Origin of the sequence: Janthinobacterium breve (assembly GCF_051380895.1) — a bacterium.
In the GTDB taxonomy this organism is placed as follows: domain Bacteria; phylum Pseudomonadota; class Gammaproteobacteria; order Burkholderiales; family Burkholderiaceae_D; genus Janthinobacterium.
The window spans coordinates 281270-511955 of sequence record NZ_JBNYXY010000002.1 but is presented as its reverse complement, the minus strand read 5'-3'; the positions used below and the strand labels follow the sequence as shown (position 1 = coordinate 511955).

The window sequence follows — 230686 nt, the reverse complement described above, 5'->3', positions numbered from 1 at the left end:
GGAGAAACCATGTTATTCCATGTACGCATGAACGTGAACCTGCCGTCGACGATGCCCGCCGAGCAGGCGGCGCAGCTGAAACAGACGGAAAAGGAACTGGCCCAGCGCCTGCAGCACGAGGGCAAATGGCGCCACCTGTGGCGCATCGCCGGGCAGTACGCCAACGTCAGCGTCTTTGACGTGGACAGCGTGGACGAGCTGCATAATTTACTGACCTCGCTTCCTTTGTTCCCCTACATGCAGGTCGACGTGATGCCGCTGTGCCGCCATCCCTCGTCGGTGCGCGACGACGACTCCTGAGGAGAGATGCAATGACGCATACAGGCAACGACACTGTCGGGAAAACGTGCCAGGTGGACGGTATCCGCGTGCATTACCGCACGGATGGCGACCGTGCCAAGCCCTGCCTGGTCCTGTCGAATTCCCTCGGCACGGACTTGTCCATGTGGGATGCGCAAGCGGCCGCGCTGGCCGGCGATTTTTTTGTCGTGCGCTACGATACGCGCGGCCATGGCCAGTCGGCCAGCGGCCTCGCGCCGTTCGGCATCGAGCGGCTGGGGCAGGACGTGGTGGCGCTGCTCGACCACCTCGATATCGCCCGTGCCGCCTTCTGCGGCATTTCCATGGGTGGCTTGACGGGCCAGTGGCTGGGCATACACCAACCGCAGCGCCTGACGAAGCTTGTGCTGGCGAATACGGCGGCGCGCATCGGTGGCGCCGCGCCGTGGCAGCTACGGGCGGAGCAAGTGCGTCGTGACGGCATGGCCGCAGTGGCCGAGGGCGCCGCCGCGCGCTGGTTCACGCCGCAGTTTATCGCGCGCGAAGCGGATGCGGTGGCGCGCCTGGTCGACGCCTTGCGCGATCAGGATGCCGGCGGCTACGCGGCCTGCTGTGAAGTGCTGGCGCAGGCGGACTTGCACACCTGCGTCGGTGCGATAGCCGTGCCGACCCTGATCATCGCGGGCGAGCACGATCCCGTGACCACCATCGACGACGGGCGCTGGCTGCAGCAGCAGATTGCTGGCGCCCGTCTGACAAGCCTGCCCGCCTCGCATATCTCGAATATCGAGGCGGCGGACTTGTTTACAGAGCAGTTGCGGACTTTCTTAGTGTGAGGCCTGCTGTACCGTATCGGTACAGCAGGAATTTGACTTTCCTCTGAGCACTGCCACCGATAGATCCGGCATGCGGCAGGGGAAGCTTTCTTGAAAAATAATAATAAGAAAAGCAGACTTGGAGTAGACGAATGGAAAACAGATTAATCATCATCGCTGCGGTCACGGTGGGCTATTTTGCCCTCATGTCGTACATTACTTATAGCGTGCGCAAGCACGCCAACAGCGCCGAGGGCATGACGGCGGGTGGGCGCAACTATCCCGCCTACCTGATCGGCGCACTGCTGCTGTCCGAATTCATCGGCAGCTCCGTGAGTATCGGCACGGCGCAAAAAGGCTATGAGCTGGGCATTTCCGCCGCCTGGAACCTGGTGGCGCTGTCGCTGGGCTTCTTGCTGCTGGCCATCGTGCTGGTCAAAAAATACAAGGAAAGCGGGCAGTCGACGATTTCCGGCATCCTGGCGCAGACGTATGGCGAGCCCGTGCGCTATGCGGCGTCCATCCTCACCATCGTCGCGCTGGGTATCGTTGCCGTGGCCCTGTACGCGAGCGGCGGCGCCGTGCTGGCGGCCGTGCTGCACATCAATAAAACCGTGGCCATCCTGCTGGTGGGCGCCATTACCGTGATCTATGTCAGCCTGGGCGGCATGCGCTCGGTCGTGTACACCAATTTCGCCCACTCCATCGTCAAATACCTGGGCGTGATCCTGGCGCTGGCGTATGCGCTGGAAGCGTCCGGCGGCATCGGCGCGCTGCAGGCGCAACTGCCGGCCAAGATGTTCAACTGGGTCGAGATCGGCTGGGGCCAGATCATCGCCTGGATGATCGGCGGCATCGGTTCCATCTTCGCCACGCAATACGTGATCCAGGCCCTGGTCAGCACGGACAACCCGGCCGTGGCCAAGCGCGCCTGTTATTACGTGTCCTCGCTGATGATCCCGTTCGGCCTGATGGCGGCCCTGATCGGCATGTGCAGCGCCGTGCTGTATCCGGGCATGAAGTCGATCGACGCCTTCCCGACCCTGATTGCCCACATGCCGGCGTTTTCCGCCAGCATCATGATCGTGGGCCTGGCCGGCGCCCTGTTCGGCGGTATTTCCGCCACTACGCTGGCATCGGCCACCCTTGCCATGAAGGATTTTTATGATCCCTGGTATAACAAGGCGAAGAACGACGCGAAATCGCTGATGTTCCTGCGCATCGCCATCGTCGTCGCCGGCTTGCTGCCGCTGGTGCTGGCGCTGTATGCGGAAAAACTGCTGATGATCGCCTTCCTGGGCAAGGCCCTGCGCGCCACCCTGGCCGTGCTGGTGCTGATGGCCTTCTATGCGCCGAAATTCGGCACGCCGCGTGGCGCCTTTGTCGGCGTGATCGTCTCGGTGATCGCCACCATCGGCTGGTTCCTGGCGGGCAATCCGTATGGCGTGGACAGCTCCTATCTGGCGCTGGCCGGTCCGCTATTGACGATGGGCATCAGCCATTTGTTCAAGCCGGCGCAAGCTTTGGCGAAACCGGCATCGTCATCGCAGCTTTAGGTCATACCAGACCCGTCATGTAATAGATGGCAATGACGAGGAACACGGCCACCGTCTTGATGACGGTGATGCCGAAAATGTCGCGGTAGGACTGGCGGTGCGTGAGGCCCGTGACCGCCAGCAGGGTGATCACGGCGCCATTGTGCGGCAGGGTGTCCATGCCGCCGCTGGCCATGGCCACCACGCGGTGCATGACTTCCAGCGGAATGTGCGCTTGCTGCGCAGCTTGAATGAAACTGTCCGACATGGCCGCCAGCGCGATGCTCATGCCGCCTGACGCCGAGCCGGTAATGCCGGCCAGCGTCGTCACGGACACGGCTGCGTTGACGAGGGGATCGGGCACGCTGCGCAAGGTGTTGCTGACGGCAAGAAAACCGGGCAGGGCGGCGATGACGCCGCCAAAGCCATACTCGGACGCCGTATTCATGGCCGCCAGCAGCGCACCGCCCACGGCTGCCTTGGTGCCTTCGGCAAAGGAGGCGCGGATGCGCCCGAAGGCCGTCACGCAGACGAGCAAAATTCCCAGCAACAAGGCGCCTTCCACGGCCCAGATGCCGGTGACGGAGGCTATCGATGTCGACACGGGCGCGTGCAAGCCGGGCAGGGCGTCGGCGGTGAGTACGTAACTGGCGCCATACCAGTGGGGAATCAGCTTGGTCAGCGCAAAGTTGGCCACGCCCACCAGCACCAAAGGTGCCACCGACAGCAGCGGATGGGGCAGGTCGCCACCGCCGGTCTTGGCCTGTTCCGCTTCCACTCCATAACCTTCACCCGTCGCCATGACGGAACGGCGGCGCCATTCCAGGAAGGCCAGTCCCATGATCACCGTCAGTACTGCGCCTATCGTGCCCAGCCACGGCGCGGCCCAGCCGGTCGTGTTGAAAAAGGTGGTGGGAATGATGTTCTGGATTTGCGGCGTGCCGGGCAGGGTATCCATGGTGAAGGAAAACGCGCCCAGGGCGATGGCGCCCGGCATCAGCCGCTTGGGGATATTGCTCTGGCGGTAGAGTTCGGCCGCGAACGGATACACGGCGAACACCACCACGAACAGCGACACGCCGCCGTAAGTCAGGGCCGCGCACACGGCAACGATGACGGCATTCGCGCGCGAACTGCCGATGTAGCGGATGGCCGCCACGACGATGGACTGGGAAAAGCCGGACAACTCGATCAGCTTGCCGAACACGGCACCGAGCAAAAAGACGGGGAAATACAGCTTGATGAAGCCCACCATTTTTTCCATGAAGATGCCGCTGAAGACGGCAGGCACGGCGGACGGATCGGTAAGCAGCACGGCACCCAGTGCGGCGACAGGGGCAAACAGGATCACGCTGTAGCCGCGGTAGGCGGCCAGCATGAGGAAGGCCAGTGCGGCCAGAACTATCAGGAAAGACATAAGACCGGGCCCTTGCGCGAGAAGTGTACAGGATACCAATTGCTCAATTAATATCATACTTCCCAGCAATGCACCAACGCACAGGTCAAGGTGTCAGCAGTCGATGCCGACCGGGCCAAGCGGAAGGGGCTGGTCGGGGTGAGAGGATTCGAACCTCCGGCCTCTGCGTCCCGAACGACATTTTCGAAGCTTTTTCGCCTTTAAGACGGGTATGGCTACTGTACATCATCCTTTTAAAATCAACAAGTTATATTCAGATTCGGTCAGCTTCTGTTAGCTTCGCGAAGATGCGAATCTGTGCCAAATGACACAGATTTGACACAGATTTTGATGGTGGTATGGTCGAATACAAGTTTATTTTTGATTATCCGTAAGCGCAACAACAAGTCGAGTGCAGCGCGTTTTCTGCATATTTTTCAGGTTTTTCGGCGGCGTATAAACCTCGATAGCTATCCATGTAATTCATTACATGGACGCCATCAAATGACCACACCTTTCGTACCAATGACCAAAGAAGCAGTTGCAGCTGTGCTTGACTGCACAACCCGTACTATCGAGAACCTTGTTAAATCCGGCGGGATTCCTACTCCTACATTATTAGCGGGGCGCGTCTTTTGGCATCCTGATGTCTTCTATTCATGGCTTGATAGCGCGCTGCGCGGCGGCGGAACTGATGGTCATCGCAGCGACCAGTCCGTTGGCAGCACCGACGACGAAGCCCTGGAAGTAAAAGTAACGGGACGTCTGAACTCAAGTGGAAAAAGCAATGACCCGGTTTCGCGGATGAAGGCAAAGCAAGCTGCTCGTATGGTGCTCTCTGAATCGAGTGATTAAAGTGCTGCTGGACCGTGCGTCGAACCGACGCTCAATTTTTCTGGGCAGAAGCTCAAAAATGGGAAGACCGCCAGCAATGAAGCCGGCGGTCTTTAACATCAGTCGGTAAGCCAGAGGGAATCCTCTTGGCCACCAGGTTCGAACTTCTCTATCCTTGCCGCTGGTTGAGCCGCTGACTTGCGCCAGCACTTTCCAGCCAATTTGCATTCCGGCATCGCTCATTCAGGCGCCAACCTGAATTCGCGTGTACAGCCGACACAAAAGTCGGTGGATGCCCGCCAAGGCATCCGTCCCCCAAGGCCCGTTCCACGGGGCGCTGGTTTCACAACGTTCGTCAATTTTTTATCCGACACGGCTTTCGCCGGCCACTCGATTGCATACTCAGGGATACTTCTTGTCCGGGGAATGACCCCCGCCCTTAGGCGCCGAAATTTAGGCGCTACGACAGCAATCGGCTTATAGCCCTTGGTTTGCGAGGAGCCAAAAATCCCCCGCACCGCGGACCATTTTGTGTTGGTTAGATACGCAAAGCTTTTCAGACAGACCACCAGTCTCTCTCGAACTGTATTGCTTTCCGGCGCACCTCCGGATTTCACCGCCCCGACCCCATTAAGCAGGCGGCTACTCATCGCAATCCTCTCAGTTCAATTCCAAGAATTCCAGGCACTGCAGGCCCTAGCTGGTTCTTATCTTCCCAATGCCCTCGCGGGCAATTACACGCTTTTGCTCCAGACAACGCAAAAGACTTCCCGGCGCGACCCGGTTCATCTCGTGCTGCTGTGCATACCCCTACGCCGATTCAGGTCGGTTTCGTGTATGCCCGTGGCCTACGACGCTTGCGCGCCTCGGCTCACCCCGTCTGACTACGTGTGGGCTTTCCGTCGTGCGTCTGCTCTCTCCTGAGAGCAGGTGGCACGCCGACGAACAGGCTCTACTGTTATTTCGCATATCGAGAGCTCGCACCGACGGACAAGGTCGGTGGTCACAGGCTTGCGCCCCATTGAACGAATCAATGTCTGTGTTCCAATCGCACGGGCTCGCGCACAACTTTTGTGTCAGGAAGTGTGCACCAGTTTGTTCTGCCGCCTACACCGAAGCGGCACATTTTATGAAGTAGACCGCGAGAATTAGTCGTCCGTTAGGACGGGATTGAACTCGCGGCCCCTTCCGACACGTTGCGGGCGCCCACTTTAGACGCACAACGCGCTGTGGCACCAGGTGGCTAACCTGGTTCACGCCGGATGAAATGTTGACGATGCAGTGCTGAACGGTTTGGCGACCGGTTCAGCACTGCGAGCATGGTGAAACTATGTTCGGTAGTGCTGGCGTTGGCGCGCCGTTGGTTCAGTGCGATGCAAAGTCAAATCTTGACCTTCGCAAGCGTATAGCAACCAGTCTCGGAGAGTCGAATCGGTCGCTGGGAAAAATCGCGAAATGGGTTCAGTTTCTGCTAACAATAGAGCGCCTGTGCACGGCCCCTCCGGGGCCTCTTGGCACGGTACCTATACGCTGCATCCCCAACAAAAATAAACGACCCGGAGACGCACCATGAGAGTAGCCGACGCCGCACTTCAAATCAAAGTTCCTCGCAACAAAACTGTCCTGATGCAGCTCTTGCAACTGCTGGTATTCCGCCGCCATTATTGGTGGTGCGGCGGCGCAATTAGCGCGTCAAAGCTGGGTGGCCTCGTCGCCAAAATGGCAATCCGATACCCGGTAACACGCACTGCTCGCGGCCGTGCATACGACCGCACCAGAGGCCTCGCGGCGATACATTTCATCGCATATCCGCTGGCAAATGGCCTGGTCGCCTGGTGGCTATTGTCCGATGACGGGAAGGGCGGATTGAACGACCCGGCCACGCCTGACGCGCATGTGGCGAAGAACGCCATGGCCGCCGGTGGGCACATTACGTTCACCGATTATGTCCTGCATTACGCGCACAAGAAGTCCCCGCGTCACCTTCCGGACAAAAAGACCGGCAAGGAAAAACTGGTGTTCAAGGACGTCTCGACGTGGACCTGGAAGCTCAGCGACATGGCGTTTAACGAGACCAAAGCGTCCATTGAACAGGCCGCAGTGAACTTCGAGTATGGCGTGGAGGGAGCTCATGGCGGGCGCCCATGGGGCATCCTTGGCATACTGATTTGTCAGCGGTCACGCCCCTTGTTTTCCGGAGTTCGAAATCAAGTTATTGACCTTCATCGACATGCTGATTCGCACTGGGGCCGCGTGAAAAAGAAATGGCAAGGACAGCATTCTGCTGAGTGCTCGCGCCACGATAGCAATGCTGGTGAGCTTCGTACTGTAAAGGAAATCATGAGCCATCATCTGCCGAAGATGGTGCGAATTGCTGTCTATGGCGATACCCCGAAAACTGTTGGCGACCTGGTACGAAACGCATAAATTGGGAAAATGGCGGAAACCCTGCAAAGGAATCCGCCGTGAAAAGAAGATAATCTGGCCTAATATTTTTCGTCTTGATGCACCGTGGTTCTACTAATTCTAGTTCCGGATTTAATCAGTGATGGGTGTGAAGCTCCGAGTTGGGAAACGTAAACATCCACGGATTGTCTTCCCGCGCAAGGCGCATCAGGTAAAACTGATAACTGATAATCAGCCATGCCGTTAGCTCAGAAAAAGCAATCGATTTATTTCTCCCAGTAACGTGTTCGCATGCCGCGAACGACGTTTCGATTTTTTCAATTAAGAACGGAATAGGCTCATCTTCCGGTAGTTCTTTTTCATGCTCCATTCGCTTGGCTAATTCTGGGCTGTAGATACGCAGGTCCAGAAGCTTTTCAACGATATCACCGATGTCGATGGGCTTCATACTTTTTCCTCAATGTTTTTAGCCGGTGTATTTGTTGCTCGGAGAAGAAGGTCAGCTGCAGCGCTATGCTTCAGCCAACGCGTCCTCGATGGCATCCTCCAAAGCGCGTAAATGTTTCTCGAAGAAAATCGGTGCCCTGCAGAGGGTGCCTTTCTCGACGACCCTCACTTTGCAGCCTTGAGGAATACGGACCAAGTGGCTGACGAGCTGAGTACGGCGCCGCGCCTGTTTCTTACTTTTTGCCTGGATGAACGCGATGACTCGGCCCGATTTAGTGAATTCAAACATATCCTTGGTACTAATCATATCGTATGTCCTTATATTCCGGTTGACAGGATTTATCGCTGTTAACACGTATAGCGACAGATTTTTGGATGTGATGTTTTTTTGGTGGCTTTAAAAAATATTTCGACTAAAAAGAACTCGTTCTTTTTATTTGATTAAAAAATAGGCATATCTATTTAAAAAAATGCTGCTAGAATTTTAAATCCGATAATAAAAAAAAGGAAAACAGATGAAATTTCTGGCGCACCTCTACGACCTGCTGTTTGCTCCAGCTGGCACTTTTGATTCCGATGCGGGGTCGGCAGGCGCAAGCGAAACGAACGACTTTTCATCATCCGATGACTTCATGGTCAACCCGGCAACCGGCCTTCCGATGACCGGGGGGATTGGAGGTTTTGATATGATGGGAAATTCGTTCGGATTCGATTTAAATCATCATGACGACAGTGCGTCGATGTCCGACCATTGGGAGTCCGTGTCTATGTTCGACACGGGGTCTATGTTTGACTAAGGCTTCTCATCAACCGGCACGGGATTCGACGATTGATAGCTCAGTTGGGAGCTGCGGGTTCAAGCCTTCTGAGAACCAGCCTGCAGTGGGGCTGCCGGCCTACGTCTTGTAGGCGAGCGTAGGCTGCACCGAACTGTCTTGCTTGAGCACAGTTCGGTAGTCGGGGGATTATACGTGCAGCTGGTGCCAATTATTTCTTCTTGCTGGCATTCCAGTGCGCTGCATACGATGCAGCAAATTCATACACAAACTTTTTTTCACGTGCTGGAAGGTCTTTTATTACTTCGACCAGCATATGCGTTATTGCACTGTCTTTGTCCGTGTCGGCCAGAAGGGCGGTAAGGGAGACTTTCAAGACCCTTGCAACCTCATCCAAACGGTCAATGGAGGGTAGCTGGGCGCCGGTCTCAATGCGCGACACGGTGACATTTTCCAGGTCGAGGGATTCGGCCAATTCTGCCTGTGTGAGTCCAAGGGCGAGCCTGGCGATTTTGATGTTGCGGCCTATCCGAATGCCGAGGGTGCTCCCGCTGGCGGCCTTGGGTTTCCTTGGCATGTGGCTTTCTCACGAAAATGCAGCATGGTCGGATGGTCACCAATTTATTGAAATGACATAAAACGATATTAAAATTGATGTAAAATATTGTTTTACGTAAACTGTTAGTGCCTTGGCATCAGGAATGGACGCGATGATGGCTGTAAGAATGAAAAAATTCATGAGGGAGTTTCCTGTCTTTCTTGGGCTGCTCGCATGCCTGCTACTTCCCGGCGTTAGCCACGCTTATTCAGCTATTGCCTGGGAGGAGCGGCATTCCGTTATTACTACTTATGCGGGATGGAACTTCGCTACCCAGAAAATTGCAGACTCCACAGCGTTGAACGGATGTCGAACGGCAGCAAAGGATGCCGGCCTGTCGAAATCAGCGACAAATTGCAAGGTGTGGCATAGACAAAAAGGACCCGGAGCGGGCGCAATTGTTTGTGGCAAAACGGGATGTTCGATGAGCACTGGCTATGACAGCGAGCAGGATGCGGTAGACCGGGCCTATCAACAATGCGAGGAGCACAAGTATGTTGAATGCCAAAAAACCGGAATTACCCACTGGTGGGACGATGCGGGATACCCGAAGCAAACCGCGCGCAATTCTGCGCCGACGAAAGCCTGCGGGCCGCCGCCCGGCCAGACGGTGCGTTCGACGTATCAGTGCAATAACGGTGACTGCACCAGGACATTCGAGAACGGATGCACGGTCCGCTTCCAAGCCCCTTATTGCCATGACCCGCTAACCGGAAAATGGGAGTGGAAGGCCGACGGCTGCTAAAAAATACCACAGCGAAAATTGCCATGGCAACGACAAAGCCCCATCCGAAAAACAAAGCATTGGCGTTGCTCTGAATTACATATTTTGAAATCACCAAGTGGCTGCTTAAGCAGCCATGCTTATTTTCACATCCAAAGGCACACATGAAGAAGACATCGAAAATTTTGGCGGTAGCTGCCGTTGCACTGTTAGCCGGCTGCGGAGGCGGTGGTTCGGACAGTGGCAGCGGCGCGGTAACTCCGCCTGTGACCACGCCCCCGACTACGGTGCCAACTACGGTCACCAATCCTCTGACTGGCGCGGCCGCGCCAGGCGTCCCCACCAAAACCATTCGCGGTGAGGCATATGTCGGCGCTGTTGTAACGGCCTATGGTATGCAGCCCGACGGCAGCTCCGGTGCGGCCCTGGGTGCGCCGGCCACGACAGACGTCAACGGCTACTTCACCATCACGGCCAGCGACACTCCGATGGGTATGGTGCGCCTGGTGGCCATCGGGGGGAAGACGCCCCGTGCGGCAGACAACACCGTGCAGCCGGGCGGTACGCTGGAGCTGGTGGCGCCGTTCGTCACCACCGAGTACAACAATTTCAAAATCAGTCCGCTGACGGACATCGCCGCTAATGCGATGACCTACCAGGCCCGCAAGGGTGCGACGCTAGCGAACGCCTTCACAACTGGCATGCAGAATTTGCTGGCCCTGGACTCGGCCAACTTGGTGCTGATGCAGGACAAGTCGGTGTACCTGAATGTGCTTAAGGGCGCGGTCAAGAGTGACACAACGACCTATGGCGCTCAGTCGCTGCAGAGCCGTGAACTGCTCGACGGCTTGGGATACCTGGGCGTGATGCTTGACCTGCCGGCAAGTGCCGTGGCCAAGGCGGTCGGTGCTTCTGCCCAGGGCGGTTACGCGGCAAGTGGCGCAGATGGTGCGGGTAACGCCATCAACGTCGGCGGCTGGTCCAACGGCGTGTTCGTGCCGGCCGCAGCCATGACGCTCAAGACGCTGATGGACACCAAGACGTCGGATGCACAGAAGGTCACCGACTCTGCGACTGGTACGAAGGTTGCGCCACGCCTGGGTGAGTATGTGAGCCGTTACATGATTGCCGACTTTGTGATGGACACAGCGTGCCGCAGCAATGCTTCGCTCTACTACACAAGCCGCTATCCGTTCTACCAGGTTGACAGCCAGGGCAAGATAGCTGCCGCCGATTGCAGCGCAGCCGCCCAACGTATCGCCGACCTGAAGGCGCGCATCGCCACCAACAACAGCAGCGCGATGAAGTAATAGGCCTGTTGCTATTGCGACTCTACCCCGATTGCCCCGCCAAAACACCAGGTAGGGTATTTGGGTGTCACGGGTGTGTAAAAATACCGTTATAGCGCGATGAGCGTTATAACGGTATAGAGTGAATCAGCTTTTCCTGCCTGGTACTAGCCTTTCAAGTCGGCCAAGGACCTCGACTAATTGTTGAGCACTGAGTAGCCCCAGTGCATGCAATCCGGCACGCACGACCTCACTTTTGCTGGTCGAACTCCGACCCTCCTTGTTGGCCATGATGCGCAGTTCCTCGATTCGTGCATAGTCATCCGGAGGCATGGAGAATGTATCCCGTATGACGGATGATTTTTTTGCAGTTGGCCTGGTTTCGGTGGCGGGTTCGGGAGCCTTCAACAGAATAGAATCCGCCTTGTCGAATCGGTCCACCAAAGCGACATCCTGCTGCGTGACTGTCGCCCGAACCTTGACATTATCGAACATTTTTTTCGTCATTTTTGCTCTCCCAGTAGCGCCAACACCTCGTCGGCGAGTGCATTAACCTCATCGGCCGCCGCCTTCGCATCGCGGCCCAACGCCGAAACCGAAACGCCGCTTACCACCGCTTCCTGATACGCGGTTCGGTTTGTCAGCCGTGACGACATCAATGGGATACCGAACTCGCTCAGTTCTCGCATGATGGCGTTTGACAACGAGGTCCGCACGACCCGGTTGGGCAAAATGACGGCTTTCAAGGCTGGATTGAAATCTGTTCCCCGTTCAATCAAACGTTTGACTCCACGAGCCGCCCATAAGTCTGCAGGCGAGGGCGGCAACGGCACGATGACCAAGTCGGCTACGAGAATCACCGATTGCGGGCTTAACGAATCCAATCCCGGCGGGCAATCGACGATGATGAAATCGTAATTTCCGAGATGTTTTCGAATTTCCCTATGCACTTTTCCTGCGTGCGCTGAAAGATTGACCACGGCAGCCGGAAACGGCTTGCCTTCCGGTGCCGCGTGGGCCCAGGCGGACGCTGATGCCTGCGCATCACAATCCGCCACGAGAACGCGGTAGCCCCGCTCAGCGAGCTCGCCCGAGAGGACCATAGTGGTGGTAGTTTTGCCAACTCCTCCCTTGGGATGATTTACGGCGATTAAAAATGCTTGTTTATGCATATAAGTTTCCTTTGATTGAAGATGCTTTCGGTTCGAACGGTGTTATTCGTTCTACTGGCATGTAGCGAGGGGATTTATATCGGCGGTGGAACGCGGTCTAAGCTGATACAGTCTTCGGAGCAAACCGGGCAGCCAAGGAAGGCGTTGGAAACGCGGTGGTGCGCAAACCGATGTTTTACAAATCCTGTTCGCGATTGGGGTCTAAGCATGTATAGCGAACGCGTTGTGAAAACAGCACTGGCGATATCAAATTCTTGAGAAGAGGGATGACGGTTGCGAATGACTGGCCAGGCGCAGGCGACTTCTGGTAGTGGCAGCGATGAGAGGTGAGAGACGGTATTGGCTCGGCCAGAAGTGGAGCAGCACGAAACAAGCGATTACGACACAACCAGCGTGACAGGATAGAATGAGTTTTATGGTATAAATAATATAAACTGTATTTTCCTATGCGATAATCCCAATATCCTAAATGTGTTCGCCGAGTCAGTATCAGTAGCTGGTTAGCACTAGAGGAATGGGCGCTATTAATCATGTGGGCTTCTGTGCGACCTCAGCCGACCGAGGAGCCTTGCGTACACGTAGGGAAGGGCGGTGCCGAACGACTCCCGGCATAGTAAATTGAGGGTTGTGGAAGTAGCATATGGGGTAAAGTGGGGAAGCGGCACGCCGTAGCGGTCAAGGCTATAGGGGCACGCCAATCCGTTGGCCAAGGGTCGGCAGATGCCGGTGGGTGGCACTGGAGTCGTGTGCTGCATCGGCGTATTGCGTCTCCCGGTCATTGTCTGAGTCCACCGTTGACGCGTCGCGTTATCGATTGCGGATGGCATCCTGTGCGTGCCGAATGCTATTGGCCAACTGCATTTAGGACACTTTTTTTTCAGAATAAGTTTTATATGAAGAAAGTCCCTGCTCGTCTTCCATTGCCAGGAAGCCCGTTTTTCCAAGAGAGGACGGCGCCACATAGGCGCGGACCAAAGCGTCGCTATAGTCATTCCTAGTGGAGGTCCGGCAGTCGCCCTGCTGCCGTAATTTCGGGTGGGTTTTTCCCTTTGTTTCGTGCGTTTTTTTGCCGTCGTCGATAGTTCCCGGCGCGCGGCGATAGTTCCCAGTTTTGTCGTCGATAGTTCCCATTTTTTTCTGAGGCCCGCATCCCACTTCGAGCAAGGCTGCGCAGTTCCGTCAGGTATGCAAGCGGGCATCCATGGGCGAATGCCGCAGAGGCGCCGGTACGCGGAATTGGGGTACGCGGCACCTTGGACAACTGCGCGCCAGCGCCACTCTCATATTTTTTTAAGATAAGTTTTTTAAGAAGGAGTCTGCGTAAGGGTCTCGCTGCTAGGCAAGCTCGTTTTTTTCAAGCGAGGACAGCGCTTATAGGCGCGGACCGAAGCGTCGTCCGTAGTTATTCCTAGTAAGAGCCTGGCAGTGGCCCGCAGACGTTATTTCGGGGTGGGTTTTTCCTAAGTTTTATGCGTTTTTTTTCCGTCGTCGATAGTTCCCGGCGCGCGGCGATAGTTCCCGGTTTTGTCGTCGATAGTTCCCACCCGTTTATTCAGGTGCGGGATATTTCTCTTCGTTGGCGGTCGCGTGTTTTTCGCGATATGGGGCTTTGAAGGTAGCCGGTAGCGGGAGCGTTCGTCCAGGGCTTAGGCGGCGGAAATCGGTGCAAAGAGCACGCCGGCGTGTAGGGCGTTCAGTGTCGAGTTGACCGAGGCGTTCCGCGCATAGCCCAATGCGGCACGACTCTCTTGTCCTGAGGCTGCGGCGCTCAGCGGCGAAGCAGGGTAGGGGGCATTAGTGGCGGCCTGTGGGCTTGGCACCGGCGGCACACACGCCACGACAGCTAGTCGCGGGGGCCAGTCAAAGATAGGTTCTTTCGCCGTCGTCCGGCGCGCGGCGACCGATAGTTTTACGTTGTGGGGACGCTCGCCGGACACGTGCTGCGAAGGCTACCGTGCTCGCGCCGAGTAAGGGGCCTCGTCGCCCCCAATATGCCCGCTCTGGCCGGCCGACTGGCACGATACTTCTCGACAGCTACTGGGTTCGAAGATAAGGGGCGAACCCGCATGTCGTTGTGAAGTATGCGGGCTCTCCGCGTGCTGTACGCACCGCGTAGGTGGAGGGCGCGCTGCGGCGGCCTTTTCAAGACCAGGGCCGAAAACGCCCCCGCAGCGCGCCATCAAAGAGCAGCAATTCCTGATTACATCGGAACCGTTTCGCAATTGCCGATGCTTTTAAGCGCGCGGTCATTCTCAACCGTTTTGCGCTCGATAGTGCTCTCATTAATGCGCCGGATATCGACCTGTCCCCTAGGCAGCAGGACACAACGCCACGCGGGCAATCGGCCAATTGCCAATAGCGCGGCCCGCAGTTTCTCATCCCTGCTGCGATGTGTACTTCCTGCCGCTTCGCCGCTCCAGATATGCGCCTGCAGCTTGCTAACAGTCAGGCATCGCGTTGTGCCAGCGCGCATGGAGCCGCTGAGGTAAGCGTGCAGCGCTTTCGTGGATTCGTCCGGCAGCGCGTTGCGTTCGCACAGCGAAATTTTGATAAACTGCTTGCCGTAGATGGCATCTGTTGCGCGCCTATTTAGTGCAATAATTACACCATTATCATTGCCGCGAATCCACGACAGTAGTCTTGACTGATACTCGATTCCGTCGCGGCATTCCCAAACAGTGGTTTCCGCTAGCCGTTTGACAGCAAGCTTAATGTTCGTAATGTTTGTCCCGCTATGAGCACTGTAACCGGCAGCAATTTCAATCTTTCGCCAATGTGCGATTACCACTGCGACGTCAGATTGCGGACCCTCGCAGGACAGTTGATTCAGCAGTTTCGCTTTGTTGCCTATCGCGCTATTCGGGTCAATGGAATACGTTTGTTGCCCGCCAATAGACAGCAGTGCTAGTAGTACCGATTGCTCCGGAATACCCAGCGCATCGGGGCCACGCCACCGCACCGAGGAGTCGCCAAACGAGCGGGTAACGTCGAGCTTCGCACGCGCTGTTTTCTTCAGTACCAAAAACACCGGGGCAATTGCCAGAGCGGGTTCTTGAAGTGCAAAGTCGAAACGCAGCTCACCAGTCATAGATTCTCTCCCTACTAGCACTTGTTGCCGCGCTATTGCTTTCCTTACCGCCGTGTTGCGTGGCACTCGACACACCCTTCAAAATCGTGTGCGTCATCACTCCGCCTTCGTTTCGTTTGAGCCATATTGTCGGTTCCGGCGCGATGTAATTTGCCTTGGCAAAATCGAGTCGGGCATACGATTTGTGGTGTTCCAATAACCGATGCTTCCGCGCTACGGTCTCGGACATGGCTGACAGGTTGACTTGCCAACGTACGGCATCGGTAAGCGCGCTGGAACCGCGTGATGCTGCCGCAAGGTCTGTGGCGTCGTTGTATATCGCCCCTTTGCCTATGTGATGCGCCGCAATCACGGCGGCGCCGGTGCGTTTTGCCAGCGCCTCAAGCACCTGCACGATGTAGGTCATCGACGAAGAGCTATTCTCGTCGCCGTCGTGCAATCGCCGTAAAGGGTCGATGATGACTAATCGCGCTCCCGCGCAGAATTTACAAAGGGTCTCGAAAAATTCGGTGGTCGCGCCATTGTTAACCAGGGCAACCGACTGTCCTGCCGCCGGCACGAGCAGCAGGTTCTTTTCCAGCAGAGTAGTAAGTTCGCTTTCGGCGGCCTCGGTCGAGGCCGAACATTTTTCACGTTGAAGGTCCATCCATTTCTTTATCGCGTGTAGGCGAATGCGAAGGATGTCGGACGATTCCTCGGCCGCAATGAGCACTACGCGCGCCGACGCGCTGCGCGGCGTCAGAGGATTGTCGAAAGCCGGCGAGCCGGTCGCCACTGCCATCCCTAGTTGGGTCAGCAACATCGTTTTCCCCACTCCCCCTGCACCGACCACAGTGCCGACGGACCCGGCCGTTAACCCGGGAAGGACGAAGTCGAGCGTGGGTGCGTTGGCGCTAAGTGCGGCGCGTATTCCCAACGGAATTATCTTCTTCATTCCAAGTCCCCCTGGCGGCTTTCAACATGGCTGGCGAGCCAGTGGTCTACATCGATTTTCCGCCAGCGGAGTAATCGTGTTCCTGGAATGTGAAGCCGCGGCGGCACAGCAAGCCGATTCCGCTTCATGTCTTTCTTAATCGTTTCCGGGCTGCGGCCAAGCACGGCGCCGAGTTCGTTCAAATCTAATAGTGCGTTATTCATGCAGGTCCCATTGGTGACGGTGGATGTACAGGCCTGCATTGGTATGTTGCCGGCCATACGTGCCAGTACGTGGTGTACTGTAGAGCGGTATAGCCGATGAATTTATATCCGAGCTCGGCCGCCACGGCAGGCAGCGATTGATACTGTCCAACTCCGACGTAGGTATGTTCACGGCGCTCTCGCGGCGCCGAGCGCCACGTGCTACCTACCGGTGACGCCAGGTAGCGAGACAGCAGCTGCTGCCGTAAGCCGAAGCCTGCACAATAAGCGACGAGTTGCAAAAGAAACTAACGACACTTGACAATAAAGTTGCCGAGTGGAATACTTGCTTCATCGCATCACAATGATGCGGCGTCCCCCCATAAAGCGGACGTGGTTTTCTGGACCCTATTGCCATGTGTAATAGGGTTTGGAGAAAAAAACCTCTATGGCCAAGTGCCATAGGGGTTTTTTTTCGTCCACGTTTTCTTATGGGTTGGCTTTTGCTCTTTAAAAACCAAACGAATGGACAGCCACGCGCAATAGGCTTACAGACCCGGCGCGGGAAATGGACCATTTTGTTTTGCTTTCAATTTGCCCACTACTTGGGCAACCGAAGAGCTCAGTTTGGGCCGCTGAAAGTGCTTCCATGGAAGAGCAACGCTGGAAAATAAAACTAGAAAAATCGGCCCGGGTGACTTTGGCTAATTGAACTCTCGTCAGCGCAGCGGCTTCAACCGCGATACATGTGACATGTGTTTCTCAACAATGAATCTACGAAGTTGAACGACGTCTCAGCCAAACAGCTCGACGGGTTGCTCCTTATTTTCGCAATCCATGTGAGGGGCGGAAATTTTTTGACTTGCACCACAAGAATTCTAATTTGTACCTATACGAGGTAAGGGAGCAGATAAATCTCTCCACATAGGTCAATCGCACACACCACTCAGGCCAATAAAAATCACAGGAAAATCATGGAAAACAAAATTGTACTTTCACTCTACAAAAATAGCCGTAACGCTGTAATTGGGAACCTGTTTGTTGGAGGAGGAAAAGAAAGGGTAATCGCGACAACACATCCGGCGACCATTGCTGCTTCAATTTTCGCAATGGAAGGGCGTACGTTAGTTTTCAAATCCGACAAAGGAGAAGCAGAATTCACGTTCCCGATTAAAACGGAGGATTTGTTCGTGCTGGTGTCTCTACTCAGCAATCAGGACCAAGCCGACTTCATGAGTGGCTTTGCAACATTTTCCCGGTTTGATTTTTTGCACCCGTTGCCGTTCGACGACCAGGCGGACCTGCACTTGCGCACTGCAATTTTTCACATGGACAAGGGGCTAGTTCGAATCGCTCCGTTATCGCCGGCACCGAAGGGATTCAAAAAGGAGTTGCGAAATCGGAATAAATATGTGTATTTCCCGTATTGCTGATTAATTTGAGGGCTCGAACGTAGGATGTTGAGTCAGTCGAAAAAAGGAACAATCCAATGTCCGTGCTGCAAGCAATTATGAATATGATATACGTGACAATCGCGATTTTTGCATTGCTCGGTGCCATAGATTACATAAAAGAGAGTTTGGCAATTTTCAAAGAAGCGCTCCGCAAGCGAAGAGAGCGGGATAACAGTAAGCATTGATAGTACTGTTCGTTGTGATTCCGGCCCCCGACTTCCCCGGGGGCTTTTTTTCGCTTCGATAGCCTGTGGCTACTCTCGCAACTGGTCGCCATCGTGGCGCGCTTTTGGCTCCACTTCGCGTCGGTTCAAGCGGAGCGCGTCGGCATGTACTTTCGATATCAGGGACACCTTGCTAGCGTTGCGTAGTCATCAACGGGTCGGAAAATTTCATTGCTAAATTCCGGTTTCGTTGTTTATTTGCAACAATACTGAAAAATATATGTCACCAGCTGGGTCGCAAAAAAACAAACAAAAATATAAGTAAACGAAAAATAGGGTAGGGAGACCGGTCATATTGTTGTTTCAAATGAAATGCCAAAACATTCGGAATTATGTCTTAATAGGCATATGGATTGAACGATTAGTTCGTAGTTATACGGCTGTGGTCATTGAAAAACTCTTTAATCCCATTGGATATCGTGAAACTTAATGCCGCGACAAGCGAAAACCTTAGTCACCAACAAAGAAGCACTTAATGGATAAATTTAAGAAAAGCTTTCTGGATGTCGAAACCGGCACTACTAGGAAATATACCGATAACGGCGCCGCGGAATTGTTGGTCGAGTTAATGCACGAGTGCTCCCGGCTCGACGGTAATAGTTTCGCCGAAACCACAGAGAAATTTTCAAACCAACCGGATTACGGCAGCAATGGTGAGGCCGGGGGCGTCAACGTCGACCACCAAACCGGAGCTACCTATGTAAGTTCAAATTGTGATTCCACCTGGATGACACTGGAATCATTGGTGGCTGCAGCAATGAACGGAGGAAGGTGCCCTGGTTGGTGGGACAAAACTTGGACAACGGGAATGACGAATGACGAAATTGCCGACGAGCTTGAGGCCGAAGCCAATGAAGACGCGCGCGTTCGACAAAGATTTCAATCGTTCGGGACCGGAAGTCCGGTGGTTTTCATTGAATGCTCGTATGACGAGAATTTTGCATATGAAAAATTGGGGCGTATCACAACCAAAGCTGAAATTATATCGGAGCAATTCTCCGAGTTGAATGCACTGCACTTTAGTGATTCTCTCAGGGCCGGCTATATTTTTAGCGAAGCCTCTGGCGGTAGGGACCATGCTCCTATTTAGTGAGAGCGTTCAAAAGGAAAACGATTAGGTGGTAATTTTGCTACAAAAAGGCCTCCACGAGGACCAATCACATTAAAAAGGAAATACCGTGCAAGTTGAAAAACAAAAAGCATTGTCAGTCATCGAAAAACTGTGCGCGACACCGCGCAGCCTGCCATTCCATAGCAAACAAGCATGGATGTTCAGCTCGCACTACATGGCAAGCTATCTGCAGGAGCATGCCGACAATGGCACGGGTCTCAGTTCCCCCAAGGCTGCGATGATGGCAGCTGGCCGGTTGGGTTGGCTGCTCAAGGAAACGCGCCCAACGCTCAATGGGTTGTTTAACGAGCGCGACGTCATGGTTCTGCTCGACTGCTACCAGGGCGGGATATTTTTCCCTGACCAGATGAACTGTATCGCATCCGACCTCTGCGACCATTTGGGCATCGAACTTGATGCGTATGAAACCAGCGGGGTTGCTCCGCTAATCGGCAAGCTTCGCGGACTGACGGCTATGCAGCGGGTAACGTTGGCCGACGTCCTCGAGCAAACCTGGCATCGAGGCACGGCTGTGGAGCAGAAACAACCTAAGGAATTCTGGGCTTCCATGGACATCACTTTGATGTGACGTAGCCATATATTCGACGCGGCATCGTTTCCAGATTAACGGTACCGCTTCGTTTTCACGAAACCGCGATGACGGTCCATTCATTTCCTTCGTCGGCAATAGCGCCCGCCAACACAAACTGCACGTGAACTGATAGCCGACATTGTCAATTGGTCAGACAGGCACGCATTCAACTAAAGAGGTTACTATGATTTCTTGGCACTACACCACGGGCGATAAATACGAGCTAATCAAAAAATCCGGCTTACTCCTACCGGCCGACATCGGAGTAAGTGCGCCAGAACGTCCAATTCTTTGGTTCTCCACGCACCCGAAGTTTGAACCTACGGCGATGAAGCCATTACACGGAGCCCAAGGTTTTATTCGTATGCTGACGCTGGAAGAGCTGCGCGAAAAGGCGGGCGGGTTGGTTCGTTTCCGTTGCCCAGTCAGCCGGCTAAAATTTGGCGAAAGCTTGCGGAAGGAGGCAAAGATGAAATCAAAGGTGTGGCGGGGTCTGGCAAAGGCTGCTGAAAAAGTTAACGCGAGCCAGAGTGATTGGTGGGGCCATGTTGGCACGATGGAAATCGCTGAGCTCACAGTTGAGGTCATGAGTAATCGCATGAGGTGGCTTCCGGAAGATGTCTGATTTCGGTCAGCAGCATCCGGAACGTGGGTATTCATTCCAAAATGGCTTTGACCACGTTGGCGTCGCCGATGACTGCGCGCCAATGCTCGATGGATAGCTGGCCGGCACGCTTTTCCAGCTGACGGCGCTGCGCTTGAGCGCAAGCACGCCGGCCGCCTGAAATCGGACGATGGCATACTTTGGCCCGGCGGCAGGCGACGCGTACGTCCAAGTGGCTTACTGAATGCCAAGACGGTACGAGTAGTAGCGGGCGCGAGTCTCGTCGACGTGTTAGCCGACGCCGCCCTATTCGACCTTGTATTCGACGTATTCGTAGCGCCGCTCCGCTAGCGCGCGCATGCCAAGTAGGGCAATCGCGGCAAGGCTCTACGTTGTCGATGCCATCCAAAAATAAGCGAGTTCAATTTAGCCGCTCTACGAGGCGGCTGTTCAGAATATAAATTATGAAAAAATGGATAATAAAATGACCAAAAGAAAAAATAATCATCTTCCCCATACTACATCGCACCTCTCGGTTGTGATACCAGCTGCACTTAATGTTCTACAGCAGGCGCAGCGTGCGAGTGACTCCAACAATCTTTTCGAAATCGACTTTTCTCAAGTGACTCGGCTCAAGAGCAATGTGGCAAACGGTGACGCAAGTGACCCGGTCGTGTATGCCGGCGCTGCGGAACTAGCGATGCGCAAACTGGTTGCTCATTTCGGGTTTGACCGACTACCTCTTACTTGGGGGGAGTTAAACGGTTTTTTGGACTATTGTCAGGCCATGCATCGGTTTTCGGGTGTCGGTATTCCGACTGCGTCATTGTTGCTGTGGAAGGCATGCGCGCGGGAGGTGGAGCAGGAATACTACGCTTGGCGCCTCGTTGCATTCGACGCGTACGCTGCTGGGGAAATTTCCAGGCTTTTAGAAATACACGTGCAACAAGAGACGTTAAAACGTTTAGCGCGCAGCTTTCGCGAGTATGACGAGGGCGAACTCAACTGATATAGCATGTTGCTCCCCACGAACTCCGAGACCCTTGCTGAGGCCGCTAAGCAGCCTCTTGATGAGCCGTTGGCCACCTTCATTCTGATTTCAGAGTGCGCTTGTTAGTGACGGACTTGTCGCGTTCGGGTGACGGTTAACGGTATAAATGGATTAAATGAAGTATTTCACGCATGCGGTACATTCCGTTCTATCCATATCAGTATGACTTAGGGGCGCTGTGAGGTCGGGGCCAATGGCCCTCGGGCCGAGTAGGTTGCCAGTCGTTGGCTTGAAAGTTGGGCGCAAACATGGCAGCGCCCAAACTTGGACATGGACTTATGTGACGACGCGAGAATTTCCGACAAAACCATCCGCGAGGGTCAGTTAAGTTGCTATTTTGGTAGCAGTGCAGCGGCGCGCCGTTCAAAAAATTTCAAGTCATGCCTCCCGGTCCCGTAGCCGTGAGCCTCGAGATTTTCATTTGTATCCCAGCCATCTGGTCCGTTATCGATGAGGAAGTTCGCCACCACGTCACAGGCCAGGAACGTTGCAATCGCAGTTGCAGTAGCCGGTGTATAGATGAATGAGCCGATTGCACGAAAAATCTCATCTTCCTCGAAAATGCCAATCAGACGGATGATTGCATCGCCCCTGGCATCGTCGATGGTCGCGCCAGCTCCAAGAATTCCACCGAAATACGGCTCTGTAACGATGTAACCGGCCTGGATGAATTGATATTTAGTGTTGTTCGTGATGGTCATGGCGTGTGCTCCGGTGTGATTGGCGCTAGCGAAATTGCTGATGGCCTAAAACACGTGTATTCACCTGGTTTATACGTTTGAGTGGTATTTGAGAAATTTCCGATTTTTTTTTGATTCGGCTCGGCGGACTGGGACTCTGGCATAACGTGGTCGGGCAAAAAAAAGCCGTTGACCACGTTTCTGCCACTATTTTGGGCAGGCGCCGGAAACACAGGCTGACAATGGCTTTGCTGGAAATTTCATGTCGTTATCCACAGGCATGTCCACGCCAACTGTGGGCAACCACAACGCCGAACGGCTCCTTGGGCCGCCATTGGTCATTCCCACCAGTGATACATCCCATTACAGTTGATGATTGGCGAAATATGACACGCTGCAGCATAATTGAGCCGTCTCCTCCAACTCCTCCAAGAATTGGATTCAACCCGCCCTCAAGTTGGCGGGTTTTTTTTTAGCTAAAAATTTCAGTTTCCGGGCCGTTGTCAAGGGACAGTAGGGCGGTTTTTCTCTGCCTACCGTCGTGCACGGAGCGAGGCTCCGTTGTCGCTGGCCGCACCCAACCACGTACAGTGCTTGACCTTTGGCGGTATCACCGCCGCGATGTCACGCGGCTTTAGAATCATCATGGCGACTAATCCGCCGCAGAGAGCTTTTTCCTGGTCATCTGACAGTACTTTGATGCCTCGGGAGTGCGCCGGGAACTCCGCGCTTCCTGCGATTTTAGGCGGTGATTATTGGAGAGAATTGCTCGTAATCTCCGTGGCGCGTGGATTCTATCGGGAATTAATCGAATTTCATCGTTTTCTTGCCGGAAACGTCTTTGGAATAGCGCCGATGACATTGCACTTGCTGAATGCCTTCAGTTAGACTGGTCAACCCAAGGAACAATTAGTTTGAGAGCTATGAAGCAGGTCACCGCCACCCAACTACAGCGTTTGTATGACGCGGTATAACGCAGAAATCTATGTAGGTGCTTTGCTGCCGCTGGAGAGCCGACGCATTGCACGATTGCTGCTGACCGAGCCGGACCAGCGAGCGTGGACGCATGCCATCGAGATAGAAAATATCCTGCAGAAGAGGACCGCAGCCACCGCGGTTCGGCAGGCCAGACTGCTACGTCGTCGGTTGACGACGTTGGATGCAGAGGGCTGGAAGATGATTGCCGAACGCGAGAGCGAAGTGGTCATCCAGATGCTCATGGCTGCAGCTGTCAAACATAGCCTTCTTTTGGGCGACTTTTTGCTTCGCGTCTATGCGAACCGCCAGCGACGACTTGAGCCAGCTCTGGCTCGGTCCGACTGGCAGGATTTCTTGGGTGAATGTGAACATCATGACTCGTCGCTAGCGGGATGGCCTCAATCCACGAAGGACAAGATGCTTCAGGTCATCCTACGAATTTTGGTCGAGGCGAAGTACATTGATAGTTCCAAGTCAATGAAGTTGACACCCCAATCCTTGCATCCCGATGTGCGGCGTTATCTGAGCGCACATAATGAAACCTATGTCCTTGATTGTCTGGAACGTGTGAGATGAATCTGAGCTTTGACGAACGCCTCAACCAAATCCTGCCTCGCGTAACCTCGCGTGATTTCCTGGATAGTAAAGGCCTAGGCAATGAAATTGGGTTCTGGATTTTTGACTATCCGCCCGACCGCGAGTTGGATATGCGCAGCTTTCTCCATGGCACAGTACTACCCGCTTTGACGAAACATGTGCCGGCTCTGTGCGCCGAGACTATCGATTTGCTGCAGCTGGTGAAGGGCTTGCTGGAGGAGCGCAACCTGCTCGATAAAGCCATGGATATGCAGCTTAGCAAAGGTGACGACAGTGTCCTGGCTGCGCTGCGCTCGGTACTCAAAGAGGACAAGATTGCCCAGAAAATCGCATCTCAACATGATATCGCTAACCTCGACCTGTTAATTCTGACTGGCGTTGGTGCCGTTTATCCGATGCTGCGCACGCACACCTTGCTGTCTGCGCTGCATCCCATCATGGGCAACACGCCCTTGCTGATGTTCTTTCCCGGCCGCTACGACGGCCATTCACTACGACTGTTCAACACATTGGCCGAAGACCACTATTACCGCGCCTTCCGTCTGGTGCCAGAGAACACGTAGAGCAGCCCCGCCAGCACATTCCAGTCAATCACGGAACTATCAAAATATGAAAATCAGCGAACTTTTCCTCAAGCCCATCGACCGCCCAATTAATGGCGTCATCAAAGCAGACCAGATGGACGCCGCCAGCGTCTGGCAGGAACTGGAAGAGTACGTCGTTACCAAACAGATAAGTGAATACCTGCGCAAGTTCTTTGACGCCTACCTCGCGGCCATCGACCGTCCGCATGACGCGGCCATCACCGACCGCATGGGTGTCTGGGTGTCCGGCTTCTTTGGCTCGGGTAAGTCGCACTTCATCAAGATACTTTCCTATTTGCTGGAAAACATCGCTGCTCAGAATCCTGAGACAGGGGAGAAGCGTAACGCCGCCCAATTCTTTGACCACCAAAAAATCAAAGACGCGATGCTGCACGCTGACATTCAGCGCGCGGTGCAAGGCACCGCCGATGTCATCCTGTTTAACATCGACGCCAAAGCCAACAAGTCCGACCCTGACGCTATCCTGCAGGTGTTCTTACGCGTGTTCAATGAGAAAGTGGGCTTGTCGGGCGATACGCCGCACATCGCGGACATGGAACGTCATTTGATATCCAAGGGGGCTTTCGAGACCTTCAAGGCCGCCTTTGCCGCCTCCAACGGTGGCGCCTGGGAGCAAGAGAGTGATGCGGTCGCCTTTTATCGCGACGACATTGTGACCGCACTTGCGCAAGCCTTGAAAATGACGCCTGAATCTGCTGGCAAGTGGTTCGACAATGCAAGAGATGACTATCGCATTACCCTTGAAGGGTTCGCCAAGGTCGTCAATGATTACCTGACTACTCGGCCATCCAGCCACAAGGTCATCTTTTTGGTCGATGAAGTGGGCCAGTTCATCGGGGCCAGTTCGCCGCTCATGCTCAATCTGCAGACAATCACCGAGCAGCTCGGTGCCCAGTGCAAGGGCCGCGCATGGGTCATCGTCACGAGCCAGGAAGATATCGACGCGGCCATTGGCGAGGACAACAAATCCAAGGGCCAGGATTTCTCAAAAATTCAAGCCCGCTTTCACACCCGTTTGTCGCTGGCCAGCAGTAACACCGACGAAGTCATCGGCGAGCGCCTGCTGTCCAAGACGGAAGCCGCCCACGTTGCTCTGCGTGATGCCTTCGCCAGCAAAAGCGACGTCATCAACAATCAGCTCGGCTTTTCGGGCAATTCGGTGACTCTGCGTGGCTACAGGGACGCCGCTGAATTCGTCACCTACTACCCATTTGCTCCATACCAATTCACGCTGCTGCAAAAGATTTTCGAATCCATACGCAAGGTGGGCGCCACCGGCAAGCATTTGTCACGGGGCGAGCGTTCGTTGCTCGATGCCTTCCAGTCCGCAGCCGTGCGCAATGCGAATCACGGCATCGATATCCTGGTCCCGCTGTACGATTTCTATCCTGCAATCGAGAGCTTTATCGACGGCGTCGCCAAGCGCTCGATAGACCAGGCGCCTGACAATCCCGGATTGCAGTCCTACGATAGCCTGCTGCTGAAGGCGATGTTCCTCATCCGCTACATCCCCGACATCGTCAAGCCGTCCATCGACAATCTTGCGACCCTGTGCATAGACCAGATTGACGCGGACAAGCTCGCACTCAAGCGCAAGATTCAAGAAAGTCTGGCGCGTCTGGAGCGAGAGCGCCTGGTCAGCCGCAACGGTGACCTGTGGTTCTTCCTGACCAATGAAGAGCGTGATGTCGCCCGCGAAATCGGTCATGTCGAAGTCTCCGCTGCTGAAAAGTCGCGCGAACTGGCGAAGCTGATTTTTGAAGATATTTTCAAAGACCAAACCAAGGTGCGCCACCGTGACACCAAAGCCGACTACGAATTTAACCGCCTGCTGGACGGCGCACCGTGGCGCTCGGCCAGCCACGCCCTGGGCTTTGAAGTGCTGACCCCGCTGGGTGATGACTACGTGCATCTCCAGCCGGCCCGCTGCATCTTGCGTAGCAGTGAAGGCAATGGCCGCGCTCTGGTGCGCCTAGGCGAGGGCGAGCGCCTCGACATTGAATTGGGGCTGTATCTGCAAATCGAAAAATACATCGTCAGCCCCAAAGCCGACCAGGCTTCGCCCTCGCTCAAGCGCATCCTGGCAGACCGCAAGGACGAGAATCGCGAGCGCCGGCTGCGCCTGGTGCACCAGCTTTCCGAACTTATCGCCTCAGGCGATTTTTATGCACTGGGCCAGCCGGTGCAAATCAAGACTGCCAGCCCGGACAAGGTGCTTGATGATTTGCTCAATTACCTCATCACCAACACTTACAGCAAGCTGCCCTACCTCAAAGTGCGCCAAGTCGACCCAATAGCCGAAATCAAGGCCGTGCTCAATGCGGACGACTTGGGCCAGCATTCGTTGGGCCTGGACGGCGAGGCCGGCAACGCTCTCGCCATCAAGGAAATGCGCGACTACCTGCAACTGGCCGCCAGCCAGAACCGGGTGCTGCTGTCCGACGTGGTGGACCGCTTTGCCGGCATCCCTTGGGGTTGGAAGCCGGAGTGGGAAACCGTGTTGCTCATCGCCCGCCTGTTCATGTCTGGCGAAATCAAGCTCATGCTCGAAGGTTCCGAGCTTGACCCCGCATCCGCCGCCGACCCGCTCACCAAATCCGTCCGTTTCAAGCAGGTGTCTATCCTCAAGCGCAAGACAACTGACGCCACGGCAATCAAACGCGCCCGCGAGTTGTACAAAGACTTGTTCCAAAAAATGGGGCGGGAGGAAGAAGACAGCCTGGTCGCCGACTTCCGCACCCGTTTAACAGATTGGCAGGCTGAACTCAAAAGCTATGCCCACACCGCTGCTGCGCCGCACCACCCTGGCAAGTCGGATATCGACGCCGCGCTCACCCGCATTGCCCAGCAACTCAGCATACGTGACAGCTTTGCCTTCATCGAAGCCCTGCTGGTCGCCAAGAACGAGTGGCTCGATGCTGCGGACGACATCCACGACTTGGTCAACTTCTACAAGACCCAGATTATCGCTTGGCGCAAGTTGCTCGATGGCCTGAGCGCGTTTGAAAGCAATCGTGAAGCCTTGAGCAAAGTGCCGCTAGCCGCCGCCGCCCTGATTGACCTGGCCAAAATTCGTGACAATCCCAAGCCTTACAGCCAAGTCAAGCACATCGAGCCGCTGCTGGCCTCTGTCACCGCCATCAACGAACAATTGGCGCAAGAAAAACGTGAAAGAGCCTTGCAGTCGCTAGATGCCAAGTTGGCTGAAGTTCAAGCCAAACTTGGGACGGCCGCTGCCACGTCTGACCTCAGCAACAAAGCCCTGCGCCCGCTGCAAGACCTGAAAGCGCGCATCGCAAGCCAGACCAGCATTGCGCAGATTATGCTGCTGCAAGGGGCGGGCGGCGATGCCATGGACGATGCCATGAATATTATTCAAGCCGCTGTGAGCAAAGTCGCCGACCATGTTGCGATGCCCGGCAATACCGCCAAGCCGCTGCAGACTGGCCAGCCGAACATGCCAGTGCCCGTCGCCAAGACCACGCGCGTCATTCGTGCCGCCGAACTCTCCAGCAAGACATACCTGGAAACCGAGGCCGATGTCGACGCCTATGTACGCAAACTGAAAGACGCGCTACTGACAACCGTGCGCGCCGGTCAAATAGCGCGGATTCAATAGCGCATTTGATAAACCGCTATCGCTCTCATTCAACCTTTCTAAAAGCTGCTCACGTGCCGTGCATGGGGCAGCTGAAAATCCTATCTGACCCATGAACAAAGCCAATCTGAAGTCCTATGCCCCGCAAGCCCGAAAAGACTTTATTGCCGCCGTCACCGCTCGCGCCAACTTGCTTGGCTTGTCAGAGACGGCGGGCAAGCTGGAAGTGGCTGTCAGCCAGCCGCAGGGCGACGCGACAGTGATTGCAGGCCAGGCTTGGCCCGTAAAGGTCCACACTCAGCGTCTGCAACTCATCACCCGCATTCAAAAGGATGGCTTTGCTCAGACCATGGAAGCTGTGGCCTACACCTGGTTTAACCGCTTTGCGGCATTGCGCTACATGGAATTGCACGACTACTTGGGGCATGGCCACCGTGCACTTTCCAGTTTGGAGGGTACGCTGCCGGATATCCTGACCCACGCTGCCGACTTGGCTCAGATTGGCGCTGGAGATGGCGGATTACCGGGGCTGATGCCCGCGCTAGTCGTAGAAATGAAGCTGGCGGGTAACCGCGACGGTGAGCTATACAGTATGCTGCTGGTCGCCCAGTGCAACGCACTCAGTAATGCTATGCCGTTCCTGTTCGAGCGCATCGACGACGAAACTGAGTTGCTGTTACCTGACAACCTGCTGCGTACCGATTCCGTCATTGCCAAGCTGGTCGCCAGTATTGAAGAAGACGATTGGAAAGAGGTCGAAATCATCGGCTGGCTGTACCAGTTCTACATCAGTGAAAAAAAAGACGAAGTCATCGGTAAGGTCGTCAAAAGTGAAGATATTCCCGCCGCCACGCAGCTGTTCACGCCCAACTGGATTGTTCAATATTTGGTGCAAAACAGCGTTGGGCGGTTGTGGTTGATGGCCAACCCAGCCAGCACCCTGAAAGCACAGTGGCCATACTACATAACGCCCGCTGACCAGACAATTGAAGCGCAAGCCCAGCTCGACGCGCTAATTCAGACCCGCATTGATGAGGACGGTGACACCCTGAATCCCGAGTCCATCACGTTGTTGGACCCGGCCTGTGGCTCCGGCCATATTCTGGTGGAAGCTTATGAGGTGCTCAAAGCTATCTACCTGGAGCGCGGTTACCAGCCCCGCTCCATTCCCCGCCTGATTTTGGAAAAGAACCTGTTCGGGCTGGACATCGACGACCGCGCCGCGCAAATGGCCGGTTTTGCTTTGTTGATGAAAGCCCGTGCCGATGACCGGCGACTATTTAATGACCCCGTCAAGCTCAACGTACTGTCGATGCAGGAAAGCAAAGGGCTGGATGCTGGCGAACTCACACGTGCCTTGCAATCAATCAGAAGTGACGTCATTACGCAGAGTGCTACTGGCGCCGTTATAGGCGCGGTTGACGGCGGCGTCATCTTGCCCGGAAACCAACCACAGCTTATTGTAGGCGAGTCCCGTGAGACGAATATGGTAGATGTCTCAGTAGGTGACACATTACGGTCTGCGATTTTCGCACTTATCGCGGCCTTTGAACATGGGAAGACCTTCGGGTCGTTGATTCAGATTCCGCATGCGCTGAATAAACAACTGGAAGTAATAGCGGAGCGCCTGCTAAAAGCACTCGTGCTCGGAGACTTGTACGCACAAGCCGCAGCGCAGGACTTGTTGCCCTTGGTGGCGCAGGCAAGGATACTGGGAATGCAGTTTGATGCTGTCGTGGCAAATCCGCCATATATGGGGCGTAAGGGCATGCCCGTAAGCCTGCAGATTTATGTTGATGCGCAGTTTCCCCTTGCACGCGCTGACCTATACGCTTGTTTCATTGAACGTACGCGTAGATTCGTAAAGCGAGAAGGCAGCCTTTCACTAATAACAATGGATAGTTGGATGTATGGTGACGAGTACAATGAGATGAGAGCACATATTCTTGACACTGCGACCATCGTTTCATTGGCGCATCTGGGTGCGCACGCATTTCCTGAAATTCCGGGGGAGGTTGTTCAAACCGCAGCGTTTATATTCATGAGTAATAATAGTCTCGAATATGTGAGCAGCTATTTCGACCTGACTGCATTCAAAACTTCGGCAGAGAAATCCGCATCACTCCGCAGACGGGTGAATGAATACAAAAATGGCGCGGAACTCTATGGCTCGTTACCAAGAAGAGTAATCGCGTATTCAGCGAGCAAAAGTACGCTTGAGGCTTTCCAGAAATCTGAGCCGCTAATGGAATTCGCCGAAGCCTTAACGGGGTTGCAGACCGGAGATAACGCACGCTTTCTTCGGTATTGGTTTGAAGTTTCATTCCTCGACATTAAATTTGACTGTGTAAGCATTAGTGAGGCTAAAACCTATAATCGTCGATGGTTTCCTTACATTAAGGGAAGTGAATTCAAAAAGTGGTATGGAAGCCAGCTATTTGTGGTTGACTGGAAAAATGGTGGTGAGGAAATTCGGAAACATCAAAGTTCTACGGTTCGAAATGCGCACAAATATTTTTCCGAAGGCATTGCATATAACAATATATCGAAAAATTTTTGTGCACGGAACGTTGAGCCAGGATTTATTTTTGACCAAAAAAATTCAATGTTCTTTGCGTCAAAGCCTGAGTATAAGTTAACTACGCTCGGATATCTTCACTCGAAGGTTATTGAACCTCTTTTGAAAGTTGTGGCGCCGAAAGATTTCAATCCTGGAAGCCTAAAGGTAATTCCCGCAATTCGTGGTTCGTTTGAATCATCAGAAGTTTCGTCGGTCGTGGATTTACTCATCAAGATTAGTAAAAATGATTGGGATGGGTTTGAAGTCTCGTGGGACTTTTCGAGAACTCCACTCACGAACGTGGGTATGAATCATGGACAGCTTAGTAAATCATATGAACTTTTAAGAATGTCTCGCGATGAAGCAATACTGAGCACAAAAACACTGGAAGAACGAAACAACCGCCTGTTCATCAATGCCTATGGCCTCCAAGACGAACTTACACCAGAGGTTCCCGAGTCTCAAATCACCTTAGCACGAGCAGACCGAGAAAAGGACTGCCAGCGTTTGATTTCTTACGTCATCGGCTGCATGATGGGGCGTTATAGCTTTGACGAGCCCGGCCTAATTTATGCCAACGCTGGTAACGTCGGTTTCGATGACACGCGCTACGCCAGCTTCCCCGCAGACGCCGATGGCATCGTGCCGCTTACCGACGAACTCTGGTTCGAGGATGAAGCCGCCAGCCGCATCCGCGAATTCCTGCTCGCCGTCTGGGGGGCCGACACATTGGCTGAAAACATGGCATGGCTGGCGGAAAGTCTAGGTACCAAAGCCGGTGAAACCCCGGATGAGACCATCCGCCGTTACCTTGCTGACAAGTTCTATAGAGACCATCTGCAAACCTACAAAAAGCGCCCTATCTACTGGCTCTTTTCCAGCGGAAAACAGGGTGCCTTTCAGGCGTTAGTCTATTTACACCGCTACCAAGAGGGTACGCTGGCCCGTATGCGCGCGGAATACGTCGTGCCGTTGACCGGCAAGATTCAGTCACGCATCGACATGCTGGAGAAAGACGCGGTAGCAGCCTCTAGCACAGCCGCCCGCAACAAACTGGCCAAGGAAGTCGAAAAGCTCAAGAAGAAGCACGTCGAGTTGCTGGCCTACGATGAACAACTGCGCCACCACGCCGACATGCGCATCGCGCTCGACTTGGACGACGGTGTTAAAGTCAACTATGGCAAGTTCGGGAATTTGCTGGCAGAGGTGAAGGCCGTGACGGGAGGGGCAAGCGATGACTGACCTGGTAGTGCTTCCTGCTGACTACGCCAATTGGCTTACCAGCCTGAAGCAGCGTATTCTCGTCACCCAGCAGCGCGCAGTGTTGGCGGTCAACCGCGAACTGGTGTTGCTGTACTGGCAAATTGGACGCGATATTCTGGAGCGTCAACAAGCTCAGGGCTGGGGTGCCAAGGTAATCGACCGGCTGGCGGTCGATTTAACGGCCGCCTTCCCGGATATGAAGGGTTTTTCTCGCCGAAACCTGCTCTACATGCGCAGTTTTGCCGAAGAGTGGCCTGATGTCGAATTTGTGCAACAGGCTGTTGCACTTTTGCCGTGGGGGCAGAACCTGCTGCTCCTGACCAAGCTCAAGACCCGTGAAGAGCGGGTTTGGTACGCGGCAAAAGCAATCGAGCATGGTTGGTCGCGCAATGTGATGTGGCACCACATTTCGACGCAATTGCAGCAACGCTCTGGTAACGCGGTCACCAATTTTAAAGAACGATTGCCTGCTGCAGAGTCCGAGTTGGCACAGCAGACGCTGAAAGACCCTTACCTGTTTGACTTTCTCGGCGTTTCAAACGACGCACACGAGCGGGACATTGAAACTGCAATGACCCGCCATGTGACCAAATTGCTGATGGAATTGGGTGAAGGATTCGCCTTTGTGGGGCGCCAGGTGAATGTGACGGTGGATGAGCAAGATTTCTTCATTGACCTGCTGTTTTACAACTACCGACTACATCGGTTCTTGGTAGTGGAACTTAAAGCGGGAGATTTCAAACCGGAGCATGTCGGCCAGCTTAATTTTTACGTCACGCTGGTGGATGAGAAAATCAAGAGCGAGGAAGACAAGCCTACTTTGGGGTTATTGCTCTGCAAGCAGCAACATCGGGTAGTAGCGGAATACGCCTTGCGCGGCATGACCCAGCCCATCGGTATTGCCGAATACCGGCTGCAACTACCCGAAGACCTTGCGAAATACCTGCCTAGCATTGAACAGATTGAGGCAGAGTTGCAAGGTGATGATTGAACGCGTTGCCGAATGAACATAAATAGAAGAATTGCCGATGAGCCAACAACGCCTGTTTGAAAGTTTGACCACTTTATTCACTACCCACCCGGTGGTTTTTTGGCACGACGTGGAGGCCGAATTTGCTTCCGCAGTGGATAGCCTGCAGCTCGACGGCGTGCAATTGGTGCGTTTGGACGACATGCCAGCGCTGCGGGTCAAGCTCGACATTGAGGGCGCCCCAGACCAGCGCTGGCTGATTTACAGCGCCAAGCCCGAGCCGGAGCCGACCAAAGACTGGCTGCTCGATGTGCGCATGCGCAGCAAGTCGTTCCGTGCCGATACCACCTCCATTTTGCTGGAAGACCTGGGCCTGACCACGCAAGGACTGCGTCAGCACCTGAAAGAGCGTGCCAAATTCCTGCGCGCCAAAGACCGCGTGGACCGCCTCAAGCGGATGGTTCTGCCGGGTGACGGCGCGCCGGACTTGGACCGCAAGATGCTGGCGGTGCTGACCCGCGCCGACCAACCCGAGTTGTTTGCCATGTTGCAGCGCCTGTACGGTGCCGTGGTGGTGGATGGCGTGGTGGATTTGTCGGCCGAGCCGAAAGCCTGGCAAGATATCGCTGCCAACGATTTGACGCCTGCGTTCTGGGAATTGGTGCAACTGCAACTGGGCTATCTTGAGGCCAGCCCTAGCTTGCGCGACCTGTTGTTCCGAATTCTGGTGACGGATTTCTGCCGGGGCCTGCAGGGTGATGCGCCCCCTCAATTGGCGCATTTTGTGCTGCCTGACCGCACCTTGGCGGCGAATGCGTCGGTGTTTGTCGGGCGTTGGCGCTCGGATATTGTGCAGTTTGGCAATTACAACGCGCTGGCGCAGGCTGTGGCCAATGAACTTGAGCTGGTAAGTTTGTTGTCGAGCCAGTCTGCCGAGCAACTGGTGGAATGCATGACGTTTGAAGATGTCGAATTGCGGATGGTGCAAGAGCTTAAAAAACGCATTGATGCCGGTGCCGGCGCCAACATGGATGTGGTGCGCGCGCTAATGGCGCGCCGCCGCGATGGGCATTGGGCGAATCCCTTGCTGGCCAGCGCTAACGAACGCACCCGCGCGTTGGCTGCGTGTTACGACGCATTGACCGCTGCCGCCGACTTTTTTACTCTGAAATCGACCCATGCCGCAGGCTTCAGTTTTGCTGACGCGGGCACCGCATTTGCACAGTACCGAGATGAGCTGTTCCGCTTCGACCAGTTGTACCGGCATTTTCACACGGCGGCTGACGCTGTCGAACCCACCGGCTGGGCCGTGCTGCACGAGTTGCGCGAGACAATTGAGGGTGTGTATTCCGGTTGGTTCATTCCGCACTTGAGCACTGCCTGGTCCAAGGTGGTGGAGGGGCCGCTCGGTTTGCTCAAGCACTGGACGCTTCCCGAGGTGACGCCGCAACAGGCGTTCTATGAGCGCAAAGTGATGCCGCTGTTTGACGGTGGGGTTAAACGGGTGTTCGTGCTGATTTCGGACGCATTTCGATACGAGGTGGCTCAGGAGCTGGTGCAGCATACCAACAGCAAGAGCCGCTTCAAGGCGTCGCTGGACGGCATGTTGGGTGTGTTACCGAGCTATACGGCGCTGGGCATGGCCGCGCTGCTGCCGCACAAGGCGCTGGCTTATAAAGAGAACGCCAACCTGGATGTGCTGGCCGATGGACATGCCGTGGCGACGCTGGAACAACGTAGCGAACATCTTCAACGATTTGGCGGCTTGGCCATCAAGGCCGAAGACCTGATGGGACTGGGCAAAGAGAAGGGCCGGGAACTGGTGCGCGACCAGCGGCTGATTTACGTCTATCACGACCGCATCGACATGACTGGTGACAAGCAGTCGTCAGAGACCAAGACTTTTGAGGCGGCTGCACAAACCGTGCAGGAGCTCGCCAACGTGCTGGGTTTCATCATCCATAGCCTCAATGGCTCTGCTGTGCTGGTCACGGCTGACCATGGGTTCATGTACCAGGAATCGGCGCTGGATGAATCGGACAAGTCCACGCTGGACGACAAACCCGCTGGAACATTGAAAGCCAAGAAGCGCTACCTGATTGGCCGTGATTTGGGAACTACCCCAAAAGCCTGGTCTGGCAATACGGCGGTGACGGCGGGCACCACACTGGAAGGCAGTCTGGATTTTTGGGTACCCAAGGGAGCCAGTCGGTTCCACTTTGCCGGAGGGGCACGCTTCGTCCATGGCAGCGCCATGCCGCAAGAGGTTGTGGTGCCGGTCATCACCGTGCGGGTCAGCGAAGCGGAAAATGCAAAGACAAAATACGTGAGCGTCAGCCTGTTGGGTGCCGTGAACAAGGTGGTGACCAACACCCAGCGCTTCGAGTTCATTCAGACCGATGCGGTGTCGGAGCGGGTGCTGGCCCGTTCCGTGGTGGTCTCGCTGCGCGATGGCTCGGATAACGACAAACCCATCAGCAACGCGCAATCCATCACTTTTGACAGCACATCGCAATTGCTCGATGAACGCAAACGTTCGATTCTGTTGACCGTCCTGGCCGGCGCGCATGACCCGCACAAGCACTATGACCTGGTGATGCGCGATGCCGTGAGCAACGTGGAAGTGCTGCGCCTGCCCGTCAAGGTAGACTTAGCCTTTGGTAACGACTTTTGAAAATTGAAATAATGCAAACCCCGACACCCGCCGACACATCCGCGCATGAGCTGCCGGATAGCAGTCTGGATGCGCTGCTCAACACCCACTTTGCTGGCAAGGTCGTGCGTAAAGACCTGACCAAGCTGATTAAAGAGGGGGCGAACGTGCCAGTGTACGTGTTGGAGTACCTGCTGGGCATGTACTGCGCAAGCAATGATGAAGCCGTTATCCAGAGCGGTCTGGTCAACGTCAAGCGCATCCTCACTGAAAACTACGTGCGTGCGGACGAGGCGGAGAAGGTCAAATCCAAAGTGCGCGAGAGCGGCACATACAAGGTCATCGACAAGGTCACCGTCAAGCTCAATGAAAAGCGGGACGTGTATGAAGCGCTGCTGTCCAACTTAGGGGTGAAGAACGCGGAGATTTCCAGCAGCTATGTGCGCCAGTTCGAAAAATTGCTGGTGGGCGGCATCTGGTGCATCGTCACACTGAAGTACTTTTATGAAGAGGACCAGAAGGGGTCACCATTTACGGTGACCGAGCTTAAGCCCATCCAGATACCGAACATGGACATGGCGGCCCTGTTCGAGGCGCGCAAGTCGTTCACGGATGAGCAGTGGATTGATGCCTTGATTCGTTCGACCGGCATGGAGCCCAGCCATTTCAAGGAACGTGTCAAGTGGCACCTGCTCGCACGCATGGTGCCGCTGGTGGAAAACAACTACAACTTCTGCGAGCTCGGCCCACGCGGCACCGGCAAGAGCCACATCTACAAGGAAATCAGTCCGAACAGCATTCTGGTATCGGGCGGCCAAACCACTGTGGCCAACCTGTTTTACAACATGAGCGCGCGCAAGGTCGGTTTGGTTGGCTTGTGGGACGTTGTGGCGTTCGATGAAGTGGCCGGCATCAACTTCAAAGACCATGACGGCGTGCAAATCATGAAGGATTACATGGCTTCGGGCTCTTTCAGCCGGGGGAGGGAGTCCATCAATGCCAGCGCCGCAATGGTATTTGTTGGCAATATCAACCAGAGCGTGGAGTCGCTAGTCAAGACCTCACACCTGCTGGCGCCATTCCCGGAAGCGATGATTGATTCGGCATTTTTTGACCGCTTCCACGCGTACGTGCCGGGCTGGGAAATCCCCAAAATGCGGCCGGAGTTTTTCACCAACCAGTATGGGTTGATTGTCGACTACCTGGCCGAATACCTGCGCGAGATGCGGAAGCAAAGCTTTGCGGATGCCATCGACAAGTGGTTCAAGCTTGGCAATAATCTGAACCAGCGCGACACCATCGCGGTGCGGCGTACGACTTCAGGCCTGCTCAAGCTAGTATGCCCTAATGGCGAGTACACGAAGGAATCTGTGCGCAAGTGCTTGGAGTACGCGCTGGAAGCACGGCGGCGCATCAAGGAGCAGCTCAAGAAGATTGGCGGCATGGAGTTCTACGACGTGCATTTCAGCTACATCGACCTGGAAGACGGTGTTGAGCGCTTTGTGACCGTGCCCGAACAATCGGGCGGAGCGTTGGTCCCTGAAGGGCGCCTGAACCCCGGCACCTTGCACACCATCAGCATGGGCGCATCCGAAATGCCAGGCATCTACCGGCTGGAGATTCAATCCATTCCCGGCACGGGAAAAGCGAACGTATCAGGTGTGGCACCGCGTGAAGCAGTACGGGTGGCGTTCGACTATTTCAAAGCCAACTCTTCGCGGGTCAGTGCCTCCATCAGACCGGGGGAGCGTGACTTCCACACCCATCTGGTTGAGTTACAGAACAGCGGTGCCCCGCAGGCGCTGACTCTGGCCGGCTTCATCGCGCTGTGTTCGGCAGCACTGGGCAAGCCCGTGCAGTCGCAGTTGGCAGTGATGGGTGATATGAGTCTGGGCGGCACCATCGTGCAAGTGCGCAACCTGGCTGAGTGCATGCAGGTGGCGTTTGATGCTGGTGCCAAACGCATTCTGCTGCCAATGTCGAGCGTGACCGATATTGCGACGGTTCCTGGGGAGTTGTTTGCCAAGTTTCAAACAAGCTTTTACTCGGACCCTGTGGATGCCGTGTTCAAGGCATTAGGTGTGGAGTAGTGGTATGGCAACACTTGATATTGCAGATGCATGTTCGGAATATGGAGCGCGTATCGAGGACGAAAACTGGTCGACGCTCCATTGTCTTTTTTAGCCCCGGATACGCCTGAAAAGTTCTGCTTGGAATCGAGCGTCCTCCAAGGCGTCGTGTGTACCCTCCGTTAGAGCCCCCGTGACCTGTTTCATATTGCTCGACTTTGTCTCTTTCCAACTGCATCCTCGAGCTCCCATGAACAGAGCCTTGATGTCGAGCGCGGCGATTCCAAACGGATTTGAACCGTAATACCGGATGAAATAGTAGTTGATGAATGACCAGTCAAACCCAGCATTCAATCCAACGAAGACGGGGGTGCCACTTCCGCTGCAGGTGGACACCCAATCAGCGAACCTCGCCATTGCGTCCGGCGGAGCCTCTCCTTCTAGCTGCAACTTATCGAGAGATAGCCCCGTTACCGCAAGTGCTTCAGGTACTGCGTTGTCAGAAGTTGGCTTTACAAGGCAGCTGAAACTGTTTTCAGGGCGATAGGCGTCGCAGGCGCCAATCGACAAGAGACTATACTCTCCGGGAATTGGACCGGAAGCCTCAATGTCAACTGAAATAAACACTTCTCTTTTTATAGTCATGATATCAAGGGGGCATCGCTGGTGACGGAAGGGCGATTCTTTATTGATTCAATGTGCTCACGAAATTCATTTCGACGTTGGGTGACGTCACCCTTGTCTCTCCAAATATGGGCCGCATATGTGGCGACGTCAAAAGGCGTACGCGTGCCATGGCGGGCGGTGACAATGGTTCGTGCGCTGCGTCCCAACGCATATCCTAATTCCAGAAAACAGTTTGGACGCTCGCCAGTCAGGTCCGCAATGACCAATCCGCTTCGCCGGAGCTTCACAAAAATATCTTGGTCGATTCGAGACTCCTCAACAGCCTGCTTCCCATCGACCACAGTCAGACTATAACCGTAATCGTCTTCTATCACCGGTTTGACAACCACATCAAAAAATTCCTGGACCGACTCATATTCAGGGAGCTCCGGGTTAAGAAGCCTCACCGCAAACGCCGAAGGCCGCTCGAGGGCGCTCAGCAGTTCCACGATTTTTTCAGCAACCTGTTTTACCTCACTGCGCGCTTTTGGGGTGATTCTATCCAGCCAGGTCAGCGAGGTGTTGCCGTCACGTGTCCGGAACAACTTGCTTGCTGCGTTACCGACGGACGCGAATTCACATAATTTGTGAGTGCCGGAGCCAGGTGTCGAAACAGGAAAATTGACCGGAATCACAGGTTTCCCAGCGTCATGGTAAGCGTTTGCGAGAAACAAAATTCCTTCACCGCCGCCGACCGTAATCAGAATATCGCCGTGCCGTGCTTGTACCTCCATGCGTTTACTGTTCATGTTCCAATGCGCGGCGCTGTCGACCCGGACGGAATCAGTTGCACTAAACTCATCCCACAACTGAACGAATTCTTCGGGGATTTGTTCATCATTTTTGTGATGCTTGACCGCGACTGCAAGCGGGGTAGGGGCACCATGTGGGCGTACATGGAGATTGTCACGAATCGTCTTCCAGATTAGCCAGTCGAAGCAGAATGGCATATTGTCACCGCGTAATTTTTCCGCATCGACAGGAACCACAAACGTGGCACCTTTCTTGAGCAAATCTAGCACCAGTTGCTCTATGAATTGGCGCGCTTTCACAGCCTCCGCGGTATTTCCTTCACTTGGTATACTGCCGGAGATGTGAATTCGCCTGCCGAAAATTGAATTGTGCATTACTTGTCTTCCATGACCGGGGAGGGGCGCAGCAGGGCGGCTGCGGTTAGAAAGTCCGCGGCGGAAATGGCGCGCGAAGGGAATGCTTTTGCCATCGCTGTTGGATACAGGCGTGTTCTGATATCGGAATATGTCCAGCCAGGCTGACCGGCCTTTGGGCCGGTCGCACTTACCAATTTTGCCAATTCTGCAGCCGTTATCTCGATTCCTTGTAAATCGCTCGACAGAAGCTGCAGACGTTCTTCGTCGCCCGGCCTTGTGAACTCTTCGACAATCGCGGCGCGTCGAAGCAGAGCGGGGTCTATCACCGACAAACGGTTCGTGCAAAGGAAAACTACGACGCGGCCGCCGAATCGACGTAGGTCGTCGATGCACTGAATCAGTGTGTTGACGGCCACTTTATCCTCATGGTGGCTATGCTCTTGTGACCGCACTGACCCTAGAGAGTCGGCCTCGTCGATGACGAGGAAGGCGCGTCTAGTCTTCCCAGCAGCTTGCAAAACCTCCGCGAATGCCTGTGTGAGCAATGTGCCCATTTCCCCAACACGGCCACTGCCACGCACGCGGTTGCTTAGACGAAACAGAAGGGGGTCTTCGCAACGTGACTCACGCGCGAGGCGGTTGGCCACACATTCTGCGGTCGCAGTTTTGCCCGTACCAACGTCGCCATGAAAAATGACAAGAGGATACTGTTCGGAGACAAGGTCAACTAAAGGCAGTTTCACCTTGTGGAATTGTTTACTCCAGGTCGCGAGGTCGGCGAGATTGAGCAGCAAGCGCAATTGTTCATTGATGCGCGTATATCGCTTTTCAAACCCGAGGAGTGAACTCTCGCGTGCGGTCAATGTAAGGTCGGCTAGGATTGTCTTGCTGTCAAATGCGGTCTGTTGGGTCATTTCGTAAAGTCCTTTCGTTGCATGCCAAATCCGTTGCTCTCGTAATCACGGCCGTTTCCCGCGTTCAGGCTTGCGTGACTCGTGTCGGCGGATGTCGGCCCCCAAGATGTCTCGAGGCTTTCGCGCATTGCGTCCTGCGCGCTATGGGTATATGTATGGTTGTAGCGTAATACGAGGCGTATCGACCCGCTGGAAGTATTGGGCCAAAGCACACCTCCAGGTCGGCTGCTATTGAGGCTACCGGCGTCTGTGTCGACGTGGTACGTCACGGCGCGCAGTTCAGTACCAAAGTAGTCAAGGAGGGTCACGTCAACGCTTTCTAGGTAGCCATTTTTGACCAAGCGCTCGACGTCGCGGGCGTATGTACGGGCCTTTTCCTGGCTAAGCGCTTTTGTACTGTCAGCAATCATGAGTAGGTCAGCAGAGAATCGACTTACAACCTTTTCGATGTCGGCAACGGTGTAGCTGCTTGACGCGGTGTAGCTCGTGCTCATGCTGCCTCCTCGACTTTGAAGCGAGCGCCGAACAGCTCCTTCCATGCCTCTTCCTCGCCATCGGACTCCGATGCAAAGTATGCGGTTTCCCATGCGCTCTGGGCGGCATCAACAATCTCCACACGCTCCGCCTCGGTCAGGCGGCTAGCAACGTTGTTGGAGCTATTGACAGGGTCGAGGATAACAACCGCGTCGCTGAACGTTGGCGTGAGGACGCCGAGACCGTTTTCCGGAAAGCTGATTACTTCCTTTAGGCCTGACTGTGCGATGTACAGTAAGAAGTCACGGAATCGTTGCTCAATTGAACCGGATTTCCCGTTCTTGTCGAGCAGATGGGCCAAGACAAGTTCGACCATAAATGATTTTAGTTTGATTTCAGCGTGCCGGCTCCATCGCTTGCCTAGGCGCACGAGGGTTCGAAAGTTCGCGTCGGCGTTCTTCCTGGTCTGAACGAATTTGACTTGGCATGGCGCGCAGGTTTCAACTCGCGAGCCGTCACGGATGTCGTATTGCCAACCGTAACCTGGCTTCCACGGGTTTTCAATCACCGGGACAATGTCCACGCTAAGGCCGCTGCCAACGAAATTTACGGTTGCTGCCTTACGCTGAATTTCAAAGTGTTCGACCGACTTATTCGGGTACAGCTTGACCAACGCATCGTAAATGGTCTGCATTAGGCTCTCTAACGTCTCATTGTCAACGTCCCGACCAGATATGTAGAAGACAACGTCGACGTCGACGGGGTCTTCATTCGTCTTGCGAAGAATTGTATATTTTGCAAATGACCCTGCCTTAACGACCTTTGTGACCTTAATGTCACTCTGGTCCTTCAGCTTGGTGCCCAAAGCAGTCACGAGTCGGTCGACCTGCTCATGGTATTCCTTGCGCTTGTCCGCAGGGAGGCGAAGTACGTTGGAGTCGTAGTACTGCAACTTGGCATTACTTAAAGGCATGATTTTTCCTTTCAGGGCACCCTGCGGTTAGTTCAGTCACCAACCTTGCTAGCGCGATTACTAATTATACGCATAAAAACTATACTGGTGGAATTTTTATTTGCATGCTACGCTTCGGTCATGGAAAAACTGCAAACTAGCCCGGAGTTGGGCTCCGACGAATCTGAGGCCTTAGCTAGTGCGAATTGGGGGCAAGAGCGCCGGTTGGAATTCATCGATTTCAGATTGCGATGGGAGAAAACTGTCAATAGAGCAGACCTCCGAGCTCACTTTGGTATTTCGATTCCTCAAGCGTCACTCGACATTGCTAAGTACGCTCAAATTTCACCCAAGAACTTAGTCTATGACCGTAGTTCGCGGACCTACCGAGTGAGCGATGAGTACTCCCCAGTTGTCGGTAATACAACCCCGCAGCGGTATCTCAATGAATTGCTTGCGTGTTCCCGTGGCCTTCTCAATGCGCGAGATGCTTACATTGGGTGGATGCCGCCGTTCGCCGGAGTTCCAGTGCTCACCCGTCTAGTACAGAGTGATACCTTGTCGTTGTTGTTGGATGCTATCCGGCACCAAGGATGCGTCCGTATTAGTTACCAGTCTGATTCAGAGGCAGACCCAATTGAGCGGGTCATTTCTCCGCATGCATTCGGCCACGACGGATTTCGCTGGCACGTGCGAGCGTATTGTTTTTTGAGAGAAGGTTACCGAGACTTCGTACTTGGCCGGATTCTGAGAATTTGCACTGATTCGGCCCAAGGGCGAGACCCGCAACAAGACGTCAAGTGGCGCACCATCTTACAAATTAAGATTGCGGCGAACCCCGACCTAACCGAAGGAAATCGACGGGCCGTTGAGCTTGACTATTCAATGGTTGATGGTACGACTACTATCGAAGTGCGTGAAGCTCTTCTTTATTACGTCTTGAAAGAATTAGGATTGGGGCCATTCGCTTTCCCTGGCTTTCAACCTCCCCAAATCGTTCTTATCAACCATGCAGAATTAAGCTCATTTATGACGCAGATATTGAACTCGAGAAAGCTTCCACTTGCCAATAAATGTCCTATTTAGCGTAACGAAGGAAGTGGATTCTTGGTTTTGGAACCGGCTTTAAGTGGAGATGTGCGCTTGGACCAGCGATATTGTAATCCTCATCATAAGGCTTATTCAGTGTCTGGTAGTGTCCGGCGGGTACAGTAGTTCGTCTTCGGTAATGATGGCAATGCGACTATTGTACTTGCTATTTTGAGAATTTTATTAGATTTCACTCTCATCCTCATTGCCGTTGTCGGGATGTTCATCTCGAAACGGCAATCCAGACTGCCAGAGACGGTCATCGTAGGCTCGATGCTTGAAGTCATCATCATGACTACGTATCGCAAGCGCAGTTGTTTCGATTAGTATATTGTCTCCGACGCGCTTAATGTTGCGGACCTTTGAAATCACGCATACGTTTTGCTGGCCACGAAGCCATACACTCCATGCCGAGGATGAGGTCGAGTCCTCTAGATTGATAACACTGCTAACATTAACGCGATTTGATTTTCTCCAGACTTTACTGATATCAGAGCCTTTGGGACGTGGCTTAACGGGCGTGAACGTATGCAGTCCCTGGACCATTATTATGTCGCCGCATATTAGTTGCGTTTTTAAGAGCCCGCGGTCTAAGTAGTCAGAAATATTGAAGATGTTACCCCGTTCGAGGCATGTGAAAAACATACTTGATATGTAGTCATAGAGTATTAACCTGTCGCCATCGGAATACAGAAATCTACCTTCTGGGCAGCTTTTTACGACTGCACCACTCGCATTGCAGATGTTTGATTTTTTTGCATCTAAGTAGCCTGCGACAGTCTTGAAGTTTAAATTCAATTCTCTCGCCATCTCGTGGATTCTCAGATGGTTAAAGTAGAACCACGTATTCAATCTTAGGTGGCTATCTTTCATAGCCAATCGTAAATCAGCCTGTTGGCAGTAAGATTCCCAGTACAGCTTTTGTTGAGCTAATAATTTTGGTGTTAGGTTTTGTTCCAGCTCAAACTTAGAATGAACCTTTCCATGATGCAGGCTACAAACAACTGCGAGATTTTCTGGCGAGTGGTCGCGGCTTGTCGCCCAGGGTTTTATGTGATGTACGACTATCGAGCGCTCAGGCGTTCTGCAAACACAGCACGACCATCGGTTTGCACACAGCACTTTACTGAGCGTTTGTGGTGGGATGGGAGGCCGTTTCGACCGGCAGAGTAGTTTGATGTTGGCTTCAGACAGCCCAAGCTCTAGCAATTTCCTCGGCGAAGATAATTTTAATTTCGATAGTGTATGGCCAGCTATCCGGAGCTTATTTGCTGTGGCGCTATCGACGCCGAGACCCATAATCGCTAGTTCGGTTCGGTTCTTAATTATCAAATGGAATCCCAGTAGTAAAAACCAAGAAGCTTGTAGCAGACCATCCATACCCGCAGGGATTCATCTGTCGTGTTCTCGACTTACGTTGCTGTGTTGATGGGGTTCGGGCCTCCCATCATCGAGAAATAACTGACGGCGCGAATATGAGGTATTTGCGCCCAGTCCTATGCCTTAACCTGTGATGCGGAACTCTTCTTTGTCCTTGCCATCAAGCCAGCGCGGCGCACGGCCACGGCCAGTCCACGTTTCATCCGTTTCAGGATTCTTAAATTGCGCTGGTACCGAACCCTTGGCTTTTGCCGGCTTCGCACGAGTTCCAGAGGAAAGGTCTTCCACGGTGATGCCGTGAAGCTGCATCAGTTCCTTGATTTTCTGAATTGCGCCACTGATTTCATCTTTGCGGGCAGCTTCGGCCAGGGATTGCAATTTTGCGATTTGTTCAACATACTCTGCATACGACGTCATAGTTTCTCCAAGCAATAGGTGATTCAACGGTTTGAATATAGGCTCAATGTAACATAGCATCGCACATAGCAAGATGCAAGACCTTAAGCAAGTAAGCTGCTACATTGTGTGGCGACGGCCGGATACGGCCAAAAGCAGCCATTCAACAAGAAAGGAAATCTCATGGCACAGTTACCTGAATTTGTGATAAATGCGCGGGAAGATGCGAACGCAGCGGCAGATACTCACCACGATGCGTGGGAAGACTTGCAAGCCATCGCTGAGCCGTCGTACGATGATGTCAAAAAGTGGATAGCTGTGCGAGAAGAGTTTTACTCTGCCCAGGACCGGTACGAAAAACTACTGTTGCAAGCACTCGGTCGATAAACAGCTTTCGACCAAGAGCAGTGATTCGAACAACGCTGGCTTATGTAAATTTGGGAAATGGCTATGTACACTGAATTCTGGATAGACGATAAATTTATATGGGGTCCGCAGCATTCTGGAAAATACTGGATTGATGATGGTTGGATATGGGGGCCGCAGAACGGTGGAAAATATTGGATTCAAGACGGCTTCATATGGGGGCCAGTTGATGGCGGAAAATTTTGGATTGATAACAATTATATTTATGGCCCCAACAAGAATGTTCCCTGGCTGCGTTAATACAGATTGACTGGCCGCTTTGCGGCGTTATCCGCCCGTCGCGGCAAGCACAATCCGGCTCCCATGACTCAAGCCGTCATAGCGCGGTGGCCGGCTCGTATAGGCAGAGTCGGTTGCGTCGACCAAGCAAACCCGTTGGTCTTATCTGACTGTTTCCAGTACTTTATGCGACGTCGACCGTATCGCGAGGGTGCTATTCCTCCTTGCCGGTCTAGCCCCCCAACTTGGTAGACTCATTCCATGAAATTCTCGGACCTTAGCCATCCACAATCCGCATCATCTACGCCATTTGTCTAGCCGGTGCCGCCTTCAATCACGCGCGCATGCCCTAGAACATGGGCTGAGCTATTGGCGCATTCTGGTGGAAACGAAAATTCGTTGCTTCAAGCTTCTCGGTGAGCGGGTGATGGCGAGGGACTTTGACCGCCAAGTCACGAAGTTGCAGATACGCGCCGTTATCCTCAATCGATTAGCCCGACCCGGCACACCCACGACGGTGTCCACGGGATAACTCAGTCCGGGGTCAGGGTACGACGCTATCAATTTATTTGTGCAACATAGCCATCGGAATCGGTCACAAAGCATGTTTTGAAAAGAAGCCCTACTAGGGGGCGGGTCTGCGAACCGCGGCACAGAATGCTAGCTGCCGGTCGGCGGCATCTCGCTGTGGAACTTCGACCATAGAGGTGACGTAAACGTCGAGCTTAACAACTATGCTAATATTGCCTAAAAAATATTGAAAGGGCAAGAATCTTGAGCAATCCCATCATCGTGCTGGGCGATAAGACGAGCCACGGCGGCACCGTCGTCACCTGCTCACCGTTATCGGATACTCACGGCAAAGGCTGGGCTCGTGTCGGTGACATGGTCTCTTGCCCCCGGTGCAAGGGAGTGTTTCCCATCAGCCAAGGTGACACCAGCCTCATCGATGCGGGCAAGGCCGTGGCCTACCATGGCTGTAAGACCGCTTGTGGCGCCACGCTACTCTCGAGCCAGCTGTACACCCTTACGACACCATCGGGCGGCGCCGCGCCGGGCGCCCACGGCAGTCTCCCACCAATGTCCCTGATGCAGGGCTTTGGTATTATCCACACCGGGTTGGCCAGCAGGTATCAGGATGAGCCCGTTGCGGACGAAACCGAACGCTTTCGCGGCCGCTTTCAGGTGGTCGACGCTACAACAGGTGACCCCGTGCGCAGCTTGGCTGTTCGCGTACGGTCGACCGATGGCCAGTACATCACGGGCAGTACGGACGAGGAGGGCTTCACCCAGTGGGTGGAACGGGACGGCCTTGAGTCGCTTGCATTCGACCTGATTCAGGATGGCGACGCATGACGGGGCCAAATAGCACCCCGCCGACAGGACAAGCGCCATTGGCCGTGGGGGGCATGAGCATGGAAGGCGCCACGACCGTCGTGCCGATTAACAAGCCGCAGCTCGATTTCTCTGACAAGAAGGTCTTGTGCTCGGCCGTGTGCAAATGCAAAAGCATGCCGGCAATCGGTGCAGACGGCCGGTCGCTGAAACAAGAATGCGTCTCGGCTCGATTGAAAGCTCTCGATGTGGTTCTTGACCACCGAAGTCTGTACAAGGCGGAGTTCACATACGATATGACGAAACGGCCGCCAGAGCCTTTTCTGGATAAGGTCGTGGATACGAAGAGCAGAACCCTATGGCCCGGCTGGACGAAAACACTTTGGCCGAAAGACTCAAGCCACCCTGTGCCTTATAAGCCAGGCAAGGGCTACACACGGAGACCCGACGTCATTATCGTCAAGGACCCGACGAAACCTCCAACGCAGGACAACATCAAACAGGTCGTGGAAATAAAATTCCTTGGAGACCCCTTTCGTCCCGGTCAGCGAGAGGACTATATCGTCATCGCCGGAGACGAAATGAAAATGGTGCCGTTGGCATCTGATGAGTGCGACTGCGACCGGGCCGAGCTCGAGCCCTCAAAAATTCCGGTCGAGCAGCTCGGGCAGGCGGCCGCTCTTCTTAGGTTAATCTACATGGTTGTTGTTACGAAACGGCCACCGCTTGGTGGCATGCCTGCGTATTAAGGACTGAACATGACTGAATTACCATTGGACCTGCTGGAACTTATGCGCGAGAACCCCGATGCAATGAATGTACCTGGGGGCTTGCTCACTAAGCAGGGGCCACAGGACTATGTCGGCAGCGTGCCCGCAATCGCCGGCACGCTCTTCTTCAAGGATGCACATCTCCCGGCAGTTCGCGATGCCATCAGCGCTTGTTTCGAAGAGTTCCAGGTCAAGGCTGAGCCAAAATTCACCTGGCTCTACCGGGAAGACCCGCCAGAAGGGCCGGATAAGACGGCCTACGCGGAGGCAAAACCGCTGAACAAAATGCTGGTACGTATGGACCCAGACGATGCGGTGAGTTTTCATTACACCAGTGGCGTGCTGGCGCAGGACGCGGGTCCATGGGATTTTCAGGTCGTCGGGCTCCCCGCTTGGCGGGCGGAAATGGGAGGTTGGGGCTTGTGCGGGCTGCGGTTTAGCATGCCCATTTTGTTCGTCGAAGAAAATCCCGGACTTTTCCAGACGCTCTTCGTGAGCTTCGCCCGACGCCTATGTGCCGTCCACGGGTACGGCGGCCACAGTCTAATACTGTCGGCCGCTCGCTATGACGAGAACCAGGCATTCGAGGCATTCCTGACGTCCAAGCTCCGAGGGTTTGATGCAGGCAACCTTGTCAGCGGCGCAGTCAATGCGCACCTGGGCATTAAAACAGTAGGCTGGCTCACAGCGATAGACAATGATTATGTGGAAAAAGTCGGAGGCATATCGGCCATTCGTTCGGCATTACCGATGGACTGGTTTGGCCTATTCGACTATGGGACTGGACTTGTAATCCAGGGCGGCGCCCAACCCGAAGCCGCACCTGCTGACTCGCCGATGCCCGCGCGGTTGGTGCTTCCCAATATGCTCCTCAAGCCCATCAGGACACCGAAAGTCCGGATGCATTACGCATCCGCTGGGAGCGAGCCGCGGTTGATTGGCCTAGCTGCGGAGGAATGGCTGAACCGTTTCGATGTCGCGGACAATGAGCTAATGGCGTACAAGGCTAAACTGCTAGACGAGCCGAAATTTGCTGGGCTACCAGACCTTCCTACTCGCCTCTGATTGCTTAAAACAGCGGGCATTCGCCCTGCCTACATGAAAAACCTCCACGGCGGTGAGCATGTTGAGGTGAGGTCTGGCGGTGTGCGCGCCGGCAACTTGCGTAAAGGTGTCTGGTCAGACGGCGAGCATGAGTCCACTTGTGCTTGGTCCAAGGGTCTTGGTCGTACCCGAATAGGTCTTCCAGGCGAAACAGCGCGCAAGTCCGCGGTCCAATGCGTTGCAGTGCCATAGTGACTTTACGAAGCCAGTGCGTTAACGCAGCGCTGACCTTCCTCCACCTGCTCGCCGCCGTTCTTTTGCTGGCAAGGCCAAGACTCGGCGTGATGCCGACTGTGGCCAACATCCCAGCGACGTGGCGCTTAACGCTTGGGCAGGCGCCACGTGCGGGGTGTCAAGTTGACGCCTTTATTGCACCGGGCCTGTTCTTGATTTTAGTTCTGATGACGGCGTGACTCGCGTGGCGTCGACGACGTTCCTCGGGGCTGTCCGGGGGCATCAAAATTATGGGAATTTCTCTGGCCACGTGGGGGCGTAGGAGGCGTCTGCTGCGTCGTCGGCTTGGAGAACCTGCAAAAGTCGCTTGCAGACGAGGGTATTGCAGACATGAGCTGTCGTGTTTCGCTTCCCGCGCGTGAGTCGCTGAACACGATTAACCAGACTATCTAGGCTAGGAGGACAACAGGTGTTAGCCTAGGATTGCGTAGGCTGCTATGACAAAGCCGGCCAACATGAGTGCTACGGGCACAGTGACGAGCACGGTCAGCGCGCGGTCGGGGTCCTGCAAGAAATTCAGGTGTATTTTACGCATAGTTTCTCCTTTATCAGTCTCTTCAGTTTGACACATTGCGGATAGAATTGCCGACATGAACGAACAAACTCTAGCGATAATGTGGTGAAGCCTTGATGGAGTCATCCGTTCACTAACCCTCGTCGCGAGAAAATGTCGACTTTACTGGCTGATGCAGAAAAACCGACATTTAACTTTGTAGTCACGGTAGACCCTGCAATTTACGCAGCGGCCTACTTCGGCACTGCTGCTTCTTTTACCGAGTGCCGAAGAGAGAAATGACCTGTGCCGTCGCCCTCGGGGAGGTCGCTCGCTCCTGAGACACTTGAACAGGAATGTCCGCCGCGATGGTGGCAATGCTGAGTCCCTGGCCAGCGTGGATACGTCTACGGCCGCGATGATAGTGGGTCAACGAGCCTTCGCCGGACTCAGCAAATGCCTCGTCCAACTTCGACGCCAACTGCGTGGTACACAAGTGAGCGTAACGCAGCAGCATGCGAACATCACGGTGGCCGCTGAATGCCTGAAGGTCAATCAGCGAGAACTTCGATGTTTCCGCAACCCGGCTGATGGCCTCGTGGCGGAGGTCGTGCACATGTAGGTCCTCGATTCCTGCCCGCGTCACTATCCGACCCCAGGCGTTGCGTAGCGTATCTACGGTTATCGCGAAAACTTTGTCGCCATCGTGAGGGAGGTTTTCCAGCTTCTGTATTAAGATTTCTCGTAACGGCAGCTTGCGCGGCCGTCCGTTCTTGGTTTCGGCTAGGTAAGCGCTTCGATATTCAAAGTTGATATCTTGCCACTCCAAACTCAGTGACTCACCGCGACGTGCAGCGGTCATGATTTGAAACTGGATATACGTCTCCCACAGCGGAACGTGTTTAAAATCCAAGCTGGCCTGAACTGACGTTTTATCCAGGGCTTCCTGAATATATTTCTTCTTAGCGTAAACGGATGGTAAGCCGACCGCAACCTTGCGGTTACTCGTCATCAGTTCTTCAACGCGCAATTCAATTGAGCGCAGTCGGTCTTCCTCGATGGCTGATGCGATAAGGCGTTGTTCTTCGTCGCCCCGGAGACGGCGGTCTCTTTCGTTCCAGTATTTTGGCCGACGTACTCCGTCCATCGGGTTCTCGCCGAGACGATATTTCCATACCTTTGTCGCGACTGTGAAGATGGCCCTGATGACGTCCAGCTCTCGGTCGACCGTAGACGGCTTGACGTCCTGCCCGCGGTCTTTCATGTAGTCTTCGATATCGGTGGTTTGGATGTTGGCGAAGGGTTTGCGCATCCATAGGATAGTTCCTGCGGGCTGACGCATTGAGTGATGCTTTGGGTTTTTTGCGCCGACATTGGTAGCCTTAGCTTTTATCTGGGCAACGCGTTTTTCCGCGCCGCCATTGAGGTCTTCCAGCCATCCTAAACATTTGTATTTTTCTGATTTTTCCCAACCTTTGTTCTTGGGACCTTCTTCTTTTATATAGCGTCGCAAGAGGCCCTCAAACGTTACTTGATGGGCCTTGGTGTAGTCGATGAATAGTCCGGTGCGGCGCTCTGCCTCAATTCGGGCAATCGCATCTTCGGCCGCTTGAAGTGACTGGCAGGTGTAGCGAACGGGCTTGTAGCCCGCTTGCGTAATTTTGATGAGGAAGGCATTTTCCTTCTGGGTCAGGTAGGGTTTGTAATTTTGCTTGCCCAGTTCGATGGCGTACTGCTTGGCTTGAGCGAGTTGAGTGAAGGGAAATTCTCGGTGGAGGTCGTCGCGATTTTTGACTGAGACGGTGTAGCGGCTGCGGTTTTCGATAGTGGCCATGTCAGGTTTCCTGTAGGTGAAAACCCGTCTAGCGAGGCATTCGCGAAATTTATAGCCTTTCGTGAAAAAAAGCGAAAATAATTTTCGTGGCACAGATTTGGCACAGATGGTGCCTAGACTGCGCAGTGCTGAAAAATAATGCCAGCATATCTCTTTGATTTTTAAGGGAAATATGGTCGGGGTGAGAGGATTCGAACCTCTGGCCTCTGCGTCCCGAACGCAGCGCTCTACCAGGCTGAGCCACACCCCGCTTACTGTTATTACAGCAGATGGCGGGGTGGCTTTCAAGTCGCTGCGTCAGGGTCTATTTCTTTTCCTGCTGGGCCTTTTTGATCTCCGCTTCGCTGACTTTTTTTGCCGGTGCATTTGTCGCCGGTGAAGTGGGGGCCTTGCGCGTGGCGTTCGCTTGCGCCATGACGGCGGCGCAGTCCGTGTCGGGGGCTTTGTCGATGTTGACCAGCGGCAGCAGGGCGGCCAGCGGCGTGACGATGGTGGCCAGGGCCACGGCGGCGCCGGCTTTCAGGGCCAGCGGACCTTTTTGCGGGCCCACGTCCGGGTTCTTGAACGTGCCTTTCGCATACAGCGGCGTGCGCAGGGTGATGATGCGGGCGCCCTTGGTGCGCGGGCGCACGTCGAGGTCCAGGGTTTCGTGGGCCAGGTTGACATTGCCCGTGACATTCACGACGGCCGTGTCCGTGTCGAGCACGAAGCGGCGCACGTCGGCCTGGCCATTCGTGACGGCGAAATCGCTGGCCATGCAGTTCAGGTGCACCTGCTTGTCGCCAAAGATTTTCACGAAGACGGCATTGGCCAGATTCAGGCCGGCCAGTTCCAGCATGAACTGGCTGACTGAGCCTTCGCTGACGGTGACCGCCAGTTCGCCATTCGCGCTGGCCAGCATGGCCGAGACGGAGTTGCCGTGACCCGTCAGTGCCGCGTCGCCATACACTTCGCCGTAGCTCGCTTGCATCGATTGCAGCTTGGGAAACAGTTCGCGAATTTTGAGGTGGCGCGCCGTCACCTTGGCTTGCGCGGCGATGGTCTTTTGACGGCCATCGAGCGTGATATTCGAGGTAATGTCGCCACCGGCCATGCCGAAGTTGAGCGGCGTCAAACTCAGCACCTTGTCTTTCATGTGGATGTTGGCGACGACGTCGTTGAATGGAATGTCGTGCGTGCGTACCAGCTTCTTGCCGGTAAATTTCACGTCGGCATCAAGCGCATTCCATTTTGCTGTGTTGAACTGTTCCACGGGCAAGGCTTTGTTGTCGGGCTGGACGGGCGCCTTGCCGCGCGCCTGTTTCTGCGCATTGCTGTCCGCGCCGATGGTGGGGCCCAGGTCTTCCAGGCGCAGTTGCTGCGACGTCACTTCGCCGCGCAGCAGGGGACGGGGCTGGCGCGGCAGGTATTGCAAGGTGCCGGCCAGGTTGCTCTGGCCCACCGTCCCCTTGAAGTTTTGGTAGGTCCAGTGCCAGCTCGCGCCGTCCTTCTTACCCAGCAGGCGACCTTTGGTGGCATAGTCCGGGGTTTCCGGCAGCAGCACGCCTGTCAGCGGATACAGGTCGGCCATGCTGGCGCCCGCCAGGCTCAGTTGCAAATCGATGCCGGACAGCGAGCGCGGGTCCGTCAGGGTGCCATCGATGCTGGCCTTGTTTTTGCCCAGTACGGCATGCGCCTGCACGGGATACACGGTGTTGTTGTCGGCCAATGACAGCACGGCGCCCGCCTTGCCGCCGCCCGTCACGGGCGCCTTGCGGTAGCTGCCACCCAGGGTAAAGGCGATGCCGTATTTCTGCACGGGCGCGCTGCCTGGCGCCTCTCCCGGCGTGGCGTCGGGCGCCGTCGAGCTGACCTTGGCGCGCACATCGAGGGCGATGCCCTCGTCCAGGTAGCGGATGGCGCCGTCGCCGAAGGCCATGCGCTGGATTTCCACTTCCCATGGCGAAGGGCCGTTATCCTTCAAGGTCCAGCTATTGCTGCCATCGGCGCGCCGCTGCAGGGCAATGTTTGGCGCGTCGAGCGCCAGGTCCGTCAGCACCACCTTGTGCAGCAGCAGGGGCAGCGGATGAATGGTCACGTCGATGCGTTTCGCGCTGGCCAGTTGCGGGCCGGCCGTGGCCCAATCCGGGTTGCTCATGCGCACGTCCTGCGCGCTGATGACAGGGCGGGGCACATAGCGGCGCCAGCCCGGCTCCGTTTTCAAGCCTTGCTTCCATTTCACCTGCAGGTCGCCGCCGATGATGAAGGTGCGCCCCGTGCTTTCCGACACCTTCTGGTTGATGTAGGGACGGGCGCGGTTCCAGTCGAAAGTCAGCACGAAGATGACCACGATGGCGATCAGGGCCAGCAGGGTGGCCAGGCTCCAGCCGAGGATTTTGAGCGGGGTTGAGCGTGTCATGGTAAGCCAGTCGCAATGATTTTTTCATCAAGGTAGACCAATAGGCCATGGTGGTCGGTGCGCTGGGTTACGTAAGATACGTAGGTAAGGCATGTCGCTTGAAATGATTCCATAATTCGATTATTATTGAATTATGGAAAATGAAAAGACAATAGTGAGCAGGGCGATACCGTTGACGAGTGCTTCCGCCATCGTGGCCCTGGCGGCGCTGGCACAGGAATCGCGGCTGGCCGTGTTCCGGCTGCTGGTGCAAGCGGGGTCGCAAGGCATGGCTGCCACGAAAATCGCCGAGGCGCTGGCCATTGCGCCATCGTCGCTGTCGTTTCACTTGAAGGAATTGGCGCACGCCGATCTGGTGACGGCGAGCAAGGCGGGCCGCTCCATCATCTATGCCGCCAACTATGCGGGCATGAACGGCTTGCTGGTCTTCTTGACCGATAACTGCTGCGCCGGCGCCCCTTGTTGCGTCAGCGAACCACATTTACTAAAGGAAACGACGACATGACGATCACGATTTATCACAACACGGCGTGCGGCACTTCGCGCAACACCTTGGCCCTGATCCGCAACACGGGCGTCGAGCCCGTCATCATCGATTACGTCAAGCACCCGCCTTCGCGTGAAGAACTGGTCGACCTGATCAAGCGTGCGGGCCTGTCCGTGCGCGCGGTGATGCGCGACAAGGGCGCCCTGTACGAGGAACTGGGCCTGGCCAATCCTGAGCTGAGCGATGCGGCCCTGCTGGACGCCATGCAAGCTCATCCTGTTTTGATCAACCGCCCCATCGTCGTCACGGAACGGGGCGTGCGCCTGTGCCGGCCGTCGGAAAAAGTGCTGGAGATCCTGCCGTTGCCGCAGCAAGGCGCCTTTGCCAAGGAAGACGGCCAGGCCGTGGTGGGCACCGACGGCAAGCCGGTGGCCTGAGATGGACGAGCAAGCCAATGAGTTGCCGAACATCATCGCCGCCCACCTGGACTTGCCCAGCCTCGATAAATTGGCGCCGGTCACACTTTCCACCCACGCGCCGCGCATCCTGCTGCTGTACGGCTCCCTGCGCGAACGGTCGTACAGCAAGCTGCTGAGCCTGGAAGCGGAACGCATCCTGCGCCACTTTGGCGCCGACACGCGCGTGTTCGATCCGCATGGCTTGCCCATGGTCGACAGCGTGTCGCCCGAGCATCCGAAAGTGCAGGAACTGCGTGCGCTGTCGCTCTGGTCGGAAGGGCAAGTCTGGTGCAGTCCCGAGCGGCATGGCGCCGTCACGGGGGTCTTCAAATCGCAGATCGACTGGCTGCCGCTGGAAACGGGCAGCGTGCGGCCCACGCAGGGACGGACCCTTGCCGTGATGCAAGTGTCGGGTGGTTCGCAATCGTTCAATGCCGTCAACGGCTTGCGCGTGCTGGGGCGCTGGATGCGCATGGTCACCATTCCGAACCAGTCCTCGGTGGCCAAGGCATACCAGGAATTCGACGATGCGGGCCGCATGAAGCCGTCGCCGTACTACGAGCGCCTGGTCGATGTGATGGAGGAGTTGTACAAATTCACCCTGCTGGTGCGCGACCGCCGTGATTACCTGGGCAGTCGCTACAGCGAGCGGCTGGAAGCGGAGCCGGCCATCGTGCAGGAATTGGCGGGCGCGGCGATGGTGCATGAACGGCAGTAATAAAAACGGCGCCATCGGCGCCGTCGTGTTTGTTGTAGCGAAAACTGCAATTAGTGATTGCGGTCCACGGCAAACGAGCACAGTTGCAGCATGGATTGTTTGTAGACGCTGTCCGGCCAGCCGGTGATGGCATCGGCGGCGCGTTGGCCGGCGATTTCCGCCTGTTTGCGCGTGTAGTCGAGGGCGCCGCTGCTGGTGATGGCGGCCAGGATGGCGTCGAAATGCTGTTCGTCGCCCTGCTCGATGCAGCTGCGCACCAGTTCGCGCTGTTCCGGCGTGCCATTTTCCATCAGCCAGATCAGCGGCATGGTCGGTTTGCCTTCGCGCAAGTCGTCGCCCACGTTCTTGCCGATTTCGGTGGCGTCGCCTGCATAGTCGAGCACGTCGTCGATCAGCTGGAAGGCCGTGCCCAGCGAGCGGCCGTATTCGGCAGCCGCTTCGATATCGTCTTCGCTGGCGCCGGCGATCAGGGCGCCCAGTTGCGCCGACGCTTCGAACAGCTTGGCTGTCTTCGAGCGGATGACGTTCAGGTAGCTCTCTTGCGTCACGTCCGGATCGTGCATGTTCAGCAACTGCAGCACTTCGCCTTCGGCGATCACGTTGGTGGCGTCGGAGAGGATTTGCATGACGCGCATATTATTCAGCGATACCATCAGCTGGAACGAGCGCGAATGCAGGAAATCGCCCACCAGCACCGAGGCGGCATTGCCGAACAGGGCATTGGCCGTCTGGCGTCCGCGGCGCATCGACGATTCGTCGACGACATCGTCGTGCAGCAGGGTAGCGGTATGGATGAATTCGACCACGGCAGCCAGTTCATGGTGCGCCGTGCCACGATAGGCGTGGGCATTGGCCACCAGCAAAATCAGTACGGGACGTATGCGTTTGCCGCCTGCACTGATGATGTATTCAGCGATCTGGTTGATCAGAATCACATCGGAGTGCAGTTTTTGGCGGATCACCGTATTGACTGCATCCATATCGGCGGCAATCGTTTGCACGATGGTGTTTTGGTTAACGTGTTTGTTAGCGTCAGACAAGGCGAACCTGCATTAGATTGTGGGTGCGGCGATTATACGACATGGCTTGCGCGAGCGTGATGTTTGCCTATGACTGTAGAGCAATTGTTTGACCTTGTTGGCACTGGCGCGTGCTTTTTTGTCCGCCTGGCGCAAGCCTGACATGATGGACAGGTTGTCGACATACCACGATCATCGGTCTTTGTGAATAGTTTTTGACGCAATTTATCAGTCCGTGTATAATCGCTGGTTCCCCCTGTTGTGTACGGCTTGCTTTGCGTGACAGTGGGACAAATTCTTTCAACATTTGATGAGGTTTCAAATCATGTACGCGGTCATAAAAACCGGTGGCAAACAATACAAAGTTGTCGCTGGCGAAAAACTTAAAGTAGAACAGATACCGGCAGACATTGGTTCCGAAATCACCATCGATCAAGTTCTCGCAGTAGGCGCGGGCGACACCATTAAATTTGGTGCGCCATTGGTCGAAGGTGCAACGGTACTGGTTACGGTTGTGGCGCATGGTCGCCATGATAAGGTCAAAATTTTCAAGATGCGTCGTCGTAAGCATTACCAAAAGCATCAAGGCCATCGCCAGAATTTTACCGAAATCCAAATCGTTTCGATCAACGGCTAATCGCCGCTGTTTGAATTAATCAGCTATCAAGGAGTCTTAAATGGCACATAAAAAAGGCGGCGGCACAACGCGAAACGGCCGTGATTCAGAATCAAAACGCCTGGGCGTTAAAGTCTACGGCGGCCAAGCTATCAATGCTGGCGGCATCATCATTCGTCAACGCGGCACGCCAGTGCGCGCCGGCGAAGGTGTAGGCATGGGCAAAGACCACACCTTGTTCGCGCTGATCGCGGGCAAAGTGAAGTTCGTTGTCAAAGGTGCCGGCTCGAAGCAATTCGTGACCGTTGTACCTAACGCAGCAGTACCAGCGTAATTCATCGCGGGGCGCCAGTTCGCTCCGCTGTGATCGCATGATGTAAGGCGCAAGCCTTCAATCGAAAGGCTCTGCCCAAGGTAGAGCCTTTTTAGTTTTATGGCGGCAAAATTATGAAGTTTATCGACGAAGCAAAAATCGAAGTCATCGCGGGCGATGGCGGCAACGGCTGCGCCTCTTTCTGCCGTGAAAAATTCCGGCCTTTCGGCGGTCCCGATGGCGGCGATGGCGGCAAGGGCGGCACCATTTGGGCAGTCGCCGACCGCAATATCAACACGCTCGTCGATTTCCGCTTCTCCAAAATGCACAAGGCTCGCAATGGCGAGCCTGGCCGTGGCGCAGATTGCTATGGCAAGGGCGCGGATGACATCCACCTGCGCATGCCGGTCGGCACCTTGATCATCGACAACGCGAGCGGCGAAATCCTGGCCGATTTGACCGAACACGGCCAGATCGAAATGCTGGCCAAAGGCGGCGAAGGCGGCTGGGGCAATATCCACTTCAAGTCCTCGACCAACCGCGCGCCACGCCAAAAAGGCGAGGGCAAGGAAGGCGAACGCCGCGAACTGCGCCTGGAACTGAAAGTACTGGCCGATGTGGGCCTGCTGGGCATGCCGAACGCCGGCAAGTCGACGTTCATTTCGGCTGTCTCGAACGCGCGTCCGAAAATTGCTGATTACCCATTTACTACCCTGCACCCGAACCTGGGCGTGGTGCGCGTGTCGCACGAGAAGAGCTTTGTGATCGCCGATATTCCCGGCTTGATCGAAGGCGCTTCCGAAGGCGCGGGCCTGGGCCATCAATTCCTGCGTCACTTGCAGCGCACGGGCCTGCTGTTGCACATCGTCGACCTGGCGCCGTTTGAAACCAACGTCGATCCTGTCAAGGAAGCCAAGGCGCTGGTCAAGGAACTGAAAAAATACGACGAGTCGCTGGTCGACAAGCCGCGCTGGCTGGTGTTGAACAAGCTCGACATGGTGCCGGAAGAAGACCGCAAGAAGCTGGTGAAGGACTTCCTCAAGCGTTTCGCCTGGAAAGGTCCCGTCTTCGAGATTTCCGCGCTGAACCATCAAGGTTGCCCGGAACTGGTGAATGCGATTTATCAACATCTGGAAGCGAAGAAGCACAGCGAAAGCCGTGCCGAAGAAACGCAGATGACCGAAGAAGCACGCGGTATCTCGTCGATCGACCCGGATGATCCGCGTTTCAAAATTATCGACTAAGGCTGTATCCTGATGTCAGTACAGGCGGTCGCTGTCGCGTTATCGCGCAAGCAAGCGTGGCAGCGCCGTGTATTGCATCTGATCGCGTATGCTTACGGGCTGAGCGCGGTCGCCTGCCTGCTGTTCGCCGATGAGTTGGCGGCCGGCATGGGCATCTTCCTCAATGGCGTCAATGGCTACAGCCAGTTCTACGCTTCCCATGTCGGTGTCTGGGGCGCTACCGCGCTCCTGGCGCTGTTCGCAGCACGGCAGGGCGAACCGCCCATCCTCGGCGATATCACTGCAATGTTGGTCCTGGCGCAGCCCGCCGGCCGTTTGTACGCGGCCATCAGTTTCGGCTTGCCCCAGGGTTTTGTGTTGTTCATGTGCGCAATCGAGCTGCTGGCGGGGCTGGCCTTGCTGCTGCTGCGTCCTGCGCGCTGACGTCTATTAAGTGAAGAGCGCCGCCCCATGGATTCCGTGATTCAAAAAGCTACCCGCATTATCATCAAAGTCGGCTCTTCGCTGGTCACCAACGATGGCCGCGGACTCGACCATGCCGCCATTGCCCGCTGGGCTGCGCAGATTTCCGGCTTGCGCGCCCTGGGCAAGGAAGTCGTGCTGGTCAGCTCCGGCGCCATCGCCGAAGGCATGCTGCGCCTCGGTTTCGAGCGGCGCCCCACCGATATCCACGAATTGCAGGCCTGCGCCGCCGTCGGCCAGATGGGCCTGGCGCAAATCTATGAAAGCAGCTTCCGCGCCCACCAGCTGGGCACGGCGCAAGTGCTGCTGACGCACGCCGACCTGGCCGACCGCGAACGCTACCTGAATGCCCGCTCCACCCTGACGACCCTGCTGCGCCTGGGCGTGGTGCCGATCATCAATGAAAACGACACCGTCGTCACCGATGAAATCAAGTTCGGCGACAACGATACGCTGGGCGCCCTGGTTGCCAACCTGATCGAGGCCGATGCGCTGGTCATCCTGACGGACCAGCACGGCCTGTTCTCGGCCGATCCGCGCAAGGACCCGAACGCTTACCTGATCACGCAGGGCATCGCCGGCGATCCAGCCCTGGAAGCGATGGCCGGCGGCGCCGGCAGCAGCCTGGGGCGTGGCGGCATGCTGACGAAAATTCTCGCTGCCAAGCGCGCCGCCAAGTCCGGCGCCCATACGATCATCGCCTGGGGCCGCGACAGCGATGTGCTGAGCCGCCTGGCTAGTGGCGAAGCGATCGGCACGGAATTGCGCGCGCAAACGGGGCAATTGACGGCGCGCAAGCAGTGGATGGCCGATCATCTGCACACGGCCGGCGCCGTCGTGCTGGACGCGGGCGCCGTGCAAAAGCTGCGCCAGGAAGGCAAGTCCCTGCTGCCGATCGGCGTGACGGGCGTAAACGGCGAATTCGGCCGAGGTGCCGTCATCACTTGCGTCGATGCCGCCGGCGTGCCCGTGGCGCGTGGCCTGTCCAACTACACGAGCGGCGAAGCGCGCCGCATCATGCGCAAGCCCTCCACCGAGATCGAGTCCATTCTCGGTTACATGGAAGGCCATGAGCTGATTCACCGCGACAATATGGTCTTGCTGTAAGCATGGACTACCCTGCAAATTTGAATCATCCTCGCGATGCGTTCAGGTTTGCAGGGCCCGCGCGGCAAACACGGCCGCAGCCGGCAGTTCCAGCAAGGCCGGCAAATATTCCAGCAATCCCCTCCATAACGCTTTCAACACCCCAGGCTCGGCATCGCGCCGTTCCAGTTCGCGGCTCAGCGCTTGTAGTGCCGCCTGGGCATCGCGATTGCCCGAATGTTCGACCAGGGCGATGACTTCCCGGTATGCGTCCGCTACGGCCTGGCCGCCCGTCTGCTGCAACTGCTTTAATGAACCTTCGATGTGCGAGCGATTGATGATGGTGGCGCCGGCGCCGATGCCGCTGAAATGGTCGCCCATAGGTCCTCCTAGTGTTTAATCTCTGAGCGGTTGGCGATGTTGGCGCCACTGCCTATGTTGCTGAATTCGTCGCCGAAAGTGACCTTTGAATGGTCCACATTGACGTGATATGTCGCCGCCGTCTGGCGGTTTTCCATGACGTTGATAATGGCCTGCGCGATGGCTAGGATGCCCTCCTTGTCGCGCGATTGCAGCAAGCTCGAACTACCCGCACTGGTTTCGATAAAGAGGGTGTAGTACTTCAGTTGCGTGCGGTCCCACAGGCCGTAGCCCGCGATGGAAAGGAATGCCAGGCCGGCAAGGACGTACAGCCAGGCAGGCAGAGCGGGGCGTCGCCCAAACAGTTGCGCGGACAGGTGCTCGACGATCAGCGGTTCATGGATGCACAGGAGCCAGGCCAGCGCCAGGCAGAGCAAAATGAAAAACAGGCTGAATCTGGGCAGGCGTTCGCGTTCCTGCACATAGCTTTGGGTCAGATTGTGGATAGGATAGACACGCCCACCGTAGCGCAAAGTATTGTTTGTGATCGTTAACTCAGCCATGGCGCGCCCCCGAAGCTTTCGCGTGTCTGGCTAGTGTGGGCCGCTATCGGATCTATTCTTTAATCTGGCGCAAACGGGCGCGCTCTTATAGCTGGCCGTAACGAAAGCCCAGGCCAAAGGCAAGGGGCCATTTCAGCCACAGCAGCAGCAGCAATCCCCCGTACCATAGCGTGAAGAGCCCGTGCACGAGCGGTGCCGGCAGGTAGCGCAAGAGAAATTGGTACACCTTAACTCCCAGGTAACAGTGGTGCGAACAGCACCGTCAGGCAAGACCAGGCCGCCTGCAAATCGCTGGTCGACGTCAGCGCGAAGCTGAGTATGACAAATTGCAAGGTCAAAAACCAGCTGAAGACACGCCATAGGGCGTAATGGCGCAACTGTTCCGCCCATGGCATATGCTTGCCCCACAGGTGGACGATGACCAGTCCGGCGCCGTGGAACAATCCCCAGGCCAGGTAGCGCGGCGACAGTTCATGCCACAAGCCCAGCACCATCATGCTGCCCAGGCTGGCCAGCAGATATTGCCTTGTGCGTGACAAGATGGGCCGGAAGACGAAATCGCGGCACCAGTCCGACACCGTGATATGCCAGCGGCGCCAGAAATCGGGCAGGTTACGGGCAGCAAAAGGGAAATGAAAATTTTCCGGCACGCGTATGCCCAGCAACGCGGCAAAGCCGATGGCGATATCGCAATAGCCCGAGAATTGCCAGTACAGGTTCAGGCCATACCCCACCAGCGGCAGGTAGGCATCGAGCCAGGCGTTTCCGGTGGACAGATTCAGAGTATTGAATTTGAAATTGAGAATATATCCTGCGAGTAAAACTACCTTGCAATAACCGTATAGCATGCGCTGCAAGGCTTGCGAGGCGAGTTGCCTGTCCCACCGTGCGCGCAATAGTTCCATGCGGAAGGCATCGTAACGCTGGACCGGACCGACGGCCACGGTGGGTGGGAAGAGCAGATAACCGAGCGTCGTGCCGACGCGGCCATCGCGCGCGATGCCACCACCGCCATGCTCGGCGATCAGGTGCCAGGCTTTCAGCGAGACGAAGGCGTAGCCCAAGTAAGCGGCCAGGCCGTGGCTGGCTTTGGCATATTGATAAGCAATAAAGGCGAGCAGCACGCCGGCCAGGCCCAGCGTTTGCATCAGGGCCGGGCGGTGCCACTGGGGGCAGCAGATGAAGGCCAGCCAGGCCAGCAAGGCGGACCAGGCCGCCACGCTGCTCCAGCCATCATGTCCGAGCAGCACGGCGCCACTCCCGGCCAGCAGCCAGGGGCGCCATGCGGGCGGCAGGCGCCAGTAGAGCGCGACCAGCACGAGCATGCACAGCATGCCGAAAGTTGTCATCCACACCATGTTAACGTTCGTCCCGCAGTTGCTGTAATTGCGCTTGCCACCATGGCGTAAACAGACGGGCTCCGGCGGCATTCAAATGGCTGCCGTCGCAATGCAAGTTTTGCTGCACGTAAATCGGTGAGCTGAGGTAGCGAATATGGCGGCCCGGGGGCAGTGCTTGTTGTAAACGTGATAACCATCGTTGTTTTTCCGTCGCGGTCGTTTGCTCGACCAGTTCGGAGCGGCGTAGTTCAAGCAGCACGATGCGCACCCCCCGTTGTGCCAGGCGTTGCAGGCGGTCAGTTAGCTGCCGGTTGACGGCCGAGTCATTAAAAACACGTTGCAGATTGGCGGCATTTTTAAGAATTTCGCGCCGCCGCGTATGGGCTGGGATGGTGGCGCACTCAAAAGGCTCGCGTTGGTCAAGCAGTGCGACATAGGCCTGTGGCGGTGCCAGCCGTGCGTTCCCGGTAAGCTGGTAGGCAAGTCCCTTGCTTGCCAAAATGAAATCCTGCCGCAGTTCATCCATGATCACGTTGTCTTGATCGGGCAACAGCAGGTTTTCATCAATGACCAGAATATCCGGTGGATGGCGGTCAATGATGTCCAGGCTGGGTTTCAGGTAGCCCATGCCGGTGCCGGGCTTGGTCATGCGCATCCAGTCGATGCCGGGCGGCGCCACCTGTGCCAGCGCAGGCGGCGTGGCGGCCCATAGCAGGGACGAGCCCAAGCCCAGCACGCGTAACTTGCCATCGGTCGACGGTGCATCGAGAAACTGGCGTGTATGATCGGCAATGGCGTAGTCAGGCTTGTGCCCGGATGACCAGCGCGGCAGCGCAATCAGGGCAATGGCGCCCGCGACCGCGAGTGCGCCGTACAACCAGATGCGCAGAGGCGGTGCGGAGGCCATCTTAGCGCGTCAGCCGTTTGATCAGTTGCACGGTGGCATCCATCGTTTCCATGTGTACCACATCTGATGGACTCAGGCGTACCTTGAACAGGGTTTCCAGGCCGATCACGAAGTTGATATGCGCCAACGAGTCCCAGCCCGGTGTATTGGCGGGGCCTGAATCGCCCTTCAGCATTCCCGCTGGCAAGTTGAACAGGTTCGCGGCCAGTGCAAAAATGTCTTGCTGCTGATTACCGTGTGCGCTGGCCGCCATCGGGCTCACCGACAGCGCGTGCTGTAACTGTGCCGTAATGACCTTGCCGGATGGCGTGCGCGGCAATTGGCCCGTCAAGCTGATGCGTTTCGGCAATTCGTGTGCCCCCAGATACTGGGCGCAATGCTGCAGCAGTTGCTGGTGATCCACCTCCATGCCGGGGCGCAGCACCACGCAGGCGACGGGAATTTCCCCCCAGGTCGGGTCGGGCATGGCGACGGTGGCCGCTTCCAGCACGGCCGGGTGCTGCAGCAGCACGCTATTGATGGCTTCCGGCGACAGGTTGTAGCCGCCGCAAATGATCACGTCCTTGAGGCGCCCCGTGATCCAGTACACGCCATCGCTGTCGCGCCGTGCCAGATCGCCCGTATGCAGCCAGCCGTCGCGCAGGACGGCAGCGGTTGCTTGCGGATTATCAAGGTAGCCATGCATCAGGTTGGCGCCTTGCAGGCACAGTTCGCCTGATTCGTCGCAGCCGGCCTCGCCGCCATCGTCGCGCACGATTTTGGCCAGCATGTCGCGCGGCACGCCCACGCTGCCGATCTTCTGGCTGGCGGCATCCGGTCCCGCATACAGGCCGCAGGCACCCGTTTCGCTCAAGCCATAGGTATTGATGAGTTTTACCTTGAAACATTGGCTGAAGCCGGTCCAGGTGGCTGGGCTCAGGGGAGCGCTGCAGGAAATGGCAAGGTGGAAATGGCCATTGTCGAAGTTTTCCGCCAGGTGGGCGCCATATTGCTGCAGCAGGGCCAGCGCTGTCGGCGCGGCGATCAGGTGGGTCACCTGTTCGCGGTAAATGGCAATCAAAATGGCCTCAATGGCGACGATGCTGAAGGGCGCGGGACGCACCAAGGTACAGCCCCGTTGGTAAGCCAGCAGCACGCCTTGCACCAAGCCATCGGCGTGCGACAAAGGCATCAGGTTCAGCAGGCGGGAAGCGGGTATCAGTGCGTAGTGTGCGCCTATGGTCTGCAGGTGCGCGAGCAGGGCGGGCCAGTGCATTTCAACGCCTTTCGGACGGGCCGTGCTGCCTGAAGTAAACACGACATAGGCGGGCCCCTCCTGCCGTGCGGGCGGCAAGGGCGCCGGCGTTGGGGCTGCCAGCAGGCCGGGCCAATTGTCCGGGTCGGCGGGGGCACGCCGTCCCAGCAATTTACTCAACAGGGCGCCCTTGGCCTGGACTGCACCGACGCGGATTTGCTGCGCAGGCAGCGCGATATCTTGGGCACGCCATAGTTCGATTGCATCGGCATCGGCAATGACGGCATCGATGCGCGTATGTTCCAGCAGATCCTTGACTTGCCGCACGGAGGTGCCCGGATCGAGCAGCAGGGGAATGGCGCCGGCCCGCATGCAACCGAGCAGCAAGGGAGCAAATGCCAGATCATCGCGCACCATCAGCAGCACGCGTTTATGTGGCAGTTCGCTTGCGATCAGCCTGGCCGCCACTTTCAGCAGTTGTTCTTCCAGGTCGGCGTGATCAAGCGTCCTGGAAGCGATCAGGAATGGCGTATGCGTAGGCGTGGGACGGGGCTGAAACATGGTGGGCCTGTCTGTTACCGTGAGATGGAATGCGCCAGTGCGCGACGGTCGAGTTTTCCTGCCGCAGTGTAGGGCAAGGCTGCCTGCAGGCGCAGTTCGCGGGGAAAGGCGTCGATTTGCGGATGTTGACGGCAAAAGGCGACAAAAGCGGGCAAGTCGAAGCCATCGTCAACCACCAGCATGCCGATCAAGCCTTGCGGCCCGGCGGTGACGGCTGCTTGGCGTACCAGCGGATGGTTGCACATGGCGTGTTCGAGCGGGGCCGGATGGACGATGTCGCCATACTCGTTCTTGAGCTGGTCATCGTGCCGGCCCAGCAGGGTGATGTTGCCCAGGCCATCATGGCTGGCGATATCGCCCGTGTAGATCCAGCCGCCGCGGGCGATGGCGGCGGTTTGCGCCGGATCGCCCCAGTACGAGCTCATCAGCTGGTTGCTGTGCACGCGCAGTTCCCCTGCTTGCGCCGGTCCGAGCGGCAGGCCGTCGCCATCGCAGATTTGCAGCACGGCGCCTGCGGGACGGCCGCACGCTTGCGCGGCACCGGGTGCGTGCTGGAACAGCATGCACAGGCCGCCCGTCTCCGTCAGCCCATAGTAATCGACGATGACGAGTCGCATGCGCTCGCTCAATGCCGCGTGCAGTGACGATTGCAGAGGCGCGCCCGTGGAAATGATTTGCCGCAAGCTGGCCGGGTGCAGGGTCAGGTGCGCTGGCAGCCGCTGCAGCATGGCCAGCCACGCGGGGCCTGTCGCCAGCGCGGTAATGCCATGGCGTTGGGCCGCCTGCAAGGTCTTGCCGACATTGCCTCGTTCGTTTTCATCGGCCAGATACACGCTGGCACCGGCAAACAGGGCGGCGACCATGGGGTTGCGCAAGCCGCTCATGGTGTGGCAGTCGCCCAGCGACAGCAATATGTCACCGTCGTGCCAGCCAAATTGCGTGGCCGCCAGCTGGCCGCTTTGCAGTAGCGAACGTTGGCTGTGCACGACACCCTTGGGCGTGCCGGTGCTGCCGGAGGTAAACAAAATCACGGCGGGATCATCTGGGTGGATGCCATGGCCGGACAGCTCCGGTGCGGGCGGCAGCTCCATCCAGCCTTCCAGCAAGGCCGACAGTTCAGGCAATGCACAGCCTGGCGCTAAGACCGTGCTGGCATCCTGGGCTATATCGTCGAGTAACAGCGCCGGGCATGTCGCCAGGGCGGCGGCGCTGTGACGGGGGCGATCCAGCACCAGCAAGGCGGGAGCAATGCGCTCCAGCAAAGGCTGCAACAAGGCGGGTGTGTCCGCCAATTCCTTGCGCAAAGGAACCACGACCGCACCGATGCGCCAGCTGGCCCAGCTCAGCATTACCGCTTCAGGATGGTGTGCGCACAGTATGACGATGCGGTCGCCTGCGCGGACGCCCATCGCCAGCAAGCCCCGTTGCAATGCCGGCACGAGCAGCTCGACTTCCGCCCAGCCAAACGCGCTGCCGTCCATGCCACACAGCAGTAGCGGGCGTTGCTGGTACAGCGCCGGCAGTCGTTGCCACAGATATTCGAAGGTTTCTTCCTGCGGCAGGGGGCGTACGATCTGGCTGGCATAGTAGGATTGCAAACGGGCCATGGCGCCACTGATGGGGGCCATCTGCAGCAGTTCGGTCGCGGCCATGCCCTTTGCTTGCTGGCACACGTATTCCACCGGCAAATTCAGCCGTTGTGCCACCTCGTCCAAGGTCCGTAGCTGGCCCAGCTGGAACAGGATCTGCAATTGCCCGGCGCTCAGTTTCTGCAGCCCCAGGCGCGCCAGGCGTTCCGCATAGCACGGATGGCGCAGCAGCAAGTCTTGCATCAGGCCGCCCAGCGCATCGGTATCGGGCACGGCGCAGCCATTCAGGCTGTCGAGCCGCAGCAGGGCATTGACGACAGCGCGCGATGCGGGCAAGGCCAGGTCGAGATCGGCCTGGCGCAGAGGTGCTCCTTCCCATGCGGGCGGCACCAGCGCCACCAGGCCGTTGTAATGAGCAGTGTCCGGCTCGTCATGCAACTGTCCCCTGGCGTCGAACAGGGTCACTTCCGACATCACCAGCGTCTTGCGTGCGCCGCGTGCTTGCGCAGCATCAAAGCGCTGCTGATAGCAACGGCCGTGAAGGATGTTGCCGCCGCGCTCGAAGTAGGGCGCGGGCTGGCTGTTGGCCATGTGTACGTGCGGGAAGATGATCGGCGCGTCGCTGCGGGCGATGCGCAGCATGTCGCCGGCAAAGGTCACTGGTGCATAGCGATGCAGTGAGTCGAGGCCGTGAATCAGCGCGAATGTGCCATCGCGAAAAGGCATGGGACTGCCCGGTGGCAAGAAAATGATGTCATTGTTGGGCGCGCGCTGTCCTGCGGGCAGCCAGTGAGCGTATCCCATGTAACCGAGCACATCGAAATTGCCTTCCCATACAGAAATGACATGCTGCTGGGGAAACGCCGCCGCCAGCATTTCGCCACTCCAGCCTGTGCGGCCCCAGGTGTCGAGAATGAGGTCGCCTGGTCGCAACTGCTCCCTGACCAGGTCCAGCAAGGCATAAAAGGCGCGCGTGGATTCATTGAAGGGCTGGAAGGCGGCGTAGCGGTCGGGAATGCGGCGCACATGGCGGCGGTGCATGAAGGACAGATACTCGGCGCTGGGCGTCAGCTGGGCACGCAGCGCCGACAGCATCTGGGCATCGCAGCCTTGCCGTGCTTCCGTGAAGAGCGCGAAGCCGTGTATGACGGGAATGTCGATGGCGCATGCCGGACAGCGCAATACTGCTTCCAGCAATGGTGCCAATGCCCCGGCTGGCGTGTTGCTGTGCAGGGGAAGGCGGCAGGCGGGACACGCCAGGATATCTAGTGTCGTGTGCAGCATGGTGTGGTTAGCAAAGGCATGTTGTCAGACGACGGCCGGCATCGGCGATTTGCTCTTGTAGTCGCACAAGTCGGCAATCATGCAGTTCCAGCATTGCGGTTTGCGCGCCGTGCACGTGTAGCGGCCGTGCAAGATGAGCCAGTGGTGGGCGTCGTGCAGGAATTCCTTGGGTATGAATTTCAGCAGTTTTTGCTCGACGATATCGACATTTTTGCCTGGTGCGATGCCGGTGCGGTTCGAGACGCGGAAGATATGCGTGTCGACCGCCATGGTCGGTTCGCCAAACGCCGTGTTCATGACCACATTCGCCGTCTTGCGGCCCACGCCGGGCAAGGCTTCCAGCGAGGCACGGTCGCGCGGCACTTCGCCGCCGTGCTGATCGAGCAGGATCTGGCAGGTGGCGATGACGTTCTTCGCCTTGGTGCGGAACAGGCCGATGGTGCGGATGTAGCTGGCCAGCTCGTCGACGCCCAGCGCCAGTATCGTGGCTGGGGTATTGGCGACCGGATACAGCAAGCGGGTCGCCTTGTTGACGGACACGTCCGTCGCCTGCGCCGACAGCAGCACGGCGATCAGCAGCTCGAATGGCGTCGTGTAGTCGAGTTCCGTTTTCGGCGAAGGATTGGCGGCGCGGAAGCGCGTAAAGATTTCCAGGCGTTTGGCAGCGTTCATGCGTCTTTTTTCGGGGTGGTGGGAGCTGGCTGGGCGGTGTCCGTGCTGGCGGCAGCGGCCTTGGCGCGCGCGCGCTCCATGGCGGCGGCGATGATGGCGCGCTTGCGCTCTTTTTCCGCCTGTTCGTCGGGCGTGACGGGCACTTCCTGCGTCACTTCCTGCATCTTGGCGACGGCCTTGGCGGCCAGGCGCGCGTCGTTGGCCTCGGCCTCGCGGCGCAGCCGCTGCGTGCGGAAATCGTGGCGCGCGCGGGCGTCGTCGGCGTCCATCTGGCTCCAGGCATCCCAGCCGGTGGCGTCGCCGCTGACGGGATACATCACGATGCAGTCGACGGGGCAGGGCGCCACGCACAGGTCGCAGCCCGTGCACAGGCTGGTCACCACCGTATGCATCTGCTTGGCGGCGCCGACGATGGCATCCACGGGACAGGCCTGGATGCACAGGGTACAGCCGATACACAGCGATTCGTCGATGTAAGCGACAGATCGCGGACGTTCGAGGCCATTGACGGGATTGAGTGGAATGACTTTCTTGCCCAGCAAGCCGGCCAGGCGCACGATGCCTTGCGCGCCGCCCGGCGGGCACTGGTTGATGTCGGCATTGCCTGCGGCTATCGCTTCCGCATACGGGCGGCAGCCGTTGTAGCCGCATTTGGTGCATTGCGTTTGCGGCAGCAAGTCTTCGATCTGGTCGGCAAGGGAGGGAGAGGCGGGATGCGGCACGGTCATCTTCAATACGGTAAAACGTTATTATCGGCCATCTGGGCCGCCTACAAGTAAAAACCTGTGTCGTGAAAGGGGATAGCGTGCGCTGTAGCAGGCTGTAGCAGGCTGTAGCAGGCTGTAGCAGGCGTGCCGCAAGCGTATTTTATTTCCCGCTGGAATGTCAAAGTGCAAATAAACAACTTTGCAATTTCTTTTTTTTGTGGGAGCATGATTTTTATCAAGCCTGTTATTAAAAAAGCCGACCGCCAGTCCTGTTGCCGCGCCTGCACTGCAAGGTGCGCCAGGCCATAGGAGCAAAACATGCGTTTCCTCCGGACAGTTGGTTTGCCCTTCTGTTTGTTCATGCACTCTACGCTTGCCGTTGCGCACGGGCAGGTTGCCTCCCCCATGGTGGCACAGGGTGCTGCCAGCTCGCGCATCGTCCGCTTCGCGGCGGAAGACTGGCCGCCCTTCATTTCCCATAGCTTGCCTGCCGATGGCATGTCGGGGGCGATGGTCAGCGCCATCTTCGAACGCCTGGGGTATGTCGTCAAATATGAGTATTTCCCGTGGAAGCGCGCCATGCAGTTTGGCCTGGGCAGTCCCCGCTACGCCGGGTTCCTGGCCGTCTGGCGCACCCCCGAACGGGAAAAACTCTGTCACTTTTCTGTTCCGGTTGGCAACACGCAGGGGGTGCTGGCCTACCTGAAGGAGGATGGCTTGCCCGGCGCCACCCTGGCCGAACTGGGCAAGCTGCGCATCGGCACCGTGGCCGGCTATTCGAATGGCGAGCAGTTCGATGGCATGGTGGCGCGTGGTGAACTGAAGACGGAAGAGGGCTTGAACGACGCCACGAATCTGAAAAAACTGTTCATCAAGCGTTACCGCGTGATCGTCATCGAGCGCCATGTCCTGCAGCATTTGCTGATGGGACGCAACTTCAGCAAGGCCGAGCGCGAGCGCATCGCCATCATCGATACGGTCTTCAAGGAGCGCCCCGTGCATGTGTGCTTCCAGCGCGATGCCGAAGGTGCCGCGCAGCAAAAGCGCTTCAACGAAGCGGCGCGCGACATCGATACGGCCCGGCTGGAACGCGATTACTGGAAGCGGCTCGACCAGAGCCTGGCCACCGCCCCCACCACTCACTGACGTCTTACGTCACTGTTGTTAATTGCCAAAACGAAATATCTAAATACGAAACCATTCGTTCTTGTTTGTTTGTCCATCCTTTAGTCTCCTGCCACTGTGTTGACGACGTTGAAAGGATGTTTTCGTATGCTGGAATTGATAGCCAAGCAAGACCCCGCCCCGCGTCTGCGGCAACTGACGCACGCCGTCTCGGTGGCCGTGCTGGTGCTGGGGGCGTCCGGTGCGGCCCATGCACAAGCGTCGCCGGACGGCGCTGGCGCGCTGGCTGACGCCCCGCTCGATGCCGTCATCGTGACGGGTGCGCGCGGCACGGGCCGCACGGTGGCCAACAGCGCCGCGCCCATCGACGTGATCAGCGCGCAGCAACTGCAGGCCACGGGGAAATTGAACCTGCTCGATGCGCTGGACACGGCCTTGCCGTCGTTTAACTTGCCGGCCCGCGTGCAGCCCGACCTGGGCAGCATCGTGCGCGCCGGGCAGCTGCGCAACCTCGATCCATCGCATACCCTGGTGCTGGTCAACGGCAAGCGACGCCATACGACGGCCATCGTCAATGAGGATGGTTTTCCCGGTTCCGTCGCCACCGACCTGGCCCTGATACCCACGGGTGCCATTGCCCGCGTGGAAATCTTGCGCGACGGCGCCTCGGCCATCTACGGTTCCGACGCCATTGCCGGCGTCATCAATATCATCCTGAAATCGGATGACAAGGGCAGCTTCGGCACGCAGTTCGGTTCCACCTACGATGGCGATGGCACGAACGGTTCCGTGCGCATCGATGGCGGCACGCGCCTGGGCGAGCGCGGCTTTGCCCACTTCGGCGCCGAAGTCCAGCGCCAGGGCATCGCCGTGCGCAATTTCGGCCTGAATCCCGCCTATCTGTCTTATCCCGCCGTGCGCAACAGCGATGGCCAGCTGGTGAAATTGGGACCGAACAACAGCTTGCCGGCCGGTGCCTCGCCGAACCCGGCCGAAGCGGGCCGCAACAGCAATCCATGGCGCAATACGGGCGTGCCGCAAAGTACGACCGCCGCGCTCAGCGCCAACCTCGGCTATGACGTGTCGAATGAGGTGCAACTGTACGGCTTCGGCACGTACGCGCACCGCAATGCCCGCTCGGCGCAGAATTTCCGCCTGCCCAATACCATTTTCAATAACAACCGCAGCTTGCTGTCCGTGTATCCCGACGGTTTCACGCCGTATGAAACGACGAGCGAGAACGATTTCGCGCTGACGGGCGGCATCAAGGGCGAAACGGCTGGCTGGAGCTGGGATGTCAGCAGCACCTACGGCCGCGACGATATCGACGTGGGCGTGGAAAACTCGGCCAATTACTCGCTGACTTATCCGGGTGGCAAGACCGATTTTGTCATCGGCAATCAGCGCTACAGCCGCTCGACCACCAACGCCGACGCGCGCCGCCCCGTGCCGCTGGGATTGAGCGAGCCGGCTGACCTCAGCGTCGGCCTCGAGTATTCGCACGAAACGCAGCAACGCAGCCCGGGCGAGCCCGCTTCCTGGCAGGGCAGCGGCTCGTCGGCATTGGCCGGCTACCTGCCCGTCGATGCCTCCGACACGGCGCGCCACAGCTATGCGGCGTATATCGGCCTGGGCGCCAAACTGACGCCGCAATTGCTGCTCGATACGGCCCTGCGTGCCGAGAAATATTCCGATTTCGGCAGCAAGAGCACGGGCCGTCTGTCCGCCCGTTATGACGTCACGCCCGCCGTGGCCGTGCGCGGCACCGTCAGCAACGGTTTCCATGCACCGAGCCTGGTGACGCAATCGTACTCGAACACCTCGGACCATGCGGGCGTGCCCTACACCCTGGCGCAGCCGAGCTCGGCCGCTGCGCGGGCCCTGGGCGCGCAAGCGTTGAAACCGGAGAAATCGACGAATCTGTCGGCCGGGCTGACCTTTAATCCTACGCCCACCCTGCGCTTTGCCGTTGACGCATATCAAATCAAGGTTAGCGACCGCCTGGGTGTGTCGTCGAACATCGGCATCGACCGCAGCTCGGGCGTGGCGCTCGACGGCAGTGGCCGCCCGCTGACGGCGGCGCAGGCCACGGTGATTGAAAACCTGCTGCGCTCGGCAGGATTGACTGTGGGCAATGGCCTGGTGGCGCATTATTTTGCCAACGTGGGCGACACGCGCACACGCGGCATCGACTTGACGGCCGAGGATGTATTGCGCGTGGCCGATGGCAAGCTGCGCTGGACGGCGGCGGCGAACATCAACCACACGAGCCTGGTGGACAAGGCGGCCTTGCCGGCGGTGCTGCAAGGCTTGCCAAACATCGGCACCCTGAGCAAATCGGCCGAGTACGACTTGTTGTACCGCGCACCGCGCGACAAGGAGATCATCACGCTGGCGTATGAAAAAGCCGGCTGGGTATTCAACGTGCGCGAGACGCGCTACGGCACGCTCAAGCGCCTGAACGCCATCACTGGCGGCGATTATCAGCTGAAGGCCGCCTTCGTGACGGATGTCAGCGTCGGCTACGACATCAGCAAGCGCATCAACGTGACGGTGGGCGTCAACAATGTCTTCGACCAGAAGCCAAGCCAGGTGCCGCGCGAAGCGCGCAGCGCGTCGAATCTGGCGCAGTACACGGGGGCGTACGACAACTCGGGACCACTTGGCGTTCTTGGTGCTTACTACTACGCCCGCGCCACTGTTCACTTTTGAACCGCCTTCTCTATCTCCATATAATCAAGAACAGGAAATCCTCTATGTCTGACAAAAATCAACACGCGGCCATCGATCTGGAATGGGCCAATCTTCTCTCTCCGCAACGCCGCACGGTCTTGCGTGGCGGTGGCCTGGTGGCGGCGCTGGCCGCTTCGGGCCTGGCTGGTTCGGCGCTGGCGCAGGATAGCGGGGTAAAGCGCGTAAAACCATCGGCGCCCGGCAAAAGCCCGTGGGGCGAGCATACGGATACGGCGCCCACGCCGCGCCCTGTCAGCGTGCGGCCCGGCGAGGAAGTCTTGCCGGGCAAGCCGCGCGCTTACACGGATATCGAGAGTTATCACGCGCATATCTATTTTGATGAAGACAGCTATCAGAAGGCGGCGCTGATACGCAAGTGGGCGGCCGAGCGCTTCCAGATCGAACTAGGCGACTGGAACCTGGAGCCGCGCGGCCCGCACGTGACGCCCTCGTTCTATTTCGGCTTTACCAATGATTTATTGCCCGTGATCGTGCCGTGGTTGCAACTGAACAGCCTGGGCCTGACGATACTGATCCACCCGAATACGGAAGATCCCCGTGCCGACCATCTGTATTACGCGCTGTGGGTGAACCGTTCGCAGCCCGTGAATGGCTATGCGATGAAGAAGCCGGGGCCGGGCGAGCCGAGAGTCGAGCAAATCTTTGTCAATACGCGCCCGACGGTGAAGATTGAAACGTCGCGCGCATGAGCTGGGCATAAAAGAAAACGGCACGCCAGGGTAGCCTGGCGTGCCGTTTTTGTTGAAACAAAGCCTATCAGCCGTGTTTCTGGATGAATTCGCCGATTTTCGGGCAAATGATCTCGCGCCAGCGGCGGCCCGAGAAGATGCCGTAGTGGCCGCATTTCGGCGCCACGAAGTCTTGTTGCATCTCGGCAGGGATGCCGGAACACAAATCATGCGCCGCCTGGGTCTGGCCGGCGCCGGAAATGTCGTCCAGTTCGCCTTCTACGGTAAACAGCGCCACGTTCGTGATGTCTTGCGGACGCACCAGCTGGCCGCCCACTTTCCAGGTGCCCATCGGCAGGCTGAATTCCTGGAAAACCGTTTTGATGGTTTCCAGGTAGTACTCGGCCGGCATGTCCAGCACGGCGTTGTACTCGTTGTAGAACTGGCGGTGGCCTTCTGCCGGCTCGTCATCGCCCGTCACCAGGTGCATGTAGAACTCGCGGTGGCTTTGTGCGTGGCGCCCAGGGTTCATGGCGATGAAACCGGCGTGCTGCAGGAAGCCCGGATAGACCTTGCGGCCAAAGCCAGGGTAGTTCGGCGGCACCGCGTAGATCACGGTGTTTTCAAACCACGAGAATTTCTTTTCCGTCGCCAGGTTGTTGACTTGCGTGGGCGAGCGGCGCGGGTCGATGGGGCCGCCCATCATCGTCATGGTTTTCGGCATGTGCGGATCTTTTGCCGTCGCCATCAGCGAGATGGCGGCCAGCACAGGCACGGTCGGTTGACAGACGGAAATCACGTGCAGATCAGGCGCCAGCAGGCGGATGAACTCTTGCACATAATAAATGTAGTCGTCCAGGTGGAACGGGCCTTCCGTCAGCGGTACCATGCGCGCGTCCGTCCAGTCGGTGATGTAGACATCATGCTCGGCCAGCAAGCCGCGCACGGTATCGCGCAGCAGGGTCGAGTGGTGACCGGACAGGGGGGCAACCAGCAAAACTTTGGGCTGTTGCAAGCCAGTGGCTTCTTTTTTAAAGTGAATCAGGCGGCAAAACGGTTTTGTCACGACAACGTGTTCGCGGATGTCGACGCTCTCGCCCTGGACGAGCACGGATTGGATGTCGAATTGCGGTTTTTCGTAGTCTTTGCCAAGGCGGTACATCAGCTCGTAGCCGGCCGCGATGCGCTGCGAAAACGGAGTGTGGGCCAGTGGGGAAACCGGGTTGGTAAATAACTTGGAGGACATGTCTGCCCATTGCATCACCGGAGTGAGGAAAGAGCGTTGCAGTTCGTGCAGTTGGTAAAGCATATAGAGTCCTTGTTTAATTCCAAGCGCCAATATCGGCTCAAAGATCATAATCCAATTCTACGATATTTGTTGAGGACAAAATGTGCTTTACCGCGCATAGGCCCACAGTTTGCGCATCGTTGTGACAGCGTGCCACACTGCGTGGATAGACCTGCAACGATGTTTTAAAAGCAAAAAAAGCAGCGTTTCCGCTGCTTTTGGTATATTTATTTGCCGTCATGCCCCTGCGGGGAGGAATATTCCCGCCGCTATGGCCGCCGCAACTGGCGTGCGCTTAGCGCACCAGCATGTCGAGCTTGTCCTTGACGTCCTTGTATTGCTCGGCTTCCGGCAAGGCAGCCTTCGTCTTGGTGATCGAAGGCCAGTTGCGGGCCAGATCGACGTTGATCTTGATGAAGGCTTGCTGGTCGCCCGGCACGTCTTCTTCCGCGAAAATCGCGTTCACCGGGCACTCTGCCACGCAGACGGCGCAGTCAATACATTCGTCCGGATCGATCGCCAGGAAATTCGGGCCTTCCCGGAAACAATCTACCGGGCAGACATCGACGCAGTCGGTATAGCGACAGGCGATGCAGGATTCGGTGACAACGTGGGTCATAACAGTCCTATCAATTTGGGGGGAGGTGCTGTAGCGCCTGCAGGAACCTCGGCGGCGCATACTAAAGCAAAGCATTGTATTTTAAGGCAATTCGCTATTTCTCACAAATCCCGCTTATATACAATACATATAAGCAAATTCATTTTTTCGCGTTGCCGTTGCCGCGCAGAGAGTGCAATTCAGCGACTATCCGGGACGTTGCCATGAAGAACGCAGCAAGAAAGCGACAGTCGCCCGCTGTGGCAGGGTGCCGGGCGGGCGGCGTGCTGTCTTGTCGTGTGGTGTTTTTGTTTTACTCAAATCAAGATCGCTGCCAAATACATGCCAGAAAAATCAGGCGCTGGCACGTATTTGCATCAGCAGCTGTTGCCAACGTGCATTTTCTGCACTGCCATCCTCGGCAAACGTGATGGTGCGGCGCGCGGTGGGCGCATCGACGGTGATCTGCCAGTGGGGGATATCGGCGCCCACCTGTTCTCCCGTAGCTTGCTGGTGCGTGAAAAAGCCGCTACTGGCCAGTGTCGCTTCCAGCCCGGGGCCAGCCGGATGGGCTTGCGTATCGATGTCATACTGTTCACTCAGGCCGGCAAAGCCGCCGCTGCTGCGGGCTGAAATTTTCATGGTGCTCCTTGTTGTCGATGGTGGTGGGCGCGCTATGGCCTGCCGCCAGTCCGGCAGGTCTGAAGCGGGAGTGCTGGTGCGCTGGTGCGCGGGTGTCTAGCGGGTGCCGTAACTGCGGCACCAGGCGGCCAGTGCTTCGCGCTCCGCTTCGAGCAATTGATCCGATTCGCTGTATTCCGCATGGTTCATGGTACCGCAGCAGGCGCGTCTGTCTTGCACGGCGCCGTCCCCGTCGACGACGTCGGGGGCAAAGGTCGTCTGGCCATCTTCTGCCATGGCATTGGCCTTGAGCACTTCGCGCACGGTAAAGCTGTTGCGGATGAAGTCCAGGTAGGCGCCATTGCCATCGGCCTCGGTGATCGTCAGCATGTGGCCAGCCACATCGGCATACGTTGCGGCTTGCTCGGGCGACGCCACCAGGGCCCGCAGGACCAGGCTGCGCAGATAGTCGCCGCAGCGGTGCAGCACGGCCGCATCGTCTTCCAGCTGGGGCCGGCGTTCGTGGGAAAAGATGTCGGCCAGAATGTCGTAGATGGCGCCCGTAAACACTTGTGAGATGGCGTGCACTTCCGTGCCTGCTTCCGATAATTTGATGTCGTTGTCGGCATTGCGCAAGCCGTTTGGCCGGCCCAGGGCCAGGCCGAACTGCTCGGCCAGGTCGGCCAGGAAGGTCTTGTCGTGCAGGTCGGACTTGGTTTGGGCAATCACCGCTTCCACCTGGTCGAGCTGCGACAGGGCGAGGAAGATGGCTGTCAGGTCGCCGAACGATTCGTGCAAGCCGCCCGTTTGCGGTGGATTGTTACTGAGCAGCCAATTCGGCTTGAGGCCATCGAGCACGGCGTGCCCCGTTTCATGCGAGACGATGTCGAGCGAGCGGCAGGTGTAGACGCGATCGGTGGCGCCGCTGGGGATGAAGTCGCCGAACTTGAGGGCCTTGTCGCTGCGGCTGTAATACGCATTCATGACATTGGGCAAGCCGTGCGGAAACACGCGCAGGGGCGCCGTATTGCTGGCGCTATTCCATTGCCAGGGCAGTGGCGGCGCCGTGTCGTTGCTGGCCAGCGCGCGCTGGTACATGGTGAGCGTCATGCGCACGATGGCAAAGGTGTGCACGGCATCGAACTGGTCTGTGTTGGGCGAGACGATGAAGTCGCCGAAGGCATTCGGGCTGACCTGCGCGATGCCCGGTTCGCCAAACGTGATGCGCGCGTCGCGCGGGCCTTGCAGGATCAGGCCGGGCAGGAAGGCCTTGCGCGTGCCCAGGTCGCTGACGGAGGGATCTTGTTTCCAGATCAGCACGCGCGAACCGACGGGTACGGCGGCCAGGTTGCGGGTCGTTGCGTCGCTCAGGCGGGGCAGGCCCGGCTGCAGGGTCAGTTGCGCATTCTTGCGGTGCTGGCGGTAGGGCGCCGATGGGGTAGGGACATAGCCGACGGGCAGGGACATGCATTTGGTCAATACGGCTTCGACCGGCACAATGACTTTCTGGTCCATGGTAGCTCTCCAAGACACGCGCAACTGGAACTGGAATAGTCGTCCCGCTTCGGCGTGTCCGGTTTGATGCAGCGCAAACGAGATGCGGGACGGCGGGCGTTTTTTTGCCTGGCCGGTGCCGGGCATGGTCGCGCCCGCCGCATGGCGGCTGCTATGATGCTGGCCGTATGGCCCCCGTTTTTATAATAAAAGGATCGTTTGATGGCGGATATAAATATAGTTCAGCAACATAAGCTGACAGCAGCAAAGGCGCGCGAAGCGGCGCAGCAAGTGGCCGACAAGCTGGCCCAGGAGTATGACCTGGCGTGCGCCTGGGATGGTGATGTGCTGCGCTTCGAGCGCAGCGGCGTCGATGGTTCGCTGACCCTGGAAAAAGAGCAGGCGCAACTGCAAATCAAGCTGGGCTTCATGCTCAGCGCCTTTGCCTCCACCATCGAAGGCAAGATTGCCGAGAAGATGCGCAAGGTGTTTGCCGAGCAAGTTTGATGTCGGGCCTGTACCTTGTCTGGCGCCATGTTTGGTGCTAGGGAGCGTGTTGCAGTGATGGGCGAAAAGACGATGAAAACACATCTCTTTTCGCCTTTTTTACGTTTGACCGTACGTTAGCGAACATTGCTAGCACATTTCTATTTGGAAAGCCATTGGACTTTAATGGCTTTTTGCGTTATACTTGAGTCATATTTACAACAGCTACACCGCGTTTCACCTTCTGCTTCGCAGTACTCCCCACTCGCTGAGTGGTGAATAATTCTTCGGGTTTTACACCCGCATCCAGTTAAAAAGTAGCTTGGTCGATTTTTTTTCGGTCAGATACATTTGGTTCCATGTATTTGCATGGCGCTAGCGTTGTTAAAAGTCCTGAACCACAGCCTCTTTTAGCACGCACACGGCACCCCGGCATCGGCTTTGGCCATCCGCTGGTCACACGCGTGTCACCCCCTGTTTCCTGTCGCTCCCGTGCGCTTTTGCGCCGTGGCGTAGCCGACGCAACAGGGTTTGCTGATTCCCGCCGCAAGCTAGCAGCTTGCTGGGTTTCATTCCATTCGTCAAATCGAGGGAGAACCACATCGTGGCAAAACAAATCATTATCGACCATGTGTTCAAAGTGTTCGGCGACAAGCCAGAAGAAGCACTTGAACTCGTCCGTCAGGGCGCCAGCAAGCAGGACATCCTGGCCCAGACCGACTGCACCATCGGCGTCTTCGACGCCACCTTTACTATTGAAGCGGGCGAGATCTTCGTCATCATGGGCCTGTCCGGTTCGGGCAAGTCGACCCTGGTGCGCATGCTGAACCGCCTGATCGAGCCGACTGCCGGCCGCATCCTGATCGATGGCAATGACATCAATACCTTGCCGGACGCCCAGCTGCGCGCCCTGCGCCGCAAGGACATCAGCATGGTGTTCCAGTCGTTCGCGCTGCTGCCGCAAATTACCGTGCTCGACAACACTGCCTTCGGCATGGAACTGGCCGGCATGCCCAAGGCCGAGCGCCATGCGCTGGCCCAGCAAGCGCTGGAGCAGGTGGGCCTGGACGGCTACGGCGCCAGCTATCCCGACGAATTGTCGGGCGGCATGCAGCAGCGCGTGGGCCTGGCCCGTGCGCTGGCTTGCGATCCATCGATTTTGCTGATGGATGAAGCGTTTTCAGCGCTCGATCCGATTATCCGTACGGAAATGCAATCGGAACTGCTGCGCTTGCAGCAAATCAAGCGCCGCACGATTGTCTTCATTTCGCATGACCTCGACGAAGCCATGCGCATCGGCGACCGCGTTGCTATCATGAAAGATGGTCACGTGGTGCAAGTGGGCACACCGGAAGAAATTCTGCGCAAACCAGCCAACGATTATGTGCGCAACTTCGTGCGCGGCGTCGATGCAGCGGCCGTCTTCAAGGCCAGCGATATTGCCCGCAAGAGCCAGATCGTGGTGTCCGAGTCGCCGAGCCGCGGCTCGCGCGCCGCGCTGTCGATGCTGGAAGAGCAGGATCGCGCGTTTGCATATGTTGTCAATCCGCAGCGCAAGTTCCTCGGCGTCGTCTCGGTCGATTCGCTGCGCAATGCGCTCGACGGCCATGTCGGTCCGCTGGGCCTGGCGCATGCCTATCTGCCCGACGTGCAGACCATCAATGCAGATGAGCCAGTCGCCGGCATGTTCGGCCAGGTGGCGCAACTGCCTTACGCCGTCCCTGTGGTGGCCAATGATGGCAGCTTCCGCGGCGCCATCAGCAAGACGACCTTGCTGAAGTTCCTCGACCGCGATACGCCAGCCATTGCCGAGCCACAATTACAGAAAGGACAAGCATGAACCCAAGCACCGTTTCCACAGTAGAAGCTGTTGTTGAACAGGCGGCCCAGATCAATCCCTGGCTGCCGGCAGCGCCGAGCGATACCTCCTGGCTGGACGCTGCCGCGTCCGCCGCCACGCCCGAACACGCCAGCGGCTTTCACCTGACGCAACTGTTTGACGGCTCGCTGCCGCTGGAAGCCTGGATCAACCAGGGCCTGGGTTGGGTCGTTGCCAATTTCCGTCCATTTTTCCAGGCCGTGCGCGCGCCGATCGACAGCACCCTGAATGGCGTGAGCGACGTGCTCTTGGCAGCCCCGTCGCTGACCGTGATCGCCATCGTCGGCTTGCTGGCCTGGCAATTTACCAGCCGCACCCTGGCCATCGGCACCGTATTGGCGCTGTTGGTGGTATCGATGCTGGGTATCTGGCCGGAAGCCATGATCACCTTGTCGCTGGTGCTCACCTCCTTGGCTTTTTGCCTGGCCATTGGCTTGCCGCTGGGCATTTTTCTTGCCAGCAGCGACCGCGCGCAGAATATCCTGCGCCCCTTGCTCGATGCCATGCAGACCACGCCCGCCTTCGTGTATCTGGTGCCGGTGGTGATGCTGTTCGGTATCGGTAATGCGCCAGGCGTGATCGTGACGATCATCTTTGCCCTGCCGCCGCTGGTGCGCCTGACCAACCTCGGTATCCGCCAGGTGCGTCCGGACCTGATCGAAGCGGCCCGCGCGTATGGCGCCTCGCCGTGGCAGTTGCTGACCCGCGTACAGTTTCCGCTGGCCATGCCGTCCATCATGGCCGGTATCAACCAGTCGCTGATGTTGTCGCTGTCGATGGTCGTGATCGCCTCGATGATCGCCGTCGGTGGCCTGGGTCAGATGGTATTGCGCGGCATCGGCCGCCTGGACATGGGCCTGGCCACCGTGGGCGGCCTGGGCATCGTGCTGCTGGCCATCACCCTGGACCGTTTGACGCAAGCGATGGGCCAGCCACGCCGTGGCGTACGCCATTGGTATCAGACAGGTCCTGCCGGTTTCGTGCTGCGCCTGGTGCGCGGCAATGCCGCCAAGGCCGAAGCGAATGCCGCTCAGCAAGCCACGCTTGCCAACGCACAATAAGAAAGGATACCCATGCATCAAATTGAAAATTTTAAAGTGACGCAAAAATCGCAACGCAAGTTCCAGTTGTTTTCTGTCCTGGCGATCGCCGCCCTGGCCCTGACCACCAGCCTGGCCATGGCGCAAACGCCGGCTGCGCCTGCCGGTGCGTTGCCCGGCAAGGGCATCAAGGTGCAGGCGCTGCAAAGCTCGATCGCGGAAGAAACCTTCCAGACCATGCTTGTCGAGCGCGCCCTGGAAAAGCTCGGTTATGAAATGCAGCCGATCAAGGAAGTGGAATATCCGACCGCGCATATCGCGATCGCCAATGGCGACGCGACCTTTCTGGCCGTGCACTGGGACCCCTTGCACAAGGACTATTACAACAATGCCGGCGGCGACGCCAAACTGCTGCGCACGGGCCAGTATGCCGGTCCTGCCGCGCAAGGCTACATGATCGACAAGGCGACGGCCGAGAAGTACAACATCACCAATATCGACCAGCTGCGCGATCCCACCCTGGCCAAGCTGTTCGACCATGATGGCGATGGCAAGGCTGATTTAACGGGCTGCAACCCCGGCTGGGGCTGCGAGGCGATGATCGAAAACCACATGGATGCCTACAAGCTGCGTGCAACGGTCAAGCATGTGCAGGGCAGCTATTCTGCGCTGATCGCCGATACCATCGGCCGCTACAAGCGTGGCGAGCCGATCCTGTACTACACGTGGACACCTTACTGGGTCAGTGGCGTGCTGGTGCCGGGCAAGGATGTCGTGTGGCTGAAAGTGCCGTTCTCGTCCACACCCGAGAAGACGAATACCCGTCTCGACGATGGCAGCGACTATGGTTTTGCCGTCAATACCACACGCATCGTCGTGAACCGCGACTGGGCCGCTAAGAACCCGGCGGCCGTGAAACTGTTTGAAGTCATGCGACTGCCGATTGCCGACATCAATGCACAGAACGAGCGCATGCGCATTGGCGAAAACACGCAAGCCGATATCGCGCGCCATACGGCCGGCTGGATCAAGTACCATCAGCAGACGTTTGACGGCTGGATCGCGCAAGCGCTGGCGGCAGCGAAGAAGTAAGTTTGTGCTTGTTACAGGCATAAAAAAAGTGGCTACCGATTTGGTAGCCACTTTTGCGTTTTCGGCCTGTTTTGGTGGTTTTTTGTGAGTTTTCAGCCGTTTTCGGCCTATTTCTCTGCAAAACAGGCATCTGTCGCGTTTAATCCTTCAAGTCTTCGATCAAGTCGATGTATTGCTGTTGCGCCTCTTCCTTCGAGGTGCCGGCCAGGGCCGCCCAGGCGTCGAACTTGGCGCGGTTGACGAAGTCGGTCATGCCAGGACGCTCGCCCGTGGCGTCGCCGCTCGACGCTTGCTTGAACAAGGCGTAGATTTTCAACAAGGTCATATTGTCCGGACGCTCGGACAGGGTCTTGGAATCGAGCTGCGCTTGTTCAAATTGCTCTTGTAAACTCATGATGGCTCCTGTGTGCTGATGGAATCGCTGGAAAAGTGCGGCAGGCCCGGCGGAGTGGCCACCGTGCGTGCTGCAGTGCCTGACATCATAGTGAAAAAAGGGCGCCGTGCATTAGAGGGCTTATTCAAAACAAAAGCGCCGCCGCTGAGTGAACAGGGGCGGCGCCTGGCGCGGTCTTGCGAGCGCGGCCTGCTTCTTATAGACCCAGCTTATACGCCCAGCAGTTCGACGTCGAAAATCAGGGTGGCGTTCGGTGGAATCGCGCCGCCGGCGCCGCGTGCGCCATAGCCCAGTGCTGCCGGGATGATCAGCTGGCGCTTGCCGCCCACTTTCATGCCTTGCACGCCTTCGTCCCAGCCTTGAATGACGCGGCCTGCGCCCAGCGGGAATTCGAATGGGTCGTTGCGGTCTTTGCTCGAGTCAAATTTCGAACCGGCGCTGCCGTCGTCGTTTTGCAGCCAGCCCGTGTAATGCACGACAACATTGTTGCCGGCTTGCGCTTCAGCGCCTTCGCCGACGACGGTATCGATGTATTGCAGGCCGGAAGCGGTAGTGGTGGTGGTCATGATAATCCTTGTGTAGGCGATGAAAGCTACAGATTGTAGAGCAATGAGTTGCAAAGCGCCATTCCAGGCCCGGCGCAGGGAAAAAGGGGAAATTACGGCAATGTGTGGCTGAAGGTCGCATTTAAGGGGGGATTTAATACAAAAAATACAGTGTTCCACGTAAAATGCCTGTTTTGTATTTAACAGTGATTTCTTCCATGTTCCGCAGTCTACGCCGCCTTGTTTTTTCCTCGCTGTGCCTGGTTTCCGCAATGTCCACGGCGCAAGCCGAAGTGGTGGTGGTACTCAATTCCCGTGATGCCACGGTGCAACTGCTGGACCAGAAAACCTATGCTCCACTGTCTACCTTTGCCGTCGGCAAGGAACCGCACCATCTGATGGAGACGCCGGACGGCAAATCGCTGATCGTCGCCAGTTCCGTCGGCAACGAATTGATCTTCCTTGACCCCGTGTCGGGCCAGATCCAGCGCCGCATCGGCAATATCCTCGACCCTTACCAGATCGGCTTTTCGCCGGACCAGAAGTGGTTCATCTCGAATTCGCTGCGCCTGGACCGCATCGACCTGTACCGCTACGACGGCAAGAGCCTGACCCTGGCCAAGCGTATCGCGCTGCCAAAGTTGCCCAGCCACATGGCGTTCACGGCCGACAGCAGCATGGCTTTCATTACGCAGCAGGGCAGCAACCAAGTCAGCGCCATCGATCTGGCCACGCAGACCGTGAAATGGACCATGCCTGTGGGCCCCGCGCCAGCCGGCATCACCATGACGCCCGATGGTAACTATTTGCTGGTGGGCATCATGGGCAGCGATTACGTGGAAGTGATCGACTGGCGCACGCAAAAGACCGTCAAGCGCATCAAGGCGGGCGCCGGCACGCATAATTTCCGCGCGCTGGGCGACAAGCGCATGACCTTTGTGTCGAACCGCGTGTCGAACACCATCAACATCATCGACCAGAAGACGCTGGAAAATGTGGGCACCATCAATGTGCCGGGCGGCCCGGACTGCATGGAAATCACGCCCGATGGCAAGACCATGTGGGTAACCCTGCGCTGGATCAAGAAAGTGGCCGTGATCGATCTGACGACGCGCAAGGTCATCAAGACCATTCCTGTCGGCCGCTCGCCCCATGGCGTGTATTTCGCCACCCACTCGCCGCGCATGTGATGATGCAGCGTCTTATTCTGACTGGCGGCTTGCCCGCCATGTTGCTGTGCGCCAGCGCCATGCCGTCGCCCGCGCATGCGGCCGCACCTACCGCCGGGTCTGCCACCGCATTTGCTACCCCCACCGCCGCGCCGGCCGCCTGCAAGGGCACCATCTACATGACGTTCGACACGGGCAGCCAGTCGCAAGCGCAACTGATCGCCGACGTGCTGAATAAACGTCATGTGAAGGCGACCTTCTTCCTGGCCAATGAAAAGACCACGCGCGGCGACTATTCGCTCGACCCGTCGTGGGCGCCGTACTGGAAGGCCCGCGTCGCCGAAGGCCATGCGTTCGGCACGCATACGTTTGACCACGTGTACTGGAAGAAGGATCTGGCCAACGGCTTGATCCAGGTCAAGCCGCAGTTCGGCAAGGAGGGCGGCAAGCTGGCGTCGTTGACCGATCAACAGTTTTGCGAGGAATTGCGCCGGGTCGATACGCGCTTCCAGGAGCTGACCGGGCACAAGCTCGATCCGTTCTGGCGCGCGCCGGGCGGCTACACCTCGCCGCGCACCCTGGCGGCCGGCAGCGCCTGCGGCTACCAGCATGCAGGCTGGGCGCCAGCGGGGTATTCCGGCGATGAGCTGCCCAGCGACAAGTATTCAAACGCCATGCTGCTGAAAAAAGCGCTGGCCAACTTGCGCAGCGGCGACATTTTCATTTCGCACATGGGCATCTGGTCGCGCAAAGAGCCGTGGGCGCCCGCCAACCTCGATGCCTTGATTTTCGGCTTGCAAGAGAAGGGTTTCTGTTTTGCCACCCTGCGCGAGCATCCCGCCTACGCGCAGAAGAAAGGCCGGCCATGATCGCCGCCGACATCAGCGCCATCGTGCAACCGGCCATCGACGCCGTGGTCGACGCCTTTGGCGTGGCGCAAGGCTGGTTGTTCCAGACTGTGGTGAATCCTCTCGTCTACCACCTGGGCTTTGGCGAATTCACGGAAGAGGCGTTCGAGGGCACGGAATGGCTGCTGATCGGCCTGTGCGAGCTGGTGCTGCTGTTTCTTGTGTTGCGCCCGCTCGAAGCCTTGATTCCCGCGCAAAAGATCACCGACGCGCGTGCCCGCTGGAACGACTTTATTTACACGGTGCTGCACCGCATCGGCCTGTTTTCCGTGCTGGTCTTCTTTACGCTCGATCCGCTGATGGATGCGCTGGCGGGCGCTTTGCGTTTCGATAACATCCATCCCCTGAACCTGGAGTCGCTGTTGCCTGGCATCAGTCCCTTGCTCAGTTTTATTATTTATTTTGTGATACTGGACTTTGTCGACTATTGCTACCATCGGGCTTCGCACCATTTCGGCTGGTGGTGGGGCTTGCACAGCCTGCATCACAGTCAGCAAAACATGAACTTGTGGAGCGATGACCGCAACCATTTGCTCGATGACTTCTTGCGCGACGTGGTGATGGCCCTGGTGGCGCTCGGCATCGGCGTGCCGCCTGGCCAGTATGTGCTGCTGGTGTCGATTTCGCGTATTTTGCAAAGCTTGCAGCATGCGAATGTGAGGATACACTTCGGCCGCATCGGCGAGCGGCTGTTGATCTCGCCCCGTTTCCACCGCACGCATCATGCCATTGGCGTGGGGCACGAGTCGAAAGGCAAGGGCAGCATGGGCGGTTGCAACTTCGGCGTGGTCTTGCCGATTTGGGATATGCTGCTGGGCACCGCGAATTTCTCGGCGGGCTACGCACGCACGGGCGTGCGCGACCAGCTGGCACGCATCGACAGCAAGGGCATCGGCCGGCCGGGGCGCAACTATGGCCGCGGCTTCTGGCAGCAGCAATGGCTGGGCCTGCGCCGCATGGTGGAATTTGCAGGAATTAAACGAAAAGGACGCCGTTGATGCGTAATGTGTTGAATTCGTATGGCCGCGCCTTGCTGTCGCAATTGCATGGCAAGATATTGCTGCTGAGCGTCGCGCCGTTCATCCTGTCGGTGATCCTGTGGGGCGCCCTGCTGTATGTAGGCCTGCAGCCGCTGATCGACAGCTTGCATGCGTTGTTTATCGAATACGATTTCTTCCGCACCAGCGGACAGGTGCTGGCCACCTTTGGCCTGGGCGTGCTGAAAGCCGTGATCGTGCCCCTGATTGCCATGTTCATGCTGCTGCCACTGATGATATTGACGGCGCTCATTTTCATGGGCCTGTTCGCCATGCCGGCCATCGGCCGCCACATTGGCGGGCGGCACTTTCCGCAACTGGAAAAGAAACATGGCGGCAGCTTGGCTGGAAGCGTCGGCACCTCGCTGGCCACGTTCTTGCTGTTCATCGTCGTCTGGGTAGTCATGCTGCCCCTGTACGCGTTTCCGCCCGCCGCATTGGTGGGGCAAGCCGTGCTGTGGGGCTGGCTGACCTACCGCGTGATGGCGTATGACGCCATGGCCGACTATGCCAGCGTGGAAGAGCGTCACGCCATCATGCGCACGCAGCGCTGGCCCCTGCTGGCCATCGGCATGGTGTCCGGCGCGGCCGGCGCCGTGCCGGGCATGCTGTGGATGGGCGGCGTGATGTCGGTGGTGTTCTTCCCCTTCCTGGCGGCGTTTGCCATCTGGCTGTATGTACTGATCTTTATCTTTACGGGTCTGTGGTTCCAGTATTACTGCCTGGAAGCACTGTCGCGTTTGCGGGGCGTACGCGGCATGACCGACGTGGCGCCGGCGGACGCCTGACCTTAGTTAATCCTGACCTTTAATCGAATCGAACGAGGAAGTTCCATGGCTATCGGATTGATCATCATCGGCGACGAAATCCTGTCGGGCAAGCGCACGGACCAGCATTTCCCGAAAGTAGTGAGCATGCTCAAGCAGCGCGGCTTGCAGCTGAGCTGGGCGGAGTACGTGGGCGACGAACCGGCCCGCCTGGTCGCCTTGCTACAGCGCAGTTTTGCCAGCGGCGACATCGTTTTCAGCTTTGGCGGCATCGGCGCCACGCCGGACGACCATACGCGCCAGGCGGCGGCCGATGCGCTGGGCTTGCCGCTGGTGCTGCATCCGCAGGGCAAGGTCAATATCCAGCAGCGCATCACGGAAATGGGCGAAGAAACGGGCGTGCCGGCGGACTTGAACTCGCCGGAAAACCTGCACCGCCTGAAAATGGCGGAATTTGTCGCAGGCGCCGAGCTGATTCCGAATCCGTACAACAAGATTGCCGGCTTTGCCATACACGAACATTATTTCGTGCCGGGCTTTCCCGTCATGTCCTGGCCCATGATCGAATGGGTGCTCGACACGCATTACAGCCATCTGTTCAACCAAGTGCCGCATGCGGAACATGCCTTGCTCGTGTATGAAACGGCCGAGTCCTTGTTGACGCCGCTGATGGTGCGCCTGGAAGCGGAGTTTCCGCTGATCAAGGTGTTCAGCCTGCCCAGCGTGGGCGATGCGCAGACGCGCCGGCATATCGAACTGGGCGTCAAGGGCGAACCGGCGCAAGCGGCGGCCGCCTTTGCGGACATGCGCGCCGCGCTCGACGCCCTGCATGCGGAATACACCACCATCTGAGCTGCTGCCAGCCCGGCGCCGGCGGCTTTTTCGCTGGCGTCCAGCCCGCCGTGCGTCTATGTACGCAAGCGTACGTTCCAGGACGTTGTTTTTTTGCGAAAATCTTTAATGAAGCAAGATTTTTGTGTGCGCTCGTCAGTCGTTTTCATGCCGATGTGGTGGAATGGTGAACAGGGGCCTTGCTTGTCATTGCGGGGTCGCCTGCCTGTGCAGTAGCGTGTTTTTTTGATTCACCGGTATGGACATCATGTTAAGCAAGCTTTGTTGTGACCGGCCCTGGCCGGCCCTCGTCTTATCCTGCGCGGAGCGGTATCGCTACCGCCTTTTCCGCGCCGTCCAAACCCAACCTTACCCCAGCATCCCATGACAGACACAGGCGTCAACCTGGCCGCGCAAGAGCGGCCCCCCTCTGATCCAGCTGCCGAGGCGCCGCCGCCTGCGAGCCCGCCGAAGAAGCGCCGGTCGCGCATCTGGCCGATCTTTGCCATCATCGTGCTGGCGCTGATCGCCGGCGTGGCGTGGTTCGTCATGCGCGAAGTGCGTACCTCGGCCCTGCAGGCCGAGTTTTTCACGCGCCTGGACCGCCAACTGACGTTCAAGGTCGAGCCTGGCCCTGCACCGGCGGGCGCCATCCGCTACCCGCAGCATGGTCCGTATGACGAGCGGCTCGGCTATGCCAGCCTGCCGGACTTTATTAGCAAGCTGAATGCGCGCGACTATGCCGTCACGGCGCAGGCACGCATGTCGCCGAAAATGGTGCAACTGGTCGACCGGGGCATCTTTGCCACCTATCACGAGAAAAACCGCGCCGGGCTGACCATCCTCGATTGCCGCGCCGCACCCTTGTTCGCGGCCAGTTATCCCGAGCGCATGTTCGACAGCTTTGCCGAAGCGCCCCCCGCGCTGGTGCAAAGCCTGCTGTTCATCGAAAACCGCGAATTGCTCGACCCGGGCACGCCCGAGCGCAATCCCGCCGTGGAATGGGATCGTTTGAGCAAGGCCATCCTCGACAAGGCGCTGAACCTGTTTGGCGGCCACCGGGGCGGTGGCGGCAGCACCCTGGCCACGCAAATCGAAAAATACCGCCATTCGGAAGACGGGCGCACCAGTTCCATGCAGGACAAGCTGCTGCAGATGCTGTCGGCCAGCCTGCGCTCGTATCAGGATGGCGAGAACACCATGGAAGCGCGGCGCAAGATCGTCGTCAATTACCTCAATACCGTGCCGCTGTCGGCCAAAAGCGGTTTTGGCGAAGTCAACGGCATTGGCGACGGCATGTGGGTCTGGTATGGCCGTCCATTTGCCGAAGTGAAAACTTTGCTTAACGGCAATATGGAGCAGCCCGGTAGTGCGCTGGCCTACAAGCAGGCGCTGAGCCTGTTGATCGCGCAGCGCCGTCCTTCACATTATCTGGTGGCCGGTGGCGCCGACCTGGAAGAATTGACCAACAGCCATCTGCGCCTGCTGGCGCAGGCGGGCGTGATCTCGCCGCAGCTGCGCAATGCGGCCATCGCCGAGAAGCTGCGCCCGTCGACGGCTTCGGGCGTGCAATCGGAAGCGTCCACCTCGTTTGTCACGCGCAAGGCCTCGAATGCCGTGCGCAACCACCTGGCCAGCATGCTCGGTGATCCGCGCTTGTACAACCTCGACCGCCTCGACCTGAAAGTGGTCAGCACGCTCGACGCTCAGGCGCAAAACGCCGTCACCAAGGTCTTGCGCGAGTTGCGCGACCCGGAAGTGGCGAAAGCGGCCGGCCTGACGGGCAAGGGCATGCTGGGCAATGGCGACCCGGCCAACGTCGTCTACAGCTTTACCCTGCTGCAAAAGGGCGAGCAAGCCAACTTGCTGCGCGTGCAAACGGATAACTTTGACCAGCCGCTCGACATCAACGAAGGCGCCAAGCTGGACCTGGGTTCGACGGCCAAGCTACGCACCCTGGTCACCTATCTGGACATCATCGACCAGTTGCACCAGCGCTACAGTGGCATGGGCGCGGCCGAGCTGGGCAAGATTACCGTCGATCCGAAGGACATGCTGTCGCAGTGGGCGATTGCCTACCTGAAACCATTGCCGCTCGGCGAGGCGCGCAACTTGCCGGCCATGCTGGCGGCCGCCATGGAACGCAAATATTCGGGCAATCCGGGCGAAGGTTTCTTCACGGGCGGCGGTTTGCATCATTTCGGCAACTTTTCCAAGCTCGACGACAGCCGCATCCTGACGGTGCAGCAGGCGCTGCGCCAGTCGACCAACCTGGTGTTCGTGCGCCTGATGCGCGACGTGGCGCGCTACTACATGTTTTCGCGCCCCGATTCGTCGGCTTCCCTGCTGGCGGATGCGGACGACCCGCGCCGCGCGCAGTACCTGAGCCGTTTTGCCGACAAGGAAGGGCGCGAATTCCTGCACCGCTTCTATCAGAAGTACCGCGGCAAGAGCGTTGACGAGCAGGAAAAGATCCTGCTGGCCAGCATTCGCCCGACCCCCGTGCGCCTGGCGAATATCTTCCGCACCATCAATCCGAAGGGCACGGTGGCGGAATTCGGCGATTTCCTCAACGCCAACTTGCCATCGCAAAACGAAGTGCCGCCCGAGCGCGTCGCCAAGATGTACCAGCAGTACGCGATGGAAAACTGGTCCTTGGCCGACCGCGGTTATCTGGCCAATGTGCATCCGCTGGAACTGTGGATGGTGGCGTATCTGCGCCAGCACGAAGGCTCCACCCTGTCGCAGATGGTGGCAGCCAGCGAGAAGGAACGCCAGGAAGTGTACAAATGGCTGTTCAATACGCACCGCAAGCATGCGCAGGACCGCCGCATCGCCAACTTGCTGGAAGTGGAGGGCTTCCTGGAAATCCACCGCCAGTGGAAGAAGATGGGCTATCCGTTTGATTCGCTGGTGCCGTCCTACGCGACGACTTTGGGTGCGTCCGCCGACCGTCCCGCCGCACTGGCCGAGTTGATGGGCATCATCATCAACGATGGCGTGCGCAAACCGAGTGTGCGCATCGATTCCATGCATTTCGCCGCCAACACGCCATATGACACCATGGTCAAGCGGGGCACGAAGGTGGAGGCGGAACAAGTGCTGTCGCCGGACGTGGCCAAGGCCGTCGCCAAGGCTATCCGCGAAGTGGTGTCGGACGGCACGGCGAAACGGGCGAAGACGGCATTCGTCGGCGCCGACGGCGTTCCGATTCCCATGGGCGGCAAGACGGGCACGGGTGACCAGCGCTTCGACGTATATGGCGCCGGCGGCCGATTGATCGAGTCGCGCTATGTGAACCGTTCGGCGACATTCGTGTTCAATATCGGCGAACGCTTCTACGGCAGCATGACGGCGTATGTGCGGGGACCGGAATCGAAGCACTACGATTTCACCAGCGCCTTGCCCGTGCAACTGCTGGTGTCCCTGGCGCCGAGCCTGATGCCGCTGATCGAGCCGCCCGCGCCGGCCGAGGGCGTGGCCAAGCAGTGCACGAATTAAATCGTTGCTGCAACTAAAAGCCGGCCTGAATGGGCCGGTTTTTTTATGGAGGAGAAAGTGATGATGGACAAGACGCAGCAAATTTTTGCGCAATATCACCGCTTTGACGATGGCGCGCTCGTGTCCATCGAACAGGTGTATGGGCCCCGGGGCGTGCAGGCCGTGCGTATCGTCTTGCACGCGAGAAATCATGCGCTGGACGGCAATGTCTGGCGCCGAGTCGCCATCACGGTGGGCGAGGTGCGGGAATTGCTGGTCAGGATGCCGGGCAACTTCATCAACCGCATCTGCTGCGGCGTGAAGTTGCTGCGTTTCGGCGACGTCTGGTGCGTCGATGTCGACGGCACGTACACGCATGATGATCCCGCTACACTGGACGAAGTGCGCCGCGATGGCGATTGCTATGTCATCGGCGGCACGGTCGAGGCAATCGAACTCGATTAGCCGGCAAATTCTGCCATCTTGCCGGCCAGGCGCGCATGGTAGGCGGTAATGGCGGGAGTCTCGGGACGTTGCATCGGCGCCATCAGCCAGCGCTTGACGGACAGGCCCAGCACAATATCGGCCAGGGTGAACGTTTCACCGCAGACATAGGCGCCCGTGCGCTGCAACTGCTGCTCCAGGATGCCCATCATCTTGTTCCATCCGGCGATACCGGTCGCCAGCTGCTTTGCATCCTGGTGCGCGGGGCTGTGGCGCACCAGCGACATGAAGGCGTAGCGCCAGCTGTTGTTCAAATCACCCATTTGCCAGTCCATCCATTTTTCCACTTCCGCGCGGGCACGGGGATGACTTGGCAGCAAGTCGTCGCGGCCCGCCTGGGCGCACAGGTAGCGGCAAATCGTGTTCGATTCCCACAGCACCAGGTCGCCATCGAGCAGCACTGGCACCATGGCGTTCGGATTCAAGGCCAGGAAGGCGGGGTCGTCGGTGGAGCGAAAGCCGCTGCCCCAGTCTTCGCGTTCATACGGCAGGTCGAGTTCCTCGCACGTCCACAAGACTTTGCGGACATTAATCGAGGCGGCTTTTCCAAGAATTTTCAGCATGCAGGGCTCCGTGGGGCAGATGATCGATCTGCCACTGTAGCCGAAATGGCCACGCCGCGCATGTGAAAGTGCCTTGCATAGTTGGGCTTTTCTTGGCATCGTAGCCACCCATGAAACCTATGCGCCACCACATGTCCAAAATCCTCGCGTTCAGCCGCTTCTCCGTGCGCGATTTCCTCGCCACCGCCGGTCCCACCTTGCTGCTGGTTGGCGCGTTTTGCGCGCTCGCTTACTGGCTGGTCGACCCGGCGCCACCGCGCCACGTGAGCCTGTCGACGGGGCAGGACAATAGCGCGTATGAAGAATTCGGCAAGAAATATGCAGCCACCTTGGCCAAGCACGGCATCAAGGTGACCTTGCAGCCGTCGCTGGGCTCGCAGGAAAACCTGCAGCGCCTCAATAGCGGCAAGACCGATATCGCCTTCGTGCAAAGCGGCTCGACGGAGCACGCCGATGCCGAGCGCCATGGCTTGATTTCGCTGGGCAGCCTGTTTACGGAACCCGTCTGGCTGTTCCTGCGCGAAGACAAGGCGGTGACGGAACTGACGCAATTGAAAGGCATGAAGATCAACCTGGGGCCGGAAGGCACGGGCGTGCCCAGCCTGTTCCGGCAGTTGCTGTCCGTGAATGGTGTCGAAGCGAACGAGTTGACGGTGAGCGACTTGCAAAACACGCCTGCCACGGTGGAGCTGCTGGAAGGGCGCATCGACGGCCTCGTGTTCAGCTCGGCGCCGGAAGCGCCGCTGATCCAGATGCTGCTGCAAACGCCGGGCATCAAGCTGTTTGATTTTTCGCAAGCCGAGGCGTACACGCGGCGCCTGCCTTTCCTCACGCATGTCGTCTTGCCACGCGGTATCGTCGACCTGGGGAAAAACATCCCTGCGCAGGATTACCACCTGATCGCGCCGACCGCCACCTTGGTCGCGCGCGAGGACTTGCATCCTGCCCTGGTCGACCTGTTCGTGCAGGCGGCGGCCCGCATTCATGGCGGCACGGGCTGGTTCCAGCAACAGGGGCAGTTCCCGTCCGCGCGCTATACGGAAATTCCCGTGGCGCCCGAAGCGCTGAAGTTCTACAAGGATGGCGCACCCGTGCTGCAGCGCTATATGAGTTTCTGGCTGGCCAATTTCTTTGACCGCATGTGGGTGCTGGTGGTGGCGCTGGGCGCCTTGATATTGCCCCTGTCGCGCGTGGTGCCGCCACTGTACGTGTGGCGCATCCGCTCGCGCGTGTACCGCTGGTATGGCCAGCTGCGCACGGTCGAGCAGGCGCTGGAAGACGTGCCGCAAGAGCAGCGTGCGCAAGTGTATGTGGCGCAATTGAAGCGGCTGGACCAGATCGAGGAAATGGTCAACCAGATCTCCATTCCCCTGTCGTTTGCCGATGGCCTGTATGGCTTGCGCAGTCACATCAATTTCGTGCGCAAGCGCATCTTGACCCTGATGGGCGAGCATCCTGCGCTTGAAGAGGGCGAGCCGGCCTGAGCGCTTAAACGAGGGTGATCGACAGCTTGCGCCCCACCAGCGCGGCGGCCCGCTCCAGGGTGGAGAGCGTCACGTCGCTGCTGGGGTCGAGCAGGCGGTCCAGCTGCGAGCGGCTTGTCTGCAGCAGGGCCGCCATGCGCGTCTTCGACATCGCTTGTTCCTGCATGGCTTGCGTCAGTTGCCAGGCGATCACTTCCTTGATGGCGCGGTTTTGCGTTTGCTCGAAGATGCCTTCTTCCTTGAGGAAGTCGTCGAGACGGCTGCCCAGATGGGGAGCGGTGGCGTTCATGTCAGTTCCTTGTAGCGTTTGCGGGCCAGCGCCAGGTCGTCGTCCGGCGTGGCGCGGGTTTTCTTGATAAAGCCGTGCAAGGCCACCAGGCAATCGCCGTGATGGCAGATCAGCACGCGGGCGATGCGCTTGCCGGGCAAGCTGCTGCGTACTTCCGATAAACCTTGCCCCAGATGCCGGCACAGGGGCATGCCCACGGGCCAGCGCCATTGCGCATGCATCAAGTCTTGCCCGATCACATGGCGCTCTTCGATGGGCAGCGACTTGAGCCAGTCGCGCACGGGTTCGCCACCATGGCCGTTCGCATAGAACAGCAGGGTAATCTGCCGCAAGCCGGAAGCATCCATGACGCACCTCTGCGTTGTACTATGTAAGGTACATTTTCGCAAGGTAAATCTGCGCTGCTCTTGAAAAAATCGGGCGCGCATGGATGGTTGTAGACGATCGCGGGCCGCACGGTGGCCCGCCATATCAAACATTGTTCAGATAGTCAGGAGGCCAGCGTCAGGCGCCCAGCCACGGCAAGCCCGCCTTGCACCAGCCGCCGATCTGCTTGCGGTGGCCGTCCGCATCCTTGTCGCCTTCGAAGCCTTCGAGGATGTCGAAGCAGTTGATATAGCCGTGCTCGGTGGCCAGCTTGGCGGCATGGCGCGAACGCACGCCGGAGCGGCACAGGAATAGCAGCACCTCATCCTTGCCAGCCTGGGCGGCCAGTTGTTGCATAAAATCGGGATTCGGCACGCCGCCCGGATACGTGGCCCACTGCACCGCGCCATGCTGGGTATCGGCGATGTCGACCCGGCCAACCCAGTCGCGCTCGGCATTCGTGCGCACATCGATGAGCTTGACGGCAGCATCGTGCTGCAGCAGCGCATGCGCTTCCTGCGGCGTGACAGCGCCGGCATACGGCGTACCTTCATTGGCCCGGCTGCGGGCGGTGGTCAGGATGTCGGCGGCGGTAGTCATGGCGTCCTCGATGAAAGTGGAAAGGTGTGTACGATTATAGTGCGCCGTTCGCGCCCCGCAAACGGGAAGTCACGATGCACGGTGCATGCACCACAACAAGGCATTTTTCAGGAATCCCCACAAAATGCACGATAATAGTGCGTTATTCGTTTTTTGCACTTGCATAGTGCATTCTTGATGTGGCGCAAACGCGCGTGAAAATCGCGGGCAGGAAAACTTTCACTGGGATGGCAGTAATTTTGCTGCCGGCACCAGGGTGCTCCTGGAGCTGGCATGGAATCTGCTATGATCCCTATGAGTTTTGGTGGCACGCAATGTTTGCTTCGCTTCATCAGCCCAGACGCATTAAGGTCGGCTCACCCCACATTCATTTAGGAGATACGCATGGCAATGACAGCCGCAGAAGTCTTGAAGATGGTAGAAGAAAACGAAGTCAAATTCGTTGATTTCCGCTTTGCCGATACCCGTGGTAAAGAGCAGCACGTGACGGTTCCCGTGTCGCACTTCGACATGGATAAATTCGAATCGGGCCACGCCTTTGACGGTTCTTCGATCGCTGGCTGGAAAGGCATTGAAGCGTCCGACATGATCTTGCTGCCGGATCCAAACACGGCCAATATCGACCCGTTCATGGAAGAAACGACCCTGTTCATGCAGTGCGACGTGATCGAACCGTCGGACGGCAAGGGCTACGACCGCGACCCGCGCTCGATCGCGAAACGCGCCGAAGCCTACCTGAAATCGTCGGGCATGGGCGACACCGCCTACTTCGGCCCTGAGCCGGAATTCTTCATCTTCGACAGCGTGCGCTGGAAGATCGACATGTCGGGCTGCTTCGTAAAGATCGGTTCGGACGAAGGTTCGTGGTCGACCGGCAAGGACATCGAAGGCGGCAACAGCGGCCACCGTCCTACCGTCAAGGGCGGCTACTTCCCCGTGCCGCCAGTGGACAGCTTCCAGGACATGCGTTCGGAAATGTGCCTGATTCTGGAATCGCTGGGCATCCCGGTTGAGGTACATCATCACGAAGTCGCTGGCGCAGGCCAGAATGAAATCGGCACCCGCTTCTCGACCCTGGTTGAGCGCGCCGACTGGACGCAAAACCTGAAATACGTGGTGTGGAACGTGGCGCACAGCTATGGCAAGACCGCTACCTTTATGCCGAAACCTATCGTTGGCGACAACGGTTCGGGCATGCACGTGCATCAATCCGTATGGAAAGATGGCAAAAATCTGTTCGCTGGCGACGGCTATGCCGGCCTGTCCGATTTCGCCCTGTACTACATCGGCGGCATCATCAAGCATGCCAAGGCACTGAACGCGATCACCAACCCGGGCACCAACTCGTACAAGCGTCTGGTACCAGGCTACGAAGCCCCAGTGAAACTGGCGTACTCGGCGAAAAACCGTTCCGCCTCGATCCGTATCCCGCACGTGGCCAATCCAAAAGGCCGCCGCGTCGAAGCGCGCTTCCCGGATCCACTGGCGAACCCGTACCTGTGCTTCGCCGCACTGCTGATGGCTGGCCTGGACGGCGTTGCCAACAAGATCCATCCGGGCGAAGCCGCCTCAAAAGATCTGTACCATCTGCCGCCAGAAGAAGACGCACTGATCCCTACCGTGTGCGCTTCGCTGGAAGAAGCACTCGATGCGCTGGACAAGGACCGCGAGTTCCTGACCCGTGGCGGCGTGTTCAGCGATTCCATGATCGACGCGTACCTGGAACTGAAAATGCAGGACGTGCAGCGCATGCGCATGACCACGCATCCTGCCGAGTTCGACATGTACTACTCGCTGTAATGGCGCCATGCCGGCAACTTGCCGGTAGTGAATAAAAAACGCGGGTGAGGCGATGGTCTTGCCCGCGTTTTTTTATGCAGTACGCCAAGGCGGTGAGAGTGCGGTGTTGTATAGTCGGCCCAGGAACGATGCGGCATGTGCCGACAGGAGTGAAGATTGACCAAGCATTACAGAATGGCGCTGATGGCAGGATTGCTGGGCGCGGCAGCGCAGGCGCACGGGCAGCTGTATGTCTGCGCCGATGCGCAGGGACACAAGACGTACACGGACAAACGCGCCGGCGTGCATTGCCAGCTGCTCGATTTGCCCGGCGCCATGACGGAGCCGCCACGCAAGACGGCGCCGCTGGCCGGCGCGCGGCCCGCCACGCAGGCGGTGGTCACGGCGGCGCCTGCCGCCGGCGCGTTTCCCAAGGTCGATGGCGCCGAGCAACGGGCGCGCGACCTGGACCGGCGCCAGATCTTGCAGGACGAATTGCGCAGCGAAGAGCAGAAACTGGCGGCGCAGCGCCTGGAATTTAACGCCGGACAACCTGAACGTCAGGGCAACGAGCGCAACTATGCGAAATATCAGGAGCGGGTGGCGCAGTTGAAGGACAACATTGGCCGGACACAGCAGAACGTCGAAGCCCTGAAACGCGAGATCGCCAATATCCGATGACGAGACCATGACAATAGACAACCATTCCAGTCGCCCCGCCCACCTGGCCGGCCTTGATTTGCTGGCTTCGGCCGTGATCCTGCTCGACGGCGACGGCCGCATCAGCTATGCCAATGCGGCGGCGGAAAACCTGCTGGAAAGCTCGCTGAAAGCCCTGTCGCGGCAAAAGCTGACGGCGCTGTTCTTGAATCCCGAGGAGCTGGCCGGCATCTGCGCGCAGGCGCTCGAACATAAATTTTCCGACTTGCGCCAGGACCTGAGCCTGGAGCGCCTGGGGCGCGACCCGTTGCGCGTGCACAGCATCGTCAGCGCGCTCGATGCGCCGCGCGACGGCGTGCTGATCGAACTGCGCGAAAACGTGCAGCAGTTAAAACTCGACCGCGAGGAGCGCATCCTCGACCAGAGCCAGGTCAACAAGGAACTGATCCGCAACCTGGCGCATGAAATCAAGAACCCGCTGGGCGGCATCCGCGGCGCGGCCCAGCTGCTGGAGCTGGAATTGCCAGCCCTGCACCTGAGCGAACTGCGTGAATACACGCAAGTCATCATCAAGGAAGCGGACCGCTTGCAAACCCTGGTCGACCGCCTGCTGGCGCCGCACCGCCGCCCGCATATCGTGGGCGACGTGAATATCCACGAAGTGTGCGAGCGCGTGCGCAGCCTGATCCTGGCGGAGTTTCCCAACGGCCTGACCATTTCGCGCGATTACGACGCCTCGATCCCCGAGTTTCGCGGCGACAAGGAACAATTGATACAAACCGTGCTCAACATTGCGCACAACGCGGCGCAAGCCCTGGCCGAGCGCATCGAGGCGGGCGATGCGGAGCTGATTTTCAAGACGCGCGTGGCGCGCCAGGTGACCCTGGCCAAGGTCCGTTACGGCCTGGCATTAGACTTGCATATCATTGACAATGGACCGGGCATCGCACCCCAGATCCGCGACCGGATTTTCTACCCGCTGGTGTCGGGCAGGGAAGGCGGCAGCGGTTTGGGACTGACCTTGGCGCAAACCTTCGTGCAACAGCACCTGGGCGTGATCGAGTGCGAAAGCCGGCCTGGATACACCGATTTCAGGATCGTTCTACCCTTGCCATAAGCGAGGAGGTATCCCACCCATGAAATCCATTGCGGGACGCACACACTAATGAAGCCAATCTGGATAGTTGACGACGACGAATCAATCCGCTGGGTGCTGGAAAAAGCCCTGGCGCGGGAAAATCTCGCCACCAAGAGTTTTGCCAATGCGCGCGACGCCATCGCCGCACTGGAATTTGACACGCCGCAAGTGCTCGTGTCCGATATCCGCATGCCGGGCGCGTCCGGCCTGGAACTGTTGCAGACGGTCAAGTCGCGTTTTCCCGGCTTGCCTGTCATCATCATCACGGCCTTTTCCGACCTTGACTCGGCCGTCGCGGCCTTCCAGGGCGGCGCCTTCGAATACCTGGCCAAGCCCTTCGACATCGACAAGGCTGTCGAGCTGATCCGCCGCGCGCTGGAAGAAAGCCTGCGCGAGACCAGCGTTGAATCGGGCCCGTCGGAAACGCCGGAAATCCTTGGCCAGGCGCCGGCCATGCAGGAAGTGTTCCGCGCCATCGGCCGCCTGTCGCAATCGAACGTGACGGTGCTCATCACGGGCGAATCCGGTTCCGGCAAGGAACTGGTGGCGCGCGCGCTGCACAAGCACAGTCCGCGCGCGGCGCAGCCCTTCATTGCCCTGAATACGGCGGCGATCCCCAAGGATTTGCTGGAATCGGAATTGTTTGGCCATGAACGGGGGGCATTTACGGGGGCGCAAACGACGCGCCGGGGCCGCTTCGAGCAGGCCGAGAACGGCACCCTGTTTCTCGATGAAATCGGCGACATGCCGTTCGACCTGCAGACGCGCTTGCTGCGCGTGCTGTCCGACGGCCATTTCTATCGCGTCGGCGGGCACCAGCCCATGAAGGCGAACGTGCGCGTCATTACCGCCACGCACCAGAACCTCGAGCAGCGCGTGCGCGACGGCCTGTTCCGCGAAGACTTGTATCACCGCCTGAATGTGATCCGCTTGCGCCTGCCCAGTTTGAGGGAGCGGCGCGAGGATATCCCCATCCTGGTGCGCCACTTCCTGGTGCAAAGCGCGCGCCAGCTGGGCGTGGAAGCCAAGCGCATGAGCGAACCGACGATGCACTTTCTCAGCAGCCTGGATTTGCCCGGCAATGTGCGCCAGCTGGAAAACCTGTGCAACTGGATCACCGTGATGGCGCCAGGCCAGACGGTGGAAATCAAGGACTTGCCGCTGGAATTGACGCAAGGGCAGGGTGATGGTGCCGCCACTGCGGCGGCGGGCGAGGCTGCACCGGCGGCCGTTGCCCATCCGCATGGCGGCCAGGTCTTCGAAGCTGCCGCGCCCGCCAACGGCGCGCCGCCCGGCTGGATCGGCTTGCTGGAATTGCAAGCGGCCGGCATGCTGGGTGCCGGGCAGCAGGAAGTCATGGCCGTGCTGGGGCGGCAATTCGAGTCGGCCCTGATCAAGACGGCGCTCAAGCATACGCACGGACGCAAGAACGATGCCGCCGTGCGCCTGGGCATCGGCCGCAACACCATCACCCGCAAGATCTCTGAACTGGGCATCGACGGCGCCAAGGACGATTGATTCCCCTCCGGACGGGGTTCCGCCCCGTCCGCTTCCCCTTCCGGCGTCCCTTGCACGCCACAACACCCACAACAATGACAGGCGATAAGGTAAGCTGGCGCCTGTCGGACTGTTTCGTCCGGTGTTAACTTTTATTGTGGAACTGTATGCTGATTAACTGCGTGGCCTACCAGGATGGCAAAAAACTGGCCGACTTGCCGATTGACGATATCAGCGATTACGTCGAACGCCCCGATTGCTTCGTCTGGGTGGCCCTGCTCGACGCTACGCCGGACGAGCTGAAACAGATGCAGCACGAGTTTTGCCTGCATGAACTGGCCGTCGAGGATGCGCAGCGGGGCCACCAGCGTCCGAAGATCGAGGAATATGGCGATTCCCTGTTTGCCGTGGTGAAAACCGTGGAAATGGTCGAAAACGAACTGGTGCTGGGTGAAGTCGACATTTTTGTTGGCGCCAATTATGTGCTCTCGTCGCGCAGCAACAGCTCGCAAGGTTTCCTCGGCGTGCGCGCGCGCGCCGAGCGCGAACCGCACTTGCTGCGCCAGGGTTCGGCCTTCGTGCTGTACGCGCTGATGGATGCCGTCGTCGACCGTTACTTTCCCGTGCTCGACGCGCTGGAATCGGAGCTGGAATTGATCGAGGACCGCATCTTCGACCGTGGCACCGAGCGCGACAATATCGAACGGCTGTATCAGCTGAAACGCAAGGTCATGGTCTTGCGCCACGTGGTGGCGCCCCTGATGGAAGCGGTAGGCAAGCTGCACGGCGGGCGCGTACCGCCGCTGTGCCACGATACCCAGGAGTATTTCCGCGACGTGCACGATCATCTGGCGCGCATCAACGGCACGCTCGACACCATCCGCGACACCATCAGCACGGCCATCCAGGTGAACTTGTCGATGGTGGCCATCGATGAGAGCGAAGTGAACAAGCAGTTGGCAGCCTGGGCGGCTATTTTCGCCGTGTTCACGGCGTTTGCCGGCGTGTGGGGCATGAACTTCAAGTTCATGCCGGAGCTGGACTGGCAATACGGCTATCCTGTGGCCGTGGGACTGATGAGTTGTGTCTGCGGTTATATGTATTACTTGTTCAAGCGTTCCGGCTGGCTATAAAAAATTCCTGTACATCTGTATTATTAAACAATAGTCAGGGGTACAATCGCGGCAGGTCCGCTCGGGCGGGCCATGGCTGAGGGTTGCCACGCCGGCAGGTTGGCTGGCGCTTCCAGTGCTGCGCAGGAGCATTCATGAGTATTCCGTTGTTTGATGTGAATTCGCAAGAACCCCTGTTCGATCCCGAGCAGCGGCGCACCCTGGCGGAAGCGGCCCTGCGCTCGATTACGGCCTCGACGGCGCACGCCCGTGGCGACGACTTCCTGCGCATCCTCGTCAAGGACCTGGCCGAAGCGCTCGACGTGCACTATGTGATCGCCGGGCGCCTGGTGCACATGGACGATGGCAGCGAAGGCATCCGCACGCTGGCCCTGTGGGGCGGCGACGACTACCAGCCGAATATCGAATACAGCCTGCAGCACACGCCGTGCCAGGACGTGACCTGCCAGAGCATGTGTTTTCATGGCAGCGACATTCAGCGTCGCTTTCCATTCGATAGCCTCCTGGTCGACATGCAGGCGGAAAGCTATGTCGGCATGCCGTTGATCGATACCGAAGGCAAGACCCTGGGCATCCTGTCGGCTATCGACACGCGTCCCATCGATGAAAACAAGCGCTTGCTGGCCTTGTTGCTGCTGTCGATCTTCTCGGCCCGCGGCGCGGCCGAGCTGCAGCACCAGGAGCGCACGCAGCAGCTGGAAGAAATCGTGCGCGTGCGTACCGAATCGCTGCTGGCGGCGCAGGCCGACCTGATCGAGCAGGAACAGATGGCGGCCCTCGGTTCGCTGGTGGCGGGTGTGTCGCATGAAGTCAACACGCCCATCGGCGTGGCGCTGACGGCGGCGTCGAGCATGGGTAGTTATGCCGACCAGCTGGTGCAGCTGCTGGGCGGTGCCAAGGTCAGCCGTGCCGAACTGGTCGACATTGCCGAATCCCTGAAAGGCGCGGCCGCCTTGATCGAACGCAACCTGGCGCGCGCCGCCGACCTGATCGGCAATTTCAAGCAACTGGCCGTGGATCAGGTCAGCGAATACGTGGCCGACCTGGCGCTGCACGACTATGTGCACGGCCTGGTGTCGGCGCACAGTCCCGAACTGCGCAAGGCGGCGCTGGGCGTGGAACTCGATATCGCGCCCGATTGCCAGGTGCGCCTGGCGGCCGGAAAATTGTCGCAAATCCTCTCGAACCTGCTGATGAACAGCGCCCGCCACGGCTATCCGCAAGGCGGACCAGGACGCATCACGATACGCGCACGCATCGAGGCGGACGAGGATGATGCGGCCTTGCAATGGCTGCTGCTGGAGTTTTCCGACGATGGCATCGGCCTGGCGCCAGCCGTGCGCGAACATATGTTTGAACCGTTTTTCACCACCAAGCGGGGCCAGGGCGGCTCCGGCCTGGGCATGCACATCGTCTACACCATCGTGCAGCAACTGGGTGGCAAGGTGTGCGCCATCGATGGCACTCCCGGCTGCCATATACAGATCAGGCTGCCGCTGGCCAGCTGACGGCAGGACGAAAAAAAAACGCCTGGATTGCTCCAGGCGTTGTTACTTGTGGCCTTGATTTTTACTGGAACTTGTAACCAGCGGTCACGTAGACGAAGCGGCCGCGTGGATCGTACTGGTTGATGTCATAGCCCGCCTGGAACTGATTGGTGACGGCTGTACCAATAGGTTCAGGTTGCTTGTTGAACATGTTCTTCACGCCCAGTGCCAGGGTGAGGTTCTTGATGCCGCGGTACGCGACGTTGGCGTCGTAGATCGATTCGGCACCGATGAACACTTTGTTGTCGTTCAGGTCATGCCCCACCTGATAGCCGGTGCGGTAGTTTTGCACCAGAGTGGTGGACCATGGGCCGTTGCTCCAGGTGGCTGCCAGCTGGTGTTTCCAGCGTAGCACCACGCCGCCGTTTTGCGCGCCGATTACGGGGGTGCCGTCACCATCGACGATGGTGCCCACCTTGTGCGACACCTGGCCGCCCGGGCTGGTCTGGTCGAAGGTATCCATATAGGTACCGTTAAGGTTTGCTTCCAGCTTGCCGAAGCTGAAATTATCCTTCCAGTTGGCGAACAGGTCGATACCTTGCACGTTGGCATCACCCGTGTTGGCCAGGGTCTGCTGGATGCTGACGATGTCGGTACCACGTAGTGTCACCAGGCCTGCGTAGGCCGGATCGCCCGCGCGGAAGCGCGAAACCACTTCCTGCGCCGATGGCGTGGCCAGGATGTCGCGGATGTTGATGTTGAAGAAGTCAAGACCAATACTGGCGGTGTTCGTTGCCTGCCATACCGCGCCGACCGAGTACTGCTTCGACTTCTCCGGTTTCAGGTTCGGGTTGCCGCCGGTTAACGAGTTCACCTGCAGGCCCGTTTGTTTGGTGCCAGGATCGTTGAACTGTTCCGATGTGCCCAGCGTTTGCGGGGTCCACAGATCCACCAGCGATGGTGCGCGGAAGCCTGTACCGTAGGAACCGCGCAGTGCCAGTTGCTGCACCGGACGCCATTTGAAGCTGCCTTTCCAATTGGCGGTGTTGCCGACGTCGTTGTACTTGTCGTCGCGGGCGGTCAGGTTGACTTCCAGCGTTTTCAGCACCGGTATATTCAGTTCGCCGTAAAGCGAGTTGACAGTGCGGCTGCGGTCGATGGGGACCACCGAGCCACCGAGGCCAGAGATGTCGCCCGACTGGTAGGCCGCGCTGGGATCGGTCACGTATTTCTCTTTGCGCGACTGCAGGCCTACGGCGTACTGCGGCGTGATACCGGCGATGGTCCAGAAATCGCCCGTGACCTTGCCGTCGAACGCATCGCTGGTCGATTTGGCGTTCAGGAAATTGCCGGTGAAGGCAGCAGTCTGCAGCTGGGTGGCGAGGGCGCCCGTCTGCACGCCGCCGTCCGCCCATGGATTCCAGTTGCTGCCATTGATGACCTTGGCGTAGCCCACTTGCGAGAAGTAGCCAGTGGTTACGGCGCTCTCCAGCTTTGATTCGTTATGGCTGAGAGCAACTTCGTAGTCGCCGAAGCTCAGCGTCCCCTTGGCGCCGACCACTACGCGCGATTGCTCGGCGGTATCAACGTTCTGGCGTGGGCCAAAGTCGAACACGCGCGAGGTGATGGCCAGCGGCTTGCCGATCAGCGAGGTGAACCCCTGGCTGGTCAGGTACGGTACGGCGATCGACTGGTACACGGGGTTGGATGGCATGAGCAGCAGGGCCGGGTCAACGCCTTGTTGCTGAAACAGACCGTCGGTCTGGAAAAAGTCGGCGCGCGCCGGTGACGGCTGGTAAGTCTGGGTAACCTTGCTTTTCGAATACAGCAAGTCGGCGAACAGCTGATGATTGTCATTCAGCTGGTAGCTCAGGTTGCCGGTCAGGTTGTGCAGTTCACGGTCCGGGGTCAGGCCCACGTCCGGGCCACTGTCGTAGGCGCAGTACGGGCTGCCTTTGGCGCCGACCGCGATGGTGCTCATCTTGATGGAGCTGCATTTGTTGCCGACGGCTAGCGGATTTCCATAACCGGAACCGCCGTTGCTGAAGCCGTCATCTGGACCCACTCCCGGCGTGAATGATCCCTGAATATTGCCCTGGCCCGTTGCGGTCGAGTTGTAATAAGGCAGGCGGGTGGCGGAAGCGGCGTAGGAGCGGTCCCGGCCGAATAGCGCCTTTTCCTTCTCGTAGGAGCCGGATATCACCGCGCTCAATTTGTCGGTATTGTAGCCGCCGGTGATCGAGGCCTTTGCGTTCTGGCCGCCACCGCTGGTGGTCGGCGAGCCATACCCGCCGGTGACTTCGATGCCATCGACGCGCTTGGACAGGATGAAGTTGACCACGCCGGCGACGGCATCGCTACCATACACGCCTGACGCGCCATCCTTCAGCACTTCGATGCGTTCGATGGCTGCCAGCGGAATGGCATTGACGTTGACGGAGGCGCCGTCGCTGCCGGCGAAAGCTGCCAGGCGGCGGCCGTTCACCAGCACCAGGGTGCGGGTCGAACCCAGGCCGCGCAGCGAGATTGACGACAGGCCTCCGGTCGAGGTGCCGGCGCCGGTCGCGTTGGTCGTGCCACCGGCCGAGGAGAAGGCCGAGATCGATTGCATCAGTTCTTCGGTGCTGGTGGCGCCGGTACGGGCGATATCAGCTTTGGTGACGACTTGGACTGGCAGGGAGGTTTCAGCATCGACGCGCTTCACCGACGAGCCGGTGATTTCCACGCGTTGTATGGGAGCGTTGTCCTGGGCAAATGCAGGCTGGATCAACAGACCGGCACTGACCATCAAGGTACTGCTTGAAAACATCAGACGCAATGAGCGCGATAACGCATTTTCTATCATCATTTCTGTTAACTCCTGAAGGATATAGTTGGTATAAATACAAATTTCCTCATTAACATACAGCTGAAATCCTTTGTGATCGACAACGAGAATTCAGTTTCTTCATGAGATCATTGGTCACTTTGCTTGTCAAACTTCGCGACTTCCAGTCGATGAAGAAAAATGCGGAAGATGACCTCATGGAAAGAAAAAGGGCATCGTTGCGTAACATTTCACATGAGTTTGTAACAAAAATGTCCAATTTTACAATTTGGTAGGATTGATATTTTTGTCAATTATTTTGCTGAAGGGAAACGCGCATCATTCGGCGTCGGATGAGCACGGCCAGAGGAAAGGTGAAATGAGCATTGAGACAATAGGGAAAAAGCACCTATTTTTCTCTTGTTTGTAACAATTCAGACACAACTGGAAAGGTGATGTGAAAATGAAACACCCAGCAAGAAGCAAGGTGTCTATATTGTAATGAAAGGGAGGGGCGTCGCAAGATTGCTACTTCTTGTCTGCCAGGAACGCGCGGATGGCCATGCGCGTCTGCCGTCCCGTCGCCGGATCCATGGCCTGGATGCGTGCAGCCTCCAGCCAGGCCGAATGGCTGGCCAGATAGCGCTATGTTGACGGTTTTCAGGCAGGGGAAGGCCACGGCAGCGCATTGCGCGCGGCCGTGGGAAAAGGATCAGGCAGCGCTCATCGACAGGGCCACCGCCTCGGCTACCTTGATGCCGTCGACGGCCGCCGACAGGATGCCGCCTGCATAGCCGGCGCCTTCGCCGGCGGGGAACAGGCCGCGCGTGTTCAGGCTTTGCAAGTCGTCGTCGCGGCGCTTGATGCGGATCGGCGACGAGGTGCGCGTTTCTACGCCCGTCAGCACGGCGTCGGCCTTGTAATAGCCCTTGATCTGCTTGTTGAATGCAGGAAACGCTTCACGCAGGGCCGTGATCGCGTACTCGGGCAGCGATGGCGCCAGATCCGTCAGGTGCACGGCCGGCTTGTACGAGGGCACCACGCTGCCAAATTCCGTCGAGGCGCGGCCAGCCACGAAGTCGCCCACCAGCTGGCCAGGGGCATCGTAGTTGCTGCCGCCCAGGGCGAACGCGCGTTCTTCCAGCTCGCGCTGCAGGGCGATGCCGGCCAGCGGGTCGCCCGGATAGTCGGCTGGCGTGATGCCGACCACGATGGCGCTGTTGGCGTTGCGCTCGTTGCGCGAGTACTGGCTCATGCCGTTCGTCACCAGGCGGCCCGGTTCGGAGGCGGCGGCCACCACCGTGCCGCCCGGGCACATGCAGAAGCTGTAGACGGAGCGGCCGTTGCTGGCGTGGTGCACCAGCTTGTAGTCGGCCGCACCCAGAATCGGGTGGCCGGCGCTGGGGCCGAAGCGGCAACTGTCGATCAAGGATTGCGGGTGTTCCACTCGGAAACCGATCGAGAAGGGCTTGGCTTCGATGTACACGCCGCGGCGGTGCAGCATCTCGAAGGTGTCGCGCGCGCTGTGGCCGATGGCCAGTACCACATGATTGCTGGCGATGGTGTCGCCATTCTCCAGCACCACGCCGCGCACCTGGCCGCCGTCGGCACCCGGCACGATGTCGAGATCGATCACTTTGCTGCTGAAGCGGTATTCGCCGCCCAGCTGCTCGATATTGGCGCGCATTTCTTCCACCATCTTGACCAGGCGGAAGGTGCCGATGTGCGGCTTGCTCACATACATGATTTCCTCGGGCGCGCCGGCCTTGACGAATTCCGTCAATACCTTGCGGCCATAGTGCTTGGGATCCTTGATCTGGCTGTATAGCTTGCCGTCCGAGAAAGTGCCGGCACCGCCTTCGCCAAACTGCACGTTCGATTCCGGGTTCAGTTCGCGCTTGCGCCAGAAACCGAAGGTGTCGACCGTGCGTTCGCGCACCTGCTTGCCCCGTTCCAGGATGAGGGGGCGCAAACCCATCTGTGCCAGGATCAGCGCCACGAACAGGCCGCAGGGGCCCGTGCCGATGACGATGGGGCGCGGTTGCGTGCTGTGGCCGGCCAGCTGTTCGCCGCCGGCGACGAATTTGTAGTCGGTGTCGGGCGCGGGCATCAGGTGCACATCGTGCTGCAGGCGCGCCAGCACGGCCGCTTCATTCTTGACGTCAACATGCAGTGAGTAAATCAACACCACGGCGCTGCGCTTGCGCGCGTCATAGCTGCGTTTGAAGACGGTAAAGCCGAGCAAATCGGCGGCTGCGATGCCCAGGCGCGCCAGGATGGCGGCGGGCAGGGCCGCTTCGTCGTGTTCGAGGGGGAGTTTTACTTCGTTGAGTCGCAACATGGTGTTTATCCGAAAAGTGCTGGGCTCCGTATCTAGCGGAGAGTGGGCAGCCGCGTGGCGCGGCGCAAGGCGGCATTTTACTCCTTCTAGCAGGCAATGCATTACCTGTGGTCCCCGCCGGGAAGCTGCTGCGCGCCGGATTATTTAAAATCACAATGTTAAATTCACATCGCTACAAATGTAACTGCCAGCGCTGTTCCCGGCCGGTGGGCTCGGGTAGGCCGGCGGTGGGGAACGGATGGGTGCGGGAAATGTTGTCCTGGCGCACGCAGCAGGGGCGCTACGGCAGCGTACAGCATGTTGTTGCTGCGAAAAAACAACATTACATCGCGCGCGCGGCCGGCGCCATGATGGCGATGCACACCGGCTTTGCCAATCTTCCATTTGCTGCGTTTGCACAATCATCATTGAACAGGAAATACAGCCTTTCTTTCCAAGTGTTAAGAAAGGTAAGAAGAGTAATTCAAGGTAAATTTGTAACAGTGTTTTGTAAATATATCACGATTTTTTTGCTGCATTGCAATATAAATATCATTGCAGCAAAAATGGGCGGCAGCGCACTAATTTCGACGGTTTTCGCACTATTTCCGAATAAGCTATGGCGTAAAACAGGATTATGGAAATTAAGATGTTGCTTTAAAGTTATGTCGACCGCCTAATAAATTGACATCGCTCTGTGCCATATGGTTCCATGTAATGGCTGCGTCACATTTGTAACGTTTTGACACATTTACTGGGAAAACCTTTACCCAGGGGTTTCCTTACAAAAATTCAGGCACATGCCCAGAAGGAGTTTTTTACATGAAGTTACGTATCAAACCAATGCCAGTTGCGATCTTGCAAGTCTTTGCAAGTGGCGCACTTTCCGTTGCAGCTATTTCCCCGGCAATGGCTCAACAAGCCGCCGCCAGCGAACCTGTGCAGCGCGTGATGGTGACCGGTTCGCTGATCAGCCGTACCGATACCGAAACCGCGGCACCAGTTCAGGTAATCACTGCAGCTGAAATCCAGCGCAGCGGTAAAACCTCGGTTGCCGAGCTGCTGCAGGATCTGGCCTCCAACGGTGCCGGCACGCTCGGTACAGGCTTCTCCGGCGCATTCGCCAACGGCGCATCGGGCGTTTCGCTGCGCGGCCTGACCGTAGGTTCGACCCTGGTGCTGATCGACGGCCACCGCATGTCGCCTTACGCGATCGGTGACGATTCGCAACGCTCCTTCGTTGACGTCTCAAACATTCCATTCGATGCCATCGACAGCATCGAAGTGCTGAAAAGCGGTGCTTCCTCGCTGTACGGCTCGGACGCGGTCGCTGGCGTGGTCAACATCAAACTGAAGAAAAACTTCTCGGGCACCCGCTTTTCGGCTGACAGCGGTACCACGGAACATGGCGGCGGCACGACCAACCGCGCATCGTTGAGCACCGGCTTCGGTGATCTCGACACCGATGGCTACAACGTTTTCGCTACCGCCGAATGGCGTCGCCAAGGCGCGATCAAGGTAGACGACCGCAAGCAGTACGCCTGGGACCAGCTGGACTGGCGCCCACGCGGCGGCCAGAACCTGACTTTCGGTGTGCCAACCGCCCGTAACGGCTTCCTGACTGCCGCCAATTCGCCATTCCTGTACAACCCTTCGGGTGCAGGCGGTGCGCAAAATGCGGCCAACTTCGTCTTCCTGGATCCGAAATGTAATTACACTGCATACCGCGCCGGCGGTTGCGCTGTGGAAGACAAGTATGCATTCATCCAGCCTGAAACCGAGAACAAGAACTTGCTGGTCGGCTTTACCAAAAAGCTGCCGCAAGACTGGGAAATGTCGGTCAAGGCTTCGATCTTCCAGCGTGATAACCTGAACAATCGCGGCTTGCCAGCAGCCTACTCGCCGACCTCGTTCGCAGGTACCAACGTCAATAACAATGGTGTGCTGACCCCGGGTTTCGGCGCCATGCCTAGCACCTCGTTTGCTCCTGGTGCAGCTGTCGGCGCCAACGTGAATAACCCGTTCGCCAACAATGCACGCCTGTATGGCTACATTCCTGGACTGGATGGCAACTCGCAACAGAGCAACACCGCGACCACCACCCGTCTGGCGATCGACCTGACTGGTGCTGCGATGGGCTGGGACCTGCAACTGGCAGGCGGCTTGACCAAGTCCAAGGCAGAAGTCGATTACAGTGGTTTTGTTGACCGTGCCGCCTTGTACAGCCTGCTGCGCTCCGGTACGTGGAATGCACTGGGCGGTAACTCGCAACAGCTGATCGACCAAGTGTCGCCACGCTTCTCGAACACGCTGGTATCGAAGCTGAACTACATTGATGCGGTCGGTTCGCGCGAATTGATGCCGCAACTGGGTGCAGGCCCGCTGAAACTGGCAGTCGGCGTCCACTGGCACAAACGTACTTGGGATGCGCCACCGTCGCCACTGACCCTGAACGGTCAGGTTGGTTCGACGTCGGCCTTCGTGTTTGGTGAAGAGACCAACAAGGCAATCTTCGCCGAACTGGCAGCAGTTCCTGTGAAAAATGTCGAGTTCAATCTGTCGAGTCGTTATGATAGTTTTGATAATAATAACTCGTTCACCCCGGCAGCAACGCTGAAATGGACGCCGATCAAGGAAGTCGCATTGCGCGGTACCTTCGCTCGTGGTTTCCGCTCGCCTAACCCTGCAGAGACAGGCAATTCGGGTTCTTTCTTCCTGTACCACGGTATCAACGATCCTATCCTGTGCGCCAACGGCCAGCAGTACACGGCTGGCAACGTACCTAGCTCTTGCAACATTCAGCCTACGTACGTACAACGTCCGAACAAGGATCTGTCGCCAGAGAAATCGAAATCGTTCACCCTGGGTGCCGTGCTCCAGCCATTCAAGGGCTTGAACGCGACCATCGACTATTACAACATCGAAGTGCGTAACCAGATCGTGACCGCCGCCGGCAACGATCCTAGCTACCGCGAGACGTTTGTGCGTGGCGCAGCCGTGCCGATCGACATCGCTACTGGCGTAGGTACGGGCGTTGCCCAGGGTACCCCATCGGTTGGTCCTATCCTGTTCGCAGAATCGGCCTACATCAACGGTGGCTCGACCAAGACCTCCGGCGTGGAAACCGATATCGGCTACCGTTGGAACCTGTCTGAAAACGGCATCATCCGTGCCAACCTGAGCTATGCCCACACCATCAGCTACGAGCAAACCGTTGCTGGCGTGACTTACCAGCTGGCTGGCACCCAAGGCCCGACGGTGGTTTCCGGTGCAACCGGTTCGCCGAAAGACCGTGCGCAGCTGAGCCTGGGTTGGACCCGTGGTCCGCTGGACGTGAATGCCACGCTGAATTACACCAGCAGCTTCTCGGCACTGGACCCATCGGTGGGCGCTACCGATTGCTCCAAAGCATCGGCGGTCATCACCAGCCGTCCTTACTACCAGAACCTTACGCAGCCTGATCAGTATTGCCACGTGCCATCGTTCACGACGACCAATCTGAACATCCAGTACAAGGTCAGCCCGAACCTGACGTTGAAAGGTTCGATCCTGAATCTGTTCGACCGTCAGCCACCGTTTGACCTGAGCACCTACGGCAATGCCACTGTACAGACTACGTACAACGCGTCGCTGCACCAGGCGGGCGCTGTTGGCCGCTTCCTGAGCCTGGGTCTGGCATACACGTTCTAATATAGCAAGGTGAGCAAGGCGGCAGCGATGCCGCCCTGCTCTTCGAAAGGGCTGGATGACTGAAGAGTCATCCAGCCCTTTTTTTTGCTGTGTCACCATCAGGTGTGGCAACGCGCTAAAGGTTGCCTTCAAGAATGCCTTGCGCACGGGATCCGATGCCAGCAGCGAATGTGCGTAGTCGAGCCACAAGATCTTGTGGCGCAAGCGGCCCGGCAGCGTGTCGGGGAGCGCATGGAAGGTGCGCCTGCGGGGCACGTAACGGTAGCGCTGCAGGGCGTGTGCATGAGCATGCAGGTGCTAGTGTTTCGAGTGGCAGGCGCGATAGTGCAAGCGTACTAGCGTAGCGCTTTCAAGCAGCGCTACGGTCGCGTCTTGTTGCACCTTGCCACGCAGCAGGGGCCGAGGAAGATTCCTGGAATTCCCCTGGTTGCCGGAGACCGAGCCTATACCAGCTGTTGCCGCCAGACACCGGCCAAGATCGCCGGCGCTACCGGTACGAAAAATGCTGTGCCATCTTGAAAATTACCAGGTTGCGTAGCCAGCGCAGAGCCAGGAGGCCGCACGCAAACAACGCATCAGGACGCCATTTACCGGTAGCCTGACGCAGGTTCCAGGCGTAGCGGCACCCTATTGCAGCGCACCATACCGGTGCGCTTGCCCATCGTTTCGCAGGCTGGATCGCGCAGTCAATGTGACCGGCCGAACTGGTCGACAATTATCGAAGTCAGCCTGTCTTGCCAGTTTTAAAATATTGCTCGTTCGTATGCTGAATATGTTACATGGCAGGGCATTTTATCCACGGCGGTTCGCTTGCCTATTAGCCAACCTAAAGAGATCGATAAGAAATTGAGAATAGGGATGTATAGGCAATTGCTCTATTTTTCTATTGAGTTGAATGGACAAGATGGTATTGCAGAGACTTCTGCGGGATGGCCAAGGCGTCTAGGACGCCAAGAGGATGGCGTCGAGGTGTGGCAGGACAGCGTCGGCTGAAGCCGTCATCGCCGCGCGCATGCCCGGATGGCATGGCATGCTATTGCCAGCTATAAAATATATATGCGTCGGAATTATGCTGCTCTAGAACTGGCGCACGGCATCAGTGCGGAGTTTTTCGATGACTGTCGCAGTCATATTGCCGATTTTTTCTTGTTATTTCTGGATTGGATATTTTTGATGCCGCCAAGTTTATTTATTTTATTCGGGAATAGGCCGAGATGAGTGTTTATGTTTGGTATTCGGTTTTCAATGATGAATATAAAACTTTTTTACCTTGTCATTTTATTGGGTGGCGATTTTTTAAAACATCTATTCAAGAGGGGATATTCTTTTAAAATACAATTATTCAATGTAGTTTAAAATTCAATCTTTCGGTAATTTAATTTTACAAAACGTTGTCAATTTACAACAGTCCGCATGTCTTTGCGAGGGCGTGAAAATGCCATTTCAAGGGCTACGTGCGATGCAGCATGCCCGCAGCTTGCAATGTTATACCGGCAAGGCGCACGCCATAATGCACGGGATCAAAGTACATTTTTCACATATTCTTATTCTCTTTTTCTGCACTGCATCAAAATGGTGCGGTGCTGCACCATTTTCGCTGGTTTGTTCAATATTTCTCAGCTTATTTAAATTGTTGTTTGTTTGCATCATATTTCCCCCCTGTGTTGACAGTGAACAATCGCCTATGGTTTTATGTATCGCTTAGACAAGTAGATTCTTCCTATTTGTCTGAGACCTGCCATATCAGTGGTGGGGGAGTGTCAAATCATCAAAAAATAAAACCGGAAATAAAAACGTATTAAACATGATTTAGTGCTTAAATTTACCAAGCAGCTCTACCAGAGACGCTTAATCTAATAATTAGGAAACCACATGTTGAGAAAAACTGTTTTAGTACGTGCCTTGGCGCTGGCCTTCAGTGCCGGCGCCATGTCCACGATGGTCGTTGCGCCTGTCATGGCACAGTCGAACGCATCCGGTACGATTTACGGTACGATTGAAGCGCCTGCTGGTGCCAGCGTAGCGCTGCAAAACCTCGATACGGGTTTGAAGCGTACAGCTAGTGTTGAAGCCAATGGCCGCTACACGGCTACCGCATTGCCTATCGGTCACTATAAGATCGACTTGGTACGTGACGGTAAGGTTGTCGAATCGAAAGAAGTCGACATCGTGATCGGCCAAGGTGTGGACGCCTCGTTCAATTCCAAAGTTCAAGCCGTGCAGGTGACCGGTCGTCGCAGCCGGATTGACGTCTCGAATACGAATAACGGTGCAGTGTTTACCGCCAAGGAACTGGCCGCCCTGCCGATCGCACAAAACGTCGGCGCCATCATTCAACTGGCTCCAAACACGACCCGTGCCGATTCCCGCTATGCGGGCGGCGCCAGCTTCGGTGGTGGTGGTGCATCTGAAAATGCTTACTACATCAACGGCATGGTGGTAACCAACGCGTTGACGCAGCTCGGTTCGTCGGAACTGCCATTTGGCGCGATTGCGCAAGCGCAAGTGCTGACTGGCGGCTATGGCGCTGAATTCGGCCGTTCAGTTGGTGGCGTGGTCAATATCACCACCAAGAGCGGCACGAATAACTGGGAAGTTGGCGGCCAGATGAGCATCACGCCGAATGGCGCACGCGCCAAGGCGCGCAATGGCTACTATCCAATCACGGGCGATTCTGTCAATGCTGGAACCGACGGCAAAATTTTGTTCAACCGTGAATACAACAAAACCGACAGCAAGCAGTTTTCGGGCTATGTCGGCGGTCCGATCATCAAGGACAAGCTGTTCATGTTTATTGCTGCGGAAACAACGCGCACTGACCGTGACTACATCAACCTGGCGTCGTCGAACACCGCTGCGCCTACCACAGGCTGGGGCGAATCGAAGGCCAAGGTTGACCGCTATCTGGGCAAATTTGACTGGAACATCAGCGACAACCATCGTCTGGAACTGACGTTGATCGGTGATACGCCAAAAACCGACGTGCAATTGTCCGGTTTCGACTACAAGGATAATTCGCGTAACGGCGTCGTCGCGTCCAGAGAGCATTATTCGAACATTGCCGCCGTTGACGGTGGTAATGGCGGCGAAGCGCAAGTGCTGAAGTACACGGGTAATATTACCGATGACTTCACTGTTTCCGCATTGTATGGTATCAATACCTCCAAGCACTCGAACACGTACGACGGCTACGACATCAATACGAAGCTGTTCCAGGTTCAAGCTCCGCTGGCTGCCCGCGCCCCTGGCGTGACGTATAACTCGAAGCAGCCACTGATCGACTTCATCGGGCCACCAGGTGCGAAAGACAAGACCAAGTCGTTGCGTCTGGATCTGGAATACAAACTGGGCAGCCACACCCTGCGTGCCGGCCTGGATCAAAACAAGCTTGAGTCGATCAATGCTGGTGAGTTCCGTGCTGGTGGCGGTCTGTATATCTATCGCTTTACCAAGACGCCAAATACGCCGATCAACCTCGGTGACCAGAAAAAAGCAGTGTCCAGCGGTGGCGGCCTCGGTACACAGGGTTACTACGGTAGCGAGCACATTCTGAACACGGTGACGAATGCGTATTCCGATCAGAATGCCCAGTACATCGAAGATCTGTGGCAAGTTAACAAAGATGTATTGGTGACGATCGGCTTGCGTAACGAAGGCTTCACCAACAAGAACGGCGAAAACGTCAAGTTCATGGAGATGAAGAACCAGATCGCTCCGCGTCTGTCCGCCTCGTGGGACGTGAACGGCGATGCCACCTTGAAAGTATTTGGTAGCGCAGGCCGTTATCACCTGCAAATCCCGACCCACCTTGCCGTGCGTGGCGCCAGCCGTTCGCTCAATACCACCCAGTACTTCACGTATACGGGTGTTGATGCCAACGGTGCACCTATTGGCCGTGTCAATCTGACCGATCCGTACTCGTCCAATAATGAGTACTTCCAGCCTAAGGATGCGAAAACCTTGTCGGCAACCAACTTGCGCCCTACGTACCAGGACGAGTTGACCATCGGCTTTGAAAAGGCATTTTCGCCTTCGCTGAACTTCGGTGCCAAGGCAACCTATCGTACTCTGGGCGCCACCATAGACGATTTCTGCGATGGCCGTCCGGTTGCAGCATGGGCTGCGCGTAACAAGATCGATACCTCGAACTACGGTGGTTTCGGTTGCGCCAACTTCAACCCAGGCGAAGCGAACACCTTCCTGGTGGACTTTGCTGGCAATGGCAAATACACCTCGGTTAACCTGACCAAGGAAGATCTGGGCTTCGACAAGGCCAAGCGTACCTACGCTGCAGTTGACCTGTTTGCTGAACATCCATTCCGTAATGGCTGGTATGGCAAGGTTAACTACACGTGGTCGCGCAGCAAGGGTAATACCGAAGGTCAGACGCTGTCCGATCTGGCACAAACCGACGTGGCAGCGACGCAGACCTGGGACTTCCCTGAGCTGATGGTTGGCGCGTATGGCTTGCTGCCAAATGATCGTACGCACCAGATCAAGGCTTACGGCTTCTACGAGTTGACGCCACAATGGAGCTTGGGTGGTAACTTCCTGGCAGCGACCGGTCGTCCGAAGAACTGCCTGGGTAACAACGAAGAAGTCGATGGCGATTTCGGTTATCAATCGGCTTACCACATGTGCAATGGCGTGCCATCGCCACGTGGCGCAATGGGTAAATTGCCTGCAGATATCCGTCTGGATGCGAACGTTGCATTCAAGCCTGCACAAGTCAAAGGCCTGGTCTTCAAAGTTGACGTGTTTAACGTGTTCAATCGTCAAGCTGTGCAAACCATTGATGAAACGTACAACAGCGGCACCAACGTGTCGCCTACCTACAACCGTGCCATCAGCTACACGGCACCACGTAGCATGCGTCTGACTGCTGAATACAACCACAAGTTCTGATAGTTCGTGGTTTAAGCCGCACCGTTTTCCGGTGCGGCTAGCAGGAAAGATAAAAAACCCTGTAAGCGTCATGCTTGCAGGGTTTTTTCATATCTGAACGTTGATATTTGCAGTATGCAACTGGCGAGCGTAGAAAAGTGGCGCGTGCAGGGAGGGGAGAACCCCCGTTCCTACATCCCGCCCCACAAGGCGCTCAGCGTCGCCAGCGCCGTCAATCCCGCCGTTTCCGTGCGCAGGATGCGCGGTCCCATAGCCAAGCCGATGGCGCCAGCCGCGATGGCGGCTTTTTCTTCCGCCTCGGTAAACCCGCCTTCCGGCCCCACCATCACGGTGATCGCTTGCGGCGGCTGGTGACGCGCCCAGTCGGCCAGCGACTGTTCCGCGCGCGGCGTCAAAATGATGCGCTTATGCAAATCTTGCTGGCTGCTCCAGCGATTGAAGTCTTGCAATGGCGCCAGTTGGGCCAGGCGGTTGCGCCCGCATTGTTCCGAGGCGGAGACGATGATACCTTGCCAATGCGCGAGCTTTTTCTCGGCCCGCTCGCTGGATAAGCGCACCACGCAGCGCTGCGCCGCCAGCGGCACGATGCCGGCCGCGCCCAGTTCGATGGCTTTTTCGATGATCCAGTCCATTTTGGACGCTTCCGGCAGCGCTTGCGCCAGGGTCACGGCATACGGCAGTTCCGCTTCGCGCGCCACGTGCGCCTGTATTTCAGCCGTCACGCTGCGCTTGGCGACCGCCACCAGGCTCGCTTGCACTTCGCCGCCTTCGCTATTGAACAGGGTGATGACGTCGCCCGGCGCCAGGCGCACGACCTGGATATGGTGGGCGACAGCTTCCGGCAGGGCGATGGTGGTGCCGGCGACGAGCGGCTGTGGACAGAAAAAACGCGGCATGCAAATCCTCAACGGGGGGTAAGTGGGGTGGAAAGACGTCAAAGTATAGCCATTTGGCGGGCCAGTACGCCGCAATTCTAATTTGCAGCCCCCCAGTCTGGTAAAATAGTTGACTACAGAAAGCAGCCGGCTTCCCTGTCCGCGCTGTTGCAAACGAATCCCAAACTCGCGACTGACCCACACCATCATGACAACTACGCTCCCGACTACCAAAATGGCCAATGCGATCCGCGCACTGGCAATGGACGCTGTACAAAAGGCCAATTCCGGCCATCCAGGCATGCCGATGGGTATGGCCGAGATCGCAGTTGCCCTGTGGAGTGGTCACTATCGCCACAATCCCGCGAATCCAAAATGGCAAAACCGCGACCGTTTCCTGTTGTCGAACGGCCACGGCTCGATGCTGCACTACGCGCTGCTGCACCTGACGGGCTACGACCTGTCGATGGATGACATCAAGGCCTTCCGCCAGATGCATTCGAAAACCCCGGGCCACCCGGAAGTCGATGTCACGCCAGGCGTGGAAACGACCACCGGCCCGCTGGGCCAGGGCATCGCCAACGCCGTCGGCATGGCCTTGTCGGAGCAGTTGCTGGCCGCTGAATTCAACAAGCCAGGTTACGACATCGTCAATCACTACACCTATGCTTTCCTGGGCGATGGTTGCTTGATGGAAGGTATCTCGCACGAAGTGTGCGCGCTGGCCGGCACCCTGGGTTTGAACAAGCTGATCGCCCTGTACGATGACAACGGCATTTCCATCGATGGCAAAGTCGAAGGCTGGTTCACGGACGACACCCCGGCCCGCTTCGAAGCGTACGGCTGGAACGTCATCCGCGCTGTCGACGGTCACGATGTTGCCGCCGTGGCTGCCGCCATCGCCGCCGCCAAGACCGCATCGAAGCCAACCTTGATTTGCTGCAAGACCATCATCGGCAAGGGTTCGCCGAACCTGCAAGGCGGCGACAAGGTCCACGGCGCCGCGCTGGGCGACAAGGAAATCGCCGCCGTGCGCGAATACATCGGCTGGGATGCTGCTCCATTCGAAATGCCGGCCGACGTCTACGCCGCTTGGGATGCGAAGAAACAAGGCGCCCTGCTGGAAGCGGACTGGAACGAGCGCTTTGGCGCCTACAGCCGCGAATTCCCGCAGCAAGCTGCTGAACTGACCCGCCGCATGCAGGGCGAGTTGCCGCAGGCATTCGAAGCGGCCCTGAGCGCCGCCATCGCTTCCTGCGTCGAGAAGAAAGAAAACATCGCCACCCGCAAGGCCAGCCAGAACGCCATCCAGGCACTGGCCTCGTCCCTGCCGGAATTCCTGGGCGGCTCGGCCGACCTGACCGGTTCGAACCTGACCAACTGGAAAGAGTGCGTGGCCGTGCGTTCTGGCCAGCCTGGCAACCATATCAACTACGGCGTGCGCGAATTCGGCATGAGCGCCATCATGAACGGCATCGCCCTGCACGGCGGCTACATCCCGTTCGGCGCCACGTTCCTGACGTTCTCCGACTACAGCCGCAATGCGCTGCGCATGGCTGCCCTGATGAAGCTGCGTTCGATCTTCGTGTTTACCCACGATTCGATCGGCCTGGGCGAAGACGGTCCGACGCACCAATCGGTCGAGCACGTCTCGTCGATGCGTTTGATCCCGAACCTGGATAACTGGCGCCCATGCGACACCGTCGAGTCGGCAGCCGCCTGGGGCGCCGCCGTGCGCCGCAAGGATGGCCCGTCGACCCTGATCTTCTCGCGCCAGAACCTGCCGTACCAGGAGCGTTCCAGCGAGCAAATTGAAAATATCTACCGCGGCGGCTATGTGCTGAACGACGTGGCCGACGCCAAGGCGATCCTGATCGCTACCGGTTCCGAAGTAGAACTGGCCGTGGCCGCCGCCAGCGCGCTGGCCTCGGAAGGCATCGCTGTGCGCGTGGTGTCGATGCCATCGACCGACGTGTATGACCGCCAAGACGCCGCCTACAAGGCCAGCGTGCTGACGAAGGGCGTGCCGCGCGTGGCAATCGAAGCGGGCGTGACCAGCTTCTGGTACAAATACGTGGGCCTGGAAGGCGCCGTGGTCGGTATCGACACGTTTGGCGAATCGGCGCCTGCCGGCGTGCTGTTCAAGCACTTCGGCTTCACGGTCGAGAACGTCGTAGCCAAGGTTAAAGCGGTTATCGCGGGCTAATATTGATTTTGAGCAGACCCTGGCCACGTGTTGGCCGGGGTGCTGTGCTGATACCTTTTTTTTAATCAGGAGCAGAGTATGACGATCAAAGTTGCAATCAATGGCTACGGCCGCATCGGCCGTAATGTATTGCGCGCTTTCTACGAAGGCGGCAAGAAACAGGATATCCAGATCGTTGCCATCAACGACCTGGGCGATGCCAAATCGAACGCCCACCTGACCCGCTACGACACCGCGCACGGCAAGTTCCCGGGCACGGTTACCGTCGAAGGCGACAACATGATCGTCAATGGCGATCCGATCCGCGTGTTTGCACAGCGCAACCCGGCTGAAATCCCATGGGGCGAGCTGGGCGTGGACGTCGTACTGGAATGCACGGGCTTCTTCACCACCAAAGAGAAAGCTTCGGCTCACTTGAAGGGCGGCGCGAAAAAAGTCATCATCTCGGCACCAGGCGGCAAGGACGTCGACGCGACCGTCGTGTTCGGCGTGAACCACTCCGTGCTGAAATCGACCGATACCGTCATCTCGAACGCTTCGTGCACCACCAACTGCCTGGCACCGCTGGTCAAGCCACTCAACGACGCCATCGGCATCGAAACGGGCCTGATGACCACCGTGCACGCCTACACCAACGACCAGGTGCTGTCCGACGTGATGCATGAAGACCTGCGCCGCGCCCGTTCGGCCACCATGAGCATGATCCCGACCAAGACGGGCGCTGCTGCTGCCGTTGGCCTGGTGTTGCCTGAGCTGAATGGCAAGCTGGACGGCTTCGCCATCCGCGTGCCGACCATCAACGTCTCGCTGGTCGACCTGACCTTCATCGCCAAGCGCGACACCACCGTGGAAGAAGTCAACGCGCTGATGAAAGCCGCGTCGGAAGGCGCCCTGGAAGGCATCCTGACGTACCAGACCGAACCGCTGGTGTCGATCGACTTCAACCATAACCCGGCGTCGTCGAACTTCGATTCGACCCTGACCAAGGTATCGGGCCGTTTGGTGAAAGTATCGTCGTGGTACGACAATGAGTGGGGTTTCTCGAATCGCATGCTCGACACCACCGTCGCACTGATGTCGGCCAAGTAATTCCTGGCTAGCATACAAAAAACGCCCTTCGGGGCGTTTTTTTTCGTCCGCCCCCCTTACAGCCTGGGGCGGTAGAAGCGCCATAGCAGCCGCAGGTCATGCAGCACGGGCACGCCGGCCAGCAGGATCAGCGCGCAGGCGAGGAGGATGGTGGCGGCGGGAAAACCGATATGCTTGAAGGCGAGGGCGCCGCTGACGCCGCCGATGAAGAAGCAGGAGATCAGCAGGCTGTGCGTCTTGAACTTGCTCCTGTTGACGGTGACGCTGCGCTCGGGCAGCTGGCGCCGGTTGTAATACAACATCTTGCCCAGCTCGATGCCGATATCGGTCGACAAACCCGTCACGTGCGTGGTGCGGATGGTGGCGCCGGAGATCTTGGTGATGATGGCGTTCTGCAAGCCCATGATAAAGCACAGCAGCAAGATGGTCACGGGCCCCAGCACGTCCGGCATGGACGCCAGGTAGCTGCCCGTCAGGCCAAACAGCAGCAGCAGCGCCGCTTCCAGCAACAGGCTGGCGGCATACTGGCTGTGCAGCCGGCGGCGCCGGCCCCAATTGACCATGATGGCCGTGACGGCCGCGCCGGAGACGAAGGCCAGCCAGGCGCCCAGGGCGGCCAGCGCGAGGGTGAGGTTGCCTAACGCCAAGTCATCGGCCATGCCGGAAACGATGCCCGTCATGTGCGAGGTGTAACCGCCGATGGCCAGGAAGCCGCCCGCATTCACGGCGCCGGCCACCAGCGCCAGCACGCAGCCCAGTTGCAGGTCGGCGCGCGTCTCGCGTTGGGCGCCGCTCAGGCGGTACAGATAGTGAAACGGCATGCCGGGTCGGTTTCCTCGTGCTCTCGCTTATTTATAGATGCCGGAACCGACAATCATATTGTCGACCCGTTCGATGTAGCCGGATTTCTGCTCGACCACTTTGGTCAGCGGATTGGGCCACTTGAAGTCTACCCAGCCGCGTCCGGCCGGCGTGCTGGCCGTGGTGATCAGCGACTTGACGATGGCCTTGCCTTCATTGTCCTTCAGGTCGATCAGATTCTTGCCGACCATTTTGGGATTGTTGCCGTGCGCCAGGGTGACGCCATTCATGTCGTACACATAAATGTACAGGTCGCGGTCATGGAAGCTGGTATTGGCGGGATCGGTAATGGCGGCAAAGGCCTTTTCCTTGCCATCGGCCTTGATCATGGCCACGGCGCGCTTGGTCATGGCGATGGCCTCGTCCGCGCTGCCCTTGGGGGCTGCCCATGCCGTTGCCGGCATGGCGCAGATGATGAAACTGGCAACGAGGGCGTTGATGCCCGTTTTTACGCTAGTCTTCATACGCTGTCTCCTGGGATGATAGGCAAACCCGGCGCGGCCTGTTGTACGGCACTACTGGGAAGTGGAATTGCCTGTACGTATCATACGCCGCCGCCGGGCTTATGCAATCGTTGCGGGAAAGATCGTGTGCCACAGGCGCATCACATTGTCCGCATGCACGCGCACCCGTTCCGGTTCCACGCGGGCCAGATCCTGCCCCTGCAGACGCAGCTGATGCTGGAGCTTGCGCAGCGCGCGGTAGGCGTCGGCGACTAGGGCGGCCAGTTGCGCGTCGATCAGCCCCAGTTCGCCGCACAGGCGCAGCAGGGCGATATTGCCCGAGTTGGCCGTCAGTTGCGGATACTGCGCCGCGTGCTGCAGCACCAGGTATTGCACCATGAATTCGATGTCGATCATGCCGCCTGGATCTTGTTTCAAATCAAAGCTGCCGGGGCGGGGCGGGTGGGCGTCCAGCATCTTCTTGCGCATGGCCACCACTTCGCCCTTGAGCGGGCCGTTTTCCGGGCGCTCCTTGCGCAAGATCGTGTCGCGGATGCGTTCGAAGTGCTTGCCGATGGCGACGTCGCCGGCGCAAAAGCGCGCGCGCGTGAGCGCCTGGTGCTCCCACACCCAGGCCGCGCTGCCCTGGTAGCGCTCGAATGCCTGTACGCTGGAGACCAGCATGCCCGAAGCGCCATCGGGGCGCAGGGCGATGTCGATATCGAACAGGATGCCGGCCGACGTGTGCGAGGTCATCCAGGTAATGAAACGCTGCGCCAGCTTCGCGTACAGGCCGGGCGCTTCCTGGTCGTCGTCGTCGAACAGGAAGATGACGTCCAGGTCGGACACATAGCCCAGTTCCTTGCCGCCCAGCTTGCCATATGCGATGACGGCGAACTTCGGCACTTCGCGGTGGCGTGTCGGCAAGGTTTGCCAGACGGCTTGCACGGTGGCGGCGACGATGATGTCGGCCAGCTGCGACAGGTAATCGGCCAGCTTTTCCACGCTCAGGTCGCCTGCCAGGTCTTGCGCCAGGCACTGGAACAGCTGCGCATGGTGTGTTTCGCGCAGGATATCCATCTGCCGTTCCGTGTCGCCGGGGGCGTCGTCGAGCTGGCGCTGCAGGTCCAGCGCCAGCGCGGCCGGGTCGGGCACCGTGTTGCGGATGCGCTCATCCAATAGTTCGTCGAGCAGGATCGGGTGCTGCGTGAGGAAGGTGGCGGCCCAGCCGCTGGCGCACACCATGCGCACGACGCGTTCGAGCGTATGCGGGTATTCCGTCAGCAGCGACAGATAGGCCGAGCGGCGCGCAATCGCTTCCAGGAAATCGAGCAGCCGGCCCAGGGTGGCCAGCTGGCTGGCGTTACCGTTGGAAACGGAGCAATCGGTGATCAGGGGCAGGGCGGAATTGACGAGGGCGACGAGGCGCGTGCGGCTCGCCTCGGGCAAGGATTGCAAACGCGGCGCCTGCCACGTGGCCAGCAAACGCCGTGCGCAGGCGGCGGGCTCATGGAAACCCAGGGCGGCAAAGCGCGCCTCGATGGCTTCCTGCTGGTCCGAGGCGGCGCAGTCGTTCGACGTCTGCGGGTCGATGCCCGTGTCCGCCGGCGGCGTGCCGCTGCTCTTGTCGCTGAACATCTCGTCAAATTGACCTGCGACAAATACGCGGTGCGCTTCCAGCTGGGCCAGCAGGGTGAGCGTGTCGGGCAAGCCCATCATCTGCGCCACGGTGAGGCGGTCGGCCTCGTTGGCGGGCAGGGTATGGGTCTGCGCATCGTCCAGGTATTGCAGCCGGTGTTCCAGGTTGCGCAGGAAAGTGTAGGAGCCCAGCAACTGCTCCACGATGGCCGGTTCCAGCAAGCCCTTGTCTGCCACCGTGCGCAGGGTGGCGCGCGTGGAACGCTCGCGCAGCTCGGCGTCGCGCCCGCCGCGTATCAATTGAAACACTTGCGCCAGGAATTCGATTTCGCGGATGCCGCCCCGGCCCAGCTTGACGTTGTTGCTACGGTCCGGGTGCAGCCGTTCCTGGCGGTTGACCTCGGCGCGGATCTGGCCGTGCATGGTGCGGATGGCATCGATGACGCCGAAATCGAGGTAGCGGCGGAAGACAAACGGGCGCACGATGGCATCGAGCGCAGCGATGTCTTCCGCCTTGCCCGTCACGGCGCGCGCCTTGACCCAGGCGTAGCGTTCCCATTCGCGGCCCTGCACAATCAGGTACTGTTCCACCATGCCCAGGCTGGCGGCCAGCGGGCCCGAGTTGCCGTTCGGGCGCAAGGCCATGTCCACGCGGAAGGTAAAACCGTCTTGCGTGATCTCGGCCAGGGCGGCGATCAGTTTCTTGCCCATGCGAATGAAAAACTCATGGTTGGACAGGCTGCGCTGGCCCGACACGGTGACTTGCGTGTCGCCATCTTCCGGGTAAACAAAGATCAGGTCGATATCCGACGAGACGTTCAGCTCGCCGCCGCCCTGCTTGCCCATCGCCAGCACCATCAAGGCCTGTTCCTCGCCCGATTCCTCGCCGACGGGCATGCCGTGCAGGGCCACCATCTCGGCCATGATGGCGTCCACATGCGTGCGGATGGCGAAATCGGCAAAGCCCGTCATGGCCGTGACGACTTCGTTCAAGTCCGCCTGGCCGCCCAGGTCGCGCTCGATCAGGCCGCAGACGAGCAGGTTGCGCAGGCGGCGCATGGCCCGCTCGGCCGGCAGCGGCGGCGTGGCGGCGTTCGCCTGCTCAAGCAGCGCGGCGGCAAAGTCGAGCCCGTCGAGCGGCGCGCGCACCAGTTGCGCTACCTGCGCGGCGCGCTCGGGGGCGGCACCCAGCCAGCGCTGGTAGAAACGGGAGGCGGAGATCAAAGGCTGTGTGCTCATGGTGTCGGTAAGGGTCTCGTGGATGCTGCTTGCATGGTTCTTGTTTAACTTGGCTGCGAACGGCGGGGGATGCGGTAAAATTGTGCCGCTGGCGCTAATGGCGCCGGCAGTGCGTGCTCTTCCGGACGATGGTAAGGGAGGCTTTGCTCAGAAGCAAGCGCAAGGATGCAGGCGCGCACCACGAATGCAGACGATTTTTGCCATTATTTGACGCCGGGCCAGTTTATTAGCTTATTGATGCAAAAACCGCCAGAAGCAAGCGTGACAGAACATGTGCCATTGGCCCTGCGCTGGCAGCGGCTGCGTGCCGCCTATCGCATGGCCAACCTGGCCACCCACCATGTGTTGGGTTTTACCATCAAACTGGTGCTGCTGGCGTATTTCGCCTTCGCCGTACTGTTCTTATTCCTCCGTTACGCCATCTTGCCGAATATCGATTACTACAAAGGCGATATCGAGCGGGCGGCCAGTCGCGCGCTGGGCAACCCTGTCAGTATCGCGCGTATTTATGCTTCGTGGCATGGCGTGCGGCCGAATCTCTTCCTGGGTGACGTGAGCCTGCGCGACCAGGCGGGCCGCCAGGCGCTGAGCCTGCCGAGCGTCTCGGCCACCGTGTCGTGGTGGAGCGTGCTTGGTGCCGTGCGCTTCGACACCCTGGAAATCACGCGGCCCGACCTGGACGTGCGGCGCAGCAAGGATGGCAAGCTGTATGTGGCCGGGGTGTTGATCGACAGCACGCAGGGCAGCGATGGCAAAGGCGCCGACTGGCTGCTGTCGCAGCATGAGATCATCATTCGCGACGGCAAGGTGCGCTGGACGGATGAAGTGCGCGGCACCCAAGAGCTGGCACTGGAAAAGGTCAACTTGCTGCTGCGCAACCGCTGGCGCAGCCACCGGCTGGGTTTGCAGGCCACGCCGCCCGCCAGCCTGGCCGCGCCCATCGATGTACGCGCTCACTTCACGCATCCGCCTTTCAGCCAGCGCATCTCGGACGTGTCGATGTGGAAGGGCGAGCTGTACGCGGACCTGAAAAACGCCGACCTGGCCGCCTGGCGGCGCTATCTCGATTACCCGTTCGAGCTGAGCCAGGGCAAGGGCGCCCTGCGCGCCTGGCTGAGCCTGGATCACGCGCGCCTGGCCGGCTTCACGGCCGATGTGGGCTTGACGGATGTGCAGGCGCAACTGGGCGAGCATATCGCCCCGCTCGACCTGTTGTCGGTCAGCGGGCGCATTTCGGCCAAGGAAGAGCTGTCGGCGCAAGTGCCGGACGGCAAGCCCACCTTTGGTGCGAATGGACACCAGGTCGAGTTGACGAATTTCGCGGTGGAAACCCGCGATGGCCTCAGCCTGCCGCCCACGACCTTGTCCGAACGCTTTGTTGCGGCCACCAAGCGCAAGCCGGCGCGCACGGAAATCACGGCCAAGTCCCTCGATTTGCACACCCTGGCCGCCCTGGCCGACAAGTTGCCGCTGGGCGAGCAGCAGCGCCAGCGCCTCGACGCCCTGGCGCCACGCGGGCGTTTGCAGGATTTTTCAGCGCAATGGGAAGGCGACATGGCCACGCCCGCCAGCTATCGCCTGCGCGGCAAACTCATCGACCTGGGCCTGAATGCGCAGCCGGCGCGCATGGCCGTGGCGAAGACGGCGAGCAGCCCCGCGCAGGCTGCTGCACCGGCCATTCCCGGCTTCGATCACCTGACTGGCAGCATCGACGCCAACGACAAGGGCGGTAGCATCGCTATCGATGCGCAAGACCTGGTGCTGCAGTTCCCTACGTACCTGAGCGAACCGGCCTTGCCGTTCGAACAATTCACCATGCAGGCGCGCTGGACCTTTGAGGCGGAGAATATGCTGCAAGTCGGGTTGGACAAGCTCGACTTCAATCAGCAAGGCTTGCGCGTCGCCTTGCAGGGCACGCACCGCATGCCGCTCGACGGCAAGAATCTGGGCCAGGTCGACTTGACGGGCACGATCGACAATTTCCAGATCAACACCATCGGCCGCTATCTGCCGCTGCAAACGCCCGAGCACCTGCGCCACTGGCTGACGGGGGCGCTGGAAGGCGGCGTGGCGCGCGATGTCAGTCTGCGCCTGCGCGGCGAACTTGAGCATTTCCCCTTCAAGGCCGACACGCCGGCCCAGCGCAACCGTGGCGACTTCCGCGTGGCCGGCAAGATCGAGAACGGCATCCTGAATTATGCACCGGGCGAATGGGCGGAAAACGGCCCGCTGGCGGGCAAGGCGCCCCTGTGGCCGCAGGCGGAAAAAATCAAGGGCAGTTTTATTTTCGAGCGGGCACGCATGGAAATTCGCGGCGACACGGCCACGACGGGCGGCGTGGCATTGACGAATGTCAAAGCCGTGATTCCCGACCTGACCGTGTTCGACACCTTGCTCGATATCGAGGGCAATGCGGCCGGCCCGATGCAGGAATTCCTCAAGTACGTGACGGCCAGCCCCGTGCTGGGCTGGATCGAGCATTTTACGGATGAAACGACGGCGACGGGCAACGCCAGGCTGGCATTGAAGCTGCACCTGCCGATCGAGCGCATGCTGGAGTCGACCGTGCAAGGCAGCTTGCAGCTGGCGGGCAATGACGTGGTGCTGTTCCACGACATGCCGCCCGTGCTGGGCACGCAGGGCAAGATCGAGTTCAACGAGAAGGGCGTCAATCTGAATGGCTTGAATGGCAGCCTGCTGGGCGGACCACTGGCCATCTCGGGCGGCACGCAGGCGGACAATTCCATCCAGGTGAAAATCGCCGGCAACATGACCATCGACGGCTTGCGCAAGACGTATCCGGCGCCCGTGCTGCAGCGTCTGGCGAAACATTTGAATGGCGGCGCGCGCTATAGTGGCCTGATCACGGCGCGCGACCACCAGGTGGTGGTCAATGTCGAGTCGCCGCTGACGGGTCTGGGCCTGGATTTCCCCGCTCCCCTGAAAAAGCCGGCCGGTGACAGCTTGCCCGTGAAATTTACCCTGACGGGCAACGCGGCGAACGGCGCCGGCCTGCGCACGGACGATATCCGCATCGCGCTGGGTTCTGGCATCGCTGCCCGCTACCAGCGCCAGAAGCAGGGCAAGGATGCCTGGCGCCTGCTGCGCGGCGGTATCGGCGTGAACGTGCCGGCGCCGGAACCGGACAGCGGCATGATGCTTAACGTCAACATGAAAACCTTGGACGTGGACAGCTGGATTGCCGTCGGCAGCGAAATCGCCGGCAGTGGCACGGCGCCAGCCGATGCGGGCGGCAACGCCGACGACGCTCCCGATATCGGGCAATATGTGGTGCCGGACATGATGGCGGCGCGTGCCAGCGAACTGATGCTGGGCGAACGCAAGCTGGAAAACGTGGTGGTCGGCGCCACGCATCAAAAGGATGTGTGGCAAGCCAATATTGACGCGAAACAAGTGTCGGGCTATGTGACGTGGCTGGAAACGCCGTCCGGCCTGGGCAAGATGACGGCGCGCCTGTCGTCGTTGATCATTCCGGAGTCGGCCGCCAACGATGTGAAGAATTTGCTGGAAGGCAAGAGCGGTGCCCAGTCGATTCCCTCGCTCGATATCATCGCCGAGCAATTTGAGCTGTTCAACAAGAAGATCGGCCGGCTGGAATTGCAGGCCTATAACACCATGGCGGCGGGCGGGCGCGAGTGGCGCGTGGGCAAGCTGCAATTGTCGAATCCTGATGGTGCGCTGAGCGGCAATGGCAAATGGGTCATCAAGGATGGGCAAAGCACGACCAGCCTGCGTTTTGGCCTCGACATCGTCGATGCGGGCAAGTTGCTCGACCGCTTCGGCTTTGCCGATACGGTGCGTCGCGGCAAGGGCCGCCTGAGCGGCGACATCGCCTGGAATGGTTTGCCGTATTCGCTCGACATTCCCACCCTGTCGGGGCAGATCGAGATGAATGTGGAGTCGGGCCAGTTCCTCAAGCAGGATCCGGGCGCGGCCAAGCTGTTGGGCGTGCTCAGCCTGCAAGCCTTGCCCCGCTTGCTGAAACTCGATTTCCACGACGTGTTTTCCGAAGGCCTGGCCTTCGACGGCATCACGGCCAACGCCAGCATCAAGCGCGGCGTGGTGACCACCGACAACCTCAAGATGCACGGCGTGGCGGCCACCGTACTGATGGATGGCACGGCCGACATCGCCAATGAAACGACGAATCTGCACGTGGTGGTGATCCCGGAATTTAACCTGGGCACGGGGCCGCTCGTGTATGCGCTGGCAGTCAATCCGGTCATCGGCCTGGGCAGTTTCCTGGCGCAATTGTTCCTGCGCGCCCCCGTGATGAAGGCGCTCACCTACCACATGCAGATCGCCGGCCCATGGAAGTCGCCCGTCGTGACCAAGCTCGACGGTGGTAAATTGGAGCCTGTCGCCGTTCCTGCCGCTGCAGCGGCGGAGGCTGTGGCGAAATAGGCGAGGCGTTCGAATGGATAAGAGGTGGCAATGATGCATACAGTCGCAGCAATACAAATGATTTCCTCGCCGTCCGTGGAAGACAACCTGGCCACGGCGCGGCGCCTGGTGGCGCAGGCCGCCGCCGGTGGCGCGCAGCTGGTGGTGCTGCCCGAATACTGGGCCATCATGGGCAAGCAGGAAACGGACAAGTTGGCCCATGCGGAACAGCCTGGCAGCGGACCCATCCAGGATGGCATGGCACAGATGGCGCGCCAGCACGGCATCTGGCTGATCGGCGGCACCTTGCCCCTGATTTCCGGTGAGGAGGGCAAGGTCCTCAATACGACGCTGGTGTACGACCCGCAAGGCGAGCCGGCCGGCCGCTACGACAAGATCCACCTGTTCGGCTTTACGCGCGGCACCGAGTCCTACAATGAATCGCGCACCATCGTGCCCGGTGCGCAAGTGCGCACGATCGAGACGCCGTTTGGCCGGGTCGGCCTGTCCATCTGCTACGACCTGCGTTTTCCCGAGCTGTACCGTGCCATGGGCGATTGCGCGCTGATCGTCGTGCCGGCCGCGTTTACCTATACGACAGGCAGCGCCCACTGGGAAGTGCTGCTGCGCGCGCGCGCCATCGAAAACCAGTGCTATGTGCTGGCCTCGGCGCAGGGTGGCTTGCATCCGAACGGCCGGCGCACCTGGGGCCACAGCATGCTGATCGACCCGTGGGGCGAAGTGAAAGCCGTGTTGCCCGAAGGCGAGGGTGTGGTGAGCGGCGAGATCGACCTGGTGTTTTTGGCTGGCGTGCGTGAATCCTTGCCAGCGCTCGCTCACCGCACCATGTAAATTGAAAGAATAGATAGCCATGATCCCATTTGAACCCAATCTGTCCAGCCTGGCCGTGGCACGCGAACTCCTGCTCACGCCGTTCGGCCTGGACGAAGACAAGCTGCTGAAAGCCCTTGGCACGATGTTTACGCACAAGGTCGACTATGCCGACCTGTATTTCCAGTCGACCAAGAGCGAAGGCTGGAGCCTGGAAGAGGGCATCGTCAAGACGGGCAGCTTTTCCATCGACCAGGGCGTGGGCGTGCGCGCCGTGTCCGGCGACAAGACGGCGTTTGCGTATTCCGACGAGATTTCCGAGCGGGCCCTGCTGGAAGCGGCTGCGGCCACGCGCACCATTGCGCGCGCGGGGACCGGCAAAATCAAGATCGCGGGCCACATGCTGGCGCAGGGGGGACGCTCGCTGTACCTGCCCAACGACCCGCTCGCTTCACTGGACGCCACGGCCAAGGTGCAACTGCTCGAGCGCGTGGAAAAGATGGCGCGGGCGAAAGATCCTCGCGTGGTGCAGGTGATGGCGGGTCTGGCCGGCGAGTACGACGTGGTGCTGGTGCTGCGCAGCGACGGCGTGCTGGCGGCCGACATTCGCCCGCTGGTACGCGTCTCGCTCACCGTGATCGCGGAACAGAATGGCCGCCGCGAAACGGGTTCGGCCGGCGGCGGCGGACGTTTCAGCTATGACTATTTCAGTGATGCCGTGCTGGAACAATACGCGGCAGACGCCGTCAATTCGGCCCTGGTGAACCTGGAAGCGCGCCCGGCGCCCGCCGGTCCCATGACCATCGTGCTGGGACCGGGCTGGCCTGGCATCCTGCTGCATGAGGCCATCGGCCACGGCCTGGAAGGCGATTTCAACCGCAAGGGCTCGTCCGCGTTTTCCGGGCGCATCGGCGAGCGCGTGGCTGCCAAGGGCGTCACGGTGGTCGATGACGGCACCCTGGCTGGCCGGCGCGGCTCCCTGAATATCGACGACGAGGGCAACCCGACGCAATGCACGACCCTGATCGAGGATGGCATTTTGAAGGGGTACATCCAGGACACCATGAATGCGCGCCTGATGAAGATGCCTGTGACGGGCAATGCGCGCCGCGAATCGTTCGCCCACCTGCCCATGCCGCGCATGACGAACACGTATATGCTGGGCGGCGACCGGGACCCGGGTGAAATCCTCGCTTCCGTCAAAAACGGTCTGTATGCCGTCAACTTCGGCGGCGGCCAGGTCGATATTACGAACGGCAAGTTCGTCTTCTCGGCCAGCGAAGCGTACATGATCGAAAACGGCAAGCTCAGCTACCCGGTCAAAGGGGCGACCCTGATCGGCAACGGCCCGGACGTGCTCAACCGCGTTTCCATGATCGGCAACGACATGCGCCTGGACTCGGGCGTGGGCGTGTGCGGCAAGGAGGGGCAAAGCGTGCCCGTAGGCGTAGGGCAGCCAACCCTGCGCCTGGACGGTATTACCGTCGGCGGGACTGCCTGACGTTTTGCTTGGCTTGCGTAGGTCGGATTACGTGCGGCTTCGCCCCGCTAATCCGACCTACGTCTGGCACGTTGGCGAACATCAGAACTTGTACTTCACCCCCGCACTGATAAAGCGTCCCGCCGCGCCCGCGTAGTCGAGCGGGTTGTAGCCCGTGGCGCCATACGTGAGCGGATCGAGCGGTGCGATCTTGTCGAACAGGTTTTGCACCGTTGCAAATACTTCCAGCTTGGGCGTGGCCAGCCAGCGGGCCGTCAGGTCCACCGTCGTGAACGAGGCGATGCGGCAGCCGCGCGGCGCATCCGTGCCGTCGGAAAAGTGCGTGGCACAGCCGTCCGGGTCATGCTTAAACAACACATTGTCGAGGTGGGCGCGGTAGTTGACGTTGGCGCTGACGCGCCAGTTCTGGCGTTCCCAGGTGGCGCCCAGGTTGATGCGGTCAGCCGGCGTGCCCATGCAGTTTGATACATCGCAATTGCCATGCGTGCCGGCAAAATCGCGCTGCGTGCCGTCCTGTTCCGTGCGCAGCCATTTGTACAGATGCGTCCACTTCAGGTCGAACACCAGGTTGCCATGGTCGCTACCCAGATTGAAGCGCTGGCGGGCGTCGATATCGATGCCGCGCACCGTTGTTTGCGCGGAATTCACGTAATTGGCCAGCACGGCGGTAATGGCGCCCGGATCGCCGGCGATGCCCGTGGCCGTTGACGGGTCGCGCGCCACATGGCCTTCGGCAATGGCCGTATCCGTTTGCTCCTGGTTGATTTCATTCTTGCGGCGGATTTGCCACAGGTCGATGGAAATGCTGCTGCGCGGCAGCGGGTCCCACACGGCACCCACGGAATAGCTGCGTGAACGCTCGGGCGACAACTTCGGATTGGGTGAGGTGATGACGGCGATCGACGCGGGATCGCAAGCGACCTCCACGCCCAGCGCGCAGCGCAGGGGATCGCTGGCGGTGGCGAACGCGGCCAGGCCGCCCACGCCGTTTTCCGCCGCGCTGGGCGCGCGGAAGCCCTTGGCGAAGGTGCCGCGCAGGGCCAGTTCACGCAGCGGCGTCCATTTTATGCCCACTTTCGGCGTATAGGAGTTGCCCACATCGGTGAAATGGTCGGCGCGCAGGGCGCCCGATAGCTCCACGGTTTTCAGCACGGGCGCCAGCACCTCGGCATAGATGGCGGAGGCGTTGCGGTTACCCTTGTAGGCGGAATAGCCAAGGCCGATGATATTGCCCCGTTCCGTACCGGTGGTGTGTTTGAGCTCCGTTGCTTCATGGCGGAACTCGGCGCCCACGGCCACGCCCAGGCCTCCGCCCTCGAGCTTGGCTACCTCGCGGCTGGCCTTGAAGTCGATCTGCGCGATATGCGTCCTGGCGTCGCTGGCAATACGCGGCGACAGGGCCGCGTACAGCGCGGGCGAATTGAGCCCCGCGTTTTCCGCGATGCGCCACAGGCTGCCGGCGGGCAGGGCTGCATACGCGGGGTTCAGGCTGGCCGCCGCCACATTGGCGGCAGTGGGGTTGAGCAGGGCAAAGGCCACGTCGCGCTGCAGGTAGCCGTTCAGGTCGTTCGACACCTTGTTCTGCGAGTACAGCAAGGCGCTGTCGATATCCCAGCCCGCCACGGCGCCCTTGATGCCGGCGACAAAGCGCGTGAAGGTGGAATTGACTTCCGACAGGCGCGGCCCCATATCGGCCGCCAGGTAGCGCAGCCGTGCCGCCGTGCCGAAATACGGATTGTCCGGATGGCCGGCGCCCAGCGCCACGCCCGCATTGCTGACGGGGCCGCCAGGGTAGCCGACCGAACCGCTGACCGTCGAGGGCGTGGTGGCCGAGTTTGATTTGCTGTGATACACGTTCAATTCGGCATACGTTTGCAACGCTGGCGTCAGTTGCCAGGCGGCGCGGCCGAAGAAATTGATGTTCTTTTGTTTGGGCTGGATCTGGCCGTATTGCTGCGCGGCATCGGTCAGGCAGCCGCCGCCTGGATCGCCTTGCGGATGGCTGGTGAAGTTGCCGCAGGCGGCACCGGGGAAGGTGCGCGTAAAACCCGCGCCGGCCAGGTTGCCCCGGTTGTAGTAGTCGAGCGTGTCGGGATTGCGCACATTGCCGTTGACGGCGCTGCCGGCCGCGTTGTTGGTGGTGATGGCGCCCGCGCCGCTGAGCGACTCCTGCGCGCTGAAGCCCAGGTCGCGCAAATCGCTGCGGCCGATGGCGCCCCGTCCGTCCCGGTCGCGGTTCCAGATGGCGGACTTTTCGCTGTATTCCAGGTTCAGCAGCACGTTGTAGCGGTCCGTGTCGATGTCGCCGAAACCGTGCGTGATGGCGGCGCGCGCGTCGCGCCCGTCCCAGTCTTTCGTCTTGCCGTAATTGCCCTTGAGGGCAGTGCCCTGGTAGTCGCGCCGCAAGATCACGTTGACCACGCCGGCGATGGCGTCCGAACCATAGATGGCCGAGGCGCCATCCTTGAGGATTTCCACCCGTTCCACCGCTTCCAGGGGAATGATGTTCAGGTCGGCGAACACCTTCTGGCCATCGTCCGCCAGGCCATACGGCGCGACGCGGCGCCCGTTCAGCAGCACCAGGGTTGAGGCCGTGCCCAGGCCCCGCAGCGACACGCCGGAAGCGCCGGCCGCAAAGCCGTTGCCGAAGGTGGTGGGCACGGAACCCTGGTTGTCGATGGCCAGCGTCTGCAGCAGTTCGGCTACGCTGGACTTGCCCGATTTTTCAATGTCGGCCGCGCTCAGGGTTTGCACGGCCGACGCCGTTTCTGCCTGCGCGCGGCGGATGTTCGAGCCGGTGATTTCCACGCGGGCAATGGGAGTGGCTTCCTGTGCCAGGACGGGGAGAGCGAGCAGGGCGCTTGCCAGTGCCAGTCCCAGGCGGGGTAGTGAAAATGGATGGGCAGATTGTTTGTAGATCATGCGATTCTCCGGGAAGGTCAGACGGGGAAAGGTAGGTGCACCTTGAAATCTTGGCCGTGTGGCCTGGCCGGGATTCGATCTATATCAGTAGTGCGTCGCTTGCCAGCGTCAAAACGGGCCGCCGTGGCGTGCGCGCCACGGCGGCCACAGCGTTGGTAGTCAGCCGATGCGCATCCGCAGCACGCAACTTTTTATGCTTTTTAACGCGCTTTGCAGTGTAAAACGGCTGCAACATGCGACTTTGCCGACAAATATGCTTGCCAATCTTTGCAATTTAGGTTTATAGTCGTTCATCACTTATGGATGACTCGCATGTTCGCTCGCCACTTTTTTACCGCTTATTTTTACTTTAGCAATTCCAACCCAAAGGCGGTGGAGTAGCGGTCGGTTCACGTAGCAGCAAAAAAACGAGATCCCAGCAAATTCTAAAAAACCGCCACTGATGGCGGTTTTTTTTTACCCAGATGTTTTACCCTTCCTTAAATTTTGGAGAAAATGATGCCCCGCACCGATGATTTGCGCATTCGCGAAATGAAGGAATTGACCCCGCCGTCCCATCTGATCCGCGAATTTGCCTGCTCGGAGCAAGCCGAACAGACCGCTGCCAGCGCCCGCATTGCCCTGCACCGTATCCTGCACGGCCAGGACGACCGCCTGATGGTGGTGATCGGACCTTGCTCCATCCACGATACCAAGGCGGCGATGGAATATGCGCGCCTGCTGGTCAAGGAGCGCGTGCGTTTCGCCGGCGAACTGGAAATCGTCATGCGCGTCTACTTCGAGAAGCCGCGCACCACGGTGGGCTGGAAGGGCCTGATCAACGACCCGTACATGGACAACAGCTTCCGCATCAACGACGGCTTGCGCATGGCGCGCGAACTGTTGCGCAATATCAATGAGCTGGGCTTGCCGGCTGGCACCGAGTTCCTCGACGTCATCAGCCCGCAATACATCGCCGACCTGATCAGCTGGGGCGCCATCGGCGCACGCACCACGGAGTCGCAGGTGCACCGCGAGCTGGCTTCGGGGCTGTCCTGTCCCGTCGGCTTCAAGAATGGCACGGATGGCAATGTCAAGATTGCCGTGGAAGCCATCAAGGCCGCCTCGCAGCCGCACCATTTTCTCTCCGTCACGAAGGGCGGCCACTCGGCCATCGTCTCGACCAATGGCAACGAAGATTGCCACATCATCTTGCGCGGCGGCAAGACGCCCAACTATGACGCGGCCAGCGTGGACGAGGCCTGCAAGGCCATTGCCGCACAGGGCCTGGCGGCGCGCCTGATGATCGACGCCTCGCACGCGAACAGCTCGAAAAAACCGGAAAACCAGATCCCCGTGTGTGCCGATATCGCCAGCCAGGTGGCCGGCGGCGACAGCCGCATCGTCGGCGTGATGGTGGAGTCGCACCTGGTGGCAGGGCGCCAGGATTTGATCCCGGGCAAGGAATTGATCTATGGCCAATCCGTCACCGATGGCTGCATCGACTGGAGCGCCAGCGTGGCCGTGCTGGAAAATCTGGCGGCGGCCGTGAAGCTGCGCCGCCTGCAGGGCGACGCGGAATAAGGTGGCGCGCAGCATGAAAAAAAGCCCGGAAAGCTAAGCTTTCCGGGCTTTTTCAGTTTTTAGCCAAAAGCAGATGCAATCAGCTTAGAACTTGTAGGAACCGCTCAGGTAGAACTGGCGGCCCAGGGCGCTCGAGTACGATGGGTTGTAGCCCACTTGATGCGAACCCGTGTTACGCAGGGTGAACGGCGGATTGCGGTCGAACAGGTTCAGGATGCCGCCCGTGATTTCCACGTTCTTCATCGGACGGTAAGCCGTCTGGAAGTCGAAGGTGGTGTAGCTCGGCACTTCCAGCTGTATGCCATAGCATTCGCCAGGGCTGCCGGCGACGATCACAGCGCAATCGTCGACCGTCTGTTCTTTGTCGGTATAGCCATTGCGGTAGCTGGCGCTCAGCGTATGCGTGAACTTGGCCGTCTCATACGAGGAGGTGGCGCGGATGATGTTGCGGAAGCTGACCTTGTCGTTCGAACCGTAGCGATTCAGGCTGGTTTCCCATTGATCGTCGGTGCCCGGCGTCGTGTAGCGCGAACGCAGCAGATAGGTACCCATCAAGCGAGTCGTCAGGCGGCCGTCCAGCAGCTTCATCTTGTGGGTGAAGTCGTAGTCGATACCGCGGTTTTCCACCTTGCCGATGTTAATCGGCAGCAGTTTGATGGCCAGTACGTCGAGGCCCGTCGAGCTGATGTGCTTGGTGGTGAACAGGTTGGCATACTTGGCCGGATTGTTGAAGATCAGGCCTTCCGAGACCGCCGTGACTTGGTCGCGGATTTCCACGTTCCACAGGTCAAACGACATCGATAGGCTGTCGATCGGCTCGAATACGGTGCCGATGCTCCATTGCTTCGACGTTTCCGGCTTCAATTCAGGATTGCCGCCCTGGAAGGCTTCAAACTGCTGGCGTCCAACGCCGCTGCAGTAGCTGGCCAGCGGGTGGCCGCCCATGCCGTTTGCTGCCGTCAATGGGCATTGGTAGTTACCACCGGTGACGCCCCAGTCTTCCAGCGGGCCGGCGATTTCCTGCATGCTGGCGGCGCGGAAGCCGGTGCCGGCAGCGGCGCGGAACATCACGTTCTTGGTCGCCGAGTACTTGCCGCTGATTTTCCAGGTGGTGGCGTTTTCCTTCTTGCCTACCGTCTTGCCCGTCAACTTGTCATCGATGGCGCCGATCTGGTCATAACGCAGCGAACCCGTCATTTCCAGTTTTTTCGAAATCGGCAGCATCAGCTCGGCGTATGCGCCCGCATTGTCGCGTGCGTATTCGCTGTCGACTTGTTGATTGTCAAACAGGATTTGCGCCTGCCTGGCGACGTCTGCCTGTTGCATCTTGAACGAGGTGTTGCGGTAGTCGGCGCCCACGCCCAGCATGGCGGTGCCGCCCGGCAGCGAGAACACAGGGCGCGAAGCGCGCGCGTCGACGCCTTTCATTTCCACGGTTTGCGTGTTGTAGGTGCCGCTGAAGCCCGTACCCAGCAGTGCCTGGCGCATGGCGTCCGGCATGGAGCCCACAGGGTAGGCGAACGGGTCGATATTGCCGGCGTCGATCTGGGCGTTGAACTTGTCAGCCAGCGGGAGGCCGCTGACGTAGTCCTGCGTTTGCTTGTTTTTCGAATACGTCACGGCCGTGTTGATATCCCAGCCGAATGCATTGCCGTCGACACCGGCGACGATATGCGTGGCCTTGGTACCATAGTCGTAGGTGCGGTTGCCCATTTCGGACAGGCGGTATTTGGCGACACCGCTCACGGCATTGGCAAGTTGCGTCGGGGTCAACTGCGAGGCCAGGTACTTGCTGAACAGTGGCGAATTCGGGGAAATGGAGAAATCGGCCGGGTACGGCGCGATGCTGGCCTTGATGCTCGCTTCCGTGTAGGCGAAGTCATAGAAGCCCTGCCAGCCGGTCTTACCCAGCTTGACGGTGCCCGAGCTGAACAGCGAGTCGCGCTTCGATTCCGGATTGATTTCAATGGTCGACGGCGAGTCGAAATAGCAGTTGCCGTCGCCGTAGAAGTCCATATTGCTAGGCGCGCACTTGCCGCCATGGGCCAGCGCATACGGATTAGCCAGGTTGACGCTGTCGATAAACGGTTTTTGGGTTTCTGGATTGATCACCACATTACCGTTCGCATCGGTACGGTTGTAATTGACGCTGGCATTGCCCGGTGCCGAGCGCGAGGAACCGTTGATGAATTGCAGCGCCTTGCCGGTCTTCGGATCGTTGAAATTGATGATGCCGCTTTTCGCGAAGCTGCGCTGCGAGGCTTTCAGCGATTTTTGTTCGTCATGGCTGGCCGACACGAAAATGCTGTAGCCGTCTTCGTCGATGTCGCCGAAGCCCTTGCTGATCGAAATCGAATTGCTGGCGCCGCCTTTTTCTTCAGGGCGCGAGTACTTGGCACTGATTTCCAGCGGCGATGCGCCTTTTTTCAGGATGAAGTTGACCACGCCGGCGATGGCGTCGGCACCGTACAGGGCCGAGGCGCCGTCCGTCAGCACTTCGACGCGCTCGATGGCCGACAGGGGGATCGAGTTCAGGTCAATGGTGGTGCCGGAATTGGACGGCGCCACGCGGCGGCCATTCAGCAGCACCAGCGTGTAGGCCGCGCCGATATCGTGGATCGAGGCCGTGGTGACACCGCCGCCGCCGCCGCCAACCGAATCGGCGGCCACGGAAAAGCCCTGCATCGCAGGAATTTGCTGGATGAAATCGGTCACCGTGGAGACGCCCGTTTTCTTGATGTCTTTCTGGTTGAACGTCTGCACCGGCAGCGACGCTTCGGAAGCGATGCGCTTGATGCTCGAACCCGTGACTTCCACGCGTTGCATGGTGCCATCTGTTGTTTCTTGTGCATACGCGGCGTGCATGCTCAGGGCCATGCCGCCTGCAAACATCAGGCGCAGCGACCGCGATATTACATTTTCTATCATCATCTGAAATTCCTTGTTATTGTGATAAAGGCGGCAATTATTTTGAGATAACTTGTTGCTTGCCAACAATTTATTTGCCTTTTTGAAAATCCACCAATGAAAATTCTGTAAATTTTCAGGGTCCTCATCAAAACATTCACGATTCAGATTGTCAATTTCGTGCGGACTTTTTGGATGAAATGCAACATTTTCCTGTTTTTTTTATAATCCTTCAGTAATAAAGTATCGTGAACCCTTGTCAGGCGTGCTCAGATGCGTAAAATAAAACGGCGCACAGCATCGCTGCTGGCGCCGTCTCTGGTGCTGCAGGCAAACGCTGGTCGGCGCTGCCCCGTGCATGTCTGTTTCAGCAAATCTCCCTTAAAACGTATAGCTGCCACGCAAGTAGTAGGCGCGCCCGATCGGGTCCGTGTAGCGCGGGTCATAGCCTTTCTGGAACAGGGTGCCCTGGTTCGAGAACGGTGGTTCCTTGTCGAACAGGTTCTTTACGCCGGCCGTCAGCAGCAAGCCTTTCCATACGTAGCTACCCGACACATTCAGCAGGCTGTAGGACGGCACATCGTGGCGGTATTGCGGATCGACCTGATTCTGGTCCGTGTAGCCGGACTTGAACGATTGCGACACGGTGGCGCCCCAGTTGCCCATGCGCCAGTTCAACGCCGCCGTATGTTTCCAGCGAAACACGGGATTGTTGTCCGCATAGCGGCCCACGTTGGCGATGAATTCGCCGCCGCGTTCGTTCTGGTAGTCATACTTGTGGGTCCAGGTGCCGTCGACCGACACGCTGAAATCGCCGTAGGCACCGCGCCCCAGGCGGGCATTCAGGCTGACGTCGATGCCGTCGGTCTTCACTTCGCCGAGGTTGTCGTTCAAGTCCAGGATGGCGTAAGGGGAGCCATCGGGGTTGCGCAGGAACAAGGCCTTGTATTTTTCGTAGTTGCCGTAGATCGACTGCTCGGGCAGGGACGAAATCTTGTCCTTCAGGTGAATGTTCCAGTAATCGATGGCCACCGTCACTTCCTTGACGGGTTCGAGCACGAGGCCGAAGGCGAAGGTGGTGGATTTTTCCGGTTTCAGCTTTTCATTGCCGCCTTGCAGCTTGAATTGTTGCAAGTCGCAATCGCGCAGGGGATTGGCGCCCGGCTGCGGCACGCCGCCCGGGCACAGGATGGGGTCGTCGTAGGAATCGTTGGTATCGTTCTTCGACGGCGGCGCATTCTTTTCAAACAGGGTGGGAGCGCGGAAGCCCGTGCTGGCCGAGCCGCGCAGTACCAGCGCGCTGCTGGCCTGGTAGCGCAGGGCCAGCTTGGGATTGGTGGTGCTGCCCACATCGCTGTAATGGTCGAAACGGGCGGCCAGCTGTACTTCCAGGTCCTTGATCAGCGGCAAGTTGACTTCGCCAAAGACGGCCTGGATGGTGCGCGAGCCGTTCTTCGATAGCGAGCCGGACAAGCCGGAACTGGTAGCCTGGCCGGCGATATCGCGGTTGACATTGAATTCCGCCTTTTCGCGCCGCAGTTCGCCGCCCAGCGCGATGGCCAGCGGGCCGCCGGCCAGCTGCATCAGTTCGCGGCTGCCCTTGATGTCGAAGCCCGTCGTGGTGACTTTGGCGTTCTGCACTTCGCCGCGCAGGGCGGTGCCGTCGAGGTAGGCCTTGCCGGCCGTGTCCTGCACGCCGAACGGGTTCAGTATGCCGTTCAGCACGCCGGCGGCAAACGACGCATCCTGCACATAGCCGCCCGTAAATTTCTCCGACGACTTGCTGATGGCGTGGCTCAGGCCCGTCTTGTAATCCCAGCCCGCCAGTTCACCCTCGAGCGCCAGCACCAGGCGGTCCGCCTTGCCGTCCGAATCGATCTGTCGCTGGCCCGCTTCCACGGGGCGCCAGTTGACGCTCAGGGGCTGGCCGGACAGGCCCGGCTGGGCCGGCACGCCGCCCGCATTGCCCGGATAGTATTTGCTGGTATTGGGCAAGATCAAGCCCGTCTGCGGTGGCGGCGCCGTGCGCGCCTTGACCTTGTTTTCTGAATGCAGGTATTCCACCGTGGCCAGGTGGCCGCCGCCCAGCTTGAAGGCGCCCTTGCCGAAGAAGGCCACCTGCTCCTGCGCCGGCAGGTCGTCGATCTGCCGCGTGTAGTCCTGGCGGCAGGTGCCGTTGGCCGCAGCCACGGACAGGGGCGGGTTGCAGCCCGTGGCCGCATACGGATTGCCGGCCAGGCCCTTGCCGCCATTGGCCGCCGCATCGAAGTAGTTGCCGGGGAAGGTGGTGCCGCTGGTGAGCGACAGGCCGCGCTCGGGAATGATGCCGGTCTTGGAAAAATCGCGGTCCTGCGAAGTGAGCACATTTTGCTTGTGGTAATCGACCACGCCGAAAATATTGTAGCCGTCGGTGTCGAGCTTGCCGAAGCCCGTCGACAGGTTGATGCGGTGCTCGCCGCCTCCCTTGTGTTCGGGCGCGACGACCTCGGCGGTGATGTTGGTGACATTCACCGAGCGCTTGGTGATGAAGTTGATGACGCCGCCGATGGCGTCCGTGCCGTAGATGGCCGAGGCGCCGTCGCGCAGCACTTCGACGCGCTCCAGGGCGGCGATGGGAATGATGTTCAGGTCGACGCTGGCGCCGTCATACGGATGGTTGGCGATGCGCCGGCCATTGAGCAGCACCAGGGTCTTGTCGCCGCCCAGGCCGCGCAAGTCGGCGCTGGCCTGGCCGCCCGTGGGCAGGCCGCTGGTGTTGCCGCCGACGGCATTGCCGCTGCCCATGCTGGAGGAATTCGAGGGTATCTTGCTGAGAACTTCCTGGGCCGTGGTCAGGCCCTGCTTGGCAAAATCTTCGGCCTTGAAGATGGAGAGAGGGGTGGCTGTTTCCGAGACCAGCCGCTTGATGGAAGAGCCGGTGACTTCTACGCGCTGCATGCCGGGCGTTTCGCCGGTTTCCTGGGCCAGTGCCGGCTGGCTGAGGATGCCGGCGGCAAGGCCGCCGGCGCAGATCAAACGGATGGAGCGGGACAGGCATATTTCTCTAATCATGTTCAAGACTCCTGATAAAGCGGTTGGCTAAAAGGGCAAGAACGGCCGCGCCGGTAAGCACGTCCGAGAATATTGAAGAGGCAAAATAATTTATCTCTTTTCAATTGATTGAATGTAATGATTGAGAAAACTCTTTGTCAACAGGGTGTTGTACTTTGTGTTTTTAAACAACGGCTTCCATTCAGTGATGTTGATTTAAAACAAAGTGTCCTGTTTTGTGATGTATTTCCCCGTCGAAACTGTTTTTTGCTGCCTAGCGCGCGCCTTGGCACCGAATGCTGTGCTGCAGCGTAGATGTCCGGCCGGTCATTTCCTCGCCGATGAAAACCGGGTGTGGTGCGATGCAGCAAAACCGGACGGGCAGCGGGCCGGAAGTGACGGTCCCTGCATTTCTCTTTGTCGGCGAGGGGGAAACTGCGTTATCGTTACGCGTTTTTCAGACAGTCTAGAGGGCTGCTAACAAGGCATAGATCTTGCGTGGATGGACAGGTTTTGGCGGTGGAATCCTGTATCCCGGGGGGAAGCCAGTACAAGCGCACCAATACGGTGCGACAGATAATCGAGATGAAGGGTATTACATGAAGTCACCATGGATGCGGCGCGTGGCGCTGCTCGCCTGCCTGGCCACCCTGCCGCTGGCGGCCGTTGCCGCGGATGCCGCCCCTGCCCCCGCGGCCGCGCCGGTCAAAACCTTGCGCTATATCTTGCCGGCCGCCGAAACGGGCTTCGATCCGGCCACCGCGCGCGACCTGTATTCGAACCACATCACGCAAGCCGTCTTCGACACCTTGTACACCTATGATTACCTGGCGCGTCCCGTGAAGGTAGTGCCCGGCGCGGCCGCCGCCATGCCGGAAGTGTCGGCCGACGGCAAGACCTACACCATCCGCCTGAAAAAAGGCATCCTGTTTACGCCCGACGCCGCGTTCGGCGGCAAGCGCCGCGAACTGACGATGGCCGATTACGTATATTCGTGGAAGCGCTTGTTCGACCCGCGCCTGGCCTCGCCGCACAGCTGGCTGTTTGAAGGCAAGGTGGTGGGGCTCGATGACTTGGCCAAGGAAGCGGCCAAGTCGAACAAGCTCGATTTCACTAAAAAGGTGGCTGGCCTGGAAATCCTCGACCCGTACACCTTGCGCATCACGCTGACCAAGACCGATTTCAATTTCCCCATGATCCTCGCCTACGTGCCGACGGCCGCCGTGGCGCGCGAAGTGGTGGACAAATACGGTGACGTGAAGGGCGAAGTGGGCTCGAATCCTGTCGGCACCGGCTATTACACGCTCGGTGAATGGACGCGCGGCAACCGCATCGTCCTGAACCGCAACCCGCAGCACTTGCCGGAAACGTGGAATTTCCTGGCCGGCGACGACCCGGACGACCAGCGCATCGTGCGCCAGATGCAGGGCAAGCGCATTCCCGCCATCGACCGCATCGAAATTTCCGTGATGATCGAAGACCAGTCGCGCTGGCTGTCCTTCCAGAGCGGCGGCACGGACGTGTTCTGGCTCGACGGCCCCCTGGCGCCGAAGGCATTGCTGAACGGCAAGTTGCGCCCCGAGCTGGCGGAGAAAGGCGTGCAACTGTCGCGCCTGCTGGACCCGGAAATCAGCTATTACTACTGGAATATGGAAGATCCGACCCTGGGAGGCTTCAGCAAGGAAAAGATCGCCCTGCGTCGCGCCATTGCCATGGCGCACAATATCGATGAGGAAATCCGCATCATCTGGAATGGCCAGGCCAAGCGCCTCGACTATCCGATTCCGCCGGGCGTGGTCGGCTACGATCCGCACTACAAGAGCTTGCTGCAATACGATCCCGTGCTGGCCAACAAATTGCTCGACAAATTCGGCTACAAGAAGGGCGCCGATGGCTGGCGCACGTTGCCAGACGGCAAGCCGCTGCTGATCCGCTATGCTTCGCGCAACGAAGCGAACGGTGTGCTGCAGGCGGAAATGTGGCGCAAGACGTACAACTCGCTGGGCATCCGCATGGAAAACGACCGCATGATCTTTTCCGACATCTTGAAGACGGAAAAGCAGTGCAAGATGCAGACGCGCACGGCGCCGTGGCTGGCCGACTATCCGGACGGCGACAACTTCATGCAGCTGTTCTACGGCCCGAACACGCACCAGAACAACAACGGCTGCTACCAGGACCCGGAATACGATAAATGGTACGCGGCCAGCCAGGCCATGCCGGCCAGCCCCGAGCGCGATGAGCTGTTCCACAAGATGGCGCGCCGCCTGGAAGTCAATGCGGGCGCCCTGATCGGCTATGCGCGCTACCGCAACATGCTGGCGCAAAAGTCGGTGCTCGGCTACAAGAAGCACCCGATCCTGTTCCAGGAATGGGCGTACATGGATATCGACAGCACGGGCGCAGCAGTGGCACCTGCTGCTGACCCGGCTAAAAAATAAGCGCAGCTTATAAAAACAAGGAATCATTATGTTTGCTTATATCCTGCGCCGCTTGTGGCAGATGCTGCCCACCATGCTGGGCGTGGTCCTGCTGGTGTTTATCCTGTTTAATTGGGTGGGCGGCGACCCGGCCTATATTCTTGCCGGCAAGATGTCTAGTGCGGAAAGCATCGCCAACATCCGCCGCCAGCTCGGCGTCGACCAGCCGTACTACGTGCAGCTGTGGATCTTCATCAAGCAGATCGTCACGTTTGACTTCGGCCAGAGCTGGGCCACGGGGGAATCCGTGTCGCACATCATCACCTCGCGCCTGGGGCCGTCGATGATGGTCTTGATCCCGCTGACCGTGCTGGAAACTTTTTTTGGCGTGGCGCTGGCGCTGGCCATCGCTTTCGTGCGCGGTTCGCTGACGGACCGCGCCGTCATGATCGCCTGCACGGTGGGCATGTCGATTTCCATCCTCGTCTACATCATCGTCTTCCAGTATGGCTTTGCCTACAAGCTGGGCCTGTTCCCCGTGCAGGGCTGGGGCGACAGCTTCTGGGAAAACCTGCTGCGCTATTCGACCTTGCCCATTTTGATCGGCCTGGCCGTCTCCATCGCGCCCACCCTGCGCCTGTTCCGCACCTTCGTGCTGGACGAGGCGAACCAGGATTACGTGCGCACGGCACGCGCCAAAGGCTTGAAGGAAGGCCGCATCATGTGGGTCCACGTGCTGCGCAACGCCGGCATTCCCATCATTACCTATGTGATGTCGAACTTGCCGGCCCTGCTGATCGGCGCTTTCTTGTTGGAACGCTTTTTCGGCATCCCCGGCATCGGGCGCGAAGTGATTCTGGCCGTCGAGCGCAGCGATTTTCCGGTGATCAAGGCGATCACCGTGTATGTCGCCGCCGCCACCATGCTCTTTAACCTGCTCACCGACCTGCTGTACCAGGCGGTCGATCCTCGCGTACAACTGAAGTAGAAAGAGACGATGTCGAAACCTCATACATCGCCCGGCCTGTGGGCCCTGGCGTGGCGCCGTTTGCGCGGCGACAAGATTGCAATGGTATCGCTGGCCGTGGTCGGCGCATTTTTCCTGCTGGTGCTGGCGTCCGCCAGCGGTCTGGTGGCCTCGAACTGGGAAGACGAAGTGGCCGTCAGCTATGCGCCGCCCACGTTTGTGGGCGCCGACAAGGACGCGTCCGCGTCCGGTGATGGCGCCATTCCCTTGCCCGACGAGCGCAGCGCGCCCACACCAGTCAACGTGCTGGACCCGCTGGCCGACGATATCGCCGAACTGCGCGCCCAGATGGGCAGCAATCCTTCTGCCGGCGTGGACATGTACGGCGTCACCGACCCGCTGGCCGACGACTTGACGGCCTTGCGCGCCGGCATGGGCAAGACGAAAAAGTTGATCGCGCACAAGGCGGCAACCTTGCCGTTCGGCGCCGACAAGTGGGGTCATGACATCGTCCAGAAAACCATCAAGGGTGGCGAAACGTCGATTGTGGTGGGCCTGGTGGCAGCCTTGCTGGCCGTCGTGCTGGGCACGCTGTTTGGCGCCGTGTCCGGCTACTTCGGCGGCATGGTCGACGACTTCTTCAACTGGTTCTACAGCATCTTCACCTCGATTCCATCGATCCTGATGATTTTGACGGTGGCGGCGGTGCTGCAGCAAAAGGGCGTGCTGACCATCGTGCTGATCCTGGGGCTGACTGGCTGGACGGGGCCATACCGCTTGATCCGCGCCGAATACATCAAGCACAAGGCGCGCGAATACGTGATGGCGGCCGATGCCATCGGCGCATCGCACTGGCGCAAGATGTTTTCGCACATCTTCCCCAACGTGAGCCACGTTGCTTTGGTGCAAATGTCCATCCTCGTGGTGGGCTTCATCAAGGCCGAAGTGATTTTGAGCTTCCTCGGCTTTGGCGTGCCGGTGGGTACCGTCTCGTGGGGCAGCATGCTCAACGAGGCACAAAATGAACTGATCCTGGGCAAATGGTGGCAGCTGACAGCCGCCGCCACGGCGATGGCCGTGCTGGTGACGGCGTTCTCGCTGTTTACCGATGCCTTGCGCGATGCGCTCGACCCCAAAGTGAAATAGGAGTTGCTCATGGACCAGAATAACCTGTTGGAAGTGCGCGATTTGCGCGTCACCTTCCGCCTGGACAAGAAGACCACGTTCGAGGCCGTCAAGGGCATCTCGTTCAACGTGCCGCGCAACAGCACCGTCGCCCTGGTGGGCGAATCGGGCAGCGGCAAGTCCGTCAGTTCGCTGGCCGTGATGGGCTTGTTGCCGCCGGATAACACCATCATCGACAAGCAATCGAGCATCCATTTCGGCGGGCGCGATTTGCTGCAATTGTCGATTGCCGAGCGGCGCACCATGTGCGGCAAGGATATCTCGATGATCTTCCAGGAACCGATGTCGTCGCTGAACCCCGTGTTCACCGTGGGTTTCCAGATCGCCGAAGTGTTGCGCCAGCACATGGGCATGAACCGCAAGCAGGCGCGCGCGCGCACCCTGGAGTTGCTCGAGGAAGTGGGCATACCCGATCCCTCCACCAAGATCGACGCCTACCCAAGCCAGATGTCGGGCGGCCAGCAGCAGCGCGTGATGATCGCCATGGCGATCGCCTGCGAACCGAAACTGCTGATCGCCGACGAACCGACGACGGCGCTGGACGTGACGATCCAGAAGCAGATCATGGACTTGATCGCCGCGCTGCAAAAGAAGCACCAGATGTCCGTGCTGTTCATTACCCACGACCTGGGCCTAGTGGGCGAGATCGCCGATCAGGTGATCGTCATGCGCCACGGCGAAGTGCGCGAGACGGGGGAGGTGCGGCAAGTGTTCGACACCCCCAAAGACCCGTACACAAAAGCATTACTCCATTGTCGGCCTTCGCTGGACGAGCGCCCGTGGCGCTTGCCAGTCATCGCCGACTACATGGACGGCAAAGCCGGTCCCGGCATCGAAATGAAACAGCGCACGCGCGGCTATACGCCGGGCGATGAACCGGTGCTGGTGGTGAATAATCTGAGCAAGAGCTTTTATACGCGTGTAGGCCTGTTCGGCAAGCGCGAATTCCAGGCCGTCAAGGATGTGTCATTTACCCTGCCGCGCGGAAAAACGCTGGGCGTGGTGGGCGAGTCCGGTTCCGGCAAGACGACGGTGGGCTTGACCTTGCTGCGCCTGCACCAGGCGACGGGCGGCACGGCCATGTTCCATGGCAAGGACCTCATTGCCATGCCGAACAAGGAATACCTGCCGTACAAACGCCGCATCCAGATCATCTTCCAGAATCCCTACGCTTCCTTGAATCCCAGGTTTACCGTCGGGCAGATCCTGCTCGAACCGATGCGCATCCACAAGATCGGCGCGAACGACCAGGAGCGCATCGCCAAGGCCTACTGGCTGCTCGACAAGGTAGGGCTGCCGGAGCAGGCTTTCCACCGCTATCCGCACGAGTTTTCCGGCGGCCAACGTCAGCGCATCGCGATTGCCCGCTGCCTCACCATGCAGCCGGAAATCCTCGTCTGCGACGAATCCGTGTCGGCGCTGGACGTGTCGGTACAGGCGCAGGTACTCAACCTGCTGCAGGATTTGCAGGATGAATTCGGATTGTCGTACATCTTCATCTCGCACGATTTGTCCGTCGTCAAGTACATCGCCGATCAGGTGATGGTGATGCACAAGGGGCAAGTGGTGGAGCTGGCCGATTCGGATGAGCTGTACCGCAATCCCGTGCATCCATACACGCGCACCTTGCTCAGCGCCATCCCGAAAGGCGTCCAGGCTTAAATTCGCTTTTACGGTAAGATAGCGCCCATGCCCAACCTCATTTACCTGCTCGAACATTACGGTGTCCTGATTGTCTTTGGCATCGTGCTGGTGGAGCAGCTCGGCCTGCCGATTCCCGCCTTTCCCATCCTCGTGGTGGCGGGGGCGCTGGCGGTCGATGGCGACATGAATGGGGGGCTGGTGCTGGCCGCTGCGCTGGGCGCCTGCCTGATCAGCGACTTCACGTGGTTCCGCGCGGGCCGGCATTTCGGCAAGCGCATCTTGCGGCTGCTGTGCCGCATCTCGTTGTCGCCCGATTACTGCGTCAGCCAGACGGAAGACAAATTCAAGCGCTGGGGGCCGAAAGCCCTGATCGTCTCCAAGTTCGTGCCTGGCTTCAATACCGTAGCCGCGCCCATGTCGGGCGCGCTGGGTACGCCGCCAGGCCTGTTCTTCCTGTACGCCGGCCTGGGCGCCTTGCTGTGGAGCGGCACGGGCATCGTCGTCGGCGTGATTTTCCATTCCAGCGTGCAGCAGGTGCTCGACTTGCTCAGCACCATGGGCAGCACGGCCTTGCTGATGCTGGCCACCTTGCTGGGCTTGTTCCTGCTGTATAAATTCCTCGAACGCCGGCGTTTCCGCCAGGCCTTGCAGATCGAGCGCATCGGCATCGATGAATTGCTCGAACTCATAGAGCAGGGCGAGGAGCCGCTGATGGTCGATGCGCGCAGCGCCACGGCGCAAGCGCTGGAACCGGCCGTGCCGGGTGCCTTGTTCTTCAATGGCAAGGAACCCGTGCCCGCCATGATTGCCATGGACAAGGACCGCCACATCATCGTGTATTGCAGCTGTCCCAACGACGTGACGGCCGCGCAAGTGGCCAAGCTGCTGCACCAGCACGGCTTTCACCGGGCCAAGCCCCTGCATGGCGGCCTCGATGCGTGGAATGCCGCCTACCGCTCCGACCAGCCGGCGCCCGCCAGCCTGCTGGGCGAAGGCTTGCCGTCCTGAGTTGCGCTGCCTCCGGCACGCCAGCTTGGCAGTAAACCCGCCGTAAAAACCGGTAGTAATAATACGAAAACACCTTTGTGGCGCCACCGGGATGGCGGCGCCACGCCTGCGGCGCCGCGTACAAAGCGTCTTTGCGCAAACTCCGGCATACTCTGCTTTCAAGGCGATTCCTGCTGCTGTGCAGCATCCTTTTCGTGCGCCTGGCGAGTGCAAGTACTTACTATAATTCATTGTTTGTGAGCAACTTTGGCACTGCCTGTTGCATTTGGAGTGGAACTACCAATAAAGGCTCGTTTTGATGTACTTAAACTACAAACTTTGCTTGCCTCCGGGCGCATTCATCCTTTAAGCTTGGCGTCCCATGCGTCCCACTTCATCATTTAAAATCATGAGCGCTTCGTCTTCCCCCGTACTGCCGACTTCCGCCTTTGCCGATGGACCGCGCCTGCTGGCCGACGTGGGCGGCACCAATGCCCGTTTCGCCCTGGAAGTGGCCGCCGGCCACATCACCCTGGTGGAAGTGCTGCCCTGTGCCGATTACCCGAGCCTGTCTGCCGCCCTGCAAGCCTACCTGGCCCTGCCGCACATCGCCGCCGCCGGTGGGCAAGCCGTGCGCCATGCCATGATCGCCATCGCCAACCCGGTCGACGGCGATTTCCTCAGCATGACGAACCACCACTGGTCGTTCTCGATCCGCGCCATGCGCGAAGAGTGCGGTTTCACGACCCTGGACGTGGTCAACGATTTCACGGCGCTGGCGCGCGCCTTGCCGCAGCTGTCGAGCGAGCAGAAGCATCAGATTGGCGCGGGCACGGCGCGTCCGAACACAGCCATCGGCCTGATCGGCGCTGGCACGGGCCTGGGCGTATCGGGCCTGATTCCTTCGCATGGCGGCTGGATCGCCCTGCAAAGCGAAGGCGGTCACGTCAGCTTCGCGCCATTCAATGAAGTGGAAGTGAGCATTTTGCAATTCGCTTGGCGCGAATATGAGCACGTTTCGGCCGAACGCCTGATTTCCGGCGATGGTCTGGAGCTGATCTACCGCGCCCTGGCTGACCGCGCTGGCGTGCCGGCGGAAGACTTGCCGGCGGCGGAAATCACGCGCCGCGCGCTGGCCGGCGAATCCCAGCTGTGCGACGACGTCATCGAAGCGTTCTGCTGCATGCTGGGCACGGTGGCGGGCAACGTCGCCGTCACCCTGGGCGCGCTCGGCGGTATTTATATCGGCGGCGGCATCGTGCCGCGCCTGGGGCCGCGTTTCGACCGCTCCGGTTTCCGCGCCCGCTTCGAGCGCAAGGGCCGCTTCGCCAATTATGTGTCGCAAGTGCCGACGTTTGTCATCACGGCGCAGTACCCAGCTTTCCTCGGCGCATCGGCCATTCTCTCGGAGAAACTCGCCTCCCTGTGATGCGGGGTGAGGGCGATGTGTCGCGCCAGGGCCGGGTAAAACGCGTGTTTTGCCCGGTTTTGCGCTTTTCCGCTTTTTATCAGGTACAATTGGCATCGTTGGATGAAACGACGACAGTCGCTCTCCTGTCTGGCTGATTGCTCGCCACGGGAAAGCAGCTGCTCCGGAGTTCGTTTCATTGCTGGTCATTTAAGGCCAGCACCATGGATGACAGGACTTTCACTGCATCCGCTTCAGTCCCGCTTTGCGCGCATCGGCCAAGGCGTCGGAAAAACAGCCTCAACTAGTAACCCAGCACGGCGTCATCATTGATGTCTGCCATCTGTTACGTTGAAATGAACGTTTTTGATTTCTTTCTCTGCATACGAATTGCAACACACATCCGCACAGAATTGCTATGAATACAATTGAGGCTAAAAAAGTCCTCGAAACCGCGTTGCTGTGCGCTCGTGAGTCGCTGACGATCCACAGCCTGAAAAAGCTGTTCGTTGATGCGGACGAGAACGGTCGCGTGCGTGGTGTTGGCGTCGGTGCCGACACGATCAAGCAATTGCTGGAAGAATTGCGGCAGGAGTGGGATGGGCGCGGCATCGAGATCGTCAGTCTGGCCTCGGGCTGGCGCTTTCAAAGCCGCCCGGAAATGAAGATGTATCTGGATCGCATGACGCCCGAGCGGCCGCCCAAGTATTCGCGGGCGACCCTGGAAACCCTGGCCATCATCGCCTACCGCCAACCGGTGACGCGCGGCGATATCGAGGAAATTCGCGGCGTTGCCGTCAATTCGCAGACGATCAAAATGCTGGAAGACCGTGGCTGGGTCGATGCCATCGGCTACCGCGACGTGGTGGGACGGCCGGCCTTGCTGGCCACCACCAAGCAGTTTTTGGATGACCTGGGTTTGCATTCGCTGTCCCAGCTGCCGCCTTTGCAGCAAATCAGTGAAATGCAGGGCAATGGGCTCGAAGCCCTGGAAGCGGCCCTGCAGGAAAATTTTGACAAGGCAAGCAATGAGCTTGCCCCCCAGCTTGGTGCAGGTAGCAATACGGCTGTGACAGATGTGACAGCAAGCCTTGATGCCGGCCCCGATACTTCGCCCATGGACGAAGCCTACACTCACGACCCTGCGCCAGAACTAACGGTTGACGCTGCGCCAGGTCAGCACAGCCAAGAAACGAAGAATGAATAATCCGAACACACCCGAGACAGTAACCGCCAGCGACGAAGCCATCGTTGCCAAGCCCAAGCGCCGCACCAAGGCCCAGATCGAAGCCGATGCAGTGGCTGCAACTGCGGCTGCCGGCGACGGCGTCGCTGCCAAGCCGAAGCGCCGCACGAAAGCCGACGTGGCCGCCGACGCGCCCTTCGCCGCTGCTGGCGATGCTGCCGAAGCTGCCCCAGCCGTCAAGAAAACCCGCGCCAAGCCAGCCCTGAAGGCCGTGGCCGACGCGGCGGAAGCGGCTGCCGAGGCGGTTGCCGAAGTTGCCAGCACCCCTGCACCGCGTCCGCCGCGCGCCCGCGCCGCCGCCAAGGCTGCTGCTGCCGTCGCTGAAACGGCGCCGGAAGTCGTCGCTGACAAGCCGGCCGAAGCACGCCCGACCCGTGGTCCGCGCCAGATGCGTGGCGTGCAAGCGGAACGCGCGCTGCGCCAGCCGCCGCGCGCCGAAGCGCCGCAGGCCGCCGAAGCAGTTGCAGCTGCGCCTGCCGCAGAGCAAGCTGCCGCGCCTGTCGCCGATGTGTTCGATGCCGAAGGCAACCTCGTGTCCGGCCCGCGCCTGCCGCGCGGTCCGCGCAACGACGTGCCGGGCGCCGGCAAAAATGCCGGCAAGAGCCGTAAAAAGGGCAAGGGCCGCCAGGCTGCGCCCGGCAAGCTCAGCGACGCCGACGCCGTGTTCTCGTTTGTTACCTCCGACGCGTTCGATAGCGAAGAGGGCGGCACGGGCCGCGTGCAAAAAGTGGCCGTGCGCCGCGACCTGACGTCCGACGACGACGCGCCGAAGCTGCACAAGGTGCTGGCCGAAGCCGGTCTCGGTTCGCGCCGCGACATGGAAGACCTGATCATGTCGGGCCGCGTGTCCGTGAATGGCGAGCCAGCCCACATCGGCCAGCGCATTCTGCCGAGCGACCATGTGCGCATCAATGGCAAGTTGATCCAGCGCCGCGTCAGCAAGAAGCCGCCACGCGTGCTGGTGTATCACAAGCCGGCCGGCGAAATCGTCAGCCACAACGACCCGGATGGCCGTCCATCCGTGTTTGACCGCTTGCCGACCATGAAGGCAGGCAAGTGGCTGGCCGTTGGCCGTCTCGACTTCAACACGGAAGGTTTGTTGCTGTTTACCACGTCCGGTGACCTGGCCAACCGCCTGATGCACCCGCGCTACGGCATCGACCGCGAGTACGCCGTGCGCACCCTGGGCGAACTGGAAGAGGGCATGCGCCAGAAGCTGCTGGCCGGCGTCGAGCTGGAAGACGGCCTGGCGCAGTTCTCGAAGATCGCCGATGGCGGCGGCGAAGGCATCAACAAGTGGTACCGCGTGGTGATCGGCGAAGGCCGTAACCGCGAAGTGCGCCGCATGTTCGAAGCCATCGGCCTGACCGTCTCGCGCCTGATCCGTACCCGTTACGGCGCCATGACTCTGCCGAGCGGCCTGAAACGCGGTCGTTGGGAAGAGATGGAAGAAAACACCGTGCGCGATCTGCTGACCGCTTACGGCATCGAAAAGAAAATGCCGGCATCGGGCGACCCCCGTGCCGCTGGCGCCGCCAAGGGCCGCGAAGCGCGCAAGGTCGAACGCAAGGACCGCGATGACGAGCCGAATGGCAACCGTATCGATGTGAGCAACCGCAACGCCGATCCCTTCCCCGTCGCGCCGCGCCGTGGTCAGCCGCAAGGCCAGTTTGCGCGTCCGCAAGGCCAGGGTCGTCCAGGTGGCGCCGGCCGTCCAGGCGAAGCGCGTGGTCCGGGCCGTGGTCAGCCGCAAGGTCCGTTCCAGGGCGGCCAGCCGCGCTCGTCGGCATCGTTCGAAGGCGCGCCGCAAGGTCAGGGCCGTCCGCCGCGTGCGGCAGGTCAGGGTCAGGGCCAGGGACGTCCGGCCGGTGGTGAAGGCCGCGCGCCGCAACGTGGTCCGCGCCAGCCCGATCCGCTGCAAACGACCTTTGGCTTCGCCAACACGGGTCCGCGCCGCAATGCGGGCGGTGCCGGTGGGCAAGCGCGTTCCGGTGGCCAGCCGCGTGGCGGCATGGACCGTGGCGGCATGGATGGCATGCCGCGCCGTCGCAGCAAGGGTTAATTCAGGGAATTTCTTCTTGCGCGCCCGATAATCTGCTGCGGGCGCGCGCTCTTGTTACTGTTGTAAGCCGGGCCGCTCCTTGTGTGCGGCATTGCGGCGAAGTTAATAAGAGGTTATAATCTGCAGCCTAATAAAAGTTCTCCGCAGGGTTGTTTGGCGGGGAGTGCTTATCTGGTTGGGGAAATACAGGAAGATGGGCAGATGCCCATTTTTTTTTTGTTGAACCGTTTGTCATGGCTCCGCAAGGGGCCATATATGACTTGAATGCGTGTTTTTGCATGTTGTCGGCGCTCAATGCGGCGCTGTCATGCCGAAAACGGGCCTTATTTCTGGAGAATTTCTTGCAGCAGTTGGGATTAATTGAAAAGACAGTTACAGGTCTGGGCTATGAGCTCGTTGATGTCGAACGTGCCGAGCGCGGGCTGCTGCGCGTCTTTATTGATTTCAGCGCCGCCGATGCCGCTGAAAAAGGTCCGATCACGGTCGAAGACTGTGCCGCGGTGAGTCACCAGTTATCGCATGTGTTGACGGTAGAGAACGTTCCTTACGAGCGTCTCGAGATTTCTTCCCCGGGTCTGGATCGTCCGGTGCGCAAGCTGGAAGACTTTGTCCGTTTCGCAGGCCAGGAAATCATCGTCAAGCTGACTGTGGCGATGCCGGGTACGAACAACCGGAAATCGTTCCAGGGGATCTTGCAAGAACCCGTGGGCGATAAATTGTCGTTGGAATTTGAAGGTAAGGATGGTCCGGCGATGTTGGAGTTTACGCTCGCGGATGTGGATAAGGCACGCTTGGTGCCGCAGGTGGTTTTTAAGGGACGCAAAGCATGAGCCGCGAAGTTTTATTATTGGTTGACGCGCTGGCGCGCGAAAAAAACGTCGATAAAGATGTCGTCTTCGGCGCCCTCGAATTCGCGTTGGCGCAAGCCACGAAGAAACGGTATGAGGGTGAGGTAGACATCCGCGTTTCGATCGACCGCGAAACGGGCGAATTCGAATCGTTCCGCCGCTGGCACGTGGTGCCCGATGAAGCGGGCCTGCAATTGCCGGATCAGGAGATCCTGCATTTCGAGGCAAAAGAACAGATTTCCGATATCGAAGTCGATGACCACATCGAAGAGCCGATCGAATCCGTTGAATTCGGCCGCCGTTTCGCCCAGGATACCAAACAGGTCGTCCTGCAGCGCGTGCGTGACGCCGAACGTGAACAGATCCTGATCGACTTCCTGGAGCGCGGCGATTCGCTCGTCACCGGCACCATCAAGCGCATGGAACGTGGCGACGCCATCGTCGAATCGGGCAAGATCGAAGCGCGTCTGCCACGCGACCAGATGATCCCGAAAGAGAATCTGCGTATCGGCGACCGTGTCCGTGCTTTCATCTTGCGCATCGACCGCAATATGCGCGGCCCGCAAGTGATCCTGTCGCGCACCGCGCCAGAATTCATCATGAAACTGTTCGAACTGGAAGTGCCGGAAATCGAGCAAGGCATGCTGGAAATCAAATCCGCAGCCCGCGATGCCGGCGTACGCGCCAAGATCGCCGTCTACACGGCCGACAAGCGCATCGACCCGATCGGTACTTGCGTCGGCATGCGCGGTTCGCGCGTGCAGGCTGTCACCGGTGAACTCGGTGGCGAACGTGTCGACATCGTGCTGTGGTCGGAAGATCCGGCGCAGTTCGTCATCGGCGCCCTGGCGCCGGCGAACGTGTCGTCGATCATGGTCGATGAAGAAAAACACGCGATGGATGTCGTCGTGGACGAAGAAAACCTGGCAATCGCGATCGGCCGTTCCGGCCAGAACGTGCGCCTGGCCTCGGACCTGACCGGCTGGAAGATCAACATCATGACGGCCGAAGAATCGGCTGACAAAGCTGCCCAGGAAACGGCTGCCGTGCGCATCCTGTTCATGGAAAAGCTCGATGTCGACCAGGAAGTGGCCGATATTCTGGTGGAAGAAGGTTTCGCCAGTCTGGAAGAAATCGCTTACGTGCCAATTTCCGAAATGCTGGAAATCGAATCGTTTGACGAAGATACCGTCAATGAACTCCGTACCCGTGCGCGTGATGCGCTCGTGACCGAAGCGATTGCTTCGGAAGAGGGTCTGGAAGGCATGGACGAGGCGTTAGTGGGTCTGGAAGGCATGGACCGCATTACCGCCGGCAAGCTGGGTCTGGCTGGTATCAAGACCGTTGAAGCATTTGCAGCACTGGCATACGACGAATTTGGCGCAATCCTGGCCTTGTCTGCGGACCGTGCGCGTGAACTGATTACAAGTGAATTTAAAGATGTGACCGACGATGAGATGAAGTTGGTTGACTCGAAATATGACGATCGTGCCAAGGCGTTGCAAGCCAAGGCATGGAGTCTGGCCGAATCCGCAAAGGCTTAATTTGAGTATCTTTATCATCTCCGCGACACATAGAAAAGAGGACTGAATGGCGAGTAACAACGTAGCCCAATTTGCCACCGAACTGAAGATGCCTGCAGATTTGCTGCTGACGCAGCTGCGTTCTGCCGGCGTCGAGAAAAGTTCGACGTCAGATCCATTGTCGAAAGATGATAAGGACAAGCTTTTGGATCATCTGCGCCGCACACACGGCGCAGCGGCTGACACAGAAAAGAAAAAAATCACCGTGACCCGCAAGGAAACGACTGAGATCAAGCAAGCTGACGCCACCGGCAAATCGCGCACCATCCAGGTGGAAGTGCGCAAGAAACGCACTTTCGTCCAGCGTGACGAAGCTGTGCCGGTCGCAGCAGAACCGGTCGCGCCTGCCGCACCGGTGATCGATCCCGCCGACGTGGCGCGCCGTGAAGAAGACGCCCGTAAACAGGCTGAACTGATCGCCCGCCAGGAAGCCGATCTGCGCGAAAAGCAAGAACGTCTGGCCAAGCTCGACGCGGAAAAAGAAGCCCAGGCGAAAGCCACGCAACAGGCTGAATTGGCTGCGAAGAAAGAAGCGGACGCGGAAGCCAAGAAAGCGGCTGCCAAGGCTGCTGCTGCGCCTGCCGCCAACGCCGCTGCGCCCGTCGTTGACGACGCCGCTGCCGAAGCGAAAAAAGCCGCTGCCGCTGAAGAAGCGAAGAAGAAAGCCGCTGCCGCTGCTGTTGCCGCCAAGGAAGCCGCTGACAAAGCGGAAGCCACTGACCGTGCACGCAAGGCTGTTGCCGACGAAGTCGCCCAGATCAAGGCCATGATGAACGCGCCACGCCGCGCCATCAAGGCACCTGAACCCGTACCGGTTCCGGTGAAGCCGAAGGCGCCGGAAGGCACCTTGCACAAGCCTGCTGACAAGAAACCTGGCGACAAGCCGGGCGACAAGAAGCCTGCTGTTGCAGACAAGAAATCCATCAAGTCGGCCAATGTGTCGTCCACCTGGTCCGATGACGCGAAAAAACGCGGCACGACCGGTGGTCCCAAGCCACGCGGCAATAGCGGCCCGGGTGGCCGTGACAGCTGGCGTGGTGGCGCGAAGGGCCGTCGCCCGACGCACCATGACGACCGTGAATCGAACTTCCAGGCACCTACGGAAGCCGTCGTCAAAGACGTGCACGTACCGGAAACGATCACCGTGGCCGAATTGGCGCACAAAATGTCCGTGAAGGCATCCGAAGTCATCAAGCATTTGATGAAATTGGGCCAGATGTGCACGATCAACCAGGTGCTGGACCAGGAAACCGCCATGATTCTGGTGGAAGAAATGGGCCACAAGGCGTTTGCCGCCGAACTGGACGATCCGGAAGCGTTGCTGGCCGATGTGGGCGAACACGCGCACTTCGAAAGCAAGCCACGCGCACCGGTGGTCACCGTCATGGGGCACGTCGACCATGGTAAGACCTCGTTGCTCGATTACATCCGCCGCGCCAAGGTTGCATCCGGCGAAGCGGGCGGCATTACGCAGCATATCGGCGCTTACCACGTCAATACGCCACGCGGCATGATCACCTTCCTCGACACCCCGGGCCACGAAGCGTTTACCGCCATGCGTGCCCGTGGTGCCAAGGCAACCGACATCGTTATTCTGGTGGTTGCCGCCGACGATGGCGTGATGCCGCAAACGAAAGAAGCGATTGCCCATGCGAAAGCAGCCGGCGTGCCGCTGGTGGTGGCGATCAACAAGGTCGACAAGCCGGGTGGCAACGTGGACCGCGTGACGCAGGAACTGGTCGCAGAACAAGTCGTGCCGGAAGAATACGGTGGCGAATCGCCATTCGTGCCGGTGTCGGCCAAAACGGGCCAGGGTATCGACGAGCTGCTGGAACAAGTGCTGTTGCAAGCCGAAGTGCTGGAACTGACGGCACCGGTCGATGCGCCTGCGCGCGGCCTGGTCGTCGAGGCACGTCTGGACAAGGGCCGTGGTCCTGTCGCGACGATCCTGGTGCAGTCCGGTACCCTGAAACGCGGCGACGTGATTCTGGCTGGCTCTTCGTATGGCCGCGTTCGCGCCATGCTCGATGAGAACGGCAAATCCATCGCTGAAGCGGGTCCTTCGATTCCGGTCGAAATCCAGGGCTTGACGGAAGTGCCGGTTGCCGGTGAAGAAGTCGTCGTGATGGCGGACGAGCGCAAGGCGCGTGAAATTGGTCTGTTCCGTCAAGGTAAGTTCCGCGACGTGAAACTGGCCAAGCAGCAAGCTGCGAAACTGGAAAACATGTTCGACCAGATGGCCGAAGGCGAAGTGAAAAACTTGCCGCTGATCATCAAAACCGACGTGCAAGGTTCGCAAGAAGCGCTGGTTGGTTCGTTGCAGAAACTGTCGACCTCCGAAGTGCGCGTACAAGTTGTCCACGCGGCAGTCGGCGGCATCACGGAATCGGACGTCAACCTGGCAGTCGCCTCGAAAGCGGTCATCATCGGCTTCAACGCCCGTGCTGATGCCCAGGCACGCAAGCTGGCCGAGTCGAATGGCGTGGACATTCGCTACTACAACATCATTTACGATGCGATCGACGAGATCAGATCGGCGTTGTCGGGCATGTTGGCACCAGAGAAACGCGAAACCGTCATCGGCCAGGTCGAGATTCGCCAGGTTATCCTGGTCTCGAAAGTGGGCGCGATTGCCGGTTGCCTGGTCACCGATGGCGTGGTCAAGCGTGCTTCTTCCGTCCGCCTGTTGCGCAACAACATCGTGGTGTGGAGCGGCGAGATCGACTCCCTGAAACGCTTCAAGGACGATGCGAAAGAAGTTCGCGCCGGTCTGGAGTGCGGCCTGTCGCTGAAGAACTACAACGACATTCAGGTTGGCGACACTCTGGAAGTGTTCGAAGTCCAGGAAATCGCTCGTACCCTGTAATCTCAGCAAGAACAATGGCGCGGACATATCGTTGTCCGCGCAAACACGTGGGGCGCATTGGTCAACGGGCAACCGTTTGACTCATGCGCCCTGCGGCACTTAGGACAGCATATATCATGGCTAAACATAGCAAAACCATGCCAGCGCGCGGCTTGCGCGTGGCCGACCAGATCCAGCGCGATCTGGCTGAAATCGTCGCCTACGAATTGAAAGACCCGCGCGTGGGCACGATGATCACCATCACCGAAGTGCAGATCACGCCCGATTACGCGCATGCCAAGGTGTTTTTCACGATGTTGAAAGACAGCAAGGAAGCCATCAAGAACACCACCGAAGGTCTGATGGCCGCGTCTGGCTTCATCCGCGGCTTGCTGGGCAAGCGCCTGCACATCCACACTTTGCCGATGTTGCATTTCGTGCATGATAGCTCGACTTCGCGCGGCATGGAAATGTCCTTGCTGATCGACAAGGCCAACGCCACGCGCGCGGCCGATGCCGAGCCGGACGAAAAGCCTGCAGACAAAGCGGACGAGCAATAAGCGTGGCGGGTCCGAAGAAACCGCCCGGCATCAAGCGGGTGCGCGACCTGGTCGATGGCGTCTTGCTGTTGGATAAGCCCGTGGGCTGGTCCAGCAACGACGCCCTGATCAAGGCCAAGCGCGTGCTGAATGCGAAAAAAGCGGGCCATACGGGCACGCTGGACCCGTTCGCCACGGGCTTGCTGCCGCTGTGCTTTGGCGAGGCAACGAAGTTCTCGCAGGACTTGCTGGAAGCCGATAAAACCTACGAAACCCTGGTGCACCTGGGACAGACGACGGATACGGGCGATACCGAGGGCGAAGTGCTGGCAACGCGCGACGTGAATGTGACGCGGGAGCAGATCGAAGTCGTGCTGGCGCAGTTCCGCGGGCCGATTTTGCAGACGCCACCCATGTACTCGGCCTTGAAACGGGACGGCAAGCCCCTATATGAGTATGCAAGGGCAGGCATCACCCTGGAGCGCGAAGCGCGCCCGGTGACCATCCACAAGCTCGAGTTCCTCGGCTACGAAGCCCCGTTCCTGAAATTGTCCGTGATGTGCAGCAAGGGCACGTATATCCGCGTGCTGGGTGAAGACATCGGCCATGCCCTCGGTTGCGGCGGCCATCTGAACGCCTTGCGCCGCACGCAAGTGGGCAGCCTGACCCTCGATGGCGTTGTCACGCTCGACGAGCTGACGGCGCATGCCGCGCCGTTGAGCCTGCTGGCGCCCGTCGATGCCTTGCTGTCGAGTTTCCCCGCCGTCCAGCTGACGGAAGAATTGGCCAAGCGTTTCCTGCATGGCCAGCGTATCGCGCTGGGCAAGGAAGACGTCGCCGTGCCGGCTGAGCCGGGCAGGGTGCGCGTGTATCACGACAGCAAGCTGCTGGGTACTGGTCAGTTGCAGGAATACAGCATACTGGCCCCCGAGCGCTTGATCGCCACAGCACACGAATAAGTAAGTCATGCTCAAGTCATCTTGATCAGCGACACTGCTAACCCGGTGTCGTATTTTTAAACAAACCGTCCCCGACTGCGGGAGCCGCCAGCATTTTTAGATAGCGTTGCAACGCAACATGCTATACTACGCGGTTCCAGTTTCAGTCAGCACCAAAACGCTACGTACACCCCGTACGCACCCTGCAGTTTTTCAGTAACTACTACGACCATGTCAAATACAAAACGCGCAATTCGTAATATCGCCATTATCGCCCACGTTGACCACGGCAAAACCACGCTGGTGGATCAGCTGCTGCGCCAATCCGGCACCTTCCGTGAAAACCAAGCGGTCGACACCCGAGTCATGGACTCGAACGACCTGGAAAAGGAGCGCGGCATTACGATTCTGTCGAAGAACTGCGCTGTTGAGTACGAAGGCACCCACATCAACATCGTCGACACCCCAGGCCACGCCGACTTCGGCGGCGAAGTGGAACGTGTTCTGTCGATGGTTGACTCGGTATTGCTGCTGATCGATGCACAAGAAGGCCCGATGCCGCAAACCCGTTTCGTCACGCGCAAAGCGCTGGCACTGGGTCTGAAGCCTATCGTCATCGTCAACAAGATCGACCGTCCAGGCGCACGTCCGGACTGGGCCATCAACCAGACGTTCGAACTGTTCGACAAACTGGGCGCTACCGACGAACAACTGGATTTCCCTATCATTTACGCTTCGGGCTTGAACGGCTATGCCGGCCTGACTGAAGACGTACGCAGCGGCGACATGAAGCCGATGTTCGACGCCATCCTGCAACACGTGCCTGTCCGTGATGACAATCCGGAAGGCCCGCTGCAGATGCAAATCACCTCGCTCGACTACTCGTCGTACGTCGGCAAGATCGGCATTGGCCGCGTCAACCGCGGTACCGTCAAGGTTGGTCAGGACGTGCTGGTCATCAACGGTCCAGGCGCCACGCCTGTCAAAGGCCGCATCAACCAGGTGCTGAACTTCAAGGGCCTGGAGCGCGTGCTGGTAGACGAAGCGGTCGCCGGCGACATCTGCCTGATCAACGGTATCGACGAAATCGGCATCGGTTCGACATTGTGCGCACTGGATACCCCGGAAGCGCTGCCTATGCTGACCGTCGACGAGCCAACCCTGACCATGAACTTCATGGTCAACAACTCGCCACTGGCTGGCCGCGAAGGCAAGTTCGTGACCTCGCGTCAATTGCGTGACCGTCTGGACCGTGAATTGAAAGCCAACGTTGCTCTGCGCGTAGCGCCGACCGACGACGACACGATCTTTGAAGTATCGGGCCGTGGCGAATTGCACCTGACGATTCTGCTCGAAAACATGCGTCGCGAAGGTTTCGAGCTGGCCGTATCGCGTCCGCGCGTGGTCTACAAGATGGTCGATGGCGTGCGTCACGAGCCGTTTGAAAACCTGTCGGTCGACGTTGAAGAAGTCAACCAGGGCGGCGTCATGGAAGAGCTGGGCCGTCGTCGTGGCGACCTGCAAAACATGGAATCGGATGGCAAGGGCCGCGTGCGTCTCGAGTATCTGATCCCGGCGCGTGGCCTGATCGGCTTCCAGGGCGAATTCATGACCCTGACCCGCGGCACCGGCTTGATGAGCCACGTATTCAACGAATACGCGCCAGTCGACAACACCCGTGGCGAAATGGCTGGCCGTCGTAACGGCGTGCTGATCTCGCAAGATGACGGCGCCGCTGTTGCCTACGCCCTGTGGAAACTGCAAGATCGCGGCCGCATGTTCGTGGTCCACAACGATCCAGTGTACGAAGGCATGATCATCGGTATTCACTCGCGTGACAACGATCTGGTCGTCAACCCGATCAAGGGCAAGCAGCTGACCAACGTGCGTTCGTCGGGTACCGATGAAGCAGTGCGCCTGGTACCACCAGTGCAAATGTCGCTGGAATACGCGGTGGAATTCATCGCCGACGACGAACTGGTTGAAATCACGCCTAAATCGATCCGTCTGCGCAAGCGCTTCCTGAAAGAAAACGAGCGTAAGCGCGCCGGCCGCGACGCGTAATTGTTGTAGGGGTGCGGCGCTGCGTCGCCGCGCCAACCAGACCCGCTGTGCTTGCATAACCTTGCGGTGATGCGACGCAGCGGGTTTGCCGTTTGCAGTCCCTGATTTGTATTGAGATTATGACTTCGTCTTCTCTGCCTTTCTGTCGCCTCGATGATAGATAGGACGAATATATCAGTGTTTATAAAGCCTGCCCCGACAGGGGCTAACAGGGGTGGCGATGCGATGAATACAAGGACATTGATGGATAACCTAATTGAACAGTCCAGCGCTAGCAGTGACGAAAGCGGTCACTCCTTGGCGTTGTTTCCAACTGAGCCTAGAGGGCGAGCGGTCGAGGAAGGGCTTGTGCCATTGACGGAGGGATTTCAAGTCCAGTACGCACATCCAAATGGCCGGTTGTTCCAAGGTAATTCATTCGACTGGCTAGAGTCGCTTGATGATGCGAGCGTTGATCTGGTGTTTGCCGACCCGCCGTACAACATCAAAAAAGCTGAGTGGGATAATTTCGACAGCCAGGAAAAGTACATCGAATGGTCTATAAGGTGGATTACGCAAGCCTCCCGTGTTTTGAAGCCTACGGGTTCGCTGTATGTCTGCGGTTTCTCTGAAATTCTCGCTGACCTGAAGCATCCAGCATCGAGGCACTTCAAGTACTGCCGTTGGTTGATTTGGCATTATAAGAACAAAGCCAATCTGGGCAACGACTGGGGCCGCTCGCATGAAAGTATTATCCATCTGCGTAAGTCGGACGCGTCTAAGCTAAACATTGACGATGTGCGTATGCCGTATGGTGCGCACACGCTGAAATACCCTTCGCATCCCCAGGCTGACACAAGTGCGTTCGGTAAGGGGGCGGAGAAAAAGCGGGATGTCTGGACGCCGCATCCGAAAGGGGCAAAGCCTAAAGATGTGATCGACATTCCAACAACCTGCAATGGCATGGGGGAAAAGACGCCGCATCCTACCCAGAAGCCGGAAGAGCTTGTACGTAAGTTTGTGCTGGCATCTTCCAACGTTGGAGATGTGGTTCTTGATCCATTTTCCGGTTCGGGCACTACCGCTGTTGTTGCTGAGCAGCTTGGCCGTAAATGGATGGCATGCGACCTTGATCCGCAATACAACCGATGGGCAATTGAGAGGCTTGAACGCGTTCGGCGCATGTCGAAGGACGATTGGATAGCACATGACCGAAAAACTGCAGAAAGAAGGGAATCAATCCGATGAGTTTGGCCACGTTGGTGAGCAATGTTGTAGACAAGACACGTTTCTTAACCGTTCAGAACTATATTGATTTCTGTGCTCGCTACTTGGAGTTTGTTGAAACTGGTTTGCAAGCGCGTATCGTGTCTCAAAACGAACAGCACTATCAGTTCTTCCAGTACACCCAAGACGGTCATTACAACATTACACGTCCATTGAATTCGCGTTTGTTTTATAGCGCGGATGAGTTCGCTGGCGCCGCCGCACAGTTTCGTCTGACGTTAGAGCAACTGAGGGATGGCGTGCGCCCTTCTGGTGAGATGCGTGAAAACCTCTGCCGTACTATCTACACGCTTCAGCAATCAATCGGAGCGGCGCTTGATGCCTTGCCATCTGGGCGGTCGAACCAAGCAAGGAAGGTGAACGGGGACCTATTTGAGCGCCTTATTCGTCTTCTGCTAATCTCGATGAATGTAGAATGTGTGGAGGGTACCGTGAAAGTACCGGTACGGGATTTGGATGGGTCGGAGTTGTTCAAGTCCAGCTACCAGCATGACCTTTTGTTGAGTAAGGACGACGAGCTAAAAGTTATCGGCTCCGTCAAAACATCTAGTAAGGATCGCATTGATAAGGTCTTTATGGACAAGTTCCTTTATAGCCGTTTGACAGACACGGCGCTACCTCACATCGCAATTTTCCTGAATGACGTGCAGCGGAAAAAGGCGAGGCGTGAGAACGAGTACGGCATTAGCTCCACGTTCTTGCCGGGGCACTTCAAAGCGTACACGGTCAAGCTGAATGCATTGGACGGTGTTTACTATTGCGATATTCGTCCGAACATGGTCACGGACCCGTTGCTGTCGCAGCACATTAAGACTATTGACCACTTGTTCTATTCTGACCTTTGGGCACTGCTTGATCGGGAAGGGCAAACGCTGGACGAGGTCGCCATCGAGACGGATCAGGAAGAGGCTGTGGCGGATGCTGAACAGATTAATGCTCTGGCGGACGGTGACGAATAAATCTCTGTCATTTTGGTCTCACCTGCGTACTAGATTTGTTTGATGCAGTTGGCAAATCCATGCATGACGTGGGGGGGGGGGGGGCTGTTTGGTCTTCCCGCCCATGTTACACTCTTGGGTGTAGCCATCTATTAGATTTCCTACACTGCAATGATCTGCAACTGGCTGGTAGTCGCTCGCAAATGTGTTCTGCTTGTACCGCCACTTGAGGCGCCCATGCTTGTGCGTTACGTTTGAGCGTGAAAATCTCCCCGCGATATATTCCGTCTTTTCGTACTTGTATGCACCGCTTACCGCTTGAAGGTTGCGTGATAGCAACTATGTGTGCAATCTCTCTGTGTTGACTTATGCCCGGACTATGCTCCAACTAACAACCTCATGTGTATATGGTGTGCACATATAACTGCACATTAAAAAAATGATCGAAAAAAAAGCCATTAAAAACAAGAGGATACTGAGTGTTGCCCCGATGATGGACTGGAGCGACCGCCATTGCCGCAAGTTCCACCGCGAAATCACGCGCCACACCTGGCTGTACACCGAGATGGTGACGACGGGCGCGCTGGTGTACGGCGACGTGGAACGCCATTTGCGCTTCAACGAGGAAGAGCACCCGGTGGCGCTGCAGCTGGGCGGCAGCGACCCAAAGGACCTAGCCACCAGCGCGAAACTGGGCCAGCAATGGGGCTATGACGAAATCAACCTCAATTGCGGCTGCCCGTCCGAGCGCGTGCAAAAAGGCGCGTTTGGCGCCTGCCTGATGGCCGAGCCGCAACTGGTGGCCGACTGCGTGAAAGCCATGCGCGACGTGGTCGACATCGACGTCACGGTGAAGCACCGCATCGGCATCGACGACAGCGAGTCGTATGACTTCGTGCGCGATTTCGTCGGCACCGTGGCCGAGGCCGGCTGCAAGACGTTTATCGTGCATGCGCGTAACGCCATCCTGAAAGGCCTGAGTCCGAAGGAAAACCGTGAAGTGCCGCCCCTCAAGTATGACTATGCCTACCGTTTGAAGCGTGATTTTCCACAATTCGAGTTCATTATCAACGGCGGCATCAAGACGCTGGCTGAAATCGACCTGCATTTGCAGCACCTCGATGGCGTGATGCTGGGCCGCGAGGCGTATCACAACCCGTACGTGATGGCGCAGTTCGACCAGCGCTATTATGGCGACGACACACCCGTGAAGACGCGCGAGCAAGTGCTCGAAGCGATGATCCCCTATATTAGTGCGCAGCTGGAGAAAGAGGCGGGGCGGCTAAAGCTGAACAGCATCACGCGCCATATGCTGGGCCTGATGCAAAACCTGCCCGGCGCGCGCGGCTTCCGCCAGACCCTGTCCGATTCGAAGAAGCTGGCCTCGGGCGACCCGCGCTTGCTGCTGGAAGCGGCGGCGCGATTGTCGCTGCCTGCCTGATGAGCAGCGACTGCCACGGCCTTGCGCGCCAGATTGACGGCTATCTGCTGGCCGTCAGCGCGCTCAAGGACGATGGCAGTCTCTTCAGGTGTTCGTATCTGGGCGCGCTGGCGCCGCAGGCGTCCTTTGACGCGCTGTGCCGCGCGCTGGAGATAGCGCCGGATGGCTTGCGCCTGCAACCTATCGTGACGGTCGTGTGCAGCGGCGCCTTGTGTACGCCGCGCCAGTGGCTGCTCGAGCGCTTGCTGCCGATGAGCGAGGCGGACCGGCAGCCGCTCGACGCGCGTTTGTTCGACGGTTTCGAGCGCGAACTGGCCGAGCTGCTGGGCAGCGAGCCGCACTGGTATCAACTGGTATCATCGGGCCAGCGCAGCCTGGCTGGTCAATTGGGCGCCATCTGGAGCGTCTTTGTCTTTGGCACAGAGTGCCACGCTTATGTAATGCATTGCAGCTGGGACCGCTGATCCAACTTGTCTATACTGTTGCCCCGGCGCAGTGGTATTGTCCGCACGACCCTTCCCCTCAACACCTCTCCACAAACGATGTCACTGGCTATGCCATGTGTTGTAAATGCGCTGTTTCGGCGCACGCCCGCACTGTCGTGGGGCATTTCTAGGGGGCAAGAAACGGCGTTGTTGCCATTTCCCCGAAGAAAGTTAATCAGGCATTTATTCAAGTACTTATTGCTTGCTTTGAGGCAAAATTTACACCTATAATTGATTATAGACAAATATTTCTCATATGAATGTTTGATGTTGATCTCACATCAACGGTGTCAGAAATTCAGTATGTGGAACAAATTTGCATTCGCAGTCACTGGCGTTTTCAGGGCTGTTGTAGACCAGGAAGTACCCCAGGCTGCGTGCGGCCGGAGACCGCCAGCATACCAGTGGGTAAGGGCGGATACCGGAGTCCCGCGGCCTTCGTCTTGTCGTGCCGGGCAAAAATTCTTATCAATAGTTTCATTTACGAAGAGCCGAAATGAATTTAGCAAAAATGAAGGTTGGTACCCGCCTGGGCCTGGGATTCGCCCTGGTACTGGTTCTGCTGGTGGCCGTGACCGTCCTCGGCATCGCGCGCATGGCGCAAATCCAGGAACGTCTCGACCACGTGATTAATGTCAACAATGTCGTCACCCGCCTGGTGATCGACATGCGTGGCAACGTCAGCGACCGCATCACCTCGCTGCGCATCCTCACCCTGATGACCGACGCCAGCGATATGGAGCCGGAAATGGCGCGTATCAAGACGCAGACCAGCACCTATCAGGAAACGCAGAAGAAGCTCGAAGAGAAATTCGCTGTCGAGTCGACTGCCGAAGAAAAGACCTTGCTCGCTTCGATCAAGGAATACGAGGCGGCAGCCATGCCGGCCATCGCCAAGGCGTCGGCACTGTGGATGGCCAACGATGCCGAAGGCGCCACGCGCGTGATGATCAAGGAAATCCGCCCGGTACAGAAAAAATGGATGGAAGCGCTGGAGCAACTGGCCGCCCTGGAAGACAAGTTGAACGAGCAGATGCAATCGGATGCCCGCAAGGCGTTCGACAGCGCGCGCCTGTTCATGATCATCCTCGGCGTACTGGCCGTGGCGATGGGCGTGGCGGCGGCACTGGTGATTACCCGCGGCCTGCTGAAACAGCTGGGCGGCGAGCCTGATTACACGGCATCGATCGCCGGCAGCATCGCCAATGGCGACTTGTCGATCGGCATCCACACCCAGCCTTCCGATACGTCCAGTCTGCTGGCGGAAATGAAGGAAATGCGCGACAGCCTGGTGGGCATCGTCGGCCAGGTACGCGTGGGCACGGAAACCATAGGCACGGCGTCGCGCGAGATCGCCGACGGCAATATCGACTTGTCGTCGCGCACGGAAATGCAGGCGAGCGCGCTGGAAAAAACGGCGTCTGCCATGGAAGAGCTGACCTCGACCGTGAAACAGAATGCGGACAATGCGCGGGAAGCCAACAAGCTGGCCGCCACCGCTTCGGACGTGGCCTTGAAGGGCGGCTCCGTGGTGTCGCAAGTGGTTGACACCATGAGCTCGATCAATGAATCGGCGAAGAAAATTGTCGACATCATCGGTGTCATCGATGGCATCGCCTTCCAGACCAACATCCTGGCGCTGAATGCGGCCGTGGAAGCGGCGCGTGCCGGCGAGCAAGGCCGCGGCTTTGCCGTGGTGGCCTCGGAAGTGCGCAACCTGGCCCAGCGTTCCGCTGGCGCCGCGAAAGAAATCAAGATCCTCATCGACGATTCGGCCGAGAAGACGGAACGCGGTACGCGCCTGGTGGGTCAGGCTGGCGTGACGATGGGCGAAGTGGTCGACAGCGTGCGCCGCGTTACCGACATCATGAGCGAGATCGCCAGTGCCAGCCAGGAACAAAGCGCCGGCATCGAACAGGTCAATCTGTCGATCATCGAGATGGATGGCATGACGCAGCAAAATGCGGCGCTGGTGGAGCAGGCGGCCGCTGCGGCGCAAAGCCTGCAAGACCAGGCGGCCGAACTGGCCCACGTGGTCAGCATCTTCAAACTGGTCGAGGGCGAAGAGAAGCCGGCAGCGTATGTGCCGGTACCCGTGGCTGCCGCACCAGTGGCCGTGCGCAAGCCGGCGCCGGTATTGCGCCCGGTGAAGTCGCTGACCCGCAAGGCCGAAGCGACCGCTCCCGCAGCGGCTGCGGCGCCACGCAAGGCGGCAGCGGCCAGCAGCAATGACGAGTGGGAAGAGTTTTAAGCACCCGGCGGCATGACGGAGGCATGGTGCTGGCACCGGGGGATTGACATCCCGGCAGCATCTGTCTTCTTGGCAGGCAAGAAATTGTAATTACCGTATCTGATAATCATGGGGAAGCACATGTTTGAGAATAAGCGTTTGATGAGTGTTGCAGCAGCTTTGCTGGTTTCCGTTTCTTCCGCCGCCTTCGCGGCCGAGGTGCCGGCGTCGTTCGATGCCAAGAACTGCAAGGCCGACTATCCAAAAGCCTCGCTGATGAACGAAGAGCAGGGCACCGTGTCGATGTCCTTCCTGGTGAATGCCGATGGCAGCGTTGCCGATTCGAAAGTCGAGAAGAGTAGCGGCTTCAAGAACCTGGACAAGGCCGCCATCAAGGCCTTGTCCGCATGCAAGTTCAAGCCGGGCACCAAGGATGGCGCCGCAGCGCAAACCTGGACCAAGGTCGATTACGCCTGGAAGCTGGACTGATCCACGTATCGCCGGGAGCGTCGCTCCCGGCATGGCCGTATCCGCTACGGGCGGCGCCTGCAAGGGTGCCGCCCGTTCTGTTATGTGTGCCAGCCAACGGCGCTGTCGCCGCCGATTCTGTTACCCTCGAAACATACCTTCGGGTTCTCTCACCACAAGAGGCTTACCATGCAGCGCATCCTGACACTTTCCTCCCTGGCCGCCACCGGCTTGCTGCTTTCCGCCTGCGCGTCGCTGGGCACGCCTGCGGGCTTGCAGGCGGGGCAGACCGTGGCTGTCGTGAATAGCCTGAGCTGGGACAATCCCCTGACGGGCAAGCGCGACGGCGTGCGCACCAGCTGGCCTATCAAGGATGGCAAGATTGCTCCTGAATATTTTCCGCTGGCGCAATTGAAGCAATGCCAGGCGGACGGCAAGCCTTGCGCCTGGGGCGTGATGCGGGCGCAGCGCAGCGCGCCCACGCTGAGCTATGCGGACGGCGGCGTGGACCTGGCGTTGAACGTCTCCATCGATGTGGCGCGACGCCAGGATGCGCGCCAGGGCGAGATGCAAACGGCGATGGCGATTCCCCAGGATGTGGCCGCGCTGGCTGGCAGGCAACAAGTGCAGCCCAGCTGGAAATTGAAGTATGGCAAGGTCGAGCAGGTCGAGCTCGATTACGGCGTGCGCTACCAGGTGTGCGTGCAGCGTTATGATGCTGCCGGCAAGGTCATCGATACCTGCGCGATTCCCTTTATTTGAGGAAACATGCCACGCTGGCCGCTTGTGGCGCCATTGCCACACTTCATGTTGCAGCGTGCTTCGGGGTGTAACAATCGGTAAAAGCACAGCAAAGCGCGGCGTAATTTCTTATAGTACTTAATTAAGTGGTAAAGAATGAGTACCAGAGGAGAATTGCAATGAAAACCCTGTTGGCAGTAATTTCGCTGGCCGCCCTGGGCGGCTGCGTTGTGGCCCCACCTGGGCCCGCGTATTACGGTTCGCGCGCGCCACAGGCGGCCTACAATCCCTATGAATGGCGTACGGTCTCGTCCGAACCGGTGCAGTCGGGACGTGTGATGAGCGAACCGCGCGTGGAATACACGAATGAGCCCGTCTACGTGCAGCAGCAGCCTGTGTACGTGCAGCAACCTGTGTACGTGCCGGCACCCGTGTATGCGCCGCAGCCGTATTATTACAATCCACCCGTATCGATCGGGCTGGACTTCATGTTTGGTTTTGGACGCTACGGTGGGCATCGTGGCGGCTGGGGCGGGCATGGACGCTATTACGGTCGCCGCTAGACGCGCCCTGCAGCATGTGACGCCATAATGCGCGCCGTGCTTCGTGAAATACGAAGCACGGCGCGCATTGTCATTTGCGGGCGCCGCCGGGAAGCTGAATCAGTGGAAATACACGGAACCCTGGTGCAGCACGTCCGCCGAGCACAGGATATACATCGCCGCCGCTGCCAGACCTATTTGCAAGGCGCCAAAGCTGATCGGGATGAGGCGGGACATGTCGTACTCCTGAGGGTGTGGAATAGGTGGTCAGGCTTTCATCATAGGTTCAGTGGATGCTATCGGGCATCGGATGAATGTCCGCCGCGATGTAGGACAACACCTCGTGCCTGGGGCCCAGCCACGCTTTCCAGCGGTCTAGCGATTTTTCCAGCGCACTACCGGCTCTTCCGGCGCCGTGTCTGGCACGTTCGAGATCGCCAGCCAGTGTGTCAGGCGTTCCGGATGCTTGAGATTGATGCCCACGCCATCGATGATGCCCACCTGTTCCAGCATGCGCGCATCGATCTTCGCCTTTGACACCGTGGGCGCGCCCATGACCATGCGGTCATACGCCTTGCGCGCCTTGTGCTCCCATTTGTGCAGATTGCTTTCGTCGAAACGGTTCGCTTCGAAATACACGGTCAGGCTGCCATCGAGATTGCCGAAGCCGACAATGCCCGCGCCCTTGCGGATGGTGGTGGTGTTGTTGATGTCAAATGCCGCCGTGGGCACGAAAATGCCGGCGCGGCCATCGATGTCAGGGCGTCCCACGGGCGTATCCTTGCCGTAGGAGCTGGTTTCGGTGATGGGTTTTTCTACAGACATGGTGCGTGTGTGGTGGCCGTGCCGGGAGCGCAAACGTGCCCGGTAGCGCCAGTCATCCTGTTCAAAAAATGCGTGCTGATGATCAGGGCGGGGTAGGGGCCCTGGCGGAGCGATGCTTGGCATTGCTTGATACCCCGCTATTGTAGCGTCAATTTAATTCTTCTTGGCAACATTTCCTAATATGATGCCCTCGTTTACCCATGAAAAAAGCCGCCCGGCCAATTGGCCGGGCGGCTGTTGCGCGACGATGGCTCAGACTCAGGCGGCAGTCTTGCGGCGTGCCATGAAACCCAGCAAGCCCAGGCCCAGCAGCATCATGGCGTAGCTTTCCGGTTCCGGCACGGCAGTCGTCACCGAAACGTTGTCCAGGTAGGAACCATAGGTCGGCGCGGAGACCGGGCCGATCGATTCGAAGCGCAGCAAGGTGGACGAACCGAGCGCGGTCACGTTCTGGCTGTAGGTTTTCCACACGCCGGTGGTGGTGCCGACCAGTGCCGTTGGCGTGAGCAGGGTCGAACCCCAGTAGACATTCATCAGGCTGCTTGCGCCGCCTGGCGTATCCGGGCGGCCCGAATACGCAAACGACAGCGCATACGTGCCGCCGGCCGTGGTGGTGAGCGATTGCGACACGGACGTCAGGCGCTCGGCGTTGAGTTCCAGGTATTGCGTGCCGGCAGCGGCGACGGGGTTGAAGCCGCTCTGGCCGCCTTGCGTGGCGCCCTTCTGGATTTCAAAGGCCGTATTGCCGCTGACGGACGAGGTCCAGCCGGTCACGGCGCTCAATTGCGCGAACGGCGTGCTGATGGCGTTGCTTTCGAAGCTGCCATTGACCACGAGTTCGGTCGCGGCGTTGGCGCCGCCGGCAGTGATCAGGGAGGCCAGTGCGGCGATCTTGAAGAGGGTAGCAGGCATTTTCATGTGGGTTCCGTTACATTATTTAAAAGTTAATTTAATTTCCTAAATGACATTTAAAGAATATCACTAAAACTCACCGAAAGTACTGATTTACGATAAAAATATTTGTAATTGTGAAATCATTTGTGTTCATAATTGCATTAATTTCCATGGTGAATCAATTGCAGGCGTGCCGCAAGGCGAACGCGGCCATGATGCTGCTTGCACCAGAGTATTTTTGTGACATCAGGGCGTTAAAAAACCTGCAGCGTAACAACAACGATGCAGGTTTTTCGCGTGCCGCCGGCGTGCTCGCCCAGCTATCGATGCGATAGTTGGGCCGTGCGCGGGACTAGAACGCCAGCCGGCCTTGCAGGTAGGCCATGCGCGGTGCGCCCACCAACTTACCCAGGTTGCCGTCCGACGTGCGCGTGAAATAGCGCTTGTCGCTGAGGTTGTTGACGCCGGCGACCAGTTCCAGGCCGTGCTGGCCCGGTACTTTCCATTTCACTTGCGTGTTCCAAGTGCGAAAGCCGGGAATGATGCCCAGGTTGCCGGCCGGATTTTCCGCCGCGGTGTTGGCTTCATCGGCGAACTGGCGGCTCTGATGGCTGCTCGACAGGTCGAAACCCCAGGCGCCCAGCTGGTAGTGGGCGCCGACGGTGTCCGTGGTGCGCGAATAGAAGGGCACGTCATTGCCTGCATTTACGCCATCTTGCAAGGTGGCCTTGGTGTAGGTGTAGGTGGCGTAGGCATTCAAGCCGGCCAACGAGCCGGATTGGTCGAAATGATAATCGATGGCCGTTTCCAGGCCCCGGTGATGCGTGGCGCCCACGTTGTAGAAAACGACGTTCTCGCCGCTGCCGACGGACTGGATCTGGTTGTCGAACTTGATGTTGAACAAGGTTGCTTCGGCCGACAGCTGACCGCTCTTCCAGCGCGCGCCCAGCTCGGCTGTTTTTGCCAGCTCCGGCTGCAGCGGATTCTTGCTTGACTGCGCATTGAGCTGCGTGTTTTGCACGGCGCCAAACGAGCTGTTGTAGTTGCTGAACAGGGTGACGTTGTTGTTAAGCAAGTAAGCCACGTTCAGCGAGGGCAGGGCCTTGTTGTTGAGCAACTCGATCTTCTGGTCGACCGGCAAGTGGTTGTAGCGTTCCGTCTTGATGTGTTCATAGCGCACGCCCGGCGTGATGCGCCAGGCGCCGATGGCGATCTTGTCATCGATATACACGGCCTGTGCATCGGTGGCATTGTCGGCAAAGCGCGTCGGCGCCTGCTGCACGCCGCTGGCGATGACCACGTTGTAGATCGTTTCATCGGCACGCTCGGCCAGGTAGCGGTAGCCGACGGTGACGTCCTGCGACACCCTGCCCGTGATGAAGCGCTGCGTGTAGCGGGGCTCGATGGCCGTCGTTTCATAGTTGCGCGGCTGGTGGCCCAGGCCTTTCAGGTTGGCGCTGATCAGGGTGCTTTCGCGCGAACTCTTGTTGTAATAGGCACGTACTTCGAATTCCTGCGTGCCGGACAGGGCATTCAGGTAGCCGATGTCGAAGGCCTTGCGCTCGCCGCTCCAGTAGTCGGTGGGGCGCGTGTTCTGGAACGGGTCCGCCTTGTACTGGGCGGCGGTCAGGCCGCCCGGCGTGCGCGACGTCACGTCGTAGTAGGACAGCTTGCCGTACACCTCGGCTGTCGGGCTCAGGTCGTAGCGGAATTTGAGGGCGAAATCGTTGACTTTTTCATCGCTGCCCACGCGCCAGTCGCTGCCGCGGATGCCCGAGTACAGCACCGCCAGGCCCAAGCCGCTGTCGAGCTGAGTGCCGGCAAACACGCTGGCCTGCGTGTTGTGGCCCACTTCGCTGTACGCGTTATAGCGCACGCTGGCGTCGCCCGTGATGCCTTGTGTGGTGGGCACGCGGCGCGTCTTGAAGTTGATGATGCCGCCCACGTTTTGCGGGCCGAAGCGCACGGCGCCGCCGCCGCGCACCACGTCGACAGTCTCGACATTGGCCAGGCTGACGGGTGCGAACGACAACTGCGGCTGGCCATATGGCGCGACCGACATCGGGATGCCATCGAGCAATACCGTGCTGCGTGGCGAATAGCGACCGGCCAGACCCCGCACGCCGATATTCAGGGAGATGGCGCTGCCGGCGCTGCCCGAGTTGTCGCTGATCTGCACGCCGGGTATGCGGCGCATCACGTCGCTGAGGCTGGATGCGCCCGAATTCTCGATATCGTCTTTTTGCACCACCGTGCGGGCGCCGGCGAAATTTTTCGTACTGGCGGCCATGCTGGTGCCCAGCAGGTTGCTGCTGACCTGGATGGATTCGAGGATGGGGCCCGCGTTATCGGCCGTATTGGCTGTATTGGCATCCTGTGCCTGCGCGGCAAGGGAAGCGCCCAGGCAGGCGAGGGCAATGGCCAGCGCGCACGGGCGCAGCGAAAAGGGCAGTGGGGAAAGTGTGGCGGCCATGCATGGATCTCCGTAATGACAATATCTGCGCGGGCGGTCAGGCAACGCGACAACAGCGTGGCGTGGACATCCGGCGCAAGGGGGGGGTAGTAATGATAATTATTCTCATTTATTCCGTCAATTGCGACAACTGCGTAGGATGAGATTCGCCTGACAGGAGGCGGAGAAGTGTTGCTGGCGCGGTACAGGGGAGCGCCAGGATTGCCGCTTGGCAGCATTGCTCGGGTGCGGCGGCATTGCGCGTGCTTCTTGTATACTCGCGTTTTTGCAGCCGTCAGACGTGAAGATACAATGAGCCAGACAACTGAAACGACACCAGGCAATTCCTCCGTGGAACGCCGCCAGGGCGACCAGCCAACCGCTGCGCGCAAATTGAATCTGCTGGTGGTCGACGACAATCAGGAAGTGGGCGAATCGCTGGCCATGCTGCTCGAAGCGCTGGGTCACCATGCGGTGGTGGTGCGCAACTGGCAGATGGCCGTTGAGCAAGTCAAGCTATGCGTGCCCGACGCCGTCTACCTCGACATCGAGATGCCCGGCATCAGCGGCATCGAAATCGGCCGCCGCCTGCACCAGCATCCCGAGACGGCCAACGCCGTGCTGATCGCCGTCACTGGCCACAGCCTGCCCATGTACATGGACGACGCGCTGGCCGTCGGCTTCCGCCACTTCCTCGTCAAACCCGTGCGCCTGGAAGACCTGGCGACGACGGTGCAGTCGGTGCTGGCGGGGTAGTCTTTCGGCTGTCTCGGCTGATCGGTGATCAAGTGTTCAGCGCTGCTGCGCGAAATTGCAAACCGAGTGCATGCGTCACCTTCAAAATGGTGTCGAAGCTGGGATTGCCTTCGCCGGACATGCTGCGGGAGGAGAGGGCTAACGTTGCCTCATGCATGTGTGCTGGAATGAAAAAAGGATTACAAGCCGAAGCGTGTAACCCTTTAATTTACCACTAATTCTGTGGGGTGGCTGATGGGGCTCGAACCCACGACAACAGGAATCACAATCCTGAATAAATGCCATTTATTGATGTTGATTAACGCTCGTAAATTCCCGTGATTCCATAAAAATCAATGACTTAAGTATTTCATGTTGTTGATTTGCGTTCCCGATAGTTGATTGGTATACTCGAAACCGGGTTACATAGCGGTTACATGGGTTACACGGGGAGGCGCTCAACGATGGCAAAAGTAAAATTCACGGCTGGCCGGGTGGCTGCCTTCAAGTGCGAGGATGGCAAGAGCCAATCCTTCCTGTGGGACAGTGAAGCGCCCGGCTTGGGACTTCGGTCGACAGCGAACGGGGCCAAGTCTTACATGTTCCAAGCCAAGTTGAACGGGCAGGCGATACGTGTAACCATCGGCGCGCCTGGCACATGGTCCATTCTGGAAGCGCAAGCCGAAGCCCGCCGCTTGAAAGTCATCATCGACAACGGCCAAGACCCGCGCCAGGTGAAGTCCGCAGGACTGGAAGCCGAGCAAGCCGCCCGCGACGCCAGGCAAGCCGCAGTCGAAGCAAAGCACATTCAAGACAGGCACGAAACGCTCACGCTTGGCATGGTGTGGCCGCTGTATGTCGAATCACGCCGCAAACGGTGGAGTGAGTGGCACATACGCGACCATGAAAACGTCGTGCGTGCCGGTGGCGTGCAAAAGGTCCGGGGCAAGGGCTTGACCGAGCCGGGGCCGCTGGCGTCATTGCTCGACGTGCGCTTGTCCGACCTAACCGGCAAGCATATCGGCGCGTGGCTTGCCAAGGAAGCCGAAACCCGACCAACACAAGCCGCCTTGTCTTTCCGACTGTTATCCGTGTTCGTCAACTGGTGCGAATCACAAGCGGAATATGCCGGGCTGGTGCCTGCTGGCGCTTGCAAAGCGCAACAGGTACGCGACGAAATGCCCAGCAAGAACGCGAAGGAGGGCGACAGTCTGCAACGCGAGCAGCTTGCGCCGTGGTTCAAGGCCGTGCGTGAAATGGGGAACGCCGTGCAATCGGCATACCTGCAAGCCTTGTTGCTCACTGGCGCACGCCGCCGGGAGCTTGCCGCGCTGCGCTGGGAAGACGTGGATTTTCAATGGCTGAGTATAACCATTCGTGACAAGGTGGAAGGGGAGCGCACGATACCGCTATGCCCCTATGTGGCGCACCTGCTGGCCGCGCTGCCGCGCCGCAATGAATGGGTGTTCTCAAGCCCCACGTCTGCGAATGGACAGCTTGCAGAGCCAACGCCAGGGCACAAGCGCGCATTGATTGCCGCCGGACTGCCTGACCTTACCTTGCATGGCTTGCGCCGTTCGTTTGGCTCACTGGCGGAATGGACCGAGACACCGGCGGGCGTGGTGGCGCAAGTCATGGGACACAAGCCGAGCGCCATAGCCGAGAAGCACTATCGCCGCCGCCCGCTCGACCTGCTGCGCATGTGGCACGTCAAGATTGAAGGCTGGATGCTGGAACAGGCGGGAATCGATTTTGTACCAGTCACGCCGGGCTTGCGAGTGGTGGCCGCCGCCTGACGATATCAGGCAAAGTTAAAGCATCAGTCTATCCCGACGGGGAGAAAAGCCGGAAACTTCGACGGCCTGTCTGATGCCCCGATTTGAAGATTGATGCCTCGAAGGGGTGCCAGTGATTTATACCAAATTGTGCCAATTACCGAAAAGGGAATCAGACCAGTGGGAACACGCCGAGGTATTGGCCGATGGTTTTTCTAGACGCGTCGCCAGGTTCAGAATAGACAGTCAAATCGATGAGACTTTAGAGGGCTTCTTAGATGAAGTGTCGGACCGATTAAGCAGGTGGCAAAGCGGCTATTACTTTGCGCAGGAAATTGCCTTAATTTATCAATATGAAAAGCCAGATTTAGACGCCTGGGGATTTGTTAAGCAAATGAAAGGCGCAGTAATCGAAGGTGAACTTATCATCCGAAAAAATGACATCCCAATTAGTCAAGCTCACCTGAGCCTCGACATCATCAGTATGGCAAAATTTCGCTCAGATGATGTCAACGAATGGCTCGCGCGGGTTGGGGCTGGGTATAGGTTGAGCTACCCCTATGAGGATGAAACATTGGACGATAAGTCGCAAGCAGCGCCAGCAAGCGAGCCGGTGACGCCTGCCGCTGCGCCGACCTGCGCGCCGCCTGATGCCTTGACAGACACCAGCGCACAACGGCCCGGTAAAGAGCCGAGCACTTTAGTTGGAAAACTTGCCATAAAAGCAGCATTGGAAATTGAGTGCGAAGAAAATCGAAGGGCAACCGCTAAAGACGTTATGAGCCTTCTTCAAGAATGGGCAGACAACGGCGGTGAACCCGCAGTTCTGAGAAGATCAGACCAGAATAGCCGTGGCGTATTTTGGATGACTAGCAAATATAAAGAAAAAAAATACTCGCTGGAAGCCTGTCAAAAGACGCTTGAAACTTGGAACAATTCACGACAATAAGCAGAGTATAGGCTGACGCTAGACCTAACAGGAATACACCGGACCCGCTGAGATATTGCGGGTTTTTTTATGCGTAGATTCCTTAATCGTTCACTCAACGATAAGGAATAAAAATGCAAACCGAACCGAAATACACCGCACTGCTGCGTGAAAATCGCACTGTCATTGATACCAACGAGGCCGCATTTCATCTTGGCCGTAAGCCGCAGACTTTGCGCAAGTGGGCCTGTCACGAGGATGGCCCGCTGCGTCCGGTTCGCATCATGGGCAGATTGGCGTGGAATGTGGCCGACATCATGCGCATCGTATCCGAAGGGAGCGCCGCGCAATGAAAAACGCCCCCACCGCAAATAGCAATGAGAGCGCCCCAGACAAGCGCGATTATACGCCTGGCGCACTAGGCCGCATCATGGCAACGCTGCCGCCTGATTTTGTATTGCTGGCGCTGGTATGCGTCATGGTACGGGGGAACGCATGACACACGCCCAATTCCTGCGAATCAAGAAGCTGACCGGCAAGGCCATCATTGAGGTGGCCGCACGGCACAACCACCGCGAGATATTGGCCGAACTTGGAGCCGCGTCAGGTGGACACATCGACCCGGCCAGAGTCGTGCTTAATCGCGTCTTGCGTGGACACGGTACAGCCGTAGCCGTGGCAAGTGAGGCGAAAGCGTTGATGGATGCTGCCGGAATCAAGACGACGCGCAAGGATGCCGTGAGGGCACTTGAAATCATTTTCAGCTTGCCGCCTGATTCGCCCATCGACCACGACCTTTTTTTTAATGAGTCGCTCCAGTGGGCGGACAAATACTTCGCAGTGCCGGTTATCAGCGCCATCGTTCACAACGACGAAGCAGCGCCACATTGCCATGTCCTGTTGCTACCGCTGGTTGATGGCCGGATGATTGGCAGCGACTTGATGGGAGGCCCCGCCAAGCTGCGAGTTCATCAAGCCGACTTTCACGCACAGGTAGGGCAACGGCACGGACTAGCCCACCAAGCGGCACAGAAGCGCCCCAGCGCGGCAATACGGCAGCAAGCGATAGATTTGGCGTTTGATGCACTTGAAGCGAATAGCGGGCTTTCTGCTGCCGTGTTGCGGGCACTGTTGACGCCACACTTGGAAAATCCTGCGCCGTTGCTGTTGGCGCTAGGCTTGACCATGCCGACACCGACAGCCATCAAGGGAGGCTTTGTCAAGATGATGACGAAGCCATGCAAGCCGGAAAAACCTATAGGGTTCGGCAAGAAGAAGCCTATAGGGTTCGATAGTTCCGCAGCGCCCGAAAATGAGCAAACCCTATCCTGTGTAGGGTTCGCCAAATTTTCACCATCATTTCCACCGCCAAACGAGCCGCAGACAGCCACTCAAGACCAGCCACCAGCGCCAGCAATCGCAATCACAGACAGCGCATCTATTCGCCGTGGCGAGATAGAGCCATCCAGCATGACCAGTACCGCCAGTTCATCACTGCAAGCATCCGTAGCGACAGTAACAGACCCACAACTTACCGACACCGAAGGCGACTACACCCGCGAGCGCGACGACGAGCAGCCAGCCGAGCAATGGTCCTGTGACCTGGGTGACTTCATCAAGTCAACCGTCAAGGCATCCTGCAAGCCTGCCGTCATCGCTTCGGTTCGTGTTGCACTGGAAGGAATCGGGCGACAAGTGGCAAGCCCGCCATATCCACCATAATTTTCCGAGTCCCTAAAAGGGCCAAGCCATGCCGCAAATTGACTGATGGTATGGAAGCCAGGCATTTAGAGACCAGTACGCGCACACGCGCCCGCGAGGCTACCGGCCGCGATGAGCTTTCGCTCGCCATCGCCCGCACGCGCATACGCGAGGCTACCAGCGCCCGGTAAGTTTGATTGAGTTTTTTTAACCGCACGCGAGCGACGCTACCTATTTTTTGCCGACATCGCGCGCGTGCGCGAGGCGATACGAGTCAAGGGAACAACAACCAAAACAAAACATCAACGGCCTGTAAGGTTGCGGCGAGAGAAACCACGCTCTTCCAAGTCAGAAAGAATCGCTTCTTTAGCTTCGTCAAAATTGTGCGGTGGCTGACCCGCTGCCAAGACAGTTTCCTTGACCATGTCGTCAAAAGATAAGTTTCGATTCCGCAATTTCCAACGATATTCTTTGACGGATTGCGGTGCGCCGATGTCTTTTGAGAAGGTATAAATAAATGACATCACGGCCATCACAACATAGCCCCAACTAAGCAGCACAAAAACAAGCCCAGTAAAAACGATAAGAAGATACTTACAGATTTTGTGCCAAAAAGGTTGCTTTTCAGAATCAAGATGGATGACCCTTCCAGTAGTCCAGCTCAACCTTTGCCCGATTTTGTTTAGGTTCCGCTCAAGCTGCGAATTGACCCGTAGTAAGATTGCTACGGAACTATAGAGCCAGATGAGAAAGGCGACTAGAAGACCGAGTTCGTACATGCCAGATTCCTATTTGTAGATGAGGATTTTGAAAGTTGGGTTACATAGCGGTTACATGGAGCGAATCGGGGAACTAAAAAGAAAAAAGGATTACAAGCCGAAGCATGTAACCCTTTGATTTTGCTACTTATTCTGTGGGGTGGCTGATGGGGCTCGAACCCACGACAACAGGAATCACAATCCTGGACTCTACCAACTGAGCTACAGCCACCACTGTCTTACTTACCTGTTTAGCTGTTTTGCTGAACAGGTGCCGAATTATACAAAGAACTCGGCGAAGTGGCAAATCTAAATGCAGTCTTTTTCAAAAAGCCGAAAGATTGCTGGAAATTGCCTCTCGCGACTCATACCTCCAGGTGCGCGACGGGGGGATGCAAGTCCAGCAAACCTGAGAATGCCTTTGCCAGCGCATCGACGCTGGCCGTCGTGTAGCCCTGCAGTCGCGGTGCGTGGTTATTGATGCGACGCAAGCTTGCCGCGTCCAGCAAGCGGGCCAGCTGGCGCGCCACGGCGTCGCCGGTGTCTACCAGGGTGATCTGTTCCTGCGTATGCGCGCGCACCGTGCGGACGATGGCGTCTTGCACGAAGGGGTAGTGCGTGCAGCCGAGCACCAGGGTGTCGACGCCTTGCGCCAGCATGGGCGCGATGTAGCGTTCCAGCATGGCGCTGGTGGCATCCAGCGGGTCGTGGCCCAGCTCGCATTGCTCGATGCGGTCGGCCAGGCCGATGCAGGGCTGCAGGAGGAACGTGGCACCCGTGGCGGCGCTCACCTGTTCGCGCAGGGCCAGCAGCTTGTCGCCGCGCAAGGCGCGTTCCGTGGCCAGCACGGCGATCTTGCCGTTGCGGCTGATGGCGGCCGCCGGTTTCAAGCCCGGTTCGACGCCGACGATGGGCAGGTCGGGATAGCGCGCGCGCAGCGCCTTGATGGCGGCGATGGTGGCCGTGTTGCACGCCACCACCAGCGCTTTCGCGCCTTGCTGCAATAAAAAGGCGGTGATCGCCAGCGAACGGTCGACCACTTGCTGTTCCGTCTTGTCGCCGTATGGCGCATAGGCGGAATCGGCAAAGTACATCAGGTCTTCCTGCGGCAGCTGCGCGCGGACATGGCGCAGCACCGACAGGCCGCCCACGCCGGAATCAAAAATGCCGATGGGGGCGTCCGGGCGGGCAGTGCTTGCAGTAAAAGTCATAGGGAACCGTTGAGGATAAAAAAACGCCGCGCTATGTTGCCGCGCGGCGTCTATGGTAGTGCTTGTTTAAGCGACCGTCACGGGAATCTTGCTGACGCTATTGAGTTGCTCGATCTTCGCCTGCCATTCTTTCGGGCCCGTGTTGTGCACCGAGGTACCTTTCGCATCCACGGCCACCGTCACTGGCATGTCGACGACGTCGAATTCGTAGATCGCTTCCATGCCCATGTCGGCAAAGCCCAGCACCTTGGCGTGCTTGATGGCTTTCGACACCAGGTAGGCGGCGCCGCCCACGGCCATCAGGTAGGCCGACTTGTGCCGCTGGATCGATTCGATGGCGACGGGGCCACGTTCGGCCTTGCCGATCATGGCGATCAAGCCCGTTTTTTCCAGCATCATGTCGGTGAACTTATCCATGCGCGTGGCGGTCGTCGGACCGGCCGGGCCGACGGCTTCGTCGCGCACAGGGTCGACGGGGCCGACGTAATAGATCACGCGGTTCTTGAAGTCGACCGGCAACTCTTCGCCACGGGCCAGCATGTCCTGGATGCGCTTGTGCGCGGCGTCGCGGCCCGTCAGCATCTTGCCGTTCAACAGCAAGGTCTGGCCCGGCGTCCACGAAGCGACTTCTTCTTTCGTCAGGGTATTGAGGTCGACGCGTTTGGACTTTTCCGTGTCCGGCGTCCAGTGCACTTCCGGCCACGACGACAGCGATGGCGGCGTCATGTAGGCGGGGCCGGAGCCGTCCAGCACGAAGTGGCCGTGGCGCGTGGCGGCGCAGTTCGGGATCATGGCGACAGGCTTCGACGCGGCGTGCGTCGGGTGCATCATGATTTTGACGTCGAGCACGGTCGTCAGGCCGCCCAGGCCTTGCGCGCCGATGCCCAGCGAGTTGATCTTGTCGCACAACTCGATACGCAATTCTTCCAGCTTGTTTTGCGGGCCGCGTTGTTTCAGCTCAAACATGTCGATGTCTTCCATCAACACCTCTTTTGCCATCAGCATGGCTTTTTCAGCCGTGCCGCCGATGCCGATGCCCAGCATGCCAGGCGGGCACCAGCCGGCGCCCATGGTCGGCACCGTTTTCATGACCCAGTCCACCAGCGAATCGGACGGGTTCATCATGATCATCTTGGATTTGTTTTCCGAACCGCCGCCCTTGGCAGCGACTTTCACGTCGACGGTATTGCCTTCGACCAGTTCCATGTGCACCACGGCTGGCGTGTTGTCCTTGGTGTTCTTGCGGTCGAAATGCGGGTCGGCCACGATGGAGGCGCGCAACTTGTTGTCGTCGAAGTTGTACGCGCGGCGCACGCCTTCGTTGACGGCGTCGGTGACGGTACCGGAGAAGCCTTCGAAGCGCACGCCCATGCCGATTTTCAGGAAGACGTTGACGATACCCGTGTCTTGGCAAATCGGACGCTTGCCTTCCGCGCACATGCGCGAGTTGGTCAGGATTTGCGCGATCGCATCTTTTGCCGCCGGGCTTTGCTCGGCCGCGTAGGCGCGTGCCAGGTGCTCGATGTAATCAGCAGGGTGGTAGTAGCTAATGTACTGCAACGCTGCGGCGACGGATTCGATCAGGTCTTCTTGCTTTATGACAGTCATGGTGTTCTCGCGGTGGATAAGGAGGGTAAGACTTTGATGCTGTTTGCTAATCAGTATGGGAGCGCCGGAATTTAGTGGGGCGCCCGGGCCTGGTTCTGCGTCACGGTCATGATGCGGTCCGTGTACGCAATCGCCATCGCCGACAGGATGAAGACCATATGGATCGCCGTTTGCGCGATGACCACATTCGGTTCCTTGGCATACGCGGTGGCGTTGATGAAGGTCTTCAGCAGGTGGATGGACGAGATGCCGATGATGGCCATCGCCAGTTTCGTCTTCAGCACGGACGCATTCACATGCGACAGCCATTCCGGTTGGTCCGGGTGGTCATCGAGGTGCATGCGCGAGACAAACGTTTCGTAGCCGCCGATGATGACCATGATCAACAGATTCGAGATCATGACCACGTCGATCAAGCCCAGCACCACCAGCATGATGGTCGCTTCATTAAGCTTGACAGGTGGCGGCACGCCGGCCACGGTGACGGCGCTGATGACGTGCTGCAGGGCCGCATCGTTGCCGAACACGGCGCCGATCAGGTCCGACAGTTCCACCCAGAAATGAAATACGTACACGCATTGCGCAAGGATCAGGCCCAGGTACAGCGGCAGCTGCAGCCAGCGCGACATGAAGATGAAGGCAGACAGGGGGTGCAGTTTGCTATGTTTGGGTTTTTGTGAATGGTCAATCATCTGGAGTTTCCTGGGGGTAAATACCAATTTTTGGTATGCCCGACATTTTACACTTGCTGCTGATCCCTGCGCATGCCCTCGATTTCGATTCTTGGCCTTGATGAAACACAAAGTGGCATCAAGTAGTTGGTGAGTTATCAGTTTTTCCATCCAGAATGCTGAACGGCGCGCCCTTGACGCCCATCGCCAGTGGCGATTATGGTGAGAGTGATCGAGGAAAACGCTGCATGTAAGGCGTCAGTAAGACAGCAGGCATATGGTGTTAACAAACAATTACTACACTGGAGACTAGCATGGCCGCTATAGAGAACCAAGGGCAGGGCACTGAGCAGCAGGGACCGGAAGAGTCGCGCGTATTTCAACCGTCGGCAGCATTTGCCGCACAAGCAACGATTTCCGGCATGGACGCTTACCGCGCCATGGTGTTGGACGCCGAACGCGACTACGAAGGCTTTTGGGCCAAGCTGGCGCGCGAAAACCTGAGCTGGAAAAAACCGTTCACCCGCACCCTGAACGAAGACAACGCCCCATTCTACAAATGGTTCGAAGACGGCCAGCTGAACGTGTCGTACAACTGCCTGGATCGCAATATCGAAAACGGCCTGGGCGACAAGACGGCCATCATCTTCGAAGCGGACGATGGCACCGTCACCAAGGCAACATATAAAGAACTGCACGAAAAAGTCTGCAAGTTCGCCAACGGCCTGAAAGCCAAGGGCATCGCCAAGGGCGACCGCGTCATCATCTATATGTCGATGTCCGTCGAAGGCGTTGCCGCCATGCAAGCCTGCGCCCGCATCGGCGCCACGCACTCGGTCGTCTTCGGCGGCTTCTCGGCAAAATCCTTGCAGGAACGCATCATTGACGCGGGCGCCGTGGCCGTCATCACGGGCGACGAGCAATTGCGCGGCGGCAAGAAGCTGCCATTGAAATCCATCGTCGACGAAGCGCTGGCGCTGGGCGGCTGCGATTGCGTGAAAAACGTCATCGTCTACCAACGCACGGGCAGCGACTTGCCGATGGTGGCCGGCCGCGACACGTGGCTGCACGACCTGCTCGAAGGCCAGTCGGCGCAATGCGAGCCGGAATGGGTCGATGCCGAGCATCCACTGTTTATCTTGTACACCTCCGGTTCGACGGGCACGCCGAAGGGTGTGCAGCACTCGAGCGGCGGCTACCTGCTGTGGGCCGCGCTGACGATGAAGTGGAGTTTCGACATCAAGCCGGACGACGTGTTCTGGTGCACGGCCGACATCGGCTGGGTGACGGGCCACAGCTACATCGCATACGGCCCGATGGCCGTGGGCGCCACGCAAGTGGTGTTCGAAGGCATCCCGACCTACCCGAACGCGGGCCGTTTCTGGGAAACCATCAAGAAACATAACGTCAGCATCTTCTACACGGCGCCAACGGCCATCCGTTCGCTGATCAAGGCGGCCGACGTGGACCCGAAAGTCCATCCGACAAATTACGACCTGACCAGCCTGCGTTTGCTGGGCACGGTCGGCGAGCCGATCAATCCGGAAGCGTGGATGTGGTACTACAAGCATATCGGCGGCGAGAAATGCCCGATCGTCGATACCTTCTGGCAAACGGAAACGGGTGGCCACATGATCACCCCGTTGCCAGGTGCTACGCCGATGGTCCCCGGTTCCTGCACCCTGCCATTGCCGGGCATCATGGCCGCCATCGTCGACGAAGCGGGCCACGACGTGCCGAACGGCCAGGGCGGCATTCTGGTGGTGAAGCGCCCATGGCCATCGATGATCCGCACGATCTGGAACAACCCCGAGCGTTTCAAGTCCAGCTATTTCCCGGAAGAACTGGGCGGCAAGATGTACCTGGCAGGCGACGGCGCCATCCGCAACAAGGAAACGGGCTACTTCACCATCACGGGCCGCATCGATGACGTGCTGAACGTGTCGGGCCACCGCATGGGCACGATGGAAATCGAATCGGCCCTGGTGGCCAACCCGCTGGTGGCCGAGGCGGCCGTGGTGGGCCGTCCGGACGACACGACAGGCGAATCGATCTGCGCCTTCGTGGTGCTCAAGCAGGCGCGTCCGACAGGCGAGGAAGCCAAGAAGCTGGCCCTGGAGCTGCGCAACTGGGTCGGCAAGGAAATCGGCCCGATCGCGAAACCGAAGGAAATCCGTTTCGGCGACAACCTGCCGAAAACCCGCTCCGGAAAAATCATGCGCCGCCTGCTGCGCGTGCTGGCCAAGGGCGAGACGATCACGCAAGACGTCTCGACCCTGGAAAATCCGGCGATTCTGGATCAGCTGAAGGAAACGTCTTAATTGACAGGCCAGTCCCTCCGGAAGGGCCGTGCGCACCGCTGGCGCGCATCCTTCCGACGGGCCTGGTCAAACTTTTACCGCAGGGTAAATAACTTTGGCAGTCTGTAGAATCTTTGCTATAATCTGCGGCTTCGCGACAAGCGATATGCAGTACACAATGTGAGCAAGCAAGACGCGCGCATTGCCTTCAGGAGAGATGGCTGAGCGGCTGAAGGCGCACGCCTGGAAAGCGTGTATAGGGTAATACTCTATCGGGGGTTCGAATCCCCCTCTCTCCGCCACGGATAGCAATTAAGTAACATCAGGACGTCTCAGGAAGTCCCTCAAAAACCGCTTAGAGCTTGATTCTAAGCGGTTTTTTCGTTTTTCGGCGTCTCACGTCGTGTCAGCCCATTTCAATGCATCGCGCTTTTTTTAGGGTAGGTGATGCGGGAGCGGCACCATACGTTTGATCGTCTACTCTTTTAATTTGCGCCATCTTGTCTATAGTGTTCTTTCAACACGTTGACGTGGAGGTGCATCATGCCCAAGATCATTGCTCCGCTGACTGACGCTCGTATCAGGAACGCCAAGCCACGCGAGAAGTTGTACAAACTGTTTGATGGCGATGGCTTGTATATCGAGGTGACGCCAAGCGGTTCGCGCATCTGGCGCTTCAAGTTCCGACAGTCCAACGGCAAGGACAACCTGCTGACCTTCGGCCCATATCCCGAAATTACCTTGCAGCATGCTCGCGAAAAGCGCCTGGAGACCCGCCGCCTGATGCTGCAAGGGATCGATCCCGGCAAGCACCGCGATGACGCCAAGCGGCGATTGAAAGAGCGCGCCGCCAACACATTTGAAAAGATTGCCCGCGAGTGGCACGCCAACAGGGTGCCGACCTGGAGCGAGCGCACCGCCAAGAACGTCCTGCAACGGCTGGAGGCAGATATCTTCCCGGCCATTGGCCGCAGGCCCATCGATGAACTCAAGCACCTCGATGTAATCGCTGCACTGCGCAAGATTGAGGAGCGCGGCGCAAGCGAAATCGCCCATCGCCAGAAAGCGGTATGTGCGTCAATTTTCAGCTACGCGATTCAATGCGGATTCACAGAGAGTAATCTGGTCACCGATATGAAGGATGTGTTGAAGACCGTTCGCGCCGGACATTTTGCCGCTATCAACGCCGACGAACTACCGCAGTTTCTGGCCATTCTGGACCGCAACGAAGCACGCATGTTCGCGCCGACCCGCATTGCGCTGCGACTGATGCTGCTGTGCTTTGTGCGCACCAGCGAGTTGATCGAGACGCCCTGGAGTGAAATCGACCTGGAGCGCAGCGAGTGGATCATTCCATGGCAGCGCATGAAGCGCGGCAAGCTGACCGTCAATCCGGATATGACCAATCATCACGTATGCCTGTCGCGCCAGGCGCTGGAGCTGCTGCGCGAACTGCACGCGATCACGGGCCGCAGCAAGTACCTGTTCCCGAATCAGCGCGACCACGAAAAGCCGATCAGCAATAACACGATACTGGTGGCGCTTGGACGCATGGGATACAAGGGCAAGATGACCGGCCATGGCTTCCGTGCGCTGGCCATGAGCACCATCAAGGAACGCCTGGGCTACCGGCATGAAGTCGTGGACCGGCAACTGGCACATGCGCCGAAGGATAAGGTGGCCAGCGCCTATGACCGGGCGCAGTTCCTGGCAGAACGGCGCCGGATGATGCAGGATTGGGCCGACTACATCGATGCCGTCAGCGGCAAGGGAGCGCCGCCGCCGACGCCAAGATTAACGCTGGTCAGCGGCGAATTCAGCCGGGATGGCGGAACAGGAGGGCACCATGTATAAGTATGTATTGCGCCTCACGGATGCGCTTATCAAGCAAGCTGCTCCCAAGGACAAATTATTTAGACTAGCTATCGGAGCCTTTGTCCGGGCTGAAACGCTGCCGGTCAATGCCAGTAGTACCAGCCCAGTCCGCGCCGGTCGCAATTCTGCGTATTACCAAAAGCGCACTTGACGAAACGAACCGCTTGCAAACGTCGATATCAGGCATAGAATGAAGCTCTCTTATGTGGGAATCGCTCCCACGAGGGCATGCTTCGAGCATGTCCCTATGCTTAGCGGCATAGGCGTTGCGGTCGTTACCCGCCACTACGATATCTAGCAGCTTCTGCTAGACAGATCGCCGGGCCATGCAGAAGCATGCACATCTCGGCACGATAAAGCGCTGCCTTCAGCGCCTATATATCCCACATTCCGCAAGACGGATTGCCTGGATGATTGCGCCCGGTGGGCGCTTCTTCAAACAGGAGCAAGACTCCTGCCCCGATTGGTTCGCATGCCCCGCGAGGTAGCGCACCCTATGAAGCACAGCATGGCTTTGCCGCGAGCCGCACCGTCAGCAGAAATGCCAGCGATGCGATGCCATCGCGGCTGCCGCCAGTGCATGTGCTTCAGAGTCGCCAGTATCGTCACCGCGAGTGCGATGCTGGCATGTATGCCGTCACATGCCATGGCTACGTGCGCGCGTCGTTACTGGCGGCGTGCTGCCAGTGACGACGCGCCGCCAATGGCATATGCCCAGGCGGCAAGCGGAATTCCACCGCGTGATGTTGTTCAGTGACGGGGCCAGGCGCCCCGCATCGCAGGCAAGCTCTGCGATGTCCTTTGCCCGCTACGGGCTGATTAGTAGAAGTTGATCCGTGCACGATGTGCACTCCATGGACCCTGGGTGATTGGTCCCCGCTGCGGCAGCTTCCTCCGGGAGCGCGCAGCGGTGCCACACGCGCATGCGGCGCGGGCAGGCAGTAACAGCAACCGCATACACGGGAGTGGTGTCCCGAGGCCCTTGATTCAACCTTTTCTGCCGAGGCAGTGAGGGTGGCCAGAAACACTTACCAGACAGGATTACACCACGCGGCATCGATGTGAAAACCAAAGATCGAAAGGATGACTTTGCCATGCGCGACCTGAACTACCAGCTCAAGCAACTGTGTCACCGCAACCGGGATGGCAGTTTTGCGACGCAGGCGGACCGTGAGCGCATATTAAATCTGTGCGCCAATGACCTGGCGGAACGGGGCTTTCAGCATATGAGCGTGGACAGTCTGAAGCCGAAGCATGTGGCGGCGCTGCTCGACAAGTGGAAGCAGGATGACGTCAGTACCGGAACGATCAAGAATCGCATGAGCGCCCTGCGCTGGTGGGCTGAGAAGATCGGCAAGGAAAACATCATCGCGCGCACCAACGGCGAATATGGCATCGCGGAGCGGGTGTTTGTCACCAACGTCTCGAAGGCGAAGGTGCTCGATGCCGACACGCTGGCCCGCGTGAACGATCCGTATACGCGCATGTCTTTGCAGCTGCAGGCGGCGTTTGGTTTGCGGCGCGAGGAAAGTATCAAGATCAAGCCGGGATGGGCCGATGGTGGGAACATCCTGCGGTTGCAGGATAGCTGGACCAAGGGCGGAAAATACCGAGAGGTGCCGATTGCCACCATGCAGCAGCGCGCCGTGCTGGACGCGGCCAAGGCGCTGGCCGGAAAAGGCAGCTTGATTCCGGCGCAGTTGCGCTATCGGGACCAGTTGAACCGCTTTCGGGCGCAGTGCGACAAGGCGGGCCTCCATGGCGTGCATGGACTGCGCCATGAGTACGCGCAGCGGCGCTATGCCGAGTTGACTGGCCGACCTTGTCCAGCCAGTGGCGGCCCGACGTCCAGACAGCTGGATGCTTCAAAAAAACTCGCGGATCAAGCTGCGCGGCTAAAGATTTCGGCGGAGATGGGGCATGGCCGTGAACAGGTCACCTCCATCTATCTGGGCAGATAACCGACCACTTGTATCAGGAGCGCAGCGCATGGAACAGAAGAGATGCAAAGGAGTGCAGCCTTGGTGCTGCCGGAATGATCGCGGAGAGTCGGCATGACTCTCCATTGTTTGCTGTTCATCAATCGAAGGAGAATCTTATGACCACGACTAAAAAATTCCTCCGCTTGCCTGCGGTCATCGAGGCCACCGGCTGGTCCCGCGCCACAATCTGGCGCAAGGTGAAGGCAGGCGTGTTGCCAGCACCTATTCCTATCGGTCCCAAGTCTATCGCGTGGGACGCAGAGGAAATAGCCCAATGGCAGCAGAGATGCATAGACTCTAGCCGCAGGGGCGTCTGAGCGAGAGGTTGAGCAACCGCTGGATAGCAGCACGCGCATCATCTATTCTGTCGGGAACGGCAGGCGGCCGCCACACTCACGGCCGGGCCTCGACGCGGCATGTCGATTTCGGCGGCTAGTGTGGCAAATCCGATATGTTGCTCCAACCTCAGCGCGTCGCCAAGCGTGTTCAGCTGCGCTTTGCGTTACTGGTCTGCGAAGGCTGGTTCTGATCATGGGAAGAGGGGCAATGTTGGCTTAGCAACATCATGCCATCTTCAATGAGGTTTTTCGAGGTATCTATAAAGCCGAGCCGATAGATCAGCGATTCGGATTGCAGGGTACGCGTTGGGATGGGTGCGGCAAACGTAGCCATTGTACTGTTTACAGTAGTGGTGTTCACTCTTGGAATACGTTCAGGATACAGCTCTGAAGCATTACTGAAACTCCTTTCGATAACCTGTTCTGTCGGCCTGAGCTGCTGAGATGAACTCCGTTGTCGGTTGGATAACCCTCTAAAATTGATAATCTTTTGTGCCAGATGCTGATTCCTGATGCACGGCTTTTCCTACTGCCGCTGTATCGCGTCGGACATTTCAATCGAAATCGCCTGTGGCTTGAACACAAGTGATGCCTGTTGGCTCTGATTTTGCCTTGTAGACTACTCTCCTAATTCCTCAACATGCAGTGTGGGAATTTAAAAATCTCATCGTCACTAACAATGATCTGGAAATTAGTCGCGGAATGCTGCTACTCTCTACCGTGACAATTTGTGTATTTTTCAGATTTTCAAGATGTTATCCTCACGGTCAACAGTAGGTCTCTAATATTGGTCTCAGCAACGATGAAATTATTTTCGCTGGGAGGGATTCGTTAAATTTTAAGAAAATAAAAAAATGGGCCGCTCAGCAGATTACACAATTCAAGGTTTTTTATATCAGTTTAATCAAACGCTTTCTGAGTTATTAAAAGCTGCAGATGATGCTGTGATCACTATAGAAGGAATAGTGGAAGACATCGAGGTGGCAACGTTCGCTGGAACGAAAGCGATACAATGTAAATACCACGAAACTCAAGATAGATATACGCCGAGCATTATATATAATCCATTGCTTCAAATGATGAAGCATTTTAAGTCCAATCCGACTGCAAAAATCAGCTATTACTTATTTGCACATTTTCCGAATGATCAAGTAATTACGGTGTCTTTAGATGATCTAAATAATGCGATTAAATCAAAAAATAAGGATTTGAAAGACCTAGTATTGGAAGTTGCGGGCGTTAATGTTGATGAATTCCTAAAGGTTTTTTCAATTTATATTACCCCAAAGTATGACGATCTAATGGCGGAAAATGGGAAACTATTAGAAGCGCTCGGCTATAGCAAGCTAGAGGTCGAGACGATGTTCTACCCTAATGCGATTCAAATTATCGCTGACTTGAGTATAAAACACGATGTAAAGCTTAGGGGAATAACAAAAATTCAGTTTTTAGAGACACTACGCCAAATTAGATCTACGGCCGTATCACAGTGGACACTTGCGCTGAATACTAGAAAGGTAGTACTTGATACACGTCGTAAACAACTTAAAGAAAATCTCAATGAAAATGTCCGTTTGCGACATCTTGTAATATTTCCTAAGTTTATTGATAAATTTGAAGATCAAATTGTTCTTTTTATTAAGTCATTTACTGATAAATATCATTTTAAAGTATCACATACCCATACTCCTCTTTTTGCGATAGATGTTAATGTAAATCTTTTCGATGAAATTGCGGAACGGCTTGTTGGGAAAGATGTAATACCCAATCATGGTCGGCCGGTTAAAATTTTTTCAGAGGCAAATTTTTTTCGCGAGCCATTGGTCCAAAAAGATAAAAAAGAATTTGTTTTGCGACTTATTCGTTGGGAGGAGTATAAGAATATTGCTATTAATACGAAGCCAGATGATCTTTTCGTAATCGGTGATGGCGAGAAAATTACATTGAACGTAAGGGATGTAAATTTAGAATTTCTCGGAGCCGAGAAATTTAATGAGATAAAATACATGATGGGGATAAGCAATGCCTATTAAGATTGGATCTGTGCTTTCCTGTGCTCCTGAGGCTATTGTTGTTATGGTCGATGGTCTTGAAATTTTCGAAAAAAACAAACAAGGTTTGCAAGTTGGTCGTTTTTTAAAAATCGCTCAAGGCAATCTTGACTTCACGATTGCTACTATTCGAAATATTAAAGGAACTAACAACCTTGGCCTAGATGGAAGGCCAATTTGGAGTTTCCAGATCGAATGCCAAGCCATTGGGACATTGGTTGAGGATAAGACGTTTGATCGAGGCAGTTTACTTCTGCCTGTGCCGACTGAACATGCATTTATCGCAGAGGCGGATACTCTCGATAAAATATTTTCTGCAGATGGTGAGCACGATTTCCCGCTAGGAAAACTCTCTATGAATAAGACGATTGATCTTATGATAGATGGAAATCGTTTTTTTAGTAAACATATTGCTGTTGTCGGCTCAACTGGTTCTGGTAAGTCATGTACGGTTGCGAGCGTATTGCAAAGTGTTGTAGGTATTTCTCAGAATAAGAATAAAAACAAAAATGCGAGAAATAATTCGCATGTTTTGATATTTGATATACATGATGAATACACCGCCGCTTTCACACTTTTAAAGGAAGAGTCTTTCACTCTAAGTCGTCTGGATATTGATTCTTTACAGTTGCCATACTGGTTAATGAATTCAGAAGAGTTGGAAAGTATGTTCATTGAGAGTAATGAAGCAAACTCTCATAATCAAGTTAGTCAATTTAAGCATGCTGTTGTTCTTAATAAAGAAAAACACAATCCAAAGATTACTGAGGTTACCTACGATACGCCAGCATATTTTTCGATTGGCGAGGTTTATAGATATATTGAAAACTTGAATCGAGAAGTCATAGGGCGACTACCTGGGGAAGATAAGCCTAAGTTGGCTGATGGGAACTTGGTAATAGATCGAAAAATATACTTTGATAAAATTCATGATTTTGTTCCGAACTCTACTGCGAAAGAGAGTAAAGCAACTAGCGGGCCGTTTAATGGTGAATTCAACAGGTTCGTTTCTCGACTTGAGGCAAAGCTAGCCGACAAACGTTTGAGATTTCTTTTGAATGCGAAGAAGCCTGATGGGCAACCTCATGTTACCGAGGACTTTGAAGCATTGATGAAACAATTCATCGGCTACCTTGATTTGGCGAACGTCACTATTGTAGATTTGAGTGGTGTACCTTTTGAAGTTTTGAGTATTACCGTCAGTTTGATATCACGTCTTGTCTTTGATTTTTGTTTTCATTATTCCAAGTTGCAACATGCGCAGGGAAAGCTAAATGATATCCCTGTTATGTTGGTTTGTGAGGAAGCGCACAACTATGTTCCACGGAATGACCATGCTGCCTATCGAGCATCTCGAAAATCTATCGAACGAATCGCGAAGGAAGGACGTAAATATGGCCTAAGTCTGATGGTTGTAAGTCAGCGTCCCTCAGAAGTGTCAGAGACGATCTTTGCTCAGTGCAGTAATTTCATTTCCTTGCGACTGACAAACGATGCGGATCAAAGTTATGTACGACGGTTATTTCCAGACAACGCTAATGCTATAACGGAAATTCTACCTAACTTGGCTCCGGGAGAGTGTGTGGTTGTCGGTGATGCAGTTTTGCTGCCTGCAGTCATCAAGATGCCTCTACCTGTTCCAGAACCCCACTCGCAAAGCGTTAAGGTTCATAAGGAGTGGAGAGAACCTTGGCGCGACGTTGTGTTTGCGCAAGTCATTGAGCGTTGGCGCAAGTAGATTCAGAGCGAAATTAATGGTATTGTAAATTAGCTACCTCGCGTATTCGATTGATCCCCTAGTTCTCCATGGATACTTTGTGGCCGAGAATTTTTTCGTTCAATGAATACTTAGGGGGCATTTTCGGGGGAGGGCGAATGGACCTCTATCGGTTGGATCGCAACGGGAGCTCCATGCCTTTTCTAAGTATTGGTGAGGATGGCGATATCGAAAAATACTATCAATAGACAAGCACATTCAGTGAAGTTTCGCAGATTATTCATTGGCTCTTCTTGATAGCTGTCTGGACATAATTCGGCTGAAATTCCAGGTTGCCGAATATTGGCTAAGTGATTGATTTTTGGGGTATGGTTGAGGGTAAATCCGAGATCGAATTCTGTCGAAAACAAAGTTTGGCGCGGCTTGCTGCGGAAGATAAAAATCCCCCTCTCAGACGAAAAAAGAAAAAACTACCCTCGGGTAGCTTTTTTTCGTCTGTGGCGAAGAGAAGCATGCCCCCTGCGGGGCTGCGCGGGGATTCGAAGGTGCGGGCCTACCGGCCTGGCCCTCTCCGAATCCACTGACTGCCGCCGCTGCGCGGCAGCCCCGCGCGCCTGCGGCGCGCGTTCGTGGTTCTAATTAGATTTCAACTGAGCATGCTTCGACGGCGCCAATTGCGTCAGTCCGTGTCCGAATGGCAGCCCTAGCCCTAGGCCGCTGCTGGCTTCGCTGCCGCCGGCTTGCCCCGCGAGCGCGGTTTCGCAGCCCCCGCTTTTTTTGGAAGCGCCATCCACCTTATCCCCCTTCCCAGACCCAATAACCTCCGCCACCAGCCGCACCCCAAGCGCACCAAGTACGCGGGTCATGGTTTCCATGCGCGGCTGGCTATTCGGGCGCAGTGCCTTGTACAGACTCTCGCGCCCCAAGCCAGCCGCCTTGGCGATTTCGCTCATGCCGCGCGCACGCGCGATATCGCCAATGGCGGCGGCAAATATGGCGGCGTCGTTTGTTTCCAGTGCTTGCGTGATGAAGGCGGCCGCCGCCTCGTTGCTGGTGATGTATTCCGCTGGATCAAAATCCTCCAGATCCAGTCCTTCAAAGTCGGACAGCGTGATGTTGTGCTCAGTCATGATGCACCTCCTGTATTGCTTCGGTTCGCTATTATTTTGTCGGTTTTGCGGTGGTTTTCTTTGCGGCAGCTTTCTTTAATTCCTTGACCATCTGCCTGGCCTTCTTGATGTCAGCAGCCTGGGTGCTTTTGTTGCCTCCCACGAGCAGCACGATCACGTAGACTTCAACTTCAATGAAATAGACACGCCAACCTGGGCCTACATTAATGCGTAATTCGCGGACGCCGCCACCCACCGGCTTCACGTCACCCAGCCCATTTTCCAGCCGGACGATGTGCTGGGGTCTTGTCGTCCTTGATCTCGGACAAGCAGTTGCTGAAGTGCTTGGTTTATGTAACCGTCTTCTGAGATAACTGTATTCATTCGAATACAGATGCGCAATCAAATTTGAGCAAGCCTTATCCCCCCGCAAACCTTGTCCCTTCTCAACTCCCTCATAGTTTCCCCGATGTATCGTAAGCCTCTCCCACAAACCCTGGAGAGCCCCATGCCCTACGCCTACAGCAAAGTCGACGACCTAGAAAAAACCACCATGGTCGGCAATCATCAATGCGTTGCGCTGGTCCGCCATTACGCGGGCGCGCCTGTCACGTTGGCCTGGAAGCAGGGGGAAGCAGTGCTGGGAAATCGCTTGCTGCGCAAGGGCACGGCCATTGCCACGTTTATCAACGGGAAGTATGCGAATCATCAACAAGGCAATCACGCGGCCCTGTATATGGGGCAGACGCTGAACGGTATCCTCGTCATGGACCAGTGGACGGGCAAGCGCCTGGGCATCGTGACTTCGCGCACCTTGCGTTCCAAAGGCCAGTACAAGAATGGCTTGCATATCGACCCCAGCAACAATGCCGATGCTTTTTTCGTCATCGAATAGAGGAGCATCCATGCAACATAAACGTTTGATGACTTGCGCCGCCTGCTGTATTTTCCCTGTGTTCGTGCAGGCTGCCGTGGCTGCTTCTTATGCTTGCCCGGAGAGCGTGCCCGAGACGTCGATCAGCCTGAATACCGTGCCGGCTGGCTGGACACCCTATGTCGACAGTCCGCTCTACCTGAGCGCCGCAGCGCCTATCGATGGCGCACCGGAGCGCAGGGGGCAGCTCGTGCCCAGCGGGGAGCGCAGGAAAAAAGGGCACGCGACGCTCAGCTACCGTCTGGAAGGCAGCTATCCAGAAGGCAAGTGGTTGCAATGCCGTTACGGCGTGCATGGTGAAGTAACACTGTCGAGAAGGATGGACGACAGCATCAGCCTGTGCGAATTCACCTACAGAAAGGGCAGCAAGGCCGGGCAGAACGATATCGATATCGATTGCCGTTAGCATCGGCGCTATCGCTTCGCGGTATGTCTATGAAGTATTAGCATCCTTAAGCAAGCGGGATTGCCGTTCGGTTAACGAAAAAAACCCGCCGAAGCGGGCTTTGTCACTCTACAGCCAAACCAAAAACTTAGAACTGGTTCATGGTGTTGTCTTTACCAGCCGCCTTCAACGCCGCTTCGCCGCTGAAGTAATCCTTGTGATCGTCGCCGATGTCCGAGCCGGACATGTTTTGATGTTTCACGCAGGCGATGCCCTGGCGGATTTCCTTGCGCTGCACGCCGGCCACGTAGCCCAGCATGCCCTGGTCGCCGAAGTATTCCTTGGCCAGGTTGTCGGTCGACAAGGCTGCCGTGTGGTAAGTAGGCAGGGTGATCAGGTGATGGAAGATACCGGCTTCGCGGGCCGAGTCGGCCTGGAAGGTGCGGATTTTCTCGTCGGCCGTGATCGCCAATTCCGTCTGGTCGTATTCCACGCTCATCAGCTGGGCGCGTTCGTAGGCGGACACGTCCTTGCCGTCAGCCTTCATGATGTCATACACCTGCTGGCGGAAGTTCAGGGTCCAGTTGAACGATGGGCTGTTGTTGTACACCAGCTTGGCGTTCGGGATGACCTTGCGGATTTCGCTGACCATGCCGCCGATTTGCGCGATATGCGGTTTTTCCGTTTCGATCCACAGCAGGTCGGCGCCGTTTTGCAGCGAGGTGATGCAGTCGAGCACGCAACGCTCTTCGCCGGAACCGGCGCGGAACTGGAACAGGTTGCTTGGCAGGCGTTTTGGACGCAGCAGCTTGCCTTCGCGCTTGAGGATGACGTCGCCATTGCCCAGCGCGTCGGCCGACACTTCTTCGCAGTCGAGGAAGGCATTGTATTGGTCGCCCAGGTCGCCTGGTTCATTGGTGACGGCGATCTGCTTGGTCAGGCCGGCGCCCAGCGAATCGGTGCGGGCGACGATGATGCCGTCGTCCACGCCCAGTTCCAAAAAGGCGTAGCGGATGGCGCGGATCTTGGCCAGGAAGTCTTCGTGCGGCACCGTGACTTTACCGTCCTGGTGGCCGCATTGTTTCTCGTCGGATACCTGGTTTTCGATCTGGATGCAGCAGGCGCCCGCTTCGATGAACTGTTTCGCCAGCAAGTAGGTCGCTTCGGCATTGCCGAAACCGGCGTCGATGTCGGCGATGATGGGCACGACGTGGGTGATGTGGCCGTCGATCTTGGCCTGGATTGCTTGCTTCTCAGCACCTTGGGCCGCGTCCAGCTGGCGGAACAGGCCGCCCAGTTCGCGGGCATCGGCCTGGCGCAGGAAGGTGTACAGCTCGCGGATCAAGCTGGTGACGGCGGTTTTTTCATGCATGGACTGGTCTGGCAGCGGGCCGAACTCGGAGCGCAGGGCGGCGACCATCCAGCCGGACAGGTAGAGGTAGCGGCGGTCGGTGCTGTTGAAGTGCTTCTTGATCGAGATCATCTTCTGTTGACCGATGAAACCATGCCAGCAACCGAGCGACTGGGTGTACTTGGATGGGTCCGCATCATAGGCGGCCATGTCGTTGCGCATGATCTTGGCCGTGTAGCGGGCGATGTCCAGGCCGGTCTTGAATTTGTTCTGGGCGCGCATGCGGGCGGCGGACTCGGGATTGATGGCGTTCCATGCGCTACCTTGTTGCTCTTTCAAACCGGCAACAGCCTTGATGTCGTCTTGATATTGGGACATGTGTATCTCCTAAAGAAAAACTAAGTTTGAGAAAATCGTCGAGTGCGCCACTTTGTCGATGCGAACTGCATGACTAAATAGTAGGCCGATTGACGTCGATGTTCAAGTCTTATATAAGACATATAAGTTAAATTTAATCCTTATTTTTCAAGGGCTTAGTTATAGTTTTTCAGGATGTGAAATGAATTTTCAAAAAGTGAGAGCATTAATGGCTGAGGCTGTTGTTTGAAATTTCGCGATGTGAAACGCCTTTTCAGAATTTGGTGCAGCGCGACAAATCGGGGCGAAAAAAAAGCCACCCGAAGGTGGCTTGCGCCGCAGGCGGCTGATCTACCGTCCCACGGTCTGCCGCTGGTCCTTGATGAAGAGCGCCGTCAGCATGCCAATCACGCACACGCCGATCACGTAATAGGCGGGGCCCAGCACGTTGTTCTTCAGCATCAGCGTCACGACCACGGGCGTCAGGCCGCCGAAAATCGCGTATGACAAGTTATAGGAAAACGACAGTCCCGAGAAGCGCACCTGGGCCGGGAACGCCTGCACCAGCACATAAGGCACGGCGCCGACGACGCCGACGAACAGGCCCGTCATCGCGTACAGGGGCAGCAGCAGGTCGGGGCGGCTGCCGATGGTGGTGTAGAAAATGTACGTGGAAATGGCCAGCAGCACGGAACCGACGAAGATCACGCGCTTGCCGCCCAGGCGATCGGCCAGCATGCCGGCGATGATGCAGCCGAAGGCCAGGCACAGGGTGGCGATGGTATTGGCGACCAGGGTGGTGCGCGGCGCGATGTGGTGGATCTTTTGCAGCAGGGCAGGCGTCATCAAAATGACGACGACGATGCCGGCCGACAGCATCCACGTCAGCAGCATCGACACGGCGACGGCGCCGCGGTGACTGCGCAGCACGGATTTCAAGGGCATTTCCGTGGACAGCGCCTTGCGTTGCTGCATTTCCGCAAAGACGGGGGTTTCATGCAGCCAGCGGCGCAGATACATGGCGCCAAAGCCGAAGAGGCCGCCCAGCAGGAATGGATAGCGCCAGGCGCCATCGGTGATTTCTGCCGGCGTGTAGACGGTGTTGAGGCCCGTCGCGACGAGCGAGCCGAGCAGAATGCCGACCGTCAGGCCGGCCGTCAGCACGCCGCAGGCAAAGCCCGTGAAACGGCTCGGCACGTGTTCGGACACAAATACCCAGGCGCCCGGCACTTCGCCGCCCACGGCCGCGCCCTGGAAGATGCGCATCAAGAGCAGCAGCAGCGGGGCGGCCAGGCCGATGGTGGCGTAGGTCGGCAGCAGCCCGATCAGCAGGGTCGGCACGGCCATCATCAGGATGGAGAGGGTGAACATGCGCTTGCGGCCCAGCAAGTCGCCGAAGTGGGCCATGACGATGCCGCCCAGCGGACGCACCACGTAGCCGGCGGCGAAGATGCCGAAGGTTTGCAGCAAGCGCAGCCATTCCGGCATTTCCGGCGGGAAGAACAGTTGGCCGATGGCGTTGGCAAAGAAGACGAAGATGATGAAGTCGTAGAATTCCAGCGCACCGCCGAGGGCGGCCAGCGACAGGGTCTTGTAGTCTTGTTTGGTGAGGGGACGGCTTGCGGCGTTGATTGCGGCGGTGTTGGAAGTAGGCATGTGTCTCGTTCTTGTGTGTTATCGGAGATTGCCAGACCTAGCATACGCATTTCCGCCGCGTGAGTAAATGCGGTGCGTATGGGGAACAGCCTCAGCTGTGCTTAATACAACGCCGCTATCATCAGCGTTGACTTCATTGGAAAGGACACACAATGCACATCATGATCGTGGGCGCCAGCCGGGGCCTGGGACGCGCGCTGGTGGACGGTTTGCTCGCTGACGGACATACCGTCATCGGCGTATCGCGCCAGCAACCCGCCGACTTGCCTGCTGGCCAGGGCACACAGCTGCAATGGATCGCGGCGGACCTGGCCGCACCGGCCGAGGCCGTTGAACGCATCGCGCGCGAAGCGCCCGCCGCGCTGGACGCGGTGATCTACAACCTGGGCGTGTGGGAAGAAAAGGCCTTCAGCTATGACTATGCTTTTCTCGGCGATACGGACGAGGCCATCGTCGACATGGTCAATACCAACATCACGGCGACCATTTTGCTGCTCAAGCGCCTGGTGCCCCGCTTGCTGGCCAGCAGCAAGCCGCAACTGATACTCACGGGGTCGACGTCGGGCCTGCGCCAGAGCGGCCGCCCGGAAGTGACGTTCAGCGCCTCGAAATTCGCCCTGAACGGCATCGCCGACGCCTTGCGCGAAGGTTTCCGCGCACAGGGACTGGCCGTGACGGCGCTGCAGCTGGGCTATCTGAATACCTACGATGGCTTGTCGGTGCCGCTGGCGGACGCTGCCGCGCGGGGCGAGGGCGAGCTGATTCCCGTGCATGACGTCGTTGCCGTCGTGCGTATGCTGCTGAGCCTATCGAATGCCTCGTTCGTGCGCGAGCTGGTGCTGCCTGCGCTGCGCGACGAGCGCTTCTGACTGTTACGCGTCTTTGCCGAGCATGGGTTTCCTTGATGGGGCAGTGCTCGCCTGAGCAAACATGGACTATACAAGCACCCGGCGCACGCAGCGCGCATAGCCGTCAAACTCGTGCGCATTCTGATAGCTGACGCCCGTATCAAAATCCTTGCACCAGGCTTCGTCCGCGATGTCGCCCGGCTCGCCCGACCAGTGCCAGTTTGGCCGGAATTCATCTTTCAGCGTCGCATACAGCAGTGTCTGCTCGCGTCGTCCCGGCAAGCTGTGACCCAGGCTGGCGGCCCAGGCCGATGCGGCTTGCCATGTCTGGCGCTCCAGCTCGCACTCACCCGGCTGCAGCACCAGGTGGTAATCGGGCGCGCCATCCGTACCGAGGATCAGGCCGGCATAGCGTTCGCCCTGCCGGAGGGTGACGGGCGCTGCGGCCGATGGCGCCAATTCGACCCTGCGCACGGCGCAGGCGCGGCCTGAGCAGGTTTTGCGATAGTTGTACTGGGTGCCGTTGTCGAAATCGTGGCTCCAGGCCATGCGGGGCAGGATGGCGTCCGCCTCTGACGACCAGTACCAGGCATCCGGGAAGGCGTGGCGCAGGTTGGCGTGCAGCAGGGCCAGTTCGCTGCGCGTCGGCAGGCAGGCGCCGCGCGCTGCGGCCCAGGCTAGCGCGGCTTGCCAGGGCAGGGCGCCGGCCTCGCCGGGCAGCAGGAATAGCTGGTAGCTGACGGCGCCGTCCTGTCCAGGCATGACGTCCGCGTAGCGCTCGCCGTCAACGGCGCCTTGGTCGTTATGCCGGGCGTGCATAGGCAAACATATGTTGTACATACTCGGCCTTGCCTAGCGGTACGCCGTTATGACGCAGGATGTTGTAGGCCGTCACCAGGTGAAAATAGAATTGCGGCGTGGCCCAGTTGAGCGCGTATTCCTGGCCCGTCATGTCGAAGGTCAGGCCATCGGCCAGGGTGATCGACACTTGCCGCTCGGCGCCATCATCGATCACTGCGCGGTCCGCCAAAGCGAGCATTGCCAGGGTGTCCTCGATCAGCGCCTTGGCTTGCGGCATGTTGGCGGGCGTGGCGAGCCGGGGCAGCGCCTGCTGCGTCAGCCGGTACAGTGCTTCCTGTGCCTGGGTGCACGTGAATTCCACCTGCCGCGCCAAGGTGAGCATATCGGGCGCCAGCCGCGCGTCGAGCAGGTGTTGCGGATCGAAACCCAGTGCAAGGGCGCGTTCCTCGCCTTTGATGAGCAGCGTCGTCAGGGAGCGCAGCATCTGTGCAAAGCAGGGGATGGTGATGGCGTAGAGCGACATTGATATTCCTCAAGTAGTGATGCTGACAGGGAGTGGAACGGCGTCCGGCTTTTACGAATGCCCCAGCACGCCCGGGCAATGCGCGAACCAGCCGTCGTCTTCTTCCTGTGCAATAAAGGCCGCGATCAGCGCTTGCTGCGCCGACGGCGCGCCGGCCAGCAGGGCGTTGAAGCAGATGATGGTCGAGGCGCTGGGCGTGCCCGCGCCATTGGCGATGCCGACGAGAAAGTCGCCTGCCCAGTCGGGCAAGCTGGCGATCAAACGCGGCAGTTCGTGCAGCAAGGCCGCGCAATACGCGGTTTCACCGAAGCGCCAGGCGACGCGGTTGGCCGTCTGGTAGGCGCCGTAATCGTGCTCGGCTTGCACGGATTGAACAATGGCCAGCGCGTATTGCGCACCTTCCGCGCCCGTCAGCGCGTCGAGCATGGCGCAGTAGTGCTGGAAGCGCCGATGCGCTTCATCGGGTGGCGTGGCGCTGTCGTCATCCTGGACGATGTTACCCACAATTAAAAGTTCGGCTTTCCAGCGTTCGAATGAGGGTGGCATGGAATGAATGAAATGATCGCGATGGGGCTGCCATTATGACTTGTGCTGCCTTTGTCTGTAATTTTATTGATGGTGGCAGATCTCCTTTCGATGAAAATGAATCATCCTTGTTTTCGTGTTTATCAATTGGATTGTCCATGGTGACTCATCGTTACAAATAAAGGTTAGTCGATGGTTTCGATGCGCCTATTTTTTCTGTACTTGAAATGGATAATACGAAGACGGCGCTGGAATTAAGATATTTTTATGCCGTTCAATTCAGCGGTTGCCTATCATATTTTTTATTTATCGTGAATAATTCGGGTCGAGTGAAATATCATTAACCTGATCGGAATATCACGTGAATAGTAGGATTTTATTTTGTGCGCTGGTTTTTGCTGCCTTGTCGGCCTGTGGGGGCGGGAGCAATGACGCGGCGGACAATGGCGGCGTCGTGGCGCCACCCGTAACTCCCCCCGTCACCGTGGTCAATACGCAGCCAGTCGCGCAAGCCGGGCCCACCCAAAGCGTGGTGGTTGGCAGCGTTGTGACCCTGGATGCGAGTACCAGTTCCGACGCCAATGGCGATGCCTTGACCTATAAATGGGTGATGAGTTCCAAACCCGTCACCAGTGCCGCCGCCCTCGATTCCTTATCCGCCGTGAAACCGACCTTTACCGCTGATGTGGCTGGCACTTACGTGGCTACCTTGCTGGTCAGTGATGGCAAGATCAGCAGCGAACTGTCTTCGGTTACGATCACCGCGTCGGTAGCCAATGCCCCGCCGGTCGCCCACGCGGGCCGTGCAATGACCGTTGTTGCGGGGATGGGCATCATGTTGTACGGTAGCGAAAGCAGCGATGCGAATGGCGATATCCTGATATTTAAATGGAGCCTGGTATCGAAGCCGGCCGGCAGCACTGCGCAGTTGTTGGATGTCAACTCGGTGCGCCCGTATCTCTCTATGGATTTGCCCGGTGCATATGAAGTGAGCCTAATTGTCAACGACGGCAAGGTGGATAGTGCGCCGGCTTTCGTGACGATGACGGCGGTTGTCGCCAATGCCCCACCAGTGGCCAATGCGGGCGTGCTGCAGAACGTGCTCAAGGGGAGCACCGTCATTCTCGACGGCAGCGCAAGTTCCGATGCGAATGGCGATACCCTGACGTATTACTGGACCTTGACTTCTAGTCCGCCCATGAGTACTGCCACGCTGTCATCTCCCAGGCTGGTGAAACCCTCATTCATCGCCGACAGGGCTGGCACGTATGTTGCCACCTTGCGTGTGGATGATGGGAAGATAACGAGCAATCCAATGAACGTGACGATAACGGCGACGTCCACGAATGCCGCCCCGGTGGCGAATGCCGGCGTGGATCTGCATGTATTGTCAGGCGCGGATATCGTGACCCTCGATGGCAGGGGCAGTTCGGATGCGGACGGCGACAATCTCAGTTATAAGTGGACGTTCATCTCCGTGCCTGCAAATAGCATGCTGCAACCATTTCCTGGCGCATGGAACCGCAGCCAGGCAGTCAGCAGCTTTTGGGCGAATGTGCCGGGAACCTATGTTGTCAGCCTTGTCGTCAATGACGGTACGGTCGACAGTGCACCATCGACCGCCACCATTATTGCCACTGCGGGCTTGACTAATGGGCCGCCGATGTCCAATGCGGGCATAGACCAGGTTGTGGCGCCGGGAACGACCGTGCGTTTGACGGGACTTGGCAGTGCAGATATAGAACACGATGTCTTGACATACCGCTGGCAATTGAAGAGTAAGCCTGCTGGCAGCACGGCCGTGCTGTCATCGCTGACTGCCGCGCAGCCGACATTTGTCGCGGATATGGCCGGTGATTATGTCGCGACATTAATCGTCAACGATGGTTCGGTGAATAGTAGCGAAGATAATGTCACGGTGACGGCGACGCCGAATCTGCTCAATTTGTACCAGGTGCAAGACAATGGGGCCGGTCCTGTTGAAACGAAGGCCGGTTTGCCTTACATCACCAATGCGACGGTACAGAAATCGTGCTCAGGTTCGTGTGCGGCCAACTTTACGGTCGATACCTTCAAGGTGGCCGCAGCAGGGACCAGCTTCATGATTACCAATGTAACGGCCGTCGACAGTACCGGCAAGGTCGTTCCAGCCATCGTCGGCCTGGTGTCGGGCCAGCTCATTCCTGCCGGCAGTAGCGCCACCTTTTCACTGGTGTCACCCAAGACCAATGGCGCAACGACCAAACTGACGTACAAGTTCTTTGTGGCGGAAACGGGCCAGTCTTTCGTTTATAACGCAGACTTCACGTCAAACTAAGTGATGTAACTTAGTGATGTAATATGGCGAACGCCGGGTGTCGGTCCTACGTTCGCCAGCCCTTCTCGCCTCCTTATCCCATGCCCACCTGGACTTCCCCGCCACAACTCGTCGCCCTTGCCGCCTTTTATGCGCAGGTGCAAGCCCAGCCGGACGCCTTCAGCGATGCGGACTTCCTCGACGCCGTCAAGGCTGCCCACTGGCCCACCAACTGCTGGAATTATGTGGAAGCATCGTTCGCTATCATTGCGCCCGCCTGCCTGCTGCGTCCGCATTTGACCGCTGAGTTGATCGCCTTGCCCATCGACGCCATGATCGCCGGTGGCCTGGAGGATGCGGGGCAGGTCATCGCGATCGGCCTGGACTGCGCCACGCGCAGCGCGCCGTATGTGGCGCCCAGCGAGGAGGGCAGGCGCTGGCTGACGCAGGTGTGGCCAGGACTGGGGGATGTGGTCGAGACCGTGTTTCAGGCCAGGCTGCAGGAGGCGCTGACGGAAGATGAGGACTAGGAAAGCCTGCGCTTGACCTGGAATGTGGGTTTACGTTGGGATATACGTAACTACTTACATATGCCCATGCTAAACATGTCCTCCAACTTGCAAACCTTCGGCTCGCTGATGCTGGCCAGCCGACTGCGCCGTCTTTCCGATCAACTGTATGCGGGCGTCGATACCAGCTATGTGGCGGCGGGCGTCGAGCTGACGTCGCGCTGTTTTCCCCTGTTGCTGCTGCTGCGTGACAACGGCCCCACGGCGATCACGGCCCTGGCCGCGCAGATCGGGCAGACGCACCCGGTGGTGGTGCAGCTGGGGCGCAAGCTGCTCGATGCGGGCGTGGTGGCGGAGATGCCAGACGCCAAGGATGAGCGGCGGCGCCTGCTGGCGCTGACCGACGCGGGGCAAGGCTTGCTGCGCAATATGGCGCCCCTGTGGGACGATGTGCGCGCGGCCGTCGATATGGTATTCGAACAAGGCACGCCGCAGCTGATGGCCAGCCTGGACCGGGCTGAAGCGCGTTTGCAGGCGCAAGGTTTTGGCGAGACGATCGCCGCCTGCCGGCGCCAGCGCGAACGGGCCGCCGTGGAGATCATCGATTATGCCGCGCCCTACGCGGCAGATTTCAAGCGCCTGAATATCGAATGGCTGGAACGCTATTTCTATGTCGAGGCGCTGGACGACAAGGTGCTGTCCGATCCGCAACGCTCGATCCTCGACGCTGGCGGGCAGATTTTCCTCGCGCGTCTCGATGGCAAGATCGTCGGCACTTGCGCGCTGATCCGCGCTGGCGATGCCAGCATCGAGCTGTCGAAGATGGCCGTCACGCCAGAATGCCAGGGGCTGGGCATCGCGCGCCGGCTGATCGAGCGGGCCTTCGACGCCTTCGAGGCCAGCGGTGCGCAACTGCTGTTCCTGGAGTCGAACAGCAAGCTGGCGCCTGCCATCCGCCTGTACGAAAGCAGCGGTTTTACGCACGTGGCGCGGCCGGCCGGCGACGCGCATTACCAGCGCGCCGACGTCTACATGGAGTGGCAGGGCAGGTAGCACACGCGAGGGCGCCACACGGCGCTCCCCATCGGCCGTCTCCCGCGTTACAATACGCGCACCCAATAACGGAACCACGGTTCCACTATCGAGAGACGCCGACGCCGCATGCCTTCCTTCCCGATGCCCTTCCCGCAGATGATCGTTCCACCGGAGCCCACCCAGGCGCGCAGCAAGCAAGCGTTCGAGCGCTTGCTGCTGGTGGGCGAACAGTTGCTGGCGGAAAACCGTTTCGATGAAATCGGCGTAGCCGACCTGGCCAGGCTGGCGGAAACATCCGTGGGCACCTTTTACCGCTTGCTGGGCGACAAGGACACCCTGAGCCGCTTGCTGCTGCAGCGCTTTTTTTCCGACATGGTGGAAAAGGTCGAGACCCTGACGGAATTGCGCCAGTGGGAAACACGCAGCCTGGAAGACTTCATCCGCGCCATGGTAGCCATGTTCGTGGCCGTGAATGGCGGGCGCAGTGGCGTCTTGCGGGCCTTGATCACGCGCGCGTCGCAGGATGCGCAATTTCGCGACAGGGTGCACCAGATCAATCATTTGATCTCGCAACGCACGGTCGCCGTGCTGGCCAGCAAGTCCTCCAGCATCCGCCACCCGAACCCCACGCAGGCAATGATGGTGGTGCCGCCCGTGCTGCTGGGCATCCTGAACCAGCACACCTTGACGGGTTCGCTGTCCTTTTTATCGGGCGCGGCACTGGAAGATGAACTGGTGCGTGTTGCTTTAAATTACCTGACTTAAGATATTTATCGATTTAACTTGAAATCGGAATTCGGATTCCGTATTATGTTTTCCAACAGCAGGAAAACATATTCCTGCACCTGAACACAAAGCATGTTCAACAGCAAGGAGACAGAATGCGGCGTCACACGACATCCGATGTTACATTGCATTACCTCGACCTGGGCAAGGGGCAGGGCGAGCCCGTGTTTCTGTTGCACGGCCTCGGGTCCTGCGCCGAAGACTGGCGCCCGCAAATCGACGCCCTCGGCAGCAGCTATCGCTTGATCGTGCCCGATATGCGCGGCCATGGCGCCAGTCTCGCGCCTGGCGGCGACTGGAAGATCGGCGACTTCGCCAACGACCTCTTCAACTTGATGGACCAGCTCGACGTGCCGCGCGCGCACATCGTCGGCTTTTCCCTGGGCGGCATGGTGGGCCTGGAAATGGCCAACCGCGCGCCGGGCCGCGTGGCCAGTTTGTGCCTGATCAATTCCCAGCCGTTTCAGGGCAGCAAACCGGCGTCTTTGCTGTTTGCCTACTGGCTGCGCCGCACCGTGATCGCCACCCTGGGCTTGAAAGCCATGGGCAAGATCATCGGCAAGAAACTGTTTCCTGATCCGGCACAGCAAGCCCTGGTCGAACGCTTCGCCACGCAAATGGCGGGCATGGACAAGCGCGCCTACCTGGCCGCGCTGGACGCTATTTTCCAATGGGACATCGACATTCATTTCCAGGCCCTGGCCATGCCCGTCTTCATCATGGCAGCCGACCAGGATTACACGCCCGTCGCCAGCAAGCGGGCCTTTGCCGCACAGTTTCAGCAGTGCGAGATCGAGATTATCGCGAACTCGCGCCACGCCACGCCCCTGGACCAGGCGCAGCGTGTGAATACCTTGTTGCAGTCCTTCCTCGCCACACATTCAAAATAAACAGGCCACTTGCCGCACGGGCAGGGGGCCGGGAAACAGTCATCGCAGGGCAGGTGCTCGCTATACGCGTGCGGGTACCGTGACGTCTTGCGCTCCTGGAATCCGGCCGTCGTCCCTGGTGGTAAGCAAGCCTGACATTGGAGACGCTATGAAACTTGCTTTGAAATTAATGCCCGCCGCCCTCGCCGTTGCCGGTGCCTTCAGCTTTTCCACCCAGGCCCTGGCGCAAGAGGCCGCCACGTCTGCCGCCGCCAGCGCCCAGAGCGCCAGCGAAGCCAGCGATGCGAAAGAACGCATGGAAACCGTGACGGTCTCCGCCCGCCGCCGCGAAGAGCGGCTGCAGGACGTGCCGCTGGCCGTCACGGCGTTTTCCGCCAAGGCCCTGGAACGGGCGAATATCCAGAACCTGGCCGACTTGCAGGAGCGCGTGCCGAACCTGACCGTGTACGCTTCGCGCGGCACGAATACCACCCTGACGGCCTTCATCCGCGGCGTGGGCCAGGCCGACCCCGTCTGGGGCGTGGATCCGGGCGTGGGCATTTATTTTGACGACGTCTACATGGCCCGTCCGCAAGGCGCGCTGCTCGACGTGTTCGACGTGCAGCGCATCGAAGTGCTGCGCGGCCCGCAAGGCACCTTGTACGGCAAGAACACCATCGGCGGCGCCATCAAGTACATTTCGCGCCCCTTGGCGAAGGAAAACGGCGCCTCGGCGGAAGTGGGCCTCGGTAATTACAATCAGCGCAACTTCAAGGCCGCCTTCAACCTGGCCAACGAGAACGGTACTTGGCGCGCGCGCCTGGCCGCTGCCAAGCTGGACCGCGACGGTTTCGGCCGCAACACCTTCAATGGCGAACAGGTAAGCGACCAGGACAGCACGGCAGCGCGCCTGTCCGTCGGTTACTTTCCGCAAGACATACCTTTGACCGTCGTGTTGAGCCTGGACGCCACGGACGACAAATCGGGCGTGCGCGGCTTCCAGCGCATGGGCGTGAGCGCCTTCGACCCGCTCAGGCGGCCGGCCAGCACCAGCGCCTACGATATCCAGAGCGGCATGCCGGGCCACAACTTCACGCACAACCGGGGCGGCTCGCTGGTGGCCAACTACACGCTGTCGAACGAGTGGTCCGTGAAAGTGATCGGCGCCAAGCGGCGCAGCACATCCGAGCAAACTATCGACTTTGACGGCTTGCCGCAGCCCATCGCCGACGTCTTCGGCGACTCGCGCGACGAGCAGAAAAGCCTGGAATTGCAGGCGTCGTACAGCGGCGACTACGGCGCTGGCGTGATCGGCCTGTACCGCTTCGAAGGCACGGCAGGCGGCGGCATCTACAACAACTTCCTGGGACGCCAGTTCACGGCCGCCGTCAGCACGGTAGAGACGGACAGCACGGCGCTGTACACGGACTGGACCTGGCCGCTGGGCAAGGTGTGGAGTATCAATGCGGGCTTGCGCCACACGCGCGAGGAAAAGCGCGCCATCGTGCTCAACCGCGCTTTTGCCGACGTGGGCTTTACGCGGCCCATCCAGACGGCGGCCGATTTCGACAAGTCCCTGTCGGTCAGCAATACCTCGCCGAAAATTTCCGTGCGCTACGAAGCGTCGAAGACGACGAATTTCTACAGCAACTTGTCGCGCGGTTTCAAGTCGGGCGGCTACAACGTGCGCGCCAACAACCTGGTGGTGCCCGATTCCGCGCGCCCCTACAAGGATGAAAAACTCGATGCGCTGGAGGTGGGCATGAAGTACGCGGCGCCGGACGATACGTTCGATGCCAACGTGGCCCTGTTCTACAACCGCTACAAGGATATCCAGCTGTCCGTCTTCACCAGCTATGTGCAGCCGGGCGGCGTGCCGGGTTTCTATGGCGACTTCACGAATGCGGGCAAGGCGACCGTCAAAGGCGCCGAGTTCGAATTCTCGTGGCGGCCCAACCGCCAGTGGGAAGTCAACGGCTTTCTCGCCTTGCTCAATGCCAGCTATGACGAGTTCATGAGCGGAGGCAAGAACATTGCGGATACGCAAAAGTTCAGCAACACGCCGCGCCGGCAAGTGGGTTTGAACTTGACGCGCACGGACCGCGACGTGTTTGGTGGTGCCTTGCGCAGCATGGTCGGCTATGGCTACCGCAGCAAGGTGTATCCGACCACGGACTTGAGCGAAACCCTGGCGCAGGGTGGCTACAGCATCTGGACGGCTGGCGTCGTATGGGAAGCGCCGAAGAACTGGACCTTCAGTCTGCACGGCAGCAACCTGGGCAACAAACGCTACCGCACGGATGGCTACAATATTCCCGCCGTGTTCATCCTCGACGGTTTCTACGGTCCGCCGCGCCAGATCATCGCCAAGGCAGGCTACAAATTTTAAAGTTCTTCACTGCCGGGGCCGGACCCGTCGGGTCGGGCCTCGTCGGTCAGAAGTGCCGGCTTGATGTGTATCAAGCCGGTTTGTTGTCGCTGTTTTCGTCGTTAATAATAATCAGGAGACTGGCATGGCACATCTGAATCAGCAACTGCGTCACTTGTTATCTGCACTCATCGCCGCCTGCGGCTTGCTGGCCGCGCTGCCGGCTGCCGCCGGGCAGTGGGACTTCGGCCTGTACGCGAGCCTGTGGGGTTCGCGTGAATACCAGGTTTGGCTACCGAGCAATTACAATCCGAACACGCCGCTGCCCGTGGTGTTGATGCTGCACGGCTGCGGTTCCGAGCCCAACAGCATGGCCGCCGTCAGCCGCTACAACCAACTGGCCGACAGCGAGAATTTCATCGTCGTCTATCCGCGCCAGAACGCCACGGCCAATCCCATGCGCTGCTGGAATTTCATGTTGCCGTTGAACCAGGAGCGGGGCACGGGCGAGCCGGCCGTGCTGATGGGCATCTTGAACAAGGTCAAGAACAAGTATGCGGTGCAGGACAGCCGCGTGTATGTGACGGGCATCTCGGCGGGCGGCGCCATGGCCTCCATCATGGCCGCCTGCTACTCCGATGTGTTCGCTGCCGTGATGGTGCATTCGGGCGGCATGTACAAGGGCGCCATCGGCATGCTCACGGCCGCCGATTCGCTGTTCAACGGCAGTGCGTTCGACCCGAAAGTACGCGGCAAGGATGCCTGGCGCTGCTCCGGTTCGCCGCGCCGGCTGATGCCGACGATGGTGTTCCACGGCACCTCCGACATCGTCGTCAACCCGGTCAACGGCGAGCAAACCATCGAGCAATTCCTGCAGACCAGCGATTACGGCGACGATGGCCTCGACAATGACAGCGTGCGCTACCGTGCCGACAGTATCGTGCGCCAGACGGTGCCGTACGGCCGCAGTTACTCCATCGACACGTACCTGCACAACGGCGCCGTCATCGCGCAAAAGTATACGGTCGAGGGCATGAACCACGCGTGGAGCGGCGGCCCTCCCGGCTGGCCGTTCAGCGATGAACTGGGCCCGGACGCCACCGTGATCAGCTGGAATTTCTTCAAGAATTACCAGCGCTGATGGCCTGAGGAACTGCAGCTTGTACAATGGGGCGCAGCGATTGCGCCCCATTTTTTGCCTGTGAAAAATCCCATGCCTGCTTGCTGCCTGCTGTCCTGCCTTGCCGCCGTATTGCTATCCGCCTGCGCCAGCGTCGGCCCGTCCGCGCCATCGGCCGCTTACACGCAAGCGTTCGAGCGTGCCGCCCAGCAAGACAGCATGCGCATCTCCTGACGCCGCGTCCGCCCACCATTTCCTGGTAACTATATAATCTGCGCTTGGGCGATACCCGCCCCTGAACTCCGATTGAAGGAATGCCATGCCAGGATCCATGCCAGGATATATCGTGCGCCCCTTGGCGCTGTGTGTAGTGTCGGCCGTGTGCATCTCTGCCAGTGCCGCCGAGGCGGCGGTGGATGCGCAGCAGCGCGCGTCCTTGCTGGATTTTTATGCGCAGCAATATCCGGGCGAGCCTGCTGCGCGCACCGTGTTCGAGAGCGTGCCCGTGGTGGGTAGCCGAGGCCGCGAAGTGGTGGGTAGCGTGGAAACGCCGCCGTATCGCGGCCATGGCGCACTGTGCCGTACGCAGCGCACCAAGTTCGTGCTGCACGGCGAGGGCAAGCAGGCGCGCTGGCAGGAAGCGGGCATGGAGTATTACGCCTGGCTCGACCGTGGTACCTGCCGCGCGGTGGCCGAACCCGTGCGCATGCTGCAGCGCGTCCCCGATGCGGAACTGGAAGGCGTGTTGCTGTACCAGAAGCCGCTGCTGGAGCGGGCGCGATTATTAATGGCCGGCAATACGGCCTGCGCCCCATTGCGGGCGCTGAAGTTTACGCTGGCGGCCGTCGACGTGGGCTCCGCTGCGCCGCGTGCCGAAGAGCGCTATGCGCTGGTGTTCAAGAGCGACCGCGACAGCTACGCCCGCGTCTGGCTGCGCAAGAGCGGTGCCCAGTATGACGCCTGGAATGTGACTTGCCCGCCAGTGCTGTAAGCTGCGCACCCTCGATTTATTTTTTTGACTGTTGCAACCATGAACCAGAATTCCACTTCCGCCCGCAGCTGGGGCACCATCGTCACGCACAGCGACGAGATGGCCATCATCTACCGCTATGTCGACGCCTTCCATGACGACTGGGACCTGTCGTCGCAGCCGGACCGCATCATCATCGCCTGGCGTTATGAGGACGAAACGGGCATGCCCGCGCCGAACGAGCGCGAGCATATGGAAGAGCTGGAAGCGGCGCTGGCGCCCGTGGTGGAAGAGGGCGGCTTCGCCACCCTGGCGCTGGTATCGACGGGCGAAAACTTGCGCGAATGGATTTATTACACGCAGTCGGGCGAAGAGTTTTTCAATCGTCTCAACACGGCGCTGGCGTCGCGCCCGAAATTCCCGATTGAAATTCGCAGCGCGGCCGACCCCGCCTGGTCCACATATGCAGGCTTTATGGCCGCGCTGCCGAAGTAATTACACCAATGCGGCCACCACGATGCGCGTGGCGGCCGTGATGATGTCCTGGTTGGTGTCCGCGCTTTTCTGTTCGCGCGTGTAGTACACGGCGATGACCAGCGGCGCGCCGCTGGCCGGGTAGGCGACGCCGATATCGTTGACGCTGCCGTAGGCGCCCGAGCCCGTCTTGTCGGCTACCTGCCAGCCAGCTGGTACGCCGGCGCGGATGCGTTTGTCGCCCGTTGTGTTGCCGCGCATCCAGGCCTCCAGTTGCTGGCGCTGCGGTGCCGGCAAACTATTTCCCAATAACAATTGCTGCAAGCTGTGCGCCATCGACGCAGGGCTGGCCGTGTCGCGCACTTCGCCGGGGATGGCGCTATTGAGTTCCGTTTCCCAGCGTTCCAGCTGGAACACCGTGTTGCCGATGCTGCGCGCAAACGCCGTCACGGCTTGCGGCCCGCCCAATAATGTCATCAAAAAATTGGCCGCGCTATTGTCGCTGTATTGCAAGGTGGCGGCGCACAGGTCCGCCACGCTCATGCCGTCGGCCAGATGTTTTTCCGTCAGCGGCGAATAGGTGACCAATTCTTTTTTCTCGTAACGCACGTGCTGATCCAGCAAGCCCGGCTGGCTGACGCTGCGGGCCAGCACGGCGGCCGCCAGCATGGCCTTGAAGGTGCTGCACAGGGGAAAGCGTTCGTCGGCGCGGTAGGCGACGCGCAGCTCGCTGCCCTGGCGCCAGGCGGCAACGCCGAGGCGTCCGCCTGCGGCCTGTTCCAGCGCGGCCAGCTGCGTGTGGGCGGCGGCGATACTGGTGGCGGGTGCGGCAAACAGCAGCGGTGTCGGGCACAGCAGGGCGGCACCGCTGGCCAGCAAGAGGTGGCGGCGGACGTGGTTTGGGGATTTAGTCATGGTCTGTAGGTGTTGTTGGGGTGGAAAGGGTGGCCAGCAGTTCGCCGATGGCGAGCAGGTTGGCCGGTTTGGTCAGATGGTGGTCGAAGCCGGCCGCGCTCGATTGGCTGCGGTCGTTTTCGGCGCCCCAACCCGTCAAGGCGACGAGCACGACGTTGGCGCCGGCCGGTATCCGGCGCAGCGCGCGCGCCACGTCGTAGCCGCTCATGCCGGGCAGGCCGATGTCGAGGAAGATAACGTCTGGCAAAAATTGCGGGGCCATGGCCAGGGCTTGCTCGCCGTCGTGGGCTACTTGCGTGGCATGACCCATCATGTCGAGCACGGCGGCGAGGGTATTGGCCGCATCGGCGTTGTCGTCGACTACCAGCACGCGGAAGCGTGGGCCAACGGATGTGCTGGCGGGCGCGGCCGGAGCGACGGGGGCGGCTGGCTCCGCCGCCAGCAGGGGCAGGCGCACGCTGAAGGTGCTGCCCAGGCCAGCGCCGGGACTGGCCGCCGTGGCGCTGCCGCCATGCAACTCGGCCAGGCGCCGCACCAGCGACAGGCCGATGCCCAGGCCGCCCTGAGCCCTGCCCATGTTTTGCCCCACCTGCGTAAACATGTCAAACACGGTCGTGATCGATTCGGCGGGAATGCCCACGCCGCTGTCCTGCACTTCGATCAGCACCTCGTTGCCGTCGCGCAAGGCGCGCAAGCTGATGTGCCCGCCCGCCGGCGTGTACTTGGCGGCATTGTTGAGCAAATTGCCCAGCACTTGCGCCAGTCGCGTGGGGTCGGCCTCAAGCCGCAGCGCCTGTTCATCGAGTGCCACCTGCAACTGGTGGCGGCCCGCTTCGATCAGCGGCAGGCTCGTTTCCACGGCGCTGGCGATGATGGTTTTCAAATCCGCCCGTTCCAGCTTGAGTTCGATCTGGCCCCGCGTGATGCGGGCCACGTCCAGCAAATCATTGACCAGATGCACCATCTGATTGACTTGCCGTTCCATCACGTCGCGCACGCGCGCCACGGTGGCGGGCTTGTCGGCGGCCAGGTGCATGATCTGCAAGCCGTTGCGGATGGGCGCCAGCGGGTTGCGCAGTTCGTGCGCCAGGGTGGCCAGGAATTCCGTCTTGCGCCGGTCCATCTCGGACAGGTTGTCGGCCAGCTGGCGCAATTGCTGCTCCGAGCGCTTGCGCTCGCTGATGTCACTGAACAGCACCGTCAGCAGGCGGCTGCCGGGGCCGCCCAGGCGCGCGGCGAAGACTTCGAACCAGCGCTCCATGGCCACGGCTTCGTTTTCGTAGCGCACGGGCTCGCCGGTTTTCACCACCTGGTCGTACAGGTCGAACCAGTGCTGGTCGTGGTCGGGCACGAAGCTGCGGATGGTCTTGCCGATGGCATCGTTCAGCCCCGACTGCTTGACGAAGGCGGGGTTGCCTTCCAGATAGCGGAAATCGATGGGGCGGCCTTGCTCGTCGTACAGCATTTCGATGACGCAAAAGGCCTGGTCCATCAGCTCGATCAGGGTGCGGTAGCGTTCCTCGCTGTGGCGCAGCGCATCTTCCACCTGTTTCTGGCGCGTGATGTCGAGCAGGACGCCTGGAAGTTGCAAGGGTGTGCCATCGGGCGCATATTCTGCGCGGCCCCGCGCGATGACGGAGCGGTACCGGCCATCGCCGGCACTGATGCGGTAGCTGGCTTCGAAGGGCGCGTGCGCGTGCACCGCTTGGGTAATCTGCGCGCTGACTTGCTCGCGGTCATCGGGATGGATGATGTCCAGATAGCGCGCCAGGGGCGCCGCCGTGGCCGCACCGGCATTGACGGGGAACAAGCGCGCCATGTTGCTGTCGGCCGTGACCCGATCGGCCACGATGTCCCAGTTCCAGGTAGCCACTTCGCCGGCCGCCAGGGTCAGGCGCAGGGTTTCCTCGTTCTGCTTGCTCGCAGTCAGGTCGAGCGAAATGCCGGACAGGGCAATCACGTTGCCGGCGCCGTCGCTGGTGCAGGTGCCGCGCATGTGCGCCCAGTGCAGCGCGCCATCGGGCCAGCGCACGCGGATGTCGATCTCAAAATCGCTGGCGCTGGCGATGGCCGCATGCACCACCGTCTGCCACTGCTGCAGGTCGCCCTCGAGCATGGCGCCCGTCAACTGTGCGTAATCGATGTGGCTGGCAAGCGGCAGGCCCAGATTGGCCTTGAACGCATCGGAGCAGGCCATGCTGCCACTGCCCAGGTCGATCTCCCACGTGCCCATGCGTCCGCCCTGCATGGCCAGGCGCAGCCGCTGTTCCGTCTGCCGTTGCTGCGTCACGTCGCAATGCGAGCCCAGCCATTCAACGATGCTGCCGTCGGGCCCGCACACGGGCAGCATGCGCACGATCATATTGCGGTAGCTGCCGCTGACGTGGCGTAGCCGGTATTCCGCTTCGAACACGGTCGTCAGATGCGAAGGCATGACGTAAGGCAAGTTGCGGTCGTCCGGATGCAGGGCATTGAGCCAGCCGCGGCCCAGCAGTTCGGCTTCGGTCTGGCCCGTGAAGGCGCGCCAGGAGGGCTGGTCAACATCGAACTGGCCGAAGGTTTTCGTGCTCCAGACGATGTCGCAATGGGCGCCCAGCAGTAAATGTGCAGCCTGGGCGGCGGCGATGGAGGACGGGACGGTGTTGCTGGGCTGGCTCGGTTCTGACATGGAGGCGATCAACGATGGTGCAAGGGGGTGCAGGGGGCCGCCGCCGCACTGGAATGGGGCGTCCTTGCAACGCAATTCTGGCGATATTACAACTATTTTTATCCTCAGGGCTGTCTTATAGGATGCCAATCCAGCTTTTGGCTGGCCAGGAGAAAAAGGCGCGCCATGTGGCAAATCATCGGGTGAAACAGCAAGGCGAGGCCGCTATTGTGGCTGAATAACCACTAGTCGGCCCTTTATGTTGATGAATGAATATTTTACATAACAATATTCTTGCAGCGCATAAGGCGCTTGAATTAAATTGGCGCCTTACTTAAAAGTTGGTGTTCATCAGACATCCCAGAGATGCGGCCGGCACCGCTGTCAGCTTGGAGGACAGCCAGGGCAGAGCCAGTGACGCCAGGAGCGGAGAAACATCCGCTCGCGCTGCTGCACCATGACGGTGCGGAGAACGCCAGCGCCGTAGATAAGCCGGAGACAGGTTGGAAGACAGATTTCGCAATTCTTTTTTAAACTTCTGGGAAACAACATGATCAAGATGTCCAAGATGCACCAGCGTTTGTGCGCCAAAAGCGCCGCCATGCTGGCACTGTCCGCTGCCCTGCCCATCGGCTCGGCGTATGCTGATGAAGTCGCTGCTGATACGACCCCTGCCGCCAGCCAGCTGGAAACCGTGACCGTGACGGCGCAGCGCCGCAAGGAAAATATCCGCGACGTGCCCGTCTCCGTGTCGCTGTTGCGCGACGAGAAGCTCGACGTGCTGGTGTCCGGCGGTCAAGATATCCGCGTGCTGGCCGGCAAAGTGCCGAGCCTGAACGTAGAATCGTCGAATGGCCGTACTTTCCCCCGCTTCTACATCCGCGGTTACGGCAATACCGACTTCAACATCTTTGCATCGCAACCTGTTTCCCTGATTTACGACGATGTCGTGCAAGAAAACCCCATCCTCAAAGGCTATCCGATTTTCGACGTGGCGGGCGTGGAAGTGCTGCGCGGCCCGCAAGGTACCTTGTTTGGCCGCAATACGCCTGCCGGCGTGGTCAAGTTCGAGTCCGTCAAGCCGAACCTGGACAAGGTTGAAGGTTATTACAACGTTTCCACGGCCACGCACAACACCAGCAATTTCGATGGCGCCGTCAACGTGCCGCTGAGCAAAGAATGGGCGCTGCGCTTCTCGACCCTGCGCCAGCACCGCGACGACTACGTCGACAACACCTTTACGGGCCAGAAAAATGCGCTGGACGGTTACAACGAACACGCCGAGCGCGTGCAACTGCTGTACGCACCGAACACCATGTTCAACGCCCTGTTCAATGTCCACCAGCGCAACACCACGGGCAGCGCGCGCATCTTCTACGCCAACCTGATCAAGCAAGGCACGAACGATATCGTTGACGGCTTCGACCCGAACAAGTCGTTCACGAATGCACCGAACTTCCAGCGCCTGCGCACCAACGGCGCCAGCGCCCGCTTGAGCTGGGACCTGGACGGCGTCAAGCTGTACTCGATCACCGGCTTTGAACAGGTCGGCAATTACGTGTCGCATGGCGACATCGACGGCGGCACGCCGACGGGCCCCGGCTTCATTCCTTTCCAGGTTGAAACGGCTGGCGGCATCACCAGCGTGAAACAATACTCGCAAGAATTCCGCGCCGAATCGAAGAATGCCGGTCCGCTCAATTGGCAGGCTGGCGTGTACTACTTCAATGAAGATGCCAACGGTTTCACCGACAACTTCGATACCAACACGCATGTGCTCACCACGCACCTGGCCAGCCGCCAGAAGAATTCGGCCTGGGCAACGTTTGGTTCCGTCAACTACGCCGTCAACGATGACTTCATGCTGCGTGCCGGTTTGCGCTACACCAAGGACAAGAAGGATTTCAACACGGTGGAAGCGACCAACATCGTGCAAGTCAACCCGACCAGCGCCGATGTCAGCAAAGCCAAGGTCAACTGGGACCTGAGCGGTACCTACAAGTACAACAAGGACGTGAACTTCTACGGCCGTATCGCCACCGGTTTCCGCGCGCCAAGTATCGCGCCAGCCAGCACCAGCGTGCCTGTCACCGTGGCTGATGCGGAAACCATCACCTCGTTCGAAGCGGGCATCAAGGCCGACCTGTTCAACCGCCGCGCCCGTGTTGCGTTCAGCGTGTATGACTACCAGGTGAAGAACCAGCAGTTGACGGTGGTGGGCGGTACGTCGAACATCACGCGCCTGATCAATGCTGCCAAGACGAATGGCCGTGGCGCCGAGCTGGAACTGGAAGGCTTTGTCACGCCTAGCCTGAAGATGTCCCTGGGCGGCAGCTACAACTTCACGGAAATCAAGGACCCTAGCCTGTCGATCGCCACCTGCGCCCAAACGCGTTGCACCGTGACCGATCCGCTGACGACTGGCAACCGTGCCGTCATCGATGGCAATCCATTGCCGCAAGCGCCGAAGTGGACGGTCACCGCCACGGGCCGCTACTCGATCCCGATGGAAAACGGCGAATTCTTCGTCTTCACGGACTGGGCTTACCGCAGCAAGATCAACTTCTTCCTGTATGAGGCAACCGAGTTCACCGGCAAGCCGATGGTCGAAGGTGGCTTGCGCGTGGGCTACACCTGGGATGCTGGCAAGTATGAAGTGGCCGCTTTTGGCCGCAACATCACTGACACCCAGCGTATCACGGGCGCCATCGATTTCAACAACCGCACGGGCTTCATCAATGAGCCACGTCAATTTGGTGTGCAATTTAAAGGCAACTTCTAATTGCCCGATACCAGGCGCCGGCCCTTGCGGCCAGCGCCTGCTTCAACCCGCCCGGTTTGCGCCGTGGCGGGTTTTTTTATGCCCGCTCGGGAAGTTGCGCCAGCCGCTGCGCCCAGGCGGGAATGGCTTGCCGCCAGAAATCTTCCAGGTTGTCGGCGCGCACGTCGAGACCGAGGAAGCGGGCAGCTGGCAGCAGCGCTGAGGCCAGCAGTTCGGCGGCATGGATGCCCGTATCGAAGGCGAGGGCGCCTGTCTGCTTCGACAGTTTCTCGCCGCTGGCATTATTGACGACAGGTACGTGCAAAAAGCCGGGATGGGGCAAGCCCAGCACATCCTGCAGATACAACTGGCGTGGCGTGGAGTCGAGCAAGTCCGCGCCGCGCACCACCTGCGTGATGCCCTGCGCGCCATCGTCGACCACCACGGCCAGCTGATACGCCCAGTAGCCATCGCCGCGCAGCACGATGAAGTCGCCTACCTCGCCGGCCAGGTCCTGCTGCTGCGGCCCATGCCAGCGGTCGGCAAAACCATACACGGCTTGCGGCCCCTGCGGCACGCGCAGCCGCAAGGCCCGCGCCGCCTTGCCCGGCGCCAAGCCATGACGGCAGGTGCCCGGATACACGGCAGCGCCGTTCTTGGGCGTACCCGCGTGCAGCACCGAATCGTGGATTTCCTTGCGCGAACAGCCGCACGCATACACGAGGCCGTCATCCTGCAATTGCTTGAGCGCCGCCTCGTACAGCGGCAGCCTGCGGCTCTGCCACGTCGCCTCGCCATCCCACGCCATGCCGCAGCGCTGCAGAGTGGCCAGGATCGCCATATCGGCGCCTTCGACATTGCGGTCATAGTCCAGGTCCTCGATACGCAGCAGCCACGTGCCGCGATGCACCTTGGCATCGAGATAACTGGCCATGGCGGCAACGAGCGAGCCCATGTGCAGGGGACCGGAGGGGGAGGGGGCGAAGCGGCCGATGTAGGGGGCGGTGGACAGGAGCATACGGATGAAGGTTGTTGACGGTAGTAATATGTGCTGGTGTTGCTATGAACCCTGACTCATCTAAAGTAGGCAGCGCTAAGTATCGTTCAGAGTGATATTCAAGTCAAATTACGGCCCTGATTCATAAGTGGCTAGGGATCGTTGGCCGACTGTAGCAATAGCGAACACAAACGTTTTGCACGGCCGCAAGGTTCAATCGTTGAGTGAGGGCATCAATTGCATTTCGTAATGCATGTCATCGCGGTGGCGCGGTGTGGCCGCAGCGCCCAGGAAACTGTCGCATCCGAGGCTGTCTTTGATGTGGCAGGGCACGCCAAAGTGGTCGCCAAGGATGCGCGCCATGACGATGGACGAGATGTTGCGCTGCTGGAGCAAGCCGCTGTACAGGCCGATCGCCGCCTCGTCCTGGCCCTGGCCCGGCTGGCACGCGGCAAGGGCCAGCAGGCGCGACAGGAAATCCCCGCCGTGGCCGGCCTGCTCGATACGGTATTTTTGCCACGCCTGGTAAAACAGGGCGACGGCGCGGCTGGAAAACAGGTCGAGGAAGGCGCGTGGGCTGGTGTCGCGCTCGCTGTACTGGTGCGCGGCAATGCGCTCCGAATAGTGGCTGGGCAAGCTGCCCTGGCAGCCCAGCAGGCCCATGACGGTGGGCGTGAGGTGAATAGGCTGGCTGTGACCGGACAGCAGCGCTTGCAGCAGGGCATCGGCATCGGCAATGCCGTTTGTCGTGAGCGCTTCGACCTGGCTGGCGGGAAAGCGCGGCGAGACGCTATTGTCGAAGCGTATGAGTTTTGCCAGCGCCGTGTGCTCATCGATGCCGTGTTCAGCCAGCCACGCCAGCAGCAGGCGCAGCGCCTGGAAGCACTCGAAGCGCTGCGGCGCGTCGAGTAATTGCTGGATCACGCTGGCGTGGCGTCAGCGCTGCGTTCCGGGCATCGCAGGAGTTCCTCGCCGCTGCGCTGGGACAGCAGCGTCAGTTGGCTAAAGCAGTTGAGCTGGCTGTTCAGGGCGAAATAGCGCTGCAGCACCTGGGCAAAAATATAGATGCTGCTGCCGACGAAGGCTTGCTCGTCGATGCCCAGGCGGATGGCGATGCCGGGCATCAGGGTGGGAAACGGCACGGTCGGCATCCACGCGCGCGTGCTGCCGTGTTCGAGCGTGACGATGCCCTGGATCAGGCGCTGCGTGGTGGGCGAGCGAGGCAAGTCGTACAGGCTGAGCATTTTCTGGAATTCGCCCAGGCCCGCCTGCGTCAGGCTGGCGTAATTGAGCGACAGGTGCGCAATCAGCCGCCAGTGCGTGTCCGCCGGGAAGCGCATGCTGGGCGTGGGCTTGCGCAGGAAGCGCGCGGGGATGCCGTCGGGCACGTCTTCGGCCAGCAGGTCGCCGCCGGGCAAGCCGTAATGCAATTGCGTGGGCAAGTCGCGGTTGCTGCACCGCAGCTGCGTCGAGACGGTGGCGCAGGCCGCGCTGCCCGGTGAAAACTGCGGGTCGATCAGGCTCAGGCGCATTTCATGGCCGGGGCTGATGGCCGCCACGGCTTCGTCGCGGCGCGCCAGCCAATATTGGCCCTGCTCGGCCTGGGTGCCTTGCAGCGAGGCATACAGCGGCAAGAAAGTGCTCAGGCGCTCGCCGGCCTCATCCTTGCGCACCAGGGTGACGCTATCGATGCTGTGGATGTCGTAGGCAAACGCATGCGTGGCATCGGCCAGCAGGGCGTAGTCGGGCTCGGTATGCGTGAGGCGGATCGGCACGCCGGACTTGGCGAACAGATTGACGACGGGCGTGCATCCCAGCAAGAGGTTGTCGGGGCTGACGCCGGACAAGAGCCGCGCCTCGTGGCTGTCGCTGCGCATGCTCTTGAGTGGCAGGTGCAAGGTGAACTGGCTGCACTGTTGCGGTAGCAGGGCTGCCAGCAGGGACCAGGCGATATCGATGAAATGAAATTTTTCCGGAAAGGCGAAATACTCGGTCAGCAGGCGCAGTGCCGGGTGGGAACGGGCGGAAATGGGGATCAGCGCGTCGTCTTGGGCATAGCCGGCCGGCGTCAACAAGGTGCCATCGACAGCTAGCCACGGGCTGTGTTCGTCCAGCGCCACATACGCGCCCGCGCCGCGCAGGAACAGGGCGTCGAGCAGGGCCGCGCGCACCGATGGTTCGCCATCGGCAAACAGGCGCAGGCTGGCAAAACCCGTTTGATCCAGATGGTACTGATCGCTGCTGCTGGTGAACTGAATGCTGAGCAGGGCGCTGGCGCCGGCGGGCAGGCGCAGGCCGGGCGGCGCGTCGATGATAGGTGAAAAATGCAGGCGAGAAATGGCCAGTGGCGCCAGCGTCACGTCATACGCGCTGGTAAATTTGCAGGCCACGCCTTGCACCGGTTGCGAACGCAGCACCGTGCCGCGCGCAACATGCGCAAGCTGGGCCAGCTGGCCGCCACCGGGCGCTTCGGCGGCGGCGATGCGCACGATGGAACACGCGGGAAAGGGCCGCAGATAGTGCGGGTACAGGGTGTCGAGCAGGGAATGGGTGAATTGCGGATAGGCGTCGTCCAGGCGCTTGGCGACCCTGGCCGTGAGCAGGGCGACGGACTGGATCAGGCGCTCGACATGCGGGTCTTCGCACGTCTCGCCGGCGATCAGCAGGCGCCCGGCCGCTTTCGGGTAGCGGCTGGAAAACTCGTGCGTGTACTGGCGAAACAAGCCCAGCTCGCGCTCGTAATACGGCAATAGTTGTTCCACGGTCGCGCTCTCCGCCAGCAGGAAAGCTTCATGCTGGCATCAGGCGCGAACGTGGGTGTTGATGCGTAACAATGAATTTTAGAAATGGTACTCCGCGCGTATCATCGGCGTCTTCGCCGTCTGGCCTACATTGCCCGTGGTGGCGGGCGAGTTGCCGAACTTGTTCTTCCAGTACTGGTATTCCAGGCCCACGCGGAAGGTGTTCTTCGCGCTGCCCAGGGCCGCGCCCACGTCGCACATCACTTGCATGTCGATATTCGTTTCCACCGCCGTGTCGCGCCCCACTTCATCTTTGCCTTTGGAATCGATGAGGTTAAAGAAGCCTTCGAACGAAAACAGCGGCGACAGGGGGATGGCCCAGGCGCCCGTCAGCATGGCGTGCGTTTTATACGTGTAGCGGCCCCTCACTTGCGAGATGGGTGGGAAGGCGCCGCTGGGGGCGTTGCTTTCACGCAGCAACAGCAAGCTGGTGTTGAAGAAGCCGGGCACGTCCCACATCAGGGTGGGGCCTGCCACCAGCATGCGCTTGCGCGAGTTATAGCCGACGTCATTTTTCGTGTTGACGTCAAAGCCCAGGGTGACGCCGACGCCGCGCACGGGACCGAACTTGATGTCGCTGCCGCGCACCTTGCCGATGTCGATGGTGTTGCGGTACACCAGATACGCCTCTTGCGCGCCGGAAGTCTTGCCCAGCGCGCCAGGGTCCTTGCTGTCGGAGATCAGGAAATCCAGGTTGACGAAGTTGCTGCCGTATTTGTAGCCGCTGGCGTGCGTGATGGCAAAGATGTTTTTCTTGATGTCGTCCGGATTGAAGGGCTCGCGGTAATCATTGCCGGCGCGCCAGCTCAGCGCGGTATCGCTCCATTCGGCAGCCTGGGCGGTCGTGCCCACGCCGAGGGTGGTAGTGAGGCAGAGCAACAGACACGGTATGGTTTTTGGCACTTTCGGCTCCTGATGGCGGTGTTGGAAAACGGGAACTGGGGGATGGCAGGGCGCAGGGGGTTAGCCCACTAGAGCGCATGAAGCGCTGCGATGGGGCATATTGCGCGCCGTTCAATCCATGATGCGAGCATCGCCGCATCGGACGATATGTATTTTCTGCATACTTACTATCATTTCCTGCATATAATCATCGCACCTTCCCGCCCTTGCGGGGCAAGGCGGCTGCTGTAAAGCTGATAATTTTTTTCAAAATTGTATACAGGTGTTGTTTTTTTGCGGAAATAGAAATGCGCGCCGCCACGCCCGCCCCCAAGCGCCGCGGATGCCGATACGATAGAGACACCAGTTTGATTTTTCCCGCCGGCGACCATGCCGGCGACCATGCAGCGAGGCACGAAAAAAACAATGACGGCACGCCTGGAATTACACGACATCAGCAAGCGCTATCCGTCCGTGGTGGCCAATGACGGCATCCACCTCAGCGTGGCGCCCGGACAGATCCACGCCGTGCTCGGCGAAAACGGCGCCGGCAAATCGACCTTGATGAAAATAATCTATGGCGCCGTGCAGCCCGATGGCGGCCGCATCCTGTGGAATGGCCGCGAAGTCGAGATCGCCAACCCGTCGGCTGCGCGTGCGCTGGGCATCGCCATGGTTTTCCAGCACTTTTCCCTGTTCGATACGCTCACCGTGACGGAAAACATCGCCCTCGGTTTGCCCGCCGGCACCAACATGACGGAACTGGCGCAGCGCATCGAGGCGACGGCGCGCCAGTACGGCCTGGACCTGGAGCCGCAGCGCCACGTGCACACCTTGTCGGTGGGCGAATGCCAGCGCGTGGAAATCGTGCGTGCCTTGCTGGCCAAGCCGCAACTGTTGATCCTCGATGAACCGACGTCCGTGCTGACGCCGGGCGCCGTGGAAAAACTGTTTGCCACCTTGCGCCAGCTGGCGGCCGAAGGCTGCAGCATCCTGTACATCAGCCACAAGCTCGATGAAATCCGCGCCCTGTGCCATACCTGCACGGTGGTGCGCGCAGGCAAGAATGCGGGCGTGTGCGACCCATCGCAAGAGTCTGCGGCCAGTCTGTCGCGCATGATGATCGGCGCCGAGCCGCCCGCTGTCACGCGCGTGGCGCGCACGCCCGGTGCCGTCATGCTGAGCGTCAAGAATTTGCAATTGCCGAAGAGCCATCCGTTCGCCACGCAATTGACGGATATTAATTTCGACGTGCGCGCGGGCGAGATCGTCGGCATCGCGGGCGTGTCCGGCAATGGCCAGCAGGAATTGCTGGCGGCCCTGTCCGGCGAGGATATGCGCGCTGCTCCCGCCAGCATCGTCCTGAACGGCACCCAGGCGGGACGCTTGCCGCCGGGGCGCCGGCGCGCCCTGGGTTTCGGCTTCGTGCCGGAGGAGCGGCTGGGGCGGGGCGCCGTGCCCGACATGGGGCTGGCCGACAACGTGTTGCTGAGCTTGCAGACACCAGCCACCATCCGCCACGGCTTCGTGCGTCATCACGTCATCGCGCAGCGGGCGGCCGCCATCATCGCCCGCTTCCAGGTGAAGGCGGGCGGGCCGCAGGCGCTGGCGCGCAGCCTGTCGGGTGGCAACTTGCAGAAATACATAGTCGGACGCGAAGTCATGCGCGAGCCCACCGTGCTGGTGGTGGCGCAGCCGACCTGGGGCGTGGACGTGGGCGCGGCTGCGCAAATCCGCGCCGAATTGCTGGCGCTGCGCGACGCGGGCTGCGCCCTGCTGGTGGTATCGGAGGAACTCGATGAATTGTTCGAGATCAGCGACCGCCTGCTGGTGATGGCGAAAGGGAAAATTTCCCCGTCCCTGGACGTAGGCGAGGCCAGCGTGACGCTCGTGGGGCAATGGATGAGCGGGCTGTGGCCGCAGGAGGTAGTCCATGGCTAAGTTTGCCTTGCGCCTGGAAGCCCGTCCCACCCCGTCGCGCCTGATGTCGTGGCTGTCGCCCGTGCTGGCCGTGCTGCTGACCGTGCTGTGCGGCGCGCTGTTGTTTCTTGCGCTGGGACACGATCCGCTGGCGGGACTGGCCGTCTTCTTCGTGGAACCCCTGCGCGACGCGCACGGCTGGTCCGAGCTGGGCATCAAGGTGGCGCCCCTGCTGTTGATCGCCGTCGGCCTGGCCATCTGCTTTCGCGCCAACATCTATAACATCGGCGCGGAAGGGCAACTGACTCTGGGCGCCATCTGCGGCGGCGCGGCCGCCCTGTATCTCGACGACGGCGTGGGGAGTACGGCCATCATCGGCGTTTCCTTGCTGGCCGGCATGGCGGGCGGCATGGCCTGGGCGGGACTGGTGGCCTGGCTGCGCGACCGCTACAACGCCAGCGAAATCCTCGTCTCGCTGATGCTGGTCTACATCGCCCAGTTGCTGCTCAGCTATCTCGTCTACGGCGTGCTGCGCGACCCGGAAGGCTTCAACTTCCCTCAATCGAAACTGCTGTCCGACGGCTTGCTGTTGCCGATGATCGTGACGGACACGCGCTTGCATGTGGGTATCATCTTCGCCCTGCTGGCCTCGCTGGGCGGCTGGCTGTACCTGTCCCGCAGCATTGCCGGATTTCGCCTGCGCGTGGGCGGCATGGCGCCCGCCGCCGCCCGTTATGCGGGCTTTTCCTCGCGCAAGACCTTGTGGTCATCGTTGCTGATCTGCGGCGCCCTGTCCGGCCTGGCGGGCGCGTGCGAAGTGCTGGGGCCGATGGGGCAGCTCACACCCACGGTCTCGCCCGGTTACGGCTTTGCCGCCATCATCGTCGCCTTCGTGGGGCGCTTGCATCCGGTGGGCGTGATTTTCTCCAGCTTCGTCATGGCCCTGTTTTATATTGGCGGCGAACTGGCGCAGTCGCGCCTGGGCTTGCCCAGCGCCATCACGGGTGTGTTCCAGGGCATCTTGCTGTTCGCCTTGCTCGCCTGCGACGTGCTGATCCAATACAAACTGCGCTGGAGGAAACATGGATAACCTGGCCTTGACGATAGCGCCCTTGATCGCCGCCAGCATCAATGCGGGCACGCCGTTGATGCTGGCCGCGCTGGGGCTGCTGGTCAATGAAAAGGCGGGCGTGGTCAACCTGGGCGCGGAAGGCATGATGCTGGTGTCGGCCATTACGGGCTTTGCCGTGGCCGTCAACACGGGCAGCCCCACCCTGGGCTTTCTGGCGGGGGCGGGGGCCAGCATGGTCTTGTCCGGCTTCTTTGCCTGGCTGACCGTGTGGCTGGGCACGAACCAGTACGCGACGGGCCTGGCCTTGTCGCTGTTCGGCGCGGGCGCGTCCACGTATATCGGCCTGAAGTATGTGGGCAACAGCTTGCACAACGGCCGCTTCGGCATCCCTTTCCTTGAAGACATTCCTGTGCTGGGACCGGCCCTGTTCCGCCAGCATGCTATGGTGTATCTGTCGCTATTGCTGTGCGTGGCCATCGCCTGGTTTCTGTACCGCACGCGGGCGGGACTGGTGCTACGGGCCGTGGGCGAGTCGCCAGCGTCCGCGCATGCGCTCGGTTACCCTGTGCGCCGCATCCGCCTGGCGGCCGTGCTGTTCGGCGGCGCCTGCTGCGGCCTGGCCGGTGCCTTCTTGTCATTGGTCTACACGCCGCTGTGGGTCGAAGGCATGGTGGCGGGACGGGGATGGATCGCGCTGGCGCTGACCACGTTTGCCACCTGGCGCCCCGCGCGCGTGGTGGGCGGTGCCTACCTGTTTGGCGGCATCACCATTTTGACGTTCCATGCGCAGGCGCTGGGCGTGCCCATTGCCTCGCAACTGCTGTCGATGCTGCCGTACGTGGCGGCCATCGTCGTGCTGGTCTTGATCTCCAGCAATGCCAATTACATCAAGCTCAACATGCCCGCTTCGCTGGGGAAAAATTTCAATCCCGGAAATTAATCACTCACCACAAGGAAAACCATGTCCAAGAAACTATTCTGCGCTGCCGTTTGCAGTGCTGTTTTGATGCCCGTCATGGCCGCCGCACCCGCCACTGCGCCGCTGAACGTCGGCTTCGTGTATATCAGCCCCATCGGCGACGCGGGCTGGACCACCCAGCACGACCAGGCGCGCAAGGAAATGGAAAAGGCGCTGGGTAACAAGATCACCACCAAGTATGTGGAAAACGTGCCGGAAAGCGCCGATGCGGAGCGCGTGATCCGCGACCTGGCGCAAACGGGCAGCAAGCTGGTCATCACGACCTCGTTCGGCTACATGAATCCCACCTTGAAAGTGGCGAAGCAATTTCCTAATGTGAAGTTCATCCACCTGACTGGCTACAAGACGGCCGTCAACGTGGCCAATACGAATGCCCGTTTCTACGAGGGCCGCTACCTGGCGGGCGTGTTGGCCGGCAAGATGAGCAAGACCCATGTGGCCGGTTATGTGGCGGCCTTTCCCATCCCGGAAGTGTTGCAGGGAGTTAACGCCTTCACGCGCGGCATGCGCAGCGTCGACCCCAAGGCGGAAGTGAAAGTGGTGTGGGTGAATAGCTGGTTCGACCCGGGCAAGGAACGCGACGCGGCCATTACCCTGATCGGCCAGGGCGCCGACGTGGTCACCCACCACACGGACTCAACCGCCGTGGTGCAGGCGGCGGAAGAGAAGGGCAAGTATGCGATCGCCTACCACTCGGACATGAAAAAGTACGGGCCGAAGGCGCAGCTGGCAGCCGTCACCCACCATTGGGGCGAGTACTACACGAAGCAGGCGCAAGCCGTGCTGGACGGTACGTGGAAGTCCAGCAGCACCTGGGGCGGCATCAAGGATGGCATGGTCAAGCTGGAGGGCATCAACGCTGCCGTGCCCGCCGATGTGAAACAGTTTGTATTGGCGCGTGAGAAAGACTTGGTGGCTGGCAAGCTCAATCCTTTCAGCGCACCGATCAAGGATAACGATGGCAAGGTGCGCCTGGAGAAAGGCGTGCTGGACGATGCGGCGCTGACGAAGATGGATTATTTTGTCGAAGGCGTGGCAGGAAAAGTTTCCGGAAAGTAATAGGAGTGGCTGTAAACATGCTGTAATATTGCCGGAAACGGGAGCCGGGCCGGGAGCGCATTCCCGGCCCATCCACACAGCAGAGCCTGAATAGGCCCGTACCGGAGATCGATCCATGGACAGACTGGAAGTATTCAAGATTATCGCACTGCAAGCGAGCAAGGGCGAGCTGACGTTCCCCGCCAACGTCAAGGCCACCTTGAAGCTGCAGGAAGCGCTGGACGACCCCGATTGCCATATCGAAGCGGCCGCCCGCATGGTCATGGCCGAGCCGCTGCTGTCGGCGCGGGTCGTGGCATTGGCCAATTCAGCCGCCTACAACCGTTCCGGCAATGAAATCGCCAATGTGCGCGCGGCCGTCTCGCGCCTGGGCTTTGCCACCTTGAAGTCGATGGTGGCGTCCGTCATCGTGCGCCAACTGGGCAGTCAAATTACCGACCCGCAACTGCGCGCCAAGTCGGCCAGGCTATGGGAGCACACGGCTCACGTGGCTGCGCTGAGCCAGGTGATTGCCAAGAAAGTCACGCATGTGGACGTGGAAACGGCCATGTTTGCCGCCATCGTGCATGAAGTGGGCGGCTTTTATCTGTTGTCGCGCGCCGAGGAGTATCCGGGTTTGCTGGACGACAATACGGAAGACTGGATCGAATACGGCGAAAAACTGATCGGCCGCGGCGTGTTGCGCCAGTTGCAAGTGCCCGACATGGTCTTGCAGGCAGTGGAAGGCATGTGGCATGGCGGCAGCCCGTTCCCGCCCCGTACCTTGGGCGCGACCCTGGTGCTGGCCAACGATCTGTCGCCTGTGGGCTCGCCCCTGCATCCGCCGGAAAGCGCCGAGCGGCGCCAGGCGGCGGCGAAGATCGATTTTGGCATCGGCGGCAGCACCCTGCACACCATTCTCGACGAATCGGCCGAAGAGATCGAATCCCTGGCGGCCGCCTTGCTGGTGTAAATTTCTCATCAATGACATCCCCGCCCTGCTTGCGGGGATTTTTTTCGTCCGCATTTTGCTGCGCTTGCCCCATGGCATACAATCGCCGGCCCGGCTATCCGCCGGACCGCTTTCCTCCTCTTACCCAAAGGATTTTATGCAGAAGCTGTTTTCTTCCCTGGCCGTCACGGCGCTCGCTTCCAGCCTGGCGCTGGCGTTTTCCGCGCACGCCGCCGCGCCTGCAGCGCACGGCTTGCCCATCGTGCAGGAAGCGCCGTTGCGCGCCCATCTGGCCTTCTTGTCGATCGATTTACTGGAAGGCCGGGGCACGGGCC

Annotated in this window: 190 protein-coding genes, 3 tRNA genes and 2 pseudogenes (1 of these 195 only partly in view); 121 read left to right on the top strand and 74 right to left on the bottom strand. The window is 58.7% G+C overall.

The features are described from left to right. Positions 1 to 9: 9 nt before the first annotated feature. The 3 genes from catC to ACQ4W0_RS05100 all read left to right on the top strand — a co-directional run bounded on the left by catC (position 10) and on the right by ACQ4W0_RS05100 (position 2650). Complete coding sequence (gene catC, locus ACQ4W0_RS05110) at positions 10 to 300, top strand: muconolactone Delta-isomerase (protein WP_436575777.1); 291 nt, start codon at positions 10 to 12, stop codon at positions 298 to 300. Positions 301 to 311: 11 nt separating this feature from the next. After that, positions 312 to 1115 (top strand): 3-oxoadipate enol-lactonase, encoded by an 804-nt coding sequence (pcaD, locus tag ACQ4W0_RS05105; RefSeq protein ID WP_436575776.1) that lies wholly within the window; start codon positions 312 to 314, stop codon positions 1113 to 1115. A gap of 131 nt (positions 1116 to 1246) precedes the next feature. After that, entirely contained in the window at positions 1247 to 2650 is a 1404-nt protein-coding gene (locus ACQ4W0_RS05100; protein WP_436575775.1) for a sodium:solute symporter family protein, read from the top strand. A gap of 1 nt (position 2651) precedes the next feature. Here the strand turns inward: ACQ4W0_RS05100 and ACQ4W0_RS05095 are convergent, their stop codons facing one another. Then, entirely contained in the window at positions 2652 to 4046 is a 1395-nt protein-coding gene (locus tag ACQ4W0_RS05095) for a GntP family permease (RefSeq protein WP_436575774.1), read from the bottom strand. A gap of 315 nt (positions 4047 to 4361) precedes the next feature. On the opposite strand from ACQ4W0_RS05095, the gene ACQ4W0_RS05090 reads away from it, so the two are divergent. Beyond that, positions 4362 to 4880 (top strand): helix-turn-helix transcriptional regulator, encoded by a 519-nt coding sequence (locus tag ACQ4W0_RS05090; RefSeq protein WP_436575773.1) that lies wholly within the window; start codon positions 4362 to 4364, stop codon positions 4878 to 4880. 1548 nt (positions 4881 to 6428) lie between these two features. After that, the gene (locus tag ACQ4W0_RS05085) at positions 6429 to 7286 is read left to right on the top strand and encodes a hypothetical protein (RefSeq protein ID WP_436575772.1); all 858 of its coding nucleotides are present in this window, start codon (positions 6429 to 6431) and stop codon (positions 7284 to 7286) included. Positions 7287 to 7401: 115 nt separating this feature from the next. Here ACQ4W0_RS05085 and ACQ4W0_RS05080 read toward each other — a convergent pair whose 3' ends face one another. Continuing rightward, entirely contained in the window at positions 7402 to 7713 is a 312-nt protein-coding gene (locus ACQ4W0_RS05080; RefSeq protein ID WP_436575771.1) for a hypothetical protein, read from the bottom strand. A 63-nt stretch (positions 7714 to 7776) separates the two neighbouring features. Continuing rightward, the gene (locus tag ACQ4W0_RS05075; protein ID WP_436575770.1) at positions 7777 to 8019 is read right to left on the bottom strand and encodes a hypothetical protein; all 243 of its coding nucleotides are present in this window, start codon (positions 8017 to 8019) and stop codon (positions 7777 to 7779) included. Between the two features lie 208 nt (positions 8020 to 8227). On the opposite strand from ACQ4W0_RS05075, the gene ACQ4W0_RS05070 reads away from it, so the two are divergent. Continuing rightward, complete coding sequence (locus ACQ4W0_RS05070) at positions 8228 to 8509, top strand: hypothetical protein (RefSeq protein WP_436575769.1); 282 nt, start codon at positions 8228 to 8230, stop codon at positions 8507 to 8509. A gap of 190 nt (positions 8510 to 8699) precedes the next feature. Here the strand turns inward: ACQ4W0_RS05070 and ACQ4W0_RS05065 are convergent, their stop codons facing one another. Beyond that, on the bottom strand, positions 8700 to 9065 hold the full coding sequence (locus ACQ4W0_RS05065) for a helix-turn-helix domain-containing protein (RefSeq protein ID WP_436575768.1): 366 nt from the start codon (positions 9063 to 9065) through the stop codon (positions 8700 to 8702). 124 nt (positions 9066 to 9189) lie between these two features. Here ACQ4W0_RS05065 and ACQ4W0_RS05060 point away from each other — a divergent pair, with 124 nt between their 5' ends. Both ACQ4W0_RS05060 and ACQ4W0_RS05055 read left to right on the top strand, forming a co-directional pair. Then, positions 9190 to 9831, top strand: coding sequence for a hypothetical protein (locus ACQ4W0_RS05060; RefSeq protein WP_436575767.1), 642 nt, complete (start codon positions 9190 to 9192; stop codon positions 9829 to 9831). A gap of 143 nt (positions 9832 to 9974) precedes the next feature. Next, complete coding sequence (locus ACQ4W0_RS05055) at positions 9975 to 11120, top strand: hypothetical protein (RefSeq protein WP_436575766.1); 1146 nt, start codon at positions 9975 to 9977, stop codon at positions 11118 to 11120. A 126-nt stretch (positions 11121 to 11246) separates the two neighbouring features. Here the strand turns inward: ACQ4W0_RS05055 and ACQ4W0_RS05050 are convergent, their stop codons facing one another. From ACQ4W0_RS05050 to ACQ4W0_RS05025, 6 genes are all read right to left on the bottom strand, one after another. Further along, complete coding sequence (locus ACQ4W0_RS05050) at positions 11247 to 11606, bottom strand: hypothetical protein (protein ID WP_436575765.1); 360 nt, start codon at positions 11604 to 11606, stop codon at positions 11247 to 11249. Next, positions 11603 to 12271 carry a ParA family partition ATPase gene (parA, locus tag ACQ4W0_RS05045; RefSeq protein WP_436575764.1) on the bottom strand — a complete coding sequence of 223 codons (669 nt, stop codon included), beginning with the start codon at positions 12269 to 12271 and terminating at the stop codon, positions 11603 to 11605. Before parA ends, ACQ4W0_RS05050 begins: the two co-directional genes overlap by 4 nt. 861 nt (positions 12272 to 13132) lie before the next feature. Beyond that, complete coding sequence (locus ACQ4W0_RS05040) at positions 13133 to 13402, bottom strand: hypothetical protein (RefSeq protein WP_436575763.1); 270 nt, start codon at positions 13400 to 13402, stop codon at positions 13133 to 13135. 1069 nt (positions 13403 to 14471) lie between these two features. Beyond that, on the bottom strand, positions 14472 to 15359 hold the full coding sequence (gene repC / locus ACQ4W0_RS05035; protein ID WP_436575762.1) for a replication protein C, IncQ-type: 888 nt from the start codon (positions 15357 to 15359) through the stop codon (positions 14472 to 14474). Then, positions 15349 to 16293 (bottom strand): helicase RepA family protein, encoded by a 945-nt coding sequence (locus tag ACQ4W0_RS05030; protein ID WP_436575761.1) that lies wholly within the window; start codon positions 16291 to 16293, stop codon positions 15349 to 15351. Before ACQ4W0_RS05030 ends, repC begins: the two co-directional genes overlap by 11 nt. Next, positions 16290 to 16496 carry a helix-turn-helix transcriptional regulator gene (locus ACQ4W0_RS05025; RefSeq protein ID WP_436575760.1) on the bottom strand — a complete coding sequence of 69 codons (207 nt, stop codon included), beginning with the start codon at positions 16494 to 16496 and terminating at the stop codon, positions 16290 to 16292. Before ACQ4W0_RS05025 ends, ACQ4W0_RS05030 begins: the two co-directional genes overlap by 4 nt. Positions 16497 to 17449: 953 nt before the next feature. Here ACQ4W0_RS05025 and ACQ4W0_RS05020 point away from each other — a divergent pair. From ACQ4W0_RS05020 to ACQ4W0_RS05000, 5 genes are all read left to right on the top strand, one after another. Further along, a complete protein-coding gene (locus ACQ4W0_RS05020) occupies positions 17450 to 17908 on the top strand; it encodes a hypothetical protein (RefSeq protein ID WP_436575759.1) in 459 nt (152 codons plus the stop codon). A 720-nt stretch (positions 17909 to 18628) separates the two neighbouring features. Continuing rightward, a complete protein-coding gene (locus tag ACQ4W0_RS05015) occupies positions 18629 to 19243 on the top strand; it encodes a hypothetical protein (RefSeq protein ID WP_436575758.1) in 615 nt (204 codons plus the stop codon). A gap of 88 nt (positions 19244 to 19331) precedes the next feature. Further along, the gene (locus ACQ4W0_RS05010) at positions 19332 to 19853 is read left to right on the top strand and encodes a hypothetical protein (protein WP_436575757.1); all 522 of its coding nucleotides are present in this window, start codon (positions 19332 to 19334) and stop codon (positions 19851 to 19853) included. Positions 19854 to 20040: 187 nt separating this feature from the next. Next, on the top strand, positions 20041 to 20481 hold the full coding sequence (locus ACQ4W0_RS05005) for a hypothetical protein (RefSeq protein ID WP_436575756.1): 441 nt from the start codon (positions 20041 to 20043) through the stop codon (positions 20479 to 20481). A gap of 463 nt (positions 20482 to 20944) precedes the next feature. Continuing rightward, positions 20945 to 21469 (top strand): hypothetical protein, encoded by a 525-nt coding sequence (locus ACQ4W0_RS05000; protein WP_436575755.1) that lies wholly within the window; start codon positions 20945 to 20947, stop codon positions 21467 to 21469. 374 nt (positions 21470 to 21843) lie between these two features. Here ACQ4W0_RS05000 and ACQ4W0_RS04995 read toward each other — a convergent pair whose 3' ends face one another. Then, positions 21844 to 22212 (bottom strand): hypothetical protein, encoded by a 369-nt coding sequence (locus tag ACQ4W0_RS04995; protein ID WP_436575754.1) that lies wholly within the window; start codon positions 22210 to 22212, stop codon positions 21844 to 21846. A gap of 939 nt (positions 22213 to 23151) precedes the next feature. Between ACQ4W0_RS04995 and ACQ4W0_RS04990 the strand changes: the two genes are divergently transcribed. The 7 genes from ACQ4W0_RS04990 to brxL all read left to right on the top strand — a co-directional run bounded on the left by ACQ4W0_RS04990 (position 23152) and on the right by brxL (position 37505). Then, complete coding sequence (locus ACQ4W0_RS04990) at positions 23152 to 23745, top strand: DUF1819 family protein (RefSeq protein WP_436575753.1); 594 nt, start codon at positions 23152 to 23154, stop codon at positions 23743 to 23745. After that, positions 23742 to 24329 (top strand): DUF1788 domain-containing protein, encoded by a 588-nt coding sequence (locus tag ACQ4W0_RS04985; RefSeq protein WP_436575752.1) that lies wholly within the window; start codon positions 23742 to 23744, stop codon positions 24327 to 24329. The genes ACQ4W0_RS04990 and ACQ4W0_RS04985 overlap by 4 nt, the downstream gene beginning before the upstream one ends. A 46-nt stretch (positions 24330 to 24375) precedes the next feature. Beyond that, on the top strand, positions 24376 to 27990 hold the full coding sequence (brxC, locus tag ACQ4W0_RS04980) for a BREX system P-loop protein BrxC (RefSeq protein WP_436575751.1): 3615 nt from the start codon (positions 24376 to 24378) through the stop codon (positions 27988 to 27990). Positions 27991 to 28081: 91 nt separating this feature from the next. Then, a complete protein-coding gene (pglX, locus tag ACQ4W0_RS04975) occupies positions 28082 to 31771 on the top strand; it encodes a BREX-1 system adenine-specific DNA-methyltransferase PglX (protein ID WP_436575750.1) in 3690 nt (1229 codons plus the stop codon). Beyond that, positions 31764 to 32783, top strand: a complete 1020-nt coding sequence (locus ACQ4W0_RS04970) for a PDDEXK nuclease domain-containing protein (RefSeq protein WP_402720621.1) — start codon at positions 31764 to 31766, stop codon at positions 32781 to 32783. Before pglX ends, ACQ4W0_RS04970 begins: the two co-directional genes overlap by 8 nt. A 37-nt stretch (positions 32784 to 32820) precedes the next feature. Then, positions 32821 to 35436 carry a BREX-1 system phosphatase PglZ type A gene (pglZ, locus tag ACQ4W0_RS04965; protein ID WP_436575749.1) on the top strand — a complete coding sequence of 872 codons (2616 nt, stop codon included), beginning with the start codon at positions 32821 to 32823 and terminating at the stop codon, positions 35434 to 35436. Between the two features lie 11 nt (positions 35437 to 35447). Continuing rightward, positions 35448 to 37505: a protease Lon-related BREX system protein BrxL gene (gene brxL, locus ACQ4W0_RS04960; RefSeq protein ID WP_436575837.1), complete on the top strand. Its 2058-nt coding sequence runs from the start codon at positions 35448 to 35450 to the stop codon at positions 37503 to 37505. A gap of 90 nt (positions 37506 to 37595) precedes the next feature. On the opposite strand, the gene ACQ4W0_RS04955 is transcribed toward brxL, so the two are convergent. From ACQ4W0_RS04955 to ACQ4W0_RS04935, 5 genes are read right to left on the bottom strand one after another with little or no spacing between them, the layout of a single operon-like run. Continuing rightward, entirely contained in the window at positions 37596 to 38129 is a 534-nt protein-coding gene (locus tag ACQ4W0_RS04955) for a 3'-5' exonuclease (RefSeq protein WP_029496253.1), read from the bottom strand. Next, positions 38126 to 39277 carry a hypothetical protein gene (locus tag ACQ4W0_RS04950; RefSeq protein WP_436575748.1) on the bottom strand — a complete coding sequence of 384 codons (1152 nt, stop codon included), beginning with the start codon at positions 39275 to 39277 and terminating at the stop codon, positions 38126 to 38128. Before ACQ4W0_RS04950 ends, ACQ4W0_RS04955 begins: the two co-directional genes overlap by 4 nt. Next, the gene (locus ACQ4W0_RS04945) at positions 39277 to 40173 is read right to left on the bottom strand and encodes an ATP-binding protein (RefSeq protein ID WP_402720625.1); all 897 of its coding nucleotides are present in this window, start codon (positions 40171 to 40173) and stop codon (positions 39277 to 39279) included. Before ACQ4W0_RS04945 ends, ACQ4W0_RS04950 begins: the two co-directional genes overlap by 1 nt. After that, positions 40170 to 40667: an HORMA-1 domain-containing protein gene (locus tag ACQ4W0_RS04940; RefSeq protein ID WP_402720626.1), complete on the bottom strand. Its 498-nt coding sequence runs from the start codon at positions 40665 to 40667 to the stop codon at positions 40170 to 40172. The genes ACQ4W0_RS04945 and ACQ4W0_RS04940 overlap by 4 nt, the downstream gene beginning before the upstream one ends. Beyond that, positions 40664 to 41620: a CBASS oligonucleotide cyclase gene (locus ACQ4W0_RS04935; RefSeq protein WP_402720627.1), complete on the bottom strand. Its 957-nt coding sequence runs from the start codon at positions 41618 to 41620 to the stop codon at positions 40664 to 40666. Before ACQ4W0_RS04935 ends, ACQ4W0_RS04940 begins: the two co-directional genes overlap by 4 nt. Positions 41621 to 41740: 120 nt before the next feature. Here ACQ4W0_RS04935 and ACQ4W0_RS04930 point away from each other — a divergent pair, with 120 nt between their 5' ends. Then, positions 41741 to 42685, top strand: coding sequence for a WYL domain-containing transcriptional regulator (locus ACQ4W0_RS04930; RefSeq protein WP_436575747.1), 945 nt, complete (start codon positions 41741 to 41743; stop codon positions 42683 to 42685). Positions 42686 to 42871: 186 nt separating this feature from the next. Here the strand turns inward: ACQ4W0_RS04930 and ACQ4W0_RS04925 are convergent, their stop codons facing one another. Together ACQ4W0_RS04925 and ACQ4W0_RS04920 are read right to left on the bottom strand one after the other, a co-directional pair. Continuing rightward, positions 42872 to 44068: an HNH endonuclease signature motif containing protein gene (locus tag ACQ4W0_RS04925; RefSeq protein WP_436575746.1), complete on the bottom strand. Its 1197-nt coding sequence runs from the start codon at positions 44066 to 44068 to the stop codon at positions 42872 to 42874. A gap of 123 nt (positions 44069 to 44191) precedes the next feature. Further along, on the bottom strand, positions 44192 to 44485 hold the full coding sequence (locus tag ACQ4W0_RS04920) for an H-NS histone family protein (protein ID WP_436575745.1): 294 nt from the start codon (positions 44483 to 44485) through the stop codon (positions 44192 to 44194). A gap of 162 nt (positions 44486 to 44647) precedes the next feature. Here ACQ4W0_RS04920 and ACQ4W0_RS04915 point away from each other — a divergent pair, with 162 nt between their 5' ends. The 6 genes and pseudogenes from ACQ4W0_RS04915 to ACQ4W0_RS04890 all read left to right on the top strand — a co-directional run bounded on the left by ACQ4W0_RS04915 (position 44648) and on the right by ACQ4W0_RS04890 (position 48279). Then, positions 44648 to 44851: a hypothetical protein gene (locus ACQ4W0_RS04915; RefSeq protein ID WP_436575744.1), complete on the top strand. Its 204-nt coding sequence runs from the start codon at positions 44648 to 44650 to the stop codon at positions 44849 to 44851. A gap of 63 nt (positions 44852 to 44914) precedes the next feature. After that, the gene (locus tag ACQ4W0_RS04910; RefSeq protein WP_436575743.1) at positions 44915 to 45130 is read left to right on the top strand and encodes a hypothetical protein; all 216 of its coding nucleotides are present in this window, start codon (positions 44915 to 44917) and stop codon (positions 45128 to 45130) included. A gap of 352 nt (positions 45131 to 45482) precedes the next feature. After that, a pseudogene (locus ACQ4W0_RS04905) lies at positions 45483 to 45641 on the top strand (IS5/IS1182 family transposase); the annotation flags it as partial. A gap of 242 nt (positions 45642 to 45883) precedes the next feature. Next, positions 45884 to 46465, top strand: a complete 582-nt coding sequence (locus ACQ4W0_RS04900) for a PAAR domain-containing protein (protein ID WP_436575742.1) — start codon at positions 45884 to 45886, stop codon at positions 46463 to 46465. A 59-nt stretch (positions 46466 to 46524) separates the two neighbouring features. Continuing rightward, positions 46525 to 47193, top strand: coding sequence for a VRR-NUC domain-containing protein (locus ACQ4W0_RS04895; protein ID WP_436575741.1), 669 nt, complete (start codon positions 46525 to 46527; stop codon positions 47191 to 47193). 9 nt (positions 47194 to 47202) lie between these two features. Then, positions 47203 to 48279 (top strand): type VI immunity family protein, encoded by a 1077-nt coding sequence (locus ACQ4W0_RS04890; RefSeq protein WP_436575740.1) that lies wholly within the window; start codon positions 47203 to 47205, stop codon positions 48277 to 48279. Positions 48280 to 49322: 1043 nt separating this feature from the next. Here the strand turns inward: ACQ4W0_RS04890 and ACQ4W0_RS04885 are convergent. The 3 genes from ACQ4W0_RS04885 to ACQ4W0_RS04875 form a co-directional block, all read right to left on the bottom strand. Next, complete coding sequence (locus ACQ4W0_RS04885) at positions 49323 to 50879, bottom strand: site-specific integrase (RefSeq protein ID WP_436575739.1); 1557 nt, start codon at positions 50877 to 50879, stop codon at positions 49323 to 49325. Between the two features lie 173 nt (positions 50880 to 51052). Further along, positions 51053 to 51129, bottom strand: a tRNA-Pro gene (locus ACQ4W0_RS04880). A gap of 54 nt (positions 51130 to 51183) precedes the next feature. Next, positions 51184 to 53277 carry an AsmA family protein gene (locus tag ACQ4W0_RS04875; RefSeq protein WP_436575738.1) on the bottom strand — a complete coding sequence of 698 codons (2094 nt, stop codon included), beginning with the start codon at positions 53275 to 53277 and terminating at the stop codon, positions 51184 to 51186. A 133-nt stretch (positions 53278 to 53410) separates the two neighbouring features. Here ACQ4W0_RS04875 and ACQ4W0_RS04870 point away from each other — a divergent pair, with 133 nt between their 5' ends. Genes ACQ4W0_RS04870 through arsH form a run of 3 tightly spaced genes read left to right on the top strand, consistent with a single transcriptional unit; the run spans position 53411 to position 54940 of the window. After that, the gene (locus ACQ4W0_RS04870) at positions 53411 to 53782 is read left to right on the top strand and encodes an ArsR/SmtB family transcription factor (protein ID WP_436575737.1); all 372 of its coding nucleotides are present in this window, start codon (positions 53411 to 53413) and stop codon (positions 53780 to 53782) included. After that, a complete protein-coding gene (gene arsC / locus ACQ4W0_RS04865) occupies positions 53779 to 54201 on the top strand; it encodes an arsenate reductase (glutaredoxin) (RefSeq protein ID WP_436575736.1) in 423 nt (140 codons plus the stop codon). Before ACQ4W0_RS04870 ends, arsC begins: the two co-directional genes overlap by 4 nt. Before the next feature lies 1 nt (position 54202). Then, positions 54203 to 54940: an arsenical resistance protein ArsH gene (gene arsH, locus ACQ4W0_RS04860; protein WP_436575735.1), complete on the top strand. Its 738-nt coding sequence runs from the start codon at positions 54203 to 54205 to the stop codon at positions 54938 to 54940. Between the two features lie 50 nt (positions 54941 to 54990). On the opposite strand, the gene ispB is transcribed toward arsH, so the two are convergent. Then, positions 54991 to 55980, bottom strand: coding sequence for an octaprenyl diphosphate synthase (gene ispB, locus ACQ4W0_RS04855; RefSeq protein ID WP_436575734.1), 990 nt, complete (start codon positions 55978 to 55980; stop codon positions 54991 to 54993). Positions 55981 to 56284: 304 nt separating this feature from the next. On the opposite strand from ispB, the gene rplU reads away from it, so the two are divergent. The 5 genes from rplU (at position 56285) to proB (ending at position 59701) form a co-directional block, all read left to right on the top strand. Next, positions 56285 to 56596 carry a 50S ribosomal protein L21 gene (rplU, locus tag ACQ4W0_RS04850; protein WP_038500602.1) on the top strand — a complete coding sequence of 104 codons (312 nt, stop codon included), beginning with the start codon at positions 56285 to 56287 and terminating at the stop codon, positions 56594 to 56596. A 40-nt stretch (positions 56597 to 56636) separates the two neighbouring features. After that, positions 56637 to 56909: a 50S ribosomal protein L27 gene (gene rpmA, locus ACQ4W0_RS04845; protein ID WP_010395157.1), complete on the top strand. Its 273-nt coding sequence runs from the start codon at positions 56637 to 56639 to the stop codon at positions 56907 to 56909. A gap of 113 nt (positions 56910 to 57022) precedes the next feature. Then, positions 57023 to 58132, top strand: a complete 1110-nt coding sequence (obgE, locus tag ACQ4W0_RS04840; RefSeq protein WP_101484030.1) for a GTPase ObgE — start codon at positions 57023 to 57025, stop codon at positions 58130 to 58132. A 12-nt stretch (positions 58133 to 58144) separates the two neighbouring features. Continuing rightward, on the top strand, positions 58145 to 58555 hold the full coding sequence (locus tag ACQ4W0_RS04835) for a hypothetical protein (RefSeq protein ID WP_436575733.1): 411 nt from the start codon (positions 58145 to 58147) through the stop codon (positions 58553 to 58555). 27 nt (positions 58556 to 58582) lie between these two features. Further along, complete coding sequence (proB, locus tag ACQ4W0_RS04830) at positions 58583 to 59701, top strand: glutamate 5-kinase (RefSeq protein ID WP_436575732.1); 1119 nt, start codon at positions 58583 to 58585, stop codon at positions 59699 to 59701. A gap of 42 nt (positions 59702 to 59743) precedes the next feature. Here the strand turns inward: proB and ACQ4W0_RS04825 are convergent, their stop codons facing one another. The 9 genes from ACQ4W0_RS04825 to ACQ4W0_RS04785 all read right to left on the bottom strand — a co-directional run bounded on the left by ACQ4W0_RS04825 (position 59744) and on the right by ACQ4W0_RS04785 (position 69259). After that, positions 59744 to 60061 carry a hypothetical protein gene (locus tag ACQ4W0_RS04825; protein ID WP_436575731.1) on the bottom strand — a complete coding sequence of 106 codons (318 nt, stop codon included), beginning with the start codon at positions 60059 to 60061 and terminating at the stop codon, positions 59744 to 59746. Between the two features lie 8 nt (positions 60062 to 60069). After that, a complete protein-coding gene (locus tag ACQ4W0_RS04820; RefSeq protein ID WP_436575730.1) occupies positions 60070 to 60603 on the bottom strand; it encodes a DUF6232 family protein in 534 nt (177 codons plus the stop codon). 227 nt (positions 60604 to 60830) lie between these two features. Then, positions 60831 to 61961 (bottom strand): MBOAT family O-acyltransferase, encoded by a 1131-nt coding sequence (locus ACQ4W0_RS04815; protein WP_436575729.1) that lies wholly within the window; start codon positions 61959 to 61961, stop codon positions 60831 to 60833. Between the two features lies 1 nt (position 61962). After that, entirely contained in the window at positions 61963 to 62850 is an 888-nt protein-coding gene (locus ACQ4W0_RS04810) for a hypothetical protein (protein ID WP_436575728.1), read from the bottom strand. Position 62851: 1 nt separating this feature from the next. Further along, positions 62852 to 64645: an AMP-binding protein gene (locus tag ACQ4W0_RS04805; RefSeq protein ID WP_436575727.1), complete on the bottom strand. Its 1794-nt coding sequence runs from the start codon at positions 64643 to 64645 to the stop codon at positions 62852 to 62854. A gap of 14 nt (positions 64646 to 64659) precedes the next feature. Next, positions 64660 to 67518: an AMP-binding protein gene (locus tag ACQ4W0_RS04800; protein WP_436575726.1), complete on the bottom strand. Its 2859-nt coding sequence runs from the start codon at positions 67516 to 67518 to the stop codon at positions 64660 to 64662. Positions 67519 to 67542: 24 nt separating this feature from the next. Continuing rightward, the gene (gene nth, locus ACQ4W0_RS04795; RefSeq protein ID WP_436575725.1) at positions 67543 to 68190 is read right to left on the bottom strand and encodes an endonuclease III; all 648 of its coding nucleotides are present in this window, start codon (positions 68188 to 68190) and stop codon (positions 67543 to 67545) included. Next, positions 68187 to 68918 (bottom strand): electron transport complex subunit RsxB, encoded by a 732-nt coding sequence (gene rsxB, locus ACQ4W0_RS04790; RefSeq protein ID WP_436575724.1) that lies wholly within the window; start codon positions 68916 to 68918, stop codon positions 68187 to 68189. The genes nth and rsxB overlap by 4 nt, the downstream gene beginning before the upstream one ends. A gap of 41 nt (positions 68919 to 68959) precedes the next feature. Beyond that, complete coding sequence (locus ACQ4W0_RS04785; RefSeq protein WP_436575723.1) at positions 68960 to 69259, bottom strand: hypothetical protein; 300 nt, start codon at positions 69257 to 69259, stop codon at positions 68960 to 68962. A 43-nt stretch (positions 69260 to 69302) separates the two neighbouring features. Between ACQ4W0_RS04785 and ACQ4W0_RS04780 the strand changes: the two genes are divergently transcribed. The 3 genes from ACQ4W0_RS04780 (at position 69303) to ACQ4W0_RS04770 (ending at position 73465) form a co-directional block, all read left to right on the top strand. Further along, a complete protein-coding gene (locus ACQ4W0_RS04780) occupies positions 69303 to 70043 on the top strand; it encodes a substrate-binding periplasmic protein (protein ID WP_436575722.1) in 741 nt (246 codons plus the stop codon). A 126-nt stretch (positions 70044 to 70169) separates the two neighbouring features. Then, positions 70170 to 72734, top strand: coding sequence for a TonB-dependent receptor plug domain-containing protein (locus ACQ4W0_RS04775; RefSeq protein WP_436575721.1), 2565 nt, complete (start codon positions 70170 to 70172; stop codon positions 72732 to 72734). A gap of 44 nt (positions 72735 to 72778) precedes the next feature. Further along, positions 72779 to 73465, top strand: coding sequence for a DOPA 4,5-dioxygenase family protein (locus ACQ4W0_RS04770; RefSeq protein ID WP_436575720.1), 687 nt, complete (start codon positions 72779 to 72781; stop codon positions 73463 to 73465). Between the two features lie 67 nt (positions 73466 to 73532). Here ACQ4W0_RS04770 and ACQ4W0_RS04765 read toward each other — a convergent pair whose 3' ends face one another. The 4 genes from ACQ4W0_RS04765 to ACQ4W0_RS04750 all read right to left on the bottom strand — a co-directional run bounded on the left by ACQ4W0_RS04765 (position 73533) and on the right by ACQ4W0_RS04750 (position 77466). Next, positions 73533 to 74753, bottom strand: a complete 1221-nt coding sequence (locus tag ACQ4W0_RS04765; protein WP_070260064.1) for a polyhydroxyalkanoate depolymerase — start codon at positions 74751 to 74753, stop codon at positions 73533 to 73535. Positions 74754 to 75027: 274 nt separating this feature from the next. Beyond that, the gene (gene fdxA / locus ACQ4W0_RS04760; protein WP_010395176.1) at positions 75028 to 75351 is read right to left on the bottom strand and encodes a ferredoxin FdxA; all 324 of its coding nucleotides are present in this window, start codon (positions 75349 to 75351) and stop codon (positions 75028 to 75030) included. A 333-nt stretch (positions 75352 to 75684) separates the two neighbouring features. Beyond that, positions 75685 to 75972 carry a protealysin inhibitor emfourin gene (locus tag ACQ4W0_RS04755; RefSeq protein ID WP_436575719.1) on the bottom strand — a complete coding sequence of 96 codons (288 nt, stop codon included), beginning with the start codon at positions 75970 to 75972 and terminating at the stop codon, positions 75685 to 75687. A gap of 96 nt (positions 75973 to 76068) precedes the next feature. After that, the gene (locus ACQ4W0_RS04750; RefSeq protein ID WP_436575718.1) at positions 76069 to 77466 is read right to left on the bottom strand and encodes a gluzincin family metallopeptidase; all 1398 of its coding nucleotides are present in this window, start codon (positions 77464 to 77466) and stop codon (positions 76069 to 76071) included. Between the two features lie 201 nt (positions 77467 to 77667). Here ACQ4W0_RS04750 and ACQ4W0_RS04745 point away from each other — a divergent pair, with 201 nt between their 5' ends. From ACQ4W0_RS04745 to proX, 4 genes are all read left to right on the top strand, one after another. Beyond that, entirely contained in the window at positions 77668 to 77952 is a 285-nt protein-coding gene (locus ACQ4W0_RS04745; protein WP_436575717.1) for a polyhydroxyalkanoic acid system family protein, read from the top strand. A 583-nt stretch (positions 77953 to 78535) separates the two neighbouring features. Continuing rightward, positions 78536 to 79771 carry a glycine betaine/L-proline ABC transporter ATP-binding protein ProV gene (gene proV, locus ACQ4W0_RS04740; RefSeq protein WP_436575716.1) on the top strand — a complete coding sequence of 412 codons (1236 nt, stop codon included), beginning with the start codon at positions 78536 to 78538 and terminating at the stop codon, positions 79769 to 79771. Continuing rightward, positions 79768 to 80871, top strand: coding sequence for a glycine betaine/L-proline ABC transporter permease ProW (gene proW, locus ACQ4W0_RS04735; protein WP_436575715.1), 1104 nt, complete (start codon positions 79768 to 79770; stop codon positions 80869 to 80871). Before proV ends, proW begins: the two co-directional genes overlap by 4 nt. A gap of 12 nt (positions 80872 to 80883) precedes the next feature. Continuing rightward, the gene (proX, locus tag ACQ4W0_RS04730) at positions 80884 to 81942 is read left to right on the top strand and encodes a glycine betaine/L-proline ABC transporter substrate-binding protein ProX (RefSeq protein WP_436575714.1); all 1059 of its coding nucleotides are present in this window, start codon (positions 80884 to 80886) and stop codon (positions 81940 to 81942) included. Positions 81943 to 82081: 139 nt separating this feature from the next. Here the strand turns inward: proX and ACQ4W0_RS04725 are convergent, their stop codons facing one another. Both ACQ4W0_RS04725 and ACQ4W0_RS04720 read right to left on the bottom strand, forming a co-directional pair. After that, on the bottom strand, positions 82082 to 82336 hold the full coding sequence (locus tag ACQ4W0_RS04725; protein ID WP_034782468.1) for an acyl-CoA-binding protein: 255 nt from the start codon (positions 82334 to 82336) through the stop codon (positions 82082 to 82084). A gap of 209 nt (positions 82337 to 82545) precedes the next feature. Further along, positions 82546 to 82902, bottom strand: coding sequence for an FKBP-type peptidyl-prolyl cis-trans isomerase (locus ACQ4W0_RS04720; protein ID WP_010395194.1), 357 nt, complete (start codon positions 82900 to 82902; stop codon positions 82546 to 82548). Positions 82903 to 83099: 197 nt separating this feature from the next. Between ACQ4W0_RS04720 and ACQ4W0_RS04715 the strand changes: the two genes are divergently transcribed. The 7 genes from ACQ4W0_RS04715 (at position 83100) to ACQ4W0_RS04685 (ending at position 91538) form a co-directional block, all read left to right on the top strand. After that, entirely contained in the window at positions 83100 to 84071 is a 972-nt protein-coding gene (locus ACQ4W0_RS04715) for a YVTN family beta-propeller repeat protein (RefSeq protein ID WP_495542775.1), read from the top strand. A gap of 38 nt (positions 84072 to 84109) precedes the next feature. Then, positions 84110 to 84919 (top strand): polysaccharide deacetylase family protein, encoded by an 810-nt coding sequence (locus ACQ4W0_RS04710; RefSeq protein ID WP_436575836.1) that lies wholly within the window; start codon positions 84110 to 84112, stop codon positions 84917 to 84919. Continuing rightward, positions 84916 to 85956, top strand: coding sequence for a sterol desaturase family protein (locus ACQ4W0_RS04705; RefSeq protein WP_436575712.1), 1041 nt, complete (start codon positions 84916 to 84918; stop codon positions 85954 to 85956). The genes ACQ4W0_RS04710 and ACQ4W0_RS04705 overlap by 4 nt, the downstream gene beginning before the upstream one ends. Further along, the gene (locus ACQ4W0_RS04700; protein WP_436575711.1) at positions 85956 to 86783 is read left to right on the top strand and encodes an EI24 domain-containing protein; all 828 of its coding nucleotides are present in this window, start codon (positions 85956 to 85958) and stop codon (positions 86781 to 86783) included. The genes ACQ4W0_RS04705 and ACQ4W0_RS04700 overlap by 1 nt, the downstream gene beginning before the upstream one ends. A gap of 45 nt (positions 86784 to 86828) precedes the next feature. Beyond that, a complete protein-coding gene (locus tag ACQ4W0_RS04695) occupies positions 86829 to 87614 on the top strand; it encodes a competence/damage-inducible protein A (protein WP_436575710.1) in 786 nt (261 codons plus the stop codon). A 363-nt stretch (positions 87615 to 87977) separates the two neighbouring features. Further along, entirely contained in the window at positions 87978 to 91094 is a 3117-nt protein-coding gene (locus ACQ4W0_RS04690; protein WP_436575709.1) for a transglycosylase domain-containing protein, read from the top strand. 60 nt (positions 91095 to 91154) lie between these two features. Beyond that, positions 91155 to 91538, top strand: a complete 384-nt coding sequence (locus ACQ4W0_RS04685; protein WP_436575708.1) for a hypothetical protein — start codon at positions 91155 to 91157, stop codon at positions 91536 to 91538. On the opposite strand, the gene ACQ4W0_RS04680 is transcribed toward ACQ4W0_RS04685, so the two are convergent. Then, positions 91535 to 92140, bottom strand: coding sequence for a glutathione S-transferase family protein (locus ACQ4W0_RS04680; protein ID WP_436575707.1), 606 nt, complete (start codon positions 92138 to 92140; stop codon positions 91535 to 91537). The two genes, ACQ4W0_RS04685 and ACQ4W0_RS04680, sit on opposite strands and share 4 nt — an antisense overlap. Before the next feature lie 131 nt (positions 92141 to 92271). On the opposite strand from ACQ4W0_RS04680, the gene ACQ4W0_RS04675 reads away from it, so the two are divergent. Then, positions 92272 to 93624 (top strand): TAXI family TRAP transporter solute-binding subunit, encoded by a 1353-nt coding sequence (locus ACQ4W0_RS04675; RefSeq protein ID WP_436575706.1) that lies wholly within the window; start codon positions 92272 to 92274, stop codon positions 93622 to 93624. Between the two features lie 4 nt (positions 93625 to 93628). Here ACQ4W0_RS04675 and ACQ4W0_RS04670 read toward each other — a convergent pair whose 3' ends face one another. From ACQ4W0_RS04670 to ACQ4W0_RS04660, 3 genes are all read right to left on the bottom strand, one after another. Next, positions 93629 to 93913: a Fis family transcriptional regulator gene (locus ACQ4W0_RS04670; protein WP_436575705.1), complete on the bottom strand. Its 285-nt coding sequence runs from the start codon at positions 93911 to 93913 to the stop codon at positions 93629 to 93631. After that, entirely contained in the window at positions 93910 to 94260 is a 351-nt protein-coding gene (locus ACQ4W0_RS04665) for a type II toxin-antitoxin system RelE/ParE family toxin (RefSeq protein ID WP_436575704.1), read from the bottom strand. Before ACQ4W0_RS04665 ends, ACQ4W0_RS04670 begins: the two co-directional genes overlap by 4 nt. Before the next feature lie 157 nt (positions 94261 to 94417). Next, positions 94418 to 94879, bottom strand: a complete 462-nt coding sequence (locus tag ACQ4W0_RS04660) for a rhodanese-like domain-containing protein (protein WP_436575703.1) — start codon at positions 94877 to 94879, stop codon at positions 94418 to 94420. Between the two features lie 384 nt (positions 94880 to 95263). Here ACQ4W0_RS04660 and glnA point away from each other — a divergent pair, with 384 nt between their 5' ends. The 6 genes from glnA to ACQ4W0_RS04630 all read left to right on the top strand — a co-directional run bounded on the left by glnA (position 95264) and on the right by ACQ4W0_RS04630 (position 102594). Continuing rightward, positions 95264 to 96679 (top strand): type I glutamate--ammonia ligase, encoded by a 1416-nt coding sequence (gene glnA, locus ACQ4W0_RS04655; protein WP_225243482.1) that lies wholly within the window; start codon positions 95264 to 95266, stop codon positions 96677 to 96679. Between the two features lie 183 nt (positions 96680 to 96862). Then, entirely contained in the window at positions 96863 to 97339 is a 477-nt protein-coding gene (locus tag ACQ4W0_RS04650; protein ID WP_436575835.1) for a DUF4124 domain-containing protein, read from the top strand. Positions 97340 to 97346: 7 nt separating this feature from the next. Continuing rightward, positions 97347 to 98435 (top strand): nitrogen regulation protein NR(II), encoded by a 1089-nt coding sequence (gene glnL / locus ACQ4W0_RS04645; RefSeq protein WP_436575702.1) that lies wholly within the window; start codon positions 97347 to 97349, stop codon positions 98433 to 98435. Positions 98436 to 98483: 48 nt separating this feature from the next. Beyond that, entirely contained in the window at positions 98484 to 99974 is a 1491-nt protein-coding gene (gene ntrC, locus ACQ4W0_RS04640) for a nitrogen regulation protein NR(I) (protein WP_436575701.1), read from the top strand. A gap of 146 nt (positions 99975 to 100120) precedes the next feature. Next, on the top strand, positions 100121 to 101086 hold the full coding sequence (corA, locus tag ACQ4W0_RS04635) for a magnesium/cobalt transporter CorA (protein ID WP_086146847.1): 966 nt from the start codon (positions 100121 to 100123) through the stop codon (positions 101084 to 101086). A gap of 134 nt (positions 101087 to 101220) precedes the next feature. Then, the gene (locus tag ACQ4W0_RS04630; RefSeq protein WP_436575700.1) at positions 101221 to 102594 is read left to right on the top strand and encodes an ATP-binding protein; all 1374 of its coding nucleotides are present in this window, start codon (positions 101221 to 101223) and stop codon (positions 102592 to 102594) included. Positions 102595 to 102655: 61 nt separating this feature from the next. On the opposite strand, the gene ACQ4W0_RS04625 is transcribed toward ACQ4W0_RS04630, so the two are convergent. Continuing rightward, positions 102656 to 105421 carry a TonB-dependent receptor gene (locus tag ACQ4W0_RS04625; protein ID WP_436575699.1) on the bottom strand — a complete coding sequence of 922 codons (2766 nt, stop codon included), beginning with the start codon at positions 105419 to 105421 and terminating at the stop codon, positions 102656 to 102658. Positions 105422 to 106091: 670 nt separating this feature from the next. Further along, on the bottom strand, positions 106092 to 107720 hold the full coding sequence (locus tag ACQ4W0_RS04620) for an NAD(P)/FAD-dependent oxidoreductase (RefSeq protein WP_436575698.1): 1629 nt from the start codon (positions 107718 to 107720) through the stop codon (positions 106092 to 106094). A 251-nt stretch (positions 107721 to 107971) separates the two neighbouring features. On the opposite strand from ACQ4W0_RS04620, the gene ACQ4W0_RS04615 reads away from it, so the two are divergent. Beyond that, the gene (locus ACQ4W0_RS04615) at positions 107972 to 108379 is read left to right on the top strand and encodes a hypothetical protein (protein WP_436575697.1); all 408 of its coding nucleotides are present in this window, start codon (positions 107972 to 107974) and stop codon (positions 108377 to 108379) included. A gap of 142 nt (positions 108380 to 108521) precedes the next feature. Beyond that, the gene (locus tag ACQ4W0_RS04610) at positions 108522 to 111389 is read left to right on the top strand and encodes a TonB-dependent receptor (RefSeq protein WP_436575696.1); all 2868 of its coding nucleotides are present in this window, start codon (positions 108522 to 108524) and stop codon (positions 111387 to 111389) included. Between the two features lie 135 nt (positions 111390 to 111524). Here the strand turns inward: ACQ4W0_RS04610 and ACQ4W0_RS04605 are convergent. After that, a pseudogene (locus tag ACQ4W0_RS04605) lies at positions 111525 to 111785 on the bottom strand (IS1595 family transposase); the annotation flags it as partial. A gap of 1089 nt (positions 111786 to 112874) precedes the next feature. Then, positions 112875 to 113039, bottom strand: coding sequence for a hypothetical protein (locus tag ACQ4W0_RS04600; protein ID WP_436575695.1), 165 nt, complete (start codon positions 113037 to 113039; stop codon positions 112875 to 112877). Between the two features lie 222 nt (positions 113040 to 113261). Between ACQ4W0_RS04600 and ACQ4W0_RS04595 the strand changes: the two genes are divergently transcribed. Further along, entirely contained in the window at positions 113262 to 116294 is a 3033-nt protein-coding gene (locus ACQ4W0_RS04595; protein ID WP_436575694.1) for a TonB-dependent receptor, read from the top strand. A 170-nt stretch (positions 116295 to 116464) separates the two neighbouring features. Here the strand turns inward: ACQ4W0_RS04595 and ACQ4W0_RS04590 are convergent, their stop codons facing one another. Continuing rightward, complete coding sequence (locus ACQ4W0_RS04590; protein ID WP_436575693.1) at positions 116465 to 117190, bottom strand: 16S rRNA (uracil(1498)-N(3))-methyltransferase; 726 nt, start codon at positions 117188 to 117190, stop codon at positions 116465 to 116467. 187 nt (positions 117191 to 117377) lie between these two features. Here ACQ4W0_RS04590 and tkt point away from each other — a divergent pair, with 187 nt between their 5' ends. Both tkt and gap read left to right on the top strand, forming a co-directional pair. Beyond that, entirely contained in the window at positions 117378 to 119375 is a 1998-nt protein-coding gene (gene tkt, locus ACQ4W0_RS04585; RefSeq protein WP_436575692.1) for a transketolase, read from the top strand. Between the two features lie 78 nt (positions 119376 to 119453). Then, on the top strand, positions 119454 to 120464 hold the full coding sequence (gene gap, locus ACQ4W0_RS04580; protein WP_096234037.1) for a type I glyceraldehyde-3-phosphate dehydrogenase: 1011 nt from the start codon (positions 119454 to 119456) through the stop codon (positions 120462 to 120464). Between the two features lie 56 nt (positions 120465 to 120520). Here gap and ACQ4W0_RS04575 read toward each other — a convergent pair whose 3' ends face one another. From ACQ4W0_RS04575 to glnE, 3 genes are all read right to left on the bottom strand, one after another. Further along, a complete protein-coding gene (locus ACQ4W0_RS04575; protein ID WP_436575691.1) occupies positions 120521 to 121285 on the bottom strand; it encodes a YoaK family protein in 765 nt (254 codons plus the stop codon). Between the two features lie 27 nt (positions 121286 to 121312). Next, positions 121313 to 121789 carry a cache domain-containing protein gene (locus ACQ4W0_RS04570; RefSeq protein WP_436575690.1) on the bottom strand — a complete coding sequence of 159 codons (477 nt, stop codon included), beginning with the start codon at positions 121787 to 121789 and terminating at the stop codon, positions 121313 to 121315. A 99-nt stretch (positions 121790 to 121888) separates the two neighbouring features. Then, the gene (glnE, locus tag ACQ4W0_RS04565; RefSeq protein ID WP_436575689.1) at positions 121889 to 124645 is read right to left on the bottom strand and encodes a bifunctional [glutamate--ammonia ligase]-adenylyl-L-tyrosine phosphorylase/[glutamate--ammonia-ligase] adenylyltransferase; all 2757 of its coding nucleotides are present in this window, start codon (positions 124643 to 124645) and stop codon (positions 121889 to 121891) included. A gap of 261 nt (positions 124646 to 124906) precedes the next feature. Here glnE and ACQ4W0_RS04560 point away from each other — a divergent pair, with 261 nt between their 5' ends. Genes ACQ4W0_RS04560 through tldD form a run of 3 tightly spaced genes read left to right on the top strand, consistent with a single transcriptional unit; the run spans position 124907 to position 131381 of the window. Next, positions 124907 to 129070, top strand: a complete 4164-nt coding sequence (locus tag ACQ4W0_RS04560) for a YhdP family protein (RefSeq protein WP_436575688.1) — start codon at positions 124907 to 124909, stop codon at positions 129068 to 129070. A gap of 30 nt (positions 129071 to 129100) precedes the next feature. Further along, positions 129101 to 129901, top strand: coding sequence for a carbon-nitrogen hydrolase family protein (locus tag ACQ4W0_RS04555; RefSeq protein ID WP_436575687.1), 801 nt, complete (start codon positions 129101 to 129103; stop codon positions 129899 to 129901). Between the two features lie 19 nt (positions 129902 to 129920). Further along, positions 129921 to 131381 (top strand): metalloprotease TldD, encoded by a 1461-nt coding sequence (gene tldD / locus ACQ4W0_RS04550; RefSeq protein WP_436575686.1) that lies wholly within the window; start codon positions 129921 to 129923, stop codon positions 131379 to 131381. A gap of 81 nt (positions 131382 to 131462) precedes the next feature. Here tldD and ACQ4W0_RS04545 read toward each other — a convergent pair whose 3' ends face one another. Beyond that, entirely contained in the window at positions 131463 to 134303 is a 2841-nt protein-coding gene (locus ACQ4W0_RS04545; protein ID WP_436575685.1) for a TonB-dependent receptor, read from the bottom strand. A 498-nt stretch (positions 134304 to 134801) separates the two neighbouring features. Here ACQ4W0_RS04545 and aroG point away from each other — a divergent pair, with 498 nt between their 5' ends. Next, positions 134802 to 135866, top strand: a complete 1065-nt coding sequence (aroG, locus tag ACQ4W0_RS04540; RefSeq protein WP_436575834.1) for a 3-deoxy-7-phosphoheptulonate synthase AroG — start codon at positions 134802 to 134804, stop codon at positions 135864 to 135866. An 84-nt stretch (positions 135867 to 135950) separates the two neighbouring features. Here the strand turns inward: aroG and ACQ4W0_RS04535 are convergent, their stop codons facing one another. Beyond that, entirely contained in the window at positions 135951 to 138797 is a 2847-nt protein-coding gene (locus tag ACQ4W0_RS04535) for a TonB-dependent receptor (RefSeq protein WP_436575684.1), read from the bottom strand. Between the two features lie 357 nt (positions 138798 to 139154). Further along, positions 139155 to 141824, bottom strand: a complete 2670-nt coding sequence (locus tag ACQ4W0_RS04530) for a TonB-dependent receptor (RefSeq protein ID WP_436575683.1) — start codon at positions 141822 to 141824, stop codon at positions 139155 to 139157. Positions 141825 to 142402: 578 nt separating this feature from the next. Here ACQ4W0_RS04530 and ACQ4W0_RS04525 point away from each other — a divergent pair. The 22 genes from ACQ4W0_RS04525 (at position 142403) to ACQ4W0_RS04420 (ending at position 170671) form a co-directional block, all read left to right on the top strand. Then, the gene (locus ACQ4W0_RS04525) at positions 142403 to 144244 is read left to right on the top strand and encodes an ABC transporter substrate-binding protein (protein ID WP_436575682.1); all 1842 of its coding nucleotides are present in this window, start codon (positions 142403 to 142405) and stop codon (positions 144242 to 144244) included. 28 nt (positions 144245 to 144272) lie between these two features. Beyond that, entirely contained in the window at positions 144273 to 145211 is a 939-nt protein-coding gene (locus ACQ4W0_RS04520) for an ABC transporter permease (RefSeq protein WP_034782513.1), read from the top strand. Between the two features lie 9 nt (positions 145212 to 145220). Next, positions 145221 to 146336 carry an ABC transporter permease gene (locus ACQ4W0_RS04515; RefSeq protein WP_436575681.1) on the top strand — a complete coding sequence of 372 codons (1116 nt, stop codon included), beginning with the start codon at positions 145221 to 145223 and terminating at the stop codon, positions 146334 to 146336. A gap of 9 nt (positions 146337 to 146345) precedes the next feature. Beyond that, on the top strand, positions 146346 to 148037 hold the full coding sequence (locus ACQ4W0_RS04510; protein ID WP_436575680.1) for an ABC transporter ATP-binding protein: 1692 nt from the start codon (positions 146346 to 146348) through the stop codon (positions 148035 to 148037). Positions 148038 to 148064: 27 nt separating this feature from the next. After that, entirely contained in the window at positions 148065 to 149027 is a 963-nt protein-coding gene (locus ACQ4W0_RS04505) for a VTT domain-containing protein (RefSeq protein ID WP_353658678.1), read from the top strand. Between the two features lie 388 nt (positions 149028 to 149415). Continuing rightward, positions 149416 to 150435 carry a glucokinase gene (locus tag ACQ4W0_RS04500; protein ID WP_436575679.1) on the top strand — a complete coding sequence of 340 codons (1020 nt, stop codon included), beginning with the start codon at positions 149416 to 149418 and terminating at the stop codon, positions 150433 to 150435. 397 nt (positions 150436 to 150832) lie between these two features. Continuing rightward, positions 150833 to 151621: an SMC-Scp complex subunit ScpB gene (gene scpB / locus ACQ4W0_RS04495; protein ID WP_436575678.1), complete on the top strand. Its 789-nt coding sequence runs from the start codon at positions 150833 to 150835 to the stop codon at positions 151619 to 151621. Next, positions 151614 to 153722 carry a 23S rRNA pseudouridine(2605) synthase RluB gene (gene rluB, locus ACQ4W0_RS04490; protein WP_436575677.1) on the top strand — a complete coding sequence of 703 codons (2109 nt, stop codon included), beginning with the start codon at positions 151614 to 151616 and terminating at the stop codon, positions 153720 to 153722. Before scpB ends, rluB begins: the two co-directional genes overlap by 8 nt. Before the next feature lie 341 nt (positions 153723 to 154063). After that, the gene (gene rimP / locus ACQ4W0_RS04485; protein WP_426074316.1) at positions 154064 to 154552 is read left to right on the top strand and encodes a ribosome maturation factor RimP; all 489 of its coding nucleotides are present in this window, start codon (positions 154064 to 154066) and stop codon (positions 154550 to 154552) included. Then, positions 154549 to 156114: a transcription termination factor NusA gene (nusA, locus tag ACQ4W0_RS04480; protein ID WP_436575676.1), complete on the top strand. Its 1566-nt coding sequence runs from the start codon at positions 154549 to 154551 to the stop codon at positions 156112 to 156114. Before rimP ends, nusA begins: the two co-directional genes overlap by 4 nt. Positions 156115 to 156160: 46 nt before the next feature. After that, positions 156161 to 159019 carry a translation initiation factor IF-2 gene (infB, locus tag ACQ4W0_RS04475; RefSeq protein ID WP_436575675.1) on the top strand — a complete coding sequence of 953 codons (2859 nt, stop codon included), beginning with the start codon at positions 156161 to 156163 and terminating at the stop codon, positions 159017 to 159019. Positions 159020 to 159135: 116 nt separating this feature from the next. After that, positions 159136 to 159558 (top strand): 30S ribosome-binding factor RbfA, encoded by a 423-nt coding sequence (rbfA, locus tag ACQ4W0_RS04470; RefSeq protein WP_034782531.1) that lies wholly within the window; start codon positions 159136 to 159138, stop codon positions 159556 to 159558. Between the two features lie 2 nt (positions 159559 to 159560). Next, positions 159561 to 160496 (top strand): tRNA pseudouridine(55) synthase TruB, encoded by a 936-nt coding sequence (gene truB, locus ACQ4W0_RS04465; protein WP_436575674.1) that lies wholly within the window; start codon positions 159561 to 159563, stop codon positions 160494 to 160496. A gap of 210 nt (positions 160497 to 160706) precedes the next feature. Beyond that, positions 160707 to 162539, top strand: coding sequence for a translational GTPase TypA (typA, locus tag ACQ4W0_RS04460; protein WP_436575673.1), 1833 nt, complete (start codon positions 160707 to 160709; stop codon positions 162537 to 162539). A 243-nt stretch (positions 162540 to 162782) separates the two neighbouring features. Further along, on the top strand, positions 162783 to 163766 hold the full coding sequence (locus ACQ4W0_RS04455) for a DNA-methyltransferase (protein WP_436575672.1): 984 nt from the start codon (positions 162783 to 162785) through the stop codon (positions 163764 to 163766). Further along, the gene (locus tag ACQ4W0_RS04450; RefSeq protein WP_436575671.1) at positions 163763 to 164764 is read left to right on the top strand and encodes a hypothetical protein; all 1002 of its coding nucleotides are present in this window, start codon (positions 163763 to 163765) and stop codon (positions 164762 to 164764) included. Before ACQ4W0_RS04455 ends, ACQ4W0_RS04450 begins: the two co-directional genes overlap by 4 nt. 418 nt (positions 164765 to 165182) lie before the next feature. Then, positions 165183 to 166184, top strand: a complete 1002-nt coding sequence (gene dusA / locus ACQ4W0_RS04445) for a tRNA dihydrouridine(20/20a) synthase DusA (protein ID WP_436575670.1) — start codon at positions 165183 to 165185, stop codon at positions 166182 to 166184. Then, positions 166184 to 166648, top strand: a complete 465-nt coding sequence (locus ACQ4W0_RS04440; protein WP_436575669.1) for a hypothetical protein — start codon at positions 166184 to 166186, stop codon at positions 166646 to 166648. The genes dusA and ACQ4W0_RS04440 overlap by 1 nt, the downstream gene beginning before the upstream one ends. Positions 166649 to 167165: 517 nt before the next feature. After that, positions 167166 to 168920 (top strand): methyl-accepting chemotaxis protein, encoded by a 1755-nt coding sequence (locus ACQ4W0_RS04435; RefSeq protein WP_436575668.1) that lies wholly within the window; start codon positions 167166 to 167168, stop codon positions 168918 to 168920. A gap of 120 nt (positions 168921 to 169040) precedes the next feature. Continuing rightward, entirely contained in the window at positions 169041 to 169388 is a 348-nt protein-coding gene (locus tag ACQ4W0_RS04430) for an energy transducer TonB (protein ID WP_034760455.1), read from the top strand. Between the two features lie 168 nt (positions 169389 to 169556). Beyond that, positions 169557 to 170129: a hypothetical protein gene (locus tag ACQ4W0_RS04425; protein ID WP_436575667.1), complete on the top strand. Its 573-nt coding sequence runs from the start codon at positions 169557 to 169559 to the stop codon at positions 170127 to 170129. A gap of 158 nt (positions 170130 to 170287) precedes the next feature. After that, entirely contained in the window at positions 170288 to 170671 is a 384-nt protein-coding gene (locus ACQ4W0_RS04420; RefSeq protein ID WP_436575666.1) for a hypothetical protein, read from the top strand. A 354-nt stretch (positions 170672 to 171025) separates the two neighbouring features. Here ACQ4W0_RS04420 and ACQ4W0_RS04415 read toward each other — a convergent pair whose 3' ends face one another. Both ACQ4W0_RS04415 and ACQ4W0_RS04410 read right to left on the bottom strand, forming a co-directional pair. Beyond that, on the bottom strand, positions 171026 to 171475 hold the full coding sequence (locus ACQ4W0_RS04415) for a hypothetical protein (protein ID WP_436575665.1): 450 nt from the start codon (positions 171473 to 171475) through the stop codon (positions 171026 to 171028). Positions 171476 to 171733: 258 nt separating this feature from the next. After that, positions 171734 to 172393 carry an FxDxF family PEP-CTERM protein gene (locus ACQ4W0_RS04410; protein WP_436575664.1) on the bottom strand — a complete coding sequence of 220 codons (660 nt, stop codon included), beginning with the start codon at positions 172391 to 172393 and terminating at the stop codon, positions 171734 to 171736. Between the two features lie 146 nt (positions 172394 to 172539). Between ACQ4W0_RS04410 and ACQ4W0_RS04405 the strand changes: the two genes are divergently transcribed. After that, complete coding sequence (locus tag ACQ4W0_RS04405) at positions 172540 to 172704, top strand: hypothetical protein (RefSeq protein ID WP_436575663.1); 165 nt, start codon at positions 172540 to 172542, stop codon at positions 172702 to 172704. 17 nt (positions 172705 to 172721) lie between these two features. Here the strand turns inward: ACQ4W0_RS04405 and ACQ4W0_RS04400 are convergent, their stop codons facing one another. After that, the gene (locus ACQ4W0_RS04400; RefSeq protein WP_436575662.1) at positions 172722 to 174842 is read right to left on the bottom strand and encodes a TonB-dependent receptor family protein; all 2121 of its coding nucleotides are present in this window, start codon (positions 174840 to 174842) and stop codon (positions 172722 to 172724) included. A gap of 291 nt (positions 174843 to 175133) precedes the next feature. Here ACQ4W0_RS04400 and ACQ4W0_RS04395 point away from each other — a divergent pair, with 291 nt between their 5' ends. The 5 genes from ACQ4W0_RS04395 (at position 175134) to ACQ4W0_RS04375 (ending at position 179981) form a co-directional block, all read left to right on the top strand. Then, positions 175134 to 175577, top strand: a complete 444-nt coding sequence (locus tag ACQ4W0_RS04395) for a response regulator (RefSeq protein ID WP_436575661.1) — start codon at positions 175134 to 175136, stop codon at positions 175575 to 175577. Positions 175578 to 176020: 443 nt separating this feature from the next. Further along, positions 176021 to 177352, top strand: a complete 1332-nt coding sequence (locus tag ACQ4W0_RS04390; RefSeq protein WP_436575660.1) for a tyrosine-type recombinase/integrase — start codon at positions 176021 to 176023, stop codon at positions 177350 to 177352. Positions 177353 to 177464: 112 nt separating this feature from the next. Then, entirely contained in the window at positions 177465 to 178280 is an 816-nt protein-coding gene (locus ACQ4W0_RS04385; protein ID WP_436575659.1) for a hypothetical protein, read from the top strand. Positions 178281 to 178393: 113 nt separating this feature from the next. Continuing rightward, the gene (locus ACQ4W0_RS04380; RefSeq protein ID WP_436575658.1) at positions 178394 to 178612 is read left to right on the top strand and encodes a DNA-binding protein; all 219 of its coding nucleotides are present in this window, start codon (positions 178394 to 178396) and stop codon (positions 178610 to 178612) included. A gap of 142 nt (positions 178613 to 178754) precedes the next feature. Beyond that, the gene (locus ACQ4W0_RS04375) at positions 178755 to 179981 is read left to right on the top strand and encodes a plasmid recombination protein (protein ID WP_436575657.1); all 1227 of its coding nucleotides are present in this window, start codon (positions 178755 to 178757) and stop codon (positions 179979 to 179981) included. A gap of 281 nt (positions 179982 to 180262) precedes the next feature. On the opposite strand, the gene ACQ4W0_RS04370 is transcribed toward ACQ4W0_RS04375, so the two are convergent. The 5 genes from ACQ4W0_RS04370 to ACQ4W0_RS04350 form a co-directional block, all read right to left on the bottom strand. Then, a complete protein-coding gene (locus ACQ4W0_RS04370) occupies positions 180263 to 180739 on the bottom strand; it encodes a hypothetical protein (RefSeq protein ID WP_436575656.1) in 477 nt (158 codons plus the stop codon). A 135-nt stretch (positions 180740 to 180874) separates the two neighbouring features. Further along, positions 180875 to 180950 (bottom strand) — tRNA-His (locus ACQ4W0_RS04365). A gap of 133 nt (positions 180951 to 181083) precedes the next feature. Beyond that, on the bottom strand, positions 181084 to 181929 hold the full coding sequence (gene murI, locus ACQ4W0_RS04360) for a glutamate racemase (protein ID WP_436575655.1): 846 nt from the start codon (positions 181927 to 181929) through the stop codon (positions 181084 to 181086). A 66-nt stretch (positions 181930 to 181995) separates the two neighbouring features. Continuing rightward, positions 181996 to 183537: a fumarate hydratase gene (locus ACQ4W0_RS04355; RefSeq protein WP_070310561.1), complete on the bottom strand. Its 1542-nt coding sequence runs from the start codon at positions 183535 to 183537 to the stop codon at positions 181996 to 181998. 71 nt (positions 183538 to 183608) lie between these two features. Beyond that, on the bottom strand, positions 183609 to 184229 hold the full coding sequence (locus ACQ4W0_RS04350) for a TIGR00645 family protein (protein ID WP_096234101.1): 621 nt from the start codon (positions 184227 to 184229) through the stop codon (positions 183609 to 183611). Between the two features lie 293 nt (positions 184230 to 184522). Between ACQ4W0_RS04350 and acs the strand changes: the two genes are divergently transcribed. The 8 genes from acs (at position 184523) to ACQ4W0_RS04310 (ending at position 194492) form a co-directional block, all read left to right on the top strand. Next, entirely contained in the window at positions 184523 to 186529 is a 2007-nt protein-coding gene (gene acs, locus ACQ4W0_RS04345) for an acetate--CoA ligase (protein ID WP_436575654.1), read from the top strand. Positions 186530 to 186719: 190 nt separating this feature from the next. Beyond that, a tRNA-Ser gene (locus tag ACQ4W0_RS04340) sits at positions 186720 to 186810 on the top strand. A 241-nt stretch (positions 186811 to 187051) separates the two neighbouring features. Then, on the top strand, positions 187052 to 188362 hold the full coding sequence (locus ACQ4W0_RS04335; protein WP_436575653.1) for a tyrosine-type recombinase/integrase: 1311 nt from the start codon (positions 187052 to 187054) through the stop codon (positions 188360 to 188362). Further along, the gene (locus ACQ4W0_RS04330; RefSeq protein ID WP_436575652.1) at positions 188355 to 188534 is read left to right on the top strand and encodes a hypothetical protein; all 180 of its coding nucleotides are present in this window, start codon (positions 188355 to 188357) and stop codon (positions 188532 to 188534) included. The genes ACQ4W0_RS04335 and ACQ4W0_RS04330 overlap by 8 nt, the downstream gene beginning before the upstream one ends. Positions 188535 to 189477: 943 nt before the next feature. After that, on the top strand, positions 189478 to 190344 hold the full coding sequence (locus tag ACQ4W0_RS04325) for a phage integrase N-terminal domain-containing protein (protein WP_436575651.1): 867 nt from the start codon (positions 189478 to 189480) through the stop codon (positions 190342 to 190344). 74 nt (positions 190345 to 190418) lie between these two features. Further along, positions 190419 to 190682, top strand: a complete 264-nt coding sequence (locus ACQ4W0_RS04320) for a helix-turn-helix transcriptional regulator (protein WP_436575650.1) — start codon at positions 190419 to 190421, stop codon at positions 190680 to 190682. An 875-nt stretch (positions 190683 to 191557) separates the two neighbouring features. Further along, a complete protein-coding gene (locus ACQ4W0_RS04315; RefSeq protein WP_436575649.1) occupies positions 191558 to 192736 on the top strand; it encodes a hypothetical protein in 1179 nt (392 codons plus the stop codon). Next, entirely contained in the window at positions 192726 to 194492 is a 1767-nt protein-coding gene (locus tag ACQ4W0_RS04310) for an ATP-binding protein (RefSeq protein ID WP_436575648.1), read from the top strand. The genes ACQ4W0_RS04315 and ACQ4W0_RS04310 overlap by 11 nt, the downstream gene beginning before the upstream one ends. Before the next feature lie 614 nt (positions 194493 to 195106). On the opposite strand, the gene ACQ4W0_RS04305 is transcribed toward ACQ4W0_RS04310, so the two are convergent. Together ACQ4W0_RS04305 and ACQ4W0_RS04300 are read right to left on the bottom strand one after the other, a co-directional pair. Then, positions 195107 to 195601, bottom strand: coding sequence for an addiction module antidote protein (locus tag ACQ4W0_RS04305; RefSeq protein WP_436575647.1), 495 nt, complete (start codon positions 195599 to 195601; stop codon positions 195107 to 195109). Between the two features lie 31 nt (positions 195602 to 195632). Next, complete coding sequence (locus ACQ4W0_RS04300; protein WP_436575646.1) at positions 195633 to 195986, bottom strand: type II toxin-antitoxin system RelE/ParE family toxin; 354 nt, start codon at positions 195984 to 195986, stop codon at positions 195633 to 195635. Between the two features lie 102 nt (positions 195987 to 196088). On the opposite strand from ACQ4W0_RS04300, the gene ACQ4W0_RS04295 reads away from it, so the two are divergent. Then, positions 196089 to 196475, top strand: coding sequence for a BPSL0067 family protein (locus tag ACQ4W0_RS04295; RefSeq protein WP_436575645.1), 387 nt, complete (start codon positions 196089 to 196091; stop codon positions 196473 to 196475). A gap of 10 nt (positions 196476 to 196485) precedes the next feature. Then, positions 196486 to 196920: an STY0301 family protein gene (locus ACQ4W0_RS04290; RefSeq protein ID WP_436575644.1), complete on the top strand. Its 435-nt coding sequence runs from the start codon at positions 196486 to 196488 to the stop codon at positions 196918 to 196920. Between the two features lie 127 nt (positions 196921 to 197047). Here the strand turns inward: ACQ4W0_RS04290 and ACQ4W0_RS04285 are convergent, their stop codons facing one another. Next, a complete protein-coding gene (locus ACQ4W0_RS04285; protein WP_436575643.1) occupies positions 197048 to 198628 on the bottom strand; it encodes an isocitrate lyase in 1581 nt (526 codons plus the stop codon). Between the two features lie 330 nt (positions 198629 to 198958). Further along, positions 198959 to 200263 (bottom strand): MFS transporter, encoded by a 1305-nt coding sequence (locus ACQ4W0_RS04280; protein ID WP_436575642.1) that lies wholly within the window; start codon positions 200261 to 200263, stop codon positions 198959 to 198961. Between the two features lie 152 nt (positions 200264 to 200415). Here ACQ4W0_RS04280 and ACQ4W0_RS04275 point away from each other — a divergent pair, with 152 nt between their 5' ends. After that, positions 200416 to 201132: an SDR family oxidoreductase gene (locus tag ACQ4W0_RS04275; protein WP_436575641.1), complete on the top strand. Its 717-nt coding sequence runs from the start codon at positions 200416 to 200418 to the stop codon at positions 201130 to 201132. A 66-nt stretch (positions 201133 to 201198) separates the two neighbouring features. On the opposite strand, the gene ACQ4W0_RS04270 is transcribed toward ACQ4W0_RS04275, so the two are convergent. The 3 genes from ACQ4W0_RS04270 to ACQ4W0_RS04260 are packed head-to-tail and all read right to left on the bottom strand — an operon-like array spanning position 201199 to position 202981. After that, positions 201199 to 201930, bottom strand: a complete 732-nt coding sequence (locus tag ACQ4W0_RS04270; RefSeq protein ID WP_436575640.1) for an Lcl C-terminal domain-containing protein — start codon at positions 201928 to 201930, stop codon at positions 201199 to 201201. Continuing rightward, a complete protein-coding gene (locus ACQ4W0_RS04265; protein ID WP_436575639.1) occupies positions 201914 to 202435 on the bottom strand; it encodes a DUF1993 domain-containing protein in 522 nt (173 codons plus the stop codon). The genes ACQ4W0_RS04270 and ACQ4W0_RS04265 overlap by 17 nt, the downstream gene beginning before the upstream one ends. A gap of 51 nt (positions 202436 to 202486) precedes the next feature. Next, complete coding sequence (locus ACQ4W0_RS04260; protein WP_436575638.1) at positions 202487 to 202981, bottom strand: hypothetical protein; 495 nt, start codon at positions 202979 to 202981, stop codon at positions 202487 to 202489. Between the two features lie 340 nt (positions 202982 to 203321). Between ACQ4W0_RS04260 and ACQ4W0_RS04255 the strand changes: the two genes are divergently transcribed. The 10 genes from ACQ4W0_RS04255 to ACQ4W0_RS04210 all read left to right on the top strand — a co-directional run bounded on the left by ACQ4W0_RS04255 (position 203322) and on the right by ACQ4W0_RS04210 (position 213408). Continuing rightward, complete coding sequence (locus tag ACQ4W0_RS04255) at positions 203322 to 205277, top strand: PKD domain-containing protein (protein ID WP_436575637.1); 1956 nt, start codon at positions 203322 to 203324, stop codon at positions 205275 to 205277. Between the two features lie 80 nt (positions 205278 to 205357). Beyond that, entirely contained in the window at positions 205358 to 205786 is a 429-nt protein-coding gene (locus ACQ4W0_RS04250; protein ID WP_436575636.1) for a hypothetical protein, read from the top strand. 75 nt (positions 205787 to 205861) lie between these two features. Further along, complete coding sequence (locus tag ACQ4W0_RS04245; protein WP_436575635.1) at positions 205862 to 206818, top strand: bifunctional helix-turn-helix transcriptional regulator/GNAT family N-acetyltransferase; 957 nt, start codon at positions 205862 to 205864, stop codon at positions 206816 to 206818. A gap of 108 nt (positions 206819 to 206926) precedes the next feature. Further along, on the top strand, positions 206927 to 207565 hold the full coding sequence (locus ACQ4W0_RS04240; RefSeq protein ID WP_436505796.1) for a TetR/AcrR family transcriptional regulator: 639 nt from the start codon (positions 206927 to 206929) through the stop codon (positions 207563 to 207565). Between the two features lie 116 nt (positions 207566 to 207681). Continuing rightward, positions 207682 to 208476 (top strand): alpha/beta fold hydrolase, encoded by a 795-nt coding sequence (locus ACQ4W0_RS04235; protein ID WP_436575634.1) that lies wholly within the window; start codon positions 207682 to 207684, stop codon positions 208474 to 208476. Between the two features lie 148 nt (positions 208477 to 208624). Next, positions 208625 to 210844, top strand: coding sequence for a TonB-dependent receptor (locus tag ACQ4W0_RS04230; protein WP_436575633.1), 2220 nt, complete (start codon positions 208625 to 208627; stop codon positions 210842 to 210844). A 124-nt stretch (positions 210845 to 210968) separates the two neighbouring features. Continuing rightward, complete coding sequence (locus ACQ4W0_RS04225) at positions 210969 to 211964, top strand: extracellular catalytic domain type 1 short-chain-length polyhydroxyalkanoate depolymerase (protein ID WP_436575632.1); 996 nt, start codon at positions 210969 to 210971, stop codon at positions 211962 to 211964. 72 nt (positions 211965 to 212036) lie between these two features. Further along, on the top strand, positions 212037 to 212177 hold the full coding sequence (locus tag ACQ4W0_RS04220; RefSeq protein ID WP_436575631.1) for a hypothetical protein: 141 nt from the start codon (positions 212037 to 212039) through the stop codon (positions 212175 to 212177). An 85-nt stretch (positions 212178 to 212262) separates the two neighbouring features. After that, on the top strand, positions 212263 to 212934 hold the full coding sequence (locus tag ACQ4W0_RS04215) for a hypothetical protein (protein WP_436575630.1): 672 nt from the start codon (positions 212263 to 212265) through the stop codon (positions 212932 to 212934). 39 nt (positions 212935 to 212973) lie between these two features. Further along, positions 212974 to 213408 carry a DUF695 domain-containing protein gene (locus ACQ4W0_RS04210; RefSeq protein WP_436575629.1) on the top strand — a complete coding sequence of 145 codons (435 nt, stop codon included), beginning with the start codon at positions 212974 to 212976 and terminating at the stop codon, positions 213406 to 213408. Here ACQ4W0_RS04210 and bla read toward each other — a convergent pair whose 3' ends face one another. Both bla and ACQ4W0_RS04200 read right to left on the bottom strand, forming a co-directional pair. Beyond that, positions 213409 to 214302, bottom strand: a complete 894-nt coding sequence (bla, locus tag ACQ4W0_RS04205; protein WP_436575628.1) for a class A beta-lactamase — start codon at positions 214300 to 214302, stop codon at positions 213409 to 213411. After that, positions 214295 to 216970, bottom strand: a complete 2676-nt coding sequence (locus ACQ4W0_RS04200) for a hybrid sensor histidine kinase/response regulator (protein ID WP_436575627.1) — start codon at positions 216968 to 216970, stop codon at positions 214295 to 214297. The genes bla and ACQ4W0_RS04200 overlap by 8 nt, the downstream gene beginning before the upstream one ends. Before the next feature lie 529 nt (positions 216971 to 217499). On the opposite strand from ACQ4W0_RS04200, the gene ACQ4W0_RS04195 reads away from it, so the two are divergent. Then, on the top strand, positions 217500 to 219731 hold the full coding sequence (locus tag ACQ4W0_RS04195) for a TonB-dependent receptor (protein ID WP_436575626.1): 2232 nt from the start codon (positions 217500 to 217502) through the stop codon (positions 219729 to 219731). 76 nt (positions 219732 to 219807) lie between these two features. Here the strand turns inward: ACQ4W0_RS04195 and gluQRS are convergent, their stop codons facing one another. The 5 genes from gluQRS to ACQ4W0_RS04170 form a co-directional block, all read right to left on the bottom strand. Beyond that, positions 219808 to 220728 (bottom strand): tRNA glutamyl-Q(34) synthetase GluQRS, encoded by a 921-nt coding sequence (gene gluQRS / locus ACQ4W0_RS04190; RefSeq protein WP_436575625.1) that lies wholly within the window; start codon positions 220726 to 220728, stop codon positions 219808 to 219810. A gap of 192 nt (positions 220729 to 220920) precedes the next feature. After that, complete coding sequence (locus tag ACQ4W0_RS04185) at positions 220921 to 221631, bottom strand: type VI secretion system baseplate subunit TssG (RefSeq protein WP_436575624.1); 711 nt, start codon at positions 221629 to 221631, stop codon at positions 220921 to 220923. Then, a complete protein-coding gene (gene tssF, locus ACQ4W0_RS04180; RefSeq protein WP_436575623.1) occupies positions 221628 to 223469 on the bottom strand; it encodes a type VI secretion system baseplate subunit TssF in 1842 nt (613 codons plus the stop codon). The genes ACQ4W0_RS04185 and tssF overlap by 4 nt, the downstream gene beginning before the upstream one ends. A 78-nt stretch (positions 223470 to 223547) precedes the next feature. Further along, entirely contained in the window at positions 223548 to 224360 is an 813-nt protein-coding gene (locus tag ACQ4W0_RS04175) for an outer envelope protein (RefSeq protein WP_436575833.1), read from the bottom strand. A 221-nt stretch (positions 224361 to 224581) separates the two neighbouring features. After that, positions 224582 to 224794, bottom strand: coding sequence for a hypothetical protein (locus ACQ4W0_RS04170; RefSeq protein ID WP_436575622.1), 213 nt, complete (start codon positions 224792 to 224794; stop codon positions 224582 to 224584). A gap of 22 nt (positions 224795 to 224816) precedes the next feature. Between ACQ4W0_RS04170 and ACQ4W0_RS04165 the strand changes: the two genes are divergently transcribed. From ACQ4W0_RS04165 to ACQ4W0_RS04140, 6 genes are all read left to right on the top strand, one after another. Further along, positions 224817 to 226331 carry an ABC transporter ATP-binding protein gene (locus ACQ4W0_RS04165; RefSeq protein WP_436575621.1) on the top strand — a complete coding sequence of 505 codons (1515 nt, stop codon included), beginning with the start codon at positions 224817 to 224819 and terminating at the stop codon, positions 226329 to 226331. Continuing rightward, positions 226324 to 227400 (top strand): ABC transporter permease, encoded by a 1077-nt coding sequence (locus ACQ4W0_RS04160; protein ID WP_436518633.1) that lies wholly within the window; start codon positions 226324 to 226326, stop codon positions 227398 to 227400. Before ACQ4W0_RS04165 ends, ACQ4W0_RS04160 begins: the two co-directional genes overlap by 8 nt. Further along, positions 227393 to 228322 (top strand): ABC transporter permease, encoded by a 930-nt coding sequence (locus tag ACQ4W0_RS04155; protein WP_426072596.1) that lies wholly within the window; start codon positions 227393 to 227395, stop codon positions 228320 to 228322. The genes ACQ4W0_RS04160 and ACQ4W0_RS04155 overlap by 8 nt, the downstream gene beginning before the upstream one ends. A 21-nt stretch (positions 228323 to 228343) precedes the next feature. After that, on the top strand, positions 228344 to 229420 hold the full coding sequence (locus ACQ4W0_RS04150; RefSeq protein WP_436575620.1) for a BMP family ABC transporter substrate-binding protein: 1077 nt from the start codon (positions 228344 to 228346) through the stop codon (positions 229418 to 229420). Positions 229421 to 229535: 115 nt separating this feature from the next. Then, the gene (locus ACQ4W0_RS04145; RefSeq protein ID WP_436575619.1) at positions 229536 to 230372 is read left to right on the top strand and encodes an HDOD domain-containing protein; all 837 of its coding nucleotides are present in this window, start codon (positions 229536 to 229538) and stop codon (positions 230370 to 230372) included. 136 nt (positions 230373 to 230508) lie between these two features. After that, a protein-coding gene (locus tag ACQ4W0_RS04140) for a M28 family peptidase (RefSeq protein WP_436575618.1) crosses the window boundary here: on the top strand, positions 230509 to 230686 show its start. Its footprint extends 1475 nt past the window's final position; 178 of the gene's 1653 nt are visible here — the first part of the coding sequence; the start codon lies at positions 230509 to 230511; its stop codon lies off the right edge, out of view.

Coding starts and splice junctions, on each gene's coding strand:
- typA (WP_436575673.1), top strand. CDS start 160,707: ATGTCAAATACAAAACGCGCAATTCGTAATATCGCCATTATCGCCCAC.
- pglZ (WP_436575749.1), top strand. CDS start 32,821: ATGAGCCAACAACGCCTGTTTGAAAGTTTGACCACTTTATTCACTACC.
- ACQ4W0_RS04325 (WP_436575651.1), top strand. CDS start 189,478: ATGCGCGACCTGAACTACCAGCTCAAGCAACTGTGTCACCGCAACCGG.
- ACQ4W0_RS04825 (WP_436575731.1), bottom strand. CDS start 60,061: ATGGGCGACCATTTCAGCGGCATCGGCGCCGGCGCCACCATCATCAAT.
- ACQ4W0_RS04250 (WP_436575636.1), top strand. CDS start 205,358: ATGCCCACCTGGACTTCCCCGCCACAACTCGTCGCCCTTGCCGCCTTT.
- ACQ4W0_RS04630 (WP_436575700.1), top strand. CDS start 101,221: ATGAGTATTCCGTTGTTTGATGTGAATTCGCAAGAACCCCTGTTCGAT.
- ACQ4W0_RS04515 (WP_436575681.1), top strand. CDS start 145,221: ATGTCGAAACCTCATACATCGCCCGGCCTGTGGGCCCTGGCGTGGCGC.
- ACQ4W0_RS04970 (WP_402720621.1), top strand. CDS start 31,764: ATGACTGACCTGGTAGTGCTTCCTGCTGACTACGCCAATTGGCTTACC.
- ntrC (WP_436575701.1), top strand. CDS start 98,484: ATGAAGCCAATCTGGATAGTTGACGACGACGAATCAATCCGCTGGGTG.
- ACQ4W0_RS04430 (WP_034760455.1), top strand. CDS start 169,041: ATGTTTGAGAATAAGCGTTTGATGAGTGTTGCAGCAGCTTTGCTGGTT.
- ACQ4W0_RS04210 (WP_436575629.1), top strand. CDS start 212,974: ATGAACCAGAATTCCACTTCCGCCCGCAGCTGGGGCACCATCGTCACG.
- ACQ4W0_RS04150 (WP_436575620.1), top strand. CDS start 228,344: ATGTCCAAGAAACTATTCTGCGCTGCCGTTTGCAGTGCTGTTTTGATG.
- ACQ4W0_RS04225 (WP_436575632.1), top strand. CDS start 210,969: ATGGCACATCTGAATCAGCAACTGCGTCACTTGTTATCTGCACTCATC.
- ACQ4W0_RS04720 (WP_010395194.1), bottom strand. CDS start 82,902: ATGACCACCACCACTACCGCTTCCGGCCTGCAATACATCGATACCGTC.
- ACQ4W0_RS04695 (WP_436575710.1), top strand. CDS start 86,829: ATGGCTATCGGATTGATCATCATCGGCGACGAAATCCTGTCGGGCAAG.
- arsC (WP_436575736.1), top strand. CDS start 53,779: ATGACGATCACGATTTATCACAACACGGCGTGCGGCACTTCGCGCAAC.
- proX (WP_436575714.1), top strand. CDS start 80,884: ATGCATCAAATTGAAAATTTTAAAGTGACGCAAAAATCGCAACGCAAG.
- catC (WP_436575777.1), top strand. CDS start 10: ATGTTATTCCATGTACGCATGAACGTGAACCTGCCGTCGACGATGCCC.
- ACQ4W0_RS04990 (WP_436575753.1), top strand. CDS start 23,152: ATGACGCGGTATAACGCAGAAATCTATGTAGGTGCTTTGCTGCCGCTG.
- ACQ4W0_RS04575 (WP_436575691.1), bottom strand. CDS start 121,285: ATGCCGTTTCACTATCTGTACCGCCTGAGCGGCGCCCAACGCGAGACG.
- ACQ4W0_RS04450 (WP_436575671.1), top strand. CDS start 163,763: ATGAGTTTGGCCACGTTGGTGAGCAATGTTGTAGACAAGACACGTTTC.
- ACQ4W0_RS04295 (WP_436575645.1), top strand. CDS start 196,089: ATGCCCTACGCCTACAGCAAAGTCGACGACCTAGAAAAAACCACCATG.
- proB (WP_436575732.1), top strand. CDS start 58,583: ATGGATTCCGTGATTCAAAAAGCTACCCGCATTATCATCAAAGTCGGC.
- ACQ4W0_RS04890 (WP_436575740.1), top strand. CDS start 47,203: ATGACTGAATTACCATTGGACCTGCTGGAACTTATGCGCGAGAACCCC.
- ACQ4W0_RS04935 (WP_402720627.1), bottom strand. CDS start 41,620: ATGCCTTTAAGTAATGCCAAGTTGCAGTACTACGACTCCAACGTACTT.
- ACQ4W0_RS04885 (WP_436575739.1), bottom strand. CDS start 50,879: ATGGCCACTATCGAAAACCGCAGCCGCTACACCGTCTCAGTCAAAAAT.
- ACQ4W0_RS05075 (WP_436575770.1), bottom strand. CDS start 8,019: ATGATTAGTACCAAGGATATGTTTGAATTCACTAAATCGGGCCGAGTC.
- ACQ4W0_RS04590 (WP_436575693.1), bottom strand. CDS start 117,190: ATGCCGCGTTTTTTCTGTCCACAGCCGCTCGTCGCCGGCACCACCATC.
- ACQ4W0_RS05025 (WP_436575760.1), bottom strand. CDS start 16,496: ATGAATAACGCACTATTAGATTTGAACGAACTCGGCGCCGTGCTTGGC.
- ACQ4W0_RS04280 (WP_436575642.1), bottom strand. CDS start 200,263: ATGCCTACTTCCAACACCGCCGCAATCAACGCCGCAAGCCGTCCCCTC.
- proW (WP_436575715.1), top strand. CDS start 79,768: ATGAACCCAAGCACCGTTTCCACAGTAGAAGCTGTTGTTGAACAGGCG.
- ACQ4W0_RS04785 (WP_436575723.1), bottom strand. CDS start 69,259: ATGAACAAACAGAAGGGCAAACCAACTGTCCGGAGGAAACGCATGTTT.
- ACQ4W0_RS04710 (WP_436575836.1), top strand. CDS start 84,110: ATGTTGCTGTGCGCCAGCGCCATGCCGTCGCCCGCGCATGCGGCCGCA.
- pglX (WP_436575750.1), top strand. CDS start 28,082: ATGAACAAAGCCAATCTGAAGTCCTATGCCCCGCAAGCCCGAAAAGAC.
- ACQ4W0_RS04170 (WP_436575622.1), bottom strand. CDS start 224,794: ATGGTCGCCGGCATGGTCGCCGGCGGGAAAAATCAAACTGGTGTCTCT.
- ACQ4W0_RS04950 (WP_436575748.1), bottom strand. CDS start 39,277: ATGCACAATTCAATTTTCGGCAGGCGAATTCACATCTCCGGCAGTATA.
- ACQ4W0_RS04570 (WP_436575690.1), bottom strand. CDS start 121,789: ATGAAGACTAGCGTAAAAACGGGCATCAACGCCCTCGTTGCCAGTTTC.
- ACQ4W0_RS04595 (WP_436575694.1), top strand. CDS start 113,262: ATGTTGAGAAAAACTGTTTTAGTACGTGCCTTGGCGCTGGCCTTCAGT.
- ACQ4W0_RS05000 (WP_436575755.1), top strand. CDS start 20,945: ATGACCAAAAGAAAAAATAATCATCTTCCCCATACTACATCGCACCTC.
- ACQ4W0_RS05065 (WP_436575768.1), bottom strand. CDS start 9,065: ATGCCAAGGAAACCCAAGGCCGCCAGCGGGAGCACCCTCGGCATTCGG.
- ACQ4W0_RS04715 (WP_495542775.1), top strand. CDS start 83,100: ATGTTCCGCAGTCTACGCCGCCTTGTTTTTTCCTCGCTGTGCCTGGTT.
- ACQ4W0_RS04660 (WP_436575703.1), bottom strand. CDS start 94,879: ATGACTACCGCCGCCGACATCCTGACCACCGCCCGCAGCCGGGCCAAT.
- ACQ4W0_RS04395 (WP_436575661.1), top strand. CDS start 175,134: ATGAGCCAGACAACTGAAACGACACCAGGCAATTCCTCCGTGGAACGC.
- ACQ4W0_RS04600 (WP_436575695.1), bottom strand. CDS start 113,039: ATGATGCAAACAAACAACAATTTAAATAAGCTGAGAAATATTGAACAA.
- obgE (WP_101484030.1), top strand. CDS start 57,023: ATGAAGTTTATCGACGAAGCAAAAATCGAAGTCATCGCGGGCGATGGC.
- ACQ4W0_RS04700 (WP_436575711.1), top strand. CDS start 85,956: ATGCGTAATGTGTTGAATTCGTATGGCCGCGCCTTGCTGTCGCAATTG.
- ACQ4W0_RS05020 (WP_436575759.1), top strand. CDS start 17,450: ATGGAAAACAAAATTGTACTTTCACTCTACAAAAATAGCCGTAACGCT.
- ACQ4W0_RS04230 (WP_436575633.1), top strand. CDS start 208,625: ATGAAACTTGCTTTGAAATTAATGCCCGCCGCCCTCGCCGTTGCCGGT.
- ACQ4W0_RS04315 (WP_436575649.1), top strand. CDS start 191,558: ATGGGCCGCTCAGCAGATTACACAATTCAAGGTTTTTTATATCAGTTT.
- ACQ4W0_RS04145 (WP_436575619.1), top strand. CDS start 229,536: ATGGACAGACTGGAAGTATTCAAGATTATCGCACTGCAAGCGAGCAAG.
- ACQ4W0_RS04800 (WP_436575726.1), bottom strand. CDS start 67,518: ATGCTGCACACGACACTAGATATCCTGGCGTGTCCCGCCTGCCGCCTT.
- rbfA (WP_034782531.1), top strand. CDS start 159,136: ATGGCTAAACATAGCAAAACCATGCCAGCGCGCGGCTTGCGCGTGGCC.
- ACQ4W0_RS04650 (WP_436575835.1), top strand. CDS start 96,863: ATGGCAGGATTGCTGGGCGCGGCAGCGCAGGCGCACGGGCAGCTGTAT.
- ACQ4W0_RS04685 (WP_436575708.1), top strand. CDS start 91,155: ATGATGGACAAGACGCAGCAAATTTTTGCGCAATATCACCGCTTTGAC.
- ACQ4W0_RS04330 (WP_436575652.1), top strand. CDS start 188,355: ATGTATAAGTATGTATTGCGCCTCACGGATGCGCTTATCAAGCAAGCT.
- nth (WP_436575725.1), bottom strand. CDS start 68,190: ATGAACGCTGCCAAACGCCTGGAAATCTTTACGCGCTTCCGCGCCGCC.
- ACQ4W0_RS05085 (WP_436575772.1), top strand. CDS start 6,429: ATGAGAGTAGCCGACGCCGCACTTCAAATCAAAGTTCCTCGCAACAAA.
- ACQ4W0_RS04910 (WP_436575743.1), top strand. CDS start 44,915: ATGTACACTGAATTCTGGATAGACGATAAATTTATATGGGGTCCGCAG.
- ACQ4W0_RS04275 (WP_436575641.1), top strand. CDS start 200,416: ATGCACATCATGATCGTGGGCGCCAGCCGGGGCCTGGGACGCGCGCTG.
- murI (WP_436575655.1), bottom strand. CDS start 181,929: ATGACTTTTACTGCAAGCACTGCCCGCCCGGACGCCCCCATCGGCATT.
- ACQ4W0_RS04290 (WP_436575644.1), top strand. CDS start 196,486: ATGCAACATAAACGTTTGATGACTTGCGCCGCCTGCTGTATTTTCCCT.
- ACQ4W0_RS04305 (WP_436575647.1), bottom strand. CDS start 195,601: ATGACTGAGCACAACATCACGCTGTCCGACTTTGAAGGACTGGATCTG.
- ACQ4W0_RS04335 (WP_436575653.1), top strand. CDS start 187,052: ATGCCCAAGATCATTGCTCCGCTGACTGACGCTCGTATCAGGAACGCC.
- rplU (WP_038500602.1), top strand. CDS start 56,285: ATGTACGCGGTCATAAAAACCGGTGGCAAACAATACAAAGTTGTCGCT.
- ACQ4W0_RS04815 (WP_436575729.1), bottom strand. CDS start 61,961: ATGGTGTGGATGACAACTTTCGGCATGCTGTGCATGCTCGTGCTGGTC.
- ACQ4W0_RS04270 (WP_436575640.1), bottom strand. CDS start 201,930: ATGCACGCCCGGCATAACGACCAAGGCGCCGTTGACGGCGAGCGCTAC.
- ACQ4W0_RS05050 (WP_436575765.1), bottom strand. CDS start 11,606: ATGACGAAAAAAATGTTCGATAATGTCAAGGTTCGGGCGACAGTCACG.
- ACQ4W0_RS04265 (WP_436575639.1), bottom strand. CDS start 202,435: ATGTCGCTCTACGCCATCACCATCCCCTGCTTTGCACAGATGCTGCGC.
- pcaD (WP_436575776.1), top strand. CDS start 312: ATGACGCATACAGGCAACGACACTGTCGGGAAAACGTGCCAGGTGGAC.
- ACQ4W0_RS04690 (WP_436575709.1), top strand. CDS start 87,978: ATGACAGACACAGGCGTCAACCTGGCCGCGCAAGAGCGGCCCCCCTCT.
- ACQ4W0_RS04775 (WP_436575721.1), top strand. CDS start 70,170: ATGCTGGAATTGATAGCCAAGCAAGACCCCGCCCCGCGTCTGCGGCAA.
- ACQ4W0_RS04555 (WP_436575687.1), top strand. CDS start 129,101: ATGATGCATACAGTCGCAGCAATACAAATGATTTCCTCGCCGTCCGTG.
- ACQ4W0_RS04805 (WP_436575727.1), bottom strand. CDS start 64,645: ATGTTTCAGCCCCGTCCCACGCCTACGCATACGCCATTCCTGATCGCT.
- ACQ4W0_RS05055 (WP_436575766.1), top strand. CDS start 9,975: ATGAAGAAGACATCGAAAATTTTGGCGGTAGCTGCCGTTGCACTGTTA.
- ACQ4W0_RS05080 (WP_436575771.1), bottom strand. CDS start 7,713: ATGAAGCCCATCGACATCGGTGATATCGTTGAAAAGCTTCTGGACCTG.
- ACQ4W0_RS04615 (WP_436575697.1), top strand. CDS start 107,972: ATGTTGTCCTGGCGCACGCAGCAGGGGCGCTACGGCAGCGTACAGCAT.
- ACQ4W0_RS05030 (WP_436575761.1), bottom strand. CDS start 16,293: ATGAAGAAGATAATTCCGTTGGGAATACGCGCCGCACTTAGCGCCAAC.
- ACQ4W0_RS04765 (WP_070260064.1), bottom strand. CDS start 74,753: ATGCTTTACCAACTGCACGAACTGCAACGCTCTTTCCTCACTCCGGTG.
- ACQ4W0_RS04240 (WP_436505796.1), top strand. CDS start 206,927: ATGCCTTCCTTCCCGATGCCCTTCCCGCAGATGATCGTTCCACCGGAG.
- ACQ4W0_RS04625 (WP_436575699.1), bottom strand. CDS start 105,421: ATGATGATAGAAAATGCGTTATCGCGCTCATTGCGTCTGATGTTTTCA.
- ACQ4W0_RS04510 (WP_436575680.1), top strand. CDS start 146,346: ATGGACCAGAATAACCTGTTGGAAGTGCGCGATTTGCGCGTCACCTTC.
- glnL (WP_436575702.1), top strand. CDS start 97,347: ATGACAATAGACAACCATTCCAGTCGCCCCGCCCACCTGGCCGGCCTT.
- brxC (WP_436575751.1), top strand. CDS start 24,376: ATGAAAATCAGCGAACTTTTCCTCAAGCCCATCGACCGCCCAATTAAT.
- ACQ4W0_RS04920 (WP_436575745.1), bottom strand. CDS start 44,485: ATGACGTCGTATGCAGAGTATGTTGAACAAATCGCAAAATTGCAATCC.
- repC (WP_436575762.1), bottom strand. CDS start 15,359: ATGACTGGTGAGCTGCGTTTCGACTTTGCACTTCAAGAACCCGCTCTG.
- ACQ4W0_RS04200 (WP_436575627.1), bottom strand. CDS start 216,970: ATGTCAGAACCGAGCCAGCCCAGCAACACCGTCCCGTCCTCCATCGCC.
- ACQ4W0_RS04220 (WP_436575631.1), top strand. CDS start 212,037: ATGCCTGCTTGCTGCCTGCTGTCCTGCCTTGCCGCCGTATTGCTATCC.
- ACQ4W0_RS04610 (WP_436575696.1), top strand. CDS start 108,522: ATGAAGTTACGTATCAAACCAATGCCAGTTGCGATCTTGCAAGTCTTT.
- ACQ4W0_RS04985 (WP_436575752.1), top strand. CDS start 23,742: ATGAATCTGAGCTTTGACGAACGCCTCAACCAAATCCTGCCTCGCGTA.
- nusA (WP_436575676.1), top strand. CDS start 154,549: ATGAGCCGCGAAGTTTTATTATTGGTTGACGCGCTGGCGCGCGAAAAA.
- ACQ4W0_RS04160 (WP_436518633.1), top strand. CDS start 226,324: ATGGCTAAGTTTGCCTTGCGCCTGGAAGCCCGTCCCACCCCGTCGCGC.
- ACQ4W0_RS04530 (WP_436575683.1), bottom strand. CDS start 141,824: ATGATTAGAGAAATATGCCTGTCCCGCTCCATCCGTTTGATCTGCGCC.
- ACQ4W0_RS04870 (WP_436575737.1), top strand. CDS start 53,411: ATGGAAAATGAAAAGACAATAGTGAGCAGGGCGATACCGTTGACGAGT.
- ACQ4W0_RS04725 (WP_034782468.1), bottom strand. CDS start 82,336: ATGAGTTTACAAGAGCAATTTGAACAAGCGCAGCTCGATTCCAAGACC.
- parA (WP_436575764.1), bottom strand. CDS start 12,271: ATGCATAAACAAGCATTTTTAATCGCCGTAAATCATCCCAAGGGAGGA.
- ACQ4W0_RS04810 (WP_436575728.1), bottom strand. CDS start 62,850: ATGGCCTCCGCACCGCCTCTGCGCATCTGGTTGTACGGCGCACTCGCG.
- ACQ4W0_RS04835 (WP_436575733.1), top strand. CDS start 58,145: ATGTCAGTACAGGCGGTCGCTGTCGCGTTATCGCGCAAGCAAGCGTGG.
- ACQ4W0_RS04875 (WP_436575738.1), bottom strand. CDS start 53,277: ATGACACGCTCAACCCCGCTCAAAATCCTCGGCTGGAGCCTGGCCACC.
- ACQ4W0_RS04415 (WP_436575665.1), bottom strand. CDS start 171,475: ATGTCTGTAGAAAAACCCATCACCGAAACCAGCTCCTACGGCAAGGAT.
- ACQ4W0_RS05100 (WP_436575775.1), top strand. CDS start 1,247: ATGGAAAACAGATTAATCATCATCGCTGCGGTCACGGTGGGCTATTTT.
- corA (WP_086146847.1), top strand. CDS start 100,121: ATGCTGATTAACTGCGTGGCCTACCAGGATGGCAAAAAACTGGCCGAC.
- gap (WP_096234037.1), top strand. CDS start 119,454: ATGACGATCAAAGTTGCAATCAATGGCTACGGCCGCATCGGCCGTAAT.
- ACQ4W0_RS04820 (WP_436575730.1), bottom strand. CDS start 60,603: ATGGCTGAGTTAACGATCACAAACAATACTTTGCGCTACGGTGGGCGT.
- ACQ4W0_RS04215 (WP_436575630.1), top strand. CDS start 212,263: ATGCCAGGATCCATGCCAGGATATATCGTGCGCCCCTTGGCGCTGTGT.
- ACQ4W0_RS04390 (WP_436575660.1), top strand. CDS start 176,021: ATGGCAAAAGTAAAATTCACGGCTGGCCGGGTGGCTGCCTTCAAGTGC.
- ACQ4W0_RS04370 (WP_436575656.1), bottom strand. CDS start 180,739: ATGTACGAACTCGGTCTTCTAGTCGCCTTTCTCATCTGGCTCTATAGT.
- ACQ4W0_RS05005 (WP_436575756.1), top strand. CDS start 20,041: ATGATTTCTTGGCACTACACCACGGGCGATAAATACGAGCTAATCAAA.
- ACQ4W0_RS04925 (WP_436575746.1), bottom strand. CDS start 44,068: ATGGATGGTCTGCTACAAGCTTCTTGGTTTTTACTACTGGGATTCCAT.
- ACQ4W0_RS04750 (WP_436575718.1), bottom strand. CDS start 77,466: ATGGACCAGAAAGTCATTGTGCCGGTCGAAGCCGTATTGACCAAATGC.
- ACQ4W0_RS04680 (WP_436575707.1), bottom strand. CDS start 92,140: ATGCTGAAAATTCTTGGAAAAGCCGCCTCGATTAATGTCCGCAAAGTC.
- brxL (WP_436575837.1), top strand. CDS start 35,448: ATGCAAACCCCGACACCCGCCGACACATCCGCGCATGAGCTGCCGGAT.
- ACQ4W0_RS04665 (WP_436575704.1), bottom strand. CDS start 94,260: ATGGATGCTTCCGGCTTGCGGCAGATTACCCTGCTGTTCTATGCGAAC.
- tkt (WP_436575692.1), top strand. CDS start 117,378: ATGACAACTACGCTCCCGACTACCAAAATGGCCAATGCGATCCGCGCA.
- ACQ4W0_RS04285 (WP_436575643.1), bottom strand. CDS start 198,628: ATGTCCCAATATCAAGACGACATCAAGGCTGTTGCCGGTTTGAAAGAG.
- ACQ4W0_RS04260 (WP_436575638.1), bottom strand. CDS start 202,981: ATGCCACCCTCATTCGAACGCTGGAAAGCCGAACTTTTAATTGTGGGT.
- ACQ4W0_RS05060 (WP_436575767.1), top strand. CDS start 9,190: ATGGACGCGATGATGGCTGTAAGAATGAAAAAATTCATGAGGGAGTTT.
- ACQ4W0_RS04400 (WP_436575662.1), bottom strand. CDS start 174,842: ATGGCCGCCACACTTTCCCCACTGCCCTTTTCGCTGCGCCCGTGCGCG.
- glnA (WP_225243482.1), top strand. CDS start 95,264: ATGGCAATGACAGCCGCAGAAGTCTTGAAGATGGTAGAAGAAAACGAA.
- ACQ4W0_RS04745 (WP_436575717.1), top strand. CDS start 77,668: ATGGCGGATATAAATATAGTTCAGCAACATAAGCTGACAGCAGCAAAG.
- ACQ4W0_RS04500 (WP_436575679.1), top strand. CDS start 149,416: ATGAGCGCTTCGTCTTCCCCCGTACTGCCGACTTCCGCCTTTGCCGAT.
- ACQ4W0_RS04755 (WP_436575719.1), bottom strand. CDS start 75,972: ATGAAAATTTCAGCCCGCAGCAGCGGCGGCTTTGCCGGCCTGAGTGAA.
- ACQ4W0_RS04165 (WP_436575621.1), top strand. CDS start 224,817: ATGACGGCACGCCTGGAATTACACGACATCAGCAAGCGCTATCCGTCC.
- rluB (WP_436575677.1), top strand. CDS start 151,614: ATGAATAATCCGAACACACCCGAGACAGTAACCGCCAGCGACGAAGCC.
- ACQ4W0_RS04915 (WP_436575744.1), top strand. CDS start 44,648: ATGGCACAGTTACCTGAATTTGTGATAAATGCGCGGGAAGATGCGAAC.
- ACQ4W0_RS04945 (WP_402720625.1), bottom strand. CDS start 40,173: ATGACCCAACAGACCGCATTTGACAGCAAGACAATCCTAGCCGACCTT.
- ACQ4W0_RS04310 (WP_436575648.1), top strand. CDS start 192,726: ATGCCTATTAAGATTGGATCTGTGCTTTCCTGTGCTCCTGAGGCTATT.
- ACQ4W0_RS04350 (WP_096234101.1), bottom strand. CDS start 184,229: ATGATTGACCATTCACAAAAACCCAAACATAGCAAACTGCACCCCCTG.
- tldD (WP_436575686.1), top strand. CDS start 129,921: ATGATCCCATTTGAACCCAATCTGTCCAGCCTGGCCGTGGCACGCGAA.
- ACQ4W0_RS05095 (WP_436575774.1), bottom strand. CDS start 4,046: ATGTCTTTCCTGATAGTTCTGGCCGCACTGGCCTTCCTCATGCTGGCC.
- infB (WP_436575675.1), top strand. CDS start 156,161: ATGGCGAGTAACAACGTAGCCCAATTTGCCACCGAACTGAAGATGCCT.
- rpmA (WP_010395157.1), top strand. CDS start 56,637: ATGGCACATAAAAAAGGCGGCGGCACAACGCGAAACGGCCGTGATTCA.
- ACQ4W0_RS04675 (WP_436575706.1), top strand. CDS start 92,272: ATGTCCAAAATCCTCGCGTTCAGCCGCTTCTCCGTGCGCGATTTCCTC.
- ACQ4W0_RS04525 (WP_436575682.1), top strand. CDS start 142,403: ATGAAGTCACCATGGATGCGGCGCGTGGCGCTGCTCGCCTGCCTGGCC.
- ACQ4W0_RS05015 (WP_436575758.1), top strand. CDS start 18,629: ATGGATAAATTTAAGAAAAGCTTTCTGGATGTCGAAACCGGCACTACT.
- ACQ4W0_RS04770 (WP_436575720.1), top strand. CDS start 72,779: ATGTCTGACAAAAATCAACACGCGGCCATCGATCTGGAATGGGCCAAT.
- ACQ4W0_RS04355 (WP_070310561.1), bottom strand. CDS start 183,537: ATGACTGTCATAAAGCAAGAAGACCTGATCGAATCCGTCGCCGCAGCG.
- ACQ4W0_RS04155 (WP_426072596.1), top strand. CDS start 227,393: ATGGATAACCTGGCCTTGACGATAGCGCCCTTGATCGCCGCCAGCATC.
- ACQ4W0_RS04520 (WP_034782513.1), top strand. CDS start 144,273: ATGTTTGCTTATATCCTGCGCCGCTTGTGGCAGATGCTGCCCACCATG.
- ACQ4W0_RS04245 (WP_436575635.1), top strand. CDS start 205,862: ATGTCCTCCAACTTGCAAACCTTCGGCTCGCTGATGCTGGCCAGCCGA.
- ACQ4W0_RS05040 (WP_436575763.1), bottom strand. CDS start 13,402: ATGGGAACTATCGACGACAAAACTGGGAACTATCGCCGCGCGCCGGGA.
- ACQ4W0_RS04930 (WP_436575747.1), top strand. CDS start 41,741: ATGGAAAAACTGCAAACTAGCCCGGAGTTGGGCTCCGACGAATCTGAG.
- ACQ4W0_RS04320 (WP_436575650.1), top strand. CDS start 190,419: ATGATCGCGGAGAGTCGGCATGACTCTCCATTGTTTGCTGTTCATCAA.
- ACQ4W0_RS04705 (WP_436575712.1), top strand. CDS start 84,916: ATGATCGCCGCCGACATCAGCGCCATCGTGCAACCGGCCATCGACGCC.
- ACQ4W0_RS04375 (WP_436575657.1), top strand. CDS start 178,755: ATGACACACGCCCAATTCCTGCGAATCAAGAAGCTGACCGGCAAGGCC.
- ACQ4W0_RS04435 (WP_436575668.1), top strand. CDS start 167,166: ATGAATTTAGCAAAAATGAAGGTTGGTACCCGCCTGGGCCTGGGATTC.
- ACQ4W0_RS04195 (WP_436575626.1), top strand. CDS start 217,500: ATGATCAAGATGTCCAAGATGCACCAGCGTTTGTGCGCCAAAAGCGCC.
- acs (WP_436575654.1), top strand. CDS start 184,523: ATGGCCGCTATAGAGAACCAAGGGCAGGGCACTGAGCAGCAGGGACCG.
- ACQ4W0_RS04995 (WP_436575754.1), bottom strand. CDS start 22,212: ATGACCATCACGAACAACACTAAATATCAATTCATCCAGGCCGGTTAC.
- ACQ4W0_RS04440 (WP_436575669.1), top strand. CDS start 166,184: ATGAGCAGCGACTGCCACGGCCTTGCGCGCCAGATTGACGGCTATCTG.
- ACQ4W0_RS05070 (WP_436575769.1), top strand. CDS start 8,228: ATGAAATTTCTGGCGCACCTCTACGACCTGCTGTTTGCTCCAGCTGGC.
- gluQRS (WP_436575625.1), bottom strand. CDS start 220,728: ATGCTCCTGTCCACCGCCCCCTACATCGGCCGCTTCGCCCCCTCCCCC.
- ACQ4W0_RS04780 (WP_436575722.1), top strand. CDS start 69,303: ATGGTGGCACAGGGTGCTGCCAGCTCGCGCATCGTCCGCTTCGCGGCG.
- dusA (WP_436575670.1), top strand. CDS start 165,183: ATGATCGAAAAAAAAGCCATTAAAAACAAGAGGATACTGAGTGTTGCC.
- arsH (WP_436575735.1), top strand. CDS start 54,203: ATGGACGAGCAAGCCAATGAGTTGCCGAACATCATCGCCGCCCACCTG.
- ACQ4W0_RS04895 (WP_436575741.1), top strand. CDS start 46,525: ATGGAAGGCGCCACGACCGTCGTGCCGATTAACAAGCCGCAGCTCGAT.
- aroG (WP_436575834.1), top strand. CDS start 134,802: ATGCCCCGCACCGATGATTTGCGCATTCGCGAAATGAAGGAATTGACC.
- ACQ4W0_RS04410 (WP_436575664.1), bottom strand. CDS start 172,393: ATGAAAATGCCTGCTACCCTCTTCAAGATCGCCGCACTGGCCTCCCTG.
- ACQ4W0_RS04535 (WP_436575684.1), bottom strand. CDS start 138,797: ATGATGATAGAAAATGTAATATCGCGGTCGCTGCGCCTGATGTTTGCA.
- ACQ4W0_RS04955 (WP_029496253.1), bottom strand. CDS start 38,129: ATGACTATAAAAAGAGAAGTGTTTATTTCAGTTGACATTGAGGCTTCC.
- ACQ4W0_RS04620 (WP_436575698.1), bottom strand. CDS start 107,720: ATGTTGCGACTCAACGAAGTAAAACTCCCCCTCGAACACGACGAAGCG.
- ACQ4W0_RS04940 (WP_402720626.1), bottom strand. CDS start 40,667: ATGAGCACGAGCTACACCGCGTCAAGCAGCTACACCGTTGCCGACATC.
- ACQ4W0_RS04670 (WP_436575705.1), bottom strand. CDS start 93,913: ATGAACGCCACCGCTCCCCATCTGGGCAGCCGTCTCGACGACTTCCTC.
- ACQ4W0_RS04505 (WP_353658678.1), top strand. CDS start 148,065: ATGCCCAACCTCATTTACCTGCTCGAACATTACGGTGTCCTGATTGTC.
- glnE (WP_436575689.1), bottom strand. CDS start 124,645: ATGAGCACACAGCCTTTGATCTCCGCCTCCCGTTTCTACCAGCGCTGG.
- bla (WP_436575628.1), bottom strand. CDS start 214,302: ATGACTAAATCCCCAAACCACGTCCGCCGCCACCTCTTGCTGGCCAGC.
- fdxA (WP_010395176.1), bottom strand. CDS start 75,351: ATGACCCACGTTGTCACCGAATCCTGCATCGCCTGTCGCTATACCGAC.
- ACQ4W0_RS04405 (WP_436575663.1), top strand. CDS start 172,540: ATGGTGAATCAATTGCAGGCGTGCCGCAAGGCGAACGCGGCCATGATG.
- ACQ4W0_RS04545 (WP_436575685.1), bottom strand. CDS start 134,303: ATGATCTACAAACAATCTGCCCATCCATTTTCACTACCCCGCCTGGGA.
- ACQ4W0_RS04420 (WP_436575666.1), top strand. CDS start 170,288: ATGAAAACCCTGTTGGCAGTAATTTCGCTGGCCGCCCTGGGCGGCTGC.
- ACQ4W0_RS04425 (WP_436575667.1), top strand. CDS start 169,557: ATGCAGCGCATCCTGACACTTTCCTCCCTGGCCGCCACCGGCTTGCTG.
- ACQ4W0_RS04235 (WP_436575634.1), top strand. CDS start 207,682: ATGCGGCGTCACACGACATCCGATGTTACATTGCATTACCTCGACCTG.
- ACQ4W0_RS04380 (WP_436575658.1), top strand. CDS start 178,394: ATGCAAACCGAACCGAAATACACCGCACTGCTGCGTGAAAATCGCACT.
- ACQ4W0_RS04455 (WP_436575672.1), top strand. CDS start 162,783: ATGGATAACCTAATTGAACAGTCCAGCGCTAGCAGTGACGAAAGCGGT.
- rsxB (WP_436575724.1), bottom strand. CDS start 68,918: ATGACCGTGCCGCATCCCGCCTCTCCCTCCCTTGCCGACCAGATCGAA.
- scpB (WP_436575678.1), top strand. CDS start 150,833: ATGAATACAATTGAGGCTAAAAAAGTCCTCGAAACCGCGTTGCTGTGC.